Raw genomic sequence first — 226336 nt, 5'->3', positions numbered from 1 at the left:
TGGGGGTGAAAACGCAGGTTGTACACGCGGGAAGCTACAAACAGGTCGGAACCTTCGACCGGGCGTGGAAACCCCACGAAAAAGCCGAGCTCGACAAAGTGATCACGGGGACCTACGATATGTTCGTACGCGACGTCGCCCGCGCCCGCCGCCTCGATCCACACCAAAGCGGCACTTACGCCGACGCCCATATTTTCACCGCGGAACAGGCGCAGAAAGTGGGGCTGGTCGATAAGCTGGGAGTGGAATACGACGCCAAAAAACGGCTTGCCGAACTGGCCAAGGTAAGCGACCCGGTCTGGAACCGCGAAGACCCCATGGAAAAATTCTTCAAACAGTTAGCCGTCGAAGGGGCCTCCATGGCCTACACGTGGTTTCCAGCCCTCACCCTCAAATAGGCCGGGATTCGATCACCTCGGCGGTGACGACGCGCCGGTCGTTCATCGCTTCAAAACGGTCTCCCGCGTTTAACGTCTCCAAATCGACCACTTTTCCCTCTTTCGCGATCTGGGCGAACCCGCTTTTGTTTTTGTGTCTGGGGTGCTGCGCTTCGTAGGCGTTTTTCATCTGAACGACCATGTTCTGTTTTTCGCGCAGCCGCTGGAGGATTTCACGCTCGAACCGTTCTTTGAGGGTCGGCAGCTCCCGGGCGGATGATTGCAGTTTTTGTCCGATCTGCATCCCGAAGCGTTGTTTCAGCTCGTTGAGCATCTCTTTTTGAAGTGCGAGGCGATGCTCGATCCCGTGGCGTTTGAACGCCTCTTGCATCATACGCAGCTGCTCGCGTTTACGTTCGAGCCGCTGGGCGATCAGATGGGATGCGCCGTAGCGCATTTCGTCGATCGTCTGGAAGAGTTCGTTGCGATCAGGCAGCAGCATCTGCATCGCCGCACTGGGAGTCGGCGCCCGCAGGTCGGCGACATAGTCGGAGATCACCCAGTCGATCTCGTGCCCCACCGCCGAAACGGTCGGCGTGTTCATCGCGGCTATCGCGTCGGCAACGATCTCTTCGTTAAACGGCCACAGATCCTCGATGCTCCCGCCCCCGCGTCCGGCGATGACGGCATCGGCACCCAACGTATCGGCATAATGAAGTGCTGCGGCGATCTGGGCCGCGGCGCGGTCCCCCTGTACCAATACATCCAGCACGACGAGTTTGACCAAAGGCCATCGATGCGAAGCGACCCGCTGCATATCCTGCAATGCCGCTCCCGTGGCAGACGTAACCAAGACAATCGTTCGGGGGAATTTGGGAAAACTTTTTTTACGGGCGGGGTCGAAATACCCTTTGGCTTCGAGACGCTGTTTGAGCTGCTCGAACGCGACCGAAAGGGCTCCCTGCCCGTAAGGTTCGGCGCCGAAGCAGTTGATCTGGTATTCGCCACGGGGTTTGTAAAGCGACAGGGCGCCGTGAATCACGACGCGCGAGCCTTCTTCGAGACGAAATTTCAGCCGTGCCGCGTTACCCCGGAACATCACGCATTTGATGGAAGATTCGGCATCTTTGAGAGTGAAATAGACGTGTCCGCTGCCGTGGTGGGTGATCCGGGAGAGTTCTCCCTCCACGCTGACGTATTCGAACGACGTTTCAAGCAGCGTTTTGATCTGTTCGTTGAGCGAAGAGACGCTGAGGGCGGGGGTCATTTTTTGCGGGCGATCAGCAGTGTGGAGATGTCCATCGAAAAGCTTTTGGCATACAGCATCTCGAACCCAGCGGCATCGAGTTCCTGCGTCATTTTGCCGACGGTAAGGAACCCTTCGATCGAATCGGGCAGATAGCGGTAGGCTTCGTAGTTTTTCGAGATCAGCCCCCCGACGCGGGGGAGGACGTTGTTCATGTACCAGTCACGGATTCTTCCCAGCACGGAAGGGTTTTCGTTTTTCATGAATTCCAAGATTACGACCAGCCCCCCTGGCTTGAGGACGCGGTTGAATTCGTCGAGCGCTTTTTCTCGCTCTACGACGTTGCGGATACCGTAGGAAATGCTGATGATATCAGCCGACGCATCGTTTCGCGGGATGGCCGTCGCCGGGGCAATCGTAAACGCCAGATCGGGAAATTTTTCCCGGCCGACGCCGACCATCCCCTCGCTGGGATCTACTCCGACGATTTCGCCGACATGGGCGCCCGCTTTTTGGGCACGGCGCTGCCAGTACCCCATCATGTCTCCCGTCCCGCAAGCGACGTCGACGATCGAATCGAGCCGCTTGGAAGGACAGTATCCGTACGCCAGATCGCACGCCTTGCGCCGCCAGAACGTATCGATCCCCATACTGAGGACGCGGTTCGCGGTATCGTAGGTGGGCGCGATGTCGTTGAACATCGAGACAATTTTTTCTTGCTTGGTCATCACTCGGGCTTCTTTCGTATGGTTTTCATCCAAAGGCGTATGTCATCGGAGATTGTAGCGTGCAGTACCTCAAACTCCTCTGTAATGCTCCCCATTCCGACCGATCCGCCGCCGAATTTCGGGGCGACGTAACCCAGATGCCAGTCGCAATAGAGCGCGCAGGAGGCCATCATCCCCGCACCCCCCTCGATCATCACAAGGCGGTAATCGCGCATCCTCTCCAGCGATGATTCCACGTATACCTTACGTCCCTCGACGTTAAAGAGGGGAATCGAGCGGTCAAAATCATCCGTGCGCGAATAGATCAGCACATCTGGGGCGCGGCCGCCGATCAAGCGGGCATCCAGCGTCGGGCGGTCGCAGCGTACCGTATTGCCGCCGATCACGAGCAGGTCGCATTTGTCCCGCAAGGCATGCACATGAATGCGCGAACCTTCCGAGCTGATAATGCCGCCATCAACCGTTCCGTCAAGTCTCTGAGCCCATTTGAAAAACGCGAACGTTCGGTTCTGCCACCGTACAAACGGTTCCAGCAACGCTTTGCCTTCCTCTTCCATGACGCCGAAGCGACACTCGGTTCCCGCATCCGAAAGCATCCGTGCGCCGCCCGCGGCGGCTGGATTGGGATCCTTGCAGGCGATGTCGAGGGATTTGATCCCCATATCGCGGATCAGCATCGCGCACGAGGGGGTTTTTCCGCTATGGGAGCACGGTTCGAGGGTTACAGCCATGGAAACGTGTTCGAAAATGCCGTTGTGATGCGTTCGGAGATAGTCGTGTATGGCGTGGGAATCGTCGCACTCGGCAATCATACTGTCGCCGCTGAGGCGGACATAGGCATCACGTAGCGCATAAACCTCCGCATGGGGACCGCCCGCTTTTTTATGGGCGCCTACCGAAAGGATTTCGCCCGAGGGGCCGACGCATACGGCGCCGACGGCGGGATTGGGAAAAGTCAGAAGCTGGAATTCCCACGCCACATCGAGCGCGAGTCGCATCGGGTGGGCACGGGCGGAGGGTTTCATTACCACTCGAAGTAGGTTTTGGCCTTGCTGATGGAGCGGAACGGGATCTTTTTCTCCCCTTCGCCGGTCTGAAGAAGGATTTCATCACCTTCCACGCCGGCAAGTTCCCCTTCGTATTTCTCTTTTTCCATGGTGGAAAGGACCACTTTCTCGCCGATCGAACGCTTGAAATGCTCCAGCGTCTTGAGCTTGCGCTCAATACCGGGCGAACTCACCTCAAGGCGGTATTCGCCGCCGACGGGAGGGGTGACGTCCAGCAGCGGAGAGATCAGGTGGGTCGCTTCGACGCACTGATCGAGGTTAACCCCGCCCGGCGCCGTGACACTGACGCGGAAAATGGTGTGTCCGTTTTCGTTGAGAATCGCCGTATCGTACAGGGAAAGCCCGATCGATTCGACCATTTTTTGGATATCGGTTTCGAGACTCATTCTTTCTTCTCCTTGGCGATTTGGGCGAACAGCGCTTCGATTTTTTTGCTTTTTTCCAACGTGTCATCAAACACGAACGCGAGTTTCGGAGAGCGGAACCATCCCTGCTCGCGCATGCAGTACTCTTCGATCAGCGGTCGAGCTTTTTCGAGAAGTTTTAGAAAAATACGCTGCTCTTCGGGGGAAAAAATGCTCGGGTCAAGATAAACTTTGGCGTCGCTGCGCCCTTTGGAACATTGAACGTCGACGACGTCGATTTCCTTCAAACGCTCGTCTGAGAGCTGGGAAATCGCTTCGGGAATCAGCTCTTTGAGAACCGATTCGGTCCGTTTGAGTTTGATTTCTGCGGGCGTCACAGCGTTACTTTCGTCTCGATTTTCGTGAATGTTTCGATAACGTCGCCGACGCGGACATCGGTGTAACCGTCAAGGACGACACCACAGTCGAATCCTTTTGCAACCTCTTTGACGTCGTCTTTGAAACGCTTGAGCGACGTCAGATCACCCTCGTGAATGACGACGCCCTCACGGATAACGCGTACCATTCCGCCGCGGACAAGTTTGCCGTCAACGACCACACATCCGGCAACGGTTCCCCCTTTAGGAAGCGGGAACGTATCGCGTACTTCGGCCTGTCCGGTATTCTCTTCGCGGAATTTCGGCGCCATCATGCCCGTCAGCATCGCCGTGATATCGTCGATCAGCTGATAGATGATCGAGTAGGTCTTGATGTTGACCCCCATCTGTTTGGCCATTGCGTTGACGTTTCCGGTCGGCCGGACGTTGAACCCGATCAGGACGCAGTTTTCGCTGTTATTGACCAGCGCGACGTCGTTTTCGGTGATACCGCCCACCCCGCTGGAGATGACGTCAACTTTAACCTCTTCGTTACGCAGCTCGGCAAGAGAGTTCTTGATCGCTTCGAGTGAACCGTGAACGTCGGTTTTGAGAACCACTTTAAGTGCTTTGAGACGCCCTTCCGCGATGAGGGAGGTCAGTTCGTCGAGCGTTGTTTTCGTACTGTGCGAGAGCTCGCGGTGACGGTCGTATTCGTACCGTTTCTGAGCGTATTCGCGCGCTTCTTTGTCGCTTGGCATCGCCAGCATGATCTCGCCTGAGGGAGGCACTTCGTTGAGACCGACGACGACGGCCGTTTCGCTGGGCCCGATTTTTTTGAGCTGCGCTTTGCGGTCGCTGATAAGGGCACGTACGCGTCCGAATGCGCTTCCGCAGACGATGTTGTCCCCGACACTGAGCGTACCGTTTTGGACAATGACCGTCGCGACCGGCCCGCGCCCTTTTTCAAGGGTACTTTCGACGACGACCGCTTTGGCCATTGCTTTGGGATTGGCGCGCAGTTCCATCACTTCGGCCTGCAGCAAAATTGCTTCGAGCAGTTCGTCGATCCCCGTCATCGCTTTGGCCGATACGCCGACGAACTCGACATCTCCGCCCCACTCGACGGGGTTGAGTCCCAGTTCGGCCATCTGTGCTTTGACCATATCGGGATTGGCGCCGGGTTTGTCCATTTTATTGACGGCCACGATCACGGGGACGCCCGCTTCTTTGGCATGTTTCACCGATTCGCGCGTTTGCGGTTTGACCCCGTCGTCCGCCGCAACGACGATAACGATGATGTCGGTGAGCTGTGCGCCGCGTGAACGCATTGCGCTAAACGCTTCGTGCCCCGGGGTATCGAGGAACGTAATGAGTTTGCCGTGCTGTTCGACCGAATACGCCCCGATATGCTGGGTGATCCCTCCCGCTTCGCCGGCGGCGACACGGGCATTTCGGATCGCATCGAGCAATGAGGTTTTACCGTGGTCGACGTGCCCCATGATCGTGATGACCGGGGGACGTTCTTCCATCCCTTCCTCGTCTTCGGCCGCGATCTCTTCGTACGCTTCTTCGAGGTTGAAAGCGTCTTTGGGATCGATCGTCGTCACTTCGACGCCGAATTCGCTGGCGAGGATTTCGATCTCGTCTTTTCCGAGGAAATCGTTTTTCGTTACCATCATTCCGAGGTTGAAGAGAACTTTGATCACTTCGGCCAGAGGCTGGCGGATTTTTTCGGCAAACTCGTAGACACGGATGTCTTCGGGAATCTCGACGTGGGTGACCGCCTCTTCCTCTTTGCTTTCTTTGGTATATTTTTTACGCGCTTCCCGCGCTACCTGACGCGGTTTATTGCGGTTGGCACCCTGTTTTTTCCCCGAATTACGCCCGATCGGTTTTTTCTCTTTGGGCTTTTGCGGTTCTTCTTCGGGTTCGACTTTCGCATTCAGGTCGCTGAAGTCGAGCAAAACAACCTGCTCGTCCTCGTAGTCCATCGAGATGTCGGAGATATCTCCCCCGAAGATATCGAGTTTGACACCCTGCTCTTTTTTCTGAACCGGAGCGGCGCTTTGGGCTTTTTTGGCGCGTTTGGCCTCGAGTTCGCGCTGGGCTTCAGGGCTCAGCTTGCCGTACTGTGAAACCGCGGCGGCACGCTCTTCGCGCTGAATGGCCTGAATCTCTTCTTCGTTGGGGCGCTTTTTCTTGACGATTTTTAGGCCCGAACGTTTCTGCGGCTCGGCTTCTTCCGCCGGAGCCGTTTCGGCAGCCGCTTCTTCAGCAGGTTTGGGGGCCGCAGTTTCTTCTTGTGCCTCAGCCGCCGGCGCTTCTTCGGCCGGAGTCGGTTTCGGTGAGGATTTGGATGCGGCGCTCTCCGCAGACGCCCCGCTCATGATATAGTTCATGATCTGCTCGGCCTCTTCGATCGAAACCGAACTCGACGCGGTTTTGACGTTCAACCCCATTGCCGCGGCTTTGTCCACGACCTCCTTGGAATTGATACCAAGTTCCTTGGCGATTTCATGAACTCTGACTTTATCCATCATTAACGATGATCTCCTTTAACCGATTCATTAGCATCTCCGTTCCGCCGTGTTTGCACTGGCGGGCCAGCTGGCCCGGAGTTTTTTTATGGTGGGTGCACGAAGGGCAGAGGTAAAAACTTCTCCCTTCACCGCCGTAGGGTTCGAGCGAACCTTCCCGGCATTGTAGACGCAAGAGAGCCGACTGCGCGAAACGTTCGCGGCACACTACGCACATACGTACGGGCTGATGTAACTTTTGCGCCATTATAGCCAATACTTTCTTTATTAACGCTCGACGATCAGCCCGTCGTTGTCAAAGCTGAGAATTTTTACCTCGAAATCGGTAAATTCGGCTTTGAATTTCTGGGCCAGGGATTCCGCATCCTGGTCGTAGACCATGTTGAAAAACGTCGATCCGCTCCCCGAGAGGGTGGACATCAGCGCCCCGTTATCGTAAGCGATCTTTTGCACCGCGAACAGCTCGGGAAGCATCTTCATCCGTACTTTCTGATGAAACCGGTCCTGAGTTGCGAGGCGCAGCATTTCCCAGTCCTCGTTAAAAAACGCCCCTACCGTCACCGCCGTATGGGAGAGGTTGAAAACCGCGTTTTCCTTGCTGTACGAACGGGGCAGCGTAGTGCGGGATTTGGCCGTCGAAATCGGTTTGTTGGGGATGACGACGACCGCTTTGAGATAATCGGGCAGATGCTTTTGCTGCGAAAAGACTTTCTGTTTTTCAACCATCGCCGCGTTGAATCCCCCCATCACGGCGGGAGTGATGTTGTCGGGATGGCTTTCGTACACAAGGGCATGGTTCAGGATTCGCCGTTTGGAAACCTTCACCCCGGCCGCTTCGTGGGCGCAGCTGATCGCGCTGACGATCACGGCCGAAGAACTCCCCAGCCCGCGCGACATCGGAATCTGATTGTAGAACGTGAACTTGAAATTCTGCCGTTTTTGAGTCAGGCGGCGGTAATGTTCGTTAAAAATGCTGACGAACAGGTTGTTCCCCTTGAGGCGCGGGTTGTTCTCCCCTTCTCCTTTGATCGAGACGGCGAAAAAGCGCGAAGGGACGAGTTCGACCTGGTTGCGCAGATCGACGGCTAGCCCCAGCGAATCGAATCCGGGCCCGAGGTTGGCACTGGTGGCAGGTACGCTGACGAACAAATACTTTCCTTATCCTACGGCATCAATCCCGTAATAGGGGAGATTGTCCGTATCAAAATTTTTCGCATCGATCCGCTTCGGGAGGGAAAAGACTCCGCAATCGGGAGATTCGAGCGGTTCTAGCGTAATCGTTGAGCTATTTTTAACAAAATAGAGCTTTCCAACTGCTTTGATGGGACGGTTTTCGTTGAAAAAAAACGCATCCGTCGCCAAAAGGGGGATATTTTTAACGATGCTGAGGGTTTTAAGGAAAAGATAACTCACCTTGATCCCCATGAAACTTCCCGGTCCTTTGGCGTAAATAAGGCTCCGAAAGCGATAGCGTTGCAGAAGCGGCTCGAAAATCTCGGCCAACACCTCCGAACTCATCCCCTCGCTACGGATCTCTTCGACAAGAACGCCCTCTTCGTAGATGCCGACGAGAACAGGCGAGGAGAGCGCGACGATCAGCGCGTCATGCATACGCTTTGGCCAGCTCTTTCGATTCTACCGACGAGAGTTCGACGATCTCGTAGTTGGCCGGATCTTTGAGCAGTTCCAGGGTAAGTTTGTGATTGAGATCGTGACTCCCCGCAAACGCTTCGTAGTTCCCGATGAAATTCATCCCGATCAGCGACATATCACCGATCGCGTCGAGAATTTTGTGACGGACAAACTCGTCGCCGAAACGGAGTCCTTCGGGGTTGAGCACTTTTTTATCGTCAAGGACGACGGCATTCTCAAGACTTCCGCCCAGCGCCAGCCCGATGGAGCGCAGATACTGCACTTCATGTACGAAGCCGAACGTCCGGGCCCGTGCGATCTCGTTTTTGTAATTTTCTTTGGTGAATTTCAGCACGTAGCTCTGACGATCGATGACGGGATGGGAAAATTTGATTGTGAAATCGTAATTCATGTCGTTCGAGGGGATCAGTTTGACATACTTGTCCCCTTCCTGAACGCTTACCTCTTTTTTGATACGGAGGATCTTCTTGGGGACGTCTTGCTGTACGACACCCGCTTCATCGAGCAGCATGCAGTAACTGACGGAAGAACCGTCCATTACGGGAACTTCGTCGGCATCGACGATAATGCGGAGGTTGTCGATCCCGTAGGCGTAGATCGCCGAGAGCATGTGCTCGATCGTCGAAATTGTCACCCCTTCGCGCCCGATCACAGTCGCCATTTTTGTATCGACGACGTTCGAAGGTTCCAGGGGAATCGTGACCCCCGCGTCGCTGCGGTAAAAAACAATGCCGCTGTTGGGAGCCAGCGGCTCCAGGCGCAGCCGCACCGGGGAGCCTTTGTGCAAACCTATCCCGACGAGTTCGACACTTTTTCCTATCGTAGTTTGCATCATGGTGTGTTTTCCTTCTCTCGGGCGGACCGATCCTAGCGAGGGGCGATACCCCTCCTTTGTTGTTATACCGGAATTATACCGTGTTTACTGCTGGTTGATGATGAGCTTGGCGTTTTCGATGACGCTGGTGATGTTGTCGTAGATCCACTTCGCGTCCATCCACTCTTCGGGGCGCACTTCGATCCCCTGCACGAGGATTCCGAAATGGAGGTGATCCCCCATCGCGTAGCCGCTGAGTCCCGATTTGGCGATCTCCTGTCCCGCTTTGGCGACATCGCCTTCCTGGACATGGACGTCCGAGCAGTGGCCGTAGAGAGTGTAGAGGCCGAATCCGTGGTCGATAATCGGCAGGTTCCCGTAAATCCCGTTCATCTGCGAGAATACGACGTTTCCGCCGTTGGACGCGTTGATCTGCCCCATCTGCACACTCGCAAGATCCAGTCCCATATGGTACGCCTGGGAGAAGTTTTTCTTCTCTTTGTAGCTGTAGATGCGGTGATCGCCGAAATCGGCGACTTTCTGGCCGTTGGGCATAGGATAGAACGGCTGCGGGTTGAAATCGGTAATCATCGCGTTCGAGACTTTCGACGTGACCTGATGGATGATTTTTTCGTTGTTCGCCCGGACCGTTTCGTTGATGATCTTGAACTGCTCGAGCCGATCGTCCACCCCGGCAGTCTCTTCGTATTCGTTGGCCAGTTCGGCGATTTTACCGTCGAGGAACGCGTCGCTGAGTTCGATGTTCGAGACGCGATAAACGTGATCCTTCAGACGCAGGGGGATCGAGCTTTTCGTTTCGTTTCCGGCGCGGTCGCGGGCGACGACGGTCGCGCTGAACGTACTCTCCTGAACCGGCCATGCCAGCAGCGACGCGTAATACCCCTCTTTCATGAAAGGCTGGGCGATAAACGTTTTACCGTAGTTCGTCTGGATCTTGAGGCTTTCCATGTGGGGATCGGTTGCCTTGAAAATGACGATGGCCGATCCCCCTTTTTGGATTTTATAGGAGTGTGAGACGATCGAGAGGACCGGACGGCGCTGATCGATGACTAGGGTGCGTTCTTCTTTGAGGGTATTGCCCATGAAGAGTCCCCACAGGCTTCGGTCGGTCGCTTCGATCGTCAGCGTGACCGACTGCGCCTCGACGCGGCGAACTCCTTTGGGTGGGAGAATCTCAAACGTTTTTTTCGACTCGGCGACCGGCGTGTTCTCCTCGGCTACTACCCATTCCTCGTGCGGTGTGGAGATGGTCGCTTTGAACGATTTGAGCCCGCTGGCATCCTCGAGCGTTACGTGCATAGGTTCTTTGAAATTCCAGTACCCCTCATGGCTCACGGTCACTTTCGGATCGTCGCGTTCAAACATCGGTGAAAACGCCATAAATCCGATCGCTCCGATCACTGCTGCGGCAATGACCCATCCTAAAAATCCAGAACCTCTTCGGCCTCTTCTCACTGCATCTCCTTTTGTATCATCATCGTTATCTCTTTGACAAGCTCGCGGACATCGTCATGCTCGATCTTTGCGCCGGCACGGTGTATGTGGCCGCCGCCGCCGAAACGTTCCATGATCTTCGCGGCATCGATCCCCTCGCTCGTGCGAAGCGAGAGTTTGACACCGCCCCCGGGGCGTTCGACGTGCATCAGCGACGCACGGACGTGGCGCATTCCCAGCGCTTCGTCGAGTACCTGCTTGCATTCGGCAACCGTAGCTCCCGTATCCGCCAAAAGCGCCGCATCCACCTCAAAAACCGCCAACGCACCGTCCAGAAACAAACGCATCTCTTTGAGCATCTTCCCTTTTGAGCGGAGCGACGCGAGCGAATTCCGTCCGTAAAGCCATTCGACGCACAGTGCGTGATCGGCTCCCAGACCGATGAGACGGTGTGCCATCTCGAAAGTCCTGGCGTTGCATCCGGGGGATCGGAAACATTTCGAATCGTCCACAAGGCCCGCATAAAGCGAAAGCGCCATTTTACCATTGATTTTTAACCCGTTGGCAACAAAAAAGTCGTAAACGGTCTGGGTGGTACTGATCGCATCGGTATCGATAAAATTATGGGTTCCGAAAAAATCGTTGCTGCGGTGATGGTCGAAGTTGATCAGCGGCAGATCCCGTTCTATCCCCAACCGTCCGTAGCTTCCGCAGTCGAAACTGATCATACAGTCCGCATCTTCGGGAAAACGGTCGGTCACTTTCTCGAACCACGGCAGAAACACGAGTTTTGGGTCAAGCTCCGCCGAAGCGCAAAAAAGGGTGATTTTTTTGTTCAGGCGCAGCAGATAGGAATAAAATGCGCACGCTGACCCGAGCGAATCCGCGTCGGGATTTTTATGGGCGATGAGGACGATATGTTTCGAAGAATCGATCAGTTCGTGCACCATGTCCCCTCCCTCATCGTTAAAATGGGGGCGATTATACCATGCTTCGGGACAATCCGTTCTGGCGAACCGGTCAATATTTCATCATTATTCCGCAGCGCTCTCGAGAACCGCTTCGAAATCTTTCTGCGCCTGCATCAATGCGGCTTTGGCTTCGGCGTCTTCGATGCGGGCACTGCTCATCCAGTTGTAAACGCCGGGGAATCCCATAACGATCTCGTCGGCATCTTTTTTCTTGTACACCATCAGGGTACACGGAGCGAACGCGGCCGCTTCCGGGCGGGTTTTGGCCGCGGTGTAGATCACCTTGAGCTTGCAGATCGAATAGGTGTCGTAGAAATTAAACGGGCTCTCTTCACCCAGGGCGAAGTTGTAGTCGGTGAAGTTTGACATCACAAATCCCGCCGGTTTTAGACCGTCTTCGATCATCATTTCGGTCGCTTCCTTGTCGCTTGCCCAGCTCTCTGCGCTGCTGGCTTTGACGTAACGGCTCAACAGCGGCCCCGAAGCGGGCAGAGAACTGTCGCTGGCGCGTACTTTCGCGTCCGGAAGCGCTTTTTTGAGGGCGGCAAGAACCTCTTTTTCGATCAGGGCGAACTCGGGGGCGTCAAACCCGGCGATTTTTTTCATCGCCGCCGCGGTCAGTACCGACACGTGAAGGTTTTTGTCCCCGTTACGCTGGTAGATTCCAAATCCCATCGGGACGAAAATCCCGGCATCGGGATGGGATTTGACCAGCGTTGCGGCGTGGTTTTTATGATAGGCCGTAAGCAGGTTGAAGACCGTAAAGTCGCTCTGCTGGAACTGGATTTTGAACGGTCCGTTCATCTCGGTATTGGCCGAAATGACGAAGCCGGCATTTTCCAGCCCTTTTTCGATCACGGCCGGGGTGATTTTCCCCTCGGCGTTGGGGACGTCGAAAAGATGGAAATCCCCTCCCAGCAAAGTCGCGGCGCTCAGTGCCAGCGTAAACAGGTATTTTTTAAACATAGGTCTTTCTCCTTAGGGTTGAATGTAAAAAGCGCCTTCGGTCGCGCGTTCGATCACTTCGGCGATCCCTGCCGAAACGATTTCGACATCCTCGATGAGGGCCGATGAAGGGATTTTTTTCGTCTCCATCGTATTGCCGCAGGCGACGAACTCGACACCGTACTGCTGTAACGCGCGCACCCGGACGGCGATCTCTTTCTCGCTTTTGAGAAGGGTACGGATACCGTGGTAATACGCAACGACACGTAGATGGATCTTTTCGGGCCCGTAAAACTTGAGGACGTTGTTGGCGGTGCTGAGGGCATGATGGATCGATTCGTCGTCTCCGCCGCTGATTCCCATCACCACTTCACGCGGTTTGTCGATCGTCGGTGCGGGCTCGGCGAAACGGACGTCCCCGAACGTCAGGGTGCAAAAGAGCACTCCCCACAGCAGCAGTGTTTTCATCATTCCCACTCCAGCACGCGATAGGAGGCTTCGACGTTTTGGCGGTGCGTCCCTTCGTAGAGTTTGTATTTTTTGTACCCGTCCATACTCACTTTTTTAACGGTCTCGTCGATCCCGAGCCCCTCGGCGATCGCGGCGCGGATCTCGTTGCGCATCTGCGTAAAATACTCCCGAGTCATTGCCGCGGCGTGTTTGTCGGTACGCTCTCCGTGCCCTCCGACGACATGCTCGGCCCCCAGTTTGTCCAAATCCTCCAGCGCTTCGATCCAGCCGTTGATGTCACCGCCGCGTACCGAGGGGAGACGGTCGTTGAAGACGAGATCCGCCGCGATCAGCACTTTGGATTTGGGCAGGTAAACGACCATGTCTTTGGCGGTATGGGCTTTGCGCTTCGCAATTTTGAGTTCGAGCGTCTGGTTGCCGACGCTGAGCGTCGTATCGGCACCGATCATCTCGGTCGGGAGCGTCGGGACCGTTTTGGCGTAAGCCTCCGGGGAGATATAGGTTTGCATTCGGGTGGGGGTGCTCGTATCGGCATTGACCCTGAAATCGTCCGAACCCAAAACTCTAACTCCCTGCTCGGTAAAAAAATTGTTACCCAGCCAGTGGTCGTCGTGGATGTGCGTGTTGATGACCAGTTTCACGGGAAGGGGTTTGATTTTCTGCATCGCGTTGTACGCTGAACGGGCGTACATGTAAGAAGGGCCCGTGTCGACGACGACATACCCTTCTCCCGCATCGATGTAGCAGGAGTTGACGATGTTGCCGTTGTTGGTTTTGTCCATGATTTCGGGCTTTCCGAAAAAACAGTGCACGTCGGGGGTAACCCGCGTCGGCTTGAGCGCGTAATCAAACGCGCTCAGACTCGTGACACCGAAAAATAAACTCGCCAACAACGTTTTCATCGCTCAGTCCTTAGAAGAGGTAGTTCACTTCGAAACGGTATTCGTTGTACGAGTTGTAATCTGTTGTCGCCTGAACAGTCTGGCTCGTATACCCGTTTTCAGCATTCACGATCCCCATACGGAATTTAAATTCGGTATTTGGAAGTTCTTTAAATGTTTTCCACAGATCAACCATCAAAATGTTGCGGTCAGTAAATGTTGATGTGAACGCTTTGTTTTCATCAAAGTTCATGTCTTCATACGCAACCATCGCTTTAAATCCTGGGACAAGGCCGGCTTTGTCAAAGTCGTAATCGGCACGGAGCATCCAGTTCTTGGTGTTTGCGATCCAGTCAACCTGAGCCATCAAACGGGTATAGCCGCCTGTCGGAAATCCGCGCCATGGGGCAATGATATCCGCATCGTTCGCGATTTCCGAATAACCAGCCGTCAATGTAAGCGGCCCACCGTTGAGAACCAGACGACCCATGATGATGCTACCGTCAACGCTGTCTCCGGTTGTATAACCTCTTGAAGCCGCATTGGCCGCAGTAACTGCACCGCTTAGCGATGCACCACCAATTTTACCGGCGCCATCATCCATTTGTTTCAAATAACGGATACCCGGTGTAAGTTTCCACGTATCATTCAATTTGATCTGGTAGTTAGCCTCGGCAATCGCCGTGCTGAAAAAACCATTCAGATCAACGTATTCAAGATCAAGTTTCAAATTTGGAATCGATTTATTCGATGCTGTAACAAGAACCATTTCTGGGTCAACATCACCGTTTCCGCGTGCACGGATGTTTGCAGGTGTCAAACCTTTATGCACACCCGAATCGTCGTTCTCATTGTATTTTTCATACGCAATCAAGCTATGAAATGTTTGGTGGTCCCGAAGTTTTTGTTCCATGATATATCCGACCCGAACTGTCGTGTCAGGAAGGTTTTTATTTTCGACAACTGCCGCTTCGAAGGTGTTGGGAACCATTTTTGTGTCATTGGTGGCAAGCATGATGCTATCAATCCCTTGACGTCCGACTTTCACGTTTGTTTTACCGTTTTTGTATTCTCCGTACGCTTCGGCAAGTACTCCGATAGCCCCTTCACTTCCATCTGCACGGGTATGATACGTGTCTTTACCCGCTTTTCCGTAGTTAGTCGTGCCGGATCCAAGTGTATTATCATTATGCATCGGAACCGTACCGTAAAATCCTACCGTAGCTCCGAAACCGTGAAAGTAACCGGTTTTGTAAACCAAACTGCCTCCAAGACCCCACATGTTGTTGTCCTGAACGGCAGAATTTTCATTTTCCCAGTCCCACCAGAACATGTTCGAGCGGAGGCGTCCGTAGACTTCGCCTTCGGTAAACATTTCCGTGATCGAGTTCACTTCACCCGGAACTTTGGTATATTCAACCTGCATGCTCGGTTTAATATCACGATCTTCACTTTTCAGGGCATACGCCGACGTAGAGAATGCGCAGACCGCTGCGGCCGCAATGCTAAGATTCATCAATTTCATCATTCACTCCTTGAGTTGTTAGGTTATCGAAAGAGTGCTTTTAGCACCCTTTCGATCCTTTTTTCGGGCATCCGCACGCATAGTCCATGATCCGGACGTTGCTGTTGGCGCTGATGTCGACCGTTTTCTGGCGGCGGATGTATTCCGCCGTCACATCGTACACAGGGCGGATCAGCTGTTCTCTGAGGTTGCGCCCCGCATTTTGGAGATTGCCCCCCCAGGAAGAGACTTTATAGGTCTTGTTATCGTCAAGTGCCTTGCCCCCTACCATGAGATTGCTGATCCGTTTGCCGCTGGCGGCTCCGATTTTGATGTCGTACGTCACGTTGCCCAGACGGCTCATGTCCCCGCCTTGCTGATAAAGCGGGTTGGCGTTGAACACGTTGTCGGCGATGTCTTCGAGAAGGGTGCGGATCTGTTTTCCCCCCAGCTCGAACGTATAGACGTTCGGATAGGTGATACCGGTCATCTCATAGACGTTGTCCATCGTGATCGCATCACCGCCCAGAACGGTTGTCCCCCAGCGGTATCCGGGGGTGAACGAAATGTCCGAATCCATCGTGGAGATGATGGCGTCGTTGATCAGTTCGTCGAACGTCGAATGGAACGTATCGCGTTTGTAGAGGGTGTTTTTGGTCACCCCCAGGATTTCGCCGAATTCCCGGTCGTAGGGTTTGTACCATTTCGCGATCAGCGCGTCCCCTTCGGGATCGGCGGGGATCAGGTTCGATGCGACGGGGATGAGTTTGTACTCGTACCCTTTGACCTTGTGGTTTTGGATGTCGATATCCAGACGCCCGACGTATTTGCCGTGGCTCCCCGCGATGACGATCACCGTACCGTTGATGACGGTCGGACGCGGCGAAGGGTCGTGCGTATGGCCGCTGAGGATGAAATCGATCCCCTTGACCTGGCGCGCAACCTCCTGGTCGACACTGAAACCGTCGTGCGAGAGGACGACGACACAGTCGACTTTTTCCTCTTTACGAAGCTTGTCGACATACTGCTGCAGCGTATCGAGACGCAGACCGAAACTCCACCCCTGCGTGAACTCTTTGGGGTTGGCGGTCGAGGTGAACGGGAACGACTGGCCGATGATGCCGATCTTGGCACCGCCGCGTTCCATGACCGTGTACGGTTCGAAAATCAGCTCTTCGAAATCGTCGGCAAACGAATCGTCCCCGATGATGTTCTGGGAGATGAATTTGGCGTTGAGCTTCTCGATCAGTTCTTTGACCCGCTGTTTGCCGTAGGTAAACTCCCAGTGACCGACCATGACGTCGACTCCCAGATAGTTCTGCGCATCGACGATCGCCTCGCCCTGCGTTTTGAGCGCAACGCCCGTTCCCTGCCAGGTATCCCCCGAATCGAGAAGAAGGACATTGTCCGCGCCGCGCTCTTTTTTGATGTGGTTGATGAGGGTTTTCATGTGTGAAATTCCCCCCATTTTCCCGAACTTGTGTGCCAGCGCGTCGAAGTTCATATAGGTGTCGAAATAGGCGTCGAGGGTTTTCCCTTTCATCCCGTAGTAATTCAGAAACGACTCCCCGCACAAAAAGCCCGGGGTCCCGGTGAGGTTCGGCGCCGAAATCAGCGTCGAAGGCTCCCGCCAGTAAAGCGGTTTGATATGGGCGTGCATATCGCAGATATGCAGCAGCGTCACGTTTCCGCGCGCTTTGAAATCGTAAATATCCTTGAGGGTCACCTCATCGGCACGTTTGGTGGTTGAAGCCGCCGATGCCGCAGCCGGAAGCCCAAGCCCCAGCGCCGCGGCGATCTGGAAAAAATCTCTTCGTGACAGATCCATAATGATGCCTTTTAACGTTTCACGCTCGGGATGCTGATCGCGTTCCCTTTGGTTTTATTGGTGACGTAAACTTCCAAAGCGACCATCTCGCGCGATCCCAGAGGAATTTCGGCGAGAAGGGCATTTTTCATACACTGTTGCATCCGTTTATCAAGCGTTACCATCTGACTTTGCGTCATACGGTATGCCGGCCATGTTCCCGCAGCCGCGGTCTCTTTGGCACCCAGATCCGGCAACGGCTGCATCCGCAGGCGCGATCCGACGATATCGGCGCTGTGACAGCTGTTGCACGAAAGGCCTCGGCCGCCGCGGCGTTCTTCGAATACCTGCTGTCCGAGTTTGTGCATCTGCTCCATGTGTTTGTTCGCTTTGACGTCGATCGACGTTTTCTGTCCGTTCGCCAGCGATTTGACGTACGCGGACATTTTTACCATCTCTTTGCTCTCCAGTTTCGGAACCGGCTTGCCCGCTGCAAGCGCGGCCATCTGGATCGACTGGGCGATCGTGACCACTTTTTTGGCCGGATCGAGATAACGGGGGAATCCTGAAAGGTATTTGGGAAGATCCTTTTCCTTGACTCCCAGCATTTTGGCATACGTTGCCGTTCCGATCAGTTCACCGAAAAGCTGCTCCCCTTCGGCCACGTCCATTTCCGCCGGATTACTCTCGAGGAGTTCGGCGTACATCGCCTTGTCGGCTTCGCTCATACTCAGTTTCTCTTCGGCCTGCAGTGCGCCGCACAGTACCGCAGAGAGCGCCAGGGCACACAAAGTTACGCTACGCATGGTTTATCCTTTGGGAGTAATTTTCGCGGTACTCTCGACGCTTTGCCCTTTGTTATCTTTGGCGATAACTTTCAGCGTTCCCTCACCCGGGACTTTAAAACTGATGCTCATCAGCGGGTTGACCGAAAGCGATTCCCAGATCACCATTTTCGTAATGAGCTGGTCGTTGAACATGAATTTGACTTCATCGATGTAATGCGCGGGGATCAGCTGTCCGCTGTCCTTGTCTTTGCGCATTCCCGTTTCCATCGGGTGCATCGCCATGAAATCGATTTTGACGATTTCGCCTGCTTTGTAATCTTTGGGTTTGATTTTGATCAGTGTTTTCATTGCGGTTTTCCTTATTCGTTTTTCTTGTACTCGTTACTCGCGGTTCTCGATCAACCGCACCCGCCGATGGTCACTTTGACGTTTTGTTTCGCCGTCAGGAACGTTCCGTCGCTCATTTCCGCGATCGCAACCACATCCTGCGTTCCGCCGAGTTTGACACGGGTTCCGAAAAACGCTTCGCCGTTAGCCGGGGTGAGATAGATGTTCGCGCAGCGGACGTTTCCGTTTTTCGATGCGAGGACGTGAATCGCCTTGACGTAATCTTTCTGGGTCATCGGGCTCTCTACCGTCACTTTGACCGGTACGACCGCACCGTTTTCGGCGATTTCGGGAGCTTCCATTTTCACTTTCGCCGAAGCGACGAGAGGTTTCCCGCCCGTGATCGCGGCAACCGCCGTGTTATAGTTCATTTCGTTCGGACCTGCGGGGCGTTTCTCCTCGGCGGCCGATGCGATGTGCGGCAGAACCGCGGCACATGCCGCGGCTGCTCCGAAACCTTTTAAAAATGATCTGCGTTCCATTGTGTACTCTCCTTGATATTATTTTTTGACAGCCATGATATAGGATGAAAGATCGCACACTTCGCGTTCGTTCATCAGACCGTTGGTGAGGTTTACCGTCATGTGCGTTTTCGCGTTGTCGATCCGGGGATCGGCGATTTTCTGGTAAACGAACTGGGCGTTACGTACGCCGCTGTTGACATAGAGTTCTTTATAGTTGGTCAAGTCCGGACCGATGTTTCCGTAACCGACGGCACCCTCGATGTTGTGACATGCGACGCAGTTACCCATCTGTTTCTCTTTGCCGTCGGGCAAAGTGCGGCTGAGCCCTTCGGGCGGATTTTCTTTGGCGTCTTTGCCGTTGAGGTTGTGGAAAATGTACTTTCCGCGGGCAATCGCCGCAGGATCGTTGCTGATACACCCTTCGGGCATCACATAGGCTTTCGCCGCGGGCAGCGCGTCTTTCTTGAGTATTGCCGTCGCGTCGGGACTTTCAATCGCCTGCGACAGATCGGCAGCGCTCAACAGCGTCGCGAATCCGAGCATCATCACTTTTCGCATGGGCTCTCCTTGATCTTTTGTATGTTCGAGGAGCATTGTAAAGCAGCTGTGTAAAATTTGTGTAAAAAAACGGAAAAATCACTCCGGCAGATAAAGAGGAGAGAAAAAAAGGTACGAAAAGGTACTCCCTTTTCCGTAGACCGAATCGATGGAGAGCTCGATGCCGGCTTTGTCGACGATCGATTTGACGATGTTGAGCCCGATACCGAATCCCCCCTTGTCCTTGTTCTCACGGTAGTAGCGTTCGAAAATCCGGTCCACGTCTTCGATACCGATCCCTTCGTCGCGGAAACGCATCGCACACCCCTCGCCCGTCCGTTCCAGGATCACTTCGATCGTTCCCCCCTCGTGGGAATACTTGATCGCATTGGAGAGATTGTTATCGATGATCCGCTGCAACTGGGTCGGATTGAAAAAAATCCGTACCCCCTCTTCGATGCGGGGGACGATGGTAAGGTTTTTGAGCGCCGCCACTTCGACGAAATAATCGCACCGTTCTTTGAGATAACCGCTCAGATCGATCATGTCGTAGTCGAAGGAGAGACGTTCGTTCTTGATCAGGTAATCCATGTCGTTGTAGAGCGTGGCGAGCGTTTTCGTCGCCGCCTTGATCCGCTGGAGGTATTTGTTCGGCGGGTTCGAACGGTTATAGAGGTCGATGTTGACGTTGATGATGGCCAGCGGGGTGTTGATCTCGTGCATCGAATCTTTGATGAAACGGTCCAGCCGTTCGTTCAGCCTCTGAAACGGCAGGGCGAAGCGGTCGAGAAAAAAGAGCGACAGGACGAAAATGAGCGCGGCGATAGAGAACAGGATCATCACGACGTCCTGGTAAATATGGACGTAGGAGAGTTCACCCCGCAAGACTAGATACGTCGCATCGAAATAGCGCCGTTCCGGGAGGGGGACAATCAGGTAAGCGTATCCTTCCCGTATATGGTACCCCGCCTCCTGGAATTCGATGGGCGTTTTGATGAGGGTGAAAATCGGGTTGAAGTGAACGTCGTAAAGCCCCGATTCAAACGAGCGGAAGCGGGGATATTCAAAAACGCTCTGTTCCTTGGGATCGAATTCCTCCATCGCCCGCAGAATCAGGTGGGACTGGCGTTTTAGCTTGTGCTCGTACTGGATTTCGTGGACGTATTTCATGTAGGTGACGTAAACATAGGTCGGTATCAGCAGCAATACCGCCACGAGCATCGTATACAAGAATGCGTTTTTGATCGCGTAACGGCTATCGCTCAAGGATGTACCCCAGCCCGCGACGGTTTTGGATGATGTCGAGCGGCAGTTTTTTGCGCAGGTTGTTGATCTGGACGCGAATGTTGGCGGGATCGACGTATTCCCCCCAGATTTCGTCCTGGAACGTTTCGACCGAGACGACCTGGTTGGTATGCTTGAGGAGCACCGAAAATATCTCCTTCTCGGTTTTTGAGAGGGCGATGCTCTCGCCGTTGTGGGTCAGGGTGAAACTTTCGGTGTCGTACACCAGACCGCCGCCGAAATCGATGACGTTTTCCCCCTGATGGTAAAAACTTTTCAGCGCGTGCATGATCCGCAGCTGCAATTCGGTCAGATCGAACGGCTTGCGGATGTAATCGCAGCACCCCGATTTGTACCCCTCCTGCAAATCCGAGACGTTGACCATCGAGGTGAGGAAAATCGCCGGGGTCTTGTTCCCCTCTTTGCGCAGTGTCCGCAGCAGCGAGAACCCGTCGATCCCGGGAACGTTGACGTCGAGCAGATACAGGTCGTAATGGGTCTCGTAAATCGCGTCGTACGCTTTTTCGCCGTTGGCGAAGCCGTCGACTTCGAAGCCCATCTCTTCGAGAAATTCGGTAATGCTGACGCGCAGCATGTATTCGTCTTCGAGCAGCAACACTTTCATCGTATCTCTCCTTTGATCTCTTTACTCACTTTGTAATCGAGCATAATCCCGATCAATTCCTCTTTGGAATAGGCGTTCAGCCGTTCTCTGGCCTCCTCCAAAAACAGTTCCCGGTCTTCGGCGGGGACCACGTCTTTGAGGTAGAGCAGCTCCTTGTCGTAACTGCTCTGGAACTGCGCGTTGTCAAACGTCTTTTTCGTCACGACGTCGTAGAGCTCGTTACGGGTAAGATGGATCAGAAACGATATATCTTCCTCGTCCGAGTGGGCATAGGTCGAAATCTGCTTGGGGGTGAGCGAAAAGACAAACGCCCCGATCGTCTCTCCCGAACCGTTTTTCATCGGTTCGTAAAACAGGTAGCGTCCCCCGCTGTAGAGGACCCGGGCATGGCGAAGCGTCTTGAAATCGACCCCTTCGAGGAGCTTCAGATCGCTTTGGGTATATTTGGGATTGGCGAGAATGTACTCTTTGCCGATGGCGGGATTTTCCTGCATGAACACGGCGGTATTGAAAAAACGGTCTTCCATCAGGATGTAGAGGTCGATCCCCAGCCGTTCGAAATACTCTTCGGTCGTTTCGAAAAACGACACCACCTCCACAAACCCGATCATCTTCTGATCGCGATACACGGGAACCGTCGCCTTGACCCCCAGTTTTCTCCCTACCTCGATGGCCGAACGGGGCTTTTTGTGGTTTTGGAAATAAAGCAGATCGGGACGGTGGAAATCTAGCGGCATCCCCGCGTACGAGTTGTCCCAGCTGCGGGCGAAAATGACGTAATCGGCGGTGATGACCTGCGAGCGGATCAGCGCGTCGGTGTAGAGCTTGATCGACTCCATCACCTCCGAGAGGATCTCGAATCCCCGGTCTTCGTCTTCTCGATCCAATGCATCGCTCAGTGCCGTATTCTGGCTGAGTATCAGCGCGTACCGGAGCGCCGAGGAGCGCTCTTTTTCGAGCTGGTTTTCGAGGGCGAGCGAGAGTTGATCGCTCAGGCGCTCGAGCGTCTGTGACGTCACTTTTTTCTCCAGGTACCAAAATACCCCGCCCAAAGCGACCATGATCGCCAAAAAGACGGCGGCGATAACCCTTTTGTCGGCAACGAGGCGAAGGATTTTGTCCATCATGCGCTACACCTTCCGCTTCTTGCCCATTTTGTAGACGTATGCCAGCACTTCGGCCACCGCGGCAAACAGCATTTCGGGGATCGGACGGTCGATATCGACCTCTTTGTAAAGCGACCGTGCCAGCGGCGGGTTCTGAACGATGTGGACCCCGTTTTCGCGGGCGATTTTTTTGATCTGGATCGCGATGTTATCGACCCCTTTGGCGACGACGACGGGGGCGTGGTGTTTGGTTTCGTCGTAAACGATCGCGACGGCGTAGTGGGTCGGGTTGGTGATGACGACGTCGGCGGTGGGGACGGCGGCCATCATCCGCTTGCGCGCCGCCTGGAACTGGATCTGGCGGATTTTGGCCTTGACGTGCGGATCCCCTTCCATGTTTTTCATCTCGTCTTTGACCTCCTGCTTCGACATTTTGAGTTTGTCGAAGTACTGCTTGCGGGTCAGGAACAAATCGACGATCGCGTAGACGAATATGATGATCAGCATCACCGATGCAAGAACGATCGCTTTGTCCCGCAGCCAGGAGAGCTGGTCGCCCAGCGAAAAGAGGGCTACGGTGGGGAGTTCTTGGATGTAGTACCAGAAAAACACAAACCCGATCCCCATCGCGGTCAGCGATTTAAGGGTAATCTTGACCGATTCCATCAACTTATGAAGGGTGATCAGGTTGGCAAACCCCTTGATCGGGTCGAGCTTGGAGAAATTGGGGATCAGCGGTTTGGTGGTGAAATTGAATCCGATCTGGATCACGTTCCCCGCAACCCCGGCGATCGCCACGATCAGGCTGATCGGAAGCGCCATGATCAAAAATTCGCGAAACGTGACCACCGCCATGTCCATGAGCAGTTCCCGGTCGATTTCACGCGTCATCAGCGATAGGTAATAACGGGAAAGGTCGAGCACCCGTTCGGCGATGAAGTTGAACATCATCAGCAATCCGAGGATCGCCATGAACAACGCGACGACGCCGACGATATCCTGACTTTTGGCGACGTTCCCTTCGGCACGGGCATCGGAGAGTTTCTTGGCGGTGGGATCTTCGGTTTTTTCCATATCGTCTGCCATGACCTGTCCCTCCCGCTTTTAACTGCCCCTTTGCCGGAGGCTCAATCCATTTTCATCGACAGGTCGATCCAGGCGGCCTGATGGATGAGCGATCCCGTACTGATCGCATCGACTCCGGTTTTGGCATAGCCCTCGATCGTCTCAAGCGATATGTTCCCGCTCGCTTCGAGCAATACGCCCGGATGGTTTTCGCGTTTGTACGCGACGATTGCGGCCAACGCCTCGGGCGTCATGTTGTCGCACATGACGATATCGGCTCCCGCCGCCATCGCCCGCTTGGCCATATCCGCATCTTCGGCTTCGATCTCGATTTTGGAGGTGAAGGGGATCTTTCGGCGCGCTTCGGCCATAAAGCCTTCGAGGTCGGAAATCGTCTTGAGATGGGTATCTTTGAGCATCAGCGCATCATCCAGCCCCATCCGGTGATTCGTCGCCCCGCCGATGCGGGTGGCGTATTTTTCAAAATTGCGCAGCAGCGGCCGGGTTTTGCGGGTATCGAGGAGTTTGGTCCCGTAGGGGGCGATGAGATCGACGTACCTCCGCGTCAGCGTTGCGATCGAGCTGGCATGCAGCAGCATATTCAGCAAAGTCCGCTCAATCCGCAGCAGCGTATGCGAATCTCCCGAAAGCTCCATCAGCACGTCCCCTTTGACGAAACGTTCGCCGTCGTGCACATGCCACGTCAGCGTGAAATTTTCCATCTTTGCAAGAACCCGGAGATACTCTTCGCCCGCCAGCACCCCATCGCTTTTGGCGATGATTTTCGCGCTTGCGGGAACGGGCGCCGAAACGCGGGCGTAAAGGTCGCCGCGTCCGACGTCTTCGGCCAGCACTTCGCGGATGAATTGTTCGATCATAGCGCCATCATCCTCTCGAGGGCGACTTTTGCCCAGTATGCCGTATCCTCGTCCACTTCGATCTCGTTGATCGGGTGCCCCTCTTCGATCGCTTTGAGGGCGTTGTAGAGGTCTTCGAGCGTCGTTTCGTTCATCGTCGGGCACTCTGGCTTCGTGGATGAAAGGACGTAGGTGTTTTCGGGACGCAGGCGGTTGACCATGTTAAATTCGGTCCCCACCGCCACTTTCTGCTCCGCGGGAAGCTCGGTGATGTATTTGATCAGCTGCGACGTCGAACCCACGAAATCGGCCTTCTCGCAGACGGCGGGATCACACTCGGGGTGGACGGCGATCAGGATGCCGGGATATTTGGCGCGGAAAAAATCGACGTCGTCGGGGGTAAAGAGCTGATGGACCGAACAAAAACCGTCGTAGCAGATGATGTCGGCTTCTTTGGGATCGCTCCCGTCCCCGATGACGCACGATTTGAGCCCCATCTGGCGCGCGATATTCTGCCCCAGGCAGCGGTCGGGGACGAAGAGGATCTTTTTCCCCTCCGCGAGTGCCTTGGTGATGATCGTTTTGGCATTGGAGCTGGTACACACCATTCCGCCCATTTTGCCGACGCGCGCCTTGACGCTCGCATCGGAATTGATGTAGGTGATCGGCAGGATCTCCTCCGCCTTGATCCCCGCATCTTCGAGCTTTTGGATCGACTGGTCGTAATAAAGCCCGTCGATCATTTTTGCCATCGCACAGCAGGCGACTTTGGGCATGACAACCCGTTTTTCGGGACTGAGGATCTTGACGCTCTGCCCCATGAACCCGACACCGCAGAAAACGACGAATTCCTTATCATCGGCCATCGTACGTTTGGCAAGTTCGAGCGAATCGCCGGTTATGTCCCCCATCTCGAACACTTCGTCGCGCTGGTAGTAATGGGCGACGACGGTCACGCTGAGGCGTTTTTTCAGGTCGATAATTTTTGCTTTCAGTTCTTCGGTAGTCAAACCTCTAATCCTTCATTCAACGGTAAAGGGGATATTATAACGAACTCGCCGTTGCACCCATGTTAAAGTGTTACGTAAATGCCACTCATTTTTAGTTCAATGTAACGAATGGTACACTATAATGACACTCTTACTCACCCCGTAGTGAAAGGATATCATGGATTTTCTCTATAACCTCAATGTCCAGTTTTACCTGGCGGCCTACCTGATCGGAGGGATCCCCTTCGGGCTGATCCTGGCCAAGGTCTTCGCCGGCGTCAACGTCAAGGAAGCGGGATCGCAGAGCATCGGTGCGACGAACGTCCTGCGCGTCGTCAAAGAGACCAACCCCTCGTTGGCCAAAAAACTCGGCGCGGCGACGCTGGCGCTCGATGCCCTCAAAGGGATGGCCGTCCTCTTCGCCGCACAGTACGCGGGACTTTCCGAAAGTGCCCAGTGGTTCATCGCCGTCCTCGCGGTGCTCGGGCACTGCTACAGCCCGTACCTGTGGTTCGAGGGGGGCAAAGGGGTCGCAACCGGGATGGGGGTCATGGCAGTCATGCTCCCTGTTGAAACAGCCATTGCGCTGGTCGTGTGGTTGATCGCGGCCAAAACGATCCGCATTTCGTCGCTCTCGTCGATGACGGGGCTGCTTGCGCTGGTCGTCGCGTCTTTCGTTCTCCATCCGCAAATGTTTCACGCTCCGGTCCTGGTTGTCGCGTTCATCCTGTTTTACAAACACATCCCCAACTTCGTCCGCCTGGTCAAAGGGGAAGAGAAGCGGGTAGTATGAGAATCCTCATCGAGGATTTGACGTTCGAGACGATCCTCGGCATACTGCCGCACGAGCGGACAACGCCCCAGCGTGTGCGGGTTGAGTGCTGTATCGATTATACCTACGCCGATGGGCGTTTTATCAACTATGCCGAAGTCGCCGGCCACATCGTCGACACGATGCAAAAAATGCAGTTCGATCTCATCGAAACGGCGCTCGAAACTCTTGGTGCAACGCTGCACGAACGGTTCGGCCTCATCGAAACGATGGAACTGACGATCCGTAAACCCGATATCCTCCCCCACTGCACCGTCGGCATCAGCCGCCGTTTTACGTTTACCGATTAATCCTTCGCGGTTAACCGTCCCTTAGTTATCGGGTTGGTATAATAGCCCCATATTATTTATCGACCAAACGGAGGGAAACCCAATGAAAAACATTATTGCCGCGGGTGCGGCCGCTGCACTGCTGATGGGATGTGCGGGCACCGATACGGGCCTCTCCAAAACCCAGACCGGAGCCATACTCGGAGGGCTTGCGGGTGCCGCGGCGGGTGCCGCGACGGGAGATCACAGTGCCAAACGCGTCCTGATCGGAGGCGCGCTGGGAGCCGCCGTCGGCGGAGGAATCGGCTATTATATGGATAAACAGGAAGAAGAGCTGAAAAAAGAGCTCAAAGGGAGCGGCGTCTCCGTCGAACGCAACGGCGACACGCTCAGCCTGAGCATGCCGGGCAACATCACCTTCGACAGCGGAAAAGCCAACATCAAACCGGCATTCAACCCCGTACTTAACGATATCGCCGCGGTCATGGTCAAATACCCCGAAACGAAAATCGAAGTGCAGGGGCATACCGACAACGTCGGAGACAACGCCGCCAATCTCACCCTCTCGCAGCTGCGCGCGCAAAGCGTGAGCTCGGCGCTGATGCAGCGCGGGGTCGCCTCGGATCGGATGCGCGCGGTCGGATACGGCGAAAGCATGCCGGCCGTTTCGAACGACACCCCCGCGGGGCGTGAAGCGAACCGCCGCGTCGAAATCATCATCATTCCAAACCCTTCTAAATAATTTTGAACGCCGATGGGCACTGAGCCTTTCCCCGCAAGGGGAAGATCGGTTGTATTGACTCCTTCACGAATCTCTTGAACAGGGCGTTTGAGCGCTTCTGCGACAATAGCCGAAAAAGTTTTTTTAAAAAAAATTGAAAAAAAGTTTAAAAATTTCTAAAAGTGTGGTATCATTTCGGAAAATTTCCGCACCGAGGAACGTGAATGCGTATTCTGATCATTGAAGATGAAGTAACCCTCAACAAAACTTTGGCCGAAGGGCTCAAAGAGTTCGGTTACCAAAGCGACGTCGTAGAGACTCTCAAAGACGGTGAGTATTACCTCGATATCCGCAACTACGACCTGATTCTGATGGACTGGATGCTGCCTGATGGCAACAGCGTCGATATCATCCCCGACATCAAAACCAATACCCCCAAAACGGTCATCGTCGTCCTCTCGGCCCGTGACGACAACGAAAGCGAAATCGAAGCGCTCCGCGCCGGTGCCGACGACTATATCCGCAAACCTTTCGATTTCGACGTTCTCGTCGCCCGTATCGAAGCGCGCCTGCGTTTCGGCGGAAGCAACATCATCGAGATCGACGACCTCACCATCAACCCTGAAGAAGAAAAAATCATCTACAAAGAAAAAGAGATCGAGCTCAAGGGTAAGCCGTTCGAAGTCCTCACCCACCTCGCACGCCACCGCGATCAGATCGTCTCCAAAGAGCAGCTCCTCGACGCCATCTGGGAAGAGCCCGAACTGGTCACCCCCAACGTCATCGAGGTCGCGATCAACCAGATCCGCCAGAAAATGGACAAACCGCTGGGGATCACCACCATCGAGACGGTCCGCCGCAGAGGATACCGCTTTTGTTTTCCAAAAGAAGCATAAGACGACGCTTTCTCTTTCAGCTCATTGTCGCTTCGGCGGCACTGGTGCTCCTTTTCTCCTCCTTTTTATACCTTTTTATCAAGCAATCCATTTACGACGAAAAGCAGGCCGAACTGATCGGGTATGCTGAAAATATCTCCTCGTACCGTTCGCTTCTCTCGTCGCAGCAGGGGAATGCCGATACCCTTATGGGGCTGTCGGTGGAGCTCATCACGCTCAACCCCAACGAAGAGTACCTGGAGTTTCACGAAACGACCCACCACGATAAAACGACGAGCCTGACCCTGATCTACCCGTTCGATTTTGCGAAATCCTCCTATCTCAAAATCAGCCGTGACATCACCCCGACCAAACGGCTGCTGCGCAAAATTCTCAATTCGATCTTCCTGATCAACGCCGTCGGCTTCGTCGTCATCATTCTCTACGCCATCGCCTTCTCCAAAATGCTGATTGCCCCGATCAGCAGCCTCAGTCGGCGTCTTGCCAACATGAACGAGCATCTCATCCGTCCCATCAAGGTCGAGCAGCTTCCCGACGAGTTCGAACCGCTGGGGGAAACCCTCAACCGCCTCATGGGACGGATCCAGAACTTCGTCAAATACCAAAAAGAGCTTTTTATCGGTGCCGCGCACGAGCTTAAAACGCCGCTGGCGGTCATAAAACTCAAAAACCAGGTGACCCTTCTCAAAAAACGGACGCCTGAAGAGTACATCGAAGCGATCAAGGTGACCAACCAAAGCGTCGACGACATGAACCGCATCGTCGCCAACATCCTCAACATCGGACGTCAGGAGGGGGCCCAGCTCGAAGCTCCCGCCGAAGCCGATATCATCGCGATCCTCCGGAAATGGGAAGGGGACTTCTCGCTGCTCGCCCAGAGCGAAAACAAAAAACTCCTCTCCCGTTTCGAACCCGACGCCTTTATCGCCGTGCTGCAGGTGACGCTTCTCAACCAGATTCTCCAGAATTTTCTTCAGAACGCCCTGAAATTCACCCCTGAGGGGAAAACGATCCTGTTTCAAAGCTACCTGAACGGTGCCGATATCGTCATCGAAGTGCTCGACGAGGGGTGCGGCATCGACGAAAGCGTCGACCTCTTCGCCCCGTTCATACGCCAGGGGAATAAATCGGGCGTCGGCCTTGGGCTGTTCCTGGCCAAAAGCGCCGCCGAAGCGATCGGGGCACAGATAAGTCTTTCCAACCGTACCGACGGCATCGACGGGACGCTCGCCCGTCTCGTTCTCCCCTCCAAACTCTGCTGTCTTCTCCCCCAGCGCTAACCCCGAAATCTTGCGTCCGGGGAACCGGGCGCGATAAATCAATAAACTTAAAGGTTCGTTTCGCTATAAATCGCGCATCAACGAAAAAAATCGAGGTTTATACGATGCCACTAATGATTATCGATGAATGTATCGCGTGCGATGCCTGCCGCGAAGAGTGCCCCATGGAAGCGATTGAAGAGGGAGACCCTATCTATATCATCGATCCCGACCGCTGCACCGAGTGTGTCGGTACGTATGACGAGCCCGCATGTATCGCCGTATGTCCCGTCGACTGTATCGTTCCGGACAAAGACAACGTCGAAACGATGCAGGAACTCCTCTACAAACACCAGCAGCTAATGGAGGAAATGCAGTAAATGGCCAAATGCACCGCCGTTATCGACATCGGAAGCAATTCGATGCGGATGGCGGTCTTTCAAAAGACGAGCCGTTTTGCGTTTCATATCATTCACGAAGTCAAAAGTTCCGTCCGCCTGAGCGAAAACGCTTATAAAAACGACGGATACCTCCAGGACGTGCCGATGGAGCGTACCGCCAGGGCACTCGGAGAGTTTCTTGCCGTAGCGGCCTCATTCGGAGCCCGTAAAATCCTCTGCGTCGCCACCTCCGCGCTCCGCGACGCCCCCAATTCCGACGTTTTCATACGCCGCATCCGCCGAGAACTCGGCCTCTCGATCAAAGTGATCGACGGCGACAAAGAGGCTTATTACGGCGCCCTCGCCTGTGCCAACCTCCTCCCCCGCCTTGACGCGGTAACGGTCGACGTTGGAGGCGGATCAAGCGAATTCGCCCTCCTCAAAGAGGGGAAAGTCCACTCCCTGTGTTCTCTCAACCTCGGTACCGTCCGGCTCAAAGAGCTGTTTTTGGACAAAGGGGACCTTAAAGGGGCGATCCGCCACATCGACGAGGCCCTCGCTTCCCTCCCGGCGATGGATGCCGACGTCCTCATCGGAATCGGGGGGACCTACCGCGCCATTACCCGCGCGATGATGAAACAGGAAAACTATCCGCTTAAAAAACTCCACGCCTACACGACGGATGCAGAAGCGTTCACTGCCTACTGCGACGAAGTCCTCGACGCGAGTCCCAAAAAGCTCAAGGCCCTCTGGATCAAACCCGACCGCTTCGATACGATCAAGCCCGGAGCACTGATCCTGCAACGGATCGTCCGCCATCTCAAAACCTCCTCGCTCGTCTGCAGCGGGGTCGGGGTGCGCGAGGGGGTCTACCTCGCGGATCTGCTGCGCAACAGCGGCGGAATGTTCCCCGCCAATTACAACCCGAGCCTGCGTTATCTGCTCGATACCTATGCCGGGCACAGCGATCACGGCGAGCGGTGCGCCCGTCTCTCAGGGCGCCTCTACGATCTTTTGGGTGAAACCCTCGGATTGCGGGGGCGCTGGCGGAGCGAACTCGTGATGGCGGCCAAACTGCTCCCCGTAGGGCTTGGAGTACGCTACTACGCCTATCAGCGCCACAGCCATTACCTGGTTCTCAATGCCCTCGATTACGGCCTCAGCCACGAGCAGATCGCATTGATCGCCCATCTGCAGCTGTTCAAAAAAGGGCATTCCTCTTCCGAGCTTCTCCCCAAGAACGGCTATGACAAACTCCTCCCCGGCGCAGCGGAACTTGATGCCCTCTATGCCATTCTCTGGCTGTCGCATATTCTGCTCGCCGCCCGCGGGCGGGGTGAAGAGATCGTATTCGAATACGATCAAAATACCCTGATCGTTCGCGGCAGGGGGCTTTATCTGGCCGCCGAGCAGGCTAAGAACATCGCCCTGCCCAAAAACATCACCCTTCAAATCACTCCATAAAGGAATCCGACCATGGCCGGAAGCAGCCTCTTAATCCTGATCGACGACATTACCCTCCTCCTCGACGACGTCGCGGCGATGAGCAAAGTCGCCGCCAAAAAAACGGCCGGAGTCCTCGGCGACGATCTCGCCCTCAACGCCCAGCAGGTCTCGGGGATCCGTGCCGAACGCGAACTCCCCGTCGTATGGGGCGTCGCCAAAGGATCTTTCAAAAACAAAGTGATCCTCGTACCCGCCGCACTCGGGCTCAGCGCTTTCGCGCCGTGGTCGATCACCCCGATCCTGATGGTGGGGGGTGCCTACCTGTGTTACGAGGGTTTCGAGAAAATCGCCCACCCCTTCCTCCATGCCAAAGAAGAGGAAGATCACGGCCGTGAGCTGATCGAAGCGTTCCACAATCCCGACGTCGATCTCGAGGCGTTTGAAAAAGAAAAAATTGAAGGGGCGATCCGGACCGATTTCATCCTCTCTGCCGAAATCATCGTGATCGCGCTGGGAACCGTCGCCGATAAAGACATCATGACCCAGACGATGGTCGTTTCGGGGATCGCGCTGGCGATGACCGTTGGGGTTTACGGTTTTGTCGCCGCTATCGTCAAGATGGACGATGCGGGGCTACACCTTCTCCAAAACGCCCCCGAAGGGAAACGGGGAGCCCTCCAACGTAAAGTCGGAGCAGGACTGCTGAGCTTTGCCCCGAAACTGATGAAAATCCTTACCGTCGTCGGTACTGCGGCGATGTTCCTTGTGGGAGGAAGCATCCTTCTTCACGGCATCCCGGCCGCCCACCACCTCGTCGAAGGGGCCGTTCATGCCGTAGAAGGCGTTCCCGCGATCGGGGGAGCACTGGGATGGATAACCCCGGTTCTCCTCGACGGCGTTGCGGGCGTCGTTGCCGGAGGAGCAGTCCTCGCAGCGGTGAGCGTCGTTTCGAAAATTGCGGGGATGTTCAAAAAAGCCTAAGCGGTTGCTTTAAAAGAAGGGAAACGGAGAACGGATCGTTCCCCGCCGTATCAAGCGGTTAGAACCGCTGTCCGATCGTAAATTCGAAGTGGGTCACGTCGTCACCGGGCTTGTCGCCGATCGGGTTGGCAAACACCAGCTGCAACGGCCCGACCGGGCTGAACCATTCCAGCGCCACACCGTAACCGCCGCGCTTGATCTCGCTGAGGCTGTTTTCCCCGATCATACCGTAGTCGACAAATGCGGTCGCCCGCATCCGCGCTTCGGGTACCAGCGGAACGCTGAACTCCAGGCTGTTCGAGAAGGTCTGTGTCCCCCCGATTTTGAACGGATCGCCGTCGCTGTCGACGCCGTTGACCGGCGAGAGCGAATACCCCTGGTAACCGCGCACCGATCCGATCCCCCCCATGTAGAATTTTTCGCCCAGAGGAAGATAGCCGCTGTCGTCAACATAGTTGAAGCGCGCCTTGTACCGGAGGATCAGGTCGAAATCGGTCAGTTTCTGCAAACCACGGTAAGCCCCGAACGTCGTCCGGCTCTTGATAAAATCGGCATCGCCGCCAACGCCCGCTTTCTCGATACTCTGCGAAAAGGTGACCCCTTCACGCGGAATGTAGTAGTCGTCGGTATTATCAAACGTCGCCGAGAGGACAACCGAGCTTTTGGCGTAGTTTTCGTAATAACGCGGATCGAGGGTCGTCACCGTCGGATCGATGTCGCTGTAGTTGTTGGTCGAATAGTTATACCCCATGTAGCCGCTCCAGTGGCGGTCGAAACGGTGCCCGGTACCGACACTCATACCGGTCGAGGAGACGGTGTAGCTGTCGTATTCGGTCGAACTGTCGTAGATCGAGAAGTTCCCGCTGAAATCGCTGTCGTTGAGGCGGGGGTTGGAGATGTTGAACGAGTAGTTGCTGGTACGCTGCGAACGTTCCAGGTTGAGCCCGACGTTGATCCCCGACCCGAAGATATTGCGGTCGCTGATCGCGACGCTTACCAGAACACCGCCGAAGCTGCCGTATCCTCCACCGAGCTGGATGTTCCCGGTAGGTGCCTCTTTAGCCTGGACGATCAGATCCATCGTCTCGTCGTCGACCCGTTTTTCTTCGATCGTGTTGCTCTCGAAGTACCCGGTACGGCCGATCGCGTTGCGCGAGTCTTTGAGGTTGGTAAGGTTGTACCAGTCGCCGGGTGCGAGGAAGAGCTCGCGACGCACGACGCGGTCGAGGGTACGGTTGTTCCCCGAAACGATGACGTTGCGGATCTTGACCTTTTTGCCCGGGGTGATCCGGTAAACGACGTCGACGCTTTTGGCCTCTTTGTCTTTGCGCAGATCGGGCTGTACCTGCACGTACGCGTACCCGAGGTCGGCGATTTTCGTTTTGATCCGATCGGCGTCCTCGCGGAAGGTTTTGATGTTGAACGGTTTGTTCTTTTCCAGCGCGATAACATCGAGCAGCTCTTTATCATCGATCACGGCGGTGTCTTGGAAGACAAGGATGTCGCTGACGCGGTAGACGTCCCCCTCAAACACGTTGTAATCCATCTGGGCGGTATAATGGTCGAAATCCACCTGCACGAACGGCTCGTCGATCTTGGCGTCGAGGAAACCGTTTTGCATGTAGTAATCACGGATACGCAGAGGGTCGTACTGGAGTTCGGCGAGTTTCATTTTCCCGTCATTACGGCCCCACATCCACCCCATGAACTCCTCTTGCTTGTTGGCGATCATGCTGTCGAAATCGTCGCTGTCCAGGGCGCTGACACCCGCGTAGCGAACCTGCTTGATGATGATCTCTTCACCCTCGTTGACAATAAAGGAGACCCGCATGCTTCCGTTGTCGAGTTTTTCGCTGTCGATTTCGACGACCGAATCTATCTTCCCGTCGCCGCTGAGCGCGTCGATGATCCGTTTTTTGGCATTCTCGAGCCGTTTTTCGTCGTACAGGGAACCTTTTTCGATCTGAAGCAGCTCTTTTTGTGCCGCTTCGTCATTCTCCTTGTACCCTTTGAGTTCGATTTTGGAGATGACGGGCTTCTCTTTGAAATGAAACGTCACCTTGCCGTCCGTTTCATCGACCCAGATATCCTCGAAATATCCCTGATCGTAGAAGTTTTTGATCGTTTTATCGACCGCGGAAGGGTCGAGAGGTTCCCCCACTTTGACTTCGTTAAGCCGCTTGGCTACCGTTTCGGAGATGTGGACCATGCCGTCGTACTGGATCGATTGAACGTTGTGTGCCGCAGCCTGTACGAGCACGCTTGCGACGATCAAAGAGAGGGGTATTGTTTTCAAGCCGAAATCCGTTGCGTTAAGATAAGTCTCTGATTGTATCACCCGATAAATTAATGTGCGGTAAATTAAACGCTCCCTAACCATTCGAAGTGTATCATGACACCACTAAAGCACAAAGGGTTACGATGAAAATAGGTATTGTGGGACTGGGGCTGATGGGGGGATCGATGGCGATGGCCCTCAAACATCTGTCGTTCGTTTCGTCCGTTGTCGGCAGCGACCACAATAGCGAACATCAGCGCATCGCCCTGCAGCGCGGCCTCGTGGAACGGTTCGTTTCCTTCGAGGAGCTCAAACGTTCCTGCGACGTCATTTTCCTGGCCGTCCCGGTGGATGGGGTCATCGCGCTGCTGCAGGAATCGACCGAGCTGGAGGGGACCGACAAAACCCTCATCGATCTGGGTAGTACCAAAGCCCTGATCGTCGAAGCGGTCCCCCCCTCGATCCGGCGTAATTTCGTCGCCGCCCACCCGATGACGGGGACCGAGCACTTCGGCCCTGCCGCGGCACTCGAAGGGCTCTACTCGGAAAAAGTGGTGGTCTTGTGCGACCTCGAACACAGCGGCGATACGCAACGCGATACCGCCCTTCGGATTTTTCGCGCAATCGGGATGCAGGTCCATACGATGGGGGCCGCCCAGCACGACCGCCATGCCGCGTTCATCAGCCATATGCCCCACGTCATCTCCTACGCGCTGGCCAATACGGTGCTGGCGCAGGAAGAGAAAGAGAACATCCTCGCCCTCGCCGCGGGGGGGTTCCGGTCGATGAGCCGACTCGCAAAAAGCTCCCCGGTAATGTGGGAAGACATCTTTCGGCAAAACCGCGGCAACGTTCTTGAGGCGGTCGAGCTGTTTGAAGCCGAGCTCAAAACGCTCAAGGAAGCGCTCAAAAACGAAGACTACGCGGCGTTGCGGCGGGAAATGGCGGGAGCGAACAAGCTCTACGAAATTTTCTCCTAGTCAAGGGGATAAAGAGGGGTCGTAAACCCTCCTGTTTCACCCAGGACGCCAGAGGGGTTGCGTTTCGTTTCGCCTTGCCGGGCCACCTCTTTCGGCGCTGCTTTGTCCGGGTTTTCCCTTTCTCCGATCCGGGTGCGGGTCACTTCAAGATTGAACCGTCTGCGCGCTTCCAGCACTGGATCGCCGGAAACCGCTCTTTCATACCAGCGCCGCGCTTCACGGTATCGGCCCGCCTTGTAGAGGGCATTGGCTATGTTGTAACGCACGTGCGGCGAATCGTGATTAAGCCGGTACCGTTCGAACAACGCCGCGCTTTGGGCGTATTCTCCCCTCTCATACGCCCCCTGCGCCTCGTGCAGTACCCAAAAATCGAACACTCCCGCTTCCGAGTGGGAGGGAATGCTTCCGAGGATCGTCACCGCCGCGGCAACGCTCACACTGCGGCGCGGGCTCATCGAGGAAAGGGCGATCCATATCAGCAACAGTGCCAGCCCCAGCGGATAAAAAAAGAGCGGAATGTGGTTTTTGAGGGTTCGTTCCCGGGCCAGTGATTCAAGCGCCGCCTCTGTCGCGGCAATATCGGAAGAATCGCTCACATGCAGAACCGTTCCGGAGTTTTTCGCACCGTACGCGCCCGAAACGACGATCACCGCATCGCAAGCCGTTTTCCGGGCAATTCTTTCACCGATCCCCCCGGTATCGGAGAGCTTGTCCGTCCGGGGAAGATGCCCCATAAGGTATCGCAGCAACGCGACGTCGTCGGTAAGAGGGGAAACCCGGTAAATCCGCGTATCGAAAGCCGCAATCGCGATCTCTGCTCCGGCCAGCCTTCCGATCAGGTCGCTTCCGAGCCGTTTGGAACGTTCCAGCGTCGCATCGTCGTTCCCCGTTTCGATTGCCACTACGATCTTCAAAGGGGCATCGAACGTGCGTAGAGAATCGACGGCGACGGGCTGGGCCATTGCGGCAATCAGCGCGATCGCGGCGATCAGAAAAAGGCGGTTACGGGCTTTGAGCCCCATCGTGGTCGCAGGAGGACGGAGCTTTTCGAGTACTTCAGCACTCAGCCACCGGAGGGCGAACGGTTTTTGGGTCTGCCAAAAATAAAATAGCGCCAGCGTCGGCGGGAGCATCCATGCGAAAAATTCGGGATGTAAAAAAGTCAGACTCATCCCATCCCTTTCTGATTGCGTCCGTAGAGGTAAAGCAACATCGCCAAAAATCCGAGGAAGAGCGGATAGACGTAATAATAGTCATAGTAACGGTACACCGCGCCCATCCGGTAGGGAGGAAATTCGTGTTCGAGCCGCTCTACCCACTCAGGCTCGGAGGAAGGGCGCACCACCGAGCTCTGAACTCCTACCGGCAGGGAATAGACAAACGATTCGGGTTCATCGGAGAGGATCACCGTCCACCCCGCTCCTTCCGAAGAGGTCGTAAAGAAACGGCTGATCCGCGTGCTGACCGTTCCGTGGGCCTTTTCACTCGTCAATCCGTTCACAATTCCCGAAACGACCGAATGTTCGCGGGTCATGGGAATAATAACTTCACCGCGGGCGGGAACCCAAAGGGCGAGGCGGTCTTCCCCTCTTCGGACCGTAAAATCGCGAACCTGTTTTTTCAGCGCCGGTGAGAGTACCGCAGGATCGATCACCAGCAGGGTGTCCCGTCCCCCTTGCGGGATCACCTCTTTTTCGCGTACCGGAGACATAAGGGCGATGATCAAAAACGTAATCATCGCCCATTTGGCGATCCACAGCCAAAGCGGGAATTTTACCTCGACCCCGCCGAACAGTGCGGGTCTGGGAAAATAGACGGGATTGGCGCGCAGCGGGCAGAGCGCTTCGCACGCCAAAAAGAAAAAGAGGATAAAACCGAGCTTCGGGAACTGAAACGAAATTCCCTCAAGCATCGATAATCTCGAGATAGAGACGGTAGTAACCGATCGTCTCCTCATCGATTGCATCGACACGGGGAGCGTATTTGTAACGCTCGAGCCGTTCGAAAAGATTCTCGTACGCTTTGCGGGTCCGCTCGTTGTCGGCGGCAAAAATCCGGCCGATCTCACTGATGGCGTAAGCGGCCGTTTTGGGATCGCTCAGATCAACCGTCCGGAGCCGTTCGAGCGCCGTTTTACGCGGGTCTGGACGCCGGTTTCGGCGCCGTTTGATCCACCATAGCACGATCGCCGCGATGAGTGCGGAGGCAACGAGCAAAAGCCCCAGGAAATAATAAAGCGAGTAGTCACTCACTTCGGCCAGAGGGGCAATGTCGTGCAGGGGAATATCGGGCGATCTCATAGTCTCCCCTCGAACAGCCGGCGCAGCGTCACCAGCACTGCGGCATCGGTATAAAGCTTGGTGAAACGGACCCCGTCTTTACGGAAACGTTCAAACAGCTCCGCATCATGGAGTCGTACTTTCTCGCGGTAGCGCTTCACGCTTGCGGCATTGAAATCCCCCTCTGCCACGGCTCCCGTTTCGGGGTCCATCAGCGCCGAAAATCCAATCGGTTCGGGTTTTTCTTCGGCGTGGTCACGGACGATAAGGGCCACCACCTCGTGTTTCTTCGCCAACAGCCGCAAATCGGGAATCTCGAAAAAATCCCCGATCACGACAATGAGACTGCGGCGTTTGAGCCGGCGGTACAAAGACGAAGCCATCGCATTGTAATCCGCGTGCCGCCCGATCAGTTCCGAGGCCATCACCTTTTCGACGCTCTGGGCGACGGCGAAGGGCTTTTTGCTCGATCGCACCTCATCGTCGAGCCCCTCCGAGAAATTGATATGGGTGAACAGGTCACCGTTGGCGATCGCCGAATATCCCACCAGCGCAACCGCTTCGGCAACGGCGTCGTGTTTGAATTTTCCGCTCCCGAAATAAAGGCTTCCCCCCAGCATCGCGACGGTGACGACGGAGAGTTCGCGCTCCTCGCGGAACACTTTGACGTAGGGGCGCTGCATCTTAGCCGTAATGTTCCAGTCGATGTGACGGGTATCGTCACCCGGGACGTACTCGCGCAATTCGATGAAATCGTACCCCTCCCCCCGGAACATCGAGGGGTTGTTCCCGATCCGGTCGCCGATGATCTGGCGGCGCGCCTTTAGGAGGATATACTGTGCTTTGTTCATGATTACGGAATCGGTACCGCTTTGAGGATTTTTTCGATCAGTTCGTCGGTCGTGATCCCCTCCGCTTCGGCTTCATAGGAGAGGACGAGGCGGTGGCGCATCAGCTCCTTGGCGATCGAGGCGATGTCTGATGGGGTGACGAACTCTTTCCCCTTCAAAAACGCGACGGCGCGGACCGCCTTGAACATATCGATACTGACACGGGGGCTCGCACCGAACTGCAAATAGCGCCCAAGTTCGGGAAGGCCGTATTTCTCACCCTCGCGGCTGGCAGTGATCAGGTCGATCATATACCGCTCGACCGGCTCATCGATATGGACTTTTTTCACCGCTTCTTTGAGATCGACGAGCGCTTGCGGTTCGAGAACCGCACGGATCGCCTCGTTCATCCCCGACGCGACGCGGCGGGCGATGGAGAGTTCCTCTTCGGGGGTATTGTAGCCCACTTTGATTTTGAGCATGAAGCGGTCGAGCTGCGCTTCGGGCAGAGGGTAAACCCCCTCCTGCTCGATCGGGTTCTGGGTTGCCATAACCAGAAACGGCGGCGGAAGGCGGAAACTCTCCTCTCCCAGCGTCACCTGCCGCTCGGCCATTACTTCCAGCAGCGCCGACTGTACTTTTGCGGGAGCCCTGTTGATTTCGTCGGCGAGGAGAAGGTTCGTAAAAATCGGCCCCTGCTTGATACGGAACGTGTTGCTCTTGGGATCGTACACTTCGGCACCCAGAATATCGCTGGGGAGGAGATCGGGAGTGAACTGTACCCGTTTGAATCCGAGCCCGAGCGTCTGCGAAAGCGCCTTGACCGTCGTCGTTTTCGCCAGTCCCGGAATCCCCTCGATCAGAATGTGCCCTTCGCACAGCAGCCCAATCAGCAGTCCGTCGATCATTTTCTCCTGGCCGACGACGACCTTGGCAACTTCCGAACGTATTTGATTAATCATCGTATTCATGCTTTATCCTCATTGTCTGATGTGAGTGTACTCAATTTCTTTTTCGCTTCCCTTAAACCGATTGTTTCGGCTTCGAGAGCGGCGATCACCTCTTCGAAGCGTTTCTCCCCCGAAAGCGCAAGGAGCATCGCCAGCTCCTTTGACGTTTTGGCACCGTCCCAAAACCGTTTCGCCCGGCGGCGCGGGCGGAGCTTCCACAGCCGCCGCAACGCTTCGGAGAGGATCGCCCCCAGCAGCACGAGGGCGGCATAGAGAGCGTAGCGTTTCTGGGTCGCCGTATCGCTCAGATCGGGGGGATCGAGCAGCATCGCGCTCTCGTACCCTTCCCCCACTTCGACCGCGATCGGCGATGTTTTGAGGATCACGGGCTTGCGTGCGGCCGTATCGAATACGCTTAGGCTAAACGGCGGAATCGTAAAGTTTTTTTGCGCCACGAGGGCGAATTCCTGGCGTATCTCCCCCTCGAACCCTTCGCTGGAAGGGGTGAGGTTTTTCTGCGCCGGTTCGGCGAATACCCGCACACCGCTGATGTTGAGCTCATAGGGGACGAAACGGTCCAGATTCCCGCTCCCGCGCAGATAGAGGCTCAGGTGCACCGGTTCGTGCGCGCGGACCATGTTTTTGTCGATTTTGGCCTCCAGCGTGACCCGTCCCGTCAACGCCGCAGTGTTGGCTTCGGCACGGATCCGCACTACCGGAAGCGATGCATTCTCGTCGACGAAATCGTACCGCCGGACGTTGTCGCGCCCGATCGTGGCGTTTTCGATCGAGGCAAACGTCGTATGGCGGATCAGCGCGCTGAGGGCGACGGAGAGTTCTCCGCTGCGCGAAGGGGTAACGAGGACGTCGAACGTCTGGATCCGTTTCCCCGAGGTCACGCGGTCGCGCTGGGTCAGCACTTCGGCTTTATAGGTGTCGTTCCCTTTGGGCTTGAAGTCGATGGTATATTCGGCCGCACTGTCGGAAAAAGCGCATTCGTACCGCACGACTCCCGGTTCTCCGACCCGCAGGGACTGCGGGGCTTGCAGAACCTTCCATTGGTACGTCGCCCCCCACGCCGCCGAGGCGAGCATCAGCACGAGCGCCGCAGCCCTACCAGGGTTTCGTTTCATGCACACTCCTTTGATTGATCAATTCGTATTGTTTCGAGCCCAGCTGCGCTTTCCCCTGAGACGTCGAAAAGCGGGGGGCTCCCTGTGCCTTTTTCTGCGCATCGCCCGATCCCGAAGAGGCGATGTCGCTTTGCATGTTCGATCCGCCCCCCTCTTTGGAATTTTTCGGCGCTCCCGTGGGCTTATTCTCCTCGGCCGAGAAACGGTCGTTTTTCTCCTTGCGGACGTTCAGCGTTTGCTGTTCCTCCGCCCCCCTGATCGCACGGAGATTATCATCGGCCTCTTTGGTATAACGCAGCGTCAGCGATTTGAGCAGCGAATTGCGGGCATTTTCGAACTCTTTGAGGCGTATCTGGCAGTTTCCGATGTTGTAATAGAGTCTGGATTTGAACTCAGGCTCATCGGAGCGGATGTTCCGGAAAAGGGCGAGGGCTTCGGAATATTTCCCCGCTTTGTACAGCGAACACGCGCGGTTGTACCTCGCCTCCGGCGAATCGAGCCGGCCGTACCACGAGGCCGCGCGTTCGAAATCGCCCTGAACGTAGGCGTATTTCCCCGCGGCCATGTACGGGTACTCGAGCGCCCCAGCGTTCGCCCCGATCCCGATGAATGCGAGGATCAGCGCCAGCCTGGGCGAAATTTTTTCCCCGATCACCGTGAACGCCGCGACAAACGCCAGCAAAGCCAGTACGAGGGGAACGTAATAGAGTTCCTGATAACGCGCTATCGTCGTCGATCCCGCGAAATCGTCCCCCCGCTCCCGCTCGATCCACTCCGATACCGCCGATACGTCGGCCCCTTCGATCAAACGTCCGCCGCTTTGCTCGGCGATCACGCCGATCGCGTCGTTGCGCGAACTCACGACCAGATGCCCTTTGTCATCTTTGAGCGATCCCTCATCGGCGGGAAGGGTGCTCCCCTGCGCCGATGCGAGCATCACTACGCATACTTTGAGTCCGTTTTCCGCGGCGAAGGCGGCTTCCTTGTCGTAAGAGGGCTCATCCCCCCCGTCGGTGAAGAGGACCACCAAGGGGTTCTTGGCGTGCGACATCTTCCGCGCGAGTTCGAGTGCGCTCATGACGTTCGTACCCTTCGTGATGATCTGCGATTCGTCCAGGGACGAGAAAAGATGGAGCAGCAGTTCGGTATCCTTCGTCAGCGGCGAAAGGACAATTGCGCTCGTCGTATGTGCCAAAACGCCGAAACGGTCCCGCCGGTCCGCGCGGACGATCGCAGCGAGTACCTCTTTCGCCGCGTCCAGCCGCGTCGGGGCGATGTCGGTCCCCCGCATCGAATACGAAACGTCCACCGCCAGGATCACGTCACTCCCACTCTCTTCGACCGTAACCGGTTTTTCCGGAAACGCGGGTCGGGAGAGAGACAGGATAATCATCGCGACGCTAAAGAGCAGCCACCCCTGCAAATGCCATCCGTACCGTCGCGCACTCCACAGGTACGCCGGAACGATCACGAGGGCCCAAAGCCATATCGGGGAAAGAAACATCATCCGCGTATCCTCCGTTGACCCATCATCCACGCCACGATCACCAGAACGAGTGCAAGCGGCCACTGGAAATAGGGTTCGGCAAAAGTGTGCTCGGCGCTTTTAATCCGTGATCGTTCGAGCGTATCGATCCGCTCGTACACCCCTTCGAGCTCTTTTTCGTTCGCGGCGGTAAAATATTCCCCGCCCCCGTCGCGGGCCATTTGCGAAAGGAGTTTCGAATCGTATTCTCCCCTCTCCCCGATCCCGATGGTATAAAGCCGGATTCCCGCTTTGCGCACCATCTCCACCGCCTCTTTGGGGGAGATCGCACCGCTGTTGTGCTCGCCGTCGGTCAGCAACACGATCACCTTGGATTTGGCTTTGGAGCCCTGCAGCGCACGCACACCCTGCGCCACCCCCTCGCCGATCGCGGTATTCTGCCCCGCCATCCCGAACGAGAGGTAGCCGATCATCTCGGCAATGATCTCTTTCTCAAACGTAACCGGCGTGGCGATAAACGCGAAATCTCCGAACAGCACTACCCCGACGTTGTCCTCGCGCCGTTTCATGACGAAATCCGACGCAAGCTTCTGCACCACTTCAAACCGGGTCGCGCGGCTCTCCCCTTCGGCGAATCCCGACGCGTTCATCGATCCGCTCCCGTCGATGGAGAGGACGATATCGATCCCGTTGCGATTGCGGGGATCGGAAAAATCGGTCACGACGGGGCTTGCGAGCGCGGCGACCATCAGCGTCACCGCCAGCACTTTCAAAAGCCAGTCCAGATTGCGCCATTTGGAGGGGGTGCCGAAAAACGCGATATGGGGAAAATACCGTTTCTGCGGGATGCTCTTGCAGCGGTAGAGACAATACAGTACCGGAACAAGGGCCAAAAACGCCCACGGGTATTCAAATGACCAGATATTCATGGAAGGGATTATAACTTTTTATACTAATGTCTTGCTGATTCAGCGGCAGGTCACGTTCGTATCCAGCACCGCTTCTTCTTTCTTCGCCTGAGCGCATTGCGCTTTGTTCATCACCGTCTCGGAAAACCTGGTCTGCCACAACAGGGCGTTTTTCATTTTCGCACTGCGCAGATCGATGCGGATAAATTTAGCGTCCCCCAGCTCCGCATCCCCAAAATCGGTATGAGAAAGTTTCGCTTCGGTAAAATCGGCTTTCCAGCTTTTCGTCCCTCTCAAATCGGCATGGGACAAGTTCGAATGGGCCAGATGCGTCCCTTTGAAATTCGCCCCCCGAGCACCCAGATAACGCAGATCGCTTCGCTCCATCGAGCCTTTCCAGAAAATTGCCCCCTCCGCTTTTGCACGACTGAGGTTGGCATCATCGATGGAGCACATCACAAACACGCTGTTGCGCAGATCGGCACCGGAGAGATCGCTGCGGCTGAGATCCCCGCCGCTAAAATCGATGTTTCGCAGATCGGCGCCGCGCAGGTCGCATCCGAGGCACTCTTTCTCCTCCAGCGCTTTTTTCAGGTGCGCGGCATCGTAAGCGTACACGCTTGCCCCAAGGGCTAAAGCCCAGACGAGCTTTTTCACTTCATTCCCCGGATACGGCGGAGCTCTTTGGCAAATGCTTCGCCCCTCTGGCTTCCGACGAGCGTCTCTTTTTTATGACCGTTTTTATCGATGAAAAACATCGTCGGAATCCCGAAATAATCATACCCGTCGGGAAGTTTGTCGCGATGGACGTTTTTTTCGACGATGACGTAATTCGCGTTCAGATACCCTTCGACTTTCGGGTCGTGAAACACTTTTTTCTTCATGTAGGCGCATTCGGGGCAATCGTCGGCGGTATAGATCATCAGTACGAGTTTGTCCGTTTTCCCCATCGATGCCACCGCCGATTTAAACGCTCCGTCGTTCTGGATCGTTCCGCCCCATAGAGCCATTCCCGCAATAATCAAAATCAAAATTTTTTTCATCCTGCTCCCTTCCGCAATGTATTACAATTCTATCACCTTGACCTTAATTATTTGAGCGCCAGCTTGTCGTCAAAAAAAAGCTCGCGGTTCTCATCGAAGTTTTTTACCAGCGTCGTAAAACACCCCGCCATCTCCCGAATCGTCTCGATATTGGGCTCGATGTAGACTTTGTTTCCCTTTTTCTCGACGGTGATGATCTTCGCCTCTTTGAGTTCTTTTATATGGGCCGAAATCGTCGGCAGCGAAAAATTGAAGTGTTCCGCGATGGTGCTGACGCACGTTGCGATCGGATTGACTTCGACACCGGGCTGCTTTTTGTCCAGCGAGCAGGTGTACCCCCCCGTAAAAACGTTTTTGAAAATCAAAAAGCGCGTTTCATTACTGAGCGCTTTAAAGATTTTGAGTTTTTGTTCCATATCCAACATCGCAGAGCCTTGACAAATCAGTTGGGATTATTATACCATGCAAAGTAATTAGTTAATTAGCTAATAACCTTATTTATTGCCCGCCACAGAAGCGGCTATTCCCGATCGGAGAATCTGTGTATGAAAAAAATCCTCACAGCCCTCTTACTGATCAGCACATCTCTCTTCGCCGAACTCGATTGGGCCCCTTCGTACGAGCAGGGATTGGCCCAAGCCAAAAAAGAGCATAAGATCGTCATGCTGATGTTTTCAAAAAAAAGCTGCAAAATGTGCAATGTGATGAAAACCAAAGTGTATGAAAACGACGAGGTTGCCGAATACGTCAAAAGTTTTTACGTTCCCGTCGAAATCGACATCGAAGTCCATCCCGATAAATACGGTTATGCGGTTTTCGGAACCCCGACGTACTATTTTCTCGACTCCAACGGCAAACAGATCGGACGGATGATGGTCGGCGGCGCCACCGCTGAGGGGTTCTTGCAAAAACTCAAAGACGTCAAGCAGGGCCAATAAACGATGTTCAAACGCTCCTTCTTTTTATCACTGACCCTCGCCGTTTCAATCAGCGCGCAAAATCTTGAAGACGTCTTCAAAGAAGGCAAAGCAAGCGGCCAGCTGCGCGCTTTCTGGTACGACGGTGACCGCGAGCTGCGCATCGATCGCACGGCCCTCACGCTGGGAGGAATCCTCAGTTATCAAACGGCACCCTATACGGGATTTAGCGGCGGTGTTTCATTTTTTTCTAGCAACGGGGCACTCCCCGTAACACGAATGCCCTACTCGGGACAGACCCATAATCTCAATCTCGACGGCAGTGCCATCAACACGCTCGGGGAGGTATACCTGCAATACACGGGCCATGAAACCCTCATCCGATACGGACGCCAGCGTCTCGATCTCCCCCTTGCCAACGACTACTACAACCGGATGCTTCCCAACAGCTTCGAAGCTCTCTATGCGGAAAACAAGAGCATCGCCCATGCTACCCTCAAAGCCGCCTATATCACGGGATGGAAATACAAAGCCTCCGATACCTTCGTATCACCGACCCGTTCGCTCGGGATCGACCGCGACATCGCCGTTGTCGGAGCGGTTTTAACCCCCAAGACGTCGCTCAAAATCGAGCTCTACGACACCTATGTGCGCGATGTGATGAATGCCCCCTATGTGCAAATCATCGACAACCGCATCTGGGAAACCTCGGGTTACACATTATCAGGTGCGCTGCAGTATCTACGTCAGCACAATGTCGGCCTTGCGGCGGCGGGCAAAACCGATACTTACCTGCTGGGGGCGAAGGCGTCTGTGTCTCGCGGGTCGTGGAGCCTCAGCGCCCTGCACACCCGCATCGGCGATCAGAGCCTGCTGGGGACGGGAGGACGATACGACAACATGGGTTGGGGAGGGTTCATCACCTACACCGATCTCCAGATCGACGGGGAGACCGAAAATGCCGGAGCGCGGGCCTATGGCGGGGTACTGACGTTCCGTCCTGCGGAAACGTTCGAAATTTCGGGCAAATACATGCGGATCGATCAGAGCGATTCAGCCCAGGGTAGTCCCTCCTCACTCACCCCCAACCCGCGCCCCGATTCGGACGAGGTCAACATCGACGCAACCTATCAGCCACGCAAAGCGATGCGGCTGCGCACCCGTCTCGCCCGCATCGATTATGAAGGGGATACATCGTCACTTTATCACAATCGGGCATACGACGAAACGAATGTGAGGATTATCGCCGATTACCTGTTTTGAATACGATTCAAAGCTTGATGCCGTAATACTGCAATAAAGAGACCATACCCCAGTAACAAGCGACGGTGACAAGCAAAGATACGGGTAAACTGAGATAAAAATGAAACCCCTGTTTGAGAAGCAGCGGCAAAATGATGAACAAGACGAGCGACGGGAGCACCAGCCAAAAAACGCTCGTGGAGAGTGCGCTGATTTTGGCAATGTCTTTCGTGTCGACGTACAACCAGATCATCGCCAGCACCGAGATAAGCGGGATAGACGCCAGCACCGCACCCCAGAATGAACTGCGTTTGGCGATTTCGGAGATCAAAACGATCAGTAGAGTTGTAACGGCGATCTTGACGACGTAGTAGAGCACGGGGGCTTCCTCCCAAATATTCGCATCCTTATCCCGTATCATATCCCAAAAGGGAGTTTTCAACAATTCAAAGCTGTTTTTTTCGCAAAACCATTGACAAAAAAGTTGATAACCGCTATAATTCCCGTCCACAAATTGTGCTGGACAGTTTGTTTTATTGTCTCGTTAGCTCAGCCGGTAGAGCATCTCACTTTTAATGAGGGGGTCGATGGTTCGAATCCATCACGGGACACCACTTATAAGCCGCTTTACGTGGCCCCATCATCTAATGGTTAGGATTCCAGATTTTCATTCTGGCCATAGGGGTTCGAATCCCCTTGGGGTCACCACTTCATTTTCCAAAAATCATGTTACAATTTCATACAATCATCTTACTCATATGTAAGGAATCATCATGTCATACGTTATCCGTGACGGCAGACTGCAAACAGCCAAACCGATCAAAAATCTGACCGAAGAGCAAAAAAAAGTACTCAAAATCACCACCGCCAAACAAGCGGACAAGATCAAAACGCTCAAAGCGAAACTCGCCAGTTAGTGCGCTTGTGATCACTCCTCTTCCGTCCGAATCTTTATCCGACTTTTTTACCTCTTTCGATTTTTCCGACGAATCCGAAGCGCTACAGGCTTTTATCGCGCTGTTACGCGAAACCGCTTCGCACCGCCAGAACATCATCCATGCATGTTATGACGGCGAAACGCCGATAGGGTTCGTCTCTCTGAAAATGACCGGCGACGTCGACAATATCCCCGGATTACTGATCGAATTTCTCTACATCAAACCCGAATACCGCCGAAAAACGATCGGGGATTCTCCACGCCGCAGTTTTGCCATCCTCGATGATGTCATTATGCTGGCATTCGAATTACAAAAGATCGTGGCGATCAACCATGTTTTCCTAATCCCAGTCGATGAAAACAAACGCTCGCTGTATCTCGAATACGGGTTTGAGAATATCCCCGGTTCAGGGAAAAATCCTTTTGAGGATTTTATGGTGTTTAATCTGCTCGCTGAGGAGGTTGTTTGAATCAATTCTGGGGCATGAGCCTGACAAAGATATGACGACAGCAGTGGAATGGCCCCATTTGGTAGACGACTTATTGCTCCGTCAACACTGGAATGACCTCCATTTCGGATAATCAATAACTCGATATCGTCAAATAATAAATAAAATACTATTTATTCAGACACCTATATTTCTCCCCTTCCCGTTAACACTCTTTCGTTACACTGACGAACAATCCAACACCGTAAGGAAACCCATGTCCTCTTTATTCCCGATCGCCATTGCCGTTTTCCTGATCACCGGCTGTTCCGCCACCTGGAGCGGGGTTAAACAAGACACCTCCGACGCCTGGGACTGGACGAAGTCCAAAGTCCATCAGGGCGCCGATTACGTCCGTGAAAAGACCGAGTAATGTGTTTTGTCCTCACGATCCTCCTCGGGGTCGCCTCGGTCGCATTTTTCCAACACGGCCTGATGCTCCAAGGCGCCATCAGCGGCGTGCTCGCCGCAGGGGCACTGTTCTTTTTCATCCGTAAACTCGTCCGAAACGGCGGCTGCATCTTCGGCGGCAGGCGCGACTGCTAGTCGCCCGAGGCGATGATGCGCGGCACGATAACGTTGACCGTATCAACCGGGATCGCGAACCCTACCCCCGCATACGCTCCCGAAGGGCTGAAAATCGCGGTATTGACCCCGATAAGCCGTCCCGCGCTATCCAGCAGCGGCCCGCCGGAATTTCCCGGGTTGATCGCCGCGTCGGTCTGGATCAGGTTCCGGATGGCGCGGCCGTTGTCCCCGATGGTCCGATCGAGCGCCGAAACGATCCCCGTCGTCAGCGTCCAGTCAAGGCCGAAAGGATTGCCGATCGCAAACACTTTCTGCCCCACTTTGAGCGTTTTGCTCTCCCCCAGCGCAATCGGGCGGGGAGGCTTGAACGAAACGTTGATCCTCAGGACCGCGAGATCGTGCTCGGGCGCCGCCCCCACCAGCGATGCGGGATAATCGCGCCCGTCGCTGAGCCGCACGTGGGCTTCACTCGCTTCGGCGATGACGTGGTAGTTGGTGACGATATGCCCCTGCTCGTCCCAGACAAATCCCGACCCCGTCCCGCGGGGGATGTTGTAGACGTTGCGGGTCCATACGTCCATCACCGCCTGCGCGGTCGCGATATAGACGACCGAGTTCTTGTTGTTCTCAAACAGCGCGATGGTCGCCGCCTCCTCATCACTCACCGCCCCCCTCGGCGTCACGGCGCGCGGTTCGGGAGCAGGCAAAAACGCTTCCATCGCCCATCGTGCCGCTTCCCATGAGAGTATCGCGGCGGCGGCCACCGAGACGCTCACCAAAAAATAGCCGCCGAAACGCTCCTGCATCGCATCTCCTTTTCGGTAAAATGACGTATCTAACTTTACTACGGAACAGCCAATGCGTCAATCGCTCCTCATCGCTTTTTTGCTTCCCCTCGTCCTCTGGGGCACGGAGCCCCTGCAATGGGGAGAAAACGTCACGGGGGTCACGACCCGTTTCGCCACCGAAAAAAAAGAGATCGCTCTCACCTTCGACGCCTGCGGCGGGAGTTTCCGCAGTTCGCAGTACGACGCCGGGCTGATCGATTATCTCGCCCGCAACAAGATCCCCGCCACCCTTTTCATCAACTCGCGATGGATCAAAAGCAATCCCGAAATCTTCGCCCGCCTTGCGGCCAACCCCCTCTTTGAAATCGCCAACCACGGTACGGCCCACCGCCCCCTCTCGATCAACGGCCGGAGCGTTTACGGCATCGAGGGGACCGCTTCGGCGCAGGAGGTCGTCGCCGAGATCGAAGGCAATGCGGAGCTGATCGAAAAGCTCACCGGCAAACGTCCCCTCTTTTTCCGTTCCGGAACCGCCTATTACGACGAAGCTGCAGTCAAAATCGCCCGCGAGCGGGGGGTCGAAATCGGCGGCTTCAGTGTTCTTGGAGATGCAGGGGCAACGTTCGGCCCCGAGAAAGTGGCGGCCCAGGTCACGGGGAGCAAAAGCGGCGACATCGTGCTGCTGCACATGAACCACCCCGAAAGCGGCACCCGTGCAGGGACGATTCAAGCCATCGAAACGCTTCGGAACGCGGGCTTTTCGTTTGTCCGACTCAGCGACGTGAAAGAGCGGCTTATCCGCATTCCGTAATGGTATAATTCGCCACTTTTTTTATCGGAGTTAATGTGGAAACATTGTTTTTACTGGCGCTGGCGCTGGCCATGGATTCGGTCGCGGTCTCGATCGCCATTGGATCGAAATACCGTGATCTCCTCCTCTCTCGCGCCGTTTTTGCCGCCGCCGTTTTCGGCTTTTTTCAGGGGGCAATGCCGCTGGCGGGGTATCTTGTGGGGGCGACTTTTGCCGAAAGCGTCCGCGCATTTGACCACTGGATCGCGTTTGTCCTTCTGACGGGACTGGGGGCCAAGATGCTCTACGAAGCCTACAAGAACGAATTCGACGAAGAGGTGAGTGACCTCTCGAACAAAACCCTTCTCTCCCTGGGAATCGCCACCAGCATCGACGCCATGGCGGTGGGAGTGACCTTTGCGTTCATGCAGACCGATATCCTGAGCGCTTCGGCTCTGATCGCGGGGGTCACTTTCGTCTTGTGTCTCGTTGCCGTTTACATCGGCAAAAAACTCGGTTCGGTCCTCGAATCGAAAGCCGAAATCCTCGGCGGTGCGATCCTTATCGCACTGGGGTGCAAAATCCTCGCCGAACACACCGGATGGCTTTAAACCGCTATTCCCACCCGTCGTCGCGCCGCGAAGCGTGTTTGGCTTTTTTGTAACGGCGGGCGTTCACCTTTTTTTCCCATTGGTTCTGCGCGTAAAACAGTTCGGACCGGATCGTTTCGATATCTTCGTCCGACGCGCGGAAATCGAGTATTTTCTGCGCAAGGGCTTCGAGTTCGGTATACTCGTCTTTGTACAGCGTCACCGCTTCGTTCTGCTCCAGAAACCGGAAGTTCGCGTCCACGCGGCGATCGTATTCTTCTTTGCTGGGAGCTTCACTTTTGGCCAGAAACGACAATATCCCGCTTGTAAACCGCCCCAATAGACGGATGTAACGGTTCCGTTTTGAGTTTTCGAATTTAGATCCCGCCATAAAACCTCACGTTAAACATACCTAGATACAATTACGCCATTATACCTATCAAGGACTGTGTATGCGTCTATGGATTCTCTCTATTATCTTTCTGGGAACGCTCCTGAGCGCCGATTATATCCGCCAGCCGATAGACCAGAAGCTCGTCGATTCGAAAATCAAGATCGTCGACATCCGAACCCCCGGCGAATGGAAAACCACGGGGCTGGTCAAAGGGTCGATCCCCATCATGTTCTTTGACGAACAGGGGAACTACAACGTCGAGGCGTTTTTGGGTCAGCTGAACCGCCACGTGAAGCAAAACGAAAAATTTGCCCTCATCTGCAACAGCGGCAGCCGCACGCAGGTGGTCGGCAACTTCCTTGGCAAACAGCTGGGCTACAACGTCATCGATCTGCAGGGCGGAATCCAGTACGCGATTCAGAAAAAAATCACGATGGAACCCTACAAACCTAAAAAATAAGGGGCGTTTAGCGCAAAAACGCCAGCAGATCGATATACTCTTTTTCGATGACGCCCAGGTTCTCGAGCATCCGCATCTCGTCGATACCGGGGTTTTCGCTCAGAAACTCGCGCCGCCACTCGATATTTTCCTGTAATTCGGCCAGACCGGTCGAGAGATATTCGATCATAACATCGATATCGGCTCCCCGGATCACCCCTTCGGTATCGGCGCGGTAAAAAAGAAGCGCGTAATCGCCCGTCTCGTGCGAAAAGCGAAAATCCTCGGCAATATTGCGTACGATCGTTTTGATCCGTTCGTCTTTGATAACCCGTTTTGCCACAAATTTCCTCCCACTCAAAATCTCCCTTATTGTAGTCGCTTTTGGTATAGGAGTTGCTTAGTTTACGCATCTGGAAACGGGGGTACGAGCAGCGAATGTCACCGTCGAAGTTCAAAAGCAAACTCGTATACCTCCTTTTGCTAGTCGGCGGCGGGCTCGTCGCCATCGGCCTCATCGGCTATCTGAACCTCCAGAACATCAAGCGCGATATGGACACCCTCTACTACGGTTCCCTTCTTCCCCTTGGTGAACTGCACGGCATTACCGATACTTACCGTTCCAAACTCGAAACCACCGTTTACCGCTGGAACAACGGGATGATCTCGGACGACGAAGCGGCCGAAACCATCACCCAGGCCCTCAGCCACATCGACCACCTGTGGGCCAACTACCTTTCCCGCCACAAACGCCCTGACGAGAGGGCCTACGTCGATTACACCGAGACCAAAATCACGGCGATCAAACGCTATTTCGAACAGGTACGCGATATCGTCCTCAGCCCCTCGCGCGCCCACGAACTCTCGCTGAACACTCTTACCGAAAACGTCGAACTCCTCCATTCGACGATCGAGCGGCTGATCGCTTACGAAAGTGCCGCGGCACGTTACGAACACTCGGTGCTCAAAGCACACTACGACAACGCCCTCATGCAGCTCGTCCTTTTTCTGGGAGTCGTTTTGCTGCTGGTGATGGGACTGGCATGGAAGATATTTACCCGAATCGAAATCCAGCAGCACCAGCTCGTCGCCTCGGCAGAAACCCTCAAACACCTCAATTTCAAGCTCGAGCAGGCCTCCTACACCGATTCACTCACCGCCCTCTACAACCGCCGCTATTTCAATCTTCTGCACGAACGGGAGTTCAAACGGGCCTTACGCAACGAGCAGCCATTCGTCTTCATGATGCTCGACATCGATTTTTTCAAACAGTACAACGACACCTACGGCCACATCCAGGGGGATCAGACCCTTCAGGCGGTGGCGAAGGTACTCAAATCGACGCTGCAGCGTCCGGGGGATTATCCTTTCCGGCTGGGAGGCGAAGAGTTCGGCGTCATCATCGCCGACACCGACTGCCAGAACGCACGGGCAATGGGAGAAAGAATACGTGCGGCGGTGGAAGCGCTCCAGATCGAGCACAAGGGGAGCAAGGTATCGCGGACGGTCAGTATCTCTATCGGGGGAATCTGTGTCGTCCCTACCATTCACATGAACGAAGAGGCGATTATCCACGCCGCCGATACAAACCTCTACGCCGCCAAAGAGAGGGGGCGCAACCAGGTCGTGTTCAGCAACAAACTCTGATCAGGCTGCGGTTATTTTTTGAAGCGATAGGAAAGTTTTTCAAGCTGGGCGCGAAGCTGCGGTGCGATGTCGCCTTGGAACTCCATCCACCCCTCTTTATACGCCCCGCCGCAGGCAAGGGATTTTTTGAGGATAGAGAGTGTTTTTTGCGCCTCGTCCCCCACAAGGCTGAAAGGGCCGACAAGGGTCACGATTTTCCCTTTGCGTTTTTCTCTCTGAAACACCAGGCGATGTTCGGGGGGAGTGAGAATTTCAGCCGCAGAGGCCTTACGGTCCTCTTCGAGGCTCCATCCCTCGTTCCACGACGCACCGATGTCGAGGCTTAACTTCGTCCCGCGGCTCATGACGCGTCCCCGCAGTATTCGAACCGCCTGCCGCCGCCGGGCATCGTTTCGATAAACATTTTCAGCGGGCGGACCCACAATCCCCGTTCCCCGTAAAGGGGACGGTAGACAACGAGTTCTTCGGACGTTTCGGAGTGTTTGGCCACCCCGATCACCTCGTAATGCTTCCCTTTGTAATGGCGGTAAAGGCCGTTTTTAACCACGCACGACCTTCTGAACGAGAGCGCTGATCCCCTCTTTTCCGACCAGTTCCCCCTTGTTCGCCATCGAGAGGACGGGGTTCATGCAGTAGCGGTCGTTATCGTACACGACCACGATCACCTCATCCCCTTCCTGCAAAAAGTTGGTCTCCCCGAAATGGGTATAACGGGTCGCACCGATGCTGATGATCGCCTCTTTGGGATATCCCGCGGCTTTGAGGTACTCCCCGACCGCTTCGAGCGGGCCGAAGTCGTTTTGGGTATTGATCTGGTTTGTGAGCCACTCGATCAGCTTCCCGTAAAAATAGCTGTAGCCAAGGAGTTCGACGTCTTCGCCGTAGCGGAACAATCCCCCCTCGCGTCGCAGAAACGATGCGATACGGTAACGGTCCATGATCCCTCCCTCCTCGAAACGGTCGATCGGGATCAGAGTATCGGAGAGCCCTTTGCTCATGGCTCCCCAATTTTTCTTATGGCTGATTTTCGCCGCCCCCTCTTTGCGGAGTGAGCAGTCGTTGTAAGCACCGAATGCCGTGGGAGTGAGGGAGATAATTTTTCCTTCACCATCGTACTCAAGCTCGCAGAGTAACGCCACTTCCGGTTCGGGCTGGACATTGCATTCCTCCTTCGGCAAAACGATCGTGTCACTGCTGAGGGGATACACGCCAAGCTGCCCTTCGCGTCCGGGAACGTAAAACGGGAACACTCCTTTGGGACCGTTGGGATCGTCCGTGACGACGTCTTTGAAATCGGCACTTTCCCCGGCCTGTTCGAGGTGCAGGGCGAAATTCCCCGCTACCCCCAGCCCGACATAGTGTTTGTAATCGCTCATTGTTTACCTTTCGGACCGGTCGTTACAGTGTACCGTTGGCTTTGGCTTCGGCAAACTCTTCATACGTTCCGACGAAATCGATGTAACTTCCGTCGGCGTGCAGTTCGATGATCCGTCCCGCAAACGCGTCGAGAAGCTCACGGTCGTGGCTGACGCAGATGACGTTCCCGTCGAACTCGTACAACGCCTCGCCCAGCGCGATGATCGCTTCGAGGTCGAGGTGGTTGGTGGGTTCGTCCAATACGAGGAAGTTCCCCCCCTCCAGCATCATTTTCGAGAGCATCATCCGGTGTTTTTCACCCCCCGAAATTTTCTCGATGCTTTTCTCCTGCTGTTCGCCGTTGAAGAGCATCCGCCCGAGGCAGTTGCGGATTTCGGAAATTTCGCGCTTGGGATCAAACGCACGGAGCCAGTCGTAAAGGGTCTCCATCCCCTTGATCCGGTCGGTCGTATCCTGCGGGAAATACGAAGGCTCGATCGTCGCCCCCCATTTGACGCTTCCGCTGGTGGGCTTCATCTCTTCCATGATGATTTTGAGCAGCGTCGTTTTACCCACGCCGTTGGCACCGATGACGGCGATTTTCTCGCCCGGAACTATTTTGAGATTAATATCTTTGAGTACGTCCAAGTCGCCGTAACTGTGTGATACGCCGATAACGTCAAGCGCTTCGTCACCCATCTGCCGTTTGGCCTTGAAAACGATGCTCGGATCGCGGCGGGATGAGGGCTTGATATCATCAATGACAAGTTTGTCGAGCTGTTTCTGGCGCGACGTTGCCTGTTTGGCTTTCGAGGCGTTCGCCGAGAAGCGGCGTACGAAGGCTTCGAGCTGCTCTTTTTCTTTGAGTTTTTTGTCCCGCTCCAGCTGTGCCTGGTTTGCCATGACCGTAGAGGCGAGATACCAGTCGTCGTAGTTTCCGGTAAATTCACGGATTTTCTGGAAATCGACGTCGAGGATGTTGGTAACGACGGCATTGAGGAAGTGGCGGTCGTGCGAAATAACGACCATCGTCCCCTCGTGGCGCTGGAGCTCGTGTTCGAGCCATCCGATCGTATCGATGTCAAGGTTATTCGTCGGCTCGTCCAGAAACAAGACATCCGGTTTGGGGTAGAGAACCTGTGCGAGCAAAACCTTGAATTTTTCAGACGAAGGGAGCGTCGACATGAGGTTGTGGTGCTGGTCCGCGGGAATCCCGACGTTTTCGAGGATTTTCGCGATCTGCACGTCGTATTCGTAGGTCGGGTCCTCTTCGACACAGATCATCTCCAGTTCGGCCAAACGGTTATTTACCGCATCGTCTTCGAAATCGCCCGTGGTATAGAGATGTTCTTTCTCCTTGATGGCGTCGTAAAGGCGTTTGTTCCCCCACAGTACCGCATCGGCAATCGTGAAATCTTCGAAAGCGAACTGGTTTTGCCCCAATACGCCCACTTTGAGCCCCGGTTCGATGGATATCTCCCCCTCGTACTCCTTGATCTCTCCGCTGAGAATTTTCAGGAATGTGGTTTTTCCCGCGCCGTTCGCGCCGATGAGGCCGTAGCGCTTGTTACGGTCGAGCTTGAGGTTGATCCCCTCGAACAGGACCCGGCTTCCGAAACGCATTGTTAATTTTGTGACTTGTACCATTGTGAAACTCTTTACTTTAATTAATTTCGCGATTATAGCGAAAATTCGCCGTTATCCCTAATCTGACGAAAGAAGCGATCTTTAACCCGTGTTTTGGTAAAATATCACAAAACCATCACTTTAAGCGGCCGGCCATGCATACCGAATCCTCCCTTTACGCGCTGTTCAACCGCCTCCCCGAAGGGGTCGTCGTCGCCGATGAGCGGGGGGTCATCCTCTTCGCCAACGACGCGTTTGTCGAACTGCTCGGCTACGATAACGAAATCCTCAAGGGGCTCAATCTCCTGAGCCTGCTCGAAGACGTCGACATTTTCGCCGAGTGTGTCGCACAGCTGATGGAAAAAGGGAAAATGCTCAACGCCGACACCGCGTTCGTCCACCGGGACGGAACAGTGATCCACACGGTCAAAAGCGTACAGGCCGTACGCGAAAACGGTGAAACCCGGTTTTACATCACCGTCCGGAATCTCACCGAAGCCGACCGCCTCAACCGCGAATTGCGCCATTCAAAAGAGCTGATCGAGCATCAGGCCGGAGAGCTCTCGACGCTGCTCAACTCGAAACACCTCGAGCTTGAAGAGATCCTCGGCAGCATCAGCGAAGTGATCTGGTACATCGACGATACGACCCTCGCACTGCGCTACGTCAACCAGGCCGTTGAAGAACTTTTCGGCCTTCCCAAAGAGATGTTCCTCGCCAACCAAACCCTCTGGCAGCAGCGGATCCATCCCGACGACCGCGCCCTGGTCAAAACCTTTTTCGAAACCCTGCTCCCCGGGCAATCCCAGAAAATCCGTTTCCGCATCCTCCGCTCCGACGAGCAGCTCCGCTGGATCAGCAGCCGCATCCACCACCATCCGACACTGCGGTTCTTCATCGGAATCACCAGCGACGTCACCGCGTCCGTTTCGGCTTCCTGATCCCGCCTTTACACTGAAGAAAGCATAGGTTATACTACGCTTTATCACCGGGCGGAGTCCCCTCCCCCTAGTTTTCGGAGTCCGAATGCTCGAATCCCAGCTCTACCCCTACCTGAACCAAGGAGGTTTTCGCGTTCCCCGGTTCCGGCATTTCGGCATCGACGAAATCCCCCCCATCGATTTCTTTCCCGTAGCATTGAAAATCGAATCCCCCCGCGTCGTCCACAAAAGCGATGTGGGAGGGGTGGTCCTTTCGGTCTGCGACGCGCGCGGGCTTGCCGACGCGCGTGCGCGGATCATCCGTAGCCTCGAATCGCACGGTATCGTTTTCGACCCCGCCTCGGAAGGTTTCATCGCGAGTGAAATGGTCCGGGGAGAAGAGCTTTTCGCCGGCGTCGTAGACGATGCGATTTTCGGGAAAACGATCCTTTTCGGGAAAGGAGGGGTGTTGCTCGAACTTTACCGCGACGTCTGCTATATCGATTTGTACGCCTCCGAGGCAGAGATTCGGCGGGCGCTGCGGTCCACCCGCATTGCCCCCCTTTTTGAAGGGTACCGCGGGGCCAAAACGACCCTCGATTCGGCGGTAGCATTTATCGCCGCATTCCAGAAATTTCTGATCGACCGACCCGAAATCGCCGAATGCGACCTCAATCCGCTTATCCTGAACGACGAAGGCTTTACCGTCGTGGACGCCCGGATCCGCACCCATGACACTCTTCCCGCCGAACCCCGTCCTCAGCGGAGCCGCAGTGACTTTTTCGACAACCGCAGCGTCGCCGTCATCGGCGCTTCCCTCAATCCCGACAAAGTGGGCTACGCCATCGCCAAAAACGCCCTCCCCTTTGAAGGGAGTCTCTATCTGGTCAATGCACGGGGCGGTACCTTCGAGGGACGAGAGATCTACCGTTCCCTCGACGACATCGACGGGACGATCGATACCGCCGTCATCACGATCCCCTCGAATCAGGTCCTCGAAACGATTGCCAGACTGATTCCCAAAGGGGTCCGAAACGTCATCGTCGTCTCCGCCGGGTTCAAAGAGGTCGGGGATACGCAAAGCGAAGAAAAGCTGCTCGAACTGGCAGGGGCTCACGGACTTAACATCGTCGGCCCCAATTGCCTTGGATACTACTCCTCCCGCCGCAACCTGAACCTGACCTTCGGTTCCGGAGAGGTCCGCAGCGGATCGCTCGCACTTATCGCCCAGTCGGGGGCGGTCCTCTCGTCGCTGATGGACAAAGCGGTGGAAATGGGGATCGGCTTTTCCCATATCCTCTCCACGGGGAATATGGCCGACATGGGGTTTGCCGAAATCATCGCGATGCTCGACGAAGCCCCCGAGTGTGAAACGATCTCCGTCTACGCCGAAGGGATCCGGGAGGGCAAAGCGTTCCTTGAAGCACTGCGCCGGTGCACCAAACCCGTGCGGATTTACAAAGCGGGAAAAAGCCCCGAAGCGCGCAAAGCGGCGTTTTCCCATACCGGGAATCTCAGCGGCGACTACCCGATGTTCAAAGGGCTGCTCGAAAGCGCCGGAGTCAAGACGGTCGATACGATCGAAGCGCTCCTCAACCCGATTTCAGCCGACGCGGGCGGGATCGCGATCATTACCAACGCCGGAGGTCCCGGAACGATTCTGACCGATTACGTCATCGATAAAGGGAAAAAGCTCTACACTCTGGGCGAAAACGACATCGCCTCGCTCGATGAAGTCCTCCCTTCCAACTGGTCGCGGAACAACCCGATCGACATCATCGGCGATGCCCGCAGCGACCGGTTCGCCGCCGCACTCGAACGGGTAGAGGCCATCGAAGGGGTCGGGATGATCTATCTGCTCATCACCCCCCAGACCATGACCGACACCCTCGAAATCGTCCGCCTCTGCGAGCGGCCGCGCTCAAAGCCCCTTTATCCGATCCTGCTGGGCGGGGAAATGATGCGCGAGGCGCTCCTGTATCTGCGGGAACGCCGTATCTGCGCCTTTACGACGCTGCAGGACGCCACCTCGTTCCTGTAGCGGGCAGGGAATTTCGCGTTCACGAAAATCACACTTTTTTTAACATTCGCGTAAGATTGGAATCGATACAATGTGTGTAGGATTATGCTAGGTATAGTTCGATTTTTTCACGGAGCACAATGTGATACAAATTTATGTCGGGAACATTCCCTACAGCAAAAACGAAGACGATCTTAAAGATCTTTTCGGACAATACGGTGAAGTCAGTTCAGTCAAATTCGTTAACGATAAAGAAACGGGCCGTTTCCGCGGCTTCGGATTTGTTGAAATGGCTAATAAAGACGAAGCTGATAAAGCGATCACTGCCCTCGAAGGCAATGATTTCGGCGGACGTACACTTCGCGTAAACGAAGCGCGCCCACGCGCTCCGCGCCCTCCGCGCGATCGCTGGTAATACCCGCAGAACCCTTCGGGGTTCTCCCATACTTTCCATTTCCCATATTCCTTATCCGTAAACGATAATATTAAAGTACCAACGTGACCTATACCCTAACCGAAGAAACCATCGAACTGTACAAGCTTATTAAAGTTCTCGATCTCGTCGATACCGGCGGCCAGGCCAAGCTCCTGATCGAGAACGGCCACGTCCGGCGCAACGGCACGGTCGAAACGCGCAAACGGGCCAAAATCGCCAAAGGCGAAACGATCACCATCGGCGACGTTACGATACGCGTCGAGTAAACGTTTCCATTGTTATTTAATGGAGTTTTCACTATAATTTCATCAATCGTTTGTGAACATTTTAGTCCCCTGGAAGCTCCCCGAGCACAAGGGTTCAAGATCACATCGTCCGAATGTGACTAGCTTTGATCGATTTATGCGTTAAAAGCACCAAAGAGATATGCACACCATGAAAAATACCAAAATGATGGTTTTCGGTTTTGCCAGCGCCGTGGCGATCAGCATCGCCCTCTCCACCTCCCTGCTCGCGAAAAGCGACCCGGCCGCTCCGGCAGAACCGTCCATCGAAGCCTCCCGCCTCCAGTCGCTGGCGAAATTCACCAAAGTTCTCAGCATCGTCGAACAATACAACGTCGACAACCTGACCATCGACCAGCTGATCGACAAGTCGCTGCAGGGGATGCTCTCGAACCTCGATGCCCATTCGACCTACCTGGACAAAAAAAGCTACGACAACCTCAAAACCCAAACCGACGGTGAATTCGGCGGGCTGGGGATCACGGTCGGAATGCGCGACAACGCCCTCACCGTCATCTCCCCGATCGAGGGAACCCCGGCGGACAAAGCGGGGATCAAAGCGGGTGACATCATCCTCAAGATCAACGACAAGGCGACGCTTGACATGACGATCGACGACGCGGTTGCCCTGATGCGCGGTACCCCCAAAACGCCGATCGACCTGACTATCGTACGCAAAGGCGCCGCCGAACCGCTCAAGTTTCACATCATCCGCGACATCATCACCGTCGAATCGGTCTACACCCGTACGATCGGCAAAGAGGTACTCTACATCCGCGTCACCAATTTCGATAAAAAAGTAGCCGCGGACGTCAAGGCAGCGATTAAAAAACACGCCAAAACATCCAAGGGAATTATCCTGGATCTGCGGAACAACCCCGGAGGCCTCCTCGATCAGGCGGTCGAGCTGACCGACCTTTTCGTCGATGAGGGGACCATCGTCTCCCAAAAAGGGCGCAATAAAGCCGACGACGTCAGTTACAGCGCGACCAAAAGCAACACGATCACCCATCTGCCGCTCGTCGTACTGGTCAACGAAGGCTCGGCCAGCGCTTCGGAAATCGTCAGCGGGGCCATCCAGGATCTCAAGCGCGGCGTCATCGTCGGCGAAAAAACCTTTGGAAAAGGCTCTGTGCAGGTAGTGATGCCGATCACCGACACCGAAGCGGTCAAGCTCACCGTCGCCCGCTACTATCTCCCCAGCGGACGGACTATTCAGGCCGTCGGTGTAACGCCGGACATTGAAGTCACCTCCGGCGAAATCAAAAGTCACGACAAGTCGTTCAACATTAAAGAAGCGGATCTCAAAAAACACCTCGAAAGCGAACTCGAGAAAGAGGGCGGAATGGTTGACGTGACCGAAGCGGGTACAAGCAATAAAACAACCATAACTGCCGAGCAGATGAACAAAGATCTTCAGCTCAAAGAAGCGGTCGACATTATCAAAGCATTAATCATAGTCAAAGGAAAATAATCATGGAAAAACGCGAACTACTCTACGAAGGAAAAGCCAAACGTCTTTTCAGCACCGACGATGCGAACCTCGTCATTGCCGAATTCAAAGACGATCTGACTGCTTTCAACGGGGCCAAGAAAGCCAGCGAAGCGGGTAAGGGAGCACTGAACAACCGCATTTCGACCGAGCTTTTTAAAATGCTCGCTTCCAAAGGGGTGGAGTCGCATTTCGTCGAGATGCTCGACGAAAACCATATGCTGTGCAAAAAAGTCGATATCATCCTCATCGAAGTAATCGTCCGCAACATCGCGACGGGAAGTCTCAGCAAAAACCTCGGGATTCCCGACGGTAAAGTACTCCCGTTCACGCTGGTGGAATTCGATTACAAAAACGACGAGCTCGGCGACCCGAAACTCAACGACCAGCACTGCCTGATCCTCGAACTGGTGAAAAACGAAGCCGAACTCGACCAGCTGCGCGCGATGGCACGCCAGGTCAACGACATTCTCCGCCCCTATTTCGCGGAAAAAGGGCTTAACCTCGTTGACTTCAAACTCGAATTCGGCCGCGACAAGGATGGAAAAATCATCCTGGCCGATGAGATCAGTCCCGACAACTGCCGCTTCTGGGACCTCGAGACGGGAGAAAAAATGGACAAAGACCGTTTCCGTCAGGGGCTGGGCGGACTGAAAGTCGCCTACGAAGAAGTATTGAACCGTATTCTCGGATAAATTTTAGAAGGAACAGCATGAAAGCAATCGTTAACGTATTTTTGAAAAACGGAGTCCTCGACTCTCAGGGCAAAGCGGTACAGCACGCCCTTTCCCACCACGGTTTTGAAAGCGTTCGGGACGTTCGCGTCGGCAAACAGATCGTGATCGAGATGAACGAGAGCGACGCGGCCGCCGCCAAGGAAAAAGTCGCCCACATGTGTGAAGAGCTTCTCGCTAACACCGTAATCGAAGACTACGAGATCGAGATCCAAGCATGAAAGTAGGCATCATCCAATTCCCGGGAACCAACTGCGAATACGACACGCAGTACGCTTTCAACGCGCTGGGATGCGAAACGCAGATTTTATGGCATAAAGACGAAACGATCCCGGAAGGGACCGAACTGGTCGTGGTCGCGGGAGGATTCAGTTACGGCGATTACCTCCGCAGCGGCGCCATCGCCAAAATGTCGCCGATCATGAAAGCGCTCAAACGCTATGCGGACAACGGCGGAAAAGTACTCGGAATCTGTAACGGATTCCAGGTATTGACCGAAACGGGACTTCTTCCGGGTGCCCTTAAACGCAACGAAGGGCTCCATTTTATTTCGCGCCACCACCATCTCAAGGTGATCAGCAACGCCAACACTTTCCTTCGCCGCTGCAATCCGGGCGATGTGGTCAACATCCCCATCGCCCACCACGACGGAAATTATTACATCGATGAAGCCGGGCTTAAAGAGCTCTACGCCAACGATCAGGTATTGCTCAAATACACCGACGCGCAAGGCAACATCGACAACCCAAACGGTTCAGTCGACTCGATCGCCGGCGTCTGCAACAAGGCCAAAAACGTCTTCGGCCTCATGCCTCACCCCGAGCGGGCAATGGAAGCGCTGCTGGGATCAGGCGACGGCAAAGCGATGCTTGAAGGGTTTTTGAACGCTTGAAAACGCTAGCTTTCCTTCTTCTGATTACGGCCGCCGTACAGTTCGCATTCGCCGAACCCTCCGTTTTGAACGATCCTGCCGCCGCTCAGGAAAATGCCGTTGCCGAAGAAGGGGCCTCGGCCCCCGATGCGGGCGGAGACATCAATGCCCTCTTTGACGGCGTCAATACCGCCCTAAGTGTCCAGTTCACCGACCTTCCCTCCCGTGCGTACATCGGTGAAATCATCTCCGTAACCGTCAAACTTACTCCCGTCGATATCGCCTCGGGTAATATCGAGTATACGATCCAGAATGAAGAAGGGCTTCGCATCTTCAGCGATACACCCCGCCGAAAAGTCAAGGAGGACGGGGTGTACGACACGTTTTATTTCCTCGTTCAGTCCGGATCGGTCCGTCTTCCCGACATTACCGCCACCGTGACCTCGACGGGAGCGGTGTCGCCGACGTTAAGCGGTTCGACCCTCAGCGCCTCTTCGCTCACTCCCCCTTCGTCGTTTGCGAACGTTCTTGCGGAGCGTTTTGAAATCGTCAACTACAAAACGACGCCGTATAACAATGACAGCAACGTCGTCATCTTTACGGCGAAAGCCCAGCGGTGCGATATCGGAAGCTTCCGCCTCCCCAATGCCATCAAACAGGGCTTCGAGTCAAAAATTTCAAACGTCGGCGAATCGCAGATGACGTTCTACGCCATCATCCCAAACACCGAGGAGACGCTGAATTTTTCCTATTTCAACCTCTCCAAACAGCGCTACGAATCACTCGTGATCCCCATTATCGTCGATGACGATACGGTCTCAACCCAAAGCGATCTTTCACCGACCGACGCGCGCCACACCGAGCTCAAAGTTACCGCCTCGGTCATTACCGTCGCAATCTTGTTTGCCCTGTTTTACTGGAGACGGCAGAAATGGTACCTCTATCTCTCCGCGCTGCCGATGTTTTACGTCATCTACGTCCTCCTCCCAAATCCCGACGTCTGCGTGAAAAAAGGGGCTCCGATTTACCTGCTGCCGATCAAACACGGCACCATTTTTGAAATGACGATGCAAGAAGAACATTTCGAAGCGGAAAAAACGGTAGGGGAATTCACCAAAGTGCATTTGCCGAACGATCACATCGGCTGGGTCCATGAACGCGATCTTTGCTCGAATTAGATGGCTTTACGCCCTCATCGTCATCTTCACCGGGATGACGCTGATGATCGCCATCTTCCACTTCGTCCCCAATCCCTACGCGCAGAAAATAAGCGCATGGTTTATCCGTCTGCTCGTCTTTATTCCCGTACGTGTCAAAGGGGTGCCCGATCCGGATGCCCAGATGTTTTTACTCAATCACCAAAGCGACATCGACATCGGAATCATGGAAACGATCACCTCCAAAGACCTTGCGTGGGTTGCCAAAAAAGAGCTGTTTGACGTCCCGTTTTTCGGACTGGTCGTGAAGCTCCCCAAAGACATCGCACTGGAACGCGAAAGTAAAACCGCGCTGGTCAAACTGATCAAAGAGTGTAAAGACCGCCTCGATCACGGACGGGTGATCACCATCTTTCCCGAAGGAACGCGCACCGAAACGGGAAAAATGAAGCCGTTCAAAGCGGGGGCGAAAATCGTGGCCGATAAATACGCCCTTAAAGTCCAGCCCGTCGTTCTGATTGCGACCGCCTGGCATTTCAGCAACAAGCGCAAAGACTTCCGCCCCGGCAGCGTCACCGCGATCTACATGGATTCGTTCGTGGCCGACAAAGAAGATCCCCAGTGGCTCGACCGGCTCCGCGAACAAATGCAAAAGGTCTACGACGATGAGCTTTCAAACCATCCTCGCTATCGGTAGCGGCGCTTTTATCGGCGCGGTTCTGCGTGCCTATCTCAATGGTGTCGCCAACCACCACTTCCCCCATACCCTCCCTTTCGGGACGCTGTCGGTCAATCTGCTCGGGAGCTTCGTTATCGGGATACTGTTCGCCTATTTCAGCTACACGACCCTCTTTAGCGTACAGATGAAATCGTTTCTGACGACGGGATTTCTCGGCGGGTTGACCACCTATTCGACCTTTGCGATCGAAACCTTTTTCCTCCTCAGCGGCGGCCATCTCCTCCTCGCGGCGGCCAACATGGCACTCAACACGTTCGGAACGGTCCTGATGGCCGCGTCAGGCTATTACCTCGTTCGTAGCTGGTTCTCCTAGTACTACGATCTCATCAGCACACCACCGGGCCAGATCGGCATCGTGCGTGATCAGCAATACTCCCCTCTCCCCCAGATTTTCCACGATCAGCTTCATGATGTCAACCTGGTTGAGGTTGTCCAGGGCCGATGTGGGCTCATCCAGCAGCAGCAATCCCGGATTCATCAGCAACGAACGCAATATAGAGCACCGCTGAAGCTGCCCCCCCGAGAGGCGGTGCGGCAGAGAATCGAGATGACTCGGGGTAAGTCCCATTTTTTCCATCAACGTTTCGATCCCTTTCATCGAAGCCACTTCGGCTATCTGTGCGCGTATCGTGTAGGTGGGATGAAACGAGCTGTAGGGGTCTTGAAAGACCTGCGAGAGGGATGCGGAGCGTATGCTCCCCGAAAAAGGTTTCAATTCCCCCAGAATCAGCGAAAACAACGTCGATTTTCCGATCCCGCTGGGACCGACGATTGCCTTGATTTCTCCCGCTTTCAGGGACAACGAGAAATTTTCAAATAGAAGTGTATTTTTTGAATATCCAAAAGATATATTTTGGATATCTAATACATTTTTCAACGGGTTTGCCCCTTGCCGTAGATCTTGTATTTATACGTCGTCAGTCCTTCAACTCCCATCGGCCCTCTGGCATGGAGTTTGTTCGTACTGATCCCCACTTCGGCACCGAATCCGAAAGCCCCGCCGTCGGTAAAACGGGTAGAGGCGTTGACGTACACGGCCGCGGCGTCGACCGCATCGAGGAACCGTTCGGCGGTCGTAATGTTTTCGGTGATGATCGCTTCGGAATGGCCCGAGCCGAAACGGACGATGTGGCTGATTGCCCCCTCTACCCCGTCTACGACGCGGATATTGAGGATATTGGCCAGATATTCGGTATCAAAGTCCTCTTCGTTCGCTTTTTCCACCTCGATCCATTCGCGGGTCTGGTCGCACCCTTTGAGGCGGGTATGGGCACGTTCAAATGCCTCTTTGAACAGCGGCAGTACGTTGGGGGCAATGGAACGGTCCACCAGCAGCGTCTCCATCGAATTGCACACTCCGGGGCGCTGTACTTTGGCATTTAGGGCAATCGCGAGGGCATTCTCCACGTTCGCGTCGCGATCGATATAGGTATGGCACAGCCCCTTGTCATGTTTGACCACGGGGACGGTGGCGTTTTCGCTCACGTAACGGATCAGTCCTTCGCCGCCGCGCGGCACGATCAGATCGACGTATTTGTCCATCCGGATCAGCTTCGCCACCCCTTCGCGCGACGAATCGGGAAGAAGGGCGACCAACTCGGCGGGGAGGCTGTTGCGCAGCAATACCCCCTGCAGCGCCTGTGCGATCGCACCGTTGGATGCTTCGGCCTCTTTACCCCCTTTGAGAACGCAGCCGTTGGCGCTTTTAAAACAGAGCGCCGCGGTATCGGACGTGACATTGGGGCGCGATTCATAAATGATGCCGACGACACCGATGGGGATCGAAACTTTTTCGATTTTCAGCCCCGCTTCGGTGACCCACCCTTCCATCACGCGGCCCACGGGGTCTTTGAGCGCCGCGATCTCCTCGATCGCGACGGCCATCGCTTCGATCCGTTTTTCATCGAGCATCAGTCGCTCTTTCATCGAATCGGCCAGTCCAGATTCTTGGGCATTGCGCATGTCGATCGCGTTTGCCTCGATGATGTTCATCGTATTGGAGCGGAGCGCTTCGGCCATTTCGCGTAATATCCGGTTGCGTTCGCTCCCGCTCATCGTTGAGAGGATACGGCTGGCATTTTTGGCTTTTTCTAAAAACTGTTCCATTTGAATTTCCCAAATAATATGGGGTAATTATAACAAGGAAGGGGAGGAATGAGAAAGGATTTCCCGCCGAAGCGGGAAAGAAGGGGAGAAATTATTCGATTTCGGCGTCGATGACGTCGTCGTCTTTTTTCGCGCTCGAAGCGGCGGCTTCGCCGCCTTCTTGCTGTTTATACATCTGCTCAGCCATTTTGTGGCTCGCATCGGCCAGTTTTTTCGTGGCCGCTTCGATCTCTTCTTTGGTCGCATCGGTATTTTTAAGGACCGTTTTGAGCTCTTCTAGAGCGCTTTCGATAGAAGCTTTTTCGCTCGCGTCGATTTTGTCTTCCATCTCTTTAAGCGATTTTTCGGTCTGGCTCGCCAACGCGTCGGCCTGGTTGCGCAGATCGACCACCTCTTTGCGGGCAGCGTCTTCGGCCTTGTGTTTCTCGGCATCCTGGACCATTTTGTTGATCTCTTCTTCGCTGAGTCCTGATGAACCCGTGATTTTGATCTCCTGCACTTTTCCGGTCCCTTTGTCCATCGCGGATACGGTCAGGATACCGTTGGCGTCGATGTCGAACGTTACCTCGATCTGCGGCACGCCGCGCGGTGCGGCAGGGATACCGGTAAGTTCGAACAGTCCCAACGCTTTGTTGTCGCGTGCGAACTCGCGCTCACCCTGTACGACGTTGATGCTGACCGCCGGCTGGTTGTCCTCAGCCGTGGAGAAAACCTGCGATTTTTTGACCGGGATGGTGGTCCCTTTTTCGATGATTTTCGTCGCTACGCCGCCGAGCGTTTCGATCCCCAGTGAGAGGGGAGTAACGTCGAGGAGGAGAACGTCTTTGACGTCACCGCGCAGAACCCCGCCCTGGATCGCGGCACCGGCAGCGACGACCTCATCGGGGTTAACCCCTTTGTTGAGGGTTTTGCCGCCGAACTCGTCGGAGACCATTTTCTGCGCCAACGGAACGCGGGTAGAACCACCGACCATGATGATTTCGTTGATCTCGTTTTTACCAAGACCTGCCTCTTTCATCGCCGTTTTGATATGGCTGATCGTCTCTTTGATCAGATCATCGATCATCCCCTCGAATTTTGCACGGGTCAGTTTGATGACAAGGTGTTTCGGCCCTGTCGCATCCGCCGTGATGAAGGGGAGGTTGATCTCGGTCTCTTCGGCCGAAGAGAGCTCTTTTTTCGCGTTTTCAGCCGCGTCTTTCAGACGCTGGAGGGCCATTTTATCCGCTTTTAGATCGATGCCGTGGTCGCTTTTGAACTCAGCGGCCAGGAAATCGACGATCTTGTTGTCGAAGTCGTCACCGCCGAGGAACGCGTTACCGTCGGTAGAGAGAACTTCGAACGTCCCCTCGCTGATTTCAAGGACCGTAACGTCGAACGTTCCGCCCCCCAGATCGTAGACGAGAACTTTCTCATCCCCTTTGGAATCAAGACCGTACGCCAGTGCCGACGCTGTGGGCTCGTTGATGATCCGAAGAACATTCAGACCCGCGATGGTTCCGGCCTCTTTGGTCGCTTTGCGCTGTGCATCGTTGAAGTACGCCGGGACGGTGATGACCGCGTCGGTGACGGTCTGACCAAGATAGCTCTCCGCATCCGCTTTCAATTTTGAAAGAATTTTCGCAGAGATTTCCTGAGGCGTGTAGACTTTACCCGCGACGTCGACCGCCGCCATACCGTTTTTGTCGACGATTTTATAGGTAACTTTGTCGTGCGCTTCTTTCGCTTTTTCTTCGTTCATCATCAGACCCATGATCCGTTTGACCGAATAGATCGTTTTGTCCGGGTTCGTGATCGCCTGACGTTTTGCGGGGTCACCGACGAGGATTTCTCCCTTATCGGTAAACGCAACGACTGAAGGAGTCGTATTTTTACCCTCTTTATTCGGGATGATTTTCGCTTCGCCGCCTTCGTAGACAGCAACACATGAGTTGGTGGTTCCAAGGTCGATACCGATTACTTTAGACATGGTGTTTTCCTTTTATCGTAAATTCTTAGGTTTAGTTGGCAATAACGACCATCGCATCGCGCAATGTCCGTTCTTTGTAGCGATACCCTTTTTGGAAGGTATTCACAATCGCACCGCTTTCGTGATCCGGGCTGTCCACACGCTGAACCGCGTTGTGGACGTTCGGATCGAACGGCTCGGATTCATCCACCGGAGTAACGCCGTGTTTTTCTAGAACGCCCAGAAGCTGTTTCATCGTCAGTTCGACACCCTCTTTGAGCTTTTCGAGCAACACCGCAGGTTCGGCTTCGATCTCTGCCGCACCGATCGCCATTCCCAGTGAATCGACCACCGGGATCAAATCTTTGGCAAATTTTTCATTCGCGTATTCAAGCGCCTGATATTTCTCACGCTCGAGCCGTTTCTTAATATTATCAAAATCCGCATGAACTCTCGCATACGTATCTTTCAATGCAGCAAGTTCCGCCTGTAAAGTTTCCAGTTCGTTTGAGCCCTCGACGACGTTTTCAGCACCCTCAGTCGGGTTGCGTTGTTCTTCGCTCAGGGTCTCTTCTTTGGTTTCGGTTGACATGATCTCAAAAGACTCCTTTGTTGAAATCCGGCGATATTATAATGCATTGAGTCAACCATTGTCAAGAGTATCATTAATTTTTTCATGCAATAAACTTTAGTCTATCGCTATCAAGTATGTCACTGGACGGGACATGGTATAATAGCTCTCAAAAAGAGAGTCGCCATGGCTGCCAACCGGTATCTGATGATCGCCGTCCTTGTGGGGGTCGCGGGGGTCGCGTACACCCTCACCCCCCCGCCGGGAATTTCCCAAAACGCGTGGGGGCTTTTCGTCATCTTCATCACCGCCATCGGCGCCATCCTCTTTAATCTTCTCCCCATTCTGACCGCTTCGCTGATCGCTCTGGCGACGGCGGTTCTGGGAGGGGTAATCGACCCTTCCCGCGCCTACGCGGGATTTTCGGAAAGTTTCATTCTCCTTATCGTTGCCGCGTTTCTGGTCTCCCACGCCGTCCACAAATCGGGACTGGGGAAACGGCTCTCACTGCACATCGTCCGCCGCTTCGGCAGTTCCACCCTTGGGCTGGGATACAGCGTCGTGGCGACCGATATCCTCATCGCCCCCGCTTTTCCGAGTAATACCGCCCGTTCGGGGGTTTTATACCCGATCGTCTACGGTCTCGCCCACGACTGCGGATCACGGGTCGGCGACGGCACCCACCGAAAAGCGGGGAGCTATCTGATGATGACGTCGATGGCAGGACTGACGATCTCCTCGGGGCTCTGGCTCACCGCCATGGCGGTCAATCCCGTCGGCGTCGAAATCGCCGCCAAAATGGGAATCCACATTTCGTTTGCACAGTGGCTCCTCTACGCGCTTCTCCCCACTGCCGTCGCCTTCATGTTGATCCCCTGGGTTCTTTACAAAATCTACCCCCCCGAACTCAAAGAGACCCCCGAGGCTCCCCGAGGGGCATTGGAAGCTTTACAGAAAATGGGCCCTCTCAGTCGGAACGAATGGATTACGGGAGCCGTTTTCATCGTCATGCTTCTGCTGTGGTCGCTGTCGGGAATTTTTCCGATCGATAAAGCCGCCGTCGCCTTCGGAGGGCTCGGCATATTGATGGCGACCCGCGTTTTCGGCATCGACGATTTTAAGAGCCAGGGGGAAGCCCTCGGTACGCTGATCTGGTTCGCCATCCTCTTCGGCCTCTCGACCGAACTCGCCGAACAGGGGTTTATGAGTACCGTAGCCGGATACTTCACGGCGTATCTCAAAGGGATGGAATGGTGGGGTGTTTACGTCCTGCTGATTCTGGTATACGTGCTGATCCATTATCTTTTCGTCTCCCAAAGCGCCCATCTTCTCGCACTGTTCGGAATTTTTCTCTCGATCGGCGTGGCGGCGGGAGTCCCGGGGGTTCTGATGGCAATGATGCTGCTGTTTGCGACGAACTTCAACGCGACGATCGCCCCGCAGGGTTCGTCGTGCAACGCGATCTACCTCAGCAGCGGTTACCTCAACGCCCGCGACATTTACCTCTACGGGGGAAGTGTCACGCTGCTCAATTTCGGGGTTTTCATTTTGATCGGCACCCCATGGATACTGGCCCTCTCATGAAACATCTCCGCACGTTCCGTTCATCGAAAACCTTCCGTTTTCTGCTGATGCTGTTCTCATCGCTGGGAGCGCTCTATCTTCTCCTCTTCACTTTCCCGGGGAACCGCCTCCTTTCCCCCCTTTTGGAAACGGCCCTCTCTTCGGCTCTCTCGACCCCGGTGACGCTCGAAAGGTTCTCCCTTACCCACAACCGTTTTGACCTCCTTTTACGCGACCGTTCCGGCAACGTCCTCAGCTCACAGGGTGGCTTTTCGCTGCTAACCCTTCGTCTCTACGCCCATTACCGGATTGCCGCCGCTGCCCCGGAGGGAATCAACCGGCTTAAAACACCGTTCAAGACCGAAGGTTCGCTGAGCGGAGGGATCGCGTCGCTCGACATCCGCGGCAACGCACAGCTGCTGGGAGGAAATCTTCTCTATCGGGTGCAACTGCACCGATTCGCACTCGCTTCCCTCTACGCTTCGGCCGACCGGATCGCTTATTCGGGGATGATGCGGCTGATGGAGTATCCCTCCGATACCGACACCCTCCTCTCCGGAACGGTCGACCTCAAAGGGTTCGATATCCGATTCGTCGAAGGCTCGATCCGCGTGACGACCCGAACGAGCCGGTTCGAACCGACCAAACCCGTGCCCGAAGTGGGCGAGCCCTTTAGCCTCCGCTCGCTCCTCGCCGACGAGCGGGGTATCGTGCGGCCGTTTGACGTGAACGTGACACTCGAAGCGTCAGTTCAGCATCTGGGGATACTCGAGCAGTTTACCCCGATGCGCCTCTACGGTCCGGCGGCTCTCGTTTCAACACTGCGGGGGGATGAAAAGCAACTCATCTTCAGCGGCCGGGGGAGCGTCGCAGGCGGCGATACGACGTTCAGTGCCCAGATCGACGCCCTAGAACCCCAAAAAGTCGATCTCCAGGTGACGCATGCGGACGTTGCCGGGCTCTTCGCATTGACCGGGACGGAGGCTCCGCTTGCAGGCGATGCCGATATCCGGGGAACCCTCGCGCCCGAGCGAGGGTATTTCGACGTCCGCCTCAGTCACGCCTCGACCGTCCCCGCCGTTTTGAAACGAGACTACAATCTCACCCAGCCTTTCATCCGTTTCGATGCGTCCCTCACCGCAGAGCTCGACGGCGATGGGGCCCGATACCGGGGCACTGCCCGCTCGGATCTCGTTCGTCTCGAGTTTGCCGATTCGGTCCCGCAGGAGCAGATGCTTCGGGAACTTTTAAAAACTTTGCGTTAGCCGTTTTCCAAAGGGGCGTTTTACCCCCTTTCGTCCACAATGGCTCCATGAAAAACGCTTCCGCCGCCTACGAATACCACGATCGTACAAAACACCGTCCTCATCGCTACGCTCCAAGCCTCGGTTATATGGACTGGGCCACACAGCCCGACCCCTTTCGAACGTATCCCGAGTGTGCCAGGATAGGTCTTGCCCATGATAACACGACGCCCCCGTTTCATCTGCTGTTCGCCGCGGGTATGCTTCCTCGCGCACCGTTGTGCCTCGAATCGCTCTCTGGGCTCCTGCGCTATTCGCTCGGGCTCGCCGCCATCAAACGCCACGGCGGATCGGAATGGGCCCTTCGCTGCAACGCCAGCAGCGGCAACCTTCACCCCAGCGAATGTTACGTCGTCTCGCCGCCCCTTGAGGGGGTCAGTGAAAAATGTACCCTGTCACATTACGCCTCCCGCGACCACGCGCTGGAAATAGTACATACTTACGACGCCCCGGTCATCGAGGGAGGGTTCCTGATCCTTCTTAGTTCCGCGATGTGGCGGGAGATGTGGAAATACGGCGAACGTTCCTGGCGTTACTGTCAGCTCGATGCGGGGCACGCATACGCGTCGATCAAAACGGCCGCAACGATGCTGGGGTGGGAATGTTCCATCGTTCCCTCCGATACCGCCGATCTTGCCCGCCGTTTCGGGCTCGACCAGCTAGAACGCTTCCATCCCCAAGAGCGCGAAAGCCCGGATCTGCTGATCCGCATCGCTCAGCCGCGCCATTCGCTCCCCTACCCTCCGCCTTTGGCCCGGGCCAACCGGCTCAGCCCCTCCCACCACCAATGGGACGCCGTATGGGAAATCGATGAAGCCGCGCTCGGCCCGTATCCGCAACCTGAACCCCTGAATCGGGTGCGCCGCTGCCCTGCCCCTTCCAAAAGTGCGGGTGAAGTGATTCTCAAACGCCGAAGCGCGCAGGCGATGGACGGCTCTTCCGTTACCGAAACGCAGTTCCGGCAGATTCTCGACGCCTCTTTTTTCTGTACCGAAGCGCCCGATGTCGATTTCATCGTCTTCGTTCACCGCGTCGAGGGAATCGAGAGCGGATTGTATGCCTACGTTCGCGATCCGGGCCGTCTGCCGCAGCTGCGCGATGCGATGGATCCCGATTTTGACTGGCTGGAGGCGGGAGAAGGGCTGTATCGCTTGAACCGGGGAGATTACCGGGGGGCGGCACAGTATTTGTCGTGCAACCAGACCATCGCCCGAGACGCTGCCTTCAGTTTCGGCATGCTCTGCCGCTTTGATGCCGTACTCGCAGAATCGGGAGTTCCCGGATACAAAAATCTCTACCATCAATGCGGCATGATCGGGCAGATGCTCTATCTCGAAGCCACCTCGCTTGGTCTATCGGCAACGGGAATCGGATGTTTTCTCGACGATGAATTCCACACCCTCCTTGGCCTTTCGGGAACGCCGTACCAGTCACTCTATCATTTCACGGTAGGACGCGCGATCGTCGATACCCGCATCGCCACCCTCATGCCGTACTGATTATTTGCGTTCGGCATCGGCGAGGGTGAGGCAGAGTATCACTTTTTTTCCGTGCGCGTGAAGCGTTTCGGCCGCTTCGCTCAGAGTCGTCCCCGTCGTCACGATGTCGTCGACCAAAATCACTTCGTCAGCCTCAAACGGCGCGTAACGAAATCCGCGCGGATTCATCAGCCGCTCGGCAACACTTTTTCCCGCATACTTGTGAGCGTTTTGCGCCCGCAGCCTGCCGTAGAGGGGAGTGATCAGGGAAGATTTGAGAGCACGGTTCAAAACGGCCGTGTGGCTGTACCCGCTTTTGGGATCATCGTCGATCCCCAGCGATACGACCGGCTGCGCGTACTCCCAGCTTTTAGAAAACGGCCGGAACGCCTGATCGGCGAGGATCGAATAGACGTAATGGCCGATATGGGTATGTTTGGTCAGCAAAAGGGGTTCGATCTCGTCGTAAGGGAAAAAGGAATAAACGGGAATGTGCCCCAGGATTTTGCGTTGATGGAGCTGTGGGGAGAGGAGCGATTCGCGGCAACGGCGGCAGATATGCGAAAGGGAGAACCGTTCGCACGTCAGGCAGCGCATCTCAATCCATTTTGAGGACGGACATAAAGGCTTCCTGCGGAAGGTTCACCTTCCCGATCGCCTTCATCCGCTTTTTCCCCTCTTTTTGCTTGTCGAGGAGTTTCCGTTTTCGGGAGATATCCCCGCCGTAACATTTGGCGGTGACGTTTTTCCCCATCGATTTGACCGTCTCTCGGGCGATGATCCGATTGCCGATGGAGGCCTGGATTGCCACCTCGAAAAGCTGTCTGGGGACGATCTCTTTCATGTTTTTGACCAGTTCGCGGCCACGGTACTCGGCAGCGGAACGGGGAACGATGACGCTCAGCGCATCGACGACGTCCCCCGCGACGCGGACGTCGAGCTTGACGAGGTCCCCTTCGCGATAGCCGCTGGGCTCGTAGTCGAAACTCGCATACCCTTTGGATAGGGATTTGAGTTTATCGTAGAAATCAACGACAATCTCGTTCATCGGAACGGAGTATTCGAGCATGACCCGCGTTTCGTTGAGATAATCCATCTTCTCCTGCATTCCCCGTTTTTTGGTCAGCAGCGTGATGATGTTCCCAAGATAGTCGACCGGTGTTATGACGGTGGCCTTGACGTAGGGCTCCTCGATCCGTTCGATGTTCTGCGGCTCGGGCAGCTCGCTGGGATTTTGAACCTCGACCATCGTTCCGTCGGTCTTGTAAACTTTGTAGACGACCGAAGGGGCGGTGGCGATCAGATCGAGATTGAATTCCCGCTCCAGCCGCTCCTTGATGACCTCCATGTGCAGCATCCCCAAAAATCCGACGCGGAATCCAAAGCCCAGTGCGATGGAGGTTTCGGGTTCGTAGCTGAGGCTGCTGTCGTTGAGTTTGAGCTTGTCAAGCGCGTCGCGCAGGTCCTCGAACTGGTCGGTATCGATCGGGTAGAGCCCCGCAAAAACAAATGCCTTGGCGGGAGCGTATTCGCTGACGGGTTCGGGAGCCGGGTTTTTCGCATCGGTAATCGTATCACCGACGCGGATGCTTCCGACGTCTTTGAGCCCCAGTACGACGATCCCGATCTCCCCGGCCTTGATCGACTGCGTCTTCTGGCGGCGCAGCGGATGGGGGTACATCAGATCGAGCACCTCGTGGTTCTCGTTGTTGTGCATCAGCTTCACCTTCTGGTGCATCCGGATCTCGCCGTCGAAGACCCGCACGAGGGCAAGAGCCCCCAGGTAGGAGTCGAACCACGAATCGTAGATGATCGCCTTGGTCGTCGCGTCGGGATTCCCCACAGGTGCAGGGATCCGGTCGACGATGGCGTCGATCAGCTCACGGATCCCGATCCCCATCTTGGCCGAAATTCGGACGGCATCGGTCGCGTCGATTCCGATGGTCGTTTCGATCTCTTCGGCGACACGGTCCGGATCGGCGGCGGGAAGGTCGATTTTGTTGATGACGGGGATCAGGGTCAGGTCGTTCTCCATCGCCATGTAAACGTTGGCGATTGTCTGCGCCTCGACCCCTTGCGCCGCATCAACGATGAGGAGCGCCCCGTCGCTCGAGGCGAGCGATTTACTCACCTCGTAGCTGAAGTCGACGTGGCCCGGGGTGTCGATCAGGTTCAGGATGTAGTGTTTGCCGTCCTTGACGTAGTCGAGGCGGACGCTTTGGGCTTTGATCGTAATACCGCGTTCTTGCTCGATGTCCATCGTATCCATCATCTGGGACGTCATCTCCCGTTCGGAGACGGCGCCGCACTCCTGGATGATACGGTCGGCCAGCGTGCTTTTTCCGTGGTCGATATGGGCGATAATAGAGAAGTTGCGAATATTGTCCATCGTGATTGATTACTCGTATGTTTTAGTTGGGGGAATTATAGCGAAACGTTGCTTAGGGAGACGGGGGTTCCCCCGCGATGAGGGCGCTTAGCTGAAGAGCGAGTTGACGCTTTCGTTGTGATAGACGCGGCGGATCACTTCGGCGAACAGCGGAGCGACGCTGAGCACCTTGATCTTGTCGCTCGTCCCGCGAAGTTCGAGGGTGTTGGAAACAACCAACTCATCAAGTTCGCCGTTGTTGATGTTGTCGTACGCTTTGCCGCTGAGTACGCCGTGCGTCGCACACGCCATGACCGACGTCGCCCCTTTTTTCTTGAGGGCGGCGGCCGCTTTGACCATCGTACCGGCCGTATCGACCATGTCGTCGATCATGATGACGTCTTTTCCGGCTACGTCACCGATGATGTTCATCACTTCGCTTTCGTTCGCCTGTTCGCGGCGCTTATCGACAATGACCATATCGAGTCCGAGCTTTTCGGCGAAGTAACGCGCACGGGCGACTCCCCCGATGTCGGGAGAAGCAATGATCGGATTGGGGAGGTTTTTGGAGCGGATGTACTCCTGAAAAATGATCGAACCGTAGAGATTATCGACGGGGATGTTGAAAAACCCCTGGATCTGTCCCGCGTGCAAATCGATCGTCACGACACGGTCGATTCCGGCTGTGACGAACATGTCGGCAACGAGTTTGGCGGTAATAGGAACGCGCGGAGCCGCTTTGCGGTCCTGACGCGCGTATCCGAAATAGGGGACGACGGCCGTGATCGAACTGGCCGAACTGCGGCGAAGCGCATCGGTCATGATCAGCAGTTCCATCAGGTTATCGTTGGAAGGGGCTCCCGTGCTTTGGATGATAAACACGTCGCGCCCGCGGACGCTCTCACTGATCTGGACGTTGATTTCGCCGTCGCTGAAACGCTTGACCATAGCCTTTGAGAGGGGGACGTCGAGCGTCCGGCACACCTCGGCCGCAAATTCGGTACACGATGAACCGCTGAAAATTTTATATCCGCGCATGGGGTTTCCTGTTGCCAATAAATTGTCGCGATTATAGCGTTCCATCACTTAGCCGTTGCTAATACTACGTACGATAATCGGCGTTGATTTTGACGTATTCGTGCCCAAGATCGCATCCGTAGGCGGTAAAGGTGCCGTCCTGGAGCCCGATGTCGCAGTGGATCGTAAACGCGCTTTTTTTCATCACGGCCGCGGCAAGAGGTTCGATCGTTTCGTCAAAAAGGAGTTCCCCTTTGCGATAGACACACACGTCATCGAACCAGATGCTCAAAAACGCCTCATCGCACATGATCCCGCTTGCTCCGACGGTCGATGCGATACGTCCCCAGTTGGGGTCTTCGCCGAAAAGTGCGGTTTTGACGAGCAACGAATTGGAGAGGGCTTTGGCCGCGATTTCGGCTTCATGGTGATTGACCGCCCCCGTCACCTTGTAGGTGACCAGTTTCGTCGCCCCTTCGCCGTCGCGCACCATCTCTTTGGCAAGAAACAGCATAATCGCCTCGAGCGCCTCTTTGAAAGCCTCCGCATGAAACGTCCCCGAAAGCCCGTTGGCCATCAGCATCACCGTATCGTTGGTCGAGGTATCCCCGTCCACGCTCGCGGCGTTGAACGTCGTATGGGTGCATTCATCGAGCATGGCCTGCATCGTCGCTCTGTCGACGGCCGCGTCGGTCGTGATAAAACAGAGCATCGTCGCCATGGCAGGATTAATCATCCCTGCCCCCTTGGCCATCGCCCCGATCCGAAACGATGTACCGTTTTCAAGGGTCACCTCAAAAGCGATCCGTTTAGCGAACGTATCCGTCGTCATAATCGCCTCGGATGCGGCGATCCCGTCTCGGCGGGAAAGGTCGAAATTCATCGCTCCTTCGACAATTTTCGCTTTGGGGAGACGGACGCCGATCACCCCCGTCGAACTCATAACGGGATGCTGAATCTGCGGAAACTTTTTCTGAAGGGTGTCCAGCACCTCATCGATGTCGTCGATTCCGGCTTTCCCCGTCATCGCGTTGGCATTTTTGGAGTTAATGAGGACGAAATTGGTCTCAAACTCCCCTTTCGAGCGAAAATGGCGGATGGGAGCCGCCGTCATCTTGTTCGTCGTAAAGACCGAAGCGATGGCGCACGGTTTTTCGGAGTAGACGAACGCCAGGTCCTTAGCCCCCTCTTTTTTGAGGCCGATATGGATACCGTCGGCGTAAAATCCCTGCGCCGCGCAGACGCCGCCGCTTACCGATTCGAGTTTATACATATTTGAGTTCCTCCGGTTTCTCCTGTTTTTTCACCAGCGATTTGGTGAACAAAATCCCTTTCTGGGTTCCGATGACGAGCAGCTTGCTTTCGCTCATGACCAAGACGTCCCCCTTGGGCATCGGCATGAATTTGCCGTCTTTTTTCGTAATGCCGATCACCGATACGTTGGCGATATCGCGCAAATGGGTCTCTTTGAGCTTTTTGAGGACCATCCAGCTCGTTTTGGGGACGTAAATCTCCTCCATGTCCAGCGGGGTGTCGCTTTTGTAGAGAAACTGTTCCAAAAGGTTTTCCATGTCGGGACGGGCCGCCATTGCCGTAATCCGCTGGGCTGCGAGCTTGGTGGACGATACGACGGTATCGGCTCCGAGTTTTTTGAGTTTGTCGATCGCACCGGCATCTTCGGTCCCGCTGATGACGTAGTAAGGAGCGGGAATATGGTGCTCTTTTTCGAACAGCCGGACCGAGGTGATGAGGGCGATATTGTCGGCGATCGAGTTGGAGAGGGTGATGACCCCTTTAGCCGAACTCAGATGCGCCTTGAGCATCGCAGTCTCGGTATGGGGCTCGGCCTTGATGTAGTAAGGGTACTTGTATCGGCGTGCGATCTCCTCGAGGTCATCTCTTGGGTCGATAACGACAAAGGGAATGTGGTTCTCCCTCAGCTGCTTGGACACCTGAATCGCGTATTCGTTGTGGTGACAGATGACAAAATGTTTTTTCAGCCGGGCGATCCGGTACAGCATCTTCCGCTCCTTAAAGATTCGTTTGAGGTGTCCCTGGTTGATGACGTCGACGGAGACCAGGATGACAAAGGTGAACAAAGCCGATCCGAAAATGATCAGGGTGATGGTGAAGAGTTTCCCCACCGCGGAAAATTCTCCCTCTTTCAATGCCCCGAACCCGACCGAAGTGATGGTGTATCCGGTCTGGTACAGCCCGTCGATCAGAGAATAGTCTTCGATCACGATGTAGCCGAGGGTACCGATGATCATACACAGCTGTAAAAGGATTAAAGGGGTTCGAAAGGGGAGAAACTGGGCGTAAAGTTCGTCGTTGAGAGTGATATGGGGTTTGGGAGAAGGCTCCCAATTCAAGAATTTCTGTATCTTTCGTAGAAGATTCAACGCAGACCCTTCAGGGGACGGTTACGAATCTTTTTTCAGAGTACGAAGCTCGGAAGCAGAAATTTTGAGTTTTTTAGTGGTACCGTCTTCAAGCGTTACACGAACAGTACGAAGGTTTGGTAAAAAACGGCGCTTAGTTCTGTTTTTCGCGTGAGAAACGTTGTTCCCGCTCATTGGGCCTTTACCGCTAATAGCACATCTTCTTGCCATTTTGAGGCTCCTTGCAAAATTTTAGTTGCGAATTATAGCAGAGCGAACCCAAAGCATTTCTTAAAAACTTTTAAAATCGTGTTACCCTCTCGGACAGCACATGGTTTGTCTTTTAGCCTCCCGTATCATAAAGTTTTCTTTTAACGTATACACATTACAATTAGTCGATTTTTAACAATAAATTATGGAGTCGTGCGGCACGTGATAACCCAAGAACAGATAACCCGTTATATCCAGAGCGTCCCTGCCGCTCCCTCAATCATCCGCCAGACGCTCGAACACGTCCGGAACGGCGATCTCCCCAAAGCGGCCAAATGCGCCGACGAAGATCCCGCGCTCAAACTCTATCTCAAAACGCTGATCAACCGCCCCGTTTACGGTTTTCGCAACGAGGTGAGCAGTCTGCCGCAGATTTTCGGCATACTGGGACTCTCCAGCGCCCAGCAGATCCTCTACAATTACCTGATGTCGCTTCTCGTCCCCAAGGAATGGGGCCTTTTTTGCCTGTCGCATCAGGCGTTTTACGATCTTCAGGCCTCGCTCAGCCGAAAATGGGAAACGATTCTCAAGCACCTCGGACTCCTCAACCGCGATAACGAAAGCGCCATCTCCCTGTTGCCGGCGAGTATCATCGTCTGCGATGCCCTCTTTAAAGAGCACAAAGAAGAAGTGGCACAGCTGCGCAGCGTCAAAGCCCTCGATTACAATACGATCCTGCAGCGTCTCAGCGGCCGGAGCCTCTTTGACCTTTGCTCGGAGGTCGCCGAAAAATGGGAGATGCCCGCCTCGATCGCTGAAACGGTCCATGCCGCATCGGGAAGCGACGAGGTCGAAGGCGAAACGCAAATCCTCGCCAAATGGATGCATCTGCTGCTCTTTTACGAACTCTCCCAATCCCCGTACGTTGAAGCGGGACTGAATGAACTGCTCGATTTCAACGTCGATTTCGTCCAGGATATTTACGAATCTTTTGCTCAGGTGGTAGGATACAATGAGACCAACGGTTAAAGGGCGGATCGCCATCTTCCAGCCACAGGGATTTCTCGACGGTAACAACGCCCCCTCGTTTTTGACCATCGACGACATCAAGGCGACCGAAGCGCTGAACGTCGATATGCTTCTCGTTTCCCTGAAAAAAGTGATTTTTTTCAACAAAAACGGCCTTGACGTCTTTGTCCGCCTCCTCACCAACATCCGGAACAAAAACCATATCACGGTCGGGTTATGCGACTACGACCACGCCAAATTCCAGACCATCAACGCCTTTTACGGCGGCAGTCTCAATTTCTCCTTGTTCCGCAGCGAAAAAATCGCCGAGCTTTTCGCCCCGTCCAACAAAAGCGATTCCAAGACGGTTCTGATCTACAACGACGACCCTTCACAGCGTTCGGCGATGGCGATCGAGCTCTTCGACTACGGTCATAACCCGATCATCGCGCAGAGCAAAAAAGAGTTCGATGAAAAAAAACAAAATTCCGACCTCTATTATGCGATTATCGAAGATACCTACCTGGGGCTCTTCGGACAGAAAATCGCGACGCGGGTGACGGGGAATGCGGTCATCTATACGATTTCAAACTTCCTCGATGCCGAAGTGACCAATACGTTCAACATCGCTTACCATCTCAACTCGCTCAACGTCGGCTTCCGCCTTTTTATCTTCGACGCCTACAAAGTCGTCTCTATGAACGTCCACGCCCTGAACTTTTTCACCAAACTCGCCTCGTCCGCCGCCGAATACAATGCGACGATCTGTTTTGTGGGGCTGACGTTTGAAAAAACCCCCGAATCGTTCAAACACGACATGGAGGACGTCGGCATCCTCTTTTTCGACCAGATGGACGACATCCTTAAAAACAAAAAGCTCCTGCAGGATCTGGGGGGAAGCGCCTCATCGTCCAAACAAACCCGTTCGATCAACAAACCCCTGATCAATGAGCTCCCCAATTTCATCGAAGCGACCGTTTCGACCATTTCGATGATGACCAATGCGACCGCCGTCAAAAACTCGGTCAACATACAACATCTCGAAGTGACGATGGCGCATAACAAATATGCCAGTTCAATCGGTTTTTACGGCGACGTTGACGGGATCATCATCCTCATTTTCCCGAAAAAGATCGCCCAGAAAACATGTGCCCTTCTCATCGGGGAAGCAACCGAAGATGAGGAAGCGATTCTCGACTCCCTCGCCGAATTCGTCAATATCATCGGCGGACGGGCGAAAACCCTGCTGGCCGAGAAAAAGCTCCGTGTTGATATCACCCTCCCGCGGACCTATCACAATGTCGATCAGTTGATGGATATGGCTCAGAATAAAAAAGGGGTTCAGGTCAACCTCGATTTCGAAGGAAGCCAGTTCACCTTTTTCCTGACGCGCTGATTCGGCGCATCAATGCCTCTTCGGCGGTGATGGTTTCATGCTACCCGCACGCTCAAAGCTCTCTCCAAATCTTTTTTGCTAAAATAGCGGAAAAAAAGTAAGGTGTTGCCCATGCTCGTCGCCCCGAGTGTCCTCTCCGCCGATTTCGGCAATCTTGAACGCGATGTCCGCGCCATCTGCGACGCGGGGTGCGACCTGGTCCACGTCGACGTCATGGACGGTCATTTCGTCCCGAACCTCACCATCGGTCCTGTAGTCGTCAGCGCAATCGCCAAGGCCTCCACCAAACCCCTCGACATCCATCTGATGGTACAGAACAACACCTTCTTCGTCGATCTTTTCGCTCCTCTCAAGCCCGAATACATCACGTTCCATATCGAAGAAGAAAAGCACCCTCACCGTCTCGTCCACTACATCCGTTCGCTGGGGATCAAGCCCGGAATCGTCCTCAACCCCCACACCCCTGCCGAAGCGGTCGAATATCTCCTCGGCGATATCGACATGGTACTGGTCATGAGCGTCAACCCCGGTTTCGGCGGCCAGAAGTTTATCCCGAGCGCCGTCGAGAAAATACGCCGCCTTAAAACGCTCCGTGACCGTATCAATCCTTCCTGCCTCATCGAAATCGACGGCGGTGTGGGAAACAAAAACATTGCCGAACTCAAAGAAGCGGGGGTAGACGTCTGCGTCGCGGGCAGCTACGTATTCGGCCAAAGCGATTATAAAGCCGCCATCGAAAGCTTGAAAATCTGACCATGCGTGTCAAGATCTGCGGCATTACCAATCTCGAAGACGCCCTGTGCGCGATTGAAGCGGGTGCCGACGCACTGGGTTTCGTGTTCTATCCCGAATCCCCGCGTTACGTCTCCGTTGATACGGCCGCCGAGATCATTTCCGAACTCCCCCCTTTTGTCGAGAAAGTCGCCCTGTTCGTCAATGAAACCCCCGAACGAATCCGAACGATCTGCCTGGAAAGCGGATGCACCCTTGCCCAGATCCATTTTGACGTCGAAGACGATTTTTTTCCTGCCGTCGGCTATCCGACGCTGCGGGTCGTCCGGGCCCGTAAACCCGAGGACATCACCGCACACGCCAATCAATACCGCCTGATCGATGCCTATTGCGAAGCTTATGGCGGCAGCGGCAAACGGCTTAATATCGAGTGGTTCGAGAACGTCGACTGCTCGAAGATCATCCTCGCAGGAGGCCTGGACCCCGACAACGTCGCTTCGCTCAAACCCTACGGGTTTTACGGCGTCGACGTCAGTAGCGGTGTCGAAGCCTCACATGGAAAAAAAGATCCCCGCAAAGTGCGCCGCTTCGTCGAAGAGGCGCGTTCGTGAACCCTCTGGATCCAAAAATACTCGCCCGCCTTGCCAAAAACGGCATCCCTGCTGCGGAGTTCGAATCGCTTGCCGGCGGCCTTTGCCAAATTGAATTTCTAAAAGCCCAGGGGCTCAATCTTCTCCTCGACAAAGAGGTTTACCGTCTTGCGACGTCAATCGAATCGGTCGATGACACTCTATTTTGCGTCGTCGATATAGAAACCAACGGTTCCAAGCCCACCCGCGACCAGATCATCGAAATCGGTGCCGTCAAACTCCGAAACGGACGCATCATCGATACCTTCGAGAGTCTTGTATACTGTACCGAAATCTCCGAGCAGATCAGTGAGATCACGGGCATCCGCGTCGAGCATACCCTCCAGGCTCCCCCGACAGCCAAAGTGATGCGTGAGTTCCGCCTCTTTCTTGGCGACGCGGTATTCGTCGGGCACGATGCCAAATTCGATTACAACTTCGTTTCTGCGACAATGGAACGCGCCGGTCTTTCCAAGCTGCTCAACCGTTCCCTCTGTACGATCGATCTGGCGGAACGGACGATCGAATCGGAACGCTACGGCCTGGCCTATCTCAACGACCAGCTTTCACTGTACAAAGAGGCAACGCACCACCGGGCTTTGTCGGATGCGATGACGACGACCAAGTTGCTGAAACGGACGCTCGCTCTCCTTCCCCCCTCTATCGCAAACGGCGAAGAGCTGATCGCTTTTTCCAAAGAAGCAAAGCGACTCAAACGTCCGAAATTAAAAATTGAAACTAGTGAAAACGAAGAGAAAAAATCCGGATAAACCCCGCACGGGGGAAGAAGAAAACGAAGATTCCGCCGGGCGGAACGAAAGATTACTCCGAAAAACGGCCCATACCGACGAGACGGCGGTAACGTTTCTCCAGGCGCTCGGCGTCGCCGAAGCTGCGCAGAGTATTCACCTGTTCAAGGAAATAGGTTTTCAGGGCATCGGCAGCCCCTTCTTTGTCACGGTGGGCACCGATCAGCGGCTCATCGATAACGTCGTCGATCAGATCAAGCTCTTTGAGGTCGGCGCTGGTGATTTTAAGCGCTTTGGTCGCCGCTTCCACTTTGGCCGGATCGTTCCACAAAATCGCTGAACACCCTTCCGGAGAAATAACGCTGAAAACCGAATAGCGCATCATCGCAAGGCGATCCGCAACACCGATAGCGAGCGCTCCGCCGCTTCCCCCTTCGCCGATAACGACGGAGACGGTAATCGTATTGAGGTTGGAAAGTTCCATCAGATTCCGTGCGATCGCTTCGCTCTGGTTGCGTTCTTCGGCGCCGAGCCCAGGATAGGCACCCGGAGTGTCGATCAGCATCAGGACCGGGATGTTGAACTTCTCGGCCATTTTCGCGGCACGCAGCGCTTTACGGTATCCTTCGGGATGAGGCATTCCGAAATTGCGTTTGAGCTTGTTCTTGGTACCGCGTCCTTTTTGTTCGCCGATCACCATCACCCGTTCATCACCCATGTAGCCGATATAACAGACGATGGAAAGGTCATCACGGAAATGGCGGTCACCGTGGATTTCATACTTTTTGTCGAGTATCAGATTGATGTAATCAAGAGCGTACGGGCGATCCTGATGACGCGCCAGCTGAAGTTCCTGATAGGGGGAAAGGTTCGAATAGGTTTTTTCGACCTCTTTGGCAAGATCCTGTTTCAGGATCTCGACGGCATGGTGATCGCAACGGACCTCCGCACTGATGATCTCTTCTTGGATCTGGCGGATGTTTTGTTCAAAATCTAGATAGGTCGCCAACGGCTTGCCCTCTTATATTTTTTTGAAAATGACGACCCCGTTGGTACCGCCAAATCCGAATGAGTTGCTCATGACAATGTTAAGGTCCGCCTTGCGCGCCGCGTTGGGGACGATGTCCAGATCGCAGTTTTCGTCAGGATTGACGTAGTTGATCGTCGGAGGAATGATCCCATCACGCATTGCCATGATGCTGATGACCGCTTCGATGCCTCCCGCCGCGCCGAGGCAGTGCCCGGTCTGGCCTTTGGTTGAACTCACCGGCGGGCAGTTCTCTTTTCCGCCGAAAGCGATTTTCAATGCCGCCGTTTCGTTTTTGTCGTTGGTCGGTGTGCTGGTACCGTGCGCATTAACGTAATCGACTTTCGGATTGCCCGCCATCTTGAGTGCCGCTTTCATCGCTCTCAAAGGCCCTTCGAGGCTCGGTGTCGTGATATGGTTGGCATCACCGCTTTCACCGAATCCGATCACTTCGGCGTAAATACGCGCACCGCGGGCTACGGCACTTTCATACTCTTCCAGTACGAGAGCCGCCGCCCCTTCACCCATGACAAAACCGTCACGCTCCGCATCGAAAGGACGTGATGCAGTTTTGGGGTCGTCGTTTCGGGTGCTGAGGGCTTTCATCGACGCAAACCCGCCGATTCCGACGCCGGTAATCGCCGATTCGGCCGCGACGACCAGCATCTGATCCGCACCGCCGATCATAATTGTTTTGGCCGCCTCGCTGATCGCGTGTGTTCCTGCCGCACATGCCGTTACGGCTGAGAGGTTCGGTCCTTGCAGGCCGTGTTCGATCGTCACGAAACCGCCGAGCATGTTCACCAATGCACCGGGGATGAAAAACGGAGAGATACGGCGGGGACCCTTGGTTTCAAGGATGATCGAGTTTTTCTCTATGGAGGGAAGTCCTCCGATCCCGGACGCGGCATCGATCCCGAACCGCTCTTTGTCAAACCCTTCGGGAAAATCGGCATCGGCCATCGCTTCTTGCGCCGCTTTGATCCCGAGCTGGATAAAACGGTCCGCTTTTTTAACCTCTTTGGGGTCCATCACGGTTTCGGGGTCGAAGCCTTTGACTTCACCGGCAATCTGGGCTCCTTGATTCGAAGCGTCAAAAAGGGTAATCATATCGATGCCGCATTCGCCGTTGCAAATCGCTTTAAAGGAGCTCTCTTTGTCATGACCAAGCGCGTTGATCATTCCCAATCCGGTTACTACTACTCTTCTCACATTCTCTCCTGATGGTGGATGGTCTGAAACTTTAGCTCCGTTGAGCCAATCTCTTAGACCATGAATTTATGGTGGGTGCTTATCAAGGCGTACGCCTCGATAAAGTTTTTAGTTTTTGCTTTCGATGTAGTTGATTACATCTTGAACAGTTTGGATTTTTTCCGCTTCGTCGTCAGGAATTTCGATATCGAATTTCTCTTCAAGAGCCATTACCAATTCTACAACGTCGAGGCTGTCCGCGCCGAGGTCTTCAACGAATTTAGAATCCTCTTTTACTTCGTCCGGGTTAACGCTCAGTTGCTCAACCACTACTTCTTTAATATCGTCCAAAAGTGCCATAATAGCTCCTGTTCTAATGAATAAAATCGCATAATTATAGCATATTTAACTTAAGAGGGGAAATCCCCCCTTACATGTGCATCCCGCCGTTGACCTTGAGGGTTTCGCCGGTGATGTAGCCGGCGTGGTCGCTGAGCAAAAACGCCGTCGCTTCGGCCACTTCTCTGGCCTCCCCGAAACGCCCCATCGGGATTTTGGAGGTGAACGACGCCTTGATGTCGTCGCTGAGGACGTCGGTCATGTCGGTCGCGATGAACCCCGGCGTGACGGTATTGTAGCGGATCCCGCTGGACGCGGCTTCCTGCGCGAAACTTTTCGTCATCGCGATGACACCCCCTTTGGACGCGGCATAGTTCGTCTGCCCCGCATTGCCGGTTTCTCCGACGATGGACGCGATGTTGACGACCGCGCCGAATTTTTTCTTCCGCATCGCCTTGAAAGACTCGCGGCATCCGACGAAAGCCGAAAGGAGATTGGCGTTGATCACCGCCATGAAATCGTCGCTTTTCATCCGAAGCGCCAGCCCGTCTTTCGTAATCCCGGCATTGTTGACCAGATAGGAGAGCTCGCCGTCGGCGTCGATAATCGTCTGGATTGCGTCGACAAACGCCGCTTCGTCGGCAACGTCGAAGCCGATTACCGCGGCTTGTCCGCCGGCGGCTTCGATCTGCGCTTTTACCTCATCGGCCGCTGCGGCGCCGCTGCGGTAGTTGATCCATACTTTCAGGCCGTATCCCGCCAGCGTTTTTGCCACTTCCGCGCCGATTCCCCGGCTCGAACCCGTTACCAATACATTTTTTCCCGTGAATTTCATCGTTATCCTTTATATAAGTGGTGTATCCATCTCTGATGGAATCTCAAGCCCCATCAGTTTCAATACGGTCGGTGCGACATTGTTCAAGGCCCCGGGATGTACTTCATGCACCCCTTCGGCCATTACGAAACACCACACTTTACCGACCGTATGGTTGGTCAGCATGTTCCCCGCATCGTCACGCATCTCTTCGCAGTTGCCGTGGTCGGAGGTGAGCACCATCGCATAGCCGTTACGCTTGGCGGCCTCGACAATCCGTCCGAGCTGCTCATCGACCGCTTCGACCCCTTTGATCGCCGCTTCGAAGTTCCCCGTATGGCCGACCATGTCGCCGTTGGCGAAATTGACGACGACGAAATCATATCCCTCGTCCATCGCCTTTACCACCACGTCGCCTACCTCGGGAGCCGACATTTCAGGCTTCATGTCGTAGGTTTTGACCTGAGGACTGGGGATCAGCACCCGCGTTTCGTTTTCGAAAGGCTCCTCGACCCCGCCGTTGAAGAAAAACGTGACGTGGGCGTATTTTTCGGTTTCGGCTGTGTGTAGCTGACGCAGCCCCGCTTTGGCAATCACTTCGGAAAGAACGTTCGCGGGAGCCTCTTTCGGGAAAAGGACGGGGTAGGGAAAGTTTTTGTCGTACTGCGTCATCGTCGCCAGATGCGTCGGTACGAACTCCCTCGCGAAACCGCTAAACGCGGGATCGCCGATAGCGGCGGTCAGTTCGCGCATCCGGTCGCTGCGGAAATTGAGCATCAGCACGGCATCGCCGTTTTTGAATCCGTCGTAGCCGTCAAACGCCGTAGGCGTGATGAATTCGTCGGTCTCGCCCGCGGCGTAGGCGTTTTCGATGTAGTCAAAAGCGCTCTGTTCGCTCAGGGGATGGGCGCGGACGATCGCATCGTACCCTTTTTCGACCCGTTCCCAGCGGTTGTCTCGGTCCATGGCGTAAAAGCGCCCTCCCAGCGTCGCAATGCGGATGTTGTTGTAGGCGTGCGCCGTGACGTGATGCAAAAAGAGCTTGGCCGACGTCGGGGCGACGTCGCGGCCGTCGGTGATCAGGTGCAGCCACACCTCTTTACCCGCTTCGGCCGCGATCTCGGCAACACCCATGATATGGTCGATGTGCGAGTGGACCCCCCCGTCGCTCATCAGGCCGATCAGATGGAGCCGTTTGCTCGTTTTAAGCAATCCCGTAAAAACGGGATTTTTGGCAAAGCTCTCTTCCTGAAGTGCCAGTGATATTTTGACGAGGTCCTGATACAGTACCCGTCCGCTCCCGATGCTCATGTGCCCCACTTCGGAGTTGCCCATCTGCCCTTCGGGAAGCCCGACGCTGAGACCGAACGTATCGATCAGCGAGTGGGGAACTTCGTCAAACAGCCGCGTATACGTCGGTTTTCGGGCCGCATGAAACGCGTTGTAGTCGCGTTTGGGCGAATAACCGATCCCGTCGGTGATGACCAAAACGGTTTTTTTGCTCAAGTTGGCTCCTTGATTAATCAAACTTTGTGCGGATTATATTAAAATGTCACTTTTGCATTGCTTTTGAAATCTTATCAGAAAGAAAAGAGTTAATTTAATGTTATATTGGTTTCATCAGATCCTCGGCATCAACCTCTTCCAGTACATCACCGTCCGTGCGGGCGTCGCGTTTTTCATCGGACTGTTCCTGACCCTCTTTCTCATGCCGCGGTTCATCGCATGGGCACAGCGCTCCAGTCGTGTCCAGCCCATCAACGAATACGTCAGCGCCCACCAGGGAAAAGCCAAAACCCCGACGATGGGAGGAATCGTTTTCGTCGCCTCCACGATTATCGCGTCGCTGCTGACGGTCAACCTCCTCAACCCTTTTGCGGTCGGTGCGATCCTGACGCTCGTCTTCTATGCCTACATCGGCTTTACCGACGACTGGGGCAAAATTCGCGGCGGGCACAACCTTGCCGGACTCACCGCACGGGCCAAAATGGCCCTCCAGCTCATCTTCGGTGTGGCCATCGGCGCGTTCTTGATCTACTACGCCAAGCTCGACACCGGGTTTTATCTCCCGTTCATCAAATCAAGCCTCTTTGACATGGGATGGTTCAGCATCGCGTTCTGGGTTCTCGTCATCATCGCCACCTCCAACGCCGTCAACCTCACCGACGGCCTCGACGGCCTGGCCACCGTCCCCTCCATTTTCGCCCTTCTTTCGCTCAGCGTCATCGTCTACATCGTCGGTAACGCCGCACTCGCCCACTACCTCCTGATGCCCAAAATCCCGGCGGGTGAAGTGGTCATTATCTCGGCGGCACTGATGGGATCGCTCCTGGGCTTTTTGTGGTTCAACTGCCATCCGGCGCAGGTTTTCATGGGGGACAGCGGTTCGCTCACGCTGGGTGCGTTCATCGCCTACATGGCGATCATCGGGAAAAGCGAAGTTCTCCTCATCCTCATCGGCCTCATTTTCGTCATCGAAACCGTATCGGTCATTTTGCAGGTAGGGAGCTACAAACTCCGTAAAAAGCGGGTTTTTCTGATGGCCCCCATCCATCACCATTTCGAGATGAAACAATGGGCCGAAAACAAAATCATCGTCCGGTTCTGGATTATTTCGCTGCTGTCGAACATCCTCGCCCTCATCACCCTCAAAATCCGCTAAAAGAATTGCTATGAATAATCTCAAGATCGCCTGCTTCGGGTACGGGAAAACGACCCGTGCCATCGCCAAAAAACTCGGCCCCTGCACCTTTTTCGACGACAAGGCCGTCGAAGCCTACACCGACGAGGAAGGCAATCTCGTCCAGCCGGTCAGCGAATTCGACAGTGTGCAGTTTACCCATGAGATCACCTCCCCGGGGATCCCCCCCCACCATCCGCTGATTCAAAATGCGACCCACCTTATCAGCGAATACGATTTTTTTGCCCCGCAAACCCCTTTTAGCATCTGGATCAGCGGCACCAACGGCAAAACGACCACCACCCAGATGGTCGAACACCTCCTTGCCGACCGCGGCGCGATCAGCGGCGGAAACATCGGCACGCCGCTGGCCGACATGTCCCCAGAAGCCCCTATCTGGATTCTGGAGACAAGCTCGTTTACGATGCACTATACCAATACGGCACGCCCCAACGTCTACGCCCTTCTCCCCATCACTCCCGACCACGTCAGCTGGCACGGCAGTATGGAAGAGTACGTCGCCGCAAAACTCAAGCCCCTCTCCATGATGAAAGAAGGGGAAGCGGTGATCCTTCCAAAAATCTACGCCGACACCCCCACCAACGCTTTCGTTATCCCTTACGAAACCGAAGAGGACCTTGCGGCGTATTTCGGTATCGATGCGTCTAAAATCAAGTTTAAAGGGGCGTTTTTGATGGACGCGCTGATCGCGATGGGGATCGACAAGATCCTTTTCGACCGCGTCGACTACGATAAGATCAACGCTTTTGTCCTCGATCCCCACCGCCAGGAGGAGTTCCGTGATGCGCTGGGGCGGCTGTGGATCAACGATTCCAAAGCGACCAATATCGACGCTACCCTCGCCGCGCTGCGCACCTACAAAGACGATACGATCCACCTGATCCTCGGCGGCGACGACAAGGGGGTCGAGCTCGAAGAGCTTTTCGCCCCTCTCAAACGCTACGATGTCCGCATCTACGCTATCGGCTCCAATGCCGAGCGGCTGGCCCTACTGTGCGAGCGCTACGCGATCCCCTGCATTCTGTGCGGCACGCTCGACGTCGCGGTCGAACGTATCGCCCAGACCCTTGACGCAAACAGCATCGCGATGCTCTCACCCGCCGCCGCAAGCCTGGATCAGTTCAGCTCCTACGCCGAACGCGGCAACCTCTTCAAGGAGTACGTCAACGCGCTGAAATAAGCCGATTTTCCCTTTAAGCTTGTTTTTAAGCTAACAGGGCTATAATTTCGGCCTCACAAATGTGGCCAATTAGCTCAGTCGGTAGAGCAAATGACTGAAAATCATTGTGTCCTTGGTTCGATTCCGAGATTGGCCACCACCCTTCAAAAAAACTTCCTGAAATTTTCAACCAACCGATAAAATCCAAACTTACATTTTCCCTATAACAGAAATACGTTTTCTACTCGACCCGTTTAAAGAGTTGCATTCGCTGGAAAAGCGTTTTAATGCCGCTCTCTCCACAGATCTGGAAGAAGACCTTTTCGCATTATTCGCCCCTTACAGCAGGCCGTCGCGCTGCATCCGCTCCTGCAAAGCGATCAGGATATAAGCGCTGACCGTGCCGCCGTGGTAATCGCGGATTTTCTTTTCCCATTCGATCGGGATCGTAATCAGTTTTTTCTTTTTCCCTTTCTCGGACGAGCCTTCTTTGCGTTCGCTCATGGCGGCGGAACTTTTTACTTTTTCAATGTTTTGCAGAAAGTTTTTCTTTGCCATTTTATATCCTTTATATATGTTTTAAATATTAATTAAATACCTATTGAATATTTAAAAGCGTTCTGACCTCTTCGAACAGCTCGTCCATTTCCTGATCGGCGCGGCTGAAAATCCGGTACTCTTTGATGCTTTTCCCCTCTCCCACCGAGTGGGCAAAATCGACCCGCTGGCGCAATACCGACACCAACAGCTCGAAATGATCGGACATGCAGATGAAATCGATCAGTTCCCCGAACCGTTTCATCGAAGGGTTGATGTTGTTGAAAACGACGCGCGTTTTGATCGTCTCGCCCTGAATTTCCGAAAGGCTTTTAAGTATCTCTTCGTATTTTTGCAACCCCATGAGATCGAACGGCTTGTCGCTGACGGGAGTAAGCAGCAGATCGGAGGCGATGATCGCGACGCGGTTGAAGGCACTGTCGAATCCGCCCGAATCGATGATCGTGACAACATCGTCCGTATCCCCGGCGGCGTATTCGGCCAACTCTTCGGCGCTTCCGAAATGGAGCATCTCTATCGGCTCCATCCCCTGCTCACGACGCAGGGCATTGGTTACGGTCAGCGAGCGCTGGGTATCGAGATCAACGATCCGTGTCGGCATGATTTTTGAAAAGCCGACAGCCAGGTTCCAGGCGACGGTCGATTTTCCAACCCCACCCTTTTGATGCGATAAGGTAATGATCATAAATATGCCTTCCATATACTCTTAATATCAAAAGTATATGTTTTAGATACTTAAAAGAGCATCAAAAGGAACAACCGGCCCAAAAGGGTTTATGTTATAATGATAATTATCATTAAAAGGGGAAATAAATGGAGCCGTCGCCACTCTCGGTACGAGTCGCCGAACTGATCTCGCAAAACCCCGGCAGTCGAACCTTCAGCTTCATCGAGAACGGTGAAAAATACTGGGTGAAACAACCCGAAGCGGGGGAAGCGAACATCTGGCACAAATTGATGTTGATCCTCTCCAAAGCGGTGAACAACAATTTTTTCCGCCCGACCGTCGTCACCGATCCCAAAGCCTCTTTGGCCTATGAAGCGAAACGCCTTCGGCAGCTGAGAGACAACGGCATCCGTGTCCCCTGGATCGTCCTCCAAACTCCCGAATATCTCGTCCTCGAAGATGCCGGAATCCCGCTGAGCATCCTGCTGGGGAGTTCAGCGATGAAAATGGAAGAAAAAAAGATTCTTATCGTCCAGCTTTCCCATGCGCTGGCCGATCTGCACAACCGCGGCTTTTTCCATTCCCGCCCCGCACTCCGGGACATCGCCTACAAAGAGGGTAGCATCTATTTTATGGACTTCGAGGAAAATCTCGAAAACACGCTAAGCCTCGACGAAGCAATCGTGCGCGACGGATTTTTGTACGCCCATACCCTGTTTCGAAAACTTCGTTCTCCCGATCTCGTCGAAACGGGGCTGGATGCGTACCATCGTGCACTCCGCCCGGATCTGTGGGACAACCTGACCGAAGAAGCCAGACGGTACCGGATAACGTATCTCCTCATACGCCCGCTGTACCGTTTTTTGGGAAAAGACGCTAAGGCGATCTGCGACACCCTGGCATTTTTCAGACGATTTTAAAAAGCAGCAGGCTCGACGCCATCACCCCCATTCCGGCCACGATTCCCCCCATCGTCGTGTGGGCATTGCCGTAAATGCGTGCGGAGGGGAGGAGTTCGTCAAGGCAGATGTAAATCATGATCCCCGCCACCAGGCCAAATGTGATTCCAAGCGTCAGCTCCCCCATAAGCGGCATCAGCAGAAAAAATCCAAATGCCGCCCCCAACGGCTCGGCAAGCCCTGAAAGCAACGCATAACCGAACGCTTTTTTCCGTTCTCCCGTCGCATGGTAAATCGGCAGCGATACCGCCATCCCTTCGGGGATGTTATGGATCGCAACCGCCAGCGCGATACCGATCCCCATAGTCAGGGAATCAAGAGCGGATACAAAGGTCGCGAACCCTTCGGGAAAATTGTGGATCGCGATCGCCGCGGCGGTGAACATCCCCGTACGGCGCAGGGTATGCAAACGCCTGTGCGCGATATGCTCCGATTTGAGCCCCGAGAGTTCGGCATCGCTCTTCAGTTCGTGGGGGTTGATGTCTTCTGGGATAAGACGGTCGATCGCAAACGCTACCGCAAAGCCCGCAAAAAAGCACCCCAGCATCGAGGCTTCGGCACCGATCTCCCCGAATTCCGGAACGAAAGCGGCTTTGGATTTGACCAGGATTTCGGCGAAGGAGATGTAGATCATCACCCCTGCGGAAAATCCCATACCGACCGAGAGAAGAGCGGTATTATCGCGGCGGGAAAAAAAAGCCAGCGCCGCCCCTATCCCCGTCGAAAGACCGGCCAAAAGGGTCAGGGAAAACGCGACCGCCAATTCCGTAATCGTCAATTCCATACCAGGCCTTTTGCATCATCGATACTGCGATAGTAGCAAATTTTTTCAAAAGCGCGCTATAATAAACCGACAAGCGCACAAAGGATCGGAATGAACGAGCAGGAGTTATTGATCATTTTTACCGGGATTATCGCGGTGTGCATGGTCTTTATCACGGCCGTGATTGTCGTGATCGGCGTTATGGCGTTCAAAACCTTCCGTCGTCTCAACGAATTCATCGGCCATGTGCAGAACGAATTGAGCTTTATCTCGACCAAAGCCGCCGTCACGCTGCACGACGTCAGCGAACTCCTCGCCCATCTCAAAGACGAAACCCGTTCCATCAGCGAAAAATCGCTTCTGGCTCTGCACGAGGTGCGCGACCTGATCAGCTATATCCATACCGAAACGCAGTCGCTCGCCCTCAAAGCGTCCAACGCCATCGCAAAAGTGACGATCGGAACGCTCGCTATCGGTGCCATGTCGCAGATATTCAAGAAAAAATCGAACGAAGGATCTTCGCATGAATGACGATCACACACTGATGAGCTTTATCCTCGGTGCGGCGATAGGGGGGGCTGCCGCCTATTATCTGCTGAAACATCAGGACGAAATCGCCGAAAAAATCCGCGAGATCGAAGAGGGGCTGAATCTGGAAGAAAACGAACTGATCGAACAGGCCAAAAGCAAATTCGACGCTCTGGGCGAAACGATCCGCTCAACTTTTCAATCCTCCTCGCTCAACGACTCCAAACCCTCATCCGAGGAACTCTCCTCGATCATGGATGAACTCGCACGCCTGCGCGAGGAAGTTCGCACCCTTACCGCTTCCAAAGAGGCTTAATCAGCGGCAACCTCCTCTGCCTCTTTTGCGGACGATGCGGAGGGTCGTAATCGCAAACGCGACAATTGCCGGTCCGAATACAAATCCCCAGAACCCGAAAGTAGCCAATCCTCCGACGATAGCGAAGAAAATGACGAATTCGTTCATTTTACGTTTCCCGTCGCTCATCGCACGGTTCACGAAGTTCAAAATCACCAGTTTGACGATGTTGTCGATGAAAAATGCCATCACCGCCCAAGAGTAGACGGCGATGACCAGCGCGTTGAATATTTCCCCTTCAAAGTATTCATTCAATGCGACGGGTACCCATACGAGGGCCGTTCCGACTACCGGGATGATCGCCGAAACGGCAGTCATGAATCCCAGCAAAAACGGGTTGTACCCGTCAAAAAAAGCGATCAAAACTCCGAATGCGACCCCCTGCGCGAGCATCACCCCCCCGAAGGTGTAAAACACGACCGCCGTCGTCGTGACCATGTCCGAGAGAAACTCCCTCTTGACGTCGCGGGCAAGCGGAATGATCGGCAGAAAAAACAAGGCGATACTGCGGCCGTACCATGTCAGGAAAAAGAAAAAGACCACGATCATAGCCATTTCGGCGAGCATCGCGATAAACGTCGTCAGCCCGCTCCCAAGCCATGAGGCGAGCGCGGTTACGATTTCGTCTTTGTGCACTTTCCCCAGTGCGATGACCGAATACAAAGGCTCCTGAAGCCACGCCAGAAACGGCGGAAGCATCCACGGCAATGCGTCGACCCGGTCTCCCAGCGCCCGCAAAGATGCGATCGAACTCTCGGGGTGATCGAACAGTTCGTAAACGAACAGTGCGATGGGCACAAACATGATCAGCGACAATCCCAGCGTAACGACGGCCGCAGCAATCGGGGAAGCAACCGGTTCGAGTCTGGAAAAGCGACCTAATCGGAGTTCGACAAGACGGTGCAGCGGGTAAACGACCATCGCCAGCAGCAAGGCGAGAAAAAAACTTTTCAAAAAAGGCCAAAAGAGCCACAGACACAACCCGATCGCACTCAACAGCATCAAACGGACAAAAAGGCGGTTTTCCATAATTTCCTCATCCTTGCTGGGAATCGACAAACCGCTTGAAACGGCCGTCGAGATTTTCGAGCTCTTCACGCGTCCCCTCTTCGAGAACGGCGCCGTTTTCCAGGACGTAGATGTAATCGGCCTGCGTGATGGTGCTCAGGCGATGGGCGATGATAATCACCGTACGCCCTCTCAAGAACTCTTCCAATGCTTCGAAAAGGGCGCTTTCGGTGTGAACATCAAGCGCCGACGTCGATTCATCGAATATGACGGCCCCGGGATCGGAGAGAACCATCCGTGCGATCGAGAGGCGCTGGCGTTGTCCGCCCGAGAGTCGAATCCCGAACTTTCCGACCTGCGTCTCGAGCCCCTGGGGAAGGGTTCGTACGAACGGCTCGAGCTGGGCGATTTGAAGCGCGTTCCATATCGCCGCATCGTCGATCGGGTCACCCATAGTGAGGTTGAAGCGAAGCGTATCATTAAACATCAGCGGTTGCTGTAAAACGACAAAAACGTTTGCGCGGACCCTTTCGAAGCCGATTTCCCGGACACTCAGCCCATTATACACTATATCCCCGGCGGTGGGGGGATAAAACCCCACCAGCAATTGCGCGAGGGTACTTTTCCCACTGCCGCTCGCTCCGATGACGGCGATCCGTCCCCCACGTGCGACGTCGAGTGTCACCCCCCTTAATACGGGCCGGTCAGGATCGTAGCCGAATACGAGTTTTTCGGTGCGTATCGCTATCCCTTTCTCCCCGAAAGGGTCCCGAACGTTCCGATAGCGGGGCTCGGAAGGTAAAGCAAGCAGTTCGTTTACCCGCGAAAGGGCGTTTTTGGCGTTGGCGTAGCTGTATTGCAGCGACAGCAGCTCCTGTACCGGCGTCATCATAAACCACAGGTAACCGAACACCCCGAACATCATCCCGATGGAAAGGTCCGAATGGAGCACCATCACGAGTCCCAGCGCCCGGAACACCTCGAACCCGCTCAGAAACAGGGTGTAGGAGTAGCGCTCTCCGGCCAGGGCCTTGATCCCGTACGCCGTAGCGCTTTCTTTTAGGAGGCGGGCCTGTTCGGTTGCGCGTGCAATGAAACGCTCCTCTTTGTTACTGGAGCGGATCTGTCCGAAAAGGTCGCACATTTGACTGAGCGTATCCGAAAGTTCGCCGATAGTACGGTTTTGTTCTTTTTTGAGTTTCCCGACACGGCCCGATATTTTACGGGTCAAAATCATGATCATGGGCTGAAAAACGAGGATGAGGATTCCAAAAAGGGGATTGATCCAGATGAGGACGACCGCTACCCCCACCAGTGTCGCAACCGAGACGATCAGCTTTGAAAGGGCTCCCCCCATGAACTGCTCGATGGTTTCGATGTCGGTGACGAGATTGGTGACGACCGCCCCGCTGCCCAGACGTTCGTAAGCGCTCATCGAGACGTGTTTGAGGTGTTCGAGCGCGCGCCGGCGGATATCGAAGCTTATCTCCTGGGAGAGGGCGATGAAAAACTTCTGTGATGCGACGCTGAGAAGAAAGAACAAAAAGCGCAATCCAATCGTAACTGCCAGGACGATCCCGATATAGAGAAGCGGCTCTTTGAGGGTTCCGAAACGGTCGATCGTTTCGGTGATCCATCCCCCTTTTTCGAGCAGCACCTCATCGACCAGCAACGGGATCAGCAACGGGGTAGGTATCGATACGAGGGTCGCTGCGAGTGCAATCAGGTTCCCCAGAATCAGGGGGCGTTTGTAACGGCTCATCATGCCAAATAAGGTACGAAACGTAATCATGTACCGATTATATCCAATACGGGGAAGGTAGATTGCAACTTCCGTTCTAAATAATAAAAATTTTCCTTTAGAAAGCCAAGTTACTTCACGGTAATTTAGTTGCATTAAAGTTCGTGTGTTACAATTTCTGCACGTTTAAAAAAACCATAAAGGAAATTTCATGCTCGTTACCAAAAAAGCTCCCGATTTTACCGCAACTACCGTTCTGGGAAACAACCAGATCGTCGACAACTTCAACCTTTACGAAAACCTCGGACCTAAAGGTGCGGTTCTTTTCTTCTACCCATTGGACTTTACGTTCGTTTGTCCGTCTGAAATCATCGCGTTCGACCACCGCCTGGACGAGTTTACCGCTCGCGGCATCAACGTGATCGGTGTTTCCGTCGACTCGCAGTTCAGCCACTTCGCGTGGAAAAACACGCCGGTAAACCAGGGCGGTATCGGACAGGTTCGCTACCCTCTCGTCGCTGACCTGAACAAACAGATTTCACGTGATTACGACGTATTGTTCGGCGATTCCGTCGCCCTTCGCGGTTCGTTCCTGATCGACAAAGACGGGACTATCCGCCACGCCGTCATCAACGACCTTCCGCTCGGACGCAACATCGACGAGATGCTCCGTATGATCGACGCGATGCTCTTCACCAACGAGCACGGTGAAGTATGCCCTGCGGGATGGAACAAAGGGGACACCGGTATGAAAGCCAGCACCGAAGGTGTTGCCGAGTACCTCGCTTCACACGCGGACAGCCTGTAAGTTCTCCTTTTCCCCTCTCGGGGAAGCCTCTTCTTAATCTAAAATCGACTATCCTTTTTCTATGCAATACTCTTTTTTAGCCTCGTATCTTCTCATCATTTTTGCCCTCTGGTATTCACGGCGTGAGCAATTCGGGCTGGAGAAAACGATCCTCACCAACTCGATTCTGGCGATGGTGCAGCTGGGAGTTTTGGGATACGCCCTCGTCTATCTGTTCAAAATGGAGCATCCCGCTCTTTTGTTTTTCGTTCTAACGGGGATGGTCACCTTCGGTGCCTACACGGCGAAAAAACGCTCGCCGCTGGGAGAGGAGAGTTTCAAAATAGCGTTTTTTACCCTCGGGGCCTCTTCGGGGATCGTTTTTTTATCGATGATGGCGTTCGGAGTGATTCACATGGTTCCGCATGAAATGATTCCCATCGGAGGAATGATCATCGGCAACGCCCTTAACGTCTATACCCAAAGCACCGAGCGGTTCCGCGCCGAGGTGAAAAACACGATAGAGACCATCGAGGGGATGGTGGCACTCGGCACACCCCTTAAAGAGGCTCTCTCCTTTGCTTCCAAAGCTTCGGTCAAAGCCTCTATGATCCCCACGATCAACATGCTCCAGACGGTCGGAATCATTCACATCCCCGGAATTACGACGGGGATGCTCCTCGCGGGAGCGGATCCGCTGATGGCGATCTCCTATCAGCTCGCCGTCATGTACATGATGGTCGCCGTCGCGCTCCTCTCGGCTGTATTTAGCACCTTCTTTTCCTATCGTGTCATTATCGGTGCGGCGTTTAACGGGCAAAATAACTAAATCAACCATCTTACTGAGCTATAATTCCCTCTTCATTTTCAAAGGCAAATAATGAAACTTCATTGGTTAAATTATTGGATGATGCTCCATGCAGGACTCTTCTGGGTTATCATCTATTTTTGTATCTTCAAAATCCTGGGATACTACGATGTAGAGTGGGCAACACTGTTTCAATGGTGGTGGTGGAATCTATTTGCCTATCTCTACGTTGCGTTTATGCACTTCATCACGATTAACAAAAAAAAGTTTATTCAAGACTAAATTTTATACCGAATCGCTAAACCACTTCGCTTTGGGGTGGACAAAACAGAGTTTCTCCCATCCCCGATTCGGACGGATCAGTGTGACGCGATGCGCCGATACCGAGCGAGAGAGGGCGACATAAAACTGCGAAGGGGTGAAAATCTCGTTGGTCTCGATAACGTAATCGGCCAGGCTCATCCCCTGCGATTTGTGGATCGTGATCGCAAACGCCAGTGTCAGGGGAAACTGACTCAGAGTAATCAGTTTTTCTTCACTGAGGGTATTGGCTTTTTCGACCCAGCGGGTTTTGATGGTATCGACGCGCTCCACTTTGACGCTTTGCCCTCCCTCTTTTTTCACCCAGATCACATCCTCTTCGATCGAGGTAATCCGCCCCCGCTCTCCGTTGTAGTAGTTCCATGCGTTTCGGGTAAAGAGGATCGGGGCTCCCACTTTGAGGCTTAGAGCAGGTTCGATGCGGCTTTCGATCATAAACCGCTCCACATCACGGTCCTGGATCTTTTTGTCGTGGATCGTGACGTAAGTCTCCACCTCGACCATCTCCCCATGCAAATGCTCTAGCTGGGAACGGTTATGATTCTGAGCGCTGATATTTTTTCCAAATAACAGCGTCATCGTAGACATATCTTCAACCAGAGGTTTAACCAACGCTTCGAGGGCCTCGTATGCCGCTTCATCGAGACGGGCATGGCGAACTTTCTCCAAAAGCTCTAAAAACTCCGCTTCATGGGTACGATACGATCCCTCCAAATGAAGCGTCTCAAATCCCATCCGCTCCCAGGAGGGAGATTCAAACGCAAAGTAAATCGGTTCATTCCCCCTCGCCACGGGGGGGAGCTGCAAAAAATCCCCGACCACGATGATGCGGCCGCCAAACTCGGCCTGAAGCAGCCGAAGCCGGATCATATCGAGCAGCGGTGCGCTCACCATCGATATCTCGTCAATAACGATGAGCTGCATGGAACGGATCAGTTTGATGATTTTTTTGGCGGGTTCGAGCTTGCCGTTTCGTTCAAGCTCTTCTTGGGAATTGGCAATCCCCAGATCGAAAAAACTGTGCAGCGTCTGCCCCCCGATCAATGTCGCCGCCATCCCCGTAGAGGCTAAGCGTGCGACGTTTTTCCCCTCCTTTTGATACGCGTCGATCACCGCGCGGGTGAGAGTCGTTTTCCCCGATCCCGCCCCCCCGGTGATAAAGAGGTTCGAACGTTCCAAAATACTCAAAGCGGCTTCAGTCATGAGAACCTTTCAATACGATCACCCGCCCGAATGGGACATCCGCTTCCGCAGGTGCTATCCACAACGTCTCGTAAGGGGGTTCATACGCTGGAAACGTCCCGTCCAGATCCGTAAAATAGAGCAGCATTCGGGGTTGAACGTGCCACGCTTCGATCTGCTCGAACACGGGCCGAAAATCGGTCCCGCCTCCCCCCGCCAAAACGTAATCGATGTTTTCACCGTTTTCGAACCGCGCATGGGAGCGGATGCAATCGTCACATACGAGCAACTCGACGCTGTACGAGCCGAACAGCTCGAGGATCGATTCGACCTCGGCGATGAACGCAGAAAGCAAATCCTCATCCACCGATCCCGAACTGTCGATCGCAATCGCGATGTCCAGATGCCGCGAGTGGGTACCGGGCAGATAGATCCCTTCATACAGGAGTTTCTTGCTGGGAGGCAAAAGCGTAAAATCGCTGACATAATATCCGCCCACGGCGTCGCGCAATTCGCTGCGCCAGTCGATCCGGCCGCTTCGCTCTTTTCCCAGAAACCGTACCACCGCATCGCTCAGCGGATCGTTTTTGGCGAACGCCTCACTCACCCGCCGTTCCCGTTGGGCTCGGGAAAGTTTCTCATCGGCACTCTCCCCTTCACGCCCTTCGTCCGCGTCGCGGTCGTTTGGCTCCTGATCGAGAAATTCCGTTACGAGCTCCGCATAGATCTCTTCGGCACTGAGGCTGCCGAAACGTTTATCATACATCACTGCCGGAGGTGCTTCGAATCCGTTGTCGATCAGGAGCGCATTGATTGCGTAATCACAGGCCATATTCCACAACCACGGACTGCGGTTCCCCCGCCGATGCGTATGGGAAAGCGCTTCGTGAAGCGCCGCGTTGCTCAGCGCGAAGAGCTTCTGGGCGTCGTTTAATCCTTCGACGTAGCCGGTGCGGTATTCAAAGCGCCCTTCGCGAAAAGCGAAACTTTCGATGTTGTCGTTGACAACGCTCTCCATGCCGGCGGCGATCGTCCCGAAAAAGGGGTGTTCAAGCAGCAATCGCGCTTTGAGGGGTGAAAAATCGATCATAGCAGATACGCGTACGCCTCAACCCATTCCCCGAAAGCATCGAGATGCTCCATCGCCACGCCGTGGCGTTGAAGATCCTGAACGATGAGGACGGCAAATTCGTTTTTAAGTCTCAATGTATATTGCAGCACATGCGACACGGCTTTGTCCGAAGGGGATGCCAAAACCCGTCCAACAAGTGCCGAGGAGAGCGCATACAACGCCGAAAGTTCCTGCGGAGCCTCCGCCGCTTCGCCCGCCATGATCGCGTCGATATCGGGCAGGGCGTCCATCACCTGCACAAATCCCAGAAAATCGACGGCGGCATCGTTCCCTACCGCACCCCCGATCGCATCAAGCCACAGCGGACGGGGAAGGTTTGCGGTCAAGATCCGATGGACCGCCTCCCAGCTGCGGGGAGTAGGGAAACTTCGTTCGTTGCGCGAGGGGTCGAATCCGAAAAGGGCCTCGTTCTTAAAAGCGATGTAAGCCGTTACCCGCGCGTCGATCCCCTCTCCCAATGCCCAGTCGCGCCAGTCGGCTGCATTGACTTCCATTTCGACGTGAACGAAACGGTTCGCCAGCGGGCTGGGAAGGCGATAGACAACGCCGCGGTCCCCTTCGCGGTTTCCGGCAGCCACAATGGCCCATCCCTCAGGGAGGGTATATTCCCCCACCTTACGATCGAGAATCAGCTGGTATGCCGAAGCCTGCACCGCCGGGGCGGCCGAGTTGAGTTCATCCAGGAACAAAATCCCCTCGCCTCCCCTGGGTAGAAACGACGGCGGCGCCCACATCGCACTGTGGGAATCACGTTCGTAAAAGGGAATCCCCTTAAGGTCGGTCGGATCAAGCAGGGAAAGACGCAGATCGATGCATTCCACCCCCCTCTCTCTGGCAATCTGTTTGATGATCGACGATTTGCCGATTCCCGGCGCCCCCCATAAAAAAGCGGGGATTTTCGCCCCGATCAAAGAACGCATCGTCGTCAAAGCATCAAGGGTTCGCATCAGTGCCATCCTATGTTGTGGGTTTGTATGTGTCTGCCGAAAGCGGGATTGGTTTTGACCGCCCTCTCGAAGCGCCGGTCGAGAGAAAGCTGATACAGAAGTTCGATCGGCGTTGCGGGATTGGCGGCAAGACGGGCATGAACCTTCGGATCGTCCGAACTGTAGAGCTTTTCGAGAAGCCCCTCCGGCAACGAAGGGTTTGCCGCCAAATACTCGCCATACGTTCCCGCCTCCATCAGCGCCGAAGCATGCCGGGGCGCGAGCGATGGGTTCGCCGCAAGCGACTGAAGTACCGTATTCTCGCCCTCGGCCGCCAGTGCGTCTTGCATCGCGTCGTCCAGCGAAGGGTTCGCCGCAAGCGCAGCCGCGAACCCTTCGCGCAGCCTTTCAAACAGCTCTCCCGACAACACCGCATTGCGTGCAATGAGTGCGGGAAAACGTTCCATCAGTACTGTCCTCCCCTCTGCCGAAAGGGTGGGATTCTGCGAAAGCAGCTCATCGACTTCCCCCCCCGCCATCAATTCCGCTTCCAGCACCAACGGCTCGCGTCTGGCCAGCAATGCGGCACGCGATGGGAGGAGTTTTCGCAATACCTCCAAAGGGGTCTGAGGGTGAAGCGCCATGGCGTCCAAAATACCGGCAACCGAACGCTCCGAGGGGCTATTGAGTTCTTTGGCTATCGGCGAAAGCGCGGCAACGGCGCCGATAAGTTCATCCGTTCCGTAACGCTCGATCAGATGCGCCAGTCCGCTCATCGCGTACTGGACGTTGTGATTTTTCTCCGGATCGGCGTAAAAACGTCCGATGATCGCGGCGGTCACGTCGCGGTTTCGATCGTTATCGAAAAACCCTTCGTTCTGCCAGTCATAAAGTCCGAGCAGCTTGAAAAAAAGTTCGTCGGTGATGTAGGGATTCGCTAAAAAATCGACCAGCCGCTCCTGATCTCTCGAGAGCTTCAGGCTCATCAGCAGCCGGTTGGGTTCGATTGAACGGCACAGCCACTCTTCGAGAGGTTCGAGCGCATGAAGCGCTATTTTCCCCTCCGCGTAGATCCGCGCCGACTCTGCCTGCTCGTAGGGGTTCATCATCCTCCCCTCAAAGGCCATTGCTGCCTCCGATGCCAACGTACGTGTCCACTCTATCCCGTGCAGCCTGAGCAGCCGGGTGAATTCCTCTTCGCTCAGCGAACGGGTTTTTCCCAACAATAAAACCGATTTGCCGGAGAGTTCGGTGTAATCCATACGGGCATTATAATCCATCAGCCTAAAAATAGGCCCGGGCGCTATAATAACGGCAACTTTTTAAAGGATTGCCGATGGAACGACTGATTGAGGGGATCAACGCCTACAACGCCGGAGAGTTTTCGCAAGCGTACGAAATCCTCTACCCGCTGGCCCAATACGAACGCGACGACGAAGCGCAGCTGTATGTCGGAATGATGTATTTTTACGGTGAAGGGGTCGAACAAAGCGAAGAAAAAGCGATGGAGTGGTGGAAAAAAGCGATGCGTTCGGGAAACCAGGACGCGGCGTATCGCCTGAGCGAACTCAAAACCTCCACCAAAACGACGTTCTAACCATTCCCCAAAACGACGTTGATACTGTAGCGCATGTCTTCGTCGAGGCTTTCCATATTCCCCAGCATCCATGAGAGATAGCCGCGATCGCTTTCGACGATTTCGGAGAGGGTTTTACCTTTGTATTTTCCGAATTTCAGAGGGCGGGCATAAAAAACCGGCGTCTGTGTCAGTTCCACCATCTTGTCGATCGGATTGACCTCGCCGAAACGCTCGGCAAGCCGCTTGCGAAGTTCGCTCAAGAAGAGTTTCAGTACCAGCACGTCCCCGATCGCATCGTGGGCCTTCACTTCGATTCCCAGTGCCTTCGCTTCGGCCTGCTCGATTTTGTACAGCCCCAGCCGATACCGGAAATACTGCAGTCGATGTGCTTCCTCGTCATCAAAAAGATGTTTTGCGCACCGCAACGTATCGATGAGCCGCATCCGCGAGGTAAAATTTTCTTTGGCGAGCATCCCCAGATCAAACGGCGCATTATGGATGATCAGGATGTTTTCGGGATCATTGAGCCCTTCGAGCGCGCGAAATGCGCCCGTCTCTCTACACGTCGGAAGCCCTTCGATCATTTCGGGAGTGATTCCGTGCGTCTCCATAGCCGGAATCGCGATGGGGACTTCACTGTAGCACAGGTCATTGTAAACCTCTACGTTTTTCCCTTCCAGGACCATGAATCCCAATTGTATGATCCGGTCGTTTTCACCGGCTCCCGTCGTTTCGGTATCGAGTAAGACGTATTTTGCCATCAATACTGGTCGTCGTCTTCGTCGCGGTCGAATTCGTCGTAATCATCCTCGTCTTCGTCGTCGAAATCGTCCTCATCGTAATAAAGGTCGTCTTCGTCCTCGTCCCCTTCGCGCATCGACGTCAGCTCGGTATAGAGCTGTTCGGCTTCCTCTTCGTCGAGCTGCCCGCTGTTGATCTCTCCGAGCAGTTCTTTGTACTCGTCACGCAGTGCCTGAAGGTCTTCGAGCTGGGCCCGTTCCTGCGGCGATGCGTCTTTTTGAGATGCGATCGATTCGAAGATATCGTCGATGTGTTCTTCCACGTCGGGGATCAACTCGTTTTGAATCAAATGTTTTAGTTGTGTCAAGTATGCCATCTTCTATTCCTTGCGGTTTGAATAATCTCATTATAGTCTAAAAACAAGAACGAGTACAGAAACGAAAGGAAAAAAAATGACGTTTTTGCAGGGCTTTTGCACAGGAAAAAAGATTGTAGAAATGATGAATCGGATCGAAAAACCGGGGATTTAAAAGGGAGTTTTTAATAAAAAGAATGGTGCGATCGGCGAGATTTGAACTCGCACACCTGTTGGCACTACCCCCTCAAGATAGCGTGTCTACCAATTCCACCACGATCGCAGTTAAAAAGAAAAAAGATCAGCCGAAGCTGACCGAGGGTTATACCCGGAGTTACCCGAGGTATGGGTTCGCGTAAAGAGCGATAAGAGCGATGACCAGGGTATAGATAACCTGAGCTTCGATCATCGCAAGAGCGATGAACATAGTTGTCATCAGTTTGCCGCCGAGGCCAGGGTTACGAGCTGTACCGGCGATTGTTGCGGCAGCAGTGCTACCCATACCGATGGCACCACCGAGTGCAGCCAGACCAAGGCCGACACCCGCAGCGATCATCGAGTATGCTTTAAGCGTTTCGTTCACTACTGCTTCTTCAGCACCGAATGCTGCAGCGGCAAGAGCGATCATAAGAAAAAGAACTTTTTTCATGAGTGATCTCCGTAAATTATTCAAAGCCCGTTCGGATTACGTATCCCTACTTATCGCTTCGTGGATGGAATTATAATCCGGTGCAGCTAAAAAATTACTTAGCCCGCCCAAGCCCGATTTTGTTTCCTTTGAATTCGACGATTTCGACCGTGATCTCGTCCCCCTCTTTGACCACGTCGCTCACCCGCGATACGTGCCCCTCAGAGAGGCGTGAGATGTGGATCAGCCCGTCGACACCGCCGGGTAATTCGACAAACGCCCCGAAATCGACGATTTTTTTCACTTTTCCGGTGACGACGTCACCGAGTTTATATTCCACCTTTTCGGGTTGTACCGCGCCGCTGGCGATCCCTTCGATGTGATCGCGCGCTCCTCGCAGCCCTTCGCGGTTTTTCCCGGTCAGCTTCACCGCACCTTTTTTCTTGTCGATATCGATCGTGACGTCGAAGCGCTCGATGATCTCGCGGATCGTTTTGCCTGCCTGACCGATGATATCGGCGATCGAACCCGGATCGACATGGAACAAGTCGGTACTCGGGAGCGTCCCTTCATTCAGCTCGATTTTCGCTTCGGAAGCCAACATGATGTCGATGATATGACTACGGGCCTCTTTAGCCTGAAAGAGCGCCTCGCGCAGGACGTCCAGACGTATCCCTCCGAGTTTGATGTCCATCTGCATCGCCGTGATCCCCTCTTTGGAACCCGCCACTTTGAAATCAAGGTCGCCGTCATGGTCTTCAAGGCCCATAATGTCGGTGAGAATCGCATATTTCTCCCCTTCTGAAACCATTCCCATCGCGACCCCCGCGATCGGATCGGCCATCTCCAGATCTCCCGCACGAAGTGCCATGTAGCCGCCGCACACCGTCGCCATCGATGACGAACCGTTTGACTCAAGGATTTCGGATACGAGGCGCACCGTCTGGCCGTTTTGGACACAGGAGCCCTCGAGTGCCCGTTTGGCGAGATTTCCGTGCCCGAGTTCCCGGCGGCGAGGGGCTCCGATCGGCGAAGGTTCTCCGACGCTGAATCCGGGGAAGTTGTAGTGGACCATGAACGTTTCGTTCTGCGTCCCTTTATCGGTGAGGTTTTCAAACATCTGCGCGTCTTTGGCGCCGCCGAGCGTCAAGACGACGAGCGCCTGGGTCTGTCCTCTGGTAAAGAGTGCCGAAGCGTGGGCTCCGGGGAGAACATTCGTTTCGATGCTGATGGGGCGAACTTCGGCAAGCCCGCGTCCGTCGGCGCGGACGCGTTCATCCAGAATCTGCGCGCGTACCATTGAGCGTTTGACCGACTCGATCGCCTTTTTCAGTTCGTGTTCGTCCCACTCGGGCTTCTCTTTCATGATATTTTTACGGATCGTGCGCAGCGCGGTGCTCCGCTCCGTTTTGGCCATCTGGTTGATCCCTTTTTTCAGGTCATCGGTATGGGTGGCGCGGACGTACTCTGCCATTTCGGCGTTGATTTCGCTGATGACGCACTGCAACTCGAACGGTTCGGCCGCAAAAGGCTTGAACGCCGATTCATACGACGTGTTCGCTTTTTTCAGTTCCTCTTGGGCACGCTCCAAAACGGTGATGAGTTCATCTTCGCTCATCGCATTCGAACGGCGCACCGGCATCGTCTGCGCCATTCCCGCCGAATCGATGATCGGATCGATCATCAGCGCGTCGAGAACCTCAACTTCATCGCTTCCGATGCTTTGCATCTCGATCATCAGCATATCATCCCGGCTTCCGGCGAGGTAGAGATCCAGGGTGCTGTTCTCCATCTCTTCACGCGTCGGATTGAACACGATCTCGCCGTCGATTTTGGCGGCCCGCACCGCGGTCACCGACGTAAAGATGTCGATGTCCGATACGTAGAGTGCCGCAGACGCCGCATTCAGCGCAAGCACCTGCAAATCGGCATCGTTGTCGGCACTAAGAACCATCACCGTGATCTGGATCGGGTTGGCGAATCCTTTGGGAAAAAGCGGACGGAGCGAACGGTCGACGATCCGCGACGTCAGCGTCTCAAAATCGCTGGGTTTAGTTTCTCGTTTGATGAATCCGCCGGGAAATTTCCCGGCCGCGTAACTCTTTTCGATGTACTGCACCGTCAGCGGCAAAAAGTCCTCGTCCACGAAATCGGTTTCGTCCACGACGACGGTCGCAAGGATCACCGTGTTCCCGCATTTGAGCCACGCGGCCCCGTTTGCCTGCTTGGCTACCTGTCCGAATGCGTATGATTCGGTTTTGTTCGTCAGTTCCAGTTCTACGTTATAGTTCATCTCTTTTCTCCAAAATTGTCTCTATCGTCTCTTCCTCGACGGGGTCGAATTCCTGATAATAGCATTGCGTATCGACGTAATCGTCAATCTCATGGACGCAGAAAACGGCGTCCACGATCGGGTCGAGCGCTTCGACCACCTCCGAGGGGATCACCGGTGCGGCGACATATACCGCCTTGGCCTTTTGCGAAAACGCGGTTTTGATCGCGCACATCAGTTTGAGTCCCGTTTCGCTCCCCTCGTCGATGAGCAGGACCGTTTTTCCTTTCATCGACTCGAAATGTTCCCCTTTACGGTATCGGTAGATCGCACTGAGGATTTTCTCTTCGTGTTTGCGCGTCGCTTCGCCGTAGATATAATCCACCTGGATATCAAACGCTTCGAGCAGGGGCTGCAGGATTACGATCTCTTCGGTTTCGCTCACCCGCGCGAGTTCGCATTCGCCGTTTTGGGGAGCGGTGATCGATGCCGAGAGAAGATAGTCGATGGGAAGTTTCAGGCGGGTATTGAGGGCGTCGGCAATGACAAGCCCCCCCGCAGAGACCGCGACAAGACTCCATCCTTCGTTTTTCATCCGATCAAGCGGCAGCACCTCTTTGAGCTGGACCGCCGCGTCGGAACGGTTTTTAAACTTGATCTGCTGCATAACCGGGTTTACCGTGCCATCGATGCGGCACCGAACGTATATTTGATGTCGTTGTCGATAAAGCGCAATCCAAGCCCCAGGAAGAGGTTCTGCGATTGCGGGTTGAGGAAATTGTCCCATCCGCCGTAGAGTTCAAGATGCTTGAGCATCTGGTAGCGCAATTGCGCTTTGAGATGCGCCCGCTCGGAGCGGACGTCGTTGACGGCATTGAAATCGAACGCTTCGGCCGAAAACTTCAGGCGGTCGTGGTTCATAAAATAGTCAAACCCGATCCCCCCGGTCGATTCGATCGCCCCGAAACGGAGCAGGAGATTGTCGAAACGTTTCCCGTACTGGAGCGAATAATAGAGTTCGCTCTCTTTGTGTTTGCCCGGGGGGTTTGTCGTGTATTGCGAGTAATCGTCGGTGCTGATCAGGTCAAACATGTAGTACGTTTCGGGATTGGGAAGGTAGTTTACCCCCAGATAAACCTTGCCGTACTGATCGCGCATCATGTAATCGGTATGCATCGCCACCTGCAGCTCGCTGGTCGTAAAGTTCGAGAGCATCGAATCGACTTTCGCGAACGCCTGCTCCCCGCTTTTGAAGAAGTCCCCCGCGGAGGTGAGAGCCGTTTTGAGCGACGAGCGGTTTTCGCTCAGGATGTCGCTGACGTTGTCTTCGATTTTGACGAATTTATCGACCGCTTCGGGGAGTTTGTGCTCGAGCGCGCCGCTGATGTTGTCCATCCGCGTCGTCAGCGAATTGATCCGGGCCATGATTTCGGGCAGGTCTTTGTTTACCGTATCGGCGCTTTGGGCGAATCCGGCGCTCATCGCCCTGAAATTGGCGATCGCGGCGTGCAGGTCTTCGCGGTTTTCGACGATGACGCCATCTAGGTTGACCCCGACGTTTCGAAAAGCGATGATCGCTTCCTGGATCGCTTTGCGGTGTTCATCATCCAGCGTTTGGCGAAAATCACGCATCAGCAGTTCGAGCTCGCGGGCGGCGGCGTTGACCGAGTCGCTGGTCTGATCGAACGAGGCATAACGTTTTGCCTGCGGCAGAGTGCCCCCGCTTGCAAGCATCTGCGGTGAATCACCGACGACGATATTGAGCACTTTCGTCCCCAGCAACGACTCCTGTGCGACGATGACTGAGGAGTCGAGCGGAATTTTGACCCCTTCGTCGATGGCCAGTTCGAGACGGACCCGCTTTCCTTCGATCGCTATGTCGCTGATTTCACCGATTTTGACCCCGTTCATCAGAACGTGCGTATGCTCCTCGATGCCCGATGCGTCATCGACATACGCGTTGGCCGGATAAGTTTCACCGCCCCAGGTACCAAACGACGTCACCTGCGTCGAGAGGAATAACAATGCCCCCAACGCCATCAGAACGAAAAGACCGATTTTAGCTTCCAGTTTCATACGCTGCCTCTTTGTATTAGTTGCCGCTGAGTTTGTAATTGAACTCAGACCCCCCGACCGGTTTGAGGACGATCGTGATAAAGATATACGAATCATTGACCGAATCGTTCGCACTCGCGTTGGTGAGAATCGGTCGGCGGTTCTGTACCAGTCGCAAACCGAAATCGAGACAACGCCGCGAGTAGAGGAATCCGATTTCGCTCGTTTTCATCAAATCCTCACGGTAGTCGTAGGCGACCGATCCGAATATTCGGTAGTTGCGGTTGTACTGGTACGCCGCATCGGCCGTCCAGTAGCTCGAATAGACCGTCTGGTTATTCAGAAGCTGGTCGGTGTAATAATGGTTGATCCCCGCGCTTACAACCCCGTTATTATAGCGCAGTGAATTTTGCTCTTTGGTGATGCGGTTGCGGTCGTGGTGGTAGGAGGTCTGGTTGTAAAACGAAACCGCCTCGGTAATCTGCCATTCCAGCTCGTTTTGCAGCTCCCCGTAATAGCTGCCCGCTTCGTCGAAACGGAAATTCTGCGACAACCGGTCGGCAAGGATCTGTTTGCCGTCTTCGAAGAGATAGTTGTTCAGCCCCAGCGAGAGAGTATCGCTGGGTTCGTTGAGGGTATAGTATTCGCATGCGGGGTTTGTATTCCCCGGAATACATTCCTGGCTGGAATGAAACGTTTCGTAATAGCCGCTGTAACGGCGGCTTCCGGCGGCAGTATAGCTCACGCTCGGGGTAATCGCGTGGACGTACGATTCATACGGGCGCACCAGCGTCGAGGAGAGGGCGAAGGTGTGGTCCAGCTGCGCGTAAAGGCCCTGCTCGTAACGGTTGGTATCGTCGCTGTAGGGATTGCCGTAAAAACTGATCACCCTTGATGAAGCGTTCATCGTGTAACTGGCGTCGAGGTATTCATCAAGCAACGCCGTCTGCAATACGACCGGAACACTGAAATCGCCCTGAATTGCGCGTTTTCCGTCGGGGCGGTAATAATGGGTTGCGGTCGCTTCCCCGTTGATGAGAAGATGATCTTCCAAAAAGGTCTGAAGATACCGGTGATAGTGGAGCGTCGGAATCGTTTGGATGGTTCGGTCGTTATTGGCTAGATCCAGGTATTGGTAATGCTTGAAATAAGCACCGACGTAATGGTCTTCGCCGTTATAGTAGGCGTTGATGCGTGACATAACCTGGTTGGAGGTGACGTTTTGCGTCTGATCCGACTTTTGGAGGTTCAGATAATCGACGTCGTTCATCCAGGCCCCGTCGACGTACAATCCCGATTCGCCGGCCAGATTGACCCCGAACCATTCACGCAACGGAGCTTTGTGGATGTAATCGACTTCATACCCGTAATGTTTTTGGTTTGCAAGGTCCTGCTTTTCGGCGTAAGCGGCTTGTTCTTTGAAATATCCGACGCGGATGGAGCCCTGCGACGAGAGGGTATCGACGAAGCGGAAATCGGCATACATCCCCTCCCCTCGGGAGGTACGGATCTGGGGTCGCAGCTCAAGGTCCCACCAGTTGTGGGGGGCCAGGTAGATCGGTTGCTGATAATAAAAACCCTCGGAGTTCGACCATCCGAAACTGGGGATAAGCAGACCGCTGCGGCGGGTCCGGTCGGTCGGATATCCGAAATAAGGGAGATAAAAAACGGGGACGTCGTTGATGACGAGACGGGCGTTAAAGAGGTTGAGCCACATCGCCTCGGTGTCGTAATTGGCGCTGCTGAAGCGGATTTTCCAGAGCGGGTCGGTCGATTCACATCCCGAGACGGCTCCGCTGGAGAGGTCGATTTCGTTCTCGCACGCTTCGGCCTCTTCGGTGCTCAGCCAGTTGCCGCTCGCCTGGTCGAGCATGTAATAGGGTTTTGAATAGCGCTTGTCGGTCGTCAGGTTATAGCGGGCGTAGTCGCTGATGATGTGGTACTGGTTCGCCTTGAAAACGTTCACCGAGCCCTTCGCTTCGACAACGGTGGTATTTTTGTCGTAAACCATCTCCTCGGCGCTCATGATCTGGTCTTGATAGAGCATCACGGGATTTCCACCCGCATACGCCGTCGAACCGTTCATGTCGGCATGGGTTCCTACGAGTTCTACCCGGTCGGATCCCAATAAGAGGGTCGATGCGACCAAACTGATCCAGCCGAAGTTACGCATTGATCACCAATGTACGCGCCGTGCGGTCGTGCCAGCTTCGGCGATAGGGATCGAGCATTGCCCAGATGAATCCCAGATAAAAAAGCACTTCGCTCACAACCCGGAAAACACTCCGGTTGAACGCGCTCAAAAAGCCCGGATTCGACAGGGTGGAGAGTTCGATGACACGGATTTTCATCACGATTTTCCCAAGGCTCGCGCCGTATTGCATCGTAAAAAAAGTATGGTAGACGATTTTGATCGCCATAAACTCGAGAAGAAAGCTGTTGGTGAGTGCGATCATCTGCTCGACCGTTTCGGCGGCGGAAATCGCATCCCATAAAATGACGAACATCAATACCGACAAAAGTATCTCATCGATCCCGAACGCCGCAGCCCGCTGGCGTAGGGAAGCGGGTTCGAGCCGTTCGCGCTCCAGCAGCGTATCGAGTTGTTCGTCCATCAGCGCAGCGCTTGGTATGCGATATCGGTGCGGAGCTTTTTCCCCGCATAATGGACTTGTCCGCACAGCATATAGGCACGGTCGCGGGCTTGTTTGATGCTGTCGCCGACGCCGACACACACCAGCACCCGTCCGCCGGTCGCGTAGAGTTTCCCCTCTTCCGCGCTCACCCCGGCATACGCGATATGGGTATTTTCGGCAATCTCATCGTGGTGAATTTCGTCTACGATGATTTCAGCGGGTTCTGAATTGGCATAAGGGTAGTCGCGGCTCGCCATCACGACACCGACGGCATATTTGTCATGGAACTCGACGTTCAGGGTATCGAGCTGTTTGGTCGCCGCTTTGTAAAACAGTTCGCTTGCAGGCGTTTTGAGCAGCGGCATCAGGATTTCACACTCCGGGTCGCCGAAACGGACGTTGAATTCCAGCGTCAGCGGCTCACCGCCCACAATCATCAGTCCGATGAACAAAACCCCTTCGAACGGAGCTCCCTCTTCCTGCATCCCTTTGAGGGTCGGACGAATAATCCGCTCTTTTACTTTCTCATAGATCACTTCGTCCACAAGCGGTGTCGGAGCGTATGCTCCCATCCCGCCGGTATTAGGCCCTTCGTCATTGTCCAGAAGGCGTTTATGGTCCTGTGCCGCCGGAAGAAGGATGAAGTCTTTACCGTCACACAGCGCGAACATCGAGAGTTCGTAGCCGTCGAGAAACTCTTCGACAACGACCCGTTTACCGGCATCACCGAATGCTTTCCCGCTGAGCATCTCCGAAACGGCAACCTTCGCTTCCTCATGGCTCATCGCGATAATGACCCCTTTTCCGGCACACAACCCGTCGGCTTTGACAACGATCGGCGCGTTCAGCGATTCGATGAATTTGAAGGCGTCTCCGATATGGTCGGTTTCGATATAGCGTGCGGTCGGGATGTTGTTCTTGGCCAAAAAGTTCTTCATGTACACTTTGGAGCCTTCAAGCTGCGCCGCGGCTTTCGAGGGTCCGAAAATGACCAGTCCCTTGGACTTGAAGACATCCACCACTCCCTCGCTAAGCGGCCCTTCGGGACCGACGATCGTCAGATCGATTCCGTTATCGAGGGCAAACTGCGCCAGTTCGTGATAGTCTTTGATCGACACGTTTTCGCCGAGCATCGGCGTCGCACCGTTACCCGGGGCAAAATAGAGTTTCGACACTGCAGGATCCTGTTTTAGGACTCTACCGATGGCAAACTCCCGTCCGCCGCTACCGATAACCATTACGCGCATACTACACCTTGAAAAAAAATTTGCTGGTTTTACCTGAAATTCGCACCGGATTCTCAGATCAAACAAGCAAGAGATTATAACCTCTTAATCCCAATGTGCGGTTTAAATTTATGGCGGAAAAATAGGGAAGGGAAGAAAAACATCTAAGAAGAAACACAAGGCCCGGGCGGGCGTTTCGCAGTAGCTTTGGTTCTCAAAGCCGAACAAAAGCGGACCGAGCGTCCATCCGGCGGCAATCTCTCGCCCGTAGGCTCAAACGAGACCGCCGACACACCAAGACGTCTACCGGTTCCACTGTATAGAAATGTAGAACCCTCAAGTGCGATTGATCGCTGCGCCCAGAGTAAATGATTATAACGCATACGCTTTTAAAAAACGATTATTTTTTGTCCGCTCCGGCAATTTCACAGGCCAGTTTAACGGCAGATGACACACTGGTTTCGGCACTCGTACGCGCAGCGATCCCCTTCGGCAGCGATTTTTCGGTCGTCGTTCCGATCGCCACGACGGTATGGGTATCCAAAAGTGCGTACCGCTCCAGATAACACCGGACCGAGGAGGGGGAGGTGAACACCAATACCGCATCCTCCGGGACCTCGATTCCTCCGGAGTCGGCGTTGCAGACCGTCTCGTACACGATTGCTTCATCCACCGAAATCCCTTTTTCGTTTCGCGCGTGTTCGGCCCAATCGGAGGCAACCGTTTCAGGACGCAGATAGATCCAACGCTTCCGTGTTCCGAAACGGCCCAGCACATCGGGCAGACTTTCGCCGTAGCCGTTCCCTGCAACGACGTTCGCCACACCGGCGCGCCGTGCGTGCTCGGCAGTGGGTTCGGAGACGCAGACGCATTGCAGTTCTTTCCACTCAACATCGTAGTTATGGAGCGCTTCAATTCCCTGCTTGGACGTGAATACGATTCCGTCATATTGAGAAAAATCGATGGGCGGCGTTAAAAAACGGATGGAGAGAACGGGTATATGGATAACCCCCGGATAAGGGGTTTTGGAGACAAGAAAAACGGGGCGCACTACGCGCCTTATTCCCACTCGATGGTAGCGGGCGGTTTGGAGCTGATGTCGTACACGACGCGGTTGATCCCTTCGACTTCGTTGATGATGCGGCGGCTGATCCGCTCAAGCAGATCGTGCGGCAGATGGGCGAAAGTGGCCGTCATGCCGTCTACCGCTTCGACGACGCGAACACACACGGTATTGTCATAGGTACGGTTATCTCCCATGACGCCGACGCTTTTGACGTTCAGCAATACGGCGAATGCCTGCCATGTACGGGTGTAATACCCGCTTGCTTTGAGTTCATCAAGCAAGATGACGTCGGCTTCGCGGAGAATATCCAGATCGGTTTTGTTAACTTCCCCCATGATACGGATCGCCAGACCCGGCCCCGGGAACGGATGACGGTAGACAAGCGATTCCGGGAGGCCCAGTTCAAGGCCCAGTTTGCGCACTTCGTCTTTGAAAAGGTCGCGCAGCGGCTCGATCAGCTCGAAATCCATCCAGTCGGGAAGCCCCCCGACGTTGTGGTGGCTCTTGATCGTCACCGAAGCACCGTTGGGGGAGATCGATTCGATCACGTCGGGATAAAGAGTCCCCTGCGCAAGGAATTTGATCCCTGAGTGTTTTTTCGCTTCCGCTTCGAACACCTCGATAAACGTATGTCCGATAATTTTGCGTTTCGTCTCGGGATCGGTCACTCCGGCAAGCTTGGAGAGGAAAATCTCCGAAGCGTCGGCGACGACGAGAGGGACTTTGAGGTGGACTTTGAAAATGTTTTCAACCGACTCTTTCTCCCCTTTGCGCAGTACGCCGTTATCGACGAACACGGGAATCAGCTGATCGCCGATCGCTTCGTAAAGCAGCGCCGCAACGACCGAAGAATCAACCCCGCCGCTGAGGGCGCAAAGAACTTTTCCGTCCCCTACCCGTTCACGGATTTTGATGATCTGTTCTTTGAGGAAATGGCCCATGTCCCATTTTTCGGTGATGCCGCAGATTTTGCGCGCAAAATTGCGAAGCATCAGGTACCCCTCTTCGGAATGGTTCACTTCGGGGTGATACTGCATCGCGTAAATACGGCGCGACTCGTCGGCGATGGCCGCATACGGGGAGTTGGCCGAATGGGCGATCGGCGAAAACCCTTCGGGAAGGACGTCGACTTTGTCCGAATGGCTCATCCACACGATCCGCTCGTTTTCGCAGCTGTCGAAAAGCGGGGAGTTTTTTTCCATATCGATGTAGAGCTCCGCTTTACCGTACTCGTGATGATCGCTGCGGACGACCGAACCGCCGAAATCGACAGCGATACGCTGCATCCCGTAGCAGATGCCCAGGACGGGGATTCCCAGTTTGTAGACCTCCCGGTCCACTTCGTAGGCGTCTTTGTTATAAACCGATGAAGGACCGCCGCTGAGGATGATCCCTTTTGGATTTTTTGCTTTGATCGTTTCTGCGTTCGTCCGGTAAGGGAGAACTTCGCAGTAGATTTTGTCTTCACGCAGACGGCGGGCAATCAGTTGCGTATACTGTGATCCAAAGTCAAGGACGATGATACTGACGTCTTTCACGGGAAAGCCTTTACGATTAAAATGTGGGAAAGGGGAAAGTACCCTAATGCTAAATGCAAGGGTACCCTAATGTAGTTTAATTTTGAATATGGCTTAATAAATAGCCAGCACGATGAACTGGAAATACCACACCGCAAGGGAGACGAAATATCCGATCAATACCGTCCATGCAAGCTTGATGTGGGAAGCAAAGGTGTAAATCCCCTGCATTTTTCCCATGACTCCGACCCCTGCGGCGCTCCCGAAACTGATCAGGGAGCCTCCGATTCCGGCCGTCATCGTCACCAGCATCCACTGTGCGTGGTCGATTGAGGGATCGGCTTTGAGAACCGCCGACATCACGGGGACGTTATCGACGATCGCCGAAAGGAATCCCACGCCGATATTCACCATCGTCGGGTCAAAGACTTCATACAGTTTGGCCGCGTATTCGAGGAATCCGATAAAGTGGAGCGCACCGACCGCCGCAAGGATTCCGAAGAAGAAAAGAAGTGTATTGTTCTCAATTTTGCTCATCGCCTGAAAAATACTGACGTCGACATGATGCTTCTTTTTGAGAAAATACATATACAGCTGCAAAATCGCCAATCCGAACAACATCCCCCACATCGGCGGAAGGTGCAGCAGCTGTTTTCCGGCTACCGCCAGGGCAATCGTCAGGGCGCCGAACGCAATGATCACCTTGCCCCCTTTGAGGATTTCGATTTTTGCCGCTTCTTCAGGATTTCCATCCCCCAGCGGATCGATATCGGGGACGTAGCGGCTCAGCAAGTACGCGGTAACCGCCCACCCCAGAAACGATGCCGGGAAAAGATACAAGAAGTCGGAGAATGCCCCTTTTTCAGCCGCCCAGACCATCAATGTCGTAATGTCCCCGAACGGGCTCCAGGCACCCCCCGCATTCGCGGCGACGACGACGTTGATCGCACCGGGGACGAGAAACTCTTTTGTTTTGTTGTCGATCGTCAGCAGAACCGTCGAAAGGATCAGCGCCGTCGTTAGGTTGTCCGCAACCGGCGAGATGAAAAACGCCAAAAGACCGGTGATCCAGAAAAGTTCCCGGTAACTGTACCCCTTGGCGATCAGTTTGGCGCGCAGTGCACTGAAAACCCCCCGCTCAATCAATGCCTCGATGTACGTCATCGCGACGAATAAAAAGAAAAAGATTTCGGCAATTTCGAGAATGAGATGGTCCACCTCGTGTTCGAAAGGGGTGAAATCGGCCCCGACCGCGGCATAATAGATACCGATCAGCACAAACATCAGCGTTCCCGTAAAGAGGGCCGGCTTGGCCTTGTCGATATGGTATTTCTCTTCCGCTGCGATAAAATAATATCCCACTACGAAAATAGCGAGCAGCAGCCAACCAAACGGATGGCCCACAAAATTTATCGCGGCCTGTTCTCCAACCGCAGTTGTCATTCTTTGTCTCCTTGTGTAATGAAATGGACACCGATCGATTCGGTCCGTTTTTGCGCCGATTCGATAATGCAGCGGGCCGTCAGAAGCCGCAATCTCAGCATCCTCCCCACTCCGCTGCGAATCATCTCTTCAATCGATTCAAGTGCTTTTTGCAGTCCTTGCGGAGTCCGGACGATCGAAACCTGATCCCACATCACGCGCCGCAATGTGTCTTTTTTCTCTTTGTCCCCCGGCAGTTCCAGCGGTTCGGTTCCCGTTTCGAACGCCCCCTCGCATTGTGCCGGTTGCGTTTTCAGGATCGCCTCCGCCGCTTCTTTGGCAAATACGAGCCCTTCGAGCAGCGAATTGCTTGCCAGACGGTTGGCCCCGTGAACTCCCGTCGATGCCGCCTCCCCTACCGCGTAGAGTCCCCGTATCCCCGGGACGGAGCCGTGCAGATCGGTTTTGATTCCCCCTACGGCATAATGGAAGGCCGGGGAGATCGGAACCCGTTCTTTGGGGAGGTGAAATCCCAGGTCGTTGAGCGATTTGTAAATGTTGGGGAAACGCTCTTTGAAATATTCACTCTCGAAATGCTCGCACGAAAGAAAGGCCTGCTTACCGGTCCGCTGACGATAATCGAAAATCGCGCGGCTGACGATATCGCGGGGGGCAAGCTCCCCCCTGGGATCGTATTCGAACAAAAAGCGGTAACCGTTTTCGTCCACGACATGCGCCCCTTCCCCCCGAAGAGCTTCCGTGAGCAGCAGTTTCCGGGCCCAGTCATTCGCCACGAAAACGGTTGGATGAAACTGCATCATCTCCATCGATTCGAGGGCAATCCCTTTTTCCAGGCAGATTCCCTGCAAATCGCCGCTGATGGTCGACGCGTTGGTATGAAATTCGTACAGCGATCCCACCCCGCCGCTGGCGATCACGACGTTGTCGGCACGGATGATGCGACGCTTCCCTTCACTGACTACTTCAACACCGCAACAACGGTCGTCTTCGATCAGCAGATCGACGACCGTCGCATCGCTGAGCATCGGATGGGGATTTTGCTGCAACAGGAAAAAGTGGAGATATCGCCCCGTCGCGTCCCCTCCGGCATGGAGAATGCGGCTGCGCGAATGGGCCGCCTCTTTGGTGTAGAGCAAATGCCCTTCCTCATCCTTGTCGAATGAAAAACCGCGTTCGATCAGATCGCGGATCACCCCTTGCGAATGTTCGCTCATCAGACGTACGGCCTGGACATTGCACATTCCCGCCCCAGCATCGAGGGTATCGGCGACATGCGAGGGTATGTCCGTATCGTCGTACGCGGTCGTCACCCCGCCCTGCGCGTAATAGGTATTGCACTCCCACGGATACGATTTGTTGATAACAAGGACTTTGAGTCTCTTCGGCAATCCGATGGCGGTGTAAAGCCCGGCAATTCCCGACCCGATGATTACAACATCATAGCGCAACGGAAGAACCCTCTTTCGGGGACGGCTTTTCGTAGTACGGCGGGGCTTTATAACCGCATCCGCCCAATATCGCCGCGAGTACGGCCAATCCCGCGAGCGCCATCAATCTTTTTGACATACATCCCCTTTTCCTGATTCGGGTCGATCCTCATCAGATCCCCTCACGGATGCCGATTCGGACAGCATCTTTTCTGTCGACGATGGTATAATAGCTTCTATAAATAACTGATTAAGAGACAGCCGATGATCGATCAAATCCGCTCCCTCCCCTCAAAAGCCGGAATCTATCAATACCTCGACGCTTCGGGGCGCATTCTCTATATCGGCAAAGCCAAAAACCTCGCGAAACGGGTCAAAAGCTATTTCAACCTGACCCCGGCACTGTCACCGAAATCCACACTCTCTCTGCGGATTCAGAAGATGCTAGGCGAAACGGCAGGCCTGCATTACATCGTCGTGGAAAACGAACACGACGCCCTTATCCTCGAAAATTCGCTGATCAAACAGCTCAAGCCCAAATACAACATCCTCCTGCGCGACGACAAAACCTACCCCTACCTTTACGTCGATCTCGACGATCCCTACCCCCGTTTCGAACTGACCCGAAAAATCATCAAAGGAAAATCGATCCGTTACTTCGGCCCTTTTTCGACCGGGGCACGGGACATTCTCGATTCACTCTACGAACTGCTCACACTGGTACAGAAAAAAAGCTGTCTGAAAGGGAAAAAAGCGTGCCTTTTCCACCAGATGGGCCAATGCCTCGCCCCCTGCGAATATCCCGTTCCCAGAGAACGCTATATGCCGATGGTCGAGCAGGGAATCGAATGGATCCGCGACAAACGCCGCCTGATCGAAAAGCTCGAAGAGAAGATGGCCTTTTACGCCGAAACCCTCCGTTTTGAAGAGGCGCTCGTCCTGCGCGACCGGTGCGAACGGATCGGACGGAGTGAATTTACCTCCCAGATCGATCTGGCATCACGCGAGAACTACGACGTCTTTGCCATCGAAACCAACGAAAGCAGGGGGTGTATCGTCCGCCTTTTCGTCCGGGAAGGACGGGTGGTCTCCGGAACCCACGATTTTTTCCACATCACCCCCTACTTTTCGGCCGATGAAGCCTATGAACGGACCCTGGTCGGTTTTTACGGCACCGAAAAGCCGCCGGTCGTCGCACCGATACTCACGGCCCACCCTTTCGAATCGTCCGAATGGGTCGCCGAACACCTCAGCGAACTGTTCGGGAAAAAAGCGCTTCTCGATACCCCAAAGCGGGGAGTCAAAAAAGAGCTGATCGATCTGGCGCTCGCCAATGCCCGCGAATTGCTCCGAACCCCAAAGCCTTCCAAAGAAGCGCTGCTCGATCAGCTCCGCGAGCTTTTCGCCCTCGAAATCCCCCCCAGGCGAATCGAAGTGTTCGACAATTCCCATCACGGGGGAACAGCGACGGTCGGGGCCATGGTGGTATACAGCGGTGAGGGTTTCGACAAAAGCGGCTACCGCACTTTTCATCTCGAAGCGCGCGACGAGTACGGCCAGATGCGGGAGATGCTCACACGCCGGATCGAAGGTTTTTCTTCGAATCCGCCCCCTGATCTCTGGGTAATCGACGGCGGCGAGACCCTCCGCTGCCTGGCTGAAGAGCTGCTCGCCTCTTTCGGAGTCCGTCTTGACGTCATCGCGATCAGCAAAGAAAAAATCGATGCCAAAGCGCATCGGGCCAAAGGATCGGCGCGCGACATCCTCCACGGCACTGCAGGACTGTTCCGACTCGAAACGACCGATAAACGGCTCCAGTTTATCCAAATGCTTCGGGACGAAGCCCACCGCAGTGCAATCACATTCCACAAAAAAACCAAAGTCAGACAGGACCATTCCTCCAAACTCCTGGCGGTTCAGGGGATCGGACAGGCGAAGCTTCATAAACTGATCGAATATTTCGGCACTTTCGAAGCGATTGCCCACAGCGATTTTGAAACCCTGCGCGAACTCGTCGGGGAAAACGATGCCCGCACGATACAAAATCATTACGCCCAGACCGCGTCTAAGTAATCTTTTATGGAGTTTATGCCATATTCCACAGATTATGTTTTCAGCAGTTTTTTTGTAACGGGGGTTAAACGATGGAAAAACCTGTTCCCATCGACGAAGAATATGTTTTCGAAGGACGCGCGATCGTCAGCGAAACCGATCTCAAGGGGATCATCACCTACGCGAACCGCAAGTTCTGCGAAATTTCCGGTTACAGCGTCGATGAACTCGTCGGAGAACCGCACAACATCATCCGCCATCCCGATATGCCCAAAGCGGCGTTCGCCCAGATGTGGAAAACCATCCAGTCGGGGACAATGTGGCACGGACTGGTCAAAAATCTTCGAAAAGACGGACGCTACTACTGGGTCGATACCGAAGTGACCCCCACCTACGACGATAACGGAAAAGTCAAAGGGTACATGGCCGCACGCAAACCCGCTTCACGCCAAAACATCGAAGAGACGGCCGCTCTGTACGAAAAAATGCTGGAACAAGAGCGATAAGGGGACACCGTGTTATTTTACAACCACAAACAAGAATTCATCGGGCTGGACGAAGATGCCCTGAAACTGCTCAACTACGCCTCGCTCGAAGAACTTCTGAGTGTGTGTCCGGATGTCGCGGATCTTTTTGCCAAAGAGCCCGGGTACATCCATAACTTCAAAAATTTCGGCTGGATCGATTTTTTGCTGCATGCCGATTCGGAGTCGAATTCGGCAATCGTGCATGGCAACGGCCGCACCTTTTCGTGCACCCTTCACGTCCAAAAGCTCTTTTTGTGCGAGGCCCCTTCGGAAACGGGCTACATGGTCGAGATGCTCCATGTCCAGTCGATGAGCGGAGAAGAAATCAAACCCCATACGATCACGCCAAGGCCTGTCGCAGCCCCAAGCGGGCCGGCCCCGATCATCGAAACTCCGATCGTTGCGGAAGAAAAAACTTTCCATACCGAACCGGCCCCTTCGATCCTCCCCGATTACGGACACATTACCCCCACCCCGCTGAGCGAACCCGGAGTGCTCGACGTCCCCTCCTACGAGGAGAGCGAATACGAACCCTTCAGCGAGCCTTATTCCGATACGTATGAGAAACTAACCCTTCCCGAATTTGAAAGCTACGGCGGAGAAGCGGTTGCCGAACCGGTCGAAACCCCCATCGAGCAGCCCGCGCCTCGCCCTGCCCGAGACACCCGCTTCACGGCGGCGGAACAAAAATACATCGACATGCTCAAAGTAGACCGTTCCTACCGCTTCGATCCCAACGTCGCGGCCAGTGAGCTCGGACTGCCGGTCGATCTGATCCAGGAATTCATCGGCGATTTCATCCAACAGTCGCACGATTTTAAAAACGACCTGTTCGACGCGGCATTGCGTGCCGATATGAACAACCTCAAAATTCTTTCCCACAAACTCAAAGGGGTCGCGGCGAATCTTCGGATCGAAGACGCTTTTGAATGCCTCAGCGTGATCAATACCTCCGACGACATCGCAGAAATCGAAGCGAACCTCAAATATTTCTATGCAATCGTCGACAAACTCGAAGGCAAATCCTCTCCCCAAGGTGACGAGGCGCTTCAACCCGCCCCCGAGCCTCTCCCCGAAGCAGAAGAGTCTCCGGAATTTTCCTACGATGAAGATATCGGTGATTTGTCGTACACGGGTACATCCGACACGTCGTACGACGATTACGGAACACTCGGGGAAAACTCTTACGGCGACCCCCTCTCTGAACCTGTTTCATCGTTTACGGATGAAGAGGAAATCTACGCCTTCGACATCAAAGAGAGCGATTTCGAAGAACCATCCGCTCCGGCCAAACCACAGATGCCCGAATACGGTTTCGGACTCAAGCACGACGAAGATTCCCCGCTCATTATCCAGGAAGAAGAACTCTTCGAACCGGATCTGGACGCCGGGATCCCCGAAGACGCAGTTTTCGCCGAACCCGCCGAACCGAACCTGCCGGCCGAGCCCGCACCGATCCGGACGCTGCATTACGACAAGTCCGCAGTCGCGGGGCAACTGGGGATCGAACGCGCGTTCCTGGATGAACTGATTGACGACTACAAACGCGATGCCCTGGTCTCGGGCGAGCGGATTGCCTCGGCAATCGCCGCTTTCGACACCCACCTGTGGCAAAGTGCCGCACGGGAGCTCAAAGGGATCAGCGATAACCTCAGGCTCTCGGAAATTTCCGAAGAACTGGCCGTATTGTCGGTAACCAACGACGCCCAGGAAGCCAACAAGGCTTCCAAACGCCTTAACGGCTATCTCGAACAGCTATAAACTTGATCAACGAATACAGAGGAATTCCATGCAAATAGGACTTAGAAACCGACTCCGTCTCATCAGTCTCCTCCCGATCCTGATTCTTTTCGCGCTGGCAAGCTATTACGTCGGAAACGCTTATGTCAGTTATCAGGCGGCTCAACAGCTACAGGTCCGACTCGAGGGGAACAAACAACTGACCGATCTGATCAACAACCTCTCCCGCGAACGGGGGATGACGGTGATGTACATGGGGAACCATTCCCCTACCACCCTCAAATCGCTCCACGCGCAACGCACCATCGTCGATCACAAAATCGCCGACTACCAAAAATACCTCTCGACGGTGATGCGGAATAATGCCGCCGAGCAGGAAAAAGCATCCCAGCTGAGCGCGCTCGTCGCCAAGCTCCACACCCAGATCCAACAGTCACGGCCGCTTGTCGATGTCGGTAACGCTAGCTTTGAACGTATTTTTACCGAAATTTACGGCAAGTCGCAGGAGAGTCTGATCAACGAACTCACAGAGCTCGCCGGGCTCCATTTCGACGAAGAGATCAATGCCCTTTCCTCGACGTACCTTTCCTTGGTCCGCGCCAACGAATACAGCAGTATCGAACGCGACTACATCACCTACCTCCTCTCGCGTGCCACCCCGCTGAGCGAAGAGGAACTCGACCACTGGATCACGCTGCTGAGCAAAGCCGACTCGCTCACGATCGAGGGGATGAAAGACAAAATCATCCAGACGCAGCTGCAGGCGACATTGTTCAGCGAAGACAACACCGAACTCTTCCAGGACATCACCGCCGAGCGCTCCGCGATTCTTCAGGCGAGCGCGACGGGGACGTTCGATACCCAGTCGGGCATCTGGTTCGCGATGATTTCCGAAAAAATCAGCGCGATCGACGACGCGCAGAAAGTCTTGATCGACGCAATGGACAAACGCTCCGGTACCGTCCAGAACCAGGCGGTACAGCTGCTTGTCGTCGCCGTCGGGGTATGGCTGCTTGCCGTCTTGGTCGGAGTGCTGGGAGTGCTCCTCTCCAGTGAAATTACCAAAAACATCAAGAACCTCGAATCGGTCCTGAAACGGGTCGCCGAGGATACCAACGATACCGAAGCCGAAACCCTCAGCCAATCGATCAACCTCGATACCGCCGCGGGAACGGCACAGGCATATGCCTTGCTCGAGCGGATCATCGAGCAGACGCTTCACGACAAACAGTACGCACTCGAAGCGTCCGAAGCCAAATCGATGTTCCTGGCCAACATGTCGCACGAAATCCGGACGCCGCTCAACGGTATCGTCGGGTTCACCGAACTGCTCAAAGATACGGAACTGCACGACGAACAGCGCGAATTCATCGACATTATCGAAAAAAGTTCCGAAAACCTTCTCGAAATCATCAACAACATCCTCGACCTCTCGAAAATCGAAAGCAACAAGCTCGAAATCGAGGAGATCGTCTTTAACCCGATCGACGAATTCGAAAGTGCCGTCGAAGTCTACGCCGTCCGCGCGTCCGAAAAACACATCGACCTCGCATGCTACGTCGATCCGAGTCTTGAACGCCCGCTCAAAGGAGATCCGACCAAGATCAAAGAGGTTATCATCAACCTCCTTTCCAATGCGGTCAAGTTTACCAACAGCGGCGGCGCCATCAGCGTCGACATCCGCCGTGTCGAATGCGACGTTCTTAACCGTGCCCGTGTCCGCTTTCAGGTCAAGGACAACGGCATCGGGGTGACAAGCGAACAAAAATCACGCATATTCGAAGCGTTTTCACAGGCCGATACTTCCATTACCCGCAAATACGGAGGAACCGGCCTTGGACTGACGATTTCAAGCCGTTTCGTCGAATTGATGGGTTCAAGACTCGAGCTCGAAAGCGAACCCGGCAACGGAACGTCATTCTTCTTTACCCTGGAATTCGAGGAGATCGAAACCCTCAATGAACCGCTCAAAGGTGCTTTCTCAAGCATCAATGCGGTAATTCTCGAAAGTACGTCGAAGAAAAAACTCCAAAATACCTATCTCAAAGAGTATCTTGACTACTTCGGCGTAAGCTATACCACGTTCCACGAAGTCGACGAACTCAAAATGCTTGAACGACAGGTGAATTATGACCTGTTGATCGTCGACAACGATTACGTGAACGAAGAGGATTTGATCACCTATTCCTCTTCCCAGGAGCAACTCGTCCTGGTGACCAAATCGTATTACATGAAGAAAATCGATTCGATGGGGATCGATATCTTCAAAGTGCTCTACGAACCGCTCAACAGCACGAAGATCCGTTCAACCCTCGAGTCGTATGATGTCGAAGCGTTCAGTAACCGCAAACAAAAAGCGACCCGCCGCAAGAAATTCGACGAGAAAAGTTCCCGTTTCGCCGCAACGGCCCTCGTAGCCGAAGACAACGTCATCAACCAAAAACTGATCCGCCGTACCCTCGAAGACCTTGGCTTGGAAATTACGATCGCCAACAACGGGCTCGAAGCGTTCGAAAAACGGAAAAACGGCGATTTCGACGTCATCTTTATGGACATCCAGATGCCGGTTCTTGACGGTATCGAAGCGACGCAGGAAATTCTCGACTTCGAAGAAGATTACGGCCAGCACCATATACCGATCATTGCCCTTACCGCCAATGCCCTCAAAGGGGACCGCGAACGTTTCCTGGCCGCGGGAATGGATGAATACACGACCAAACCGCTGGTACGCAGTGAAATCATCTCGCTGCTCAATAACTTTCTCTCCCACAAAATCGTCGATATCAAATCGGTTCCGAAATCGGCCGGCGAAGTAACGCTCAGCACCCAGGAAGAAGAGCTCCCAGCCGAAGAAAACGGCACCGGTGAGTTTCCGGAAACGGCCGCCATCGAGGAAACAGCGGACGAAGCGGTCTTTTCCGACGTATTCGATGAATCCCCCGTTTCGGAACCTGCCACAGCACCAGAGGAAACGCTCGGCGAACCCGACCTCCCTGAACCCAGACGCTCGGCCTACGATGCCGACATCGTCATCGCCAAACAAAACGCATTGGAGATGAAACTCTTTACCCGTATTCTCGACGATCTTGGATATACCTACAAAACGGTCGGAAGTATCGACGATCTCAAATCAGAGATTGCCAACCGCCGCTACAAACTCGCCCTGTTTGATAAAACGCTTTCCGGACTCGACCTCAAGGATCTGTATGATATAATCCGTTCCGGCGACAGTGACATATCGCTTGTGATGCTGATCGATCCGAATGCTTCGGAAGAAGCGGACGATGCCATGTACGTCCACGAGATCATCCGCAACATCATCAACAAAGACCTGCTGCGTCTTGTATTTGAAAAATTCATTTAACAAACGGGGAACTTCGAAATGGGTGATAAAAAACTGAAAGTACTTGCGGTTGACGATGATATGATCAACCTCAAGCTGCTCAAGACCATGCTGCTGAAAACCCCGAACGTCTCACAGGTGGTCGAAGCGAAAAACGGCGCGGACGCGATCGGCATTCTCAAATCGCAGTTCGATATCGATATCATCCTCCTTGACATCATCATGCCGGTCATGGGGGGAATCGAGATGCTGAAAGTGATCCGCGCCGACGAATCGCTCCGCCAGCTCCCCGTCATCGTCCTCACCACCGACGAAACCAAAAAAGGGGAAGCCCTTGAATGCGGCGCGAACGGTTTTCTGATGAAACCGGTACGGGAAAAAGACGTAGTCGCCAAAATTTCCCAGCTCGCCCTCTAAGAGCCGAAAGACCCTTTTCTCTTTTTCCGAATACGTTCTTACTAGAGTTTTTGCCAGGAGCGTTTATGAACGCGGATATCTTCAGAAGAGATATTTCGATCATCCACCCGCACGTCGATAAGTACCATCGTTTCCTTACCCGTATTTTGCGCTAACGTGTCGCATGCCGCCGGGGCGGCTCCCCTGAAAGAATAGGCCAGGGAAGCTGTGATATCAAACATCGCCCTTCCGCTCGCGTCGTTGACGGTGATATTCAGACGATTCAGGCACGTCCCGCCGGTCGTGTCTACCCCCTGCGCGCGCATCAGGGCGTATTCGGTCGCGCTCTGTGCCAGCAAATCGGCCTGGGTACGCAAATAAGCACTCGATACCGCCTTGCTCCCCAGCGATGCGTTCTGCATCATCAGGGCTCCTCCCGCAGCAATGATCACGACGATGAATATAGCCATGATCATAGCGAATCCCTTGCGTTTAGTAACGTACATGCACCATCCTTTCACGGCAAATCTGGTCCTGCGGCAGCGTCGAATCGTTAAGATTGGCATCGACCCCGTTCATACAGATTTTAAGAGTATACACATTTCCCACATTCGAGTTAACGCTCGTATTGCTCGCATCGTACATAATCGTGAAATGGGCGACGTTATCGCCCAATACCCGTGGAGTAACGGTGCTGTAGAGTTCTCCATTCCAGGGCTGGAAACCGCTGTACATGCTGAAGACTCCGTTTCGGGCACGGAAAGCATAAGCCGTTCGGAGGACGTAAGCACGGCCGGACTGCCCGCTGATGCTGAGCACCCCGTCAAGCGTCAGATTAGTCGCATTCGGAACGGCCAGCACCGTCCGGTACGCCTGATTCGTCCCCGCACCGGTGATCCAGCCGAATCGGCCGCAATCACTCCCCTCCGCCAAACCGTCGCTGCGGAAAATCGCGGTGGGATTAGCGGCGTTCAAAAGCGAATCGGCGTTGTGCATCGTCGTATAATCCGAATCGGGCCCCGAAAGGTTCGTCCCAGCGTTGATTACTTCGCTGCTCCATCCCGGACGGAAACGTGTTCCGTCCCAATAGCCCCGCAGCCCATCATCGTCGATTCCTACAAACGCGATCGTGTAATCGTTCCCGTCGTCTCCGGAAATCGGGACGCCGTTACAGACGCTTCCCAGTGCCGCATCGTTCTGGTCGAGGCGGACGATCGATGCGGAGATGCCGTTTTCGAAATAGCGTGCTACCTGTTCGAGAATCTGGTCGGCTTGCGCCGATCGCTTCGTATATTCTCCGGTACGGTAGATGCCGTCGTAATACTGCCGCAACGCTTCGAGCGCCAGCGTTCCGACAATTCCGAGAATAACGATCACGAACAAGAGTTCGATCATCGTAAAAGCTTTGCGTTGGACTAGCGATTTCATTCGGCGAATTTACCTACGTTGGATTTGAAAAACGTCAGGGTCATGTCGACGTCGGGGTTAGCGGCATTCTGAACCCGGGCGACAACCCGTTTGAGATGGGTCTGCGTTCCCGATGCCGCAGGACTCATTGAGGCGGACGAGCCGAGCCGCCAGGTCGCCGAAGCGGCTCCGGCGGCATCGATCGCCGACATTGTCGCATCGACGTAACTGACCGCATAAGAGACCGGAACAGTATAGACCGCCGCTCCTCCCGTTTGCTGAATCTGCAGGTTATACCCCCTGGCGTGCAGCTGTTCGATCCCCTGGCTCAGGTTCAGGTTCCCCGCCGCCGGCGCCGCCGCCATCGCAGGCCCTCCCGCCGCACAGGCCATACTTGAATCGGGGTTGGCGCGAAATACGGCGCTTCCCCCGAGCGGATCGGGGCGATTACACGGCAAATCTCCCGCAATCTGCAACGGCCGAAAATCGGGGGGAAGGGAGTTTTGATCCCAACGGGCCTGGGAGACTTTGACGATTTCGCCGCTTAAACGTTTGAGAATATCTTCATCGACCATCATTCCCATCGACGCGTTGTTCGCCACCGCCATCATCGAAGGAATGGAGAGGACGCTGATGGCGATCACGACGATTGCGAAGATGAGTTCGATCATGGCTACCGCAGGGCGCATGGGAACTCCTTTATCAACGGGTGGAAGGGGTATAGTCGTACGTTACCCCTCCCCCCGTCGTCTGTTTGTTGGTTTTATCTCCCCGCAACGCCCCATCCGAAGCACTGCCCGAACGACCGACGGCGGGAACGACATTGATGTTGAAACACGGATGGGTCGCACAATCGAGATTGGCCGCCGAGGGATCGGCATAATCAAGTGCATTGACCCCGTACCAAAGCCACGGTGCCGTTTCGATATGGGCTTTGCGGCTGTAGGGGATATTGGCCGCCCCTACGGCCGGGAAAGCGTAGGTTTCGGTTCCGTTCACCGCGGCCTGACCGATGTTTGCCCCCGATGACCCCGCCGCACTCTGCAAACGGGTTACGTTGCCGTCCCCGTAATTGGTATCGGTATGCAAATGATTGACGTACCACAGCGGAGTGTTCCGGCTTGGTGCCAGGGGAGTTCCCGCCAGTCTCGGCGCATTATACACTTCGTACCATGCGGAGGGACTGAACGCGACATCGCCGAAAACGCGGATATCGCGCGGGATGAGACGTCCGTAGGCATGGGTCACGTTAAAATCCATCGCTCGCGTGCCGTCTGCTTCGTGTGAAGAGCTCAAGTCTGCCTGCATCAAACACTCGGCCACCGTAGAACAGCGGACATTCAACGCCGTGAAATCAGCAACTTTCGGGTCGGTCGGGCGCGTGACGTTGCGCTCGTAGTTGAGGCGGGTTATAGTGGAAAGCGAACCCCGGGTATCTTTGGTGAAATTGCCATCATCAATCCGCAGCAGCCGCATATCCAGTGCGGTCGTATCGATATCGGTGGCGTTGCTGTCATAAATCAGTGCCCCCGTCGCGTTAAAATCCTGGAAACGGACCTGGTAGGCACTTCCCGCTACCGTGAGGTTGTTGTTGGCCCGCATCGACAGATTCAGATCGTTTGCGTAACACCCGGTGACGAAGTTTGTGTTGACGACATTGTTGTATCCCGATGCTTTGATTTTTCCGGTCGCACGGACCGACATGTCCATCGAATCGGTTCGGCTCATATCGGACGTGTAAATAAAATTGCTCGCGGCGACATTATCCGGACGTGTACCGACCCCGAACGAAACGTTCAGATCGAATTTGTAAGGGAGGAACGTCAGCTGGTAATCTCGGTATTTTAGGCCGTTTTCTACGTTGTCGTGGGTGCTGTTGATCTGACACCCCACCAGGTTGTTCAATGTCCCGCCGCTCAGGCTCACCGTCGTCGCCTGGGCCGGTACGTAGGTACTATCCTGCGCGCATTCGATGGCGTTTAAGAAGTGGGGACCCGTCTGATGGGTCTGCTTCTCGCTGTCCCAATCGACCGCTGTCCAGGTTTTATCGATGATGTTAAGACGATACTCCCCGATCTGAGAAAGATTCCCCTCCGCCGATACCGTTCCGTCAAGGAGATTAAAGCTCTGCGGTTTGTGCGCGGTATCGTTGCACCCTGTTTTCGGTGTTGCGGGATCCCATACGAGGGTAATGTTGTAATCGCTTCCCCCCGTTCCGAAATAGCGGGTGTACCCCGGCGATGCGGCGTTGTCCAGATGATTCGTGGCATTGATGTCGTAGCGGTAATCGTATCCGCTGGCTACTTTGATCCGTCCGCTCTGCGGGTTCGTCACCCCGGTATAGCCGGGGGCGAACACCTGCGTCACGCCTCGATTGGTCTGATTGAGGTCTTTGAGGGTCACCGTGTAGCTTTCCGGACGGATCGCGAAATTGTCCCGCGAACAGAGCACTTCGGTCCGTGCGCCGTACAAGCACTCCATGCAGATCGCAACGTCTTTGTAGGTACTGCTGTTTCCGTTGTTGGCACAGGCGACCGAAGTCTGATCCGTCATCTGGTTGTTGGGCATTTTGACGAACTGTCGACAGTGGGGGTAGATTTTGTGAATATCTGAGAAGTTGTCGATCCGTATCCCGTTGTTCGTCGGAACGATCGTAATCAGCGAACCGTCGGCATCGTTGAGGGTGTTGTAGGTTACCCGAAACGCCGCATTGGGCGTCGCCTTTTTGTAAAACTCCTCCGCCTGAGTGATGGGTGAAGGTTCTCCTGTAATGGTATCGGATACCATCCCATTCGCGATCGCCGCCTGAATCGTCCCCGCATTAAAATTGATCTGCGAGACGTTGTTTTCAAACGCGACCCATACCCGCGGACTGATCGAGCTGGAAGGTTCGCGGCATGCCGCATCGACGTCGTGGAACTGACTCGCATCGATCAGTTCGACCGCGACGATGGTACTCACCGGCTGAGGCGTGTCGAGGGCTTCAGGGTCGAACGATGCCACCCGCAGGTTACCCGGACGTTTCGTCACCTGTGTAGTGAGATCGTAATAGCGCGTCGACGTGGAAGAATCGTACAGCCCCGCATCGACGACGCTGAAAATCCCCCATTCGGGAGTGTAGCTGAAATTGTCCGCGGTACACATCGGAAGGCGTTCACCACCGATGGTCGAGGAGTACGGAAGGCTGAGCGTCGTACCATCGGGAAGCGGAATCGCCAGATCGTAGGTAAACGTCCCGACGATCGGTATCCGTATGTCGCCGATGTTTTTGGGGGTGAGCATGTAATAGGCGTACGCATGCTGTTCTCCTCCCATATTCCCGAGGGGGATGTTTTTGATGTAGGTGTCGCTCACGCTCAGCGGCCATCCCCCGTCGCTTTTGTAAGTGGGCGAATACTCGCCCGGATAGGTGACGGCCACCGAATTGCGTTTATAGACTGCCTGCGTATCGTCGATCTGGGTAATGTTCAGCTGCACGTTGTTGGCCATCACGTCGGAAGCTTCCTGGTTGCGGATATAGAGGCTGACGTTGATGTCTTCGGTATTGGGAAGGTAACCGCTCACATACGGCATTGCCGTCCCGTTATTCTCTTCGGTGAAGGGAAGGCCGTTTTGTTCGTACCCGTAGTCGTAACAAAACTGCGGAACGTACAGCTCGGTCGCAAACGCGATCATCGACGGCCAGTATTTGTCCTGGGTCGACGTAAACGTAAAACGCATGGTCGCTTGCTTGGGCTTGAGATTATCACCGATATCGAACGTCTGGATATCAATACCGTTATTGTTGATCAGTTCGGGGACGCGATCATCCCCGCCCGTGATACTGGAATTAAAGGTATTGTTAGCCACCGTCGCAAGCGTAACGGTACCTCCGGTATTGTAATTGGTCGTTCGCAATACGTCCCCGCTGATGTGCTTGTCCCCTTCGGCCGCGAAAACCGACACTTCGGCAGCGATATCGTTTTTGTCGGGGGTGTAGAAGCCGGTGACGTCAATGTTCACGTTCGGCACATCCTGACTGACCACCTTCCATCCGTCGAAAACACTGAAACTGCGGAATTTTTCGTTCTCGTCGGAGAGATTCGAATAGACCACCACCAGCGTCCATGCCCCGTACGATCCCAGGGTATCGATTTTTCCTTCGTACACCGGGATATTGGCGACGGTATAGTTCCCCTCGTTCCATTTTCCCGCACCGAAATGTTCGGTAACGTCGGCAAACGCCGAATAGCTCGTAAACCCGGTATAGCCTTCATTAACACCGTAATCCAGACGGTCCGGGGTGACGTCGACGTAGGTATTGGCCCCCTCTTCCTGGCGAAGCTTGATCGTCATGTTCGTGCTGAACGCCGCATTGGCGACAATCGCCTGCCAGTACAACCCGGCCCAGATCACTTCCGCACCTGCGGGGAGTTTGAGCTCGGAGGTCGTCGAATTGCTAAGCCCCCCCGTCGTCGTATCGGCATGGTACCCGCACAGGTAATAATAATTGTTGGCATCGGTGGCATTGGTAATGTACGAACCGTTGGTATACGTCGAGCAGATAGAAGAGGTCTGCGTCGTAGGGGGAACGAGCACGGTATTACCGATCGTCTTCATGTCCCCTTTCGTGTAGAGCTGTTTTCGCAGGGTGAAATCACGGTATCCGGCGGTAATCACGTCGGTCACCGTCACGGTGACCGTCGCCGTATCCTCATACCCGTTGGCATCCCTGACCGTGTAGGTAAAGGTATCGGTTCCCATGTACTCGGTCGTGGGCGTATAGGTGAAACTCCCGTTCGAAGCGACGCTCACGCTCCCGTGTGCGGGAGAGGTGTTGGAAATAACGCTGAGCGAGGGTCCCACGTCGTTGGAGAGAAGATTCCCGCTGTAGGTCGTATTTTTGACCATGGTAAACGTATCGTTTGCCGCATCGGCGGTGATGAAGGTTATGACAATATTGTCAATCCAGGCGTCTTCGCTGCTGTAGCTCGAATCGGTGTGGATCCGGAGGTTCAGATCGCCCCCCGTATCAAGGACCGCATTGACGGTGTAGTGGTAGACTCCGTCGGTTTGGGTAAACGTCGTCGTTGCCCCGTTGGCGGTCACCCGCAATGCATCGGTGGTCTCCCACCCGTTCGCGATCGATACGTCGAAGCTGATGATGACGTTTTTCAGGGCATAATCGGTCCCGTTGAAATTGTACAGTTTCGATGCGAAAGTGCCGTTTTCGATCTTGTACATGTCGCTGACGCGCGTCCCGCCGGCCCATCCTTCGACATTGTTGTTAAAATTGTCGCTTTCCAATACGATCGCGGCCTGAAGCATCGTCCATCCGCTCATCAACATTATCACAACCAATCGGATCATCGAACGGATCGTGTCGTTTACTTTCATCGTCTTGTTCCCAGCTCTTTTTGTGCAATCCGGTATTATCGGCCTATTTCCGTTCTCTCTGAAGAGAGAAAACACATTATATTCATTCTAATCACTGCTAGTTTAAATATTGATTAATATCTGTTAATATTTATTCTTTTTATGTTATCGCGTCGACCGATCCCCTTTTTATTTGTAGCGATTACTTTTTAGTGTTATAATCAAATTTCAACCCATACACAAGGTGGACATCATGAACATTTCACTCGTCGGACGCCATATCGACCTCAGCGACTCCATCAAAGAGCACCTTATGCACTCGATTGATACCCTCGGCAAATACCATCTCGATCTCATCAGCGTCAATGCCGTCGCCAGCATGAACGAACGGAAAAAAGGGGTAATGATCGAATTTACGATCAACGTCGCCGGCAAAAACACCATCGTCATCACTCAACGCGACAACGACCTTTACGCTGCCATCGATATCGCGATCGACCGGGCCCAAAAAGCGCTCCGCCGTCTGCACGACCGCCTGAGCGACCACCGCAACGAAGGGATGAATGAGGCCAAGACCGCCGCATCGGGCAACGTCGACCTGCACGCGCTGGGAGAAGCGATGGAAGATGAAATCGTTCCGATGGAACTTGAGCTCTACAAGCCCCAGGAAGTGGCCGAAGTATTGGAAAAACTTAAAGAAAGCGGCAAACAGTTTGAAGTCTTTTACGACAATGAAGGAAAAATGAGGGTCCTCTTCAAGCGCAACGACGGGCGTTACGGCCTGTATTGATCCCCATACCCGTTCGCACGCCTCTGCGTGCGGATCTTTAGTTTAATCTTTTTGTTTCAGATAATCCACGACCTCTTTGACCGTCTCCTCATCGCTTCCCATGTCCACCCACCGAAACGCCCTGCCGCTTTGCACGTTCCCCTCCAGCAAGTCGCCGCTTTGTCGGTAGCGTAGATCGAACGCCGCGATCTCGAATCCGTTGAGACAACCCGAAAACGCCTCAAGCCGTTCGTTTTTCCCCGATGTGTTGGTGTAAAGATAGCAATACCCCGCCAGTCCTGTACGGCTCACGCGCCCCCGAAGCTGATGAAGCGTCGAAAGCCCAAGCCTCTCCGCCCCCACGATAACGACGGTGGAGAGCCGGGGTAGCGAGATTCCCACTTCCACGACAGTGGTTGCCAGCAAAATGGAGCCGTGTTCGCGAAATTGGAGCAATACCGCCTCTTTTTCTTTGTCCCGACCGTGGGTAACGTAAACGTTCTCGAAGTTTTTTTCCCAATATCCCCGCGCTTCCTCGATGCTCTGGTAATTGATCGCCTCGCTTTGCTCGACCAGGGGATAAATGATCAAAATCTGACGGTCCTGCGAAATCTCGGAGCGGATATGCTCCAGCAATGCCGGAAAACCGCTTTTGCCGATTAAACGGGTCTGTATGTTTTTGGCAAACGGTGTCTGACGTATCAGGCTCACATCGATGTGGGCCGAATCGATCATCGCCTGCGTCCTGGGAATGGGGGTGGCCGAAAACTGAAGGTAATGGGGAGGCGAATCGTTGTCCGTGATGCGGGAGAGGGCATGACGCTGCGCGGTGCCGAAACGGTGCTGTTCGTCTACCATCACAAGCCCCGCTTCGGGAAGGTCTCGGTACAAAAGCGCATGCGTTCCGATGATAAAATCATACCCGTCCAGCGATGTTTTTTTGGTCTTGTTGGTCACCAGTGCGATCTTGAAATCGGGAAGGAATTTGCACGCCTCCTCGTAAAGTTGTGCGGCGAGAATCGTCGTGGGAGCCATCAGGATTGAACGGTAGGGGCGCATCAGCACCGCCGAAGCGAGGATCACCATCGTTTTCCCCGAGCCGACATCGCCGACGATCATCCGCCGCGCCGCATTCTCGCCTGCAAGATCACGGCGGATATGCTCGATTGCCCCTTTCTGATCGTCGGTGAGTTCAAACGGAAGTGTCTTCATCCAGCGTTTGGCATCTCCCGCACCGCGGTAGCTCGTCGGGTGGTAGCGCCGTTTTTTGCGCAGCCGCCGGAGATAATTGTAGAGTTCGGCAAATTTCAACGCACGCAGCTCTTTTTCCGTAAGCGCAAGGGGAACCGCGGGGAAATGGAGACGGTAAAGAATCTTCGCAACTTCGGGCGGAAGACCCTCCTCTAAGAGGTTTTCGACACTGACGTAACGCGCCGCTAGGCGGCGCATTACGTCGGCACGCAGCGGTGTCTTGTATACCGGGACGATTGATCCGATCTGGGAAAGCTTGAGAGGATGGATCAGTTCCCATTTCCCCGTGTCCCACGACGCCTTCCCGCCGTAAAATCCTCTGCTCCCCTGCACAAAAGCATGCATCATGTAAGGTTTGGGATTGAAAATGATCCCTTCGATCACCTCATCAAGGTTGTGGGCGAAAAAAACGATACGCAATGTTTTGGGAGTACGGGTGACACGCTCGACGGTTGCGTCGATGACACAGGGAGCGTTGTGGGTGAGTTCGGAACTGAGCCGCCGGTCTTCGAAGGACGAGGGGATGAGCAATGCCAACTCGGTGATGTTGAGAACACCGAGCCGACGGAATTTGTCGGCGTCCTCGCTATTGGGTGACAATCGCATAACTTAGATTTTTGATCTCGCTATGGCGCTTGATGAAATCGTTGAGCTCTTCGAGGCTCAGCGAACGGATCCGTTCAAGTTCCTGCAAACTCGATCCGAGCGGCTTGCCCGCGTAATATTCGCTAAACGTCCGGCCCAGCCGCTGCGAAAGGGTCTCAACCCGGAGCGGCTCGGAGCCCAAAAGAAATTTACGCGCCTGATCGAGTTCGTTCTGGGTTACCCCCTCGCGGACGAAAGCGTCGATCACCGCTTCGACCGTTCGGATCGCTTCGGACTGCGATTCGATCTTCGTCTGCAGATAGCCGCTGAAATAGGTATGCGTTTTAGCGACCGAGAGGCGCGAATAAGCCGAATACGCCAATCCCCGTTTGACACGAACCTCTTCCATCAGGCGACTTCCGAATCCGCTGCTTCCGAGGATAAACATCGCGACCCGCGCCTTGTAAAACTCTTCATCCCCTTCACGCATCGCGAAAGGAGAACCGAAATAGATATACGCCTGTTCGGTCTGGGGGCGCTTGATTACCGACTCTTTGGGTTCTTTGCGGAGCGGGTAGTAACGTTCTTTCCCCGCTTTCCCCTTTTCCAGTCCTCCCAGCAGTTTCACCGCTTTGGCCTTGGCTTCTTCGGGCCCGACATTTCCGCCGAATACGACCAGCGCGTTAGAGAGGACCAGATGATCGGATATAAATCCTTTGACGTCTTCGAGGGTAATGGTCGCGATGCTCTCTTTGGTTCCGATATTCGGAGTCGCCATCGGCGTCCCTTCAAACAATACCGCTTTGAGCTCCGTCGATGCGACATTGTCGAAATCGGCTTCTTTGCGGGCTATCTCGCTCAGAGTGATGGTTTTGACTTTTTCAAGCGTTTTGGGGGTGAAATTGGGTTCGGCAAGCTGTTCGGAGAGGAGGGAAAGCCCCGTATCAAGTTCCTCTTTGAGGCTTCCGAGCTCGATCACGAATGTTTCGTTTCCCGCAGTCGCACTCAGTCCGATGGCACGTGCATCCAGGGCATCGGCGAACCCGACCGAACCGCGTTTGAGGCTTCCTTCGTTGAGCATCTTGGCGCCGAGGCGGGCCAACCCCGCTTTTTTTCCTTCATCGACGCTCCCGCTATGGGTGAAAACGAGTTGCATCGATACGATCGGCAGACGTTTATCCTCTTCGTAGATGAACGGGATTTTCACCCCCTTGACCTCTATAAAATCCAGTGTGCTTGCCATCAGTATCTGTCCAAAAAATAAAGTCGCGATGAATAATCTATTCATTCGAATGTTTCGAGTATTTCGTACGCCGTATTACGGATTGCCGGCGTTTCCCCGATGTCCCGGATCAGACGGACCATTTCGTCCTTGGCCATCCGGAATCCTGCACCCGCGCTGCGTACGACATTTTCTTCCATCATCGTCGATCCCAGATCGTTTGCCCCGAACAGCAGCGCCATCTGACCGATATACGGTCCCTGCGTCACCCACGAACTCTGAATGTTTGGAAAATTGTCCAGAAACAGGCGCGACACCGCCAAAAGGCGGAGATAACGGTTGGACGATTGCTTCTCGATTTCGGGGTGTTCTTCCATGAGCTGGGTGTTTTTCCCCTGGAACGACCACATGATGAAAGCGCGGAACCCGCCCGTCTCATCCTGCAACCGGCGGATCATGTCCCAGTGTTCGACAATCTCTTCATCCGTCTCTACCGTACCGTACATCATCGTCGCGGTGGACTTGATCCCGAGTTTATGCGCTTCGCGGTGAACGCTCAGCCACACCTCGCTGTCGATTTTTTTGGGGGCGATGATATCGCGTACCCGATCGCTGAGGATCTCCGCGCCCGCACCGGGAATCGACGCAAGCCCCTTGGCTTTGAGGCGTGCCAGGCACTCCTGGATCGAAATATGCGAAACTTTGGCGATGAAATCGAGCTCTATCGCCGAAAAACCGTGAATCGTCACCGTAGGATATTTGGTATGGATGTGTTCGACCAGTTCTTCGTACCACTCGATTTTGAGTTTCGGATGGACCCCGCCTTGAAACAGGATCTGGGTGCCGCCGATTTCAAGGAGTTCTTCGATTTTTTGATCGATCTCCTCGAAACTCAGCACGTACGCATCCTCGTCTTTTCCGTGGCGGTAGAAAGCGCAGAATTTGCAGTCGACCCAGCAGACGTTGGTGTAGTTGATGTTGCGGTCGACAACGAACGTGGTCACGCCATCGGGATGCAGTTCCTTTTTTCGGGCTGTAGCCATTTTCCCCAGTTCTTTGAGGTCACCGTGACGGATCAGTTCGAGAGCCTGTTCTTTGGAAAGACGCATCGGGATTACTTGTCTTTGGCGATCGCGTCGAGGACGCCGTTGATGAATTTGGGAGACTGTTCGGTACCGAACGCTTTGGTGATCTCGATCGCCTCGTTGATGACGACGGCCGAATCGAGTTCGCCGAACATGATCTCGTAAGCGCCCAGCCGGAGGGTTGCCCGCTCGATAGAGCCCAGACGTTCGAAATCCCAGTCTTTGGTCAGGTGTTTGACGATCGCTTCATCCACTTGAGCCAGATGCTCCGTGACCCCTTTAAACAGGTCCAGGGCGAAATCACGCTGTTTGTTGCGGATCTTTTTCTCTTCGAGGATCTCGTCGCTGAAATCGGCGATGCTCTGATTTCCAAGATCGTAGGCGTAAAGCAGGCTGACTACCGCCATGCGGGCTTGATGACGCGTCGCCATTATTCGCCGATCGCCTGGTAAAGATCGAGCATCTCGATGACCACGGTCATCGCTTCGAAACCTTTATTCCCCGCTTTGGTTCCCGCGCGCTCAATCGCCTGTTCAATCGTATCGGTGGTGAGCAATCCGAAGGAGACCGGTTTTTTGTGCTTGAGGCTCACGGTCGCGATCCCCTTGGTGGATTCGGCCGAAACATAGTCGAAATGGGGAGTCGATCCGCGAATGACGGCGCCGAGCGCACACACCGCATCGTATTTACCGCTGGAGAGAAGCTGCTCGATCACCATCGGCAATTCGAACGCGCCCGGAGCGAGAACGTGCGTCAAATCCTGGTCGTTTCCGCCGTGGCGGGCGAATGCGTCTTTGGCCCCTTCGACCAGACGGTCAACGACGAAATGGTTCCAGCGGGTGCTGACGATGGCGATCTTTTTACCGGGGATAACTCTCAACTTTCCTTCGATCAGATTCATAGTTTAATTTCCTTTTACTGAGTCAATTTTCAAAAGCGTCTCGGAGAGCGCTTCAAGCTGTTCTAATTTTAACATATTCGGGCCGTCGCTCAAAGCGCAGACCGGATCGAAATGGGTTTCAAAGAAGAACCCGTCTACCCCGACCGCCGCCGCAGCGCGTGCAAGGTGGGGCACCATCGAGCTGTCTCCGCCCGTTTTTCCGGTTCCCGTTCCCGGCATCTGCACCGAATGGGTCGCGTCGAAAATGACGGGGGCGAACTCGCGCATGATGACCAGCGAACGCATATCCACGACGAGATTGCCGTAACCGAAGCTTGACCCCCTCTCGCACAGCAATACGCCGTGGCGCTGCGAGGCTTCGTAACTCACTTCGTCGCATCCGCGCGTCTTGAGCACTTTTTTAACCGAAAACTGCATGTCGCCGGGGGTCATAAACTGCCCTTTTTTGATATTGACGATCTTGTCGGTTTTTCCCGCCGCTACGAGCAGGTCGGTCTGACGGCACAAAAAAGCGGGAATCTGGATCATATCGACAACCTCCGCCGCGATCGGGACCTGATAGCTCTCATGCACGTCGGTGACGATTTTGTAGCCGAAATCATCCTTGACTTTCTGCAAAATCCGCAGCCCTTCTTCGAGGCCCGGGCCACGGTAACTTTCGAGCGAGGTACGGTTGGCTTTGTCAAAACTCGATTTGAAATAAAAATCGAAACGGTCGTCGTTATGATAACGTTCGAGCGACTTGGCGATTTTGAAAATCGACTCTTCGCTCTCGATGACGCACGGTCCGGCAAGAAGGATCATAAACGCTCCTGTAAGTGAATGGTCATATTGTACTCAGTTTCGTTTAAAAGACATTGAGCCGATCGCCTTAGCCGCCACAACGGCGCTGCTGAACGCCCATTGAAAATTGTATCCCCCCAGTTCGCCCGTCACGTCTACCGTCTCCCCGATAAAATACAACCCTTTGACTTTCCGGCTCTCCATCGTTGCGGGATCGAGTTCGCTGCATGCGACTCCCCCCCTGCACGCTTCGGCTTTCGACAGCCCGAACGTCCCCGAGGGAGCCATCGGATACGACCGGATGCGAGAGAGTTTTTCCCATTCGCCGCCATCAAGCCGGTTGCAGGGCTTGTCTTCCAGTCCCACGGCCTCCAGAAAACTTTTCATGAACCGTTTCGGAAGCGGCAGCGCCGTGCTGAGAAGTTTTTTCTCCTTCCGAACCCTCTCCAGGTCGAAATCGGGGAGAAAATCGACCTCGATTTCGCCGCGGTGCCAGTACAACGATGCGGAGAGAACGACGGGGCCGCTGATCCCTTTGTGGGCAAAAAGAAGGTCTTCGTCGAGCGTTTTGCCCGCAACCCGTATCCGGGCGGGAAAACTGATTCCGCTGAGCTCTTTCATCCAGAACTCTTTGGGTTGCAGCGTCAATCCGACAAGCGCCGGGGAAAAGGCCACGGTATCGAGGCCGTAGCTCTGAGCGATTTTCAAGCCGACGTCGCTTGCCCCGATCTCTTTGTAGCTCGCCCCGCCCGTTGCGACAATCACTTTCTCCGCTCTCAGTTCCCCTTTGTCGGTCGTGACGACAAAGGGCGAATTCCCTTCGACCCCGAGAATCTTGTGAGAAGTAAGGAGGTCACATCCCTGTGCTCTTCCCAGCAAGATTGCAATAACCTCATCGGAACTTTTGGGACAGAAATAATAGCGCTCTTTTCGGATCACGGGCCGCAGTCCCCCGCTACGGAAATACTCCAGAAGCGCTTTTTGGGGAAATGTATCAAGAACACGGCGTACCAGCGCTTCATCTCCCAGATAGTGGGTTGCGTCGACATCGACGTTGGTGAGGTTACACTTGCCTCCGCCGCTGGCTTTGAGTTTGAGTGCCGCTCTGCCGTTTCCCTCTACAATCGCCACCGACAGAGGGGTATGTTCCCGCAGCCATGCCGCACACATCAGCCCGGCGGCACCGCCACCGAGAATAACGACGTCGTAATGCCGCATCAGCGCTTAATCAGCCGGAGCGCCAGTCCCAGACTGAGCAGCGTTACGGCCGCGATATGCGGCGGGGTCAATTCACGATACCCCAGCAGCAGATGAACGATTACCAGCACGATACCGATATAAAGGAGCTTGTACCATGCCCGCACGTGCGGAACGATTGCGATCACCAGCAGTGCCGCCAGCCCAGCGCCGAGCGCAAGGTGTGTCCCGAAAAGCCCGGCGATCCGCCCCGCCGCAAAATCGTACGAAGCGATGAACAGCAGAAAATGCAAAAAGGCATATCCGATCGCCGCTGCCCCGAGCAGTTTTTTGAATTCCACCAGATCGAACCGTACGTAAGTCCGGAGCGGATTCACCCAGAACGCCGCGATCAAAATCCACAACGCACTCGCGCCCGCCATCTTGGAGAGATAATAAAGCCGGTTTTGCGGGGAGGGAAATGTGATCCCGAACGTCGCTTCGATCCCGCCGCGGATCGTTCCGAACCACTCCGTCCCCATCCCGTCGACGAACACGGCCCCTATCGCCATCAGGGGGATCAACGCTAAAATACTCATAACTATACGCATTCTGAAAGTGTATCCAAATCTGCGCTTGGATATAATAAGACATTTCATTATTGCAAAGGTCTTTTATGTCCAAAAAACTCCACATCGTCTCTCTGGGCTGTACCAAAAATCTCGTCGATACCGAAGTGATGCTGGGGCGTTTGAAGGATTTTGAAATGACGGACGAAAGCGGTGAAGCCGATGTCATCATCGTCAACACCTGCGGATTCATCGATGCGGCCAAGCAAGAATCGCTCAATACGATCTTCAACCTCGACGCGGGGCGGAAAAAAGACTCCGTTCTCGTCATGGCAGGATGTTTGAGCGAACGCTACAAAGAGGAACTTTCCAAAGAACTCAGCGAAGTGGACATCTTTACCGGCGTCGGCGATTACGATAAAATCGACGAGCTTCTCGCCGCCAAACAAAGCCGTTTCACCCCCGAGGTCTATCTCATCGACGGAGCCGAGAGGGTCGTGACGGGTTCGACTTACCACGCCTATGTAAAACTCTCGGAAGGGTGCAACCAGCAGTGCAGTTTCTGCGCTATCCCCTCGTTCAAGGGGAAACTCCACTCACGCGACCTCGAAAGCGTCGCCAAAGAGGTGGAAAGCCTCGTGGCGAAAGGTTACTACGATTTCAGCTTCGTCTCGCAGGATTCGAGTTCCTACCTGCGCGATCAGGGGACGCAGGACGGTCTTATCCATCTTATCAAACGGATCGAACTGATCGACGGGGTCAAAAGTGCCCGGTTCCTTTATCTCTACCCTTCCACCACGAGCCTCAAGCTGATCAAGACTATCGGCGATTCCAAGATTTTTCATAACTATTTCGACATGCCGATCCAGCATATCAACGACGAGATGCTCCGGATCATGAAGCGGGGCTTCGGCAAAGAAAAAACGCTCGAACTCCTTAACGCCATGAAAGCGCTCCCCGATTCGTTCGTCCGTACCAGCTTTATCGTCGGACACCCCGGAGAAACGGATGCAATGTTTGACGAGATGGCAGAATTTGCGCAGACCTTCGGTTTCGACCGGATCAATGTTTTTAGCTATTCGGACGAGGAAGGAACAGGCGCTTATGCGATGAGCGAAAAAATCCCCTCAAAAACGATCAACGCCCGGGCTAAAAAACTGGGTTCCGTCGCTTCCAAAGTCGAAGAAGCCAGTCTTGCAAAACTCGTCGGAGAGGAAATTCTTCTCGTCATCGACGGGGAGAGCGACGAGCACGAATATCTTCTCAGCGCCAGGGCGCTGCAGTGGGCTCCCGATGTGGACGGCGAAATCTACGTCAACGACCGGGAGATCGAGGGGGACCTCGCCTACGGCGTCATCTACCGCGCTCGCATCACCGAGATCGCCGGGCGAAACCCGCTTGCGACCGTGACGGGTCATGCGTGATCTGCTCCACCTCGAGCTTTTAAAAGAGGGGAAATCCCTCCTTGCCTTTAGCGGCGGCGCCGATTCGACCGCCCTTTTTCATCTGCTCCTCGATGCCCGGATCGATTTCGACATCGCCCACGTCAATTACCACACCCGTTCCGCCAGCGACACCGAAGAAGAAAACGCCATCACGTTGGCCAAACGGTATAACAAACGCTGTTATACCTTCTCCTGCCGCTTGGGCGGGACCAATTTCGAACACCGCGCACGCGAAGAACGGTACCGTTTTTTTTCCCACCTGGTCGAAAAGCACGGCTACACGTATGTGCTCACGGCCCATCAGCTCAACGATCGCCTGGAGTGGCTGATGATGCAGCTGTGCCGCGGAGCCGGCCTACCCGAACTGCTCGGAATCCGTTCATCCGAACGGCGGGGAAATATTCACCTCGTACGCCCTCTTCTGGAATGGGACAGGGAAAGTATCGAATCGTATCTGCGGGATCGCAATATCCCCTTTTCTCTTGATGAGAGCAATGCCGACGAACGTTACACCCGCAATGTTTTCCGCCACCGTTTCAGCGCTCCGATGATGCGCGAATACCGTGACGCGATCCGCAGAAGTTTCCGCTACCTCGAAGAAGATACCGACGAGATCCTCGAACCGATGGCCTTTGAAAACATCGGATCGCTATTTTACGCTTCGGCTCCCGCACGCACACGCTCATTGGTTTCGGGAGTCGATGCTTGCATAAAATCTCTCGGGTACGTAATGAAAAGCGGTGAAAAAGAGAATCTGAAAAAAAACAGGGTCAACGTCATCGGACGCCGATACGTCGTATGTACAGACGATGGATATACGTTTATCGCCCCTTATTGCAGCGGGATTGTGATGGACAAAGGATTCAAAGAGGAGTGCCGCCGCCTAGGGGTCGAACCCAAACTGCGGGGCTATTTGTACGGCGATAGCGAGGCATGGGAGGCTATGCGTCGGTTAAAAGGCGTTCCAGTACCTCTTCGATCCGACTGACGCCGACGATCTCGAGGGACGCTTTCACCTCATCAGGAATGTCACTCATGTCGCGATCGTAGTTTTTCTGAGGAATCAGGGCAAGTTTCATTCCGGCCCGATGTGCCGCGATCAGCTTTTCTTTCAGTCCGCCGATCGGCAATACATTTCCCGTCAGCGACACTTCGCCCGTCATGGCAATATCGGCACGCACTTTTTTGTTCGTCAGAATCGACGCGATGACGGTGCTCATCGCGATCCCCGCACTCGGTCCGTCTTTGGGGGTTGCCCCGTCGGGAACGTGGATATGGAGATCAAGACGCTTATACACTTCGCTCGCATCGGGCAGCGTGTTGCTTTCACGTTCCGATGACGTCATCGGGATAATCGAGTGATCGACCCCCAGCTTTCCGTCGTCAATGAGCGTTTTTACCACGGAAAGGGCGATCCGCGCCGATTCTTTCATCACGTCGCCCAGACTTCCCGTCAGCTGCAGATTGCCTTTGCCGTTGATCCGTATCGCCTCGATTTTCAGGACATCGCCCCCTACCGCGGTCCATGCCAGACCGTTGACCACGCCGATACGGTCGACGTGATCGGTACGGTCGATCTCGAACACCGTTTTATCGAGAAAATCGCGAATATTTTTCAGCGTCACGCTCACTTTGGCGGTCGTCGGTTCTTCAAGGATCTTTTTCGCCGCTTTGCGGACGATGTCGGCCACGCGACGGCGAAGGTTCCGCACTCCGGCTTCCCGGGTATACTTTTCAATCACCTCTTGCAGTGCTGTTTTCGAGATCGACAATTCTGCCGGTTTGAGCCCGTGCTTTTTCAGCTCCTGCGGAATCAGATACTGTTTGGCGATCTGAAACTTCTCCTGCGGCGTGTACGAACTGACCGAAATAAATTCCATCCGGTCGCGCAACGGCCCCGGGATCTGACCGACGTCATTCGCGGTCGCGATGAAAATCGCCTTGGAGAGATCCAGGTTGAAATTGAGATAATAATCCCGAAAGTGGGTGTTTTGTTCGGGATCGAGAATCTCCAGCAACACCGCCGTCGGGTCGCCCCGATGCGATTTGGCTACTTTATCGATTTCATCGAGAACGATGACGGGATTCATCTTTTTGGCTTCGATCACCCCCTGCACGATACGACCCGGCATCGCCCCGATGTAGGTACGGCGGTGTCCGCGCAGTTCGTTGACGTCTTCGAGCCCTCCGAGCGCAATCCGTACGAGCGGCCGCTTCAGCGCCTCGGCGATCGAGTTGGCCAGAGAGGTTTTGCCCACCCCCGGAGGGCCCGCGAAACACAAAATCGCGCCGCGCCCTTCCTTCTCGCCCTGCCCCCGTAGCTCCAGAAGCTCTTTTACCGAGAAATATTCGAGGATCCGTTCTTTGGGTTTTTTGAGCGAAAAATGGTCTTTGTTGAGCTGGTTTTCGACGTCGCGGATGTTGAGTGCCTTTTTGGCCTGTTCCCCGAACGGAATTTCAAGCACCCACTCGAGGTACGTCTGGATCACTCCCGCATCCGCACTGTCGGGATGCATGCGGGCAAAGCGTTCGAGCTGCTTGTTGATCTCTTTGTATGCATCCGCGTGCATTTTATCTTTCTTCGCTTCGAGCTTTTTACGGAATTCTTCAATCTCTTCGTCCCGATGACTGTCGGTGCCGAGCTCTTTTTGAATCTGCTTGAGCTGCTCTTTAAGAAAATATTCCTTGTTCACCTTCTCGATGCGGGTATGAACTTTGGAACGGATCTCTTTTTGGAGCTTGTTGGCTTCGGTTTCTTCGATCAGTTCGTCGATCAGCATCAAGAACCGTTTTTCGGGATCGCGTTCGATAAAGAGCTTATAGGCGTTTTCTTTTTTGATTTTGATCGAACTGCAGATCAGATCGACGATACGGTTGTATTCGTGATTCTCCTCGATCGTGCGGAGCAGATCGGGGGGAAAATAGTTGCTTACCTGGGAAAGTGCGCGAACCTTCTCGCGAAGCACTTCGAGAATCGCGTCCATTTTCAGCTCGTTCACGCTGCTCGACTGGATCAGATCAACGTGAGCCCGCAGATGATCCCCGGGAATCAGGTCCATGACATGCCCGCGGGCAAGCCCCTGAAACAGGACTTTTATCCGTCCGTCGGGGAGAACGACTTTACGCATGATCGATCCGATAACGCCCGCATCGTAAATCGAGTCGTTTTCCCGTTCCCCTTCATGTTCGGGTTTGACGGGACAGACGATGACGAGGGAATTACTCTCGATCGCCTCGGCCGCCGCGGCGATGTTTTTCTCGTCGCTCAAAAAAAGGGGAGAGATCATAAAAGGGTATAAAAAGAGTTCGTCCTCCGCTATGACGGGCAGGACGGTCGGAAAAGAGCTGTAATTGCTGAGTTGCATCGGAAAACTGTCCTTAAACGTACTTATTTACTCTCGTTGATGTCCATGGATACGACGCTGCGGGTCTGCGGTATCAGGAAGTCGTACCAGCTGCTGCTGCCGTCACCTTCGAACATTTCGCGATACCAGGGGATGTCGGCATGAACGATCTCGTCGGATTTTACCCACGTCACCGGGGCGATCGAGCGGTAAAATTCCGCCCCTTTCGGTTTGCCCAGACGATCGTAGAGCTGCGCGATCTTCTCGTTCAGATCTCCGCGCGCCAGCTGAAGCTGGGTTTCCATCGTATTCACAAGCGGGAGATAGGTTGATGCGGGGTATGAGGACTTGAACGTTTCAACCCCTTTGAGCGTTTCGTCGATCAGCCCCTGATCACGGCCGGGATTGGGGAGGGCGAGAAACTTTGCCTTGATTTTCAAAAATTCGGCGTATTCGCGCCCTTCGGGAGTCGCGTAACGGCGGATGTACTCGTTCAGAAAATGCTCCGCCAGCAGGTATTCTTCCTGCGCCATGTGTGCCTGTGCCATGATCATCGTCGCTTCGGACAGAAACGGCGAACTGATGTGCTCGCTTTGCAGCGAACTGAAATAGCTGTCCGCCTTTTCAAGGTTCGCGTCTCCGACGGCATTGACCATTTTTTCGTACCAGTATTCCGCCGGTTTGTTGTACTCTTCGATATCTTTACCGCACCCGGTAAGCAAAACCAGCAGTGCCATTGCCATCAACGAACTTCTCAACATTCTCAAACCTGTCTATTTCAATTTTCAAACCATTTTACCAAAAAGAGATTAAACGGTCCCGCAATCTGTCGAAACTTTTTAGCTTGATATGTTAGAATCGGTCTATTCTGTTCAAAAGAGGTATTCATGCAGTTTGCGTTAAAACTCCCGTTACTCGGATTCGAATCGGTCAAGCAAATGGAGCTGAAAAAAATCGACGATATTTTCATGCGCCTCGAAAGCGTCGGTGAAGGCCCGTCTTTTACGCTCGTCAATCCGTTCGTTTTGCGCGAATACTCCTTCGACATCCCTTCGTCTTTGCAGGCACTGATGGAGATTAATCCCGAAAGCAACCTGTTGATCTACAATATCATGATCATCCAGTCCCCGATTGAAAATTCGACCGTCAATTTCGTGGCGCCGATCATTTTCAACACCGATAACCAGACGATGGCGCAAATCATCATCGACAATCGTAACGATTTCAGCATCGCCGAACCGATCAAAAACTACCTCAAAGGTTCGGAGAATGGCTAAATCGATTACGCTCGTCGGAAACGGGAAGATGGCCCTTGCCCTTGCCAAGGGTCTTTGTCACACCTATGAGATCGAGGTGGTCGGGCGAAGTGCCGAAGCGCTGGAAAAGTTCGAAAAAGCGCTCGGAAACACTGTCCGAAAAACCCTCTACGACTCAGTCTCCATCGAAGGTAAAACCGTTATTCTCTGCGTCAAACCCGCCAATCTCAGCGAAATCGCTCCTCTTCTGAAAGGAACGGCCGAAACCCTCTATTCGGTTCTTGCGGGGATTCCCCTCTCGGCTCTTAAAACTGTCTCCGCACGCCGCTATTGCCGAACGATGCCGAACCTCGCCGCCGAAGTCGCCCTCTCCATGACATCGCTCGTCGGAGATATCCAAACGCGCGAAGAAGCGCTTACCCTTTTCGGTGCCATCGGCCCTACCCTGTGGCTTTCAAGCGAAAAAGAGCTCGACATTGCAACGGCGCTGGCGGGAAGCGGTCCGGCCTATCTGGCCCTCATCGCCGAAGCGCTGGCCGACGGAGCGGTACGCGAAGGGCTTAAACGCGATGATGCGACGGCTCTGGTCAAAGGCTTGTTCAGCGGGTTTTCCGAACTGTTGCAGACAACCCACCCCGCACTTCTCAAAGACGGGGTCATGAGCCCTGGCGGAACCACGGCAGCGGGATACGGCGCTCTTGAAGCCGGCGGTGTACGCAACGGCTGCATGGAAGCCGTACGCGCCGCACACGAAAAAGCCAAAGCGCTCAAATAAGCCATTTACCTCTTCTCAATGAAGAGGTTTTTCTTCTTTTTCTTTCTCTTTTTGCTTGGATTCGTTGTTGTAAACCCGCATTGTAAAAGATGAGCGGATTTTGTCGCCGTCACGCTCGAAATGGATGGGGAAATTAACCTTGATGATCCATTCGCTTTTATTGACGTTTTCAAGAAAATGGTAAAAACTCTGCGGCGAAGTGATTTTTGAGGTCGCGTTAACTTCGTAGGTGCGGAACGTGCCGTTGCTTTCAAACGACGTCACCTCGGTCAGGTACAAATCGCTGAACTCCTTACCGTACTGTTTTTCGAACCGCATCGGATCAAACGACGTATTGAAAGCCTTGATCATTCGGGCATTTTGGGTTTCCAGCTCTTTGAGCCTGCTTGCGACCTGGTCGTGGCGCTGCTGCGCGAAGTCAAGGTTCTGAAACTCTTTTTTACTTTCCAGACGCAGCGTGCGGTACTCTTTTCCTTTCGGGATGAGCAGCATGAACGAAAACCCTACAACTCCGATCATCAAGACGAGGGATAACACCAAAAGGGTAACGGTCTGCCGGTTCATTGCAGCTCCTCGCTTTGTTCGTCGTCAAGATGATTGGTCGACACAAAACGGTACCACCCGTTTTCAATCGGGTAAAAGCTCGTGTAAGTGCGGTGAAAAATGGAGCGCAAAGGGGCTTCGAGCATATACTGGTAAGTCTCTTTGTTCGGCGTCGTCCCGTACAGGATCAACGATCTGGCTTCCAGATCGGCCCGGGAAAGGGTGATGCCATCAGGAACCAGATCGAAAAGATTACGGATGCTCTCTTTCATGACGGTGTTGTCGGTCGTAATCTGTTCGGCCATTTTGACTTCCGCTTCGATCAGCCTGATCCTCTCGTCCATCCGCGCGATCGAACGCTCCAGCGCTTTCTCCTTCACCGCCACTTCTTGATGTTCACGCGCGAAATCGTACGTTTTGTACCCCAGGAAAAAGTAGGTTCCCGAAAGCATCGCTATCGTGATCGCAAAGAAAAACAAGACGAGCTTGAGTTCGGTACTGACGATCTTTTTGGAGCGGGGGGCGATAAAACTGTGCTTCACTGCGACTCCTCTTCCAGCGCAAGCGAGAGCACCTCTTCACCGAGATCGATTTTGCGGACCATCACGTTTAAAAACAGCTCCTCCTCCAGGTAGCGTTTGAGTTCGTTCCCGTTCCCGTACGCGTCGGCGATCCAGACTGTTTCGACAAAGCGGTTTCGGCAGTGTTCCCCGGCATAAAACCGCGCCAAAGTCTTTTCAATCAGTTCAAAACGGTAAAAATCGTCGCTGAAACGCTCCCCCTCTTCCTTGCCGTCGCCGCTTTGCATCAGCGAAGGGAGTTTTTCCTCGAAAATCGGTTCTTCTTCGCTGAATTCGGCAATCTCTTCAAGCGTGTCCAGGTCCTCGATATCGCTCAAATCATCGAGTTCATCGATAATTTCCAGATCATCGAGCGATTCGATCTGGTCGAGATTGATTCCGCGGCTGGGTTCTTCCTCTTCGACTCCGACCGAAAAGCCGATCCCGCTCCCTTCGTCAATCCCGATCGATCCCTCTTCGGCGTGCAACGGGTAATGATGGGCGTATTCGAGCTTTCCGTCTTCAAAAAAAGCGATACTCATCGCCTCCTTTTGGGCAAGAACGTAAAGCCCGAGTTTTCCACCTGTTTTATCGGCGAAAAAACGCTCGATGACCGAAAAAGGGGAAAACACGAAATCCAGCCCGATCGTCGCGTATTTTTTTTTCAGGAGTTCCAATTCGCGCGCCGAGGCATAAAGCATCCATTTTTGATTGCGGCAGATGGTTTTCGTTCCGCTCATCTCTTCGCTGTCGTTGATTTCGTGGATCGTACACCCTTCCAATGCGCCCTGATTGGGATCGGGGTTGAGAAGGGCAACGTAGTGCAACGGCGATTCTTCGACAATTCTCCGGACGTAACGGGCCATTTCTTCAATGGCCAGTACCCCTTCGTATCGTCGGGTCTCACGGGAAAGGCGCTTTTTCTTTTTGTAATAGGCGACGCCCACTTCGTATTTTTCGCCGTAAGGAATGATGGTAATGAAAATTTTTTGATAAAGCCAGCCGATCACTCGCTGTCCTCACGATACTGGCATAACGGGTGCGATTTGAGGTAGTGATCCATTTTCAAAGCATTCCCCAGTTTGGTGTATATCTGTGTCGTCGCCATACTCGAGTGGCCTAATAATTCGCTAACATCGGCAATACGCGCGCCGTTGTTTAACAGTTCGGTGGCATAAGCATGACGCAATTGATGAGGAGTCACCTTAATCCCTATCTCGGCAAATCGCTTGGTAATCATATATCTTAGACTATTTTCGCTTAATTTTCTACCCTCAGCCTCAAAAACATACTCTTTGGGGCTAAAGGCGGCGAGATAACGCCCCAGCGCTTCGAGCGCCGCTCCGGGGACGGGAACGTCGCGTTCCTTTGCCCCTTTGCCTCTGACCCTGCACCACTGCGGGGTGATATCGCAGAGCCTCAGCCCGCCGAGTTCGGATATCCTAAGCCCCAGCGTATACAACAGTGTAATCGCCAGCCCCGCAGCCGGTTCGGCACCTTCAATAGCGCTTCGGATATGTTCGTGTGCAACCGGTTTGGGAAGCGTTTTGGGGACGCGTACGCTCTCGTCCCCATTCATTTCGACGTCGAGTCCCCGGGTGCGGAGAAATTTAACGAAACTGCGTACCGCACTGAGCTTGGCGGAAATGCTTTTGGGTTTCAACGGCGCGATCCGCACACGCAGCGGCATCAGGTTGATTGAAAACGTATCGCCCTCAACAAAGATTTCGGCATGTTCGAGCATCTCATTTATGGCGTCATCGTAGCTGCGTATCGTCAATGCCGAGTATCCGCGCATCGCATCGAGATGCTGTAAAAACTCCTCTTTGTAGCGATAGAGCGTTATCATTCAGCCAACCTAAAAGGCGCGTTCCATCAGTTTTTCTCTTACCAGCGATTTGGCGGCTTCGAACTCCATGCCGCTTAGATCGATCGGCTCGGATGCGTAAAAATCAAGCGTTCCGAACGGTTTTGGAATCGTGAAACGATCCCAGCTGCCAAGCTGCCAGTACGAAGAGGGGACGCACTGAAACACGATCACCTTCGCACCTCTTTTCTGCGCCATGACGACGGCCCCGTCGCTCATTTCGTGACGGGGCCCTTTGGGGCCGTCGGGCGTTATCCCGATGTCGTACCCCTCCGAAAGGGATTTCATCCCCTGAATCAAAACTTTCGCACCGCCGCGCGTGGTCGATCCGTGGATCGTCCCCAGCCGGAAATAGCGCATGATCCGGGCGATAATCTGGCCGTCAAAATGGTCCGAGATAAGAACGTTCGCTTTGGGGACTTTACGAAAACGGTAATACAAATAGGGCTGAAGCAGCAAGTCGCCGTGCCAGAATGCAAAAATGACCGGTTCGGAAGGGATGAAGGAGGGGAGATGGAAGCGCTTTTTACTCGTCAGATAGATAAAGCGTATCAGGAACGCACCGATAGGCGGGATCAGCCACAAAGCCAGGGTGCGCAGAATTTTTTTACGCAACGATCTCTCCGTATTGGACGAGACGGGATACCTCCGTGATTTTGACCCGACGGATGGTTCCGAGCAGCTCTTCGCTCCCTTTGACCTTCACCGTAATGTTGTTGTCGGTGCGCCCGGCAGCATAGCCGTCTGAGCGGAGTTCTTCGAAATAGACATCGAATTCACGCCCCCGATAGGTCGCCGTAATTTCATCCAGAATCGTATCCTGATACGCCTGAAGGCGGCTGAGACGCTCCGAAGCGATTTCGGGGTCGACCGTATCGGTCATCTTCTCGGCCTCCGTCAAAGGGCGTGGGGAATATTTGAAGCTGAAAATCTGTTCAAACCGGACCTGGCGCATCACGTCAAGGGTATCTTCGTAATCCTGATCGCTCTCTCCGGGAAAAGCGACGATGATATCGGTGCTGATGCTGACGTCGGGAACCATTTCACGCAACTTCGCGGCGCGGTTCAAGAACCATTCTTTACCGTATCCCCGTTTCATCGCTTTGAGAATCTCGGTCGAACCGCTTTGAAGGGGCATGTGCATCGATTTGCAGATTTTCGGATTCCGGGCGAACTCCTCGATAAACTCGTCGTCCATATGAAGCGGATGGGGCGAGGTGAAACGGATCCGCTCGATCCCCTCGACCGCACTCACGCGGCGTAGCAGTTCGGTGAAATTGATCTTTTCGTGTTCGCCTGAAAAACGCCTGCCGTAATTGTTGACGTTCTGTCCCAGCAAAAAGACCTCTTTGGCTCCCGATTCGGCCGCTTTGCGCGTTTCGGCGACAATCAGATCCGCGGGTATCGAAATCTCGTCGCCGCGCGTTTTGGGAACGATGCAGAAGGTACACTGTTTGTCACATCCGATTGAGATGTTGATATAGGCTTTGTAGGGGCTGCTGCGGAAATCTTTGAAAGCGAACTGTGATTCGTCAAAATCGATGTCGATTTCGACCGCCTTGTCACGGTGGATCACCTCGCCGATTTTCGAGACGTTGCGCGCACCCAGGACGAAATTGACGTAAGGGGCTTTTTTAATGATCTCTTTGCCCAAATGGGATGCGGTACAACCGCATACGCCGATCTTTGCCCCTTCTTTTTTGATCTTGTTGAATCCGCCCAGTTCGGAAAAAAGCTTGTGAACCGGTTTTTCACGTACGGAGCAGGTGTTGATGAGGATCAGATCGGCCTCTTTCGCGTTATCGGTAAGTTCATACCCCTCGCGTGCGCTCAGTTCGGCGATCATATGCTCCGAATCGCGCACGTTCATCGCGCATCCGAGCGTCTCGATAAAGAGTTTTTTAGACATTAGAGGATGTGGACCTCGTACATGTATTCGTTTGTCGAAAGGCCGTAACGCACTTCGCGCATGTAAAAACTTTTACCTTCCCCTTCGAAATGGTCTTGAAGCGACAAAAGGTCTTTGTGCGAGTTTTCACGGTCGAAATAAAGGATGACCGAATTGCTTTTTTCCACCATCTCGGTGATTTTTTTCAGGTCGATTTTTTTGGGTTTTGCGTCGTGTTCGCTGCGGGCGATTTTGAGTTCCATACGGTGATTCCCTTCTTTGGATAGAGTTCTTGATATTATCGGGATTATATCGGTGTTTCGATAAATATCGTATTAAGAGAAAATTATGTATAATACTTTTCCTTCATAAAAAAGCTTTCCCAACCAAACCGATTTTTTTATGAGTTTCGACTACCGAAAAAGGATATTTCTATGGAAAATATTTTAGACATTATCGATTCGATCGCCAACGAAAAAGGGCTCAGCCGCGAAAACGTCAAAGAAGCGATCAAAACTTCGTTCATTCAAACCGCCAAGCGGATCATCAACCCGACCTTCGCGTTCGAAGCCGACATTGACGAGCGGACCAAGCAGGTCAAACTGCGCCAGATCATTACCGTCGTTCCCGACGACGCTCCCGAACTCGAAGGGGAAGAAGCGGGGGCGTACATGAGCCTCTCGAATGCCCTCGAAATCGACGAAGACGCCGAAATCGGCGACCAGCTTCAGATGGAACATGATATCGAAAGCTACGGGCGCAGCGCGTTCGCGACGCTGCACCGCGAAATCGAGTTCCATATCCAGCGCCTTGTTGAAAACGAGCTGTACGACAAATACAAAAGCAAAATCAACCAGATCGTTTCCGGACGCGTCACCCGCGTCGACGAACAACAGAACACGACGATCGAAATTGACGAAATCCGTGCCGTCTTGCCGATGAAAAACCGGATCAAAGGGGAAAAATTCAAAGTCGGCGATATGGTCAGCGCCATCGTTCGACGGGTCCATGTCGACAAAATCAACGGAATCTCGATGGAGCTTTCCCGCACTTCGCCCAAATTCCTCGAAGAGCTTCTTGCCCTCGAAGTCCCCGAGATCAAAGACGGCATCGTCGTGATCGAAAAATGCGCCCGTATCCCCGGCGAACGGGCCAAAATCGCCCTCTACACCAACCGCCCCCAGATCGATCCGATCGGGGCGACCGTCGGCGTACGCGGCGTGCGGATCAATGCGGTGAGCGAAGAGCTTTGCGGGGAAAATATCGACTGCGTCGAGTACACTCCGCAGCCTGAACTCTTCATTTCCCGCGCAATGAGCCCCGCGATCATTTCGGCCGTTGCGATCGAAGAGACCGAAGAGGGGGAGAAAAAGGCGATCGTCACCCTCCCCAGCGATCAAAAATCCAAAGCCATCGGGAAAAGCGGAATCAATATCCGACTTGCCTCGATGCTGACGGGATACACGATCGAGCTGAACGAACAGGGCGGAACGGCAGCCGGCGGCGAAAAAGCGGCCGAAGAGAAAAAAGAGGGAATCAGCTCCCTCGAAGCGCTGTTTGGCAATTAGACACGCCAAGGGAGCAAAGCCCCCTCGGCTACGCTAACGCTAAGTTCTCTTCGGCAGAGAGCCCACGCGCAGCCAACCGCGCTTATATGATTTCACTGACTTTTATCTTCTAACAAACGGGTTGAGCTTCAAAAGTATAGCATCGGCAATCTGATTGCCGATCAGCGTCAGAAACGCACTCATCATTAAAATCCCCATAATCACCGGATAATCGCGACTCATCGCCGAGAGATAAAAAAGCTGTCCCATCCCTTCAATGCCGAAAATCGACTCCAAAATGACCGACCCGCCGATAAGCCCCGGTACGGAGAGCCCCAGCATCGTCACGATCGGCGGAAGAAGGTTTGGAAGAATGTAATAGCGGACGATCTTTTTTTCATCGATTCCGCGCGCCCGGGCGAAATAGATGTAGTCGCTTTTAAGGATTTCGATGACGAGCGAACGGACGTAAAGACTCAAACTCCCCACCCCCACAAATACCATTACCGTAACCGGGAGTGTCAGATGCCACGCCATATCGAGGTAGTAGCCGATTCCATCAGGAGCTTCGAGGGAATGAAGCCCGCTTAGGGGAAACCATTCCAGAGTAAATCCAAGCACCAGCATCAGCACCAGCGCGAGATAATACGAAGGCATCGCAAAACTGACCAGGGAGAATTGAATCAGTGCGGTGTCTTTCGTATTACCGTAATTGAGAGCCGCTTTAATCCCTATCCACAGCGAGAGGGCAAACGTCAATGCCATCGCCGTGATATTCATCCACAGGGTAACGGGCAGTCTCTGCGCAACCACCTCGGAAACCTGTTCCCCGCTGACAAAGGAAACACCGAAATTGAGCCGTGAAAGGTTGTAAACCCAATCGGTGTACTGCCGCCATAGGGGTTTGTCGAGTCCGTATACCGCTTTGAGCTGAGCGATCGTCTCCTGCGTGATATTGGGATTGAGTTCTCCTCCGACAAAACTGTTCGGCGCCATATGAATCGCCCCGAACGAAATCAGCGAAATAAGCAACAGCATCAACATAGTGTATGAAAGGGAACGGAAAAGATATTTCATGCAATCATTATAGCGGAAGAAAGAGGGGAAAAAGAGAAATAAGTTCACCCCCTAGGGGGTGAAGCGTCTAAAAAACGCTTAGAATTTGAGAGTCAGGTAAGCCTGAACGGTATCGTATTGTTTCCCGTTGTTGGCATCATCAGCGTTTGTAGAAATGTACGCCAATGTTGTATCCAGAGCGCCGAACGATTTAGATGCTGTAACCGCTACTTCATCCATTTCGTGTGTACTGGCTGCGATATCGTTGCTGACTGTTGTGTAGTAAACACCGAATTTCGCGATGTCTTTCATGTCATACTCAGCTGTAAGGTTAAGAGCTTCCGCATCTTTTGAACCTACGTAACCGTAGTTCCACCATGCTTCAGTATACAGTTTTGACTGACCAGTCGCATTGGCACCTGCCGCAACGTTTTGAATGCGTACAGTCCCTTTGTCATCCGCTTTTGAATAAGCTGCCGAAACGTTCAGCCCTTCGATCCCCTGATAAGCCAGTTTGAATGCGTATGCAGAAGAATCTTCAGCTGACGCTCCCAGCTTGCCGTTTGATTTAACGTCAACATCTGCGTATTGCGCACCGATTTTGACACCTTTAACGAGCTGGCAGTCGATATCGGCCTGCAACCAGTATGCATCCGCTACCATTCCGATGTTATAGTACCATGCTTGCGCAACAAGAGGTTTGAACGAATTGTTCACGATCGCTGCAGCGTATGCACCTTTTTCCATGAATTTGCTAAATTTAGCTTCATCACGCAACAGACCGTCTCTGTCCGCAACAGTCGCACCGGCACCTGTGATCGCATCCGTACCGTTTGATTTTCCAACCCATGCACCGACGAGCGTTGTATCGGGGATATCCTGGTTGATCACAACCGCGGCATCGAACGTATTGGGAACGATTGACCATTTTTCAGAGAATGCCATTGGAGTATCGAGCTCCATGCGACCGACTTTGAGAGTAGTTTTACCCATAGTTCCGGCCAACCAGAGTTCGCCCATCCATGAATTGTCTTCTACTTCCGCATCATGACCGTTTGTCCACGTATTGGCAACAAGGTTGTTTTCAAGACCCAGCGTGCTGATGGCATACGCCGTTGCACCCATAGAGACGTTTTTCGTCAGATCCGCAGTAACGCTCAAACGAAGCGCGGTATCCGCATAGCTGTTAGCCTGGTCGAACAGATCGTCGCCAACACCTGCGGCTTGAGTCTTATTATCCGTTCCGTAGAAAAGTTTCGCGTCGCCGCTTACCTTTACGTTATCGATAGCGAAAGCGCTTGCTCCCAGCATTACTGCCGCGGCAAGAGACATTTTAACTAACTTCATTGATTCTCCTTAAGTTAAGTTTGACCTTATGTTTTTGTTTCGTCGGGATTAATTGTAACTCTGCCAATCTTAAACATAGCTGTGAAAAAAAAATTTCATTTACTTTTTGTTTACCGCTCAAAAATCCCTATTTTAGGGAATGTGACAAAAATGTCACAATAATTTTTTTGATCGACGGAGCGTTTAGGGGAGGGTTTATGGTATAGTATGTATTTAGTATCAAATTATCAAATAATTCAAAGGAAAACGAAAATGAAAGCATCTTTCGTCATCACCGCCGCGGCATGCGCGCTCACCCTTGTCGGCTGTGCCAATCGCGAAGGAGTTTCCCCTTCTAAAAACCCCTCTCTCCAAGCCGTCTCCCCAAGCTCCACGGCGGCAGCCGAACCGGGTGTCATGCAGCGTTCGCTTGACGCATGGCTGAAAGAAGATTGGATCCCGATGACGCAGTCCGCACCCACCACCACGACCACGAAAGCGGCCGACGGGACCGTCACAACGGTCACAAAGGATTCCAAACAGGTTGTGACCACTACCCAAACTCCGGACGGTCAGGTCACCACGACCACCGCACCCGCCGAGCCCGAGCCTGAGGACAATACTCCCTTTACGCTCCAGAAATACGCGGACAAATGGAAAGTGTATCATGACAACAAAGCAAAAATGAACGAGGGGAAACCCAAAGAGCCTTCTCATACGGAAATGATGAGTACTCTTCCGGTTGTAGGAAAGTAACGTTTGGTAACAATTAGCCGCTTTTTCTTATCCGTAAGATAAATTGCGGCTATACGATTTTTGATCCGTTCGGGCGAAATCGCCGGCGAAAGGATCGAAATACCCGATTATTTTTGCTCGTCCCAGATGAAAACGGTTTTACCTTCGGCGTTTTTCTCCACCGCAGCCATCCCCATGATATTGTATCCGGCATCGACATAATGCACTTCGCCCGTCACACCCGACGCGAGATCGCTCAGAAGGTACATGGCAGAGTTTCCGACCTCTTCGATCGTGACGTTTTTACGAAGCGGGGCATTCGCCTCGTTCCAGTTGAGGATCTGTTTGAAATCGCCGATACCGCTGGCAGCCAGCGTACGGATCGGGCCGGCGCTGATCGCGTTGACGCGCTGCCCTTTCGCCCCAAGTTCGACGGCCATGTAGCGTACCGTCGCTTCCAACGCCGCTTTTGCCACACCCATAACGTTGTAGTTCGGAACGTATTTCGGCCCGCCGAGATAACTGAGAGTAATCACCGATGCACCCGGTGCCAATACCCCTTCAAGCCGGTTCGTCAGGTCGATGAGCGAATAGACCGAAATGTCCATGGCGATCTGAAACGCCTCTTTGGAAGTTTTCATAAACCCTTCGGTCAATGCTTCTTTGGGAGCAAACGCGACCGAGTGAACAAGAAAATCGATCTTCCCGAAGTCGGCGGCGATTTTCTCGGCGATAGTTGCCATGTCCGTCTCGTCGGAGACATCCAGTTTATACACCGGGGAATTATCAAATGATGCGGCGATCGGCTCTACCCGTTTCTGGAGAGCTTCGTTCAGATAAGTGAACGCCATTTTGGCGCCTTGCGCATGAAGCGCTTCGGCGATGCCGTACGCAATCGATTTATCGTTTGCCAATCCGACGATCAGCCCTTTTTTACCTTGCATTAACATTGATGATAAGTCTCCTTTTGTAATTGTGATGAATGAAAGAGTCCTCAGCGCCCCGAGGCCCCGAGTTCTGCCGCCTGCGCGATCATTTCGCAAAAGTCGTTCGCGCTCAGTGCCGCCGAACCGACCAGTACGCCGTCGACATTCTCCAGCCCCATGATCTCACGGGCATTATCAACCTTGACGCTCCCTCCGTAGAGGAGCGGAGCCGATGTTTTTGCCCGCAGTGCGCCGTGGATGAGCTCGATATCGCGCAACGAGGGAGTAAGCCCCGTTCCGATAGCCCATACGGGCTCATATGCGATCACGAGGTCCGCATACTCCAAGTCGATCCCCTCGAACTGTTTTTCGATGTAGGCCATCAACGCGTCGTTCCCCTCTTCGCGGACTTCAAGCGGCTCACCGACGCAGTAGACGATCGCAAACCCTTTTTCGGCAAAAAAACGGAATTTTTCGGCGATGAATTTCTGGCTCTCGCCGAGCACGTGACGCCGTTCGCTGTGCCCGATCAGAATCGTTCCGATCCCGAACTCTTCGAGCTGTTCTAAGGCAATCTCTCCCGTAAACGCTCCGTTGCGGACCGGATAACCGTTTTGCGCCCCGATGAGGATATTGCGCTGTTCGTGTCCGAGTGCGGTGAAGGGCGGAAACACGATCACCGTATCGGAAATGTCGTTCGCGCTGACGAACGATTCGACGACCGCCATATAGGCATGCGTCTCCTGACGCGTTTTGTTCGCTTTGAAATTGGCACACACTATCATGACGGTCTCCTTTTACTTCATCAAAGGTTTGACGCCCGGAAGAACTTTACCTTCCAACAATTCCAGCGATGCCCCGCCGCCCGTAGAGATGAACGTGATCTCCTCGTCCAAACCCACGCGCTGGACCAGATCGGCGGTATCGCCGCCTCCCACAACGGTTGTCGCATACGAATCGGCGACGAAATGGGCGATTTTGTTCGACCCGCGTGCAAAACGGTCCATCTCGTACACACCCATCGGCCCGTTCCACAGAATCGTTTGAACATCGGCCAGAACCTGACGATACAGCCGTACCGTAGCCGGCCCGATATCCAGACCCATCCATCCCGATGGAATCTCCTGGATGCTGACCAGGCGACTCATCGCGTCGGGTGCAAATTTTTCGGCCGCCACCACGTCGACGGGAAGATAGAATTTAACGCCGAGCTTTTTCGCTTCTTCCATGATTTTGAGTGCTTCGGGGATCAGATCGTCTTCGACAAGCGAATTGCCGACATCGTGTCCGAGCGCTTTGAGAAATGTAAATGCCATACCGCCGCCGATGAGCATTTTATCGACTTTGGGCAACAGGTTGATCAGCGCCTCTAGTTTCCCGGAAACTTTGCTCCCGCCTACGATGGCGGCAAAAGGGCGTACCGGACGATCGAGCAGCGTACCGAAAAACTGGATCTCTTTTTGCAAAAGGAATCCGGCCGCTTTGTGTTCTGCGTCAAAATACTGCGTAATCCCTTCCACCGACGCATGGGCGCGGTGGCTCACCCCGAATGCGTCGTTGATGTACACGTCCGCCATTGACGCCATCGCGCGGCTGAGCTCTGGGTCGTTCTTGGTCTCCCCTTTTTCAAAGCGGAGGTTTTCCAACAACAAGACCTCGCCGTTTTGAAGTTCGGAAGCAAGTTTCATCGCACTCTCCCCGACGACATCCGTCGCCATTTTGATATCGATCTTGAGAAGCTGATGCAGACGTCTGGCGATCGGGGCCAGGGAATATTTTTCATCGGGTTCCCCCTTCGGACGGCCGAAGTGGGAACCGAGGATGATCGCACATCCCTGATCAAGGCAGTAGTTGACGGTCGCAAGCGCCGAGCGGATACGACGATCGTCCGTGATATTGCCGTAGTCGTCCATCGGAACATTGAAATCACACCGGATGAATACTTTTTTGCCTTTGATGTCACACTCTTTGATGCTGAGCAGCTGCATACATTTCCTTCTTACTGTAAGATTGATGAATTTAGTTTTTACTGATAAACAACGCCATCTCGACAAGACGGTTGGAATATCCCCATTCGTTATCGTACCATGCCATGATTTTGATCAGGTTTCCGTCGATGACCTGAATCAGGTCCTCTGCCACTGTGGCACTGAACGAAGACCCCACAAAATCCTGGGAGACGCGATAACGTTCGTCGACTTCCAAAATCCCTTTGAGCTGATTAAGAGCGTACGATTTGAAGAGGGCGCTGAGCTCTTCTTTCGTCGTGTTACGTTTGACCAAAACGTTCAGGTCGACCATCGAAACGTCCGGAGTCGGAACCCGGACGCTTTGGCCATGGAGTTTCCCTTCCAGGCTCGGGAGGACAAGGCTGATCGCCTTGGCCGCGCCCGTCGTGGTAGGGACCATGTTCACCCCTGCCGCGCGCGAACGGCGCATGTCGGTTCCATGCGCGCTGTCGATAATCGCCTGCCCGTTGGTGTAAGCATGGATCGTCGTCATCAGCCCTTTTTCGATCCCGAACGTCTCTTCGAGGATTTTAGCGATCGGTCCCAGACAATTCGTCGTGCACGACGCGTTCGAAATGATCGCCTCTCCCCGGTAGAGATGCTCGTTTACCCCCAGTACATAGGTGGGGATCGCGTTATCTTGCGTCGGGGCCGAAAGGATCACTTTCTTGACCCCCTTGTCCAGATGATGGCGTGTCGATGCCCCGGTCAGAAACAACCCGCTGCATTCGAATACGACCTCCGCCCCCAAAGCGGCGAAATCAAGTTTTTCGGGATCTTTTTCCCCGAAAACCCTGACACGTTTACCGCCGATGAGAAGATGATCCGCATCAATAACGGCCGCTTCCCCGGCAAACGGTCCGTGTACCGAATCGTTTTGCAGCAGATAGAGCATCATTTCGATCGACGCCATGTCGTTGATGGCGACAACTTCCACATCCTCGCGTTCAGCGATGACGCGGGTGACCGATCGGCCGATGCGGCCAAAGCCGTTAATAGCAATCTTGAGTGCCATCACCTTATCCTAAGCTCTTAATAGGGGGTGATTTTACCAAAATTCGGTTATAATTTGGATTAAAAAAGACGGGGTTTATGAAGCTTGCACTTTACGGCGGAAGTTTCGATCCGCCGCACGCCGGTCATGTGGGTGTCGTTACCGAAGCGCTTAAAACCCTTCCGGTGGACAAACTTGTCATCGTTCCGGCCGAACGCAATCCCTTTAAGCCTTCCGTCCGTGCCGAGGGGGAGGTTCGACTCCGTTGGCTGCGCAACATTTTCCGCGGCTATTCCAAAGTCGAAATCAGCGATTTCGAAATCGCCCAGAAACGGAGCGTCTATACGGTCGAAACGGTCCGCCATTTCGCCCCGTTGTGCGATGAACTTTACCTCATCATCGGCGCGGACAATCTTGAATCGCTTCACCAATGGCATTGTTTCGAAGAGCTCGACGCTTCGGTGCGATGGGTGGTTGCATCACGGGGCGGGATACCGATCCCCGAATATATGATCGAGCTGCGCGTCGACGTGCCGGTCAGTTCAACCGATTTTCGGACCCGTTTCGCCCCGTTGGGCCTTTCGTCCGAGATCGAAAACGAAATTATCACCTACTACAAGGAACGCAATGAACGCAAGAATTGAAAAAATCAGCCAGATTCTGGACCAGAACAAAGCCGAGGCGATCGAAGTATTCGATCTAAAAGGAGGCGATTATTTCGCCGATTACGTCGTCATCGCGTCGTCTCTGAACGAACGCCATACGTTCGCCCTGCTCGACTACCTTAAAAAAGGGCTCAAGCCCGAAGAACAATTCCTCGGAGTTGACGAAAGCGGCGATTGGATCGCGGTCGACCTCGGCGACATCCTGATCCATATCCTCACTCCCCAGTACCGCAGCAAATACGATCTGGAAACTTTTTTGAGCGAGATTGCGGCGCGCAAAGCCAAAGCCTAAATGTTTTTTCTCAAAAAAGCCCTCGGTTCGCTGCTGATGCCTTTCCCCCTTTTTTTGATCCTGTTTGGGATCGGGCTTTACCTGTGGCACCGCGGGTACCTCAAATGGTCCAAGAGGGTTATTCTCGTATCACTTGTCTGGATAACCCTCCTCTCCTACGCCCCTTTTTCTTCTCTGCTGATTGCCCCCCTCGAAGAGCGTTATCCCCGATTGGACCCTACAGCGCTTGAGGATGTACGCTACATTCACATACTGGGAAGCGGTCATGTGAGCAATCCCGACATCCCCCTCTCCTCACAGCTTGGCACGGCATCGCTGGTCCGCGTGAACGAAGGGGTGGCCCTCTACAAAAGCCGTCCGGGTATGAAACTGATCTTCAGCGGATTCGGTTATACCGATGCCGTCTCCAATGCCCGGAAAAACGGCGAGATGGCGATGACGCTGGGGGTGCCTTCAAGCGACATCATTCTTCTTGAGACCCCGAAAGATACCGCCGAAGAGGCATTGGCGGCGAAATCGATCGTGGGCGGCCAACCTCTGGTTCTCGTCACCTCCGCTTCGCATATGCCCAGAGCCGCCGCCCTTTTTGCCAAGGCTGGGGTCAATATACTCCCCGCTCCGACCGATTTCCAGGTCAAAAAGCGCAATGAGCTATGGGAATTCCCATCGGCCGAAGGGCTGCAACGTTCCGAAGCGGCGTTCCACGAGTATCTTGGCCTTGCATGGGGAAAACTGCGCGGACTGATTTGACCTGATTGCGAAAACAGACGTAAGGTTTTGGTAAAAAATTTAACGGGCAGTAGTGATTTATTAAGGAAGAAATGAAATGGAAGACTTTCAAAGATGGTGCGCCCGAAGGAATTCGAATCCCTGACCGCCGGTACCGCAAACCGGTGCTCTATCCAGCTGAGCTACGGACGCATCTTTTAAAGAGACCGAAATTATAGCTGATAAACCTTATAACTATCTGAGTTGATTAATTTTCAATACAAATTCCACTTCGGCTTTGGACAATCGCAACTCTTTGGCGATTGCGTCGACTTCCATCCCTTCATTGTAACGACTGATCACTTTCTCATCATCGAGTCCGCTGATGGAAGTGGGCAACGACAGGTTCCGGATCCGCTCTTCAAGGTAACGCAGACGGGTTTCGGTCTTTTCTTTGTAGGCCGAAAGCGTTCCCTCGATCGCTCCCAGCGATTCCATAATCGGCACCGATATCTCGTTCACTTCGCGCCCTACTTCGGCATGCAGCGAATCCTGTGAACGCGGGACGCTCTCTTGCAGAGATGCCATGATTTCCAGCTCCTGCTTGAGGCGTTTGTCCATCATAAACAGTTCGCGGTGCAACTCTTCAACCGCTTTGGCCACGGCACGGATCTGTGACGTCGTCTCCCCCTCTTTAGTCACGACGTAGTAGATCAACCCTACGACCATGACGGCCAGGGCGACCAGGGCGATCTCGATCCCGTAACTCATTCGTGCCCTTTCAGGTGGCGGATCATCGCCCGCTCGCGAGCCATCATATACGCACCCCATTCACTCTCGTCTCTGGGGTGGATCCGGCTGATCCGCGCCAACGACGGGGTCAGCGCTTCGAAATAAAGGGCCGTCTCCCTTTTGGGATGAACCGGAAGTTCCAATCGGCCGTAATAGGTTTCACCCGGCTCGAGCAGGGGCTCAAGCAATTCGAAATGTTCGAATCCGATCTGGGCAATCGCCGCGTCAACCGACAAAGTAAGACGCTGCGGCACGTTATTGAGGATCAGGTGCTCGAGCCGGTCCATTTTACGGTACAGTTCGACGAGCAGGTGAATAACGACCGGATCGCTGTCGCTCGTTTCCCCTTTGGCTTTTGCGGTTCGGAGCCATTGGCCTATGGCGTCGTCATCGGTCTCGCTTAAGCGTGCGTATTCTCTTTCGAATTCGCTTTCATTGACCGAAACTTTGTCGAAAACAATCTCCAGAGGAGCTTCTATCAAACGTACGTCGTTCATGCTGCAACCTTGTCCAAGATGATAAGTCCGATAAATACGAATCCCAAATAGCCGTTGACCGTAAAAAAGGCTCGGTCGATCTGGGTAAAATCGCGCCGTACCAGGTAATGTTCATAGCCTAACATCAATGCCGCAAATACCACCGCGGCAATCGCGAAATACCCCAGTGCCGCTTCCTGCACGAAGACCGCCCAAAAAACGACGGCAAGCATGTGAAACAGGGCTGAAATCCCCAGCGTTGCGGAACTGCCGAATTTTGAGGGGATGGAGTGCAGGCCCCGTTCGCGGTCAAACTCCATGTCCTGCAGCGAGTAGAGCAAATCAAACCCCGCGACCCAGAAAACAACGCCGATGCTCAGCCATACCGACCACTCCGGAACGCTCCCCAGTACCGCGACGGCACCGGCGATCGGAGCAAGCCCCAGCGACACCCCCAGCACGATGTGGGCCAGTGCGCTGAAACGCTTGAAATACGAATAGCTAAGCAGCACGATAAGGATCGGCCCGCTTAGCGCAAACGCCAGATCGTTGATAAAATAAGCCACCGCCATAAAAGCTATCGCGTTCACCGCCGTGAAAATTGCGATCGAAGCGGGTTTGAGCCGACCGTCAACGCTGGGGCGTCCGGCCGTCCTCGGGTTGTGCGCATCGTAGATACGGTCAACGTAGCGGTTAAACCCCATCGCCGCGTTGCGTGCGGTGACTGCCGCCAAAGCGCCCAGAATGAGCAAGGTCGAGCCGAACCACCCTTCCGCCGCGACGATCATCGCGATAAAGATGAACGGGAGCGAAAAAACGGTGTGCTGAAACATCACCAGTTCGTTAAAATCCTGCAGTTTTTTCGCCAGTCGCTTCACGTATCGCCTTTTGCTCGGTTAAGTATGGAATTTATTTTATCGTAAATTCTCTTTGAGCGGGGTCGATCTCTTCTCATCCGCCATCGGGTATAATTTCGTCATGAAACAACTGGCAATCATCGGTTCTACCGCATCGGGGAAAAGCGACCTCGCTCTTTCGCTTGCAAGCGAACACAACGCGGTCATCCTTTCGATCGATTCGCTGAGCGTCTACCGTGAAATCGATATCGCTTCGGCCAAGCCTTCCCGGTCTGAACTCTCGCGGGTTCCCCATTTCGGGATAGACCGTCTCCCACCGGATCATAACGCCAGCGTTATAACCTTTATCGACGAATACTCCCGTGCTTGCGACTATGCGCGCGAAGAGGAAAAACACCTTGTTATCGTCGGGGGGAGCAGCTTTTACCTCAAAAGCATGCTCGAGGGACTCTCGGAACTTCCCTCTTTTTCATCCGAAACCCTCCAAAAAGCAAAAGAACTGCTCTGCGACCAGGCAAGCGCGTATGCGATGATGTGCCGTATTGATCCCGTTTCGATGGCCAAAATCACCCCCGCCGATGCGTACAGAACCGAAAAAATGCTCCTGATTTACCTCCAAAGCGGCCTTCCCCCCTCGGAATGGTTCGCTCAGCATCCCCCGCGTCCGGTTCTCACCGGGTGTCCGGTATTTGAACTGAAAATCGAGCGAAGTGTCTTGAGGGAGAGAATCGCGCTTCGAACGGAAAAAATGATCCAAGAGGGTATCGTCGACGAAGTTGCCGAACTTGAGCGCCTCTACGGCAGAAGCCCCAACAGTATGAAAGCGATCGGTATCATCGAAGTACTCGAATACCTTGACGGAAAATCCGATTTGAACGAACTGCGCGAGCGTATAACTACCCATACGGCTCAGCTGGCCAAGCGGCAGCAGACCTTCAACGCCCACCAGTTCACCCTGTACGCCGGCGGCAATGCCCAAGAGCTTTATACCGCCGCCAGTGCATTTTTAAAAACGTAGGATGCCCCACGGTAAAAGGGTCGGTCTGTTTATAAAAGCGCCAGGGCGTCTTTGGCAAGTTTACCCCATGCCGAATTTTTATCGGCTTTGATACTTGCATTGAATGCCGCGCGTGCCTCGGCGGTACGTCCGAGCTTTTGGGCAACGGCTCCGATCAGATATTGCTGCCGTGAACGTTTCTCGGCATTGAGTTTTCGGGCGTTCAGCGTTTTAAGTACCTGCAACGCTTCGGCATCTTTCTCGACGTTTTGAAGCGACTGGGCCAGTGTGAACTCGATGTAGGGGGTTTGCGTGTAGGTTTTGGTCCGGTTTTGAAGCGTCATCACCTTGCGCGCGTAGGTCTGCAGCAGCGCTTCGTTTTTTTGTCTAAGTCCCAGGCTCACCATCTGTGTGTAGCGCTCGATGTCTTTGAAATCGTTGGGGAACGCCGTTTCAACCGATTTGATGTAGCGAATCATCCCCTCCGCATTCCCAAGCCGCTGCGAAGCATCGTAGAGTATCCGATAGACCTCGTTCAGTGCCGGGTTTGGTTCGGCTTCAAGCAATTTAACCAGTTCGTTCCCCGCTTTTAGCGCCTGCTTGTATTCCCCCAGGCCAAACTGGGTCTTCGCCATACGCAAAAGCCAGGTTTGGCGTTCGGGGAGGGATTTGCTTTTGAGATGCGGTTCGGCGATTTTTATGGCAACGGCATACTGGGTCGTTTTGACGGCACAATCGAACAAAAGACCGTCCCATCGCGCTTCAAGCTTTGTCTTATACATCTTCTGAATCGCCATCGCATCGGAGCATTTCCCCTCTTTGAGATACTGTTGTTCCAGACCGATCGCACTTTGGGTAATCAGTGCGTTCGTTTTGGGGAACTCTTCGGAGTCAAGACGGTGAAGTTCGTTCTCTAGCTCAAGCACCTCTTTGTATTTTTTCTGCTTGAACAGTACCTGCGCTTTTTTGTAGAGGGCTTTGCGCCCGACACTTTCGTTGCCGTAACGCTGTATCAGTTCGTCGTATTTTTTGATCTGCCCGGTCGCATTGCTCTCCTGCTCTTCAAAAAAGAGGCCGTCTTTCGCACGCCGAACTTCTGCGACGTAATCCCCGTATTTGTACGTTTTGAGGTATTCGTTGAACCGTTTGAGCGCTTCGCTCTTGCGATCCCCCTGCGCAAGGCGCAACCCGAGATTTTTCAACAGTACTTCGTGCTCGGCGCTTTTGGGATCGGCGCCGTTGAGGAGAGCTTCGGCAATCCGTATTCCCGTTTTGAAATCTTTGCGGTACACGAACATATCGGACATATTGATCGCATCGTTACGCACTTTCGTCAAATATTTCGGATTGGCTTTAATGATTTTGTCGGCGTACTCGGCCGCCTTTTCCGTATTTCCGCCACTGAGTTCCATCTGTGCGAGCCTGAACGCAGCCTGCGACGCAACATCGACGTCCTGAGTCGTATCAAGCGCTTTTTGATAATAATACATCGCGCGCTTGGGCGATCCCCCGAATTCGACCTGTTTGGCCTTGTAAATCATCCCGACCGCCGCAAAAGGGCTGTCGCCATGTTCCTTGAAGAGGCGATCGTAAAAATAATCGGCATCGGCCGTTTGCCCCAGTTTTCCGTAAGCGTTGGCCGTATCGGCCAGTACTTCGGCGACGTTTTGATCCGACGAATAATCGCGCAAAAACTGTTTGGCGATCTCGACTACTTTTTCGTGGTTGCCGCGCTCATGATAGGCCCGTACCTGATGGAGCATCAGCTCGCTTCGAAAAACCGTTTTCGGATAGTGTTTCAGGGTGTAATCGGCTAAATCCAGCACCTGGGCGTAGTCTTTTGCGTCGTACGCTTTTTTCATCTGCATATAGTCGGTAACATCCTGAGCACGGGTAATTTTGATCGGATTCCCCTTGAGATCAAGCCCTCCGACGTAAGGTTCGATATTTTTTTCGATTCGTACCGGGAAATTAATCGCCGATGATTTCGGCGCGGGTGCGTCGAGCAAGGGGGGAATGTACTCATATCCCAGCACGGTCCATTGTTTCGCTTGCGCCGTATCCGCCGCATAGGTCTGGATCGATTTCGATAGATTGAACGCAACGGGATAAAGTTTCATTTTTTTCTTGGGAAAGATCGAGACCGTATAGCCTTTGGTAGTCGCGGCTCCGGTGATTTTGAAATAAGCGTTTTCAATCGGAGAAAATTTTTTCGGCGAGAGGGGAGAAAAACGGCAATCGATCCGCTTGGTATCGTCGAACTCGTTTTTATGGGCACGGCATTCGAAAGGGATATTATCCTGCAAATGCAGAATGCTGTAGGGCCTGGAGTCTTCTTTACCGCTTTGGAGCGTCAGCTCCATCGCAAAAAGGGGAAAGCAGAGGGATAGAGCTATCCAGTACCGCACTATTCCCCCTTTCGTAAGATGATTAATAACCGCTATTATACACGAATAAAGTTATGACTTCCAAAAGCGGATTGACCGCGAAAACGGCAAAAATCGTCCCGACCGCCGCGACGCCGATAATCGTTTTGAGCGAAAGCGACGCATTCATCAGATAATATTTTTCGTATCCGACCATCGGCTCTTTCATGAACATGAAAACGATCAGCTTGAGGTAATAGTACCCGGCAATCGCGGAGTTAAGCGCCATAATCAAAGCCAGCAGCGTATAGCCGGCACTGACGGCAGAGCCGATCATGTACATTTTCCCCCAGAAAAGACCAAACGGAGGGATCCCCGCCAATGAGAGCATAAACAGACCCATCATAACGGCCGCCATCGGCATGGTTTTGACCATACCCGAAAATTTTTCGTACGGATGGTCCGAGCTTTGTCCCGGCAGAAGGTTTTTCTGGCGGTTGACCCACAACATGGTGAAAGCCCCGAGGTTGGTGAAGCTAAACAATGCCCAGTAAAGGAACAGTCCCGTGTTCGCCTGGGTCGTACCGATCAGAATCGCCGCCATGACGAACCCCGCATGGGAAATCGAGCTGTACGCAAGCATCCGCTTGACGTCGGTCTGCACCAGCGCCCAAATGTTTGCCGCCGTCATCGTCACAACTACCCCGATGTAGAGGATTACCTGCAGCCATACCACGCCGCTGTGGACGAGGAATTCAAACAGACGCATCGCCACGACGAACGCCGCGATTTTGGGAACGATCGACATGTACCCGGCAAGCGCCGCCGACGATCCTTCATAGACGTCGGGCGTCCAGGTGTGAAACGGTACCATCGAAAGCTTGAACCCGAACGCCGCGATCATAAAAGTCACGGCGATCAGAACGTATCCGATGTTGCTGTAGTGATCCTCGGCCAGAACGGTCGCGATCTGGTTGATCTCGACCGAACCGCTGATGGCGTAAAGGATCATCGCACCGAATGCGTAAAAACCCGCCGCAAGGGCACCCATCGTAAAATATTTGACCGCCGCTTCAAACGATTTGGAACGGTTATGCAGTGCAATCAGGGTATAAAGCGCCAAAGACGCCGTTTCCAAGCCGACAAAGACGAGGATAAGGTTGTCCGTTGCGACCATAAACTGGAAGCCTGCGATCATGAACAAGAACAGCGCGAAATACTCGGGATAGTTGTACTCGTGAAACCGTTTCGACGTAAGTGCCAACGGAATGAAGAGCATCGAACCGGCGACGATGATGATCTGCGAAAGGATCGCAATCCCGTCCATCAACATGACATCGAAAAATCCGAGAACCGTTCCGTTTTTAAGGAAAACGCCGCCGAAATCGATCAATGCCCCCAAGTCCAGAAGCAAGAACAACAAGGCGATCATGACGTAAAGGGACTTGTGAAGTCCCTCTTTGACCAAATCGATCATCAGGATCGACAGCGCGCCGATAATGGCGATGAGCATCGGAGCAAGCGTCGCAAGGTTCAGCGACGCCAGCGATACGTTAACGGGCTCCAACATTAGTGTCCCTCCTGCATAGTGATAATCCCGTCCGCTTCGGCAAGGTTCGGGATACGCGCTTTGGCTTCAGCGCTTTGGGCTTTGTCGTGCATCAGCTGAATCACCGATTCAACGCTGTTGTTGATCGGTTCAAGCACCGGTTTGGGATAGACCCCCAACCAAATCGCAACGATTACGAGAGGAACCAGACCCACCAGTTCGACTTTATTGACGTCTTTGAGATTTTTATTCTCTTCTTTGGTAACCGGCCCGAAAAACGCTTTTTTGTACGCCGAGAGCATGTAAATCGCACCCACGATGATGGCCACACCCGCAGCCAGCGTCATTGCATGGGACTGTTTGTAGAACCCGAGCAGACTCAGGAATTCCCCAACGAAGTTAATGGTGAGCGGCAAGCCGACCGAAGCCATCATCATGATCCCGAAAATGGTCGCATAACGGGGCATGACCGAAGCCAGACCGCCGAATTCGCTCATCAGCTTCGTATGGCGGCGATCGTAAATCACACCGACCAGGAGGAACAGCGCCCCCGATACGACCCCGTGCGCGATCATCAGGAATACTGAACCGCTGACCCCTTCGACGTTCAGGGCGAACGTACCGAGGATGATAACCCCCATGTGGGAGATCGAGCTGTACGCGACCACTTGTTTGATGTCTTCCTGAGCATACGCGACCATCGCCGTGTAAATGATCATGATGATCGCGATGATCGCGATCGGGAACATGAAAAAGACCGACGCATCCGGGAAGAGCGGCAGCGAGAAACGGACAAACGCGTAGGTTCCCATTTTCAGCAAAATCGCCGCAAGGATCACCGAACCGATGGTCGGCGCCTGCCCGTGTGCGTAAGGGAGCCAGGTATGAAACGGAAACATCGGAACCTTGATCGCGAATCCGAGGAAGAACGCGACAAACAGCCAGATCTGGAAATTCTCCGGCAGAATCAGACGGTACCATTCCAGGATAGAGAAGCTCCATGCCCCCGTCGCCTGATAGTAAAAGTACGCCATGAAGAGCATACCGACGAGCATCACCAGCGAACCGGCAAACGTGTAAAGGAAAAACTTGATCGATGCGTAAATCCGCAGCGGTCCGCCCCATGCACCGATGATGTAAAGCATCGGAACGAGGGAGAGTTCCCAGAAGACGTAGAACACGATCGCATCCAACGCCGCAAACACCCCTACCATCGTCATTTCGAGGAACAAGAGGGTGATAATCATGTCTTTGACACGGCGCGTTTCGGTCAACGACGCGATACCGATCAGCGTGAAGAATGTCGACAGAATGATAATAAAGAGTGAAATCCCGTCAACCCCGAGCAGGTAGTTGATACCGAATGCCGGAATCAGCGGTGCGGCTTCCATGAACTGCATCCCCGAAACCATCGGGTCGTACGCATACCACAACCACAGAGAAAGAAAAAACTCGATACCCGCCACGGCGATACCGTAAGCGCGGATACTGTCTTGTCTGACAACGAACCCGAACATCGCGGCCAATGCCGGGAAAAAAATCAAAAGCGATAAAATATGATCCAACATCATTACTCCTTAAGCGCCGACCGCGTTGTAACCCACGGTAAAGGCAACGGCAAGCGCCAGCAAAACCACCAGACCGACAACCATCCAGCGAAGCATGCTCGAGAGGTTTCCGTTCTGGATATCACGGGTATTTTCGCCCGTTTTGTAGATCGCGTTGGCGATCGCGTCGACGGTGGCGTCGACAATTTTCAGATCGATCTGCTTCCATGCGATTTTCGAAAGTTCCAAATAGGGTTTCGAAAACACCTCGTCATAGAATTTCGGAATGTAGTACTGGTTCCACAACAGTTTGTAGCAGAACCGGTTCTCCGTTTTGGAGGTTCCATCGGGGACCGTGCTCCAGTTGGCGTATTTTTTGTACGCGAACAGAATCGCCGCGATGACGAAAAGCTGAGTTCCGATCGTCATGATCCAGTAGGTCATCTCGCTGTGGACATGATACTGCGTCGAGGGAAGCATGTTGATGACCAGCTGGTAATAGGTCATTTTGAACGCACCCGCGATCACCGCAAGGACGAGCAGCGGGCTCATTGCGACCAGCATGAATTTATACGCTTCGTGCGGATGGATGCCGAAAAGTTTGTAGCGCTCTTCTCCGTGGAAGATAAGCGCGACGAGACGGAACGAATAAAACGCCGTCAATCCGGCCGTCAGCAACAAGACCGTGTACAGGACATAATGGTGTTCGACGAACGCTACCTCCAGAATCAGGTCTTTCGAGAAGAAACCTGCCAAAGGATAGATCCCCGCCAGCGCGACCGAAGCGACGGTCATCATCACGAACGTCCCTTTCATCACTTTGCGCAAGCCGCCCATTTTAAACGGGTCGAGCTCGTCGTGCATCGCGTGCATGACGTTACCCGCACCGAGGAACAGGAGGGCTTTGAAAAACGCGTGGGCCATCAGGTGGAAAAGTGCAACCCAATACGCACCCAGACCCGCCGCGACGAACATGTAACCCAGCTGCGAGAGGGTCGAATAGGCGATAATCCGTTTCATGTCGCGGTTCACGAGCGCCATCGAGGCGGCGAAGAATGCGACGAAAGCTCCGAGGCTCGCAATAAAGATCCCCACGTTAGGAATCAGGTCGTAAATCGGGTTCGAACGGACCACGAGATAGACCCCCGCCGTAACCATCGTTGCCGCGTGGATAAGTGCCGAAACCGGTGTCGGACCCTCCATCGCGTCGGCAAGCCAGGTATGCAGAGGAAATTGCGCCGATTTACCCATTGCCCCGATAAAGAGGAAAATCCCGATCCAGGTTACCACTTCTACCGGAAGATTCCCGATCTGGGAGAATACGACGTCATACTGCAACGATCCGATGTTCCAATAAACCAGGAACAATCCGATCAGCATCCCCAGGTCGGCAATGCGGTTCATGATGAACGCTTCGTTCGCCGCCCAGGTCGCCGATTCTTTCTGGTACCAGAAACCGATCAGTCCCCATGAACACAGACCGACCCCTTCCCATCCGATGAAGAGTCCCGCAAAGTTGTCGCTCATGACAAGCACCATCATCGAAAAGACGAACGCCGAAAGCCATGAGAAGAAACGGTTGAACCCTTTGTCGTGATCCATGTATCCGATCGAATAGATGTGAACGACCGTGGAAACGACCGTTACTACCATCATCATGACGACGCTTACCTGATCGACGACGAAACCGAACGGAATGTACAGGTCTCCCGTCGCCATCCACGTCATCAGTTCAACGTGTACCGTATGCCCGCTCATGACATAATTGAGCAAGATAGCGCTGCTGACGAACGAAACGAACAGCAGGCCCGACGTCACGTAGCCTGTCAGCTTGGTTTTAGGCGACGCACCGAACAGCGCCGCGAACAACGACCCGACCAGCGGAGCGAAGAGGGCAAGATATAAGTAGAGTTCCATACATTATCCTCGCATTGAAGTCATTTGATCGAGATCGATCTTTCCGGTACGCTTGTACCACACAATGAGCAGTCCCAGACCGACCGCCACTTCCGACGCCGCAATCGCGATGATGAAAAACGCGAACATCTGCCCGCTCAAGTCGCCGATGTAATGCGAAATCGCCGCAAAAGCGATGTTGGTCGCATTGAGGAGGATTTCGGTCGCAAAAAACAGCATCAACAGGTTTTTACGGCGCATAACCCCGATCAGGCCGATCGCGAACAATACGGTCGACAAAACCAGGTAATGGGTAAGGGTAATTTCCATCAGTGTTCCCCTCTCTCTTGGTGTGTTGGATTCGAAGAGTGCAACATCTCGATCTCCTCTTCGGCCATCAGGGTGAGTGATTTGTCCATTTTCTTGCCGGCAAGGACGATCCCCGCGATCATCGCGACGAGGAGCATAACCGCGGCCACTTCAAACGGCACGAGATACTTGGTAAACAAGACCATTCCCACCGCCTGCGAGTTACCCACTTCGGGATTGATCGGATAGAGCGCCTGAATGTTGTTGGAGACGATCGGAGCAACGAAAATCGCAACCACCAAAACCGCCGCCAGTACACCCAGCACGAACACGATCTGCGGGTTGGTACGTTTTTCGACGACGTTACGGGTCGTATCAAAAAACATCATCCCGAAGGCATAGAGCGCCATTACCGCACCGGTGTAGACGATAATCTGGATCGCACCCAGGAAATCGGCACCCAGAATAAAGAAAAATGCGGAGATGAAAATCATCCCCGCTGCCATCGCCGTGATGGCGTACAGTGCCTGCGACGTCATGACGGTAATCGTAAACATGACAATCGTCAAGGCTGCAAACAGATAAAAAGCGATTGCTTCAAACATTCCTACTCCTTAATACGCAAGCGGGGTCTTTTTGACCGACGCGTCGCTTCCCGGGATTACGGCACCGAAGCCCGGATACTCTTCCTGTGCTCCCGACTTGAGCAGATCAAGAGGGGTGAGCATGTCGTCTTTGATAACGAAATGGGCACGCTGCTCAGAGGCATTTTCATAGCGCGGGCCGTGGACAATCGCCAATTCCGGGCACACTTCGGCGCAGTATCCGCAGAAGATACAGCGTCCGAGGTTGATGCTGTACTCGGTTACTTCCTTGCGGCTGTTCTCGTCGATCCGTGTATCCATGCGGATACAGTCGGAAATACAGATCTTTTCGCACAATCCGCACCCGATGCAGCGCTCGTATCCCGATTCCCACAGGCGAAGCAGTTTATGAACCGCACGGTAACGCGGGCCGATCGGCAGTTTCTCTTTGGGATACTGAACGGTGTGAATGTCGAATTTGATCATCTCCCGCAGTACTACCCACAAGCCGACAAACAGCTCGCCGCTGAACGTCCGGCGGACCACCTGTTTGAATTTGTCCCATCCGCTCTCGGGATAGCTTTCGATATCGACGTAATAGTACGCGCTGTTCTCGCTTACGTTACGGTCGGTAAAGATCTCTTCGTGTCCATGATGCATACCACTACCCCCTTAAAACATCATCACGATGCCGGTAACGATAACGTTGAGTACGGCAATCGGCATTAAAACTTTCCAGCACAGCCACATGAGCTGGTCGGGACGAACATCCGGCCATGCGGCACGGGTCCACAGGAAAAAGAAGAAGAAAAACGCGACTTTGAGAATCAGCTGCACCGCCCCCGCAATCGTACCGTCTCCGAACCCTCCGAGGAAGATGATCGCCATGACGAACGAGATGAAGAACATATTGGCGTATTCGCCGATAAAGAACAGACCCCAGCGCATTCCCGAATATTCGGTACCGAAACCGTCGATAATCTCGTGGTCGTTGGCGACGAGGTGAAACGGCGTACGTCCGGTTTCGGCAAACGCGGCGATCCAGAAAAGGATAAACGCCACCGGCTGCGACCAGACGATCCAGTTGCCGATCCCGCCGGCTTGGTAGTTGTTGATATCGATCAGCGAAAGTGATCCGACCATCATGAGAGGTGCGAGAAGCGAAAGCCCCGTGATCACCTCGTAGGAGATGAAGATCGCGGCACTCCGCGCCGCCGAAATCAACGACCATTTGTTCGCCGATGCCATACCCCCGAGCAGCGGCCCGTACAGACCGATCGCCATTACCCCAAGTACATAGAGTATCCCGACGTTGATGTCGGCCACGATCGGATGGACGGTATAGCCCATGACGGTAAACTGAGGCCAAAACGGAATAGCCGCGGCCGCCATAAACGCGGTAGCCGCCGTAATAACCGGAGCGATTTTAAAAATCGGTTTGACGACGTTTTGGGGAACGATATCCTCTTTCGTGAAGAGTTTGATCCCATCCGCCATAATCTGAAGCAACCCGTAAGGCCCGACGTGCATCGGCCCAAGACGGCGCTGCATGAACGCCAGTACCTTACGCTCGAAATAGGTACCGAACCCTGCAAGCGCGGAAAAAATCAACAAAATGACGACGATTTTGACGATCGTCTCAATAATGAATGCTGCATCCATTGTTTACACCTTTTGAATTGATACACTCGTAAAACGGTAACCGTCAAACAGTGCTTCGGAATTGATCGCTGTATCAAACGTCGGAAGATACGTGATATCTCCGTCGATTTTGCCGTCACAAATCACGCTTACGCTCAGTTCGCCGCGCGGCGATTTAAGGCTTACGCGGTCCCCTTCGGCCAGGCCGTTGGCTTCCATGTACGCTTTGGAGGCATAAAGACCCCCTTGGCTTTCAAGCTGATGGGCCCGAGCCGTAAACGCGGAGAACTGAAGTACCGGATTGGCCAAATACACGATGCTTCCCGACATTGCCGCCTGCGCATCGATAGGAGTCACGCTCTCATCGCCGCTTGTCGATACGGCCTTATTCTCCATGACGTACCCGCGAACCTCTTCCCCGCTGTTGGTATAGTAGTTCGGCAGAGTATCGAATTCAACCGCTTTGAACCCTTTTTCAACCGGGAGCTGTTTCGTGTACTCGACCGTCAGTTTCGCATCGAGCCCCAGTGCGTTGGCAATATCGTTTAACACGTATCCGCCATAAGGCAGCGCGACGTTGGTCGGATTGACCCGTTTGTCGATCCCCGTGAGGGTCCCTTCTTGCTGATTCAGTGCCGGCATATCCAGGTCGCCGTTGCCCAGCGCGCTGAGAGTAAAGTCGCCGCGGGTGTTGTAACCGACGCTGTAGCTGCCGCACTCCGAATCGAGATCACAAATCATCGCAACCCCCAAAGTATTGGCAAGGTTCGGGATCATTGTGACGCTAAACGGTGTATATTTTTCGATCAACGCGACCAGACGGGCACAGTTGGCGCTGTTGGGATGCGTATACAGATCAGGGCCGACCATCAGGGCGAATTTCTCTTTTTTCGCCAGATATTTTTCGAGTGTTTCGGCAAATTTATCTCCCGTATTCAACAAGGCAAAGAGGGCGTTGTCGTCGACCTCGACCTCTTTGGAGACTTTTTTCTTCACCGTCTTGGTCACCTCTTCGCTCACCTCTTCCTCGACGCCGGTCTCTTCGTTGAGGACTTTTTTGGTAACGGTTTCGGTCACTTTCTCATCAACCGTCTCTTCGACCGTAACGGTTTTCGTCGAATGGAACCCGGCCAGATACGAAACGATCTCGGCAGGCATGGCCGCTTTGTCGCCGAAAAGGTCGAGCATCAGGTACAGCGCGGCCTCTTCCAGCATCGGCGCATGCTGGATCTGGGTGACATTTTTAGACATCTCCGCAATTACCGGATCGGCAACAGGATGGAAATAGAGCCCTGCCCCTTTGTTCATGGAGAGCGCGTTATTCATCGCGAAACGGGCGTTGGGGTTGTCTGTTTTGAGGGCGCTCCCGATCGAGACGACGAAATCGGCCTCGTGCACCTGTTTGAGATCCCCGCCGTAGAGGCTTTTTCCACTGATCGTACCATAAGCGTCCAGGAAATTTTTAAAGACCCGTGCCTCTTCGTTGATGAGGCGGTAGCCGTACTTGGCTTTGAGCTTCTGGAGAATCAGCGCCTCTTCGTTGGTGATGGTCGAGGTAAAGCGGATCGTATCGGCTTTTTTGAACGCTGCAAGTGCTGCTTCGAAAGCTGCGGGATTCTTGGTGACGCCGCGGTTTTCGAAATCGTAGCCGTAACGTCCCGCACCGCACAAGGAGACGTAGTTCCACTCGTTTTTCACGCGGTAAATTTTAGGCTCGGTGTTTTCAATGCTCGTGTGCTTGATATCGTAGCTGAGCTGGCATCCTGCCGAACAGTGGGCGCACGTCGCGGGGATCTGCTTGTGTTCCCATGCGTTTGACGTGTATTGATAGTCCGAACTCACCAGAGCACCGACCGGACATACCGCCGAACATTCGCCGCAGTTGGTACAATCGAGCGTATCGCCGCCGTTGGGGGCGATCAGCGACTTGTTGAGCTTGTTCCACATCGCATAGGCGTCTTTGGGCATCGTCTCTTTAAATGTCGCTTCAATAGCGTCGCTTCCGCGCGCGGTGGTGGAGAGAGCCGCGTCCCCGATCATGTCTTTACACACCGTAATACACCGCTCGCACATAATGCACAGTGCGGGATCATAGTGGATGAAACCCCAGTCCTGGGCGGGCTTATGGGTGTCTTTGATCGCATAGGTCTGCGAATCGACTCCGACTTCGAGGGTATAGTTCTGGAGTTCGCATTCGCCCGACTGGTCGCACACGCCGCATTCAAGCGGGTGGTTGACGTCGTAGACTTCCATGATCGCACGGCGTTCGGCCAAAATATTCGGCGTCGTCGTCGTAATGTTCATCCCCTCTTTGGCTTTCGCGTTACACGCATACACCTGTTTTCCGTCGGCTTCTACCAGACAGATACGGCACGCCAGTGTCGGCGAACATCGCGTCAGGTAACAGATCGCCGGAATAAAAATACCATTCGCGCGCGCCGCATTGAGGATGTATTCCCCCTCCTGCGTCTGAATCGTGCGGCCGTCTATGGTAATCGTTATATCACTCATCCTTCACTCCCCACCCTCGAAATTTTCACTTTTTCGAATCGGTAATTGTCGTTTGCCGGTCCGTATGCGCCGTCGTATGAAGGCACCAATGCCACGGTCCCTTTCAGAGAACCGTCAAGGACAAAAACCCTCTCTTCGCTTCCGGATCCGAATTCAATGCGAATTTTATCACCGTTCGCGATTTTTGCGGCAGCCGCGAATTGGGCCGAACCGCGTAAGGCTGTATCTTTTTCAAGCTGTCGGCTCTGCGCCGTGTAGGCGTTGAACTGATTCACCGGATTACAGCGGTAGACCACCGTGCCGTTGAATTCGGGCAGGTCATCCACCTCTTCGAGTTCTCCGAGCGCTTCAACGTCGACGTTTTCAAGGATATACCCCCGTTTGTCTTCGCCGAGCGGCCCGAAAAAATTGCCCAAATCGTCAAATTCGCGCTCTTCAAACCCGCAGGCTTTCGGAAGAAGAACGGTGTAATCGATCGTGTAGGCCGTACTCACGCCGAGTTTTGCGGCAACGTCGTTCAGTGTATATCCGCTGAACGGAACCGCGACGTTGGTCGGAAGTACCTGGTTGTTCATACTGACGAAGGTCCCCTCCTGCGAATTGAGTGCGGGAAGGGGAAGCTGCACATTCGCAAGCGATCCCATCGTGTAGACGCCCGTGGCGTTATAACCGACCGCAGGCGCCCCCGTATCGACATCCAGATCACAGATCAGCGAAACGCCCACCGTATTGACACTCGGCGCCGCGACGACGACCGAAAATTCGGTATACGTCTCGATCATCGCGCACAGACGGGCGATATTTTCGCTGCGGAGGTGATTAAGCAGGTCACTGCCGATCACAAGGGTTTTACGCTTTGTGCGGCCGAACGTTTTGGCAATCCGTTCAAACTCTTCGCTGCCGACATTGCTTTCCGCACACAGATACCCTTCGTCCAGGTCGTCGAAATAACGGCGCGTCTCTTCACTGATATCCGCTTCTTTTAGAACAGTTCGGGCGAGCATCGCGGCGACCCCTTCTTCGGTTCCCACTTCGTATTTGACGTATTGCGTCACGACGTTTTGCAGCAGCGCATCTTCGAGAGGATGCATGTAAACGACTTTGGCGCCGTTATGGCGGGCCGCCGTTGTGATGCTGTACCGCAGCGCCGGATTATCGGTTGAAACCCGCCCGCCGAAAACGATGATCCCATCGCTCGCCGCGACCGCTTCAGCGCTTCCGCCGTAACTCTTTTTACCGCTGATAGAGCCGTAAGCATCCATGAAACGTCGATAGGCACGGGCTTCTTCGTTATAGAGTTTGAGGCCGAGCGTCTCCTTGAGCTTTTGGAGGATCAGCGCCTCTTCGTTCGTAATCATCGAACTAAAACGGATCGCTTTGTACTCGTTGATCGAATCCGCCGCACGCGCAAGCTCCGCTTCCTCTTTTGCCGCATCGATGCCGAAATCGAATCCGAAGCGTCCGGCCCCGCAGAGCGTCGTATGCTCGAAATCGTTGGTCACGCGGTAAATCTTCGGTTTGGCACCGATGCTGTTGGAGGTATGGCGCACTTCATAGGTGAGCGAACAACCTGCCGAACAGTGGACACACGTCGCGGGGATCTGGGTCAGTTCCCACGCATTCGCCGTGTACTGAAAATCCGAGCTTACCAACGCCCCGACCGGACAAACGGCGATACATTCACCGCAGAACGTACAGTCGAGCGTATCGCTGTTTTTGGGGATTACGGAAGATTTGTACCCCCCGAACTGCAGCGTAATCGCATCGTCCCCGATAATTTCGTTACAGACGTGCACGCATTTCTCGCACAGGATACACAAGGACGGATCGTAATTGATCAGCCCCCAGTGCTCGATTTTGCGATGCTGCTCTTTGGCACTGAAATGCTGGCGGTCTACGCCGAATTCGAGCGTCTTGTTCTGTAGATCGCATGCGCCGGATTTGTCACATACGCCACATTCGAGCGGGTGGTTGACATCGTAAAGGCGCATGATGTTCGTCCGTTCGCTCTGCAATGCCTCAGAATCGATCGTGACCGCAAGTCCCTCTGTCGGAGGAGTCTGGCAGCTGAGGATGAAACCCTCGGTCTTATCGGTCTCGACGACGCAGAGGCGGCAGGACGCACACGGCGTCGTTTTTTCGAGGTAACACATCGTCGGGATGTAGAAACCGGCTTTGCGTGCCGCCTGAAGGATCGTTTCCCCTTTGGCGGCGGTGACGGGCTGGCCGTTAATCGTAAAATTGATCATCCATCCCCTCCTTTAGTGCGCGACCATCGCGATGTAATAACAGCGCATACAGCGCTCCGCTTCCGAGAGCGCTTCTTCTTGCGTAAAACCGTACTTGACCTCGCGGTTGTTGTCTTTGCGCTCGTCTACCGTGAGCACTTCACTGTGCTGGCGCGGAAGTCCGGGCAACCATCCCTTGATCTTCTCTTTTTTGTTGTAGACCTTCAGCTTTCTGAGGTGGTCTTCCATGATCTCCTCGTCAGTGAGAGTGATCTCACCGCTCACGACATAGCGGCTAATGACCGAAGCGGCCCGTTTGGCCTGACCGACGGCATTGACAATCGTCATCGGGCCGTATTCGCAGTCGCCCGCGGCAAAAATCCCTTTGCGCGAGGTCATGTAATCTTTACCGTTCGTTTTGATCGTCGCCCACGAGGTACGCTCGATCTCCCACTCTTCGGGGAGAAGTTTGAGGTCGGCACTCTGCGAGACGGCGGGGATCAGGTAATCGACTTCGATATCAAAGGACGCCCCTTCGATCTTCTCGAGCGTCGGACGCCCTCCGTTCGGGTCTGGAACAAGTTCGAAACGATCAATGGTGAGCGATTTGAGAACGTCATTTTCGTCGTTCATTTTCGCGACCGCCGAGTGGAAAATGAACTCGACCCCTTCTTCGACGGCTTCGTGATACTCTTCGTACGTCGTATTTTTAATGATCGTCGCTTCGTCCCGGCGGTAAAGCATAATCACTTTTTTCGCACCCGCGCGGATTGAGCAGCGGACGACGTCCATCGAGGTAAATCCACCCCCGACACACGCGACCGTTTTACCGGTCAGATCGACCCAGTTGGTCGGAAGCATGTGGCGTTTCTGGTCTTCTTCGTCGACCATGATGCCGTATTTGACTTCTAGGTTGATCTTGTCAAGGAAATCGATCGCCCCCCAGTATCCCTGGATTTCGGGACGTTCGTTGTCGCAGTAGACTTTTTTCGATATCCGCGTCCCCGTCGCGACGAGGACCGCATCATAATCCTGTTCGAACTGACGCATCATGTCGGCAGTCACTTTGGTGTTCGTGATGAAATTGACCCCGAGATCGCGAACCGCTTCGATATCCTGGTTGTATTTGTCGATCGGCATACGGTATTCGGGAACCCCGACCGCTACTTCGCCGCCGAGAACCGGAAGCTCCTCGTAGACGTCGACATCGATCCCCTCCAGCGCAAGGTAATAGGCCCCCGTCAGTCCCGCAGGTCCTGCACCGATAACGGCTACTTTCTTGCCGATAGAGGGTTTTTTCTGTGCCGGATGGAAAAATCCGAACCCGTGGTCGGTCTCATAATCGGCACCCAGCCGTTTGAGTTCCATGATCGAGATCGGCTCGTCCAGATTCGCCCGGCGGCATTCCGTCTCACACGGATGGGGACAAACCCGTCCGCAGGTGTGGGCCAGAGGCATCGTCTGGCGTGTCGCCATCAGCGAGTCGTCGAACCGCAGATCCCGTACCCCTTCGATGTAGGCCGGAATGTCGACGTGTGCGGGGCAGGCGTCCATACACGGTGCCGTGATTTTGGCGATGTAATTCGTATCGTCCATGTGGTAGTGCTTGGAAGGTTTTTGCCCCTCGATGCACGCCATAAATTCCGATTCGAAATGTTCCATCAGGTCCAGCAGCGGATTGGGAACCGTTTTACCGATTTCACATTTGGAGGTTTCCTGCATCGTGCGGGAAACCTCTTTGAGGTGTTCCATGTCGGCTACCGATCCCTCGCCACGGGCGATCTTGTCAAGCAAATCGTAGAGGATTCGCCCGCCCCAGCGTCCGGGAGCACAGCGTCCGCACGCTTCGGAATAGACCTGGTACTGCGCGGCGTATTCCGTAGCTAAACGAACGACGTCGACGTCAGGGCTGAACAGCGCGACGCCGTCCCATCCGATAAACGCTTTGGAAGAGGCGTGTTCGTTGTACTCAAGCGGTAGGTTGTAAGCAGAATTTTGCCACTCTTCATCGGATTTTCCGATATTGTTGACCTGCTCACCCCGCCACGTGGAGAAATAGACTTTGCTCACGACGGTTCCTTATTTTTTGACCACGATGGTCCAGTCGGCTTCGTTGAACTTCAACGAGTTCATCAGTTCGAATCCGAGTTCTTTCACAAGATCAGCCGACTTTTGAACCGGCGAAAAATCGCCGATTTCAAACAAAAAGATCACCACTTCTCCGGCTTTCGCCTCGTTTTTCAGGATCTCTCCCATCCGACCGTAAAAATCATCTTTAAGATGACGCAAATCGTAACGTTTCATCTTCTCTCCTCTTAACGGTCTACTTCACCGAAGACGATGTTGGTCGTCCCGATGATGGATACAACGTCCGGAATGTAATGGCCCGGCAAAAGATCGGTCAGGATCCCCGTATGCCAGAACGACGGCGCACGGAGTTTGAGACGGTACGGGTACGCGTCTCCCTGCGAATTGATGTAATACCCCAGTTCCCCTTTCGGAGACTCGGTCGCAACATACACTTCGCCGACGGGGGGACGCATCCCCTGCGTTACGAGAACGAAATGCTGCATCAGCGAATAGTTCTGGGTCATGATGTCGATTTTCGGAGCCGAAATGTACTGCGGAGCGTGCGCCATCAGTTCGGGCGACGTCTCGGCGTACATGTCGATCACCTGGTAGAGGATCTTGGCCGATTCGCGCATCTCTGCCATATAGAGTTTGTAACGTGCGTAGTTATCGCCTTTGTCCGAAACCGGAACGTTAAACTCCACTTCGTCGTACAGTTCGTACGGCTCTTCCTTGCGGATATCCCACTCAACGCCCGAGGCGCGGAGCATGATTCCCGAACAGCCCCAGCTCAGCGCCATCTCTTTGGAGATGACCCCGACGTTTTCCATACGCATTTTCCAGATACGGTTGCTGTCAAGAAGGTCTTCATAATCTTTGATGTTCTCCGGCAGCTTGTCGAGGAATTTACGCAAATCGTCGATGAAGTTGTCCGGCAGGTCCAGCGGTACCCCGCCGATGCGGACCGCGGCGTGTGTCAGACGGGCACCGCAGTAGTCTTCGATCAGGTCCATCAGGTATTCGCGCTCGCGGAACGCAAACAGGAAGACGGTCATCGCCCCGATATCCAGGGCCGTCGTCGCAAGCCAGAAAAGGTGCGACATCAGGCGGTTCGTCTCGAGCAGCATCATCCGGATCACTTTGGCGCGGCGCGGCACTTCGAGGCCGATAAGGCGCTCAACCGCGAGGGCAAAACCGTAGTTGTTCGAGCTCGACGCGATATAGTCCATACGGTCGGTAGTCGGCATGAACTCGTTGTAGATCATGTTCTCCGCCATCTTCTCCATACCGCGGTGAAGATACCCGATGTCCGGATGGGCCTTGGTGATCTGCTCTTGCTGCAGGTGCAGCATCAGGCGCAACTGGCCGTGCGCCGAGGGGTGCTGCGGACCGAAGTTGAGGATCAGTTCATTGTCGTCCCGGTCGAACGTAATGTTTTCGAAAAAGGGTCTGAGTCTGTTGGGTTGTTGCATGCTTGATCCTTAACGGTCGCGATCGGAGATCGTAACGGTTTTTTGTGCATCGAATTTATCGATCATAAAGGCGCCGCCTTCTTCCTGGTACTGTACCGGCGTATCCGGTTCACCCTGGCTGATGTCGGCACCGCGCGGTACTTCGTGTCCAAGCCGTGCGAAACGCTCGGTGTCGTAACGGTCTACACGAGCGCTGTCACGGTTTTCGGGCCCGATGATGTCACGCGCTTCTTTTCCGAAGATTTTGTCGACTTCGTACCATTGGGCAAATTCGTCACCCTGCAGAGGATACGTTTTGCGCAGCGGGTACCCTTCCCAGTCGTCCGGCATCAGAATCCGCTTCATGTACGGATGGTTGTTGATGACGATCCCGAACATATCGTACATTTCGCGCTCGCTCCAGTCGGCGGAACGGAACAGCTTTTCGACGCTTCGGATCGACTCTTTTTCGGCAATTTTGCATTTGACGCGGATGCGTTTGCGTTTGCTCATCGAGAGCATTTGATAGAAAATTTCGAATTTCCCTTCCTGCGCAAGCCAGTCGACCGCGCTCAGTTCGCTGAGCTGGCAGTATTCACGCTCGTTTTTGAGGAGTTCGAGCACGCCGTAGTTATCCGCGGCATTGATCATCACCACCATCTGTCCCACCTGGATATAGGCTTCGAGAACGTCGAACTTGGCCTTGATTGCTTCGAGGTCGGCGGCAAAGGTTTCGTCTTCGCTCACGTCGCTTTTCGCAACCTGGGGCGCAACCCAGTAGCGGTCGGTATAGTAAGGTTTTTTCTGTACGTTGTCTTTGGGCGTATAGGCTCTCATTACATCAACCTTTTTGGTTTTTGTGATTTGTTCGCGCTCTCGCGGCGGATTTTCTGCTGGAGCAGCATCACCGCGTATTGGAGCGTTTCGGGACGCGGGGCACACCCGGGGAGGTACAGGTCGACCGGGATGACGCGGTCAACCCCCTGAACGGTCGCGTAGGTGTTGAACATACCGCCGGTGTTGGCGCACGATCCCATCGAGATGACCCATTTGGGTTCGGTCATCTGATCGTACAGACGGCGGATGAACTCGGCGTGTTTTTTCGTCAGAGTCCCCGCGACGATCATCAGTTCCGCCTGACGCGGAGAGGCCCGGAAAATCGTGCCGAAACGGTCGAAGTCGTAGCGCGATGCACCCGACGCCATCATTTCGATACCGCAGCATGCCAAACCGTACGTGAGTGCCCACAAAGAATTCGAACGTCCCCAGTTGACCACTTTGTCGATGGTGGTCAATGCGACGGGCAAACCGCCGTCTTTGAGATAATTTACTTGATGTTGTGCCATTCGAGCGCCCCTTTCTTCCACGCGTAAACAAATCCGATCGCCAGCAACAAGATGAACATCATCATCTCGGCGAAACCGAACCAGCCGAGTAATTTAAAATCGATTGCCCATGGAAACATGAATACGATTTCCACGTCAAACAGCAAAAACAGCAGCGCGAACAGGTAAAACTGCGTCGAAATACGGTTCGGTTGTTTGGTTACCTCCGGTCCGCATTCGTATACCGTCAGCTTCAGCTTTTCCGTATCTTTGGCCGCCAAAGCGCGGCTGGCTAGGCGTGCTATTACCGTCGTGGCATAAAACGCCCCGAACGTCAACACAAACAGTACAAATACCCCGAAATAAGGATTTGCGACGTTGTAATGCTCCATGATTCCGACCTCTTAGTGGTTGATGGCATACCCCGAAAACCCCGCAAAAAAGGGCTCGGAAGTACGGTTTCTATAAAAACAGTTGTTGCACTATAACAAAAAGAGGATTAAAGGAACCCTTATCATCACCACATTTTCGATGGACTGTAACGATAGGGAACAGATAAAAAAAGGCAAAGAAGAAAATATGTTAAATATTGTAACACATTGGGAGAAAAAGGGCTTTAAAGTATCGAATTGCTACAACACGCGTAACGCACTCCGCCGTCCGATCGATTTGAAACGATTCTAAGTGCTACCATTCGAATCAAATACGCATCACTGTTTTTCTTGCAGCATGCGGTCAAGCGTCGTAAACACACCGTCACTCGCATGTTCCATCTCTTCGAAAGCGCGTACCATTTTGTCCGAGCCGATGCTCTCGCTGTGGAGCAGATCAAAAATCTTGTGCGTTGTGTTATGGACAATCGAATGAGGAGTTTCCAGGGCTCCGTAACTCGGGGTTTGTTTGAAAAACTGCGCCCCTTCACCCTGCTCGTACCATTTGCCCAGACGGCAGTTGTGGTGATCGACGAAAGCGAACTGCTCTTTACGGGTGACGGCGGAGAGATAAGTGTTGACTTTCCACAAAACGTGATCAAGTTTCGCCAGGCTCATAAAGACCCGTTCTGCGGTGTGTTCGGTACTTCCGAACGTTTCGCGCATCATCTGCGCGTTCGTATGCATGTTCGTGGTGAATGTTCCGATCGACTCGTTGGATTCGGAAATGCTCTCCTGAATATTTTCGAATTTCTCGCCGATCGTGGTGACGTCTTGTTTCATCGACTGGAGTGAAATGTGGATTTCACTGATTGCCTTGTCCGTTCGGTCGGCAAGCTTGCGGACTTCGTCGGCCACGACCGCAAATCCGCGCCCGTGTTCACCCGCTCTCGCCGCTTCGATCGCGGCATTCAGGGCAAGCAGGTTGGTCTGGTCTGAAATATCCTTGATGAGCCCCAGGATGCTCGCGACGTCCTGCGCCCGTTCGGAGAGAGCCTGAACCGTCCCCATCGAATCAAGCGCCAGTGCATTGAGCCCTTCAAGCGTGCTGGATATCCCTGACGCTTTGTCGCCCAGGTCAATGATGTTTTCCAGCAATGAAGTGGACTGGGCGATGTTTTCGCGTGACGAAGCGACGGATGCCGCCATGTTCCCCTGAATGTCGAGGAGATTGCGCTTAAGCTGTTCGTTTTGGTACGTCATCAAGGCGGTAGCGTTTTCGCATTGATGCGATGCGGGCTGCTCAGCGTTCAACGCTTCGCATTCGCGGAGACGATCCTGCAGGCGGCGGTTCTCTTCCTCCATCGCCTCATACGCTTTTTTCAGATCGTAAAGCTCGTTTTTCAGTGCGCTGTCATCGCCGAACCAACCCATAACATCTCCTTCACACAATGTATCACAACATTCGCTGTGGATGCATTATACTACGTTTATGTTGCAGATGTGTTGCACCGCTGCCCGGAAAACAATCAGCGGTTGATGAAACCCATCGATTTCTCGCCCTCGAAACTTCCCGAACGCTCTTTTTTGATCTCTGCGACAAAGTCTTCCAGACGGAATATTCCCTCTTTACGGGCGGCGACGTGGTAAGCGGTATTTTTGACGATCAGGTTGATCTGCCCCCCCGTCAGCGGGTAGGAGACCAGCGCTTCGACGTCGAACCCTTCTTCGTAGGGGGCGTTTTGGGGAAGCATCATTTTCCATAAGGCAAGACGCTGTTTCTGGTCGGGCTTTTTGAACTCGATCTTGTAGTTGAACCGGCGTGAAAATGCCTGGTCGATGTTTTCGAGTAGGTTCGTCGTCGCGATCAGTATCCCCTGGAATTTTTCGATCTGCTCCAGAAAAATATTCTGCATCTGGTTGTGCATCTGATCCGCCGATGAACCGACCCCCGACGAGCGCGAGGAGAGGAACTGGTCGGCTTCATTGAGCAGTAAGATAGGCTCGGTTTTCGTCTGACGGGTCAGATCGGCATAGGTATCGAAAATTTTGCGGACGTTTTTCTCCGATTCCCCGACATACATCGACAGGATTTTGGAACAGTCAAAACTGAGCACCTGGCGTTTGAGCGATTTGGCCAGGGAATGGGCCGTCAACGTTTTTCCCGTCCCCGGAGGGCCGTAAAAAATGATCCGCGCGTCGATCCCCGCTTTTTTGTCCTTGATCCCCCACTCGTGCAGGCGAGACACCACCTCCCGGTCAAGCTGGCGCATCAGGTTTTGGAGCGTCTGCTCGGTCGTCGGGTTCAAAACGACGTTCTCCAGCGACGTCGAAGGCTCGATCAGCTCGAAAATATCCTGCTCTTTGATCAGCATGTCGAGTTTGAGTTTGCGCACCTTTTTCTTTTTCTGCGGGTGCATAATCGACTGAAGCACCTCATCGACGATGTAAAACGCCCTGCTGATCCCGCCGAAGGGATTGAGCATCTCTTCGTAATCGATGACGTCCTCGTTGATGAGCCGCGCGCCGTCTTCGAGGAGGGCGCGGTTTTTGATCCGTTCGTAATCGTCGAAACTGATCAGGTCGATCAGCGTGTTCATCTCCCGCAGGTTCCCCTCGGTCGCGCTGTACTCTTCCTTGAGCAGTGCGAGGAAAATCACCTGCTCTTTGGGTTCGAGTTTTTTGTTTTTGAAAAAACGGTCCAGCACGACGTCGTGCGACGTCTGCGCGATCCGCTCCTCGATCCGTTTTTCGAGGAGTTCGAGTTTTTTCTGGATGCGGTTGATCCCCAGGGAGTGTTCGTTACCGTTGTGGCGGATGATGCTCATCTTCTGGTAAAGCTCGATACGGAAAAACTGGTCTTGCAGATACTCCAGATGATCCGCATAGGGCTTTATATCGGGGAGGGTCATCTCGAGCGACCCCTCCTCGATCAGCTTCATGAATACCGGGGTAAGCGCCACGGGGGTATTGTAGAGCTCGAGCTGCGAGAGTTCGCTGATTTTTATGGGGGTGAAAGAGTGGTGGGTGAGCCATCCGAGTTCCATCAGCGTTTTTACTTCACCGAAACGGGAAAGGAACGAATAATCCTGCGCCCCGTAAATCTCCTGGAGGAGTTCGGCGACGACGACGTCTTCTTGCCCCTGTAAAAATTTGCGGGTCAGCAGCCGGAGAATTTTAGCCTCGTCGGCCGAGCATTTGAGATGCTGGAAAATATGGCTTTGCTCAATGACGGGATTTTCGAGAAAATCGATCAAATATTTCAAAAGTGTCCTTGTGTATGGTCTGTATGAATCGTTTATGCCTGCAGTCCGTAGAGCAGCTTGATCTCCTCGGCCCAGATCGTCTCGTCGATCGTCTCGAGAACGAGCGGGATGTCGTCCATCCGCGGATCGTTCATGATGTAACGAAACGGCTCGATTCCCAGTTTCCCTTTGCCGATCGAATCGTGGCGGTCAACGCGGCTGCCAAGGTCGGGTTTGGAATCGTTGATGTGCATCCCCATCAGGTATTTGAAGCCGACGACCCGCTCGAATTCTTCCCAGGTCGCTTCGTACGCTTCGCGGGTGCGGATGTCGTAGCCGGCGGTGAACATGTGGCACGTGTCGATGCAGACGCCGACGCGGCTTTTGTCTTCGATCCGATCGATGATGGCGGCGAGGTGCTCAAACTTCCACCCCAGGTTGCTCCCCTGCCCCGCGGTGTTTTCGATCACGAGGCTTACCCCTTCGGTGAGCGAGAGCGTCTCGTTCATCGACGCGGCGATCCGGTCGATGCACTCCTCCTCGCTGATCTGTTTGAGGTGGCTGCCGGGGTGGAAGTTAAGTCGATCCAGTCCCAGCTGCATGCAGCGGCGTGTCTCGTCGATAAACGCTTCGAGCGATTTTTGCCGTTTCTCCTCTTCGGGGTGCCCGAGGTTGATCAGGTACGAATCGTGCGGAAGGACGTGTTTGGGCAAAATGCCGCTTTTGGCAAGGTTCTCTTTGAACAATCCTATCGTCTCATCATCCAGCGGTTTTGCCGTCCACTGTTTCTGGTTTTTTGTAAAGAGGGCGAACGCTTTCGCACCGATCGCCATCGCGTTGAGGGGGGCATTAAACACCCCGCCGCTGGCGGAAACGTGGGCGCCTACATATTTGGCCATGCTGAAATCCTGATAATTAATAATGACATTTTAGCGCAGTTTGCGAATTCTCTCGGCGGCTTCTTGGAGTACCTCAAGCGGTTTAGAATAACAAAAGCGGACCATGTTTTTCCCCGCGTCATCGTGGTAAAAAGCGCGTCCGGGGACCGAAGCGACACCCGTTTTTTCCAGTATGGCCATCGCTTTTTCAAAATCGTCGCTACCGTTCACGCCGCTCACGTCGGTCATGATATAGTATGCCCCCCTCGGGACGCTTGGGGAAAGACCGGCATCACGCAAGGCGGCGCAGAAAAGGTCGCGTTTGTGCTGATGAACTTGGGAGAGTTCCGCATAGTAGCCATCACCCAGCCGCTCCAGCCCGACCGCCGCCCCGATTTGCAACGGCGCAGGGGCGCAGACGTAGATCAGGTCGTTAAACTGCGCCATCGCCTCGATCACGTGAAGCGGCGCGATTGCGTACCCCAGCCGCCATCCGGTCACGCTGAAGACTTTCGAGAATCCCGACATCGTGACGCACCGCTCTTTGAGGCCCGGGACCGAGAGAGCGGGAACGTGGGCAGCGCCGTCGTAAAGGAAGTGCTCGTACATCTCATCGGAAAAGACGATCAGGTCGTGTTTTTCGGCAAACGCGCCGATCGATTCGAGTTCCTCGCGGGTGTAGACCTTGCCGCTCGGGTTGGCCGGATTGCAGATCACCATAGCACGTGTTTTCGGGGTTAGCGCTGCTTGAAGAGCCTCCATATCAAGTGTCCATTCAGGCGCTTCGAGCCGCACGAACGTCGGCACCGCCCCGATCGAGGTCAGAGTCGAGCGGTGGTAGCCGTAGTAGGGTTCGAACAGCATCACTTCGTCCCCCGGTTCGAGGAGTGAGAGGCACGCCGTATAAAACGCCCCCGTCGCCCCGTCGCTGACGAGAACCTGTTCGGGGAGTACGTCGACGCCGTAAAACCTTTTCATCTTCGCCGCGATCGCTTCGCGAAGACGGGGCAATCCTTCGGTCGGAGTGTAGATGTTGATCCCCTGATCCATCGCCCATTTCGCCCCTTCGATCACCTCGGAAGGGACGGGGAGATCGCATACCCCCTGCGCCATGTTAATTCCGCCCACGGCGTTGCAGGCCCCGGTCATGGACCGGATATGGGACTGTTCGATCGTCCCGCTGCGGCGGCTGAGTTTCATGCATGCTCCTCGTTCATTGAAAGAGTGCCATTATACCCGATACCGCAGCACCTTCACGATGACGGCGATCAGCAGAACCCCCGATAAAAACAGCATAGCCGCACCCGCCTGCCACAGCCACCCGCTCTGCAGCCACAGCGAAACGGCGATCGCCGCTACCCCCGCAAGGGCGCTTCCCCACTGTGCGTCGGCCAAGCGCGTCGGCAGGAGCTGATGGATCATCGGCACCTCTTCTTCATCAAGGCGGGGGGCGAAACGTTCAAACCACACCAGAAACGGTACGATCTTGTAGAGGTGGCCCGTGATCAGAAAGCCGATAAATCCCGCCATCAGCAGCCAGAACGCCGTCAAAACACTTTTCTCATCTCCCGTGACGTACCCGTATATCCCGATTCCGACGCACCCGACCAGTGCGATGAACGCAACCGTGAGCGAGCGTTCCCAGATATCGGCGTAGCGCCGTTTTTTGGAGGTGAAAATGCGATAAACGACCCGAAGGTAGTGCAGCATAGAAAAGAGCGCCGCCCCCAGGGATATCCCTTCAAGCCATCCGGTTTGCAGGAGCGCGGAGAGAATCATTGCGGCCACCGCCGCGATCATCGCGTAAAAGCTGAAGGCATGGTCATTGTCTGAGAACCGCTCACACGCTCCGAACATCGGGAGCAGCACGGTACTAACCCCCATTACATTGAGCAGAACGTATCCCCCGAATACCGTCATCAGATGCAGCGGGAGCCATCGCGAAGGATCGATCGGCCACGCCCCGGCATACCCTCCCGCCATCGCGATTCCGACCGCCAGCCCGATCCCAAGAAAAAAAGTGCTCCACTGCATCGACCGGATTACCGCCGTTCGGCGGCGGCTGCGACGGACGGTCAGAAAAAGATCCCAGGCAAAAAGTCCCAACGCCGCGACGATCAGGCCGCCCCCCGCGATCAGCCAGAAAGGATCGAACGCAAACCCAGCGAACAGGAGCATACTCCCGATCCCAAGTATCGGGGCGATCCATACGAACAGGGCGGGATAACGGTGATGCACTTCGCCGACGACAACGCAGAGCTGTCCCATCGCCCCCACGATCACGCTCATCACAAATCCCACCATGTACGCATGGGTCCATGCCAACAGCCGCATATCGGCAGCCGAAACGGCAGGATCGGCAAACCACAGATAGCCCATCGAAAGGGTGTAGAAGAACGCACCCGTGAGAAAATAGGGGGCAATAACCCGCAGCGGGAGAGAAAAATCGGGGGAAACGTTCATCGTCAATCCCTTTTTTGGTGTCGATTGTAACCGATTGCGTCTCTAGCGCGATTGATTTTCGTCAAGATCGTTGATCCGGACGATGATCCCGTTGAGGCGGTCCTTGAAATAAATCTCCCCTTTTCCCCGGCGGTAGATGATGTCCATTTCGTCGTCGCGGACGAACTGGAAAAGCCTTCCGTCGCACATCTCCTCTTTCCCTTTCCCGCCGAAAATATCGCGACCCAGCAGAACGTTTCGCATCGTATCGACCGGATAGTCTGGGTAGAGATACTCCCTGACGAACTTTTCTTCGTTCATACACCCGGCGCTGACGCACACTTCGCCGTCGATACGGATTTTTTCGACCGCAACCCCGGCGGTAAAAAGTTCGAGTTCGACACCATCGCCGTCGGTGCGGAGATACCCGGTATCGGCAAATTTGAGCTTGGGGGTTTTGAGGGTGATCATCTTGGGTTCGCTGAGCGTAAAGTGTTTCGTTCCGCATCCTCCCAGCACGAGGACCGCGAGGCTAGCCCATAGGATAGAGTATTTTCGCATGGACCTCATCCAGTTTTTGAAGTAATTCGGCCGGGAGGGTTACCTCCATCGCCGCGAGCGAATCATCAAGCTGCGCGGCCGACGTCGCCCCGATGATCGTGGAAGCGACGAAATCGAACTGCTTGCTCCACGCGATCGCCATCGTCACCGGATGGAGTCCCGCCTCGGCGGCGATCCGGAGGTACTCCTGCGTCGAGGCGAGCGTTTTGTCGTTCAAAAACCGCGCCGCCATCAGCCGCTGGCGCTTGTTGGGGGATTTGACGTAATCGCTAAAACGCCCCTGCGCCCGGATATCCTGATTGTATTTTCCGCTTAGAACCCCTCCTCCAAGCGGCGAATACGGCAGCAGCGAGATTTGCTCCTCACGGCACAACGCCGCGATTTCGGTCAGATCACGGCGGTTGAGGAGAGAAAAATTGTTCTGGATCGATTCGAACCGGGAGAGCTTTTCGTACTTTGATACCATCAGTGATTTCATCGTTCCGCGCGCCGTATCGTTCGAGGTACCGACGTAGCGCACCTTCCCGCTTTGCACCAGCGCGTCGAACGCGCGCATCGTCTCTTCGATCGGAACGACTGTATCGGGCCAGTGCATCTGGTACAGGTCGATATAATCGGTCCCCAGCCGCTTGAGCGATCCCTCAACGGCCCGCTCGATATGGAAACGGTCCATGGCCGTAAGGCCGTGGCGGATCGGGGGGACGAACCATCCCGACGCGGCTCCGGCCACCTTGCTGGCCAGGATGACGCTCTCTCTGGGCTTGGTTTTCAGCCACCGTCCGACGATCTCTTCGGTCCGCCCCGCAAGCGTTTCGGAGGGGGGGACGGGGTAGAGTTCCGCGGTGTCGAAAAAATTGACCCCCGCTTCGTACGCTTTGTCCAGGATGGCAAACGCTTCTTTCTCGTCGCACTGTCCCGGAAACGTCATCGTCCCCATGCAAATCGGCGAGACGCGCAGCCCGCTGCGGCCGATATAGCGGTATTCCATGTCACTCCTTTCGCCCGAGCGTTTCGGAAAGATCCTTTTCCGACGCTTTTTTGATGCTGCAATTGTATCCTACTTGGCTCCGCACATACCCAATAAGTTAATTTTTAGTTATAATCGAACACAAACGTTTTCAATGGAGGATCACCATGAACGACATTATCCGTGACGCACATTCCCGATTCACCGAAATTTCCAGGCTTCTGCAAGCAGAAGCGGGAGGGGAACAGAGCTATTTCGTACACCTGAGCGAAGCGACGCAGAACGCCTACGTCGTGATGAACGAGGGGATGTGCGAAAATACGACCGTCTGCCATGAATGCGCGGCCCATCGCGATTTCCTTCAGTCGATGATCGGTATCGTCGAAGACCTGGCCTCGGGGGCTCCGCTCTCCGCCGCCTATCAGACGGCGCTCGAGAGCTACCGGCGGAAAGTAGGCGAAATCCTCACAAAAATCGAAGGGGCCATCGCGTCGATGTAACAGGATGCCGGCGTGCATTCTGCCATATTTTCCCCTTTCTCTTTGTTCTTGCATTACACTTGCCGTATGAAAATACACATTGACCTGGACTGTTTTTTTGTCTCCGCCGAACGAACCGTCGATGCCGCGCTTGAGGGCAAGCCCGTTGCGATCGGAGGACGCGGGGATCCGTATATCTTTTCGGGCACCGCTTCGAATCAGGAGCTGCTGATCGATAACGGCGGCGCGTTTGTCGGCGCGTTCTTTCACCGTTACCAGGGAGATGATCTCAAGCAGTATATCGACCCCGACGGGCGGATCCGAGGTATCGTCACCACGGCCAGTTACGAAGCGCGAGCATTCGGCGTCAAAACCGGGATGAGCCTGCGCGAAGCACTCGGCCGATGCCCCTCGCTGATCGTCAAAGCGCCGAATATGCGCCTTTATCACCGCCTTTCGCGGGCGCTTCACGACTTTTTGCAAGAGCGGATCCCCCTGGTGGAGCAGGCAAGCATCGACGAATTTTACGGCGATCTGGAGGGGTGGGTACCCGATGAGGAGATCCCCGAATTCACCGACGCGTTGCGGCATGCGATCAAAAAGCATCTCCGTCTGCCCGTCTCCATCGGAGCCGCCCATTCCAAATACCTCGCCAAACTCGCCACCGACGAAGCCAAACCGTTCGGATGCCGCACTCTCTTTCCCGACCAGATCGCCGCTTTTACCCGTTCCGTAGCGGTCGAAAAATTCCCCGGACTGGGGAAAAGCATCCAGCGGCGATGCCGAGAGTACCGCCTCGAAACCCTCGGTGATCTGTTGCGGGCCGAACCGCTGGTGCGTTCCTGGGGGCCGTACGCCTCGGCGCTCTACGACCGGATCAGCGGACACGAGCTGGGGGAGCTAAGCCTCCGCGCGCCCCGTAAATCGATCGGGATTTCCCGCACCTTCGATCCGGTATACGACCGGGATGAACTCCGCCGCCGAGTCGCAATCCTCTCGCGCCATCTGGCGTATGCCATCCATAAACTCGAAGTCTACCCGACCACCTACACCCTTTCGCTCCATTACCTCCACTACCCCAAAGCGCACTACAGCCTCACTGAAGCACGTCTGTTCAGCGAACGGCGCTTCCGTACCCTGGCATTGTCCCTTTTTTCACGCGCGGACGCACATCCTCTGGGGGCGGTCAACCATCTCGGGCTGTCCGCATCGCATTTCAGTTCCCAGACCCACCGGGTCTTTTCCCTGCTCGATTACGAATCGGACGTCCATGAACGCTCTCTCGATACCGCCGCCGTCTCGATCCGAAACAAATACGGCCTCAATATATTGCGCTGGGGAAATGAATTTCGTTCCGAAGAGAATTCGCTATAATCTTCCGCAAATGGATAAACAACTTTTTTGCGATTTTTTTCACCGTAATCTTCCGTCCGACATGGAAGAGTGCATTTCGCTGTTCGCCCTTTTCGGAGGTATCGACGAGGCGATCGATACCGACCAGAGCGTCGAAACCCTCCTCGAGCGCCATGTTCTCGCACCGTTTGAAACCCATCGTGCAAAGCTCATGGAACCGCTCGGGGAAGAGGGACTCTATATCCGTTTGTTACGGGCCATCGCGGTAGGCGACCGCCGCCACCTCTCGGCATACCGACGGGCGAAAATAGGCAAAGAAAGAGGAAGCGAAGCGTTCGAATACCTCCGCCGCAACGGCTATCTCACCCTTGAGCGCTCCCGCGAAACTCCTCCGGTGCGGCTGCATCCCAAACAAAAATTCAAAAAAGAGGTCGAACGCCACAAAATCAGCCACAAACTCCGGTTCGCGACTCCGTTTCTCCGATTCTGGTTTGCCTTCGTCGAACCGTTTTCAGAGACGATACGCCGCGGGGAATATGATCCTTTCTGGGAACATTTCCACCTCCATGCGAATGCTTTTACGGGGTTCACGTTCGAAGAACTCTGCGGCCTCTATATCCGTGAAATCCTGGCCGAACGGTTCGATGTCCAACTGCTCGATTCGGGGAGTTACTGGGACCGGGAAGTGGAAATCGACCTGTTTTGCGAAACGTATGAAGGAGAAACGTGGATCGGCGAATGCAAATGGACGAACCACAAGGTGAACAAAAAAGAGCTGCGCCATCTCGAAGAGAAATGTCTTCGCCTCTCGCTTGAGCCCGATAAAATCTTTCTGTTTGCCAAGCGGGGGTTTTCGAACGAACTTGCCCATCTACGCTCTGCGCGCCTATATCTGTTCGACGCCGAAGAGCTGATGGCCTTAACTCGCCGCCCGTAGAGCGTCGTAGGCTTCCTGCAGCAGCTGAAATTTCTGGGTGTATTTGTTAATCACTTCGGGGCTTTGCGTCTGTACGCGGTCGGGATGGTAACGACGTGCAAGCTTGCGGTACTGTTTTTTCAGATCGGCCGGTTTCGCCCCGACCGGGAGCTCGAAAATCGCATGGTAGCGAATCATTTTGTCTATGCTTTCGCTGCTGAATCCCCACCCTTTGTACTGGCTGTAAAGCCGGCTCATGAACTCGTCGTCATAGCGGTAATGGATCGCGTAGTGAAGTACCTCGCGGCGATTGAGCGTTTTTTCAAGACGCGCTTTAGCCGCTGCGGTGCCGACGTCGACGTCGATCTGGGTAGAGGTGGCGTTGATGACGAGACCGGAAAGCTGCTGCTTGAGATAGCGCATGATCCACCCGTTGGGCGAATCGAGGGTAAAGCGGACGCGGCTGGAGCTGAACGCGTAAAGTTCGATTTCGACTTTCTCTTCTTCACGGTATGGCAGTTCGATCCGTACCGCAGCGGTTTTGCACCGTTTGAGCGAACGACGGTAAAACGGGCTGGAGAGATCGTTTATACGGGTAAACTCGTCGCTGAGGGTTTCGAGGAATTCTTCTTTTTTCTCCGAAGAATGTTCGTTGTTGAGCACTAACACCCCATTGTCCAAAAACAACGTGTTATAAATATGATGTTCGAAGAATTCTTCCATCCAGGGCTCTTCGAGGGTATTCGAACTCCCTTGGACGAAGATGGCGTTATTACGTAAAACGACTCTCACGGAAACCCCCGTTGCAGTAGTATTTGTTGTACTAAAGCAAAAGGAGTTCCACTTTAACGTTTGACGATTTCTCCGTAACATTCGGGGCGGCGATCGCGGATCAGTCCCCAGTAGTGACGGTGTTCTCGGATCGATGAGGGATCGAACTCACCGTAAAGAATCTCCTCTTTATCACGCGAGGCCTCGGCGATCTTTTCCCCCGTATGGTCGGTGATGAACGACGAACCGTAAAACGTGAGGGTACAGCTCTCTCCCGCTTCGACGCCGATGCGGTTTGCCGCAGCCACAGGGACGATATTGGCCGCCGAGTGCCCCATCTGGACCCGCTGCCAGTGTGATGCCGAATCGACCCCGATTTCAGGCTCGCTTCCGATCGCGGTCGGATAGAAAATCACGTCCGCCCCCATGAGGGTAAGGCTTCGGGCCGTTTCGGGAAACCACTGGTCCCAGCAGATTCCTACCCCTACGTTGGCGTAGCGGGTATTCCACACTTTAAACCCGGTATCTCCGGGGACGAAATAGAATTTTTCTTCGTATCCCGGGCCGTCGGGGATATGGGTTTTGCGGTAGTTTTCCATGACCGTACCGTCGGCATCGATCATCACCAGCGAATTGAAATAACGATCACCGTCCCGCTCGAAATAGCTGATGGGGAGTACGACCCCCAGTTCTTTAGCAAGGGCGCTGAAACGTGCAATCATCGGATGCCCTTCGCGCGGCTTGGCCCATTCGAAATATTTCGCGTCCATATCCTTACAGAAATAATACCCTTCGAAGAGTTCGGGCAATAAAATGATCTGCGCGCCGTTTGCGGCTGCTTCGCGCACCATTTGTTCGGCTTTGGCGACGTTCGCGCCTTTGTCGGCTCCCATTTGCATCTGTACTGCCGCGATTTTTACCATTATGCGCTCCTGTTATCTCGAATGCGAAATTATAGCACCCGAACCTATCGGTACGCTAACGGTTCTCGTCCGAAATCAAAAAAAGGGGGAGAAGAAAAAGGAGGGAAAGCCCGAACGGATTTACATCCGGTCTTTGGCTTCGATACCCAGAAGGGAGAGTCCCGATCTAAGCGACAGGGCAACCACCAGGAACAGTTTCAGGAGCTTCGCTTCTTCTTCGCTTCCGATGATCCGGTTGTCGTAATAGAATTTATGCAGGCGGGCTGCGAGTGCTTTGAGGTAATCGGGAAGTTTCTGAACCTGGCGCGATTCAAACGCATCCTCGATGATCTCAGGCAGCAAGAGCGCTTCGAACAGCAGTGCGTCCGCATCGGCGCTGAGGCCGTGCAAATGCGTCCCCATGATCTCTTCCATGCTCTTGTCGCTTTTGGAGATCAGCGTCTGGATACGGGCGTGCGCGTACTGAATATAGTAAATCGGGTTCGAACTGTCGGCGCGTTTGAGCTCTTCGACGTCGAATTCGAGCGCCGTATCGCTTTTTTTGCTTGCGAACATGAAACGAAGCGCCTCCGCACCGATCTCTTCGACGACGTCGCTCATCAATATCACCGTCCCGGCCCGTTTGGACATTTTGAACGGTTCCCCGTCTTTGAGGAGGCTCACCATCTGCGAAAGCTGTACTTCGAGTTTCTGCGGCTCGTATCCCAAAAATCCGACCGCCGCTTTGACGCGGGCGATGTAGCCGTGGTGGTCGGCACCCCAGATATTGATGTAATGATCAAATCCCCGTTCGAATTTTTGATTATGATAGATAATGTCCCCGGCCAGATAAGTCGGGCGGCCGTCTTCGCGCACCACGACCCGGTCATGGTCGTCTCCGTGTTCGGAGGAGCGGATAAAGGTCTTCCCTTCGTTCAGATAAACGCCCGAGCCCATTTTGGCCATAACGCGATCCCACTCGTCGTACAGGGACGCTTCGCTGACGAACGTATCGAAGTGGACGTTGACCGCACGGAGGCTTTCGACGATCTGTTCGAGGATCTTGTCTTTGGCCCAGAGTGCGAGCTCTTTTTGGCGGCTCTCGTCGCGCAGCGCGTCGGCTCCGAAGATTTCGACCGCTTCACGGGCCAACAGGCTCATGTACTCGCCGCGGTAATATTTCTCGGGCCATTCGACCTCTTCGCCCAATACGCTCGCGCGCCCTTCGAGCTGGAGCGAAGTCCCCAGCAGGTCGATCTGGTTCCCCGCGTCGTTGACGTAATATTCGGCGGTGATGTCGTAGCCGAGGTGGCGTCCCAAACGAAGCAGGGTATCGCCGTAAACCGCCCCTCGGGCATGTCCGATGTGCAAAGGACCCGTCGGATTCGCACTAACGAACTCAAGCAGAATAGTCCCTTTCTTGTCGGCATTTCCGAATTCGTTTCCGTGGTTCAAAGCCCACGAAGCGTACTCGTCGAGAAAATGTTCGGAGAGACGGAAGTTGATGTACCCTTTGACCGATTCGACCGCCGTAAACATCGATTCGTCTCCGAACGATCCGGCGATCTCTTCGGCGATCGCCATCGGCGATTTGCGCAGTTCTTTGGCAAGAGAAAAAGCAATGGGAGTGGCGAAATGGCCGAAAGATCGGTCTTTCGGCTTTTCGAGGATGACGTCTGTATTGAATTTATCGCGCAACAGCGCACTGACTCGCTGTTTCAAGGCTTACGCTTGTTTCGTTTGGTCTTTGGGAGCTTCTACGCTGGCGGTGGTAGAAGTTTCAACTTGCTTGGGCGCTTCGGGAGTCGCGGAAGCGGTAGGGGCGGCAGGTTCTTCTTCTTTCATCTCTTTTTTGAAATTACGGATACCCTGTCCGATTCCTTTGGCCAGATCGGGGATTTTTTTCGCACCGAACAACAAAATGACAATCCCGAAAATCAGTAATAATTCGGTTCCGCTTGGCATACTCATACGCAGAATTCCTTCTCTCAAAAATTTAGCGCTGTAGTATAACGGCTCATTGCTGTAACCGTCCTTATAAGATTACGCGAACTTATACGCTCTTTTAGCCTTGCGCTTCCCATTTCTGGACAAACTCGTTGATGCGCAGCGTAGGGATCTTCATCCGCGCGGCCTTGGCGATTGAAACGAGCACTTCGGCGGCGGTATCGAGATCGTCGTTGACGACCAGGAAATCGTATTCGCTGATCCGCTGCACCTCACGCTTGGCCATCTCGATCCGCTTGGCGATGATCTCATCGCTGTCGGTAGAACGGCCGTAAAGACGCCGTTTGAGTTCCTCGAGGGTCGGAGTCGTGATAAAGACCGACGTCGTAATGTCGGCCAGACGGTTTTGCACCGCATCATGTCCCTGTACGTCAATGTCGAAAATGACCAGCTTCCCTTCTTTCAATGCCTGTATCACCGGTCCGAGGGAGGTGCCGTAGTAATTGCCGTGAACCACCGCGTATTCGAGGAACATCTCCTGCTCGACGTCGCGCTTGAACTCCTCTTCGCCCACAAAATGGTAGTGGACGCCGTCGATCTCCCCCTCCCGCATGGGCCGCGTCGTCGTCGAGATCGAAAAATAGGTGGGTCCGATATGATCGATAATTTTGGCTATCAGAGAACTTTTCCCCGCACCGCTTGGGCCGGAGAGGACGAGTATCGCTCCGCTTTCAAGATTCACTTGTCGTTCCCGAAATTGATATTAATGCTGATGTTAAGCCCTTTTAGCGATTTGGCAACCTCTTCGTTGGAGAGGGCTTTAAGAAGCGCCTGCAGTGCTTCCACCCCTTCGGCATGGGTCCCTTCCTCATCCATCTCCGCGGCGAAAGATTCTTTCGGGGCCATCGTTTCAGCCTGAGCGTGCCCCGATGCCTCGGCCAGCGCTTCGGCTCCCAAAGATGCAAACTCGCTTCCCCCCACCCGGATTTCAGGTTCTTCTTCCACCTCTTCGCCGATCGCCAGCTTCAGTTCCCGTTCGTCAAGGGTATCGAATTCATCGAATCCCCCGCTCCCTTCTCCGCCGTCGCCTAAATCGAACTCTTCGAGAACCCCCGCATCGAGTTCCATATCGAGATCTTCAGGTTCGAGTTCATCGACCGCTTCTTGGATCTGGAATTCGAGTTCCCCGAAAGCCTCATCGTCGATGAGCGCATCGCCGCTTTCAGGCAGGTCGGGAAGCGCGGCCTCATCCTCGGGTTCTTCAGACAAGAGCCCCGCGTCGGCAAAGTCTTCGCCAAAATCAAACGGTTCGTCCTCCTCCAGCTCGGGAAGGGCGTTTTCCGGAATCTCTTCACCGGCCGTCTCATCCGGAATCTCGCCGAACATCAGTTCCTCTTCCGGCGACTCCGGAGCGCTCAATGCTTCCGCCGCAGACAAGTCCGGCTCGGTTTCGGCCGCCGTTTCGTCGCCTTCGACGCCGATCAACCCTTCGAAATCAAATTCGTCCTCCGCGGAGGCATCGGTATTTTCACTTCCTACGAGCCCCTCGAAATCGAACGCTTCGTCTTCCATCTCGGGTTTTTCAGGCACACCGAAATCATCAATCCCTTTGACCGTAATTTCGTCCTCTTCGATCAGCGCATCGCTTTCGGCGGCTTCGAGCAGCCCCTGGACTTCCTGAACTTCTTCGCTATCAAGTACGGCCGTCTTAGGTGTTTCGTCGTCGCCGAAACCTTCCAGGTCGTCAAGGCTAAAGTCATCGCCGGCCGCATCAAGATCGTGATCCAGAAATCCTTCGGCGTCATGATCGACTTCAGCCAGCGTTTCTTGAAGGTCGATCGCATACGGATCCTCTTGCACAGCAGCGGCAGGAGCGGTTTTTGCTGCTGCGGGGGCAATGCTTTTGTCGATCTGGATCAACGTCTCGACCAGGTCGGTCGGCAGGAAGGGTTTGTTGATGACGTTGTCGAATCCGGCCGGTACGATATTGCCGCGTGTCGCCATAAAAAGGGCGCTTTTGCAGGTGATACGCTCTTTGAGCGCCCCGAATACCTCTTCGCTGTACAACGCGTCGTCGATAATGAGCAAATCGTATTCGCTTCCGGACACTTCGTCAAGGGATGCGGCGACACTCAGATCGTCTTTCGTTTTCTGCGCGCTCAGAGACACCAGTTTCTGGACTACCGGGTTGTCGTTAAAAAGCAAAATAGTCATAATCTCTACGGCCCCTTTTCACTTGCTCTTGTTCTGCCAAAAGCTAAATGGTATGATTGTAACTAAAAAAAAATTAAATGATAAAACTTCTGGGATTTCTTTTACCGTTTACGATGCTTTTGGGAAACGAAACGTTCTTCCTCCTCCCCGACGATCAGAGCCGCATGTTCGCTTTTCTCTCCGAATCGCTCCGGAAATCGGACGATTCCCTGCTTGTGGCCACACCAAAACTACACCATCCAGAGTTTAAAAAACTGCTCTCAAAGGCGGCCCGCAAGGGATCATGCGTCACGCTTATCCTTTCTGACCCGCAAGGCGATCCTCTCAGCCTGATCCAATACCGCGGAATCGATCTTTTCCTTTACCGCGCACGGCCGATGGAGGGGAGCGTCCTGCTTATCGGGGAACGCGGCATCTGTACTTTTCCGGTCCCGCTCGTATCGGAAGCCACAGAAAGCGAAGCCGTACTCGTGCGATGCAGCGAAGAGCCCGCGAGCGCCGCCTCGGCACGTAAAGCGCTTCTCCCCCTGCTGCGGCGTTCTCGTCCCTATCTAGAATAGCTTTTCCAGGAAATTATAGGCGCTTTGGGTCTGCGACGTCACGATGGCCAGCGTTGCGGCAAGGGTCGCCATCAGTACGACGAACGACACCGCGATCTTGATCGGCATCCCGATCACCAGCAGGTTGAACTGCGGCATCGTCTTCATCAGCATACCGAAAATGATATCGGCGAGAATGGAGAGGGCCGTGATCGGAAACGCGATCATAAAGCCCACGACGAACATATTGAGCGTGGCATGCATGATGTACTGGAACAGCGAAGGAGTAATCATAAATCCCCCCAGGGGGACCTGCGATATCGACGCCGACGCGTAGAGCAAAATCCAGTGGTGCAGGTCGAAAACGAGTAGTATCATCAATGCGAGCAGAGCCAAAAACTGGCTGACGATCGGCATCGACACCCCTGATTGCGGGTCGATCGCCGAGGCAAGCGAAAATCCCATCATAAACGATATCTGCCCGCCGGCGAACGTGACAACGTGGTACGCCAGCTGCAGTATCGTCCCGACCACCAGCCCAAAGAGCATCTCACCCAGAATGGCGACGGTAAGGCTCAACGCGTCTGTCGGGATGTTTAGAGGAGGGACGGCACCGAAAAAAAAGACGGTGAAAAAAAAGGCCATTGCCGCTTTGACGCTGATGGGGATATTCATGTGGGAAAAAATGGGAACCGCCATGAATAGAGCGGTAAAACGGGTAAACAACAGCAAAAACGCTATCGTCCTCCCTTCGCTGAACAGCTGCGCCCATTCCATCGCTACACCGCGTCTAGCGTCCCGTTTTGCATCCGGTATACACGGGTGCAGCGACGGGCCAACGCTTCATCGTGGGTCACCAAGACCATCCCCGCATCACGCTTTTGAAGATACTCCTCGAATATCCCCATCACCTCTTCGGCCGTGGCATGATCGAGATTGCCCGTCGGCTCGTCCGCGAAAATGAGGCGCGGTTTTTTGGAGAGGACCCTGGCGATCGATACCCGCTGCTGCTGCCCGCCGGAGAGTTCGGTTACTTTTTGGGTAATGACGCGCTCGATTCCAAGCCGCTCGAGCAGTTGCGGGTCGATCGTCTCGTTTGCCAAAAGGGCCGCGACTTCAAGGTTCTCGTACGCACTAAACCCTTTAAAAAGATAGTGGCTCTGATAAATAAGCCCCAGTTCGTGACGCCGGAGGCGAACCAATTCCGCATCATTGAGTGCGTAAATATCCCGCCCGAACAGTTCCACTCTGCCGCCGTTGGGACGCAGCATCGTCGAAAGGACATGCATCAACGTCGATTTTCCGCTGCCGCTCACCCCGACGATCGCAATCGATTCGCCGCTTTGCAGACCAAGCGATATATCCTCAAACAGCGGATACTCAAATGCATGCGATAAGGATGTGGCGTTTATAAGTGTCATGGAGCAATTATAGGAGAAATTAGATTAAGAAAAAGGAAGGGGTCCCGCCGAAGCGGGCAGAGGATGCGCCCGGAGGCTTATCCCATTTGTGCAGCGACTTCGGCAGCGAAGTCGGTGACTTGTTTTTCGATACCTTCACCGACTTCATACTTGATGAATTCGACGATCTCGGCAGTACCGCCGTGTTTCGCGGCTTCTTTGGCAACCGCTTCGGCTACCGTCAAAGAGTCGTCCATGACGTATTTCTGGTCAAGAAGCGCCAGCTCTTTGTCCAGCGTCGTGTTGTCGTCAACGAAACGGGCAAGTTTACCCGGGATGATGTTGGCCCAGATTTTCTCCGGTTTTCCTTCTGCGGCGAGTTCGGCTTTGATCGCCTCTTCCGCAGCCGCCATCACTTCGGGAGTGAGTTGTGACATAGAGATATACTGGGGAACGTTTTTCAGCGGTTTTTTCAAACGCGCGAGCTCTTCGTTCTCGGTTTTGATCGCTTCGATACGGCCGATTGTTTCGGCTTCGACGAATGACGCGTCGAAATCTTTGTACGAAAGGACCGAAGGTTTCATCGCCGCAGCGTGCATCGCGATGTTTTTGAGCATCGGAGCCATAAGCTCGGCCGTTTTCTGGCTGTCGCATTTGGCCGCTACGAGAACGCCTACGCGGCCGTTTGAGTGGACGTAGCCGTTCACCGCGCCGTTTTCGCCGGCATTGAGCGTTACGAAACGGCGGGTAACGATTTTTTCACCGATACGGGCGACCTGAGCGGTGAAATACTCCGAAAAAGTCCCGGTTTCGTATGACGACTCGTTCAGCTCTTCAAGAGTGCTGACGCCGGTCGTAAAAATGTGTGCCGCAGTATTGCCGACAAGGGCGATAAAACCGTCGTTTTTCGCGACGAAGTCGGTTTCGGAGTTGATCTCGACGAGCGATGCCGAAGCAAACGTATCGGCGACTTTCAGCCCCAGAAGGCCTTCTGCCGCAACACGGTCCGCTTTTTTGGCCGTTTGAGCCATACCGCGGTCACGGAGCCACTCTTTGGCTTTCTCCATGTCTCCTTCGGATTCGGTCAGAGCCTTTTTACAATCCATCATGGGCGCATCGGTTGCTTCCCGAAGCGCTTTTACCATTGCTGCTGTAATTTCTGCCATGATTACGCTTCCTCTGCGACTTCTTCGCTTGCCGCAGCTTCTTCGGCCGCAGCTTCAACCGCTACTTCTTCTTCGACAACGGCTTCATCGCTTCCGCCGTTAGCCAGTGCTTTACCTTCGAGAACCGCTTCGGCCATTTCTTTACAGAAAAGCTGTATAGAACGGATCGCGTCGTCGTTACCCGGGATGGGGATGTCGATGACGTCGGGATCACAGTTGGTATCCAGAGGAGCAACTACTTTGATTCCGAGGTTGCGCGCTTCCTGAACCGCGATGTGTTCTTTTACCGCATCGATAACGAACATCATGTCGGGAAGCGTTTTCATGTGGCGGATACCGCCGAGGTACGCGATCAGTTTTTGTTTCTGGCGTTCCATCATCAGCGCTTCTTTTTTGGTCAGAAGGTTAACCTGCCCGCTGCTTTGCATCTCTTCGATGATGTCCAGTTTACGGATCGATTTCTGGATTGTCGGGAAGTTGGTGAGCATTCCGCCCAACCAGCGGTTGTCAACGTATGGCATGCCGCATTTTTCAGCCGCTTCGCGGATCGCTACGCGCGCTTGTTTTTTCGTACCGACGAACAGAACGGTTTTCCCTTCCGCCGCAGCGTCAACGACTTGCTGATACGCATTGCGGAAATAACGCAATGTTTTTTGGAGGTCGATGATGTAAATGTTTTTGCGGACGCCGAAAATATATTTTTTCATTTTCGGGTTCCAGCGACGTGTTTGGTGACCGAAGTGGACACCACATTCGAGAAGGTCTTTCATTGTGACCATGTGTGACTCCTGAGGAGAGATATTTTAGTTTGTTCTTCGTTTTCTTGGGCGACCGCGGACAGGGCCGATGAACCATCGGTTGCACGAGAACGGCGGTGCGCTTGCGATTTTTTTCTCGAGGCCGTCGTGAAACGGGAGAGAAAATCGTGCGGATTATACTGAAATATAGCTTAATTTAATCTGTGTTTAATGATGTGCGCAACGTCACGTTTTTATCACACAAATTTCAACTTATTCAAATTACTTTTATATAATTTTTGTTAATATCGCCACACTACCTGACGCGCGGATGTTCAGATAAGGAGAAATGATGACTAAACGGATAATGGTTTCGGTAGCCGCCGCGGCATTCCTGACAACCGGAGCGACCGCCAACGACGCTTTGCTGGAGCGGTTCGAAAAAATGGAAAGAGAGATGGCGGCGCTCAAAGCCGAGCTCAATGCGCTCAAAAACGAAAACGCCAAACTCTCTTCGCGGCTTTCAACCCCTGATGCCGACGCTCCCAAAACAACGGTCGCCTCATCGTCCAAACTCGATGAAACGCTCGAAGAGATGCAAGACCAGATCGACGATCTGAACAAAAAAACCAATAACGATAATCTCAAATGGGGGGTCGATTTCCGCACCAGCGTCGATAATCTCCGCTATGAAATGGCCGACGGAACCACCCGCAAAAACGATGCCCTTTTCAGCAACCGCCTATGGCTGAACATGAGTTACGCCGCCAACGAAAACATCAGCTTCACCGGTCAGCTCGCCTACAACAAAATTTTCGGCGAACGCTCCATGGCCTCCTCTTCGGCGCCGTTCGAAGGATTTGACTGGGTCAGCAACGAATCGGCCTATAATGACGAGCTCCGCGTCCGCTCGGCCTATTTCCTCTACACTGACGACGAATTTTTCGGCGCCGATGTCCCCTGGACGTTCAGTATCGGTCGGCGCCCCTCTACCGAAGGGCACCTGATCAACCTGCGCGACGATGTCGACGCTTCCTCGCCCCTGGCCCATGCGATCAATGTCGAATTTGACGGGATGAGCGCCAAATTCGGCACCGAAGAGATCGTCGGGCTTGAGGGATCGTATTTCAAACTGTGCGCCGGACGGGGAATGAGCAATGCCGAACCCCGTTTTGCCGCGGCTCCCTACAGCGGTGAAGACGCACTTACGAGTAACAACGACATGGTCGGCATCATCGTCGTCCCCTACGACGACAAACAATACAGTACCGGCTTTCAGTATACCTACGCGGTCAACCTTATCGACACCACCACGCCCAGCTCTACAACGATGGAAGCGGTAGGGGGGCTCCACACCGCCACTGCGTTTGCAATGGTGAACGGCATCGGAGACGGAATCAGCGACTTCCTCGATGATACGACGGTATTCATCAGCGGTGCAATGTCGCGGACCGACCCCGATGCGGGTAAACAGGGGATGCTCGGTTCAACCGACGCCAAAACCGGTTACAGCTACTGGATCGGTACACAGTTTCCCTCTCTCATCAGCGAGGAGGGACGCTGGGGGATCGAATTCAATCACGGTTCGAACTACTGGCGTCCCATCACGTACGGTGAAGATACTATGATCGGATCTAAAATCGCCGCACGGGGTGACGCGTACGAAGTCTACTTTACCGAACCCCTCGTCGACGACATCCTTTCGTTCCAGCTCCGTTACACCTACATCGACTACGACTATACCGGAAGCAACGGTTTCTTCGGAAGTTCAAGCGGAACCCCCACCGCGATCGGCGACGTTTCCAGCGGCACCAGTGCCGTCGACAAAGCGCAAGACATCCGCGCCTATCTCCGTTACCGTTTTTAAGAGAAGATTTTTATATACCGCCGGGATTTGATTCCGGCGGCCGCACTTTTCCATCACCCGTTTTGCAGCGTGGCCAGTTCCTCTTTGACTTTGGCAACATGATCTTTCACTTTCACGTTTGTCCATACCGCACGTACCGTCCCTTTAGGATCGATGATGTACGTCGAACGGACGATTCCCATATATTCTTTCCCGTAATTCTTTTTCAGCGCCCACACACCGTAATCTTGCATCATCTGCGTCGTCGGATCACTGAGCAGCGTGATGCCGAGGTTTTGTTTGGCAATGAAATTGCGGTGGGATTTGGTGCTGTCGGCACTTACCCCTAGAATGATCGCCCCGAGGTCGTCGTATTCGTCCATCGCGGCACTGAATTCACACGCTTCGGTCGTACATCCGGGCGTGGAATCTTTGGGATAAAAGTAAAGCACAATCCATTTACCCCGCAGATCGCGTGAACATATCTCTACATCATCCTGGTTACTCAAACAAAAATCGGGAGCCGCAGTTCCTACTTCCAACATGTAATTTCCTTCTTATAAAATAACAATCGATTTGATTTCGGTAAACTCTTCGATCGCAAAACGGGGGCCTTCACGCCCAACGCCGCTGAGTTTCACCCCGCCGTAGGGCTGTATGTCGAAACGCAGTGTCGGCATATCGTTGATGACGACTCCCCCCGCCTCGCACTCGTCGATCACTTTCTTGACGTGGGAAAGGTTGTTGGTGAAGACCGAAAACTGCAATCCGTAGGGGGAATTGTTCATCCGCATCACCGCATCGTCGATCCCTTCGACTTTCACCAGACTGACGATCGGGGCGAATACCTCCTCGCACACGATCTTCATCGATTCGGTCACATCGGCCATGACGCAGGGGTAAAAAATCCGCCCTTCCCGCCGCGGCGGCGTCAATGCCCGAGCCCCTTCGGCAATCGCGCTTTCTACCCAATTCATCGCTCTCATTGCCGCTTCGTCATTGATCAGCGGCCCCAGAAACGTCTTCTCCTCGTACGGCGAGCCCACGACGAGCTTCGCGGTCGCTTCAGCCATCTTCGCCGCAAACGCGTCGTACACCGACGCATCGACATAGATGCGCTGCAGCGAAATGCACACCTGTCCCGAATTGACGAAAGCACCGATCGCACAACGCTGTGCTGCGTATTCGAGATCGGCATCCGCATCGATATAGGTCGCGGCGTTTCCTCCCAGTTCCAGACTCACTTTTTTGATTCCGGCATTCTTGGTAATGATGTTTCCTACCCCGACCGATCCGGTAAAGCTGACGACGCGCGGTATATCGCTGGAGACGAGCGCACCGCCTACCTCGGCATCGCCGTACACGACACTGAGCGCATCGGGAACGGCATAAGGGCTTTCAATAAACAGTTCGGCCAGTTTGTAGGCACACAGCGGAGCTTCGGGGGTAGGCTTCAATACGACCGCATTTCCCGCTACCAATGCCGGGGCGAGCTTGTGGGCGACAAGGTTCAGGGGAAAATTGAACGGCGTGATCGCCACGACGACCCCGGCCGGCTCCCGCCGCCAGTAGGCATGGGCGCTTCTGCCGCTCCCCATCGCGTCGGTATTGATCGTCTCGCCGTGCATCGTACGCATCGTCTCGGCCGAAAGGGTAATCGTCTCGATGCATCGGTCGACTTCGATCCGCGCATACGCGATCGGTTTACCGACTTCGTCGCACAATACCCGTGCGAACTCTTCACGCCGCTCGCGAAGCCTCTGTGCCACGTCACTCAGCCACGCGCACCGCTGGTGCAGCGGAGTTTTTCTGGCCGTTTTGGCCGCCTTTTCGGCGATTGAAAGCGCCATCAGCGCATCCTCGGCACCGCAAACCCCCCATCGGGACACGACCCGTCCGTCATAAGGACTGTTGCGTTCGGCATATCGGGCCGGCTCGGTCCGCGTCGATCCCATCCATACATGTGCATCCATGGCGCATTCCTGTTGTCGAAGTTGGTTCTAATGAATGTTTCAATTATACAAACCGCCACCTAAAACGAGGGCGAAGAAACGCTTTTAAGGAATCTCTTGACGAAAACCCCTTAGAATGTGTCCCAAAAATACGCAGGGGATTTTATGCTGGAACTCAAGATTACTGACGGTGTTTTAGGAGTACGCCCGCCGGTGACCAAACCGCATCCGGGTTTTTATTTCCAGGTAGGGGAAGAACGGTTCCGAAAACTGGTGGACGACCACTACGAGATGATCCGCAACAGTGACATCTCGTTTTTGTTTCCGATCCACGACGAAGACGATTTCGCCGCGGCCAAAAAACATGCCGCCGATTTTCTGATCCAGATCTGCGGCGGCCCCGACTACTTCGCCCAGACGCGCGGTGAACCCCGGATGGTGGGACGTCACGCCCCTTTCAGAATCGACGAAGCGGCACGCCGCCGATGGCTCGAATTTTACGCGAAGCTCCTCCCGGAGCTCGAAAAAGAAGGGGTGAGCCCCGAATACATCGAGTCGTTCTGGAACTACCTCGATATATTCTCCATCTGGATGATCAACACGCCGAACCACTAAGAAGCCCGAGGCGGGGAAAATCCCCGCGCGCTTCTTGGCATCGTCCGCCCCATCTTATTATTTTCTTCTCATTAATAAACCTTAAACCCCATCTTGGTTAAAATCTTCCAATTTTTTCTACCGGAGACCTTTCTCATGAACGAAGCCAAATACATTTGGATGAACGGCAAAATGCTCCCCTGGAGCGAGGCAAAAATCCACGTCCTCTCGCACACCCTCCACTACGGTAACGGAGCCATCGAGGGTACCAAAGCGTACAAAACACCCAAAGGATACGCGATCTTCCGCTTGAGCGACCACACCAAACGCCTTATCGAATCGGCGAAAATGACCCTGATCAACGTCCCGTACAGCGTTGAGGAGCTCAACAAAGCCCAAATCGAACTCCTCAAAGCCAACGGGTTCACCGGCGAAAACGTCTACCTCCGCCCGATCGTCTACCTCGGATACGGCGTCATGGGGGTTTACCACAAAGAAGCCCCCGTCGAAGTGGCGGTTGCCGCATGGGAATGGGGAGCCTATCTGGGCGAAGAGGGGATGAAACGGGGGATCCGCCTCAAAATTTCTTCGTTCAGCCGCCCCAACAACAAATCCAACATGGGAAAAGCCAAAGCGGTCGGGAACTACCTCAACAGCCAGATGGCCAAATTCGAAGCGGTCGAAGCGGGCTACGACGAAGCGCTCCTTCTCGATGACGAAGGATACGTCGCCGAAGCAAGCGGGGCGGCCTTCTTCATGATCAAAGACAACGAGATCATCACACCCCCAAACGACAATTCGCTCGCCTCGATCACCCAGAAAACCGTCATCGAACTGGCCGAATACCTCGGCTACAAGGTAACCCGCCGCCGTATCAGCCGTGAAGAGATCTACACGGCTGATGAAGCGTTCCTCACCGGAACAGCGGCTGAACTCACTCCGGTTCGCGAAGTGGACGCACGGGTACTCGGTGCAGGCGGACGCGGGCCGATTACCGAAAAGCTTCAGAGCGGTTATTTCGACATCGTCTGCGGACGCAATGCCGATTTCGACCACTATTTGACGTACATTGACTAAATTTGGGTATAACTGCACCCATCCATATAAGAGCGAAAGAGGACACTAGATGGCCAGCGATATGAACGACTACTTCAACAAAAAGAAAAACGAAAGCCAGCGGGGCGGGGGATTTCAGGCCCCCAAATCGCCGAAAATCGATTTCAACATGAACAGCCAAAAGGCGGGAATGCTCTGGCTGATCGGAGGATTCGTACTGCTGCTTGTCCTGGCCAAACCTTTCGTCATCATCAACGAAGGGGAACGCGGGATTCTCTCGACCAACGGTAAATACGAGGCGCAGGCGCTGCTGCCGGGCCTGCATTTCATCATTCCCCTGATCCAGCAGGTCTACGTCGTCGACACCAAGGTCCGCATCATCAACTACGCGGACAAAATCGACCGCGCTTCGACGACCGGAGACGGTATTTTGGTCAAACCGGCCATTACCGTTCTCGACAAACGGGGGCTTCCCGTTTCGATCGAGCTCACCGTCCAGTATCGCCTCAATGCCCAGCTGGCGGCCCAAACGGTTTCAAACTGGGGATTTAGCTGGGAAGACAAGATCATCGACCCGGTCGCACGCGACATCGTCCGCAACGTCGTGGGGCAGTATGAAGCCGAAAACCTTCCCATCATGCGCAACACGATCGCGCAGAAGATCGAAAGCGGCATCCGCAGCAACGTCGGTCGCCAGAAAAACGGTCCGGCCGAACTCGAATCGGTCCAGCTCCGCGAAATCGTCCTTCCCCAAAAAGTGAAAGAGCAGATCGAACGGGTCCAGGTTGCCAAACAAGAGGTCGAGCGGGCACAGCAGGAGGTTGAGAGAGCCAAACAAGAGGCGTTCAAAAAAGAGACCGAAGCACAAGGAGTCGCCAACGCCCTCACCATTGAAGCGCAGGCGCAGGCCAAAGCAAATCAGCTGATCGCCAATTCGATCACTCCGGGCCTCCTCAAGCTCGAGCAGATCAAGGTACAGGGGAAATTCAACGACGCCCTCAAAGAAAACAAGGACGCGAAAATTTTTCTCACTCCCGGCGGTTCGACACCCAATATCTGGGTTGACATGAAAAGCGACCATACCCAAAAGGTCTCTTCGAAATAACCCATTCCATCTCTCCTCTTCGGAGGGTTTGGCAGGGGTTCAGCCGTGAACTCTTACCAAATACGAAAAAGGTTTCCTCATGAATCTCGATCATATCGACTGGCAAAAGTCCCCGCTCCTCCCCGTCATCGTACAGGATTCTACGACTCTTGAAGTATTGATGATGGCCTACATGAACCGCGAGGCGCTGGAACTTTCTCTCTCGACGAAAACGGCCCATTACTACTCCCGATCCAAGCAGCGCCTCTGGAAAAAAGGGGAAAGCAGCGGTCATTTGCAGCATATCGAGCGTTTTTTACTCGATTGCGATAACGACACGCTTCTCATCCACGTACGCCAAGAAGGGGTCGCCTGCCATACGGGGCGTAAATCGTGTTTCTTCACCGACATCGAAACAGGTGCCGTCACCTCCGAGCCCCAGATCGATACTGCCGCGGCTTATGGGATCATCGACGAACTCTACCACACGATCCTCAGCCGAAAAAATGCCGATCCTTCCACGTCATGGACCGCAAAGCTTCTCAGCAAAGGGGATAACGCGATCCTCAAAAAAGTGGTCGAGGAAGCGGGAGAATTCTCTTTTGCGATCAAAGACGGCGACGAGAGTGAAATTATTTACGAATGTGCCGATTTGGTCTATCACGTCCTGGTCGCACTCGGACATAAAAATATCTCTCCCGACCGTATCAAACAAGAACTCGCACGCCGATTCGGAACAAGCGGGATCGCGGAGAAAAACTCAAGGCCTTCATGAAAACGTACATCCTCGATTTCATCGACCATCTCCTCGTTTACGATTACCTCCTCTTCGGGGGGATCATTCTCCTTTTTATCCTGATTCTCGGACTTGCCGTCTTTTTGCGCCACCACTTGGCCCTTGCCGTTCTTCTGGTGCTGGTGGCTTTTGGAGTCCTGACGGCCGGAAGTGCCGTGGGATACACGATGATGCACCGCTATCTCTTCAGCAATACGCTCGTCCTCTCGCAGGTCAAAGCGCTCGAATTCACCGAGGCGCTGTTGATCAAAGGGGAAATCCGCAATACCTCAAAACGGACGTTCGGCGAATGCACCGTCAGCGTCGGGGTACACAAAGTAAGCGGGAACCCTTATCTCGACCGGATCTATCCCAACATCCCTTTCCAAAAAGCATCCCTGAAAGTCGAAGAACCGATCAAGCCCGGCAAGGCCGCTGCGTTTAAACTCTTTGTCGAACCTTTCCGATATACCAAAGAATACAACATCACGGCAAAGGCGGATTGCAGATGAGCCCGTTAACCAGTTGGCATTATCTACTGATCGTTATCTCTCTTGTACTGTTTGTGGCGGGAACGGTATTGGCATTGCGCAGCCGATCAAAATTTTCCATTTTTCTGACCGTCATTTTGGTCATCGTTTTCTTCGTTGCGATGCTTTGGCCTTTGATAAACGAAAGCGTTTACAAGGTTCAGATTTCAAACCTGAGCGACGAGCGTTTTTACCAGTCTGAACAGATCCTTATCAAAGGGACGGTACGGAACGTCGGAAACCATCCCGTCGGACAGGTGAGTGCCGTCTTAAAGCTCTCCAACATCAAAGGAGGAGCCCACGCCAAAGCAACTCAGTTCAGCGAACCGAGCGCCTTTGAGCAGCTTTTTCAAGACGACGATCCCGAATTCAAACGCCAAAACGTCTTTTCCCGGCATGTTATCGCCGAGAGTCTCAACCCCGGTGCGTCCAAAACGTTCCGTATTTTGGTCGATTATCCGAGCCATTTTGAAAAAGCGACCTTCGAAGTCGAGGCACAGGTCGATTAATACTTCAGCCCCCACCTTTTAAGTGCCGCATTCACGCTTTTGAGCTGGTCGTTTTTATCCCGACACCACATCGGGGCGATCAGCGTATCGTCACCGATACCGGCGCTGATACGCTGAACGCTTACACGGGGGGGCTTCAAGCGGAGCGCTTCGGCCAGTACGTCAAGATACAATTCCTGTGAAATCGGCTCAAACTCTCCCCGCGCGTACTCATTGGCCAATGCGGTCCGTTTGACGACGTAGAGGGGATGGTATTTGACCGAATCGATCCCCAGCGCATACGCTTCTTTCGCCGTTTCAAGCATCATCTCCCTCGTCTCTCCCGGAAGACCGAAAATAAGATGCCCGCATACGTTCAGGCCGTAGCTTTTGGCTTTGGCGATCGTTTCCCTGACACTCGCGCTGTCATGGCCGCGGTTAATCCGCTGCAGCGTCGTATCGTAAATCGACTGGATTCCGAATTCGACCCAGATCTCGGCCCGCCGGGAGAGTTCGGCGAGGTATCGCATCGTCTCGTCACTTATACTGTCCGATCTTGTCCCGATACTCAGCCCGACGACGTTCTCGAATGAAAGGGCTTTCTCGTAAAGGGCTTTGAGCGTTTCCAAAGGGGCGTAGGTATTGGTAAAACTCTGAAAATAGACAAGAAACTTTTCCGCACCGTTTTCTTCGCGCAGCTTTTTGGAGAGAGTGTCGAACTGCCATTCGAGCTGACGGAGCTGCTGTTCCAAAAAAGGATTTTCGGATGAAGAGAGGTTGAGGAAAAAACCCTTCAGCGGACGGGCGCGGTCAAGACTCGGACTGAATGAGTCGTTTTCACAGAAGGTACACCCTCCCTTTGCGACGGTTCCGTCGATATTCGGACAGGTAAATCCCGAAATGGAGACAGGTACCTTGGAAACTTTGAAGCCGAATTTACGGTGCAGATATTGCCCGAACGTAAAAATCTGCTCCCGCATCGGGTCTCTTAGATGATGTATTTGCCCGTAAAACAGGCCGTGCAGTAGTTTTCTTCCTTACCGTTGACGCTGCGCAGGAGTGCTTCGTTGCTCAGGTATCCGAGCGAATCGGCTTCGATAAACGCGCAAATCTCTTCGATCGACATGTTCGCCGCGATCAGTTTTTCTTTGTCGGGCGTATCCACGCCGTAAAAACACGGATCGGTTGTCGGCGGGCTAGAGATCCGCATATGCACTTCCCGGGCACCGGCGGCCTTGAGCATCCGGACGATCTGGCGGCTCGTCGTGCCGCGGACGATCGAATCGTCGATAACGACAAGGCTTTTGCCCTTGATCAGGTGCTCGATCGGAGAGAGTTTCATTTTGACCTTCAGGTCTCGCATCTCCTGCGTCGGTTCGATAAACGTACGGCCGATGTAGTGGTTACGCATGATCGCCATCTCGAATGGGATACCGCTTTGCTGCGCGTAACCGATCGCGGCGGGAACACCGCCATCGGGAACGGGGACGATCATGTCAGCACCGATAGAAGGCTGCTCTTTGGCAAGTTCTTTCCCCATCGCTTTTCGCATTTCATAAACGTTTTGCTTGTAGACGTTCGAATCGGGACGTGCGAAATAGACGTATTCGAAGATACAGTGTTTCGGCGTCGCTTCGAAGACTTTGATCGACTGGGGGGCTTTCCCTTTTTCAAAAATCAGGAGCTCACCCGGTTCGACGTCACGGATATACTCCGCACCGATCAGGTCAAACGCACACGTCTCGGATGCGACAACGTACCCGTCGCCGACCCGTCCGAGACTCAAGGGGCGGAAACCGTGAGGATCGCGCATCGCAAACATTTTCGAGCGGCTGAGGAACACAAGCGAATAAGCCCCTTCGATCTTTTTGACCGCATCGATGATCCGATCGGTAAGGTGGTGCTGGTCGCTTTTGGCGATCAGGTGGATCAGGTTTTCGGTGTCCATGAACGTCTGGAAGATCGCCCCTTTTTTGATCAGGGCATCGCGTACTTCTTTGGCATTGGTCAGGTTCCCGTTGTGGACGATCGACATCTCTCCCAGGTCGTAACGGGCGAATACCGGCTGGGCATCGAGGATCGAATCGTCCCCGGCGGTCGAGTAGCGGGTATGGCCGATCGCCATGTGCCCTTTGAGGGTATTGAGTTTCTGGGTATCGAATACCTGCGTCACCAAACCGCGGTCTTTGATCGTGTAGAGTTTCTCGCCGTCCCCGGTGCTGATACCGGCCGCTTCCTGACCGCGGTGCTGGAGGGCGTGAAGAGAGAAATAGGCCAGTTTAGAGGCTTCCGGATGGTCAAAAATACCGACGACGGCACATTTTTCGTTTAAGCTACGCACGCTGTTTCCTTATGCAAGTTCAAGACAGTCTTGGATCGAATAAAGGCCGTTTGGTTTGCCGGCCAGCCATTTTGCCGCGCGAATCGCCCCTTTGGAAAAGGTATTGCGGCTTGTCGCGGTATGGTGAAGTTCAACGAATTCCCCCTCGTTGTAAAACCCGACCGTATGACGTCCGACGATGTCTCCGCCGCGAAGGGCCATAACGGCGATCTCGTCTTTGGTCCGCTCCCCGATATTGCCGTTGCGCCCGCTGACACGCACCGCATCCAGATCGAGGTTCCGCGCATCCGCCGCCGAATGGGCAAGGGTCAGCGCCGTGCCGCTCGGAGCGTCTTTTTTGTGGCGGTGATGCTGTTCGACGATCTCGATGTCGAATCCCTCAAGGGTCTTGGCGGCGATATGGACCAGTTTGTTCAGCAGCGCGACCCCCAGCGACATGTTCGTCGCATAGAGGATCGGCATCGATTCGCTGGCCGTTTTAAGGAGGTTCATCTGGTGGTTGTCCAGGCCGGTCGTCCCGATCACGAGAGGTCTTGGGTGTTTGATCGCCTGTTCAAGCAGCAGCTGCGTCGCTTCGGGAAGCGAAAAGTCGATAATGACGTCCGACCCTTTAAGCAGCGTCGCCATGTCGTTGGTCACCAGGACCGACGGATCAATCGAAAAATTGAGTTCATTGCGGACGTATACCGCACCCAGTGAAATCTCTTTTTCGTGCCGCAAATCTTCGATCAACAGCTTGCCGACACGCCCTCCCGCTCCGAAAACACCTGCTCTTACCATCTGTTATGATCCCTATTGTGCATTATTTCTAAGCGCATTTTACCGTTTTAGTGTTTAAAAAGGGCGTAAACGAAAACTCTCTTTTAATGATGATCGACGTAAGCGATCGCCTGAAGTGCCGCCACCGCACCGTCGCCGGCCGCACACACAACCTGCTTGGGGGCCTGTTCACGCATGTCCCCCGCCGCAAAAAGGCCCGGAACGGACGTTTTCATGCTCAAATCGACTTTGACTTCACCCCAAGGGGTCATATCGCACAGAAAACTACCGTCCTCCTGGATCAGGACCTGGTTGTTCACGTTGTACCCGACAAACGTAAAAACTCCCGGTACGTCAATATGGCGTGTCGTTCCCTCCGCAAACGCAACCCGGATTCCGGTCACTCCCGATGCATCCCCCACGACCTCTTCGGGGGTGGCATTGAGCACCAGTTCGATGCTCTCGGTATTTTTGACCCGTTCAATCGTACTGGGTGCGGCGCGGAAGGTATCGCGCCGGTGGATCAGATAGACTTTCGCACAGATTTTCGCCAGGTAAAGCGCTTCTTCGAGTGCCGTATCTCCGCCTCCGATCACCGCGACTTCTTTACCTTTGTAAAAAAAGCCGTCGCACGTGGCGCAGGTGCTCACCCCGCGTCCGAAAAAGACGTCTTCGCCGATGAAACCGGCCCGTTTGGGAGTCGACCCCGTACAGACGATGACGCTTTTGGCTTCGACACTGCTGCCGTCCCCTTTGTGTACGGTAAAAATCCCCTCCGCGCCGCGCGATACGCGGACCACTTCGGCCATTTCGTGTTTCAGGCCGAATTTCTGGCACTGCTCGGGCCAGGGAATCATCAGGTCCATCCCGCTGATGTGCCCCGTGACACCCGGATAATTTTCGATTTCCGAACTCATCGTAATCTGACCGCCGGGCATCCCCTTTTCAAACATCGTAACGTCCGCGAGTCCTCCGCGCGTGGTATAAAGCCCCGCCGTCAAACCGGCCGGCCCTCCTCCGATAATTGCACAATCTAGCATCTGCCGTCTCCTGACTTGTTATGGTAGGAGCTTATCATACCCTGTTGTAGATAAACCAGCTCTTTTCGAATTAAACATTCGGGATAAAAAAATTATAATTTAAATTACTATAATTAATATATTTGAAACATGGGAAAGGATTTTTTTCATTTGTAAAAATAGAGGAGAAAAGGAGATGCCGCCGAAAAGCCGGCGGCAGAAAGAATGATTACAGAAGAGCGTTCAGTTTGTCCGCAAACGCTTGTTTCGAAGCGGCACCGACCATCTGTTCAACAACTTCTCCGTTTTTGAAGAAAAGGATCGTCGGGATCGAACGGATACCGTATTTGACGGCAATATCCTGCTCTTCATCCGTATTGACTTTACAGATTTTGGCTTTGCCGTCGTAATCGGCCGCCAGCTCTTCGATAACCGGAGCGATCATACGGCATGGTCCGCACCAAGGAGCCCAGAAATCGACCAACGCGACACCCTCTTTTGTTACTTCATCAAAGTTTGAAACTGTCAATTCAATGTATTTACCCATTGTTTTTCCTTGAGTTGCGAATGTTTATGGGGTCATTATAACGCCCCAATCTTTAAAATGTCTTATTACATAATGATCACATTTTTTCTCAGGATCGATCCGAATTCTCTTAAGGATTTTTTGGAGATAATAAGTAACATCAAATTTTCAAACAGGGTACGAAAACAAAGTATGAAGCGGGTATCGGGCATTATCGTTTTGATTGTTACCGGATCGCTGCTGCACGCGGCCGAGCCGATTGTTCCGATCCCCCGTGCCGTTTCGTACAATGCCGCGAAAGCCGCACTCGGCGAAAAACTCTTCGCCGACCCGATCCTCTCCAAAGACCGTACCGTCGCCTGCATCTCCTGCCACGACGTCTCTTCAAGCGGTGCTGATGGAAAAAAATTTTCGACGGGGATCCGAAATCTGCAGGGGACGATGAACGCGCCGACGGTATTCAATGCCGTGTTTAACTTTGCCCAGTTCTGGAACGGCCGTGCCAAAACGCTCAGCGAACAGGCGCTCGGACCGATCCACAACCCGGTCGAAATGGGCCTTCCCCTCCCTGAAGCGGCGCGGCGGCTCCAATCGCATCCCGAGTACGCCAAAGCTTTTTCAGCCATCACCGGGCGTGCGACCCTCACCCCCGACGACATCGCCGTCATGATCGCCGAATACGAAAAAACCCTGATCACCCCCAACGCCAAATTCGACCGCTATCTCCGCGGGGAGATACGTCTCTCGCCTCTCGAAGCCGAAGGGTACCTGCTGTTTAAAACCCTCGGTTGCGTCTCGTGCCATAACGGTGTCAACATCGGCGCCAACTCTTTCCAGAAAATGGGGGCCATCATTTCTATCCCCTACGATGCGAAGGTGTCCGACCGCTATGCCCTTACCAAGCGCCCGATCGATAAAAACGTCTACAAGGTTCCGACGCTGCGCAACATCGCGCGCACGGCCCCCTATTTTCACGACGGAAGCGCCGCAACCCTGAGCGAAGCGATCGCACGGATGTCGTATCATAACCTGGGGGTGACCCTCACCCCGCGGGAGATCCGCGCACTCGTCGCTTTTTTGCAGACCCTTGACGGGGAACTCCCCTCAAAAACGGCCCGCCAATGAAACTCTCGTTCAAGCTGATCCTCACCGTCATCCTTGGCCTGAGTGCATTGAGTGCCCTGTTTTTGTTCAAATCGTTTTCCAACCGTTATTTCGTCCACCGCAATGCGATCGAACTGTCGTTCAAAGAGATCGAAACGGCCCACAAACGGCTCGATTACCAGATCCTCCACAACACCTTTTTTCTCTATACCAACCAAGACGACGTTAATCGGAAGATCGCTTTGATCGACCGCAAAATCGATGCCCTGCTGCGCAACCCCCATATCGCCGACGGCCACCCCGAAACCCTCGGGCAGCTGCGCACCCATGCCGAAGCGTTCGATGTCAAAGTGCAGGCGATTTACGATTTTCAAACCGTCAACACGGTCATTAAAAATTCGACCGCCGCGATTTTGGCCCTGCAAAACCGCCTTTTCGCCCTTAAAGCCGCTAACGCGGCGGAACAGGAACTCTTTCGCGAAATCAGCCGTATCAGCGGAGCCATTCTCCTCGCAAAAAACGGGATGGACGCGCAGCTGATCGCCTCGCTGAACGCTTCGATCACCTCTTTATCGAAAAATCGCCTGAACGATCCGCTGAAAAATGACCTTCTTGAGCGTTCGATCGCCCATTTCAGGGTCATCGAGGAGTATTTTCCCCGCTACGTCCGCCATCTCGAGGAGATCAACGATCCCCAAGTCATCCGTTCCCTCCACCGCAGCAATGAAACGTTCCTGAACGAGTCGGACAGCGAACTGCAACTGATCAACTATTTTTCCTATCTGCTGGTCGCATTGTTCATCATCAGCATCGGGCTGATCACCTTTTTTCTCATCCGCAGCGAAAAGGAGGCACGCCGTGATCCACTGACCCGCCTGCGCAACCGCAAAGCCTACGAAGAGAAAATACGCCACGCGTCCCGTAAACTGTCTCTCATCCTGATCAACATCAACAAATTCAAGCATTACAACGATTTTTACGGCGTTCAGGAAGGGGACCGTCTGCTGATCGAAACGGCGCGGCGGATCAAAACGATGGGATTTGCCGGAAACCATGTTTCCTACTACCGCCTTGGGGCCGACGATTTCGGTATCCTTTTCGAAGAAAGTCCCCTTCTTCCCCTCGAAGAAGCGGCAAAAAGCGTGCTGCATCTGTTTCCGCGCGAGCCGATCGTCATCGACGGGGAAGTCCGCACCCCTTCGATCACCGTCGCGGCATCGAACATAGCGCCCCTTCTCGAAAACGCCGATATGGCGCTCAAAAGCAAACAGCAGCACAACCCCATCTTCTATCACGAAGGGCTCAATCTTCGCCAGGTGATCGAAGAGAACGTCACCAAAGCCAAAGAACTTCGTGAAGCGCTCGAAGAAGACCGGGTCATCCCCTATTTTCAACCGATCGTCGCTCTCTCATCGGGGATGGCGGCGAAACACGAAGTGTTGGCGCGCATCGTCATGAAAGACGGCGAGGTCCGCTCCATCTATCCCTATTTGCACGTCGCCAAGGAATCGCGGCTTTACAACCCCCTTTCGCGTATCATTATTTCCAAAAGCTTCGCGATCATCGCCTCCCGTACAGGGAATTTTTCGATCAATCTCTCGATCGACGATATCGAAAACAATGAAACGGTTGAACTCATCACGCAACTGCTGGAAAAGCATGAAGGGATCGGGAAAAGAATTATTTTCGAAATCCTGGAGAGCGAGGCGATCGAGCGATACGAAGGGACGCTTGAATTCATCGCCCATGTACGCCGCTACGGGTGCCGGATCGCGATCGACGATTTCGGAAGCGGCTATTCTAATTTTGCCCGCATCCTCAATCTTGCCGTCGATATTATCAAAATCGACGGCTCACTGATCCGCCATCTCGACAACGATTCCAAAGCGGTCACGATCGTTCAGACGATCGTCAACTTTACCCGTGCCGCATCCATCGAAACGGTGGCCGAATTCGTCCATAACGAAGCGGTGGCGCAGATCGTCCGATCCCTCGGGATCGATGCGGCCCAGGGATTTTATTTTTACGAACCTTCTCCTCTTCCGCTCAGCCCAGAGTGATATTTTCGATCCATTCGATACCCTCTTCCCAAACGATCAATGCGTCGACGCAGTAATCGAGGTTCAGCCTTTTTTGCTGCAGGTACGACTGTATCGCGCGGTTCAGTTTGGACAGTTTCGCGGGAGTGATATTGTGAACCGCCTGTTCGTAGGAACGGGCGCTTTTCACTTCGACGAAGCGAAGCACGTTCCCCTGTATCGCGATAATGTCGATTTCGCCGAAGCGGTTGTAGACGTTGCGGTCAATAATCCGCAGCCCCCTGCTGCGGAGATAGTCGCACCCGCGCTCTTCGGCCGCATTGCCTATCGCGCGGGTATGCACGGGTTACTCCAGGTAGTCGGGCTTGAGGACCTCGACTTTGACCGATTTGAACCGTGCGGTACGGATCAGTTCGTCGCATTCGTCTCCGAAGAGGAAATTGATCCGGCTCTTTGCATGATGAAATGTGGTGAACATCGTCCCTTTTTTGATTGTCGTACTCACTTTGACACGCAGCGGAGCACTTTGTCCGTACTCGCTCCTCAAAACCACGAAATCCTTGTATTCGAAAAAATCGGCATCGTCGACGCTGACGAGGAGGATGTCCTCGTCGTGCGAACGGTGGAGTTTTTCGCACATATTCGTCTGTGCCGCGTTATTGTAATGGACGAGCACCCGCCCCGTCGTCAGGTAATATCCATCATGCCCCTGACGTTCGAGGAGTTCCTGAACCTGCCCGCGCGGTTCGTACTGCTTGTAACGGAACGAACCCAACCCGTCTTTTGTCCGGAACGCATCGATATGGAGCACCGGGAGGTCTTCTTCCTGTACCGGCCACTGAAGACCGCTTAAGCGCGCAGCTTCGAGCTTTTCGTAACTTGCCCCGCCAAAACGGAGCGGCGCATCGACGCGGACCCGTTCCCACACGTCCCGAGGGCTGTTGACCCCAAGATCCGTGCCGTAGCGCTTGGAGATTTCGGCGATCACCTCCCAGTCATCGGGCATCGTCACGTTGACCAGCGGCTGCGAAAGATGCAGACGCCGCTCGGCATTGACGTAAACGCCCGTTTTCTCATAGGCGCTCTTGACCCCGAAGACGATATCTGCGAATTTGGTGATCTCGTTGTCGAACAGTTCGTTCACGATCAGGAGTTCCAGATTCCCGAGGGCCGAATGGATTTTGTTCTGGTTGGGGTGAATGTGGGCAATGTCTTCGCTGATATTGAACAGGGCTTTAATTTCGCCCCGCCCCATCGCGTCGATCAGGTCTGGGGTCATCATCCCGACTTCCTTGGGGGGCTGATAATCGGGGGCGTAATAAGGGAGCATTCCCACATCGCACGTCCCCTGGACGTTGTTCTGACCGCGCAGCGGCATCAGTCCCGCCCCCCGCTTTCCGATGTTTCCGGTGAGCATCGCCAGATGGGTAATCGCCATCACCGCATACGATCCGTCCAGGTGTTCGGTTATTCCAAGCCCCCAGAAGAAAAGGCTTTTACGGGTCGCGTATTTGCGCGCAACCGTGCGCACCTCTTCAGCAAGCGGTTCATAACCGGGAAGCCCCAAAAAGAAATCAGGATTGGCATAGGGATCGGCAAGAATTGCGTTTTTGTACTCCTCGTACCCCTTCGTCCGCGCGTTGACGAACTCCGTATTGACGAGATTTTCGCTGATGATGACGTAAGCGAGCATGTTCAGCACCATCAGGTTGGCTTCATAAGGGATGCTCAGGTGCTCGCTTGCCGATTTCGAGAGCTGGATGCGGCGGACGTCGAGAACGGCCAGTTCCACCCCTTTGTTCTTGATGACGTCAAGCATCCGGTTGGCCACGATCGGATGCCCCTCGGTCGTATTGGTCCCCATCGCTACCATATACTCGGTCTCGTAGATGTCGTCAAACGGGTTGGTTGCCGCACCCT

233 protein-coding genes, 5 tRNA genes and 1 pseudogene (2 of these 239 running past the window's edge) are annotated in these 226336 nt (G+C 54.1%); 80 read left to right on the top strand and 159 right to left on the bottom strand.

What is annotated here, in order from left to right; genetic code table 11:
- Positions 1–398: the 3' portion of a signal peptide peptidase SppA gene (gene sppA, locus E0765_RS10110; protein ID WP_132813101.1), read on the top strand. The gene continues 472 nt to the left of window position 1, outside the view; 398 of the gene's 870 nt are visible here — the last part of the coding sequence; its start codon lies beyond the left edge, outside the window; its stop codon occupies positions 396–398.
- Here sppA and xseA read toward each other — a convergent pair.
- From xseA to nadA, 27 genes are all read right to left on the bottom strand, one after another.
- A complete protein-coding gene (gene xseA, locus E0765_RS10105) occupies positions 391–1644 on the bottom strand; it encodes an exodeoxyribonuclease VII large subunit (RefSeq protein ID WP_132813100.1) in 1254 nt (417 codons plus the stop codon). The genes sppA and xseA overlap by 8 nt on opposite strands.
- Entirely contained in the window at positions 1641–2351 is a 711-nt protein-coding gene (ubiE, locus tag E0765_RS10100) for a bifunctional demethylmenaquinone methyltransferase/2-methoxy-6-polyprenyl-1,4-benzoquinol methylase UbiE (protein WP_132813099.1), read from the bottom strand. The genes xseA and ubiE overlap by 4 nt, the downstream gene beginning before the upstream one ends.
- Complete coding sequence (gene ribD / locus E0765_RS10095) at positions 2351–3376, bottom strand: bifunctional diaminohydroxyphosphoribosylaminopyrimidine deaminase/5-amino-6-(5-phosphoribosylamino)uracil reductase RibD (RefSeq protein ID WP_132813098.1); 1026 nt, start codon at positions 3374–3376, stop codon at positions 2351–2353. Before ribD ends, ubiE begins: the two co-directional genes overlap by 1 nt.
- The gene (locus E0765_RS10090) at positions 3376–3804 is read right to left on the bottom strand and encodes a ribosome maturation factor RimP (RefSeq protein ID WP_132813097.1); all 429 of its coding nucleotides are present in this window, start codon (positions 3802–3804) and stop codon (positions 3376–3378) included. Before E0765_RS10090 ends, ribD begins: the two co-directional genes overlap by 1 nt.
- A complete protein-coding gene (gene rbfA, locus E0765_RS10085) occupies positions 3801–4160 on the bottom strand; it encodes a 30S ribosome-binding factor RbfA (RefSeq protein WP_132813096.1) in 360 nt (119 codons plus the stop codon). Before rbfA ends, E0765_RS10090 begins: the two co-directional genes overlap by 4 nt.
- Positions 4157–6679 carry a translation initiation factor IF-2 gene (gene infB, locus E0765_RS10080; protein ID WP_188109940.1) on the bottom strand — a complete coding sequence of 841 codons (2523 nt, stop codon included), beginning with the start codon at positions 6677–6679 and terminating at the stop codon, positions 4157–4159. The genes rbfA and infB overlap by 4 nt, the downstream gene beginning before the upstream one ends.
- On the bottom strand, positions 6672–6926 hold the full coding sequence (locus E0765_RS10075) for a DUF448 domain-containing protein (protein ID WP_132813094.1): 255 nt from the start codon (positions 6924–6926) through the stop codon (positions 6672–6674). Before E0765_RS10075 ends, infB begins: the two co-directional genes overlap by 8 nt.
- A gap of 20 nt (positions 6927–6946) precedes the next feature.
- A complete protein-coding gene (thrB, locus tag E0765_RS10070; protein ID WP_132813093.1) occupies positions 6947–7828 on the bottom strand; it encodes a homoserine kinase in 882 nt (293 codons plus the stop codon).
- Positions 7829–7837: 9 nt separating this feature from the next.
- Complete coding sequence (locus E0765_RS10065; RefSeq protein WP_132813092.1) at positions 7838–8290, bottom strand: hypothetical protein; 453 nt, start codon at positions 8288–8290, stop codon at positions 7838–7840.
- Complete coding sequence (lpxC, locus tag E0765_RS10060) at positions 8283–9167, bottom strand: UDP-3-O-acyl-N-acetylglucosamine deacetylase (RefSeq protein WP_132813091.1); 885 nt, start codon at positions 9165–9167, stop codon at positions 8283–8285. The genes E0765_RS10065 and lpxC overlap by 8 nt, the downstream gene beginning before the upstream one ends.
- An 84-nt stretch (positions 9168–9251) precedes the next feature.
- Positions 9252–10622, bottom strand: coding sequence for a M23 family metallopeptidase (locus tag E0765_RS10055; RefSeq protein ID WP_132813090.1), 1371 nt, complete (start codon positions 10620–10622; stop codon positions 9252–9254).
- Complete coding sequence (locus E0765_RS10050) at positions 10619–11551, bottom strand: bifunctional oligoribonuclease/PAP phosphatase NrnA (RefSeq protein ID WP_132813089.1); 933 nt, start codon at positions 11549–11551, stop codon at positions 10619–10621. Before E0765_RS10050 ends, E0765_RS10055 begins: the two co-directional genes overlap by 4 nt.
- An 84-nt stretch (positions 11552–11635) precedes the next feature.
- On the bottom strand, positions 11636–12538 hold the full coding sequence (locus tag E0765_RS10045; protein ID WP_132813088.1) for a DUF302 domain-containing protein: 903 nt from the start codon (positions 12536–12538) through the stop codon (positions 11636–11638).
- 12 nt (positions 12539–12550) lie between these two features.
- A complete protein-coding gene (locus E0765_RS10040) occupies positions 12551–12988 on the bottom strand; it encodes a DsrE family protein (RefSeq protein ID WP_132813087.1) in 438 nt (145 codons plus the stop codon).
- Positions 12985–13890, bottom strand: a complete 906-nt coding sequence (locus tag E0765_RS10035) for an MBL fold metallo-hydrolase (protein WP_132813086.1) — start codon at positions 13888–13890, stop codon at positions 12985–12987. The genes E0765_RS10040 and E0765_RS10035 overlap by 4 nt, the downstream gene beginning before the upstream one ends.
- 10 nt (positions 13891–13900) lie before the next feature.
- On the bottom strand, positions 13901–15394 hold the full coding sequence (locus E0765_RS10030) for an OprD family outer membrane porin (RefSeq protein ID WP_165921741.1): 1494 nt from the start codon (positions 15392–15394) through the stop codon (positions 13901–13903).
- Between the two features lie 40 nt (positions 15395–15434).
- Entirely contained in the window at positions 15435–17201 is a 1767-nt protein-coding gene (gene soxB / locus E0765_RS10025; RefSeq protein ID WP_132813084.1) for a thiosulfohydrolase SoxB, read from the bottom strand.
- Positions 17202–17212: 11 nt separating this feature from the next.
- Positions 17213–17986 (bottom strand): sulfur oxidation c-type cytochrome SoxA, encoded by a 774-nt coding sequence (soxA, locus tag E0765_RS10020; protein WP_132813083.1) that lies wholly within the window; start codon positions 17984–17986, stop codon positions 17213–17215.
- 3 nt (positions 17987–17989) lie between these two features.
- The gene (gene soxZ / locus E0765_RS10015; RefSeq protein WP_132813082.1) at positions 17990–18316 is read right to left on the bottom strand and encodes a thiosulfate oxidation carrier complex protein SoxZ; all 327 of its coding nucleotides are present in this window, start codon (positions 18314–18316) and stop codon (positions 17990–17992) included.
- 50 nt (positions 18317–18366) lie between these two features.
- Positions 18367–18837 carry a thiosulfate oxidation carrier protein SoxY gene (gene soxY, locus E0765_RS10010; protein WP_132813081.1) on the bottom strand — a complete coding sequence of 157 codons (471 nt, stop codon included), beginning with the start codon at positions 18835–18837 and terminating at the stop codon, positions 18367–18369.
- A gap of 18 nt (positions 18838–18855) precedes the next feature.
- The gene (soxX, locus tag E0765_RS10005) at positions 18856–19377 is read right to left on the bottom strand and encodes a sulfur oxidation c-type cytochrome SoxX (RefSeq protein WP_132813080.1); all 522 of its coding nucleotides are present in this window, start codon (positions 19375–19377) and stop codon (positions 18856–18858) included.
- A 78-nt stretch (positions 19378–19455) separates the two neighbouring features.
- Positions 19456–20622, bottom strand: coding sequence for a HAMP domain-containing sensor histidine kinase (locus E0765_RS10000; RefSeq protein WP_132813079.1), 1167 nt, complete (start codon positions 20620–20622; stop codon positions 19456–19458).
- On the bottom strand, positions 20612–21265 hold the full coding sequence (locus E0765_RS09995) for a response regulator transcription factor (RefSeq protein ID WP_132813078.1): 654 nt from the start codon (positions 21263–21265) through the stop codon (positions 20612–20614). The genes E0765_RS10000 and E0765_RS09995 overlap by 11 nt, the downstream gene beginning before the upstream one ends.
- Positions 21262–22392 (bottom strand): cache domain-containing protein, encoded by a 1131-nt coding sequence (locus E0765_RS09990; RefSeq protein WP_132813077.1) that lies wholly within the window; start codon positions 22390–22392, stop codon positions 21262–21264. Before E0765_RS09990 ends, E0765_RS09995 begins: the two co-directional genes overlap by 4 nt.
- Before the next feature lie 3 nt (positions 22393–22395).
- Complete coding sequence (gene flhB, locus E0765_RS09985) at positions 22396–23457, bottom strand: flagellar biosynthesis protein FlhB (protein WP_132813076.1); 1062 nt, start codon at positions 23455–23457, stop codon at positions 22396–22398.
- A 41-nt stretch (positions 23458–23498) separates the two neighbouring features.
- A complete protein-coding gene (nadC, locus tag E0765_RS09980) occupies positions 23499–24314 on the bottom strand; it encodes a carboxylating nicotinate-nucleotide diphosphorylase (RefSeq protein ID WP_132813075.1) in 816 nt (271 codons plus the stop codon).
- Complete coding sequence (gene nadA, locus E0765_RS09975) at positions 24311–25303, bottom strand: quinolinate synthase NadA (protein ID WP_132813074.1); 993 nt, start codon at positions 25301–25303, stop codon at positions 24311–24313. Before nadA ends, nadC begins: the two co-directional genes overlap by 4 nt.
- A gap of 157 nt (positions 25304–25460) precedes the next feature.
- Here nadA and plsY point away from each other — a divergent pair, with 157 nt between their 5' ends.
- The 8 genes from plsY (at position 25461) to E0765_RS09935 (ending at position 32066) form a co-directional block, all read left to right on the top strand.
- The gene (plsY, locus tag E0765_RS09970; protein WP_132813073.1) at positions 25461–26075 is read left to right on the top strand and encodes a glycerol-3-phosphate 1-O-acyltransferase PlsY; all 615 of its coding nucleotides are present in this window, start codon (positions 25461–25463) and stop codon (positions 26073–26075) included.
- Entirely contained in the window at positions 26072–26404 is a 333-nt protein-coding gene (locus tag E0765_RS09965) for a dihydroneopterin aldolase (protein WP_132813072.1), read from the top strand. The genes plsY and E0765_RS09965 overlap by 4 nt, the downstream gene beginning before the upstream one ends.
- Positions 26405–26486: 82 nt before the next feature.
- Positions 26487–27125, top strand: a complete 639-nt coding sequence (locus E0765_RS09960) for an OmpA family protein (protein WP_132813071.1) — start codon at positions 26487–26489, stop codon at positions 27123–27125.
- Positions 27126–27328: 203 nt separating this feature from the next.
- Positions 27329–28000, top strand: coding sequence for a homeostatic response regulator transcription factor HsrA (gene hsrA, locus E0765_RS09955; protein ID WP_037949013.1), 672 nt, complete (start codon positions 27329–27331; stop codon positions 27998–28000).
- The gene (locus E0765_RS09950; RefSeq protein WP_132813070.1) at positions 27979–29280 is read left to right on the top strand and encodes a HAMP domain-containing sensor histidine kinase; all 1302 of its coding nucleotides are present in this window, start codon (positions 27979–27981) and stop codon (positions 29278–29280) included. The genes hsrA and E0765_RS09950 overlap by 22 nt, the downstream gene beginning before the upstream one ends.
- Positions 29281–29384: 104 nt before the next feature.
- Entirely contained in the window at positions 29385–29639 is a 255-nt protein-coding gene (locus E0765_RS09945) for a YfhL family 4Fe-4S dicluster ferredoxin (RefSeq protein WP_132813069.1), read from the top strand.
- Positions 29640–31103, top strand: coding sequence for a Ppx/GppA phosphatase family protein (locus tag E0765_RS09940; protein WP_132813068.1), 1464 nt, complete (start codon positions 29640–29642; stop codon positions 31101–31103).
- Positions 31104–31115: 12 nt separating this feature from the next.
- A complete protein-coding gene (locus E0765_RS09935) occupies positions 31116–32066 on the top strand; it encodes a DUF808 domain-containing protein (RefSeq protein WP_132813067.1) in 951 nt (316 codons plus the stop codon).
- Positions 32067–32124: 58 nt separating this feature from the next.
- Here E0765_RS09935 and bamA read toward each other — a convergent pair whose 3' ends face one another.
- Complete coding sequence (gene bamA / locus E0765_RS09930; RefSeq protein ID WP_255417897.1) at positions 32125–34362, bottom strand: outer membrane protein assembly factor BamA; 2238 nt, start codon at positions 34360–34362, stop codon at positions 32125–32127.
- 125 nt (positions 34363–34487) lie between these two features.
- On the opposite strand from bamA, the gene E0765_RS09925 reads away from it, so the two are divergent.
- On the top strand, positions 34488–35324 hold the full coding sequence (locus tag E0765_RS09925; RefSeq protein WP_132813065.1) for a prephenate dehydrogenase: 837 nt from the start codon (positions 34488–34490) through the stop codon (positions 35322–35324).
- Here E0765_RS09925 and E0765_RS09920 read toward each other — a convergent pair.
- Genes E0765_RS09920 through E0765_RS09870 form a run of 11 tightly spaced genes read right to left on the bottom strand, consistent with a single transcriptional unit; the run spans position 35321 to position 44378 of the window.
- Positions 35321–36496: a tetratricopeptide repeat protein gene (locus E0765_RS09920; protein ID WP_132813064.1), complete on the bottom strand. Its 1176-nt coding sequence runs from the start codon at positions 36494–36496 to the stop codon at positions 35321–35323. The two genes, E0765_RS09925 and E0765_RS09920, sit on opposite strands and share 4 nt — an antisense overlap.
- Entirely contained in the window at positions 36493–37236 is a 744-nt protein-coding gene (locus tag E0765_RS09915; RefSeq protein ID WP_132813063.1) for a hypothetical protein, read from the bottom strand. The genes E0765_RS09920 and E0765_RS09915 overlap by 4 nt, the downstream gene beginning before the upstream one ends.
- The gene (locus E0765_RS09910; protein ID WP_132813062.1) at positions 37229–37624 is read right to left on the bottom strand and encodes a hypothetical protein; all 396 of its coding nucleotides are present in this window, start codon (positions 37622–37624) and stop codon (positions 37229–37231) included. The genes E0765_RS09915 and E0765_RS09910 overlap by 8 nt, the downstream gene beginning before the upstream one ends.
- Positions 37621–38454 (bottom strand): DUF58 domain-containing protein, encoded by an 834-nt coding sequence (locus tag E0765_RS09905; RefSeq protein ID WP_132813061.1) that lies wholly within the window; start codon positions 38452–38454, stop codon positions 37621–37623. Before E0765_RS09905 ends, E0765_RS09910 begins: the two co-directional genes overlap by 4 nt.
- Positions 38455–38456: 2 nt before the next feature.
- Positions 38457–39404, bottom strand: a complete 948-nt coding sequence (locus E0765_RS09900) for a MoxR family ATPase (protein WP_132813060.1) — start codon at positions 39402–39404, stop codon at positions 38457–38459.
- On the bottom strand, positions 39401–40516 hold the full coding sequence (locus E0765_RS09895; RefSeq protein WP_132813059.1) for a BatD family protein: 1116 nt from the start codon (positions 40514–40516) through the stop codon (positions 39401–39403). The genes E0765_RS09900 and E0765_RS09895 overlap by 4 nt, the downstream gene beginning before the upstream one ends.
- Positions 40497–42023, bottom strand: coding sequence for a VWA domain-containing protein (locus E0765_RS09890; protein WP_132813058.1), 1527 nt, complete (start codon positions 42021–42023; stop codon positions 40497–40499). The genes E0765_RS09895 and E0765_RS09890 overlap by 20 nt, the downstream gene beginning before the upstream one ends.
- Positions 42020–42931, bottom strand: a complete 912-nt coding sequence (locus E0765_RS09885; RefSeq protein ID WP_132813057.1) for a VWA domain-containing protein — start codon at positions 42929–42931, stop codon at positions 42020–42022. Before E0765_RS09885 ends, E0765_RS09890 begins: the two co-directional genes overlap by 4 nt.
- 39 nt (positions 42932–42970) lie before the next feature.
- Positions 42971–43567 carry a pentapeptide repeat-containing protein gene (locus E0765_RS09880; RefSeq protein WP_132813056.1) on the bottom strand — a complete coding sequence of 199 codons (597 nt, stop codon included), beginning with the start codon at positions 43565–43567 and terminating at the stop codon, positions 42971–42973.
- The gene (locus E0765_RS09875) at positions 43564–43953 is read right to left on the bottom strand and encodes a thioredoxin family protein (RefSeq protein ID WP_132813055.1); all 390 of its coding nucleotides are present in this window, start codon (positions 43951–43953) and stop codon (positions 43564–43566) included. Before E0765_RS09875 ends, E0765_RS09880 begins: the two co-directional genes overlap by 4 nt.
- Before the next feature lie 47 nt (positions 43954–44000).
- Positions 44001–44378, bottom strand: coding sequence for a helix-turn-helix transcriptional regulator (locus E0765_RS09870; RefSeq protein WP_132813054.1), 378 nt, complete (start codon positions 44376–44378; stop codon positions 44001–44003).
- 120 nt (positions 44379–44498) lie between these two features.
- Between E0765_RS09870 and E0765_RS09865 the strand changes: the two genes are divergently transcribed.
- Together E0765_RS09865 and E0765_RS09860 are read left to right on the top strand one after the other, a co-directional pair.
- The gene (locus E0765_RS09865; protein WP_132813053.1) at positions 44499–44891 is read left to right on the top strand and encodes a DUF255 domain-containing protein; all 393 of its coding nucleotides are present in this window, start codon (positions 44499–44501) and stop codon (positions 44889–44891) included.
- A 3-nt stretch (positions 44892–44894) separates the two neighbouring features.
- Complete coding sequence (locus E0765_RS09860; protein ID WP_132813052.1) at positions 44895–46133, top strand: OprD family outer membrane porin; 1239 nt, start codon at positions 44895–44897, stop codon at positions 46131–46133.
- Positions 46134–46140: 7 nt separating this feature from the next.
- Here the strand turns inward: E0765_RS09860 and E0765_RS09855 are convergent, their stop codons facing one another.
- Positions 46141–46491 (bottom strand): DUF3147 family protein, encoded by a 351-nt coding sequence (locus tag E0765_RS09855; RefSeq protein WP_132813051.1) that lies wholly within the window; start codon positions 46489–46491, stop codon positions 46141–46143.
- 159 nt (positions 46492–46650) lie between these two features.
- Here E0765_RS09855 and E0765_RS09850 point away from each other — a divergent pair.
- The 6 genes from E0765_RS09850 to E0765_RS12555 all read left to right on the top strand — a co-directional run bounded on the left by E0765_RS09850 (position 46651) and on the right by E0765_RS12555 (position 48083).
- Positions 46651–46726, top strand: a tRNA-Lys gene (locus tag E0765_RS09850).
- 19 nt (positions 46727–46745) lie between these two features.
- Positions 46746–46820, top strand: a tRNA-Glu gene (locus tag E0765_RS09845).
- A 65-nt stretch (positions 46821–46885) separates the two neighbouring features.
- Positions 46886–47029 (top strand): hypothetical protein, encoded by a 144-nt coding sequence (locus E0765_RS12565; protein WP_165921740.1) that lies wholly within the window; start codon positions 46886–46888, stop codon positions 47027–47029.
- A 7-nt stretch (positions 47030–47036) separates the two neighbouring features.
- Positions 47037–47519, top strand: a complete 483-nt coding sequence (locus E0765_RS09840) for a GNAT family N-acetyltransferase (RefSeq protein WP_132813050.1) — start codon at positions 47037–47039, stop codon at positions 47517–47519.
- Between the two features lie 235 nt (positions 47520–47754).
- Positions 47755–47910: a hypothetical protein gene (locus E0765_RS12560; RefSeq protein ID WP_165921739.1), complete on the top strand. Its 156-nt coding sequence runs from the start codon at positions 47755–47757 to the stop codon at positions 47908–47910.
- Positions 47910–48083 carry a hypothetical protein gene (locus E0765_RS12555; RefSeq protein ID WP_165921738.1) on the top strand — a complete coding sequence of 58 codons (174 nt, stop codon included), beginning with the start codon at positions 47910–47912 and terminating at the stop codon, positions 48081–48083. The genes E0765_RS12560 and E0765_RS12555 overlap by 1 nt, the downstream gene beginning before the upstream one ends.
- 2 nt (positions 48084–48085) lie before the next feature.
- Here E0765_RS12555 and E0765_RS09835 read toward each other — a convergent pair.
- Positions 48086–48823: pseudogene (locus E0765_RS09835) on the bottom strand (S1C family serine protease); the annotation flags it as partial.
- A gap of 100 nt (positions 48824–48923) precedes the next feature.
- Here E0765_RS09835 and E0765_RS09830 point away from each other — a divergent pair.
- Both E0765_RS09830 and E0765_RS09825 read left to right on the top strand, forming a co-directional pair.
- The gene (locus tag E0765_RS09830) at positions 48924–49664 is read left to right on the top strand and encodes a polysaccharide deacetylase family protein (RefSeq protein WP_132813048.1); all 741 of its coding nucleotides are present in this window, start codon (positions 48924–48926) and stop codon (positions 49662–49664) included.
- A 35-nt stretch (positions 49665–49699) separates the two neighbouring features.
- Positions 49700–50254, top strand: coding sequence for a manganese efflux pump MntP family protein (locus tag E0765_RS09825; protein WP_255417896.1), 555 nt, complete (start codon positions 49700–49702; stop codon positions 50252–50254).
- A 4-nt stretch (positions 50255–50258) separates the two neighbouring features.
- Here the strand turns inward: E0765_RS09825 and E0765_RS09820 are convergent, their stop codons facing one another.
- Positions 50259–50624 carry a hypothetical protein gene (locus tag E0765_RS09820; protein ID WP_132813047.1) on the bottom strand — a complete coding sequence of 122 codons (366 nt, stop codon included), beginning with the start codon at positions 50622–50624 and terminating at the stop codon, positions 50259–50261.
- 61 nt (positions 50625–50685) lie between these two features.
- Here E0765_RS09820 and E0765_RS09815 point away from each other — a divergent pair, with 61 nt between their 5' ends.
- The gene (locus E0765_RS09815) at positions 50686–51087 is read left to right on the top strand and encodes a rhodanese-like domain-containing protein (RefSeq protein WP_132813046.1); all 402 of its coding nucleotides are present in this window, start codon (positions 50686–50688) and stop codon (positions 51085–51087) included.
- Positions 51088–51094: 7 nt separating this feature from the next.
- Here E0765_RS09815 and E0765_RS09810 read toward each other — a convergent pair whose 3' ends face one another.
- Entirely contained in the window at positions 51095–51409 is a 315-nt protein-coding gene (locus E0765_RS09810; protein ID WP_132813045.1) for a hypothetical protein, read from the bottom strand.
- A 95-nt stretch (positions 51410–51504) separates the two neighbouring features.
- Between E0765_RS09810 and E0765_RS09805 the strand changes: the two genes are divergently transcribed.
- Positions 51505–52713, top strand: coding sequence for a diguanylate cyclase (locus tag E0765_RS09805; RefSeq protein ID WP_132813044.1), 1209 nt, complete (start codon positions 51505–51507; stop codon positions 52711–52713).
- Positions 52714–52724: 11 nt separating this feature from the next.
- On the opposite strand, the gene E0765_RS09800 is transcribed toward E0765_RS09805, so the two are convergent.
- Genes E0765_RS09800 through E0765_RS09785 form a run of 4 tightly spaced genes read right to left on the bottom strand, consistent with a single transcriptional unit; the run spans position 52725 to position 55716 of the window.
- Positions 52725–53057 carry a translation initiation factor gene (locus tag E0765_RS09800; RefSeq protein ID WP_132813043.1) on the bottom strand — a complete coding sequence of 111 codons (333 nt, stop codon included), beginning with the start codon at positions 53055–53057 and terminating at the stop codon, positions 52725–52727.
- A complete protein-coding gene (locus E0765_RS09795; RefSeq protein ID WP_132813042.1) occupies positions 53054–53260 on the bottom strand; it encodes a DUF1653 domain-containing protein in 207 nt (68 codons plus the stop codon). The genes E0765_RS09800 and E0765_RS09795 overlap by 4 nt, the downstream gene beginning before the upstream one ends.
- Entirely contained in the window at positions 53253–54089 is an 837-nt protein-coding gene (locus tag E0765_RS09790) for a DUF5718 family protein (protein ID WP_132813041.1), read from the bottom strand. Before E0765_RS09790 ends, E0765_RS09795 begins: the two co-directional genes overlap by 8 nt.
- A gap of 22 nt (positions 54090–54111) precedes the next feature.
- Positions 54112–55716, bottom strand: a complete 1605-nt coding sequence (locus tag E0765_RS09785; RefSeq protein ID WP_132813040.1) for an ABC-F family ATP-binding cassette domain-containing protein — start codon at positions 55714–55716, stop codon at positions 54112–54114.
- A 134-nt stretch (positions 55717–55850) separates the two neighbouring features.
- On the opposite strand from E0765_RS09785, the gene E0765_RS09780 reads away from it, so the two are divergent.
- From E0765_RS09780 to crcB, 11 genes are all read left to right on the top strand, one after another.
- The gene (locus E0765_RS09780; protein WP_132813039.1) at positions 55851–56636 is read left to right on the top strand and encodes a PAS domain-containing protein; all 786 of its coding nucleotides are present in this window, start codon (positions 55851–55853) and stop codon (positions 56634–56636) included.
- Between the two features lie 85 nt (positions 56637–56721).
- A complete protein-coding gene (locus E0765_RS09775) occupies positions 56722–58656 on the top strand; it encodes an acetate--CoA ligase family protein (protein ID WP_132813038.1) in 1935 nt (644 codons plus the stop codon).
- Between the two features lie 121 nt (positions 58657–58777).
- On the top strand, positions 58778–59050 hold the full coding sequence (locus E0765_RS09770; protein WP_132813037.1) for an RNA-binding protein: 273 nt from the start codon (positions 58778–58780) through the stop codon (positions 59048–59050).
- Positions 59051–59133: 83 nt separating this feature from the next.
- Entirely contained in the window at positions 59134–59337 is a 204-nt protein-coding gene (locus tag E0765_RS09765) for an RNA-binding S4 domain-containing protein (RefSeq protein ID WP_132813036.1), read from the top strand.
- Positions 59338–59506: 169 nt separating this feature from the next.
- Positions 59507–60829 (top strand): S41 family peptidase, encoded by a 1323-nt coding sequence (locus E0765_RS09760; RefSeq protein WP_132813035.1) that lies wholly within the window; start codon positions 59507–59509, stop codon positions 60827–60829.
- A 2-nt stretch (positions 60830–60831) separates the two neighbouring features.
- Entirely contained in the window at positions 60832–61542 is a 711-nt protein-coding gene (gene purC / locus E0765_RS09755) for a phosphoribosylaminoimidazolesuccinocarboxamide synthase (RefSeq protein WP_132813034.1), read from the top strand.
- Positions 61543–61559: 17 nt separating this feature from the next.
- Entirely contained in the window at positions 61560–61802 is a 243-nt protein-coding gene (gene purS / locus E0765_RS09750) for a phosphoribosylformylglycinamidine synthase subunit PurS (protein ID WP_132813033.1), read from the top strand.
- On the top strand, positions 61799–62473 hold the full coding sequence (gene purQ, locus E0765_RS09745; protein WP_132813032.1) for a phosphoribosylformylglycinamidine synthase subunit PurQ: 675 nt from the start codon (positions 61799–61801) through the stop codon (positions 62471–62473). The genes purS and purQ overlap by 4 nt, the downstream gene beginning before the upstream one ends.
- Entirely contained in the window at positions 62470–63630 is a 1161-nt protein-coding gene (locus E0765_RS09740; protein ID WP_132813031.1) for a hypothetical protein, read from the top strand. Before purQ ends, E0765_RS09740 begins: the two co-directional genes overlap by 4 nt.
- Positions 63605–64306, top strand: a complete 702-nt coding sequence (locus tag E0765_RS09735) for a 1-acyl-sn-glycerol-3-phosphate acyltransferase (RefSeq protein ID WP_255417895.1) — start codon at positions 63605–63607, stop codon at positions 64304–64306. The genes E0765_RS09740 and E0765_RS09735 overlap by 26 nt, the downstream gene beginning before the upstream one ends.
- Complete coding sequence (gene crcB, locus E0765_RS09730; RefSeq protein ID WP_132813030.1) at positions 64275–64661, top strand: fluoride efflux transporter CrcB; 387 nt, start codon at positions 64275–64277, stop codon at positions 64659–64661. The genes E0765_RS09735 and crcB overlap by 32 nt, the downstream gene beginning before the upstream one ends.
- On the opposite strand, the gene E0765_RS09725 is transcribed toward crcB, so the two are convergent.
- The 4 genes from E0765_RS09725 to grpE form a co-directional block, all read right to left on the bottom strand.
- Positions 64626–65225 (bottom strand): ATP-binding cassette domain-containing protein, encoded by a 600-nt coding sequence (locus E0765_RS09725; protein WP_132813029.1) that lies wholly within the window; start codon positions 65223–65225, stop codon positions 64626–64628. The genes crcB and E0765_RS09725 overlap by 36 nt on opposite strands.
- Positions 65222–66454, bottom strand: coding sequence for a glutamate-5-semialdehyde dehydrogenase (locus tag E0765_RS09720; protein WP_132813028.1), 1233 nt, complete (start codon positions 66452–66454; stop codon positions 65222–65224). The genes E0765_RS09725 and E0765_RS09720 overlap by 4 nt, the downstream gene beginning before the upstream one ends.
- A gap of 91 nt (positions 66455–66545) precedes the next feature.
- Positions 66546–68423 carry a molecular chaperone DnaK gene (gene dnaK, locus E0765_RS09715; protein WP_132813027.1) on the bottom strand — a complete coding sequence of 626 codons (1878 nt, stop codon included), beginning with the start codon at positions 68421–68423 and terminating at the stop codon, positions 66546–66548.
- 31 nt (positions 68424–68454) lie between these two features.
- Positions 68455–69021, bottom strand: coding sequence for a nucleotide exchange factor GrpE (gene grpE, locus E0765_RS09710; protein ID WP_165921745.1), 567 nt, complete (start codon positions 69019–69021; stop codon positions 68455–68457).
- 138 nt (positions 69022–69159) lie between these two features.
- On the opposite strand from grpE, the gene E0765_RS09705 reads away from it, so the two are divergent.
- Genes E0765_RS09705 through E0765_RS09695 form a run of 3 tightly spaced genes read left to right on the top strand, consistent with a single transcriptional unit; the run spans position 69160 to position 73339 of the window.
- On the top strand, positions 69160–70557 hold the full coding sequence (locus E0765_RS09705; RefSeq protein ID WP_132813025.1) for a DASS family sodium-coupled anion symporter: 1398 nt from the start codon (positions 69160–69162) through the stop codon (positions 70555–70557).
- Positions 70554–71801 (top strand): hypothetical protein, encoded by a 1248-nt coding sequence (locus E0765_RS09700; RefSeq protein ID WP_132813024.1) that lies wholly within the window; start codon positions 70554–70556, stop codon positions 71799–71801. The genes E0765_RS09705 and E0765_RS09700 overlap by 4 nt, the downstream gene beginning before the upstream one ends.
- 47 nt (positions 71802–71848) lie before the next feature.
- Entirely contained in the window at positions 71849–73339 is a 1491-nt protein-coding gene (locus E0765_RS09695) for a SagB/ThcOx family dehydrogenase (protein ID WP_132813023.1), read from the top strand.
- On the opposite strand, the gene E0765_RS09690 is transcribed toward E0765_RS09695, so the two are convergent.
- The 6 genes from E0765_RS09690 to rpmB all read right to left on the bottom strand — a co-directional run bounded on the left by E0765_RS09690 (position 73340) and on the right by rpmB (position 79315).
- Positions 73340–73915, bottom strand: coding sequence for a ComF family protein (locus tag E0765_RS09690; RefSeq protein WP_132813022.1), 576 nt, complete (start codon positions 73913–73915; stop codon positions 73340–73342).
- A 1-nt stretch (position 73916) separates the two neighbouring features.
- Positions 73917–75707, bottom strand: coding sequence for a translation elongation factor 4 (lepA, locus tag E0765_RS09685; RefSeq protein WP_132813021.1), 1791 nt, complete (start codon positions 75705–75707; stop codon positions 73917–73919).
- A gap of 87 nt (positions 75708–75794) precedes the next feature.
- Entirely contained in the window at positions 75795–76724 is a 930-nt protein-coding gene (locus tag E0765_RS09680) for a ribose-phosphate pyrophosphokinase (RefSeq protein WP_132813020.1), read from the bottom strand.
- A gap of 64 nt (positions 76725–76788) precedes the next feature.
- On the bottom strand, positions 76789–77976 hold the full coding sequence (gene argJ, locus E0765_RS09675; protein ID WP_132813019.1) for a bifunctional glutamate N-acetyltransferase/amino-acid acetyltransferase ArgJ: 1188 nt from the start codon (positions 77974–77976) through the stop codon (positions 76789–76791).
- Positions 77969–79105, bottom strand: a complete 1137-nt coding sequence (locus E0765_RS09670; protein ID WP_132813018.1) for a TrkA family potassium uptake protein — start codon at positions 79103–79105, stop codon at positions 77969–77971. The genes argJ and E0765_RS09670 overlap by 8 nt, the downstream gene beginning before the upstream one ends.
- Before the next feature lie 21 nt (positions 79106–79126).
- Positions 79127–79315, bottom strand: a complete 189-nt coding sequence (gene rpmB / locus E0765_RS09665; protein ID WP_037946724.1) for a 50S ribosomal protein L28 — start codon at positions 79313–79315, stop codon at positions 79127–79129.
- 192 nt (positions 79316–79507) lie between these two features.
- Between rpmB and E0765_RS09660 the strand changes: the two genes are divergently transcribed.
- The 5 genes from E0765_RS09660 (at position 79508) to E0765_RS09640 (ending at position 83829) form a co-directional block, all read left to right on the top strand.
- Positions 79508–80323: an HDOD domain-containing protein gene (locus E0765_RS09660; RefSeq protein WP_255417894.1), complete on the top strand. Its 816-nt coding sequence runs from the start codon at positions 79508–79510 to the stop codon at positions 80321–80323.
- Positions 80307–81698 (top strand): chemotaxis protein CheX, encoded by a 1392-nt coding sequence (locus E0765_RS09655; RefSeq protein ID WP_132813016.1) that lies wholly within the window; start codon positions 80307–80309, stop codon positions 81696–81698. The genes E0765_RS09660 and E0765_RS09655 overlap by 17 nt, the downstream gene beginning before the upstream one ends.
- A 111-nt stretch (positions 81699–81809) precedes the next feature.
- Positions 81810–82451: a ribulose-phosphate 3-epimerase gene (gene rpe / locus E0765_RS09650; protein WP_132813015.1), complete on the top strand. Its 642-nt coding sequence runs from the start codon at positions 81810–81812 to the stop codon at positions 82449–82451.
- A 2-nt stretch (positions 82452–82453) separates the two neighbouring features.
- A complete protein-coding gene (locus E0765_RS09645) occupies positions 82454–83041 on the top strand; it encodes a phosphoribosylanthranilate isomerase (protein ID WP_132813014.1) in 588 nt (195 codons plus the stop codon).
- Positions 83038–83829 carry a 3'-5' exonuclease gene (locus E0765_RS09640; protein WP_132813013.1) on the top strand — a complete coding sequence of 264 codons (792 nt, stop codon included), beginning with the start codon at positions 83038–83040 and terminating at the stop codon, positions 83827–83829. Before E0765_RS09645 ends, E0765_RS09640 begins: the two co-directional genes overlap by 4 nt.
- Before the next feature lie 52 nt (positions 83830–83881).
- Here E0765_RS09640 and accA read toward each other — a convergent pair whose 3' ends face one another.
- From accA to gpmI, 5 genes are all read right to left on the bottom strand, one after another.
- Positions 83882–84817, bottom strand: coding sequence for an acetyl-CoA carboxylase carboxyl transferase subunit alpha (accA, locus tag E0765_RS09635; RefSeq protein WP_132813012.1), 936 nt, complete (start codon positions 84815–84817; stop codon positions 83882–83884).
- Between the two features lie 12 nt (positions 84818–84829).
- Positions 84830–86047: a beta-ketoacyl-ACP synthase II gene (locus tag E0765_RS09630; RefSeq protein ID WP_132813011.1), complete on the bottom strand. Its 1218-nt coding sequence runs from the start codon at positions 86045–86047 to the stop codon at positions 84830–84832.
- A gap of 108 nt (positions 86048–86155) precedes the next feature.
- A complete protein-coding gene (gene acpP / locus E0765_RS09625; protein ID WP_037946706.1) occupies positions 86156–86386 on the bottom strand; it encodes an acyl carrier protein in 231 nt (76 codons plus the stop codon).
- A 70-nt stretch (positions 86387–86456) separates the two neighbouring features.
- Positions 86457–87200 carry a 3-oxoacyl-ACP reductase FabG gene (gene fabG / locus E0765_RS09620; RefSeq protein WP_132813010.1) on the bottom strand — a complete coding sequence of 248 codons (744 nt, stop codon included), beginning with the start codon at positions 87198–87200 and terminating at the stop codon, positions 86457–86459.
- A 9-nt stretch (positions 87201–87209) separates the two neighbouring features.
- Complete coding sequence (gene gpmI, locus E0765_RS09615; RefSeq protein ID WP_132813009.1) at positions 87210–88685, bottom strand: 2,3-bisphosphoglycerate-independent phosphoglycerate mutase; 1476 nt, start codon at positions 88683–88685, stop codon at positions 87210–87212.
- Positions 88686–88782: 97 nt separating this feature from the next.
- Between gpmI and mraY the strand changes: the two genes are divergently transcribed.
- From mraY to E0765_RS09600, 3 genes are all read left to right on the top strand, one after another.
- Positions 88783–89841 (top strand): phospho-N-acetylmuramoyl-pentapeptide-transferase, encoded by a 1059-nt coding sequence (mraY, locus tag E0765_RS09610; protein ID WP_132813008.1) that lies wholly within the window; start codon positions 88783–88785, stop codon positions 89839–89841.
- 10 nt (positions 89842–89851) lie between these two features.
- A complete protein-coding gene (murD, locus tag E0765_RS09605) occupies positions 89852–91060 on the top strand; it encodes a UDP-N-acetylmuramoyl-L-alanine--D-glutamate ligase (protein ID WP_132813007.1) in 1209 nt (402 codons plus the stop codon).
- A gap of 63 nt (positions 91061–91123) precedes the next feature.
- Positions 91124–91199, top strand: a tRNA-Phe gene (locus tag E0765_RS09600).
- Between the two features lie 179 nt (positions 91200–91378).
- Here the strand turns inward: E0765_RS09600 and E0765_RS09595 are convergent.
- Positions 91379–91597, bottom strand: a complete 219-nt coding sequence (locus E0765_RS09595; RefSeq protein ID WP_132813006.1) for a hypothetical protein — start codon at positions 91595–91597, stop codon at positions 91379–91381.
- Positions 91598–91637: 40 nt separating this feature from the next.
- Positions 91638–92282 carry a ParA family protein gene (locus tag E0765_RS09590; RefSeq protein ID WP_165921737.1) on the bottom strand — a complete coding sequence of 215 codons (645 nt, stop codon included), beginning with the start codon at positions 92280–92282 and terminating at the stop codon, positions 91638–91640.
- Positions 92283–92410: 128 nt separating this feature from the next.
- Here E0765_RS09590 and E0765_RS09585 point away from each other — a divergent pair, with 128 nt between their 5' ends.
- Complete coding sequence (locus E0765_RS09585; RefSeq protein WP_132813004.1) at positions 92411–93184, top strand: hypothetical protein; 774 nt, start codon at positions 92411–92413, stop codon at positions 93182–93184.
- Here E0765_RS09585 and zupT read toward each other — a convergent pair.
- Positions 93171–94007, bottom strand: a complete 837-nt coding sequence (gene zupT, locus E0765_RS09580) for a zinc transporter ZupT (RefSeq protein WP_132813003.1) — start codon at positions 94005–94007, stop codon at positions 93171–93173. The genes E0765_RS09585 and zupT overlap by 14 nt on opposite strands.
- Before the next feature lie 90 nt (positions 94008–94097).
- Here zupT and E0765_RS09575 point away from each other — a divergent pair, with 90 nt between their 5' ends.
- Positions 94098–94517: a hypothetical protein gene (locus tag E0765_RS09575; protein WP_132813002.1), complete on the top strand. Its 420-nt coding sequence runs from the start codon at positions 94098–94100 to the stop codon at positions 94515–94517.
- The gene (locus tag E0765_RS09570; RefSeq protein ID WP_132813001.1) at positions 94510–94830 is read left to right on the top strand and encodes a hypothetical protein; all 321 of its coding nucleotides are present in this window, start codon (positions 94510–94512) and stop codon (positions 94828–94830) included. The genes E0765_RS09575 and E0765_RS09570 overlap by 8 nt, the downstream gene beginning before the upstream one ends.
- Here E0765_RS09570 and E0765_RS09565 read toward each other — a convergent pair whose 3' ends face one another.
- Positions 94831–95898, bottom strand: a complete 1068-nt coding sequence (locus tag E0765_RS09565; protein WP_132813000.1) for an AI-2E family transporter — start codon at positions 95896–95898, stop codon at positions 94831–94833. It abuts the gene before it with no gap.
- A gap of 7 nt (positions 95899–95905) precedes the next feature.
- Positions 95906–97669 (bottom strand): ABC transporter ATP-binding protein, encoded by a 1764-nt coding sequence (locus E0765_RS09560; RefSeq protein ID WP_132812999.1) that lies wholly within the window; start codon positions 97667–97669, stop codon positions 95906–95908.
- Between the two features lie 160 nt (positions 97670–97829).
- Between E0765_RS09560 and E0765_RS09555 the strand changes: the two genes are divergently transcribed.
- The 3 genes from E0765_RS09555 to E0765_RS09545 all read left to right on the top strand — a co-directional run bounded on the left by E0765_RS09555 (position 97830) and on the right by E0765_RS09545 (position 99495).
- On the top strand, positions 97830–98426 hold the full coding sequence (locus tag E0765_RS09555; protein ID WP_132812998.1) for a peroxiredoxin: 597 nt from the start codon (positions 97830–97832) through the stop codon (positions 98424–98426).
- A 61-nt stretch (positions 98427–98487) separates the two neighbouring features.
- A complete protein-coding gene (gene fetB, locus E0765_RS09550) occupies positions 98488–99234 on the top strand; it encodes an iron export ABC transporter permease subunit FetB (protein ID WP_132812997.1) in 747 nt (248 codons plus the stop codon).
- 78 nt (positions 99235–99312) lie between these two features.
- Positions 99313–99495, top strand: a complete 183-nt coding sequence (locus E0765_RS09545) for a hypothetical protein (RefSeq protein ID WP_132812996.1) — start codon at positions 99313–99315, stop codon at positions 99493–99495.
- A gap of 3 nt (positions 99496–99498) precedes the next feature.
- Here E0765_RS09545 and E0765_RS09540 read toward each other — a convergent pair whose 3' ends face one another.
- From E0765_RS09540 to E0765_RS09525, 4 genes are read right to left on the bottom strand one after another with little or no spacing between them, the layout of a single operon-like run.
- Positions 99499–100737, bottom strand: a complete 1239-nt coding sequence (locus E0765_RS09540) for an ATP-dependent RecD-like DNA helicase (RefSeq protein WP_132812995.1) — start codon at positions 100735–100737, stop codon at positions 99499–99501.
- Complete coding sequence (locus E0765_RS09535; RefSeq protein WP_132812994.1) at positions 100730–101806, bottom strand: VWA-like domain-containing protein; 1077 nt, start codon at positions 101804–101806, stop codon at positions 100730–100732. Before E0765_RS09535 ends, E0765_RS09540 begins: the two co-directional genes overlap by 8 nt.
- Positions 101803–102795: an AAA family ATPase gene (locus E0765_RS09530; RefSeq protein ID WP_132813256.1), complete on the bottom strand. Its 993-nt coding sequence runs from the start codon at positions 102793–102795 to the stop codon at positions 101803–101805. Before E0765_RS09530 ends, E0765_RS09535 begins: the two co-directional genes overlap by 4 nt.
- Positions 102795–104036, bottom strand: coding sequence for a hypothetical protein (locus tag E0765_RS09525; protein ID WP_132812993.1), 1242 nt, complete (start codon positions 104034–104036; stop codon positions 102795–102797). The genes E0765_RS09530 and E0765_RS09525 overlap by 1 nt, the downstream gene beginning before the upstream one ends.
- Positions 104037–104110: 74 nt before the next feature.
- On the opposite strand from E0765_RS09525, the gene E0765_RS09520 reads away from it, so the two are divergent.
- Complete coding sequence (locus tag E0765_RS09520; RefSeq protein WP_132812992.1) at positions 104111–104371, top strand: SEL1-like repeat protein; 261 nt, start codon at positions 104111–104113, stop codon at positions 104369–104371.
- Here the strand turns inward: E0765_RS09520 and E0765_RS09515 are convergent.
- From E0765_RS09515 to E0765_RS12755, 15 genes are all read right to left on the bottom strand, one after another.
- Positions 104368–105114 carry a 3'-5' exonuclease gene (locus tag E0765_RS09515; protein ID WP_188109938.1) on the bottom strand — a complete coding sequence of 249 codons (747 nt, stop codon included), beginning with the start codon at positions 105112–105114 and terminating at the stop codon, positions 104368–104370. The genes E0765_RS09520 and E0765_RS09515 overlap by 4 nt on opposite strands.
- The gene (locus E0765_RS09510) at positions 105114–105470 is read right to left on the bottom strand and encodes a hypothetical protein (RefSeq protein ID WP_132812990.1); all 357 of its coding nucleotides are present in this window, start codon (positions 105468–105470) and stop codon (positions 105114–105116) included. Before E0765_RS09510 ends, E0765_RS09515 begins: the two co-directional genes overlap by 1 nt.
- 177 nt (positions 105471–105647) lie before the next feature.
- A tRNA-Leu gene (locus tag E0765_RS09505) sits at positions 105648–105732 on the bottom strand.
- A 51-nt stretch (positions 105733–105783) separates the two neighbouring features.
- Complete coding sequence (locus E0765_RS09500) at positions 105784–106098, bottom strand: F0F1 ATP synthase subunit C (protein ID WP_132812989.1); 315 nt, start codon at positions 106096–106098, stop codon at positions 105784–105786.
- Between the two features lie 94 nt (positions 106099–106192).
- The gene (locus E0765_RS09495; RefSeq protein WP_132812988.1) at positions 106193–108370 is read right to left on the bottom strand and encodes a polyribonucleotide nucleotidyltransferase; all 2178 of its coding nucleotides are present in this window, start codon (positions 108368–108370) and stop codon (positions 106193–106195) included.
- A complete protein-coding gene (locus E0765_RS09490) occupies positions 108360–109016 on the bottom strand; it encodes a phosphoribosyltransferase (protein WP_132812987.1) in 657 nt (218 codons plus the stop codon). Before E0765_RS09490 ends, E0765_RS09495 begins: the two co-directional genes overlap by 11 nt.
- 8 nt (positions 109017–109024) lie before the next feature.
- Positions 109025–110425 carry an MlaD family protein gene (locus tag E0765_RS09485; protein WP_165921736.1) on the bottom strand — a complete coding sequence of 467 codons (1401 nt, stop codon included), beginning with the start codon at positions 110423–110425 and terminating at the stop codon, positions 109025–109027.
- Between the two features lie 16 nt (positions 110426–110441).
- Positions 110442–112577 (bottom strand): LPS-assembly protein LptD, encoded by a 2136-nt coding sequence (locus E0765_RS09480; RefSeq protein ID WP_132812985.1) that lies wholly within the window; start codon positions 112575–112577, stop codon positions 110442–110444.
- Positions 112570–113019, bottom strand: coding sequence for an RDD family protein (locus tag E0765_RS09475; RefSeq protein ID WP_132812984.1), 450 nt, complete (start codon positions 113017–113019; stop codon positions 112570–112572). The genes E0765_RS09480 and E0765_RS09475 overlap by 8 nt, the downstream gene beginning before the upstream one ends.
- Positions 113019–114287 carry a phosphoribosylamine--glycine ligase gene (gene purD, locus E0765_RS09470; protein WP_132812983.1) on the bottom strand — a complete coding sequence of 423 codons (1269 nt, stop codon included), beginning with the start codon at positions 114285–114287 and terminating at the stop codon, positions 113019–113021. Before purD ends, E0765_RS09475 begins: the two co-directional genes overlap by 1 nt.
- Before the next feature lie 379 nt (positions 114288–114666).
- Positions 114667–115317 carry a uroporphyrinogen-III synthase gene (locus E0765_RS09465; protein ID WP_165921735.1) on the bottom strand — a complete coding sequence of 217 codons (651 nt, stop codon included), beginning with the start codon at positions 115315–115317 and terminating at the stop codon, positions 114667–114669.
- Positions 115318–115325: 8 nt separating this feature from the next.
- Positions 115326–116870: a glutamine-hydrolyzing GMP synthase gene (gene guaA, locus E0765_RS09460; RefSeq protein ID WP_132812981.1), complete on the bottom strand. Its 1545-nt coding sequence runs from the start codon at positions 116868–116870 to the stop codon at positions 115326–115328.
- A 93-nt stretch (positions 116871–116963) separates the two neighbouring features.
- Positions 116964–118292 (bottom strand): sodium:proton antiporter NhaD, encoded by a 1329-nt coding sequence (nhaD, locus tag E0765_RS09455; protein WP_132812980.1) that lies wholly within the window; start codon positions 118290–118292, stop codon positions 116964–116966.
- Positions 118289–119740: an L-aspartate oxidase gene (gene nadB, locus E0765_RS09450; RefSeq protein ID WP_132812979.1), complete on the bottom strand. Its 1452-nt coding sequence runs from the start codon at positions 119738–119740 to the stop codon at positions 118289–118291. Before nadB ends, nhaD begins: the two co-directional genes overlap by 4 nt.
- Entirely contained in the window at positions 119730–119858 is a 129-nt protein-coding gene (locus tag E0765_RS12755; RefSeq protein ID WP_255417892.1) for a hypothetical protein, read from the bottom strand. Before E0765_RS12755 ends, nadB begins: the two co-directional genes overlap by 11 nt.
- A 125-nt stretch (positions 119859–119983) precedes the next feature.
- Between E0765_RS12755 and uvrC the strand changes: the two genes are divergently transcribed.
- The 5 genes from uvrC to E0765_RS09425 all read left to right on the top strand — a co-directional run bounded on the left by uvrC (position 119984) and on the right by E0765_RS09425 (position 127798).
- The gene (uvrC, locus tag E0765_RS09445) at positions 119984–121792 is read left to right on the top strand and encodes an excinuclease ABC subunit UvrC (protein WP_132812978.1); all 1809 of its coding nucleotides are present in this window, start codon (positions 119984–119986) and stop codon (positions 121790–121792) included.
- Between the two features lie 71 nt (positions 121793–121863).
- Positions 121864–122277, top strand: a complete 414-nt coding sequence (locus E0765_RS09440; protein WP_132812977.1) for a PAS domain-containing protein — start codon at positions 121864–121866, stop codon at positions 122275–122277.
- 9 nt (positions 122278–122286) lie between these two features.
- Positions 122287–124059: an Hpt domain-containing protein gene (locus E0765_RS09435; RefSeq protein ID WP_132812976.1), complete on the top strand. Its 1773-nt coding sequence runs from the start codon at positions 122287–122289 to the stop codon at positions 124057–124059.
- A 28-nt stretch (positions 124060–124087) separates the two neighbouring features.
- A complete protein-coding gene (locus E0765_RS09430) occupies positions 124088–127402 on the top strand; it encodes an ATP-binding protein (RefSeq protein ID WP_132812975.1) in 3315 nt (1104 codons plus the stop codon).
- Between the two features lie 18 nt (positions 127403–127420).
- A complete protein-coding gene (locus tag E0765_RS09425) occupies positions 127421–127798 on the top strand; it encodes a PleD family two-component system response regulator (RefSeq protein WP_132812974.1) in 378 nt (125 codons plus the stop codon).
- A gap of 41 nt (positions 127799–127839) precedes the next feature.
- On the opposite strand, the gene E0765_RS09420 is transcribed toward E0765_RS09425, so the two are convergent.
- The 4 genes from E0765_RS09420 to E0765_RS09405 are packed head-to-tail and all read right to left on the bottom strand — an operon-like array spanning position 127840 to position 134560.
- Entirely contained in the window at positions 127840–128283 is a 444-nt protein-coding gene (locus tag E0765_RS09420) for a type II secretion system protein (RefSeq protein ID WP_132812973.1), read from the bottom strand.
- On the bottom strand, positions 128270–129205 hold the full coding sequence (locus E0765_RS09415) for a type II secretion system protein (RefSeq protein ID WP_132812972.1): 936 nt from the start codon (positions 129203–129205) through the stop codon (positions 128270–128272). The genes E0765_RS09420 and E0765_RS09415 overlap by 14 nt, the downstream gene beginning before the upstream one ends.
- Positions 129202–129873 (bottom strand): hypothetical protein, encoded by a 672-nt coding sequence (locus tag E0765_RS09410; protein ID WP_132812971.1) that lies wholly within the window; start codon positions 129871–129873, stop codon positions 129202–129204. Before E0765_RS09410 ends, E0765_RS09415 begins: the two co-directional genes overlap by 4 nt.
- A 13-nt stretch (positions 129874–129886) precedes the next feature.
- Positions 129887–134560 carry an Ig-like domain-containing protein gene (locus E0765_RS09405; RefSeq protein ID WP_132812970.1) on the bottom strand — a complete coding sequence of 1558 codons (4674 nt, stop codon included), beginning with the start codon at positions 134558–134560 and terminating at the stop codon, positions 129887–129889.
- A gap of 232 nt (positions 134561–134792) precedes the next feature.
- Here E0765_RS09405 and raiA point away from each other — a divergent pair, with 232 nt between their 5' ends.
- Positions 134793–135329, top strand: a complete 537-nt coding sequence (gene raiA / locus E0765_RS09400; RefSeq protein WP_132812969.1) for a ribosome-associated translation inhibitor RaiA — start codon at positions 134793–134795, stop codon at positions 135327–135329.
- Positions 135330–135371: 42 nt separating this feature from the next.
- Here raiA and recG read toward each other — a convergent pair whose 3' ends face one another.
- From recG to E0765_RS09360, 8 genes are read right to left on the bottom strand one after another with little or no spacing between them, the layout of a single operon-like run.
- A complete protein-coding gene (gene recG / locus E0765_RS09395; RefSeq protein WP_132812968.1) occupies positions 135372–137165 on the bottom strand; it encodes an ATP-dependent DNA helicase RecG in 1794 nt (597 codons plus the stop codon).
- On the bottom strand, positions 137146–138387 hold the full coding sequence (locus E0765_RS09390; RefSeq protein WP_132812967.1) for a pitrilysin family protein: 1242 nt from the start codon (positions 138385–138387) through the stop codon (positions 137146–137148). The genes recG and E0765_RS09390 overlap by 20 nt, the downstream gene beginning before the upstream one ends.
- A 41-nt stretch (positions 138388–138428) precedes the next feature.
- Positions 138429–139475: a dehypoxanthine futalosine cyclase gene (locus tag E0765_RS09385; RefSeq protein WP_132812966.1), complete on the bottom strand. Its 1047-nt coding sequence runs from the start codon at positions 139473–139475 to the stop codon at positions 138429–138431.
- Between the two features lie 5 nt (positions 139476–139480).
- On the bottom strand, positions 139481–139882 hold the full coding sequence (gene nusB / locus E0765_RS09380) for a transcription antitermination factor NusB (RefSeq protein WP_132812965.1): 402 nt from the start codon (positions 139880–139882) through the stop codon (positions 139481–139483).
- On the bottom strand, positions 139882–140352 hold the full coding sequence (gene ribH / locus E0765_RS09375; protein ID WP_132812964.1) for a 6,7-dimethyl-8-ribityllumazine synthase: 471 nt from the start codon (positions 140350–140352) through the stop codon (positions 139882–139884). The genes nusB and ribH overlap by 1 nt, the downstream gene beginning before the upstream one ends.
- Positions 140353–140355: 3 nt before the next feature.
- A complete protein-coding gene (kdsA, locus tag E0765_RS09370; protein ID WP_132812963.1) occupies positions 140356–141156 on the bottom strand; it encodes a 3-deoxy-8-phosphooctulonate synthase in 801 nt (266 codons plus the stop codon).
- Between the two features lie 33 nt (positions 141157–141189).
- Positions 141190–142353 carry an aminoacetone oxidase family FAD-binding enzyme gene (locus tag E0765_RS09365; RefSeq protein WP_132812962.1) on the bottom strand — a complete coding sequence of 388 codons (1164 nt, stop codon included), beginning with the start codon at positions 142351–142353 and terminating at the stop codon, positions 141190–141192.
- Positions 142353–142922 (bottom strand): hypothetical protein, encoded by a 570-nt coding sequence (locus E0765_RS09360; protein ID WP_132812961.1) that lies wholly within the window; start codon positions 142920–142922, stop codon positions 142353–142355. The genes E0765_RS09365 and E0765_RS09360 overlap by 1 nt, the downstream gene beginning before the upstream one ends.
- 65 nt (positions 142923–142987) lie before the next feature.
- On the opposite strand from E0765_RS09360, the gene rimO reads away from it, so the two are divergent.
- On the top strand, positions 142988–144304 hold the full coding sequence (rimO, locus tag E0765_RS09355; protein ID WP_132812960.1) for a 30S ribosomal protein S12 methylthiotransferase RimO: 1317 nt from the start codon (positions 142988–142990) through the stop codon (positions 144302–144304).
- Complete coding sequence (gene tilS, locus E0765_RS09350) at positions 144297–145313, top strand: tRNA lysidine(34) synthetase TilS (RefSeq protein WP_132812959.1); 1017 nt, start codon at positions 144297–144299, stop codon at positions 145311–145313. Before rimO ends, tilS begins: the two co-directional genes overlap by 8 nt.
- On the opposite strand, the gene lon is transcribed toward tilS, so the two are convergent.
- Entirely contained in the window at positions 145267–147690 is a 2424-nt protein-coding gene (gene lon / locus E0765_RS09345) for an endopeptidase La (RefSeq protein ID WP_132812958.1), read from the bottom strand. The two genes, tilS and lon, sit on opposite strands and share 47 nt — an antisense overlap.
- A 23-nt stretch (positions 147691–147713) precedes the next feature.
- A complete protein-coding gene (locus E0765_RS09340; protein ID WP_132812957.1) occupies positions 147714–148430 on the bottom strand; it encodes an outer membrane protein assembly factor BamD in 717 nt (238 codons plus the stop codon).
- Positions 148431–148556: 126 nt separating this feature from the next.
- On the opposite strand from E0765_RS09340, the gene fliW reads away from it, so the two are divergent.
- Both fliW and E0765_RS09330 read left to right on the top strand, forming a co-directional pair.
- Complete coding sequence (fliW, locus tag E0765_RS09335) at positions 148557–148946, top strand: flagellar assembly protein FliW (protein WP_132812956.1); 390 nt, start codon at positions 148557–148559, stop codon at positions 148944–148946.
- Complete coding sequence (locus tag E0765_RS09330) at positions 148939–149700, top strand: pyrroline-5-carboxylate reductase (RefSeq protein WP_132812955.1); 762 nt, start codon at positions 148939–148941, stop codon at positions 149698–149700. Before fliW ends, E0765_RS09330 begins: the two co-directional genes overlap by 8 nt.
- Positions 149701–149715: 15 nt before the next feature.
- Here E0765_RS09330 and E0765_RS09325 read toward each other — a convergent pair whose 3' ends face one another.
- Genes E0765_RS09325 through E0765_RS09295 form a run of 7 tightly spaced genes read right to left on the bottom strand, consistent with a single transcriptional unit; the run spans position 149716 to position 154821 of the window.
- On the bottom strand, positions 149716–150264 hold the full coding sequence (locus tag E0765_RS09325; RefSeq protein WP_132812954.1) for a hypothetical protein: 549 nt from the start codon (positions 150262–150264) through the stop codon (positions 149716–149718).
- Positions 150261–150785: a hypothetical protein gene (locus tag E0765_RS09320; protein ID WP_132812953.1), complete on the bottom strand. Its 525-nt coding sequence runs from the start codon at positions 150783–150785 to the stop codon at positions 150261–150263. Before E0765_RS09320 ends, E0765_RS09325 begins: the two co-directional genes overlap by 4 nt.
- Positions 150782–151813, bottom strand: a complete 1032-nt coding sequence (locus E0765_RS09315) for a hypothetical protein (RefSeq protein WP_132812952.1) — start codon at positions 151811–151813, stop codon at positions 150782–150784. Before E0765_RS09315 ends, E0765_RS09320 begins: the two co-directional genes overlap by 4 nt.
- Entirely contained in the window at positions 151810–152652 is an 843-nt protein-coding gene (locus E0765_RS09310; protein ID WP_132812951.1) for a tyrosine-type recombinase/integrase, read from the bottom strand. The genes E0765_RS09315 and E0765_RS09310 overlap by 4 nt, the downstream gene beginning before the upstream one ends.
- A 9-nt stretch (positions 152653–152661) precedes the next feature.
- Positions 152662–153285, bottom strand: a complete 624-nt coding sequence (locus E0765_RS09305) for a lysophospholipid acyltransferase family protein (RefSeq protein ID WP_132812950.1) — start codon at positions 153283–153285, stop codon at positions 152662–152664.
- On the bottom strand, positions 153278–154579 hold the full coding sequence (gene miaB / locus E0765_RS09300) for a tRNA (N6-isopentenyl adenosine(37)-C2)-methylthiotransferase MiaB (protein ID WP_132812949.1): 1302 nt from the start codon (positions 154577–154579) through the stop codon (positions 153278–153280). Before miaB ends, E0765_RS09305 begins: the two co-directional genes overlap by 8 nt.
- Positions 154579–154821 (bottom strand): HP0268 family nuclease, encoded by a 243-nt coding sequence (locus tag E0765_RS09295; protein ID WP_132812948.1) that lies wholly within the window; start codon positions 154819–154821, stop codon positions 154579–154581. Before E0765_RS09295 ends, miaB begins: the two co-directional genes overlap by 1 nt.
- A 171-nt stretch (positions 154822–154992) precedes the next feature.
- Here E0765_RS09295 and nusA point away from each other — a divergent pair, with 171 nt between their 5' ends.
- Positions 154993–156126 carry a transcription termination factor NusA gene (gene nusA, locus E0765_RS09290; RefSeq protein ID WP_132812947.1) on the top strand — a complete coding sequence of 378 codons (1134 nt, stop codon included), beginning with the start codon at positions 154993–154995 and terminating at the stop codon, positions 156124–156126.
- A gap of 102 nt (positions 156127–156228) precedes the next feature.
- Here the strand turns inward: nusA and E0765_RS09285 are convergent, their stop codons facing one another.
- Both E0765_RS09285 and E0765_RS09280 read right to left on the bottom strand, forming a co-directional pair.
- Entirely contained in the window at positions 156229–157182 is a 954-nt protein-coding gene (locus E0765_RS09285; protein ID WP_132812946.1) for an ABC transporter permease, read from the bottom strand.
- 78 nt (positions 157183–157260) lie between these two features.
- Positions 157261–158508, bottom strand: a complete 1248-nt coding sequence (locus E0765_RS09280; RefSeq protein WP_132812945.1) for an OprD family outer membrane porin — start codon at positions 158506–158508, stop codon at positions 157261–157263.
- A gap of 252 nt (positions 158509–158760) precedes the next feature.
- Here E0765_RS09280 and E0765_RS09275 point away from each other — a divergent pair, with 252 nt between their 5' ends.
- Positions 158761–159243 carry a hypothetical protein gene (locus E0765_RS09275; protein ID WP_132812944.1) on the top strand — a complete coding sequence of 161 codons (483 nt, stop codon included), beginning with the start codon at positions 158761–158763 and terminating at the stop codon, positions 159241–159243.
- Between the two features lie 107 nt (positions 159244–159350).
- Here the strand turns inward: E0765_RS09275 and fabI are convergent, their stop codons facing one another.
- The 4 genes from fabI to gap are packed head-to-tail and all read right to left on the bottom strand — an operon-like array spanning position 159351 to position 163172.
- Positions 159351–160172: an enoyl-ACP reductase FabI gene (gene fabI, locus E0765_RS09270; protein ID WP_132812943.1), complete on the bottom strand. Its 822-nt coding sequence runs from the start codon at positions 160170–160172 to the stop codon at positions 159351–159353.
- A gap of 44 nt (positions 160173–160216) precedes the next feature.
- Positions 160217–160933 carry a triose-phosphate isomerase gene (locus E0765_RS09265; protein WP_132812942.1) on the bottom strand — a complete coding sequence of 239 codons (717 nt, stop codon included), beginning with the start codon at positions 160931–160933 and terminating at the stop codon, positions 160217–160219.
- A 12-nt stretch (positions 160934–160945) separates the two neighbouring features.
- Complete coding sequence (pgk, locus tag E0765_RS09260; protein ID WP_132812941.1) at positions 160946–162136, bottom strand: phosphoglycerate kinase; 1191 nt, start codon at positions 162134–162136, stop codon at positions 160946–160948.
- Positions 162137–162167: 31 nt separating this feature from the next.
- The gene (gene gap, locus E0765_RS09255; RefSeq protein WP_132812940.1) at positions 162168–163172 is read right to left on the bottom strand and encodes a type I glyceraldehyde-3-phosphate dehydrogenase; all 1005 of its coding nucleotides are present in this window, start codon (positions 163170–163172) and stop codon (positions 162168–162170) included.
- A 77-nt stretch (positions 163173–163249) separates the two neighbouring features.
- Between gap and nadD the strand changes: the two genes are divergently transcribed.
- Genes nadD through elyC form a run of 3 tightly spaced genes read left to right on the top strand, consistent with a single transcriptional unit; the run spans position 163250 to position 164858 of the window.
- On the top strand, positions 163250–163795 hold the full coding sequence (nadD, locus tag E0765_RS09250) for a nicotinate (nicotinamide) nucleotide adenylyltransferase (protein ID WP_132812939.1): 546 nt from the start codon (positions 163250–163252) through the stop codon (positions 163793–163795).
- Complete coding sequence (rsfS, locus tag E0765_RS09245) at positions 163779–164108, top strand: ribosome silencing factor (RefSeq protein WP_132812938.1); 330 nt, start codon at positions 163779–163781, stop codon at positions 164106–164108. Before nadD ends, rsfS begins: the two co-directional genes overlap by 17 nt.
- Positions 164109–164858, top strand: coding sequence for an envelope biogenesis factor ElyC (gene elyC, locus E0765_RS09240; protein ID WP_132812937.1), 750 nt, complete (start codon positions 164109–164111; stop codon positions 164856–164858).
- 94 nt (positions 164859–164952) lie between these two features.
- On the opposite strand, the gene E0765_RS09235 is transcribed toward elyC, so the two are convergent.
- The 4 genes from E0765_RS09235 to mqnP all read right to left on the bottom strand — a co-directional run bounded on the left by E0765_RS09235 (position 164953) and on the right by mqnP (position 166962).
- A tRNA-Arg gene (locus tag E0765_RS09235) sits at positions 164953–165029 on the bottom strand.
- Positions 165030–165071: 42 nt separating this feature from the next.
- Positions 165072–165587 (bottom strand): hypothetical protein, encoded by a 516-nt coding sequence (locus E0765_RS09230; RefSeq protein WP_132812936.1) that lies wholly within the window; start codon positions 165585–165587, stop codon positions 165072–165074.
- Positions 165584–166105, bottom strand: coding sequence for a hypothetical protein (locus E0765_RS09225; RefSeq protein ID WP_132812935.1), 522 nt, complete (start codon positions 166103–166105; stop codon positions 165584–165586). Before E0765_RS09225 ends, E0765_RS09230 begins: the two co-directional genes overlap by 4 nt.
- Positions 166102–166962, bottom strand: coding sequence for a menaquinone biosynthesis prenyltransferase MqnP (gene mqnP / locus E0765_RS09220; protein WP_132812934.1), 861 nt, complete (start codon positions 166960–166962; stop codon positions 166102–166104). Before mqnP ends, E0765_RS09225 begins: the two co-directional genes overlap by 4 nt.
- A 100-nt stretch (positions 166963–167062) precedes the next feature.
- Here mqnP and miaA point away from each other — a divergent pair, with 100 nt between their 5' ends.
- On the top strand, positions 167063–167959 hold the full coding sequence (miaA, locus tag E0765_RS09215; protein WP_132812933.1) for a tRNA (adenosine(37)-N6)-dimethylallyltransferase MiaA: 897 nt from the start codon (positions 167063–167065) through the stop codon (positions 167957–167959).
- 29 nt (positions 167960–167988) lie between these two features.
- On the opposite strand, the gene E0765_RS09210 is transcribed toward miaA, so the two are convergent.
- The 23 genes from E0765_RS09210 to E0765_RS09100 all read right to left on the bottom strand — a co-directional run bounded on the left by E0765_RS09210 (position 167989) and on the right by E0765_RS09100 (position 195900).
- On the bottom strand, positions 167989–170346 hold the full coding sequence (locus E0765_RS09210) for a tetratricopeptide repeat protein (RefSeq protein WP_132812932.1): 2358 nt from the start codon (positions 170344–170346) through the stop codon (positions 167989–167991).
- 22 nt (positions 170347–170368) lie between these two features.
- Positions 170369–171874, bottom strand: coding sequence for an NADH-quinone oxidoreductase subunit NuoN (gene nuoN / locus E0765_RS09205; RefSeq protein ID WP_132812931.1), 1506 nt, complete (start codon positions 171872–171874; stop codon positions 170369–170371).
- A complete protein-coding gene (locus E0765_RS09200) occupies positions 171874–173421 on the bottom strand; it encodes an NADH-quinone oxidoreductase subunit M (protein ID WP_132812930.1) in 1548 nt (515 codons plus the stop codon). Before E0765_RS09200 ends, nuoN begins: the two co-directional genes overlap by 1 nt.
- Positions 173422–173430: 9 nt before the next feature.
- Positions 173431–175317, bottom strand: coding sequence for an NADH-quinone oxidoreductase subunit L (gene nuoL, locus E0765_RS09195; protein WP_132812929.1), 1887 nt, complete (start codon positions 175315–175317; stop codon positions 173431–173433).
- Positions 175318–175320: 3 nt separating this feature from the next.
- Entirely contained in the window at positions 175321–175626 is a 306-nt protein-coding gene (nuoK, locus tag E0765_RS09190) for an NADH-quinone oxidoreductase subunit NuoK (RefSeq protein ID WP_188109937.1), read from the bottom strand.
- Entirely contained in the window at positions 175626–176210 is a 585-nt protein-coding gene (locus tag E0765_RS09185) for an NADH-quinone oxidoreductase subunit J (protein ID WP_132812927.1), read from the bottom strand. Before E0765_RS09185 ends, nuoK begins: the two co-directional genes overlap by 1 nt.
- Positions 176211–176219: 9 nt before the next feature.
- Positions 176220–176849, bottom strand: coding sequence for an NADH-quinone oxidoreductase subunit NuoI (gene nuoI / locus E0765_RS09180; protein ID WP_132812926.1), 630 nt, complete (start codon positions 176847–176849; stop codon positions 176220–176222).
- 12 nt (positions 176850–176861) lie between these two features.
- A complete protein-coding gene (nuoH, locus tag E0765_RS09175; RefSeq protein ID WP_132812925.1) occupies positions 176862–177851 on the bottom strand; it encodes an NADH-quinone oxidoreductase subunit NuoH in 990 nt (329 codons plus the stop codon).
- A gap of 3 nt (positions 177852–177854) precedes the next feature.
- The gene (locus E0765_RS09170) at positions 177855–180341 is read right to left on the bottom strand and encodes an NADH-quinone oxidoreductase subunit G (RefSeq protein WP_132812924.1); all 2487 of its coding nucleotides are present in this window, start codon (positions 180339–180341) and stop codon (positions 177855–177857) included.
- A complete protein-coding gene (locus E0765_RS09165; RefSeq protein WP_132812923.1) occupies positions 180338–182590 on the bottom strand; it encodes a 2Fe-2S iron-sulfur cluster-binding protein in 2253 nt (750 codons plus the stop codon). The genes E0765_RS09170 and E0765_RS09165 overlap by 4 nt, the downstream gene beginning before the upstream one ends.
- Positions 182591–182602: 12 nt before the next feature.
- A complete protein-coding gene (locus E0765_RS09160) occupies positions 182603–184639 on the bottom strand; it encodes an FAD-dependent oxidoreductase (protein ID WP_132812922.1) in 2037 nt (678 codons plus the stop codon).
- A gap of 9 nt (positions 184640–184648) precedes the next feature.
- Complete coding sequence (locus E0765_RS09155; protein ID WP_132812921.1) at positions 184649–184873, bottom strand: NADH-ubiquinone oxidoreductase subunit E family protein; 225 nt, start codon at positions 184871–184873, stop codon at positions 184649–184651.
- 11 nt (positions 184874–184884) lie between these two features.
- On the bottom strand, positions 184885–186111 hold the full coding sequence (nuoD, locus tag E0765_RS09150) for an NADH dehydrogenase (quinone) subunit D (protein WP_132812920.1): 1227 nt from the start codon (positions 186109–186111) through the stop codon (positions 184885–184887).
- A 9-nt stretch (positions 186112–186120) separates the two neighbouring features.
- A complete protein-coding gene (locus E0765_RS09145) occupies positions 186121–186927 on the bottom strand; it encodes an NADH-quinone oxidoreductase subunit C (RefSeq protein WP_132812919.1) in 807 nt (268 codons plus the stop codon).
- A complete protein-coding gene (locus E0765_RS09140) occupies positions 186927–187436 on the bottom strand; it encodes an NADH-quinone oxidoreductase subunit B family protein (protein ID WP_037950381.1) in 510 nt (169 codons plus the stop codon). The genes E0765_RS09145 and E0765_RS09140 overlap by 1 nt, the downstream gene beginning before the upstream one ends.
- Positions 187418–187807 (bottom strand): NAD(P)H-quinone oxidoreductase subunit 3, encoded by a 390-nt coding sequence (locus E0765_RS09135; protein ID WP_037950377.1) that lies wholly within the window; start codon positions 187805–187807, stop codon positions 187418–187420. The genes E0765_RS09140 and E0765_RS09135 overlap by 19 nt, the downstream gene beginning before the upstream one ends.
- Before the next feature lie 318 nt (positions 187808–188125).
- Positions 188126–189220 (bottom strand): methyl-accepting chemotaxis protein, encoded by a 1095-nt coding sequence (locus E0765_RS12815; RefSeq protein ID WP_132812918.1) that lies wholly within the window; start codon positions 189218–189220, stop codon positions 188126–188128.
- A 95-nt stretch (positions 189221–189315) separates the two neighbouring features.
- Positions 189316–191052, bottom strand: coding sequence for an ATP-binding protein (locus E0765_RS09125; protein ID WP_132812917.1), 1737 nt, complete (start codon positions 191050–191052; stop codon positions 189316–189318).
- Between the two features lie 32 nt (positions 191053–191084).
- Complete coding sequence (nfo, locus tag E0765_RS09120; RefSeq protein ID WP_132812916.1) at positions 191085–191930, bottom strand: deoxyribonuclease IV; 846 nt, start codon at positions 191928–191930, stop codon at positions 191085–191087.
- Positions 191931–191960: 30 nt separating this feature from the next.
- Positions 191961–193109, bottom strand: a complete 1149-nt coding sequence (locus tag E0765_RS09115) for a pyridoxal phosphate-dependent aminotransferase (RefSeq protein ID WP_132812915.1) — start codon at positions 193107–193109, stop codon at positions 191961–191963.
- A gap of 30 nt (positions 193110–193139) precedes the next feature.
- Positions 193140–194372: a hypothetical protein gene (locus E0765_RS09110; RefSeq protein WP_132812914.1), complete on the bottom strand. Its 1233-nt coding sequence runs from the start codon at positions 194370–194372 to the stop codon at positions 193140–193142.
- 42 nt (positions 194373–194414) lie between these two features.
- The gene (locus E0765_RS09105; protein ID WP_132812913.1) at positions 194415–194912 is read right to left on the bottom strand and encodes a hypothetical protein; all 498 of its coding nucleotides are present in this window, start codon (positions 194910–194912) and stop codon (positions 194415–194417) included.
- A complete protein-coding gene (locus E0765_RS09100) occupies positions 194884–195900 on the bottom strand; it encodes an aldo/keto reductase (protein ID WP_132812912.1) in 1017 nt (338 codons plus the stop codon). Before E0765_RS09100 ends, E0765_RS09105 begins: the two co-directional genes overlap by 29 nt.
- A 146-nt stretch (positions 195901–196046) precedes the next feature.
- Here E0765_RS09100 and E0765_RS09095 point away from each other — a divergent pair, with 146 nt between their 5' ends.
- From E0765_RS09095 to E0765_RS09085, 3 genes are all read left to right on the top strand, one after another.
- Positions 196047–196379 carry a hypothetical protein gene (locus tag E0765_RS09095; protein WP_132812911.1) on the top strand — a complete coding sequence of 111 codons (333 nt, stop codon included), beginning with the start codon at positions 196047–196049 and terminating at the stop codon, positions 196377–196379.
- A 66-nt stretch (positions 196380–196445) separates the two neighbouring features.
- Complete coding sequence (locus E0765_RS09090) at positions 196446–197732, top strand: DNA polymerase IV (RefSeq protein ID WP_132812910.1); 1287 nt, start codon at positions 196446–196448, stop codon at positions 197730–197732.
- Between the two features lie 10 nt (positions 197733–197742).
- Positions 197743–198648 carry a DUF234 domain-containing protein gene (locus tag E0765_RS09085; protein ID WP_165921734.1) on the top strand — a complete coding sequence of 302 codons (906 nt, stop codon included), beginning with the start codon at positions 197743–197745 and terminating at the stop codon, positions 198646–198648.
- Here the strand turns inward: E0765_RS09085 and E0765_RS09080 are convergent.
- From E0765_RS09080 to E0765_RS09055, 6 genes are all read right to left on the bottom strand, one after another.
- Positions 198631–199419, bottom strand: coding sequence for a J domain-containing protein (locus E0765_RS09080; RefSeq protein WP_165921733.1), 789 nt, complete (start codon positions 199417–199419; stop codon positions 198631–198633). The genes E0765_RS09085 and E0765_RS09080 overlap by 18 nt on opposite strands.
- Before the next feature lie 53 nt (positions 199420–199472).
- Positions 199473–200321, bottom strand: coding sequence for an N-carbamoylputrescine amidase (gene aguB, locus E0765_RS09075; protein WP_132812907.1), 849 nt, complete (start codon positions 200319–200321; stop codon positions 199473–199475).
- A gap of 120 nt (positions 200322–200441) precedes the next feature.
- Positions 200442–202022 carry an arginine--tRNA ligase gene (argS, locus tag E0765_RS09070; protein WP_132812906.1) on the bottom strand — a complete coding sequence of 527 codons (1581 nt, stop codon included), beginning with the start codon at positions 202020–202022 and terminating at the stop codon, positions 200442–200444.
- Between the two features lie 3 nt (positions 202023–202025).
- On the bottom strand, positions 202026–202271 hold the full coding sequence (locus E0765_RS09065; protein WP_132812905.1) for a twin-arginine translocase TatA/TatE family subunit: 246 nt from the start codon (positions 202269–202271) through the stop codon (positions 202026–202028).
- A gap of 94 nt (positions 202272–202365) precedes the next feature.
- Entirely contained in the window at positions 202366–202989 is a 624-nt protein-coding gene (gene gmk, locus E0765_RS09060; RefSeq protein ID WP_132812904.1) for a guanylate kinase, read from the bottom strand.
- Entirely contained in the window at positions 202986–204461 is a 1476-nt protein-coding gene (locus E0765_RS09055; RefSeq protein WP_132812903.1) for a hypothetical protein, read from the bottom strand. The genes gmk and E0765_RS09055 overlap by 4 nt, the downstream gene beginning before the upstream one ends.
- Positions 204462–204538: 77 nt before the next feature.
- Between E0765_RS09055 and E0765_RS09050 the strand changes: the two genes are divergently transcribed.
- The gene (locus E0765_RS09050; protein ID WP_132812902.1) at positions 204539–205021 is read left to right on the top strand and encodes a hypothetical protein; all 483 of its coding nucleotides are present in this window, start codon (positions 204539–204541) and stop codon (positions 205019–205021) included.
- Here E0765_RS09050 and fliR read toward each other — a convergent pair.
- The 4 genes from fliR to rpsB all read right to left on the bottom strand — a co-directional run bounded on the left by fliR (position 205013) and on the right by rpsB (position 208345).
- Positions 205013–205777, bottom strand: coding sequence for a flagellar biosynthetic protein FliR (fliR, locus tag E0765_RS09045; protein WP_132812901.1), 765 nt, complete (start codon positions 205775–205777; stop codon positions 205013–205015). The two genes, E0765_RS09050 and fliR, sit on opposite strands and share 9 nt — an antisense overlap.
- 2 nt (positions 205778–205779) lie before the next feature.
- Positions 205780–206421, bottom strand: coding sequence for an ABC transporter ATP-binding protein (locus E0765_RS09040; RefSeq protein ID WP_132812900.1), 642 nt, complete (start codon positions 206419–206421; stop codon positions 205780–205782).
- A 77-nt stretch (positions 206422–206498) separates the two neighbouring features.
- Positions 206499–207566, bottom strand: coding sequence for a translation elongation factor Ts (tsf, locus tag E0765_RS09035; RefSeq protein ID WP_132812899.1), 1068 nt, complete (start codon positions 207564–207566; stop codon positions 206499–206501).
- Positions 207567–207568: 2 nt separating this feature from the next.
- On the bottom strand, positions 207569–208345 hold the full coding sequence (gene rpsB / locus E0765_RS09030; protein WP_132812898.1) for a 30S ribosomal protein S2: 777 nt from the start codon (positions 208343–208345) through the stop codon (positions 207569–207571).
- 310 nt (positions 208346–208655) lie between these two features.
- Between rpsB and E0765_RS09025 the strand changes: the two genes are divergently transcribed.
- Complete coding sequence (locus tag E0765_RS09025; RefSeq protein WP_132812897.1) at positions 208656–210170, top strand: DUF3373 family protein; 1515 nt, start codon at positions 208656–208658, stop codon at positions 210168–210170.
- A 53-nt stretch (positions 210171–210223) separates the two neighbouring features.
- Here the strand turns inward: E0765_RS09025 and bcp are convergent, their stop codons facing one another.
- The gene (gene bcp / locus E0765_RS09020; protein WP_132812896.1) at positions 210224–210694 is read right to left on the bottom strand and encodes a thioredoxin-dependent thiol peroxidase; all 471 of its coding nucleotides are present in this window, start codon (positions 210692–210694) and stop codon (positions 210224–210226) included.
- Between the two features lie 12 nt (positions 210695–210706).
- On the bottom strand, positions 210707–212122 hold the full coding sequence (locus E0765_RS09015) for an aldehyde dehydrogenase family protein (RefSeq protein WP_132812895.1): 1416 nt from the start codon (positions 212120–212122) through the stop codon (positions 210707–210709).
- 144 nt (positions 212123–212266) lie between these two features.
- Between E0765_RS09015 and E0765_RS09010 the strand changes: the two genes are divergently transcribed.
- The 6 genes from E0765_RS09010 (at position 212267) to E0765_RS08985 (ending at position 216649) form a co-directional block, all read left to right on the top strand.
- Positions 212267–212716, top strand: coding sequence for a globin (locus tag E0765_RS09010; protein WP_188109936.1), 450 nt, complete (start codon positions 212267–212269; stop codon positions 212714–212716).
- A gap of 135 nt (positions 212717–212851) precedes the next feature.
- Positions 212852–213772, top strand: a complete 921-nt coding sequence (locus E0765_RS09005; RefSeq protein WP_132812894.1) for a branched-chain amino acid transaminase — start codon at positions 212852–212854, stop codon at positions 213770–213772.
- Between the two features lie 49 nt (positions 213773–213821).
- Entirely contained in the window at positions 213822–214856 is a 1035-nt protein-coding gene (locus E0765_RS09000; RefSeq protein WP_132812893.1) for a prohibitin family protein, read from the top strand.
- A gap of 79 nt (positions 214857–214935) precedes the next feature.
- The gene (gene hisIE, locus E0765_RS08995) at positions 214936–215610 is read left to right on the top strand and encodes a bifunctional phosphoribosyl-AMP cyclohydrolase/phosphoribosyl-ATP diphosphatase HisIE (protein WP_132812892.1); all 675 of its coding nucleotides are present in this window, start codon (positions 214936–214938) and stop codon (positions 215608–215610) included.
- Positions 215607–216122 carry a DUF2393 family protein gene (locus E0765_RS08990; protein ID WP_132812891.1) on the top strand — a complete coding sequence of 172 codons (516 nt, stop codon included), beginning with the start codon at positions 215607–215609 and terminating at the stop codon, positions 216120–216122. The genes hisIE and E0765_RS08990 overlap by 4 nt, the downstream gene beginning before the upstream one ends.
- On the top strand, positions 216119–216649 hold the full coding sequence (locus E0765_RS08985) for a DUF2393 family protein (RefSeq protein WP_132812890.1): 531 nt from the start codon (positions 216119–216121) through the stop codon (positions 216647–216649). Before E0765_RS08990 ends, E0765_RS08985 begins: the two co-directional genes overlap by 4 nt.
- Here E0765_RS08985 and E0765_RS08980 read toward each other — a convergent pair.
- The 5 genes from E0765_RS08980 to trxA all read right to left on the bottom strand — a co-directional run bounded on the left by E0765_RS08980 (position 216646) and on the right by trxA (position 221294).
- Positions 216646–217608, bottom strand: coding sequence for a TIGR01212 family radical SAM protein (locus E0765_RS08980; protein WP_132812889.1), 963 nt, complete (start codon positions 217606–217608; stop codon positions 216646–216648). The genes E0765_RS08985 and E0765_RS08980 overlap by 4 nt on opposite strands.
- A gap of 8 nt (positions 217609–217616) precedes the next feature.
- Positions 217617–218969, bottom strand: coding sequence for an amidophosphoribosyltransferase (purF, locus tag E0765_RS08975; protein WP_132812888.1), 1353 nt, complete (start codon positions 218967–218969; stop codon positions 217617–217619).
- Positions 218970–218978: 9 nt separating this feature from the next.
- A complete protein-coding gene (gene dapB / locus E0765_RS08970) occupies positions 218979–219749 on the bottom strand; it encodes a 4-hydroxy-tetrahydrodipicolinate reductase (RefSeq protein WP_132812887.1) in 771 nt (256 codons plus the stop codon).
- 83 nt (positions 219750–219832) lie between these two features.
- Positions 219833–220768 (bottom strand): thioredoxin-disulfide reductase, encoded by a 936-nt coding sequence (gene trxB, locus E0765_RS08965; RefSeq protein WP_132812886.1) that lies wholly within the window; start codon positions 220766–220768, stop codon positions 219833–219835.
- A 208-nt stretch (positions 220769–220976) separates the two neighbouring features.
- Positions 220977–221294, bottom strand: coding sequence for a thioredoxin (gene trxA / locus E0765_RS08960; RefSeq protein WP_132812885.1), 318 nt, complete (start codon positions 221292–221294; stop codon positions 220977–220979).
- 171 nt (positions 221295–221465) lie between these two features.
- Between trxA and E0765_RS08955 the strand changes: the two genes are divergently transcribed.
- Complete coding sequence (locus tag E0765_RS08955) at positions 221466–222398, top strand: cytochrome-c peroxidase (protein WP_132812884.1); 933 nt, start codon at positions 221466–221468, stop codon at positions 222396–222398.
- On the top strand, positions 222395–224437 hold the full coding sequence (locus tag E0765_RS08950; RefSeq protein ID WP_132812883.1) for an EAL domain-containing protein: 2043 nt from the start codon (positions 222395–222397) through the stop codon (positions 224435–224437). The genes E0765_RS08955 and E0765_RS08950 overlap by 4 nt, the downstream gene beginning before the upstream one ends.
- Here E0765_RS08950 and E0765_RS08945 read toward each other — a convergent pair.
- Positions 224424–224759 carry a YraN family protein gene (locus tag E0765_RS08945; RefSeq protein WP_132812882.1) on the bottom strand — a complete coding sequence of 112 codons (336 nt, stop codon included), beginning with the start codon at positions 224757–224759 and terminating at the stop codon, positions 224424–224426. The genes E0765_RS08950 and E0765_RS08945 overlap by 14 nt on opposite strands.
- A gap of 3 nt (positions 224760–224762) precedes the next feature.
- On the bottom strand, positions 224763–226336 hold the 3' portion of the coding sequence (locus tag E0765_RS08940; RefSeq protein ID WP_132812881.1) for a molybdopterin oxidoreductase family protein. 502 nt of this gene lie beyond the right edge of the window; the window shows 1574 of its 2076 coding nt (coding positions 503–2076); the start codon falls outside the window, past its right edge; it ends in the stop codon at positions 224763–224765.

It is taken from the genome of Sulfuricurvum sp. IAE1 (genome assembly GCF_004347735.1).
GTDB lineage: Bacteria > Campylobacterota > Campylobacteria > Campylobacterales > Sulfurimonadaceae > Sulfuricurvum.
Note: the sequence above shows the minus strand (reverse complement) of the source record. Positions and strands in the feature narration are given on the sequence as shown.

What these genes read in the sequence shown, in the direction of transcription:
- xseA (WP_132813100.1), bottom strand. Translation starts at nt 1,644, where the DNA reads ATGACCCCCGCCCTCAGCGTCTCTTCGCTCAACGAACAGATCAAAACG.
- ubiE (WP_132813099.1), bottom strand. Translation starts at nt 2,351, where the DNA reads ATGACCAAGCAAGAAAAAATTGTCTCGATGTTCAACGACATCGCGCCC.
- ribD (WP_132813098.1), bottom strand. Translation starts at nt 3,376, where the DNA reads ATGAAACCCTCCGCCCGTGCCCACCCGATGCGACTCGCGCTCGATGTG.
- E0765_RS10090 (WP_132813097.1), bottom strand. Translation starts at nt 3,804, where the DNA reads ATGAGTCTCGAAACCGATATCCAAAAAATGGTCGAATCGATCGGGCTT.
- infB (WP_188109940.1), bottom strand. Translation starts at nt 6,679, where the DNA reads ATGGATAAAGTCAGAGTTCATGAAATCGCCAAGGAACTTGGTATCAAT.
- E0765_RS10075 (WP_132813094.1), bottom strand. Translation starts at nt 6,926, where the DNA reads ATGGCGCAAAAGTTACATCAGCCCGTACGTATGTGCGTAGTGTGCCGC.
- E0765_RS10065 (WP_132813092.1), bottom strand. Translation starts at nt 8,290, where the DNA reads ATGCATGACGCGCTGATCGTCGCGCTCTCCTCGCCTGTTCTCGTCGGC.
- lpxC (WP_132813091.1), bottom strand. Translation starts at nt 9,167, where the DNA reads ATGATGCAAACTACGATAGGAAAAAGTGTCGAACTCGTCGGGATAGGT.
- E0765_RS10050 (WP_132813089.1), bottom strand. Translation starts at nt 11,551, where the DNA reads ATGGTGCACGAACTGATCGATTCTTCGAAACATATCGTCCTCATCGCC.
- E0765_RS10045 (WP_132813088.1), bottom strand. Translation starts at nt 12,538, where the DNA reads ATGTTTAAAAAATACCTGTTTACGCTGGCACTGAGCGCCGCGACTTTG.
- E0765_RS10040 (WP_132813087.1), bottom strand. Translation starts at nt 12,988, where the DNA reads ATGATGAAAACACTGCTGCTGTGGGGAGTGCTCTTTTGCACCCTGACG.
- E0765_RS10035 (WP_132813086.1), bottom strand. Translation starts at nt 13,890, where the DNA reads ATGAAAACGTTGTTGGCGAGTTTATTTTTCGGTGTCACGAGTCTGAGC.
- E0765_RS10030 (WP_165921741.1), bottom strand. Translation starts at nt 15,394, where the DNA reads ATGAAATTGATGAATCTTAGCATTGCGGCCGCAGCGGTCTGCGCATTC.
- soxB (WP_132813084.1), bottom strand. Translation starts at nt 17,201, where the DNA reads ATGGATCTGTCACGAAGAGATTTTTTCCAGATCGCCGCGGCGCTGGGG.
- soxA (WP_132813083.1), bottom strand. Translation starts at nt 17,986, where the DNA reads ATGCGTAGCGTAACTTTGTGTGCCCTGGCGCTCTCTGCGGTACTGTGC.
- soxZ (WP_132813082.1), bottom strand. Translation starts at nt 18,316, where the DNA reads ATGAAAACACTGATCAAAATCAAACCCAAAGATTACAAAGCAGGCGAA.
- soxY (WP_132813081.1), bottom strand. Translation starts at nt 18,837, where the DNA reads ATGGAACGCAGATCATTTTTAAAAGGTTTCGGAGCAGCCGCGGCATGT.
- soxX (WP_132813080.1), bottom strand. Translation starts at nt 19,377, where the DNA reads ATGCGAAAAGTGATGATGCTCGGATTCGCGACGCTGTTGAGCGCTGCC.
- E0765_RS09995 (WP_132813078.1), bottom strand. Translation starts at nt 21,265, where the DNA reads ATGAAAGTGTTGCTGCTCGAAGACGAATACATGCTGCGCGTCAGCATT.
- E0765_RS09990 (WP_132813077.1), bottom strand. Translation starts at nt 22,392, where the DNA reads ATGATGGACAAAATCCTTCGCCTCGTTGCCGACAAAAGGGTTATCGCC.
- flhB (WP_132813076.1), bottom strand. Translation starts at nt 23,457, where the DNA reads ATGGCAGACGATATGGAAAAAACCGAAGATCCCACCGCCAAGAAACTC.
- nadC (WP_132813075.1), bottom strand. Translation starts at nt 24,314, where the DNA reads ATGATCGAACAATTCATCCGCGAAGTGCTGGCCGAAGACGTCGGACGC.
- plsY (WP_132813073.1), top strand. Translation starts at nt 25,461, where the DNA reads ATGGATTTTCTCTATAACCTCAATGTCCAGTTTTACCTGGCGGCCTAC.
- E0765_RS09965 (WP_132813072.1), top strand. Translation starts at nt 26,072, where the DNA reads ATGAGAATCCTCATCGAGGATTTGACGTTCGAGACGATCCTCGGCATA.
- E0765_RS09960 (WP_132813071.1), top strand. Translation starts at nt 26,487, where the DNA reads ATGAAAAACATTATTGCCGCGGGTGCGGCCGCTGCACTGCTGATGGGA.
- hsrA (WP_037949013.1), top strand. Translation starts at nt 27,329, where the DNA reads ATGCGTATTCTGATCATTGAAGATGAAGTAACCCTCAACAAAACTTTG.
- E0765_RS09945 (WP_132813069.1), top strand. Translation starts at nt 29,385, where the DNA reads ATGCCACTAATGATTATCGATGAATGTATCGCGTGCGATGCCTGCCGC.
- E0765_RS09940 (WP_132813068.1), top strand. Translation starts at nt 29,640, where the DNA reads ATGGCCAAATGCACCGCCGTTATCGACATCGGAAGCAATTCGATGCGG.
- E0765_RS09935 (WP_132813067.1), top strand. Translation starts at nt 31,116, where the DNA reads ATGGCCGGAAGCAGCCTCTTAATCCTGATCGACGACATTACCCTCCTC.
- E0765_RS09925 (WP_132813065.1), top strand. Translation starts at nt 34,488, where the DNA reads ATGAAAATAGGTATTGTGGGACTGGGGCTGATGGGGGGATCGATGGCG.
- E0765_RS09920 (WP_132813064.1), bottom strand. Translation starts at nt 36,496, where the DNA reads ATGAGTCTGACTTTTTTACATCCCGAATTTTTCGCATGGATGCTCCCG.
- E0765_RS09915 (WP_132813063.1), bottom strand. Translation starts at nt 37,236, where the DNA reads ATGCTTGAGGGAATTTCGTTTCAGTTCCCGAAGCTCGGTTTTATCCTC.
- E0765_RS09910 (WP_132813062.1), bottom strand. Translation starts at nt 37,624, where the DNA reads ATGAGATCGCCCGATATTCCCCTGCACGACATTGCCCCTCTGGCCGAA.
- E0765_RS09905 (WP_132813061.1), bottom strand. Translation starts at nt 38,454, where the DNA reads ATGAACAAAGCACAGTATATCCTCCTAAAGGCGCGCCGCCAGATCATC.
- E0765_RS09900 (WP_132813060.1), bottom strand. Translation starts at nt 39,404, where the DNA reads ATGAATACGATGATTAATCAAATACGTTCGGAAGTTGCCAAGGTCGTC.
- E0765_RS09895 (WP_132813059.1), bottom strand. Translation starts at nt 40,516, where the DNA reads ATGAAACGAAACCCTGGTAGGGCTGCGGCGCTCGTGCTGATGCTCGCC.
- E0765_RS09890 (WP_132813058.1), bottom strand. Translation starts at nt 42,023, where the DNA reads ATGATGTTTCTTTCCCCGATATGGCTTTGGGCCCTCGTGATCGTTCCG.
- E0765_RS09885 (WP_132813057.1), bottom strand. Translation starts at nt 42,931, where the DNA reads ATGAATATCTGGTCATTTGAATACCCGTGGGCGTTTTTGGCCCTTGTT.
- E0765_RS09875 (WP_132813055.1), bottom strand. Translation starts at nt 43,953, where the DNA reads ATGAAAAAAATTTTGATTTTGATTATTGCGGGAATGGCTCTATGGGGC.
- E0765_RS09870 (WP_132813054.1), bottom strand. Translation starts at nt 44,378, where the DNA reads ATGTTGGATATGGAACAAAAACTCAAAATCTTTAAAGCGCTCAGTAAT.
- E0765_RS09865 (WP_132813053.1), top strand. Translation starts at nt 44,499, where the DNA reads ATGAAAAAAATCCTCACAGCCCTCTTACTGATCAGCACATCTCTCTTC.
- E0765_RS09860 (WP_132813052.1), top strand. Translation starts at nt 44,895, where the DNA reads ATGTTCAAACGCTCCTTCTTTTTATCACTGACCCTCGCCGTTTCAATC.
- E0765_RS12565 (WP_165921740.1), top strand. Translation starts at nt 46,886, where the DNA reads ATGTCATACGTTATCCGTGACGGCAGACTGCAAACAGCCAAACCGATC.
- E0765_RS12560 (WP_165921739.1), top strand. Translation starts at nt 47,755, where the DNA reads ATGTCCTCTTTATTCCCGATCGCCATTGCCGTTTTCCTGATCACCGGC.
- E0765_RS12555 (WP_165921738.1), top strand. Translation starts at nt 47,910, where the DNA reads ATGTGTTTTGTCCTCACGATCCTCCTCGGGGTCGCCTCGGTCGCATTT.
- E0765_RS09830 (WP_132813048.1), top strand. Translation starts at nt 48,924, where the DNA reads ATGCGTCAATCGCTCCTCATCGCTTTTTTGCTTCCCCTCGTCCTCTGG.
- E0765_RS09820 (WP_132813047.1), bottom strand. Translation starts at nt 50,624, where the DNA reads ATGGCGGGATCTAAATTCGAAAACTCAAAACGGAACCGTTACATCCGT.
- E0765_RS09815 (WP_132813046.1), top strand. Translation starts at nt 50,686, where the DNA reads ATGCGTCTATGGATTCTCTCTATTATCTTTCTGGGAACGCTCCTGAGC.
- E0765_RS09805 (WP_132813044.1), top strand. Translation starts at nt 51,505, where the DNA reads ATGTCACCGTCGAAGTTCAAAAGCAAACTCGTATACCTCCTTTTGCTA.
- E0765_RS09800 (WP_132813043.1), bottom strand. Translation starts at nt 53,057, where the DNA reads ATGAGCCGCGGGACGAAGTTAAGCCTCGACATCGGTGCGTCGTGGAAC.
- E0765_RS09790 (WP_132813041.1), bottom strand. Translation starts at nt 54,089, where the DNA reads ATGAGCGATTACAAACACTATGTCGGGCTGGGGGTAGCGGGGAATTTC.
- E0765_RS09785 (WP_132813040.1), bottom strand. Translation starts at nt 55,716, where the DNA reads ATGGTACAAGTCACAAAATTAACAATGCGTTTCGGAAGCCGGGTCCTG.
- E0765_RS09780 (WP_132813039.1), top strand. Translation starts at nt 55,851, where the DNA reads ATGCATACCGAATCCTCCCTTTACGCGCTGTTCAACCGCCTCCCCGAA.
- E0765_RS09775 (WP_132813038.1), top strand. Translation starts at nt 56,722, where the DNA reads ATGCTCGAATCCCAGCTCTACCCCTACCTGAACCAAGGAGGTTTTCGC.
- E0765_RS09760 (WP_132813035.1), top strand. Translation starts at nt 59,507, where the DNA reads ATGAAAAATACCAAAATGATGGTTTTCGGTTTTGCCAGCGCCGTGGCG.
- purC (WP_132813034.1), top strand. Translation starts at nt 60,832, where the DNA reads ATGGAAAAACGCGAACTACTCTACGAAGGAAAAGCCAAACGTCTTTTC.
- purS (WP_132813033.1), top strand. Translation starts at nt 61,560, where the DNA reads ATGAAAGCAATCGTTAACGTATTTTTGAAAAACGGAGTCCTCGACTCT.
- purQ (WP_132813032.1), top strand. Translation starts at nt 61,799, where the DNA reads ATGAAAGTAGGCATCATCCAATTCCCGGGAACCAACTGCGAATACGAC.
- E0765_RS09735 (WP_255417895.1), top strand. Translation starts at nt 63,605, where the DNA reads ATGAACGCGATCTTTGCTCGAATTAGATGGCTTTACGCCCTCATCGTC.
- crcB (WP_132813030.1), top strand. Translation starts at nt 64,275, where the DNA reads ATGAGCTTTCAAACCATCCTCGCTATCGGTAGCGGCGCTTTTATCGGC.
- E0765_RS09720 (WP_132813028.1), bottom strand. Translation starts at nt 66,454, where the DNA reads ATGGAACAGTTTTTAGAAAAAGCCAAAAATGCCAGCCGTATCCTCTCA.
- dnaK (WP_132813027.1), bottom strand. Translation starts at nt 68,423, where the DNA reads ATGTCTAAAGTAATCGGTATCGACCTTGGAACCACCAACTCATGTGTT.
- E0765_RS09705 (WP_132813025.1), top strand. Translation starts at nt 69,160, where the DNA reads ATGGCTGCCAACCGGTATCTGATGATCGCCGTCCTTGTGGGGGTCGCG.
- E0765_RS09700 (WP_132813024.1), top strand. Translation starts at nt 70,554, where the DNA reads ATGAAACATCTCCGCACGTTCCGTTCATCGAAAACCTTCCGTTTTCTG.
- E0765_RS09695 (WP_132813023.1), top strand. Translation starts at nt 71,849, where the DNA reads ATGAAAAACGCTTCCGCCGCCTACGAATACCACGATCGTACAAAACAC.
- E0765_RS09690 (WP_132813022.1), bottom strand. Translation starts at nt 73,915, where the DNA reads ATGCGCTGCCTGACGTGCGAACGGTTCTCCCTTTCGCATATCTGCCGC.
- lepA (WP_132813021.1), bottom strand. Translation starts at nt 75,707, where the DNA reads ATGGACAATATTCGCAACTTCTCTATTATCGCCCATATCGACCACGGA.
- E0765_RS09680 (WP_132813020.1), bottom strand. Translation starts at nt 76,724, where the DNA reads ATGCGCGGATATAAAATTTTCAGCGGTTCATCGTGTACCGAATTTGCG.
- argJ (WP_132813019.1), bottom strand. Translation starts at nt 77,976, where the DNA reads ATGTATAAACTCGAATCGGTAAGCGGCGGCGTCTGCGCGGCGCAGGGA.
- rpmB (WP_037946724.1), bottom strand. Translation starts at nt 79,315, where the DNA reads ATGGCAAGAAGATGTGCTATTAGCGGTAAAGGCCCAATGAGCGGGAAC.
- E0765_RS09655 (WP_132813016.1), top strand. Translation starts at nt 80,307, where the DNA reads ATGAGACCAACGGTTAAAGGGCGGATCGCCATCTTCCAGCCACAGGGA.
- rpe (WP_132813015.1), top strand. Translation starts at nt 81,810, where the DNA reads ATGCTCGTCGCCCCGAGTGTCCTCTCCGCCGATTTCGGCAATCTTGAA.
- E0765_RS09645 (WP_132813014.1), top strand. Translation starts at nt 82,454, where the DNA reads ATGCGTGTCAAGATCTGCGGCATTACCAATCTCGAAGACGCCCTGTGC.
- acpP (WP_037946706.1), bottom strand. Translation starts at nt 86,386, where the DNA reads ATGGCACTTTTGGACGATATTAAAGAAGTAGTGGTTGAGCAACTGAGC.
- fabG (WP_132813010.1), bottom strand. Translation starts at nt 87,200, where the DNA reads ATGAAATTCACGGGAAAAAATGTATTGGTAACGGGTTCGAGCCGGGGA.
- mraY (WP_132813008.1), top strand. Translation starts at nt 88,783, where the DNA reads ATGTTATATTGGTTTCATCAGATCCTCGGCATCAACCTCTTCCAGTAC.
- murD (WP_132813007.1), top strand. Translation starts at nt 89,852, where the DNA reads ATGAATAATCTCAAGATCGCCTGCTTCGGGTACGGGAAAACGACCCGT.
- E0765_RS09595 (WP_132813006.1), bottom strand. Translation starts at nt 91,597, where the DNA reads ATGGCAAAGAAAAACTTTCTGCAAAACATTGAAAAAGTAAAAAGTTCC.
- E0765_RS09590 (WP_165921737.1), bottom strand. Translation starts at nt 92,282, where the DNA reads ATGATCATTACCTTATCGCATCAAAAGGGTGGGGTTGGAAAATCGACC.
- E0765_RS09585 (WP_132813004.1), top strand. Translation starts at nt 92,411, where the DNA reads ATGGAGCCGTCGCCACTCTCGGTACGAGTCGCCGAACTGATCTCGCAA.
- zupT (WP_132813003.1), bottom strand. Translation starts at nt 94,007, where the DNA reads ATGGAATTGACGATTACGGAATTGGCGGTCGCGTTTTCCCTGACCCTT.
- E0765_RS09575 (WP_132813002.1), top strand. Translation starts at nt 94,098, where the DNA reads ATGAACGAGCAGGAGTTATTGATCATTTTTACCGGGATTATCGCGGTG.
- E0765_RS09570 (WP_132813001.1), top strand. Translation starts at nt 94,510, where the DNA reads ATGAATGACGATCACACACTGATGAGCTTTATCCTCGGTGCGGCGATA.
- E0765_RS09565 (WP_132813000.1), bottom strand. Translation starts at nt 95,898, where the DNA reads ATGGAAAACCGCCTTTTTGTCCGTTTGATGCTGTTGAGTGCGATCGGG.
- E0765_RS09560 (WP_132812999.1), bottom strand. Translation starts at nt 97,669, where the DNA reads ATGATTACGTTTCGTACCTTATTTGGCATGATGAGCCGTTACAAACGC.
- E0765_RS09555 (WP_132812998.1), top strand. Translation starts at nt 97,830, where the DNA reads ATGCTCGTTACCAAAAAAGCTCCCGATTTTACCGCAACTACCGTTCTG.
- fetB (WP_132812997.1), top strand. Translation starts at nt 98,488, where the DNA reads ATGCAATACTCTTTTTTAGCCTCGTATCTTCTCATCATTTTTGCCCTC.
- E0765_RS09545 (WP_132812996.1), top strand. Translation starts at nt 99,313, where the DNA reads ATGATGCTCCATGCAGGACTCTTCTGGGTTATCATCTATTTTTGTATC.
- E0765_RS09540 (WP_132812995.1), bottom strand. Translation starts at nt 100,737, where the DNA reads ATGACTGAAGCCGCTTTGAGTATTTTGGAACGTTCGAACCTCTTTATC.
- E0765_RS09535 (WP_132812994.1), bottom strand. Translation starts at nt 101,806, where the DNA reads ATGATCGATTTTTCACCCCTCAAAGCGCGATTGCTGCTTGAACACCCC.
- E0765_RS09530 (WP_132813256.1), bottom strand. Translation starts at nt 102,795, where the DNA reads ATGCGAACCCTTGATGCTTTGACGACGATGCGTTCTTTGATCGGGGCG.
- E0765_RS09525 (WP_132812993.1), bottom strand. Translation starts at nt 104,036, where the DNA reads ATGGATTACACCGAACTCTCCGGCAAATCGGTTTTATTGTTGGGAAAA.
- E0765_RS09520 (WP_132812992.1), top strand. Translation starts at nt 104,111, where the DNA reads ATGGAACGACTGATTGAGGGGATCAACGCCTACAACGCCGGAGAGTTT.
- E0765_RS09515 (WP_188109938.1), bottom strand. Translation starts at nt 105,114, where the DNA reads ATGGCAAAATACGTCTTACTCGATACCGAAACGACGGGAGCCGGTGAA.
- E0765_RS09510 (WP_132812990.1), bottom strand. Translation starts at nt 105,470, where the DNA reads ATGGCATACTTGACACAACTAAAACATTTGATTCAAAACGAGTTGATC.
- E0765_RS09500 (WP_132812989.1), bottom strand. Translation starts at nt 106,098, where the DNA reads ATGAAAAAAGTTCTTTTTCTTATGATCGCTCTTGCCGCTGCAGCATTC.
- E0765_RS09495 (WP_132812988.1), bottom strand. Translation starts at nt 108,370, where the DNA reads ATGAACTATAACGTAGAACTGGAACTGACGAACAAAACCGAATCATAC.
- E0765_RS09490 (WP_132812987.1), bottom strand. Translation starts at nt 109,016, where the DNA reads ATGCAGCAGATCAAGTTTAAAAACCGTTCCGACGCGGCGGTCCAGCTC.
- E0765_RS09485 (WP_165921736.1), bottom strand. Translation starts at nt 110,425, where the DNA reads ATGAAACTGGAAGCTAAAATCGGTCTTTTCGTTCTGATGGCGTTGGGG.
- E0765_RS09480 (WP_132812985.1), bottom strand. Translation starts at nt 112,577, where the DNA reads ATGCGTAACTTCGGCTGGATCAGTTTGGTCGCATCGACCCTCTTATTG.
- E0765_RS09475 (WP_132812984.1), bottom strand. Translation starts at nt 113,019, where the DNA reads ATGGACGAACAACTCGATACGCTGCTGGAGCGCGAACGGCTCGAACCC.
- purD (WP_132812983.1), bottom strand. Translation starts at nt 114,287, where the DNA reads ATGCGCGTAATGGTTATCGGTAGCGGCGGACGGGAGTTTGCCATCGGT.
- nhaD (WP_132812980.1), bottom strand. Translation starts at nt 118,292, where the DNA reads ATGACAACTGCGGTTGGAGAACAGGCCGCGATAAATTTTGTGGGCCAT.
- E0765_RS12755 (WP_255417892.1), bottom strand. Translation starts at nt 119,858, where the DNA reads ATGTCAAAAAGATTGATGGCGCTCGCGGGATTGGCCGTACTCGCGGCG.
- uvrC (WP_132812978.1), top strand. Translation starts at nt 119,984, where the DNA reads ATGATCGATCAAATCCGCTCCCTCCCCTCAAAAGCCGGAATCTATCAA.
- E0765_RS09440 (WP_132812977.1), top strand. Translation starts at nt 121,864, where the DNA reads ATGGAAAAACCTGTTCCCATCGACGAAGAATATGTTTTCGAAGGACGC.
- E0765_RS09430 (WP_132812975.1), top strand. Translation starts at nt 124,088, where the DNA reads ATGCAAATAGGACTTAGAAACCGACTCCGTCTCATCAGTCTCCTCCCG.
- E0765_RS09425 (WP_132812974.1), top strand. Translation starts at nt 127,421, where the DNA reads ATGGGTGATAAAAAACTGAAAGTACTTGCGGTTGACGATGATATGATC.
- E0765_RS09420 (WP_132812973.1), bottom strand. Translation starts at nt 128,283, where the DNA reads ATGTACGTTACTAAACGCAAGGGATTCGCTATGATCATGGCTATATTC.
- E0765_RS09415 (WP_132812972.1), bottom strand. Translation starts at nt 129,205, where the DNA reads ATGAAATCGCTAGTCCAACGCAAAGCTTTTACGATGATCGAACTCTTG.
- E0765_RS09410 (WP_132812971.1), bottom strand. Translation starts at nt 129,873, where the DNA reads ATGCGCCCTGCGGTAGCCATGATCGAACTCATCTTCGCAATCGTCGTG.
- E0765_RS09405 (WP_132812970.1), bottom strand. Translation starts at nt 134,560, where the DNA reads ATGAAAGTAAACGACACGATCCGTTCGATGATCCGATTGGTTGTGATA.
- raiA (WP_132812969.1), top strand. Translation starts at nt 134,793, where the DNA reads ATGAACATTTCACTCGTCGGACGCCATATCGACCTCAGCGACTCCATC.
- recG (WP_132812968.1), bottom strand. Translation starts at nt 137,165, where the DNA reads ATGCGATTGTCACCCAATAGCGAGGACGCCGACAAATTCCGTCGGCTC.
- E0765_RS09390 (WP_132812967.1), bottom strand. Translation starts at nt 138,387, where the DNA reads ATGGCAAGCACACTGGATTTTATAGAGGTCAAGGGGGTGAAAATCCCG.
- E0765_RS09385 (WP_132812966.1), bottom strand. Translation starts at nt 139,475, where the DNA reads ATGCGTCTTTCCAAAGAACAGGCTCTCGAACTGATCCGTCACGGTGAC.
- nusB (WP_132812965.1), bottom strand. Translation starts at nt 139,882, where the DNA reads ATGGCGACGCGTCATCAAGCCCGCATGGCGGTAGTCAGCCTGCTTTAC.
- ribH (WP_132812964.1), bottom strand. Translation starts at nt 140,352, where the DNA reads ATGAATCTGATCGAAGGAAAGTTGAGAGTTATCCCCGGTAAAAAGATC.
- kdsA (WP_132812963.1), bottom strand. Translation starts at nt 141,156, where the DNA reads ATGATCCTTCTTGCCGGACCGTGCGTCATCGAGAGCGAAGAGTCGATT.
- E0765_RS09365 (WP_132812962.1), bottom strand. Translation starts at nt 142,353, where the DNA reads ATGCGGCATTACGACGTCGTTATTCTCGGTGGCGGTGCCGCCGGGCTG.
- E0765_RS09360 (WP_132812961.1), bottom strand. Translation starts at nt 142,922, where the DNA reads ATGCGTATAGTTATGAGTATTTTAGCGTTGATCCCCCTGATGGCGATA.
- rimO (WP_132812960.1), top strand. Translation starts at nt 142,988, where the DNA reads ATGTCCAAAAAACTCCACATCGTCTCTCTGGGCTGTACCAAAAATCTC.
- tilS (WP_132812959.1), top strand. Translation starts at nt 144,297, where the DNA reads ATGCGTGATCTGCTCCACCTCGAGCTTTTAAAAGAGGGGAAATCCCTC.
- lon (WP_132812958.1), bottom strand. Translation starts at nt 147,690, where the DNA reads ATGCAACTCAGCAATTACAGCTCTTTTCCGACCGTCCTGCCCGTCATA.
- E0765_RS09340 (WP_132812957.1), bottom strand. Translation starts at nt 148,430, where the DNA reads ATGTTGAGAAGTTCGTTGATGGCAATGGCACTGCTGGTTTTGCTTACC.
- fliW (WP_132812956.1), top strand. Translation starts at nt 148,557, where the DNA reads ATGCAGTTTGCGTTAAAACTCCCGTTACTCGGATTCGAATCGGTCAAG.
- E0765_RS09330 (WP_132812955.1), top strand. Translation starts at nt 148,939, where the DNA reads ATGGCTAAATCGATTACGCTCGTCGGAAACGGGAAGATGGCCCTTGCC.
- E0765_RS09325 (WP_132812954.1), bottom strand. Translation starts at nt 150,264, where the DNA reads ATGAACCGGCAGACCGTTACCCTTTTGGTGTTATCCCTCGTCTTGATG.
- E0765_RS09310 (WP_132812951.1), bottom strand. Translation starts at nt 152,652, where the DNA reads ATGATAACGCTCTATCGCTACAAAGAGGAGTTTTTACAGCATCTCGAT.
- miaB (WP_132812949.1), bottom strand. Translation starts at nt 154,579, where the DNA reads ATGTCTAAAAAACTCTTTATCGAGACGCTCGGATGCGCGATGAACGTG.
- E0765_RS09295 (WP_132812948.1), bottom strand. Translation starts at nt 154,821, where the DNA reads ATGGAACTCAAAATCGCCCGCAGCGAACACGACGCAAAACCCAAAAAA.
- nusA (WP_132812947.1), top strand. Translation starts at nt 154,993, where the DNA reads ATGGAAAATATTTTAGACATTATCGATTCGATCGCCAACGAAAAAGGG.
- E0765_RS09285 (WP_132812946.1), bottom strand. Translation starts at nt 157,182, where the DNA reads ATGAAATATCTTTTCCGTTCCCTTTCATACACTATGTTGATGCTGTTG.
- E0765_RS09280 (WP_132812945.1), bottom strand. Translation starts at nt 158,508, where the DNA reads ATGAAGTTAGTTAAAATGTCTCTTGCCGCGGCAGTAATGCTGGGAGCA.
- E0765_RS09275 (WP_132812944.1), top strand. Translation starts at nt 158,761, where the DNA reads ATGAAAGCATCTTTCGTCATCACCGCCGCGGCATGCGCGCTCACCCTT.
- fabI (WP_132812943.1), bottom strand. Translation starts at nt 160,172, where the DNA reads ATGTTAATGCAAGGTAAAAAAGGGCTGATCGTCGGATTGGCAAACGAT.
- E0765_RS09265 (WP_132812942.1), bottom strand. Translation starts at nt 160,933, where the DNA reads ATGATAGTGTGTGCCAATTTCAAAGCGAACAAAACGCGTCAGGAGACG.
- pgk (WP_132812941.1), bottom strand. Translation starts at nt 162,136, where the DNA reads ATGCAGCTGCTCAGCATCAAAGAGTGTGACATCAAAGGCAAAAAAGTA.
- gap (WP_132812940.1), bottom strand. Translation starts at nt 163,172, where the DNA reads ATGGCACTCAAGATTGCTATTAACGGCTTTGGCCGCATCGGCCGATCG.
- nadD (WP_132812939.1), top strand. Translation starts at nt 163,250, where the DNA reads ATGAAGCTTGCACTTTACGGCGGAAGTTTCGATCCGCCGCACGCCGGT.
- rsfS (WP_132812938.1), top strand. Translation starts at nt 163,779, where the DNA reads ATGAACGCAAGAATTGAAAAAATCAGCCAGATTCTGGACCAGAACAAA.
- elyC (WP_132812937.1), top strand. Translation starts at nt 164,109, where the DNA reads ATGTTTTTTCTCAAAAAAGCCCTCGGTTCGCTGCTGATGCCTTTCCCC.
- E0765_RS09230 (WP_132812936.1), bottom strand. Translation starts at nt 165,587, where the DNA reads ATGAGTTACGGGATCGAGATCGCCCTGGTCGCCCTGGCCGTCATGGTC.
- E0765_RS09225 (WP_132812935.1), bottom strand. Translation starts at nt 166,105, where the DNA reads ATGAACGACGTACGTTTGATAGAAGCTCCTCTGGAGATTGTTTTCGAC.
- miaA (WP_132812933.1), top strand. Translation starts at nt 167,063, where the DNA reads ATGAAACAACTGGCAATCATCGGTTCTACCGCATCGGGGAAAAGCGAC.
- nuoN (WP_132812931.1), bottom strand. Translation starts at nt 171,874, where the DNA reads ATGTTGGAGCCCGTTAACGTATCGCTGGCGTCGCTGAACCTTGCGACG.
- E0765_RS09200 (WP_132812930.1), bottom strand. Translation starts at nt 173,421, where the DNA reads ATGTTGGATCATATTTTATCGCTTTTGATTTTTTTCCCGGCATTGGCC.
- nuoL (WP_132812929.1), bottom strand. Translation starts at nt 175,317, where the DNA reads ATGGAACTCTACTTATATCTTGCCCTCTTCGCTCCGCTGGTCGGGTCG.
- nuoK (WP_188109937.1), bottom strand. Translation starts at nt 175,626, where the DNA reads ATGGAAATTACCCTTACCCATTACCTGGTTTTGTCGACCGTATTGTTC.
- E0765_RS09185 (WP_132812927.1), bottom strand. Translation starts at nt 176,210, where the DNA reads ATGTTTGAAGCAATCGCTTTTTATCTGTTTGCAGCCTTGACGATTGTC.
- nuoI (WP_132812926.1), bottom strand. Translation starts at nt 176,849, where the DNA reads ATGCATCATGGACACGAAGAGATCTTTACCGACCGTAACGTAAGCGAG.
- nuoH (WP_132812925.1), bottom strand. Translation starts at nt 177,851, where the DNA reads ATGGATGCAGCATTCATTATTGAGACGATCGTCAAAATCGTCGTCATT.
- E0765_RS09170 (WP_132812924.1), bottom strand. Translation starts at nt 180,341, where the DNA reads ATGAGTGATATAACGATTACCATAGACGGCCGCACGATTCAGACGCAG.
- E0765_RS09165 (WP_132812923.1), bottom strand. Translation starts at nt 182,590, where the DNA reads ATGATCAATTTTACGATTAACGGCCAGCCCGTCACCGCCGCCAAAGGG.
- E0765_RS09155 (WP_132812921.1), bottom strand. Translation starts at nt 184,873, where the DNA reads ATGAAACGTTACGATTTGCGTCATCTTAAAGATGATTTTTACGGTCGG.
- nuoD (WP_132812920.1), bottom strand. Translation starts at nt 186,111, where the DNA reads ATGCAACAACCCAACAGACTCAGACCCTTTTTCGAAAACATTACGTTC.
- E0765_RS09145 (WP_132812919.1), bottom strand. Translation starts at nt 186,927, where the DNA reads ATGAGAGCCTATACGCCCAAAGACAACGTACAGAAAAAACCTTACTAT.
- E0765_RS09140 (WP_037950381.1), bottom strand. Translation starts at nt 187,436, where the DNA reads ATGGCACAACATCAAGTAAATTATCTCAAAGACGGCGGTTTGCCCGTC.
- E0765_RS09135 (WP_037950377.1), bottom strand. Translation starts at nt 187,807, where the DNA reads ATGGAGCATTACAACGTCGCAAATCCTTATTTCGGGGTATTTGTACTG.
- E0765_RS12815 (WP_132812918.1), bottom strand. Translation starts at nt 189,220, where the DNA reads ATGGGTTGGTTCGGCGATGACAGCGCACTGAAAAACGAGCTTTACGAT.
- nfo (WP_132812916.1), bottom strand. Translation starts at nt 191,930, where the DNA reads ATGGCCAAATATGTAGGCGCCCACGTTTCCGCCAGCGGCGGGGTGTTT.
- E0765_RS09115 (WP_132812915.1), bottom strand. Translation starts at nt 193,109, where the DNA reads ATGAAACTCAGCCGCCGCAGCGGGACGATCGAACAGTCCCATATCCGG.
- E0765_RS09110 (WP_132812914.1), bottom strand. Translation starts at nt 194,372, where the DNA reads ATGAACGTTTCCCCCGATTTTTCTCTCCCGCTGCGGGTTATTGCCCCC.
- E0765_RS09105 (WP_132812913.1), bottom strand. Translation starts at nt 194,912, where the DNA reads ATGCGAAAATACTCTATCCTATGGGCTAGCCTCGCGGTCCTCGTGCTG.
- E0765_RS09100 (WP_132812912.1), bottom strand. Translation starts at nt 195,900, where the DNA reads ATGGAATACCGCTATATCGGCCGCAGCGGGCTGCGCGTCTCGCCGATT.
- E0765_RS09095 (WP_132812911.1), top strand. Translation starts at nt 196,047, where the DNA reads ATGAACGACATTATCCGTGACGCACATTCCCGATTCACCGAAATTTCC.
- E0765_RS09090 (WP_132812910.1), top strand. Translation starts at nt 196,446, where the DNA reads ATGAAAATACACATTGACCTGGACTGTTTTTTTGTCTCCGCCGAACGA.
- E0765_RS09085 (WP_165921734.1), top strand. Translation starts at nt 197,743, where the DNA reads ATGGATAAACAACTTTTTTGCGATTTTTTTCACCGTAATCTTCCGTCC.
- aguB (WP_132812907.1), bottom strand. Translation starts at nt 200,321, where the DNA reads ATGGTAAAAATCGCGGCAGTACAGATGCAAATGGGAGCCGACAAAGGC.
- E0765_RS09065 (WP_132812905.1), bottom strand. Translation starts at nt 202,271, where the DNA reads ATGAGTATGCCAAGCGGAACCGAATTATTACTGATTTTCGGGATTGTC.
- E0765_RS09055 (WP_132812903.1), bottom strand. Translation starts at nt 204,461, where the DNA reads ATGACTATTTTGCTTTTTAACGACAACCCGGTAGTCCAGAAACTGGTG.
- E0765_RS09050 (WP_132812902.1), top strand. Translation starts at nt 204,539, where the DNA reads ATGATAAAACTTCTGGGATTTCTTTTACCGTTTACGATGCTTTTGGGA.
- fliR (WP_132812901.1), bottom strand. Translation starts at nt 205,777, where the DNA reads ATGGAATGGGCGCAGCTGTTCAGCGAAGGGAGGACGATAGCGTTTTTG.
- E0765_RS09040 (WP_132812900.1), bottom strand. Translation starts at nt 206,421, where the DNA reads ATGACACTTATAAACGCCACATCCTTATCGCATGCATTTGAGTATCCG.
- tsf (WP_132812899.1), bottom strand. Translation starts at nt 207,566, where the DNA reads ATGGCAGAAATTACAGCAGCAATGGTAAAAGCGCTTCGGGAAGCAACC.
- rpsB (WP_132812898.1), bottom strand. Translation starts at nt 208,345, where the DNA reads ATGGTCACAATGAAAGACCTTCTCGAATGTGGTGTCCACTTCGGTCAC.
- E0765_RS09025 (WP_132812897.1), top strand. Translation starts at nt 208,656, where the DNA reads ATGACTAAACGGATAATGGTTTCGGTAGCCGCCGCGGCATTCCTGACA.
- bcp (WP_132812896.1), bottom strand. Translation starts at nt 210,694, where the DNA reads ATGTTGGAAGTAGGAACTGCGGCTCCCGATTTTTGTTTGAGTAACCAG.
- E0765_RS09015 (WP_132812895.1), bottom strand. Translation starts at nt 212,122, where the DNA reads ATGGATGCACATGTATGGATGGGATCGACGCGGACCGAGCCGGCCCGA.
- E0765_RS09010 (WP_188109936.1), top strand. Translation starts at nt 212,267, where the DNA reads ATGCTGGAACTCAAGATTACTGACGGTGTTTTAGGAGTACGCCCGCCG.
- E0765_RS09005 (WP_132812894.1), top strand. Translation starts at nt 212,852, where the DNA reads ATGAACGAAGCCAAATACATTTGGATGAACGGCAAAATGCTCCCCTGG.
- E0765_RS09000 (WP_132812893.1), top strand. Translation starts at nt 213,822, where the DNA reads ATGGCCAGCGATATGAACGACTACTTCAACAAAAAGAAAAACGAAAGC.
- hisIE (WP_132812892.1), top strand. Translation starts at nt 214,936, where the DNA reads ATGAATCTCGATCATATCGACTGGCAAAAGTCCCCGCTCCTCCCCGTC.
- E0765_RS08990 (WP_132812891.1), top strand. Translation starts at nt 215,607, where the DNA reads ATGAAAACGTACATCCTCGATTTCATCGACCATCTCCTCGTTTACGAT.
- E0765_RS08985 (WP_132812890.1), top strand. Translation starts at nt 216,119, where the DNA reads ATGAGCCCGTTAACCAGTTGGCATTATCTACTGATCGTTATCTCTCTT.
- E0765_RS08980 (WP_132812889.1), bottom strand. Translation starts at nt 217,608, where the DNA reads ATGCGGGAGCAGATTTTTACGTTCGGGCAATATCTGCACCGTAAATTC.
- dapB (WP_132812887.1), bottom strand. Translation starts at nt 219,749, where the DNA reads ATGGTAAGAGCAGGTGTTTTCGGAGCGGGAGGGCGTGTCGGCAAGCTG.
- trxB (WP_132812886.1), bottom strand. Translation starts at nt 220,768, where the DNA reads ATGCTAGATTGTGCAATTATCGGAGGAGGGCCGGCCGGTTTGACGGCG.
- trxA (WP_132812885.1), bottom strand. Translation starts at nt 221,294, where the DNA reads ATGGGTAAATACATTGAATTGACAGTTTCAAACTTTGATGAAGTAACA.
- E0765_RS08955 (WP_132812884.1), top strand. Translation starts at nt 221,466, where the DNA reads ATGAAGCGGGTATCGGGCATTATCGTTTTGATTGTTACCGGATCGCTG.
- E0765_RS08950 (WP_132812883.1), top strand. Translation starts at nt 222,395, where the DNA reads ATGAAACTCTCGTTCAAGCTGATCCTCACCGTCATCCTTGGCCTGAGT.